This is a genomic window from Neorhizobium sp. PAMB6630 (assembly GCF_058242775.1).
In genome coordinates this window covers 3320429-3545694 of record NZ_CM177836.1, presented here as the reverse complement: position 1 = coordinate 3545694, position 225266 = coordinate 3320429, and the positions used below count along the sequence as shown (strand labels likewise).

The window sequence follows — 225266 nt, the reverse complement described above, 5'->3', positions numbered from 1 at the left end:
ATTTGCCATCAGGTTCAAAGCTTCCAGCCGGAATGAAGGGCCGCGATGCCGCCGGTGTAATTGGTGTAGGTGACGCGCGAAAAACCGGCAGTACGGATCATCTTGGCAAAATCTTCCTGGTTGGGGAACTTGCGGATGGATTCGACCAGATACTGGTAGGGTTCGGCATCGCCGGTGATCATCTTGCCGAAACGCGGAATGGCCTTGAACGACCACTCGTCATAGATCCGGTCGAGAAGCGGCATGTCCACCTCGGAAAATTCCAGTACCAGCAGCCGCCCGCCGCGTTTCAGCACGCGAAAAGCTTCCGACAGCGCCACATCGATGCGCGGCACGTTGCGGATGCCGAAGGCGATCGTATAGGCGTCGAACGTGCCGGCCTCGAAGGGCAGTTCCTCGGCATTGGCTTCCACGAAGGTGAGATTGTCGGAGAGCTTGCGCTTTGCGGCCCGTTCAGCGCCGACGGCCAGCATCGATCCGTTGATATCGAGCACGGTGGCCTGCGCCTGTCGGCCCGAGGCCTCCACGATGCGGAACGCAATGTCGCCGGTGCCGCCGGCTACATCCAGCACGCTGTAGGCCGGATCCTTGCGCGGGTTGAGGGCGGCGATCAGCGCATCCTTCCACACCCGGTGCAGGCCCGCCGACATCACATCGTTCATGATGTCGTAGCGTTTTGCCACCTTGTGGAAGACATCGTTGACGAGGGCCTGCTTTTCGCCTTCGCCTACGTCGCGGAAGCCATAGGACGTTTCCATGCCGCCATTGGCAGAGGTTCGGCTTTCGGCCATGGGAATGCTCCATCCTGTCGATTTTCGCCGACCATAGCGAAGTCGGCGGGGCGATACTATCTCTTGGCGTGCTTGCGACACTGTGGCGCTGGTCTATAGAGCACGCAGCACACTGTTGGAAACAGGAAGTTAGGGAGCCCATGCCTGAATTGCCAGAGGTGGAAACCGTCAGACGCGGCCTTGCCCCCAGCATGGAGGGTGCCGTGATCGGTCGGCTGGAGACGCGCCGCGCCGATCTGCGCTTTCCCTTTCCGGAGGCGTTTGCCGAGCGGGTGGCGGGCCGGCGTATTGCAGGCCTTGGCCGGCGGGCCAAATACCTGCTGATGGATCTCGATGACGGCATGACGATCATCGCGCATCTGGGCATGTCCGGCTCTTTTCGCATCGAGGAGGGACGCCTTGAGGAGATGCCGGGACAGTTTCACCATGCCCGCTCCAAAGACGAGAAACACGACCACGTGCTTTTCCATCTCGAGCGTGATGGCCTCGGCGTCCGCGTCATCTATAACGACCCGCGCCGATTCGGCTTCATGCACCTGTGGCCGCGGGCCGATCTTGATCTTTATCCGGCCTTTGCCGGGCTTGGACCGGAGCCCACCGGCAATACGCTGGAGGCCGCCTCTCTTGCTGCTCGTTTTGAAGGACGCGCAGCCCCGCTGAAGGCGGTTCTGCTCGACCAGACGGTGATTGCAGGGCTTGGCAACATCTATGTCTGCGAGGCACTGTGGCGGGCGGGGCTTTCACCTCAGCGCAAGGCCGAAACGCTGGTCACGAAGGCGGGCAAGCCATCGGCATCGCTGATTTTGCTGACGGATTCCATCCGCGCCGTGATTGCCGATGCGATTGCGGCTGGCGGCTCCTCGTTGCGCGATCATATCCAGACGGATGGTTCGCTCGGTTATTTCCAGCACAGTTTTTCGGTCTATGATCGGGAGGGTGAGGCCTGCCGGCGTGACGGGTGCTGCGGCACCATCTCGCGCATCGTGCAGTCCGGGCGGTCGTCGTTCTTCTGTGCCCTTTGCCAGAAATGAATCGGCGATCAGCAGCTTACGGGCAAAGGTTCATGTCTCCTGCGCAAATTGCGCGTTGACGGGCCTTCATATTCCAGTTATATCGCCGCCCACAGTTGGGAAAGCCATTGACGGCTTCCTCCATTGCTCCCGAATTGCTGGAAGACAGGTCGCAGGACCAGGCGCGGCGACGGCGGAGTTTTTGTTCGAATTCGAAGAGAGGCAGAAATGGCCAATACAACTTCGGCGAAAAAGGCGACCCGCAAGATCGCACGCCGCACTGCAGTCAACAAGGCACGCCGTTCGCGCGTTCGCGGCTTCATCCGCAAGGTCGAAGAAGCAATCGCAACGGGCGATATCGCGATCGCTGCTGAGGCCCTGAAGGCCGCTCAGCCGGAGATCCAGCGCGCAGCCACCAAGGGTGTCATGCATCGCAACACGGCATCGCGCAAAGTGTCGCGTCTGGCCCAGCGCGTTAAGTCCCTGACGGCTTAATTTCGTCCAAAACGACTGTCACAAATCGAGCCCGGTCCCTGACCGGGCTTTTTGTGATTCTTACCCGCAAGAACTTGTTGTCTGGCCCTCCGGCAGGCCAATGACATTGTCGTGACAGAAATTACTATTTATTTTCAATGGCTTGCGGGAGGAGCCTCATTGGCCTCGGCGTTTGTGACGGACCCGTTCATCCGGCTTGCGAGTCAAGCGAAATTTTATTTGGGCCGTTCACGCACCCTTCTCGACTGTGACATTTTTGAATCTCTTTGATTCGATTGAGATTCTTTTGGAATGGCCCATTCCGAGTCAAATCGGGCCTCCAGAGTCAACGCCGCGCCATTAATTTTGCGTAAAATTCATCGTTGATCTCCCCCCCCGATCCTGCCTTAATACACTCCAGCAAGAGGCGCGGAGAACTCTCCAGAAAGCATCTGATGGGGCCGGATCACCGGTTCGTCGTCTTTCGGCTCTTGCGACGGGTTAAGGAGACTTCCCGTTCTTTCACGTAACTTGAGGTTGTGTGCCGGTAATCTGACAAGATTCCGGGCCAGTCTCTTTGTGCCCGTGCATTGGCGTTGCACGGACATGAGGAAGAAGGAGTGCTTCAGGTTCGACCTTGCGAGGGTGTCGAACCTGACGATGGCGCAAGGGGAGCGCCGACCCGGCGATCCGTTTTTGCGGAACGTCGGTCCTGCAGTTCTGCGGGAAAATGAACAAAGGCGGCTGCAGCGGGTTCTGACGAGGAGAACCGGCTTCAACGACGATAATAGAAAAAAATGACCTGACGGTCGGCATGCGCCGACCGACGGATGAAACATGAGAAGGCGGCACAGAATGCAGATGAATACGGTTACAGCCCGGACGCTGGAGAGTGGGAACCAGGTGTCTGAGGCTTTCGATTCAGTTTGCGCCAAGACGGCGGGGGAAAAATCCGAAATGAAGCCAGATGCGCTCTTCGAGCGGTTCAGCGCACGTCTGAAGGCGCAGGTTGGCCCTGAAGTATACGCAAGCTGGTTTGGTCGTCTGAAGCTCCATTCGGTTTCCAAGAGTGTCGTGCGCCTGACGGTGCCGACGACCTTTCTGAAATCGTGGATCAACAACCGTTACCTCGATCTGATCACCACCATCTTCCAGGCGGAAGACAGTGAAATCCTGAAGGTTGAAATCCTGGTGCGCACGGCAAGCCGTGCGGCCCGTCCGGTCACCGAAGAGCAGCGCATGGTGCCTGCAAGCGAGACCGCCCCGGCGCCAGCCCCCCGCCGCATGAGCGCCCCGCGCGAGATCGGCCAGATTGCCGCCTTTCCTGGCCCGCAGCAGTCTTCCCAGGCGACATCCCGTCCGACATCGGCTGCCGGCCCGTTTTTCGGCTCGCCGCTCGATGGCCGTTATACGTTCGATACCTATGTCGAAGGCCCGGCAAACCGGGTGGCGCTTGCTGCCGCAAAGACCATTGCCGAAGCCGGTGCGAGCGCCGTGCGCTTCAACCCGCTGTTCATCCATTCGGGCGTCGGCCTTGGCAAGACGCATCTTCTGCAGGCCATCGCCAATGCGGCCGTCGGTTCGCCGCGCATGCCGCGCGTGGTCTATCTGACGGCGGAATATTTCATGTGGCGCTTTGCCACCGCCATCCGCGACAATGACGCGCTGACGCTGAAAGAAACGCTGCGCAATATCGACCTCTTGATCATCGACGACATGCAGTTCCTGCAGGGCAAGATGATCCAGAACGAATTCTGCCATCTTCTCAACATGTTGCTCGACAGCGCAAAGCAGGTCGTGGTTGCCGCAGACCGCGCGCCGTGGGAGCTGGAATCGCTTGATCCGCGGGTGCGGTCGCGCCTTCAGGGCGGCGTTGCCATCGAGATGGAGATCCCCGATTACGAGATGCGCTTCGAAATGCTGAAGCGTCGCCTGGAAATCGCCCGCAGCGATGATCCGGCGCTCGATATTCCCGATGCCATCCTTGCCCACGTTGCGCGCAATGTGGCCAATAGCGGCCGCGATCTGGAAGGCGCCTTCAACCAGCTGATCTTCCGCCGCTCCTTCGAGCCGGAACTGTCACTCGAGCGTGTCGACGAACTGCTCGCCCATCTCGTGGGGGCAGGTGAAGCCAAGCGCGTGCGCATCGAGGACATCCAGCGCATCGTGGCGCGTCATTACAACGTGTCGCGCCAGGAACTGGTGTCCAATCGGCGCACCCGCGTCATCGTCAAGCCGCGCCAGATCGCCATGTATCTGGCCAAGACGCTGACGCCGCGTTCCTTCCCGGAAATCGGCCGTCGCTTTGGCGGGCGCGATCACACCACGGTTCTGCACGCCGTGCGTAAGATCGAGGACCTGATCACCGGCGATACGAAGCTTTCCCACGAGGTTGAGCTTCTGAAGCGCCTGATCAACGAAAACAACGCCTGATCTGGTAAGGGGTGGACGATGCGTGAAGACCCGGGGGCCACCCGCACCTTTTATGCCGAGCATTCGGCGCGTTATGCCGCCGACACGGGCGACAGTGCGCCGTCGCAGCAGTTGACCGCCTTCATGGCGGCACTGTCTGCCGGCGCTCTGGTGCTGGAGCTTGGCTGCGGCAGCGGCCGCGACAGTGCCATTCTTCTTTCGCAAGGCTTTGCCGTCACCCCGACAGACGGCACGCCCGAAATGGCGGAGGAAGCTGCGCGACGGCTCGGCATCCCGGTCTCCATCCTGCCGTTTTCCGAGATTGCGGCGATCAACGCCTATGATGCGGTCTGGGCCAATGCCTGCCTGCTGCATGTGCCGCGCGCAGATTTGCCGGGCGTGCTCCAGGCCGTTTGCCGGGCAGTGCGGCCGGAAGGCCTCTTTTACGCCAGCTATAAGGCCGGCGAGGCGGAAGGCTTTGATGCGCTGGGCCGTTATTACAATTACCTGGATGAGGACGGATTGCGCAAAGCCTATGGCGAAGGCTGGTCATCGATCACTATCGAGGCCACCGACGGTTCGGGATATGACCGCATACCGACCCGCTGGCTGCATGTGACGGCGCGCCGCGCGCCGTAAGGCAGGGGCGTCCGCATTCCTTTTGCTGCAGATTATTGTCGCCAAGGCGCACCCTCAAAGGGTGAGCCGGTGGAAAACGGGTGGCGCCGTGCCCTGGCTGGCCTATAGATCTTGGCAGGCCGCCATCAACAGGGACAGGAAAACACCATGCAGAGACAGATGAACGGGCTGGAATGGCTGATGCTGGGCGCCCTGTCGCTGCTCTGGGGCGGATCCTTCCTGTTCAACGGCATTCTGGTGAAGGCCTGGCCGCCACTGACGATCGTTACGGCGCGCGTGATGCTGGCCGCCGTCGCGCTCTGGCTGGTGGTGAAACTCTCCGGACTTGCCGTGCCGCGCGGGCGCACCGTGTGGCTTTCCTTTTTCGGCATGGGACTTTTGAACAACGCCATTCCGTTCACGCTGATCGTCTGGGGCCAGACGCAGATCGCAAGCGGTCTTGCCGCGATCCTGAACGCCACGACACCGCTGTTTGGCGTTCTGATTGCCCATTGGCTGACGGCGGATGAAAAGTTGACGGCCAACCGCATCGCCGGTGTGGTGATCGGCATAACCGGGGTCGTCGCCATGATCGGGCCTTCCGTGCTCGGCCATGTCGGCGGCGATCTTGGCGGCGAACTTGCGGTGCTGGCGGCCGCTGTCTCCTATGCTTTTGCGGGTCTCTTTGGCCGTCGCTTCAAGCGCATGGGGCTGGCGCCGATCATGCCGGCGGCAGGGCAGGTGACGACGTCTGCCATCCTGCTCCTGCCCTTGGCGCTCTTTTTCGAAAAGCCCTGGACCCTGCCGTCCGCCGGGATGGAAACATGGGCAGCGCTTTTCGGTCTTGCGCTGCTCTCCACGGCTGTTGCCTATCTGCTGTTCTTCCGCATTCTTGCCACCGCCGGTGCCACCAATTTGATGCTGGTGACCATCCTCATTCCGCCGAGCGCTATTCTCTTGAGCGCGCTGGTGCTTGGCGAGCAGCTGGCGCTGCGCCATCTCGTCGGTCTCGTTCTGATCGGGATCGGCCTTGCGGCCATTGACGGCAGGCTCTGGCGCCGTCTTGTCGGGAAACGGCAGCGGGCTGCCTGATCGGCAGCCAGCCTCCTCCTCGTCAGCTGGCGAGATCGGCGACGACGGAATCGAGGATCAGCATGCCCGAGGGCGTGCAGCGGATGCGCGAATTGCCGAGCCGTTCAAGAAACCCGTGTCCCAGTAAAAACTCTTCCCGTGCGGGATCAAGGTCGCGGCCGGACAGCGCGCGCCAGCGCACGAGATCGATGCCCTCGCGCAGGCGAAGGCCCATCAGCAGAAGCTCGTCCGACTGCGCCTGGTAGTCGAGCATTTCCTCGTCCACCATGCCGTGGCCTTCGGCTTCCACCCGGTCCAGCCAGGCTTCCGGCTTGCGTTCGGTGGCCGTTGCAAGCTTTGAGCCGCTCGTCGTCAGCCGTCCGTGGGCACCGGGACCGATGCCGGCATAATCGCCGTAACGCCAGTAGGTGAGGTTGTGGCGGCTTTCGGCGCCGGGTTTTGCGTGGTTCGACACTTCATAGGCCGGCATGCCGAACCCTTCGGTGATCTGTTGCGTGGCCTCGTAAAGCTCGGCCGACTGGTCGCCATCGGGCACCACCAGCTTGCCGGCCTTGTGCAGCCCGTAAAACGGCGTGCCTTCCTCGATGGTCAGCTGGTAGAGCGACAGGTGATCGACGGCATAAGACACCGCCTCATTCAGCTCGCGCTCCCACTCCTCCACCGTCTGGCCGGGGCGGGCGTAGATGAGGTCGAAACTCATGCGCGGAAAGATTTCGCGTGCCAGGCGGATGGCTTTCAACGCGTCGGCCACATCATGCAAGCGGCCCAGAAATTTGAGGTCGCGGTCGTTCAGGGCCTGTACGCCAAGCGAAACGCGGTTGACGCCGGCTGCCCGATAGCCGCGAAAACGATCCGCCTCGACGCTCGAGGGGTTTGCTTCCATGGTGACTTCGATGCCGGCGGGCACATGCCAGCGCGCGGCGATGCCGTCCAGAATGGTTTCGACCGTCCTCGGGTCCATCAGCGAGGGCGTGCCGCCGCCCATAAAAATGCTCGTCACGGTTTTCGGGCCAGACAGCGCCCGCATCGTGTCCATTTCCTTGAGGAAGGCGGCTGCAAAACGCGGCTGGTCCACCGGCTGGTGGCGGACATGGCTGTTGAAATCGCAATACGGACACTTTGCCGCGCAGAACGGCCAGTGGACGTAAAGACCAAAGCCCGGTTCGCCGGTATCGGGCAGCAGAGGGGCGTCGGTCAGCACGGGTGTGTCAGCCTTCCAGGCAGGTTTCGACAAAGATCTTGAAGGCGCGGGCGCGGTGGGAGAGGGCGTGTTCGTCGCCCGGCTTCCAGCCATGTTTTTCGTCTGCGCTCATTTCACCGAATGTGGTGTCGAACCCCTCCGGTTGAAAGAGGGGATCGTAGCCGAAACCGGCCGTGCCGCGGGGCGGCCAGGCGATCGTGCCTTCCACCTCGCCGCGGAACATTTCCGTGTGGCCATCCGGCCAGGCAAGGCAGAGCACGCTGACGAAACGGGCGGTGCGCTGCTCGGGGGCGACAGCGCCCTTGTCTGCCAGCGCAGTTTCCACCTTCTGCATGGCCATCTGGAAATCGCGGGTGCCATCGGCGGTTTCTGCCCAGTTGGCGGTGTAGACGCCGGGGGCGCCATCCAGTGCATCGATGACGAGACCGCTATCGTCGGAGAGGGCAGGCAGGCCGGAGGCCTTGGCCGAAGCGAGCGCCTTGATCGCAGCGTTTTCCTCGAATGTCGTGCCGGTCTCGTCCGGCTCGGCGAAGTTCAACTCCGCGGCGGATTTTGCCGAAAAGCCGAAGGGGCCGATCAGGTCGGCGATTTCGCGGATCTTGCCGGCATTGTGGCTGGCAACGACGATGGTGCGGGTCTCGAGCTTGCGCATCGCAGATGTCCTATTGAATGTTCCAGAGCGAAGGGCTTGCGCATTCCAGGCTGTTGCCGGCGGGGTCGCGGAAATAGATTGAGCGGGCGCCGCCCGGCCAGTGAAAATCGGATTCGATGGCGATACCTGATGCAATCAGGTTTTCAACCACATGATCGAGCGCCCGTTCCTCGACGCGAAAACAGGCGTGTCCCGCACCGGTCGTGCCATGCGGGGGAACCGGTAGGGCACCTTCCGGCGGCGGCTTTACCGTTTCTGCCCGGTTGAACACCAGGAGAACGCCGGGGCCGCAGCGATAAAACACATGCCTGTTCTCGGCGCGGGTGATCTTTTCAAGCCCCAGCACGCCGCCATAAAAGGCCTCGGCCGCGTCGAGATCATCCACGTAAAGTGCCGTTTCCAGAATGCCCTCGATCATTGCAGCGCCCTCCGGTTCAGCCGATCGCCTGTTTCTGCAGGGCCACCAGTTCGGCAGTGCCGGCGGCGGCGAGATCGAGAAGCTTCAGCAGTTCCTCGCGGGAAAACGGCTTGCCTTCGGCCGTGCCCTGCACTTCGACAATGCCGCCGGCGCCGGTCATGACGAAATTGGCGTCGGTTTCAGCAGCCGAGTCTTCGAGGTAATCGAGATCGATCACCGGCTGTCCGGCAAAGATGCCGCAGGAAATGGCGGCCACATGATCCTTCAGCACGCGATCGAGCTTGATCATCTGGCGCGTTTCCATCCACTTCAGGCAATCATGCAGCGCAATGAAGCCGCCGGTGATGGCAGCGGTGCGGGTGCCGCCATCGGCCTGGATGACGTCGCAATCCACCGTGATCTGCTTTTCGCCGAGCGCCTCCAGATCGATCACCGCGCGAAGCGAACGGCCGATCAGGCGCTGGATTTCCTGCGTGCGGCCGCCCTGCTTGCCGGTTGCGGCTTCGCGCTTCATGCGGTCGCCGGTGGCGCGCGGCAGCATGCCGTATTCGGCTGTGACCCAGCCCTTGCCGGAATTGCGCAGCCATGGTGGCGTCTTTTCTTCAAGGCTTGCGGTGCACAGAACATGCGTATCGCCGAACTTCACCAGGCAGGAGCCTTCCGCGTGTTTCGAAACGTTGCGCTCGAAACTGACTTTGCGCATCTGGTCGGTTTTTCTGCCTGAGGGTCGCATGGGGTTCTCCTGAAGGGTCTGTGCAGGCGTCTTAAGGCGCTGCCCGCGCTTTTGCAAAGAAAAACCCGGTATCGAAAGGGTTGTTTGCGGCAACCTAAGCGGATTCCGTTTTGCCAAAGGCTAGAGAGACATTATATTTGTCATGGAAAAGTCATTGATCGGAAGACATGCGGCAGATGGGCGTTCATACACCAGGTTCAGGGCAAGGCAGCACAGCCTTGCTGGACGACCGCTCGCGCGAGATCTTCCGCCGCATCGTGGAAAGTTATCTCGATACCGGCGAACCGCTTGGCTCGCGCAGCCTGTCGCGGCTGTTGCCGATGTCGCTGTCTCCCGCCTCCGTGCGCAATGTCATGAGCGATCTGGAAGAGCTTGGCCTTATCTATGCGCCGCATGTCAGTGCCGGCCGGCTGCCGACACAGACGGGGCTTCGTTTCTTCGTCGATGCCTTCATGCAGGTGGGCGATCTCTCCATCGAGGAACAGGCCGATATCGAGCGGCAGATCCGCGCCGTCGACCGGGCCCAGCCGATGGAAAGCCTGATGACCGAGGCAACCCGCATGCTCTCTGGCGTGTCGCGCGGGGCCGGTATCGTGATTACCGCCAAAAGCGATTCCGTGCTGAAACATGTCGAGTTCATCCGGCTTGAGCCAACGAAGGCGCTTGCGATCCTGGTTGGCGAGCATAACCAGGTGGAAAACCGCATCATCGAGCTTCCAGCCGGCGTGACCTCCTCGCAGCTGACGGAAGCGGCCAATTTCCTGAACGCGCATCTGGCCGGGCAGACGCTGCCGGAACTGCGCACCCAGCTCAAAAGCCTGAAGGACGAAGTGCTGACGGAGCTGGATGCCCTGTCGCAGGATCTTGTCCAGCGCGGGCTTGCCATCTGGTCGGGAGACAACGAGGAGGGCAAACCCACCCGCCTCATCGTGCGCGGCCGGGCAAACCTGCTCGAAGGCCTTGGTGGTGCCGAAGACCTCGACCGGTTGCGGCTTCTGTTCGATGATCTCGAAAAGAAGGACAGCCTGATCGAAATCCTCGAACTGGCCGAGAGCGGGCCGGGCGTGCGCATCTTCATCGGCTCTGAGAACAAGCTTTTTTCGCTGTCGGGCTCGTCGCTGATCGTCGCCCCCTACCGCGACGAGGAAGACCGTATCGTCGGGGCCGTCGGCGTCATCGGCCCGACGCGGCTGAATTATTCCCGTATTGTCCCCATGGTGGACTATACCGCCCAGCTTCTGGCCCGGTTGACGCGCAAGCCGCTCTGACCGCCTTCACGCCCATGTCGCTCTCCTTGCGCTTAATCGGCCTTGCGTCTTGATTTTTGAGGCGCAAACCTCGATATCGGGCACAAATCCCAACCCTCTACCGGAGAACGTCATGACCGACGAGACGACCAAAAACGGACCTGACGCAACAGCGAACGAGAACACGGCCGAAGCCGTGGCTGCGGCGCTGGACGAGAGCGCGACGGAGAACACCGAAGCGCAGGCGCCCGATCCGATCGAAACCCTGAAGGCTGAGAATGCCGAGCTGCGCGACCGCTTCCTGCGGCTGGCCGCCGAGATGGACAACCTGCGCCGACGCACCGACCGCGAGATCAAGGACGCCAAGTCCTATGCCGTGACGGCCTTTGCCCGCGACATGCTGGCCGTGTCCGACAATCTGCGCCGGGCGCTCGATTCCATTCCTGATGAGACGAAGGAAACCGGCGATGCGGGCCTGAAGGCGCTGATCGAAGGCGTCGACATGACCGAGCGCGCCATGCTCTCGGCGCTGGAGCGCCACGGCGTGAAAAAAATCGAGCCGGAAGGCCAGAAATTCGATCCGAACTTCCATCAGGCGATGTTCGAGATCCCCAACACGACCGTTGCCAACAACACCGTGATGCAGGTGGTGCAGGCCGGTTACGTCATCGGTGAGCGCGTGCTGCGCCCGGCGATGGTGGGCGTCTCCAAGGGCGGCCCGAAGGCGGTGGAAACCGGTGACGCAGCGGCAGCTGCTGGCGAAACCAACTGATCGCCATCATCTCGCACGAACAAGAGGCCCGTTTCCGATAAGGAGGCGGGCCTTTTTTGTGTGGGTGAAGGCTTGGGGTTCGCACGGTGCGGCCAGCGGCCGCAGGCAGGGCGACAAAAATCAGGCGGCGTTCGAGGCCTGTTCTTCGTTGAGGAAGGCGTAGATCGCGGAGGCCGAATCGGTGGCGCGCAATTTGGCGACCAGTTCCTGGTCACGCAACACGCGGGCGATGCGGGACAGCGCCTTCAGGTGATCGGCGCCAGCACCTTCAGGGGCGAGCAACAGGAACACCAGATCGACCGGTTCATCGTCCAGTGCCTCGAAATCGACAGGCGTTTCCAGACGGGCAAACAGGCCCTTTATGGAGCCGATCGTACCGAGCTTGCCGTGCGGAATGGCAATGCCGTGTCCAACGCCGGTAGAGCCCAGCCGCTCGCGCTGCAAGATGACGTCGAAGATTTCCCGCTCCGGCACGCCGGTCAGCTTGGAGGCCCTGAGCGCCAGTTCCTGCAGCAATTGCTTCTTGGAATTCACCTTCAGGGCCGGGAGGATCGCATCTTGTTGCAACAGGTCTGCCAACGCCATTCTTTTCATCCTTCTGCCCCCGAGGGGGATTGGGAGTGCCCGAAGGCACTCCCGTCAGGCTATCCCTTGATACTGGCGGCGTCGATCCAACCAATATTGCCGTCGTTGCGGCGGTAAACAATGTTCAACTGCTTGCCCGGGTTCTGGAAAAACAGCACCGGTTCGTCAGTCATGTCGAGCGCCATGACAGCGCTTGCGACGGTCATGGTCCTCAGAGGCTTGGAGCTTTCCGCCACGATGGTTGGCGCAAAATCCTCAGGCACTTCGTCTGCCTCATCCGGCACGCTGTCCATCACCGTGTAGGAGATTTCCGCGTAACCGTTCTGGCTTTCGCCAGCATGGTGATCGCGCAGCTTGCGCTTGTAGCGGCGGATGCGCTTTTCAATGCGCACGGCCGCTGCGTCGAAGCTTATCTGCGGATCGTTGGCCTCGCCTGCGGCATGCAGCACGACCCCGGTATCGAGGTGCAGCTTGCAGTCCGTTGCAAAACGGGAGCCGGATTTCTCAACGATCACCTGCCCCGAATAGCCTCCGTCAAAATACTTTGTAACCGCCTCCCCGATATGGTCCTCGATCCGTTTTCTGAACGTCTCGCCGATTTCCATATGCTTTCCGGATACACGCACACTCATGGAATTCTTTCCTTCTTGTCGTGACTTGCGTTGCCAGTCTACGTCAAGCGGTCCACTCATCCAAGCGTCTCTCGCATGGCTAAGCCGATTTCAATCTCGATTGCCCTTTATCAAGCGTTACCTTCGGGGCGACCCTGACCTGAATTGCCGGTGCGGCGCGCTTCTAGCGGCGCACGCCCTGAAAGTCAACGCTTTGGCTCGGCGTGTCCGGCAGCGGGAGATGGCCAGCAGGGGCAACGCCGGCGTATGGCGCGCACGCACCTGCCTTATCGGGCGGTCAAATCGTGAAGAGCCGTGATCAGCAGGCGGCAAGCTTTGCGCGGGCACGTTTTTCGCGCCGTCGCTGCACGGAGGAGGGAATGTTCATGGCTTCCCGGTACTTGGCGACCGTGCGCCGGGCAAGCTCCACGCCACCGTTCTTGAGGCTGATGACGATATCATCGTCGGACAAGACGGCATCCGGGCTCTCCTTTTCAATGAGGAGACGGATGCGGTGGCGCACGGCTTCCGCCGAGTGGCTGTCGCCGCCTTCGGCCGAGTTGATCGACACCGTGAAGAAATATTTCAGCTCGAACAGGCCGCGCGGCGTCAGCATGTATTTGTTCGAGGTGACGCGGCTGACGGTCGATTCGTGCATCTTGATGGCGTCGGCGACAGTCTTCAGGTTGAGCGGGCGCAGATGGTCGACGCCGTGGAGCAGGAAAGCATCCTGCTGGCGCACGATCTCGGTTGCCACCTTCATGATCGTCCTGGCGCGCTGATCGAGGCTGCGGGTCAGCCAGTTGGCCGTTTGCATGCATTCGGAGAGGAAATTCTGGTCCTCGCCCTGACGCGTCGCCTTTTTCGAGACCGTCTGGAAATAGGCCAGGTTGACCAGCACCTTCGGCAGCGTGTCCGGGTTCAGCTCCACCAGCCAGGCGCCGTCGGAACCGGCGCGCACGACGATATCGGGCATGATCGCCTCGGAAATCCCCGTCTGGAAACTGGCGCCGGGCCGCGGATTGAGGCCGCGGATTTCGGCCAGCATGTCCATCAGGTCTTCGTCATCGACGCCGCAGATCTTGCGCAGGCTGGCAAAATCGCGTTTGGCAAGCAGGTCGAGATGGGCGATCAGCGCCTGCATGGCCGGGTCGAACCGGTCGTTCTGGCGCAGCTGGATGGCCAGGCATTCGCTGAGCGAGCGGGCAAACACGCCCGGTGGATCAAGGGTCTGGGCAGCGGTCAGCACAGATTCGATGGAACTTTCAGAGGTGCCGAGCCGCACGGCCATGTCGTTGATATCGCCGTGGAAATAGCCGTTTTCGTCGAGCTGGTCGATGAGGTGCTGGACAATCAGCATGTCGGAGGGCTTTGACAGCAGGAACGGGGCCTGCTGCGTCAGGTGGTCCTTCAGCGTCACGACACCGGCGACGAAATCGTCAAGATCGTAGCTTTCGCCGGCATCTGCGCCGGGCATGGATTTCCACTGGCTGATCAGTTCGGGCGCATCGGCGCCACGCGGGGCGACATCGTCCTGAAAGACGTTTTCGAAATTGGCGTCCAGCCGTTCGCTCAGCTGTTCGTGGCGGGCAGATCCGTTGTCGAACCAGTCGGCATCGCTGCCGCCATCGGATGCCTCGCCGTGCCCGTCGCCCACGGATGCGGCGCCGTCGCCATAAGTTTCGGCAGAATCGGCATAATCACTGCCTGTTTCGCTCTCATTTGGCGCAATTTCCAGCAGAGGGTTCTTTTCCACTTCCTGCGCGATGAAGTGATTAAGCTCGATATGGGTCATCTGCAGCAGCTGGATGGACTGCATCAGCTGTGGCGTCATGATGAGCGATTGGCTCTGACGCAGGAAAAGGCTGGCGGATAATGCCATGGCGGACGCTGAACTCCCGTACAAATCCCCCTTTCGCACCCTTTGTCACCGACACGCAGGATCACGCAGAGCACTTGGCCCAAAAATTGCTTTTTTAATAGATTTGGTCAAGCACAGAGGTGACGCGAAAGTAAATTTCTTGTCAGGTTTGTGTCAGAGACTGAATTTGTCGCCCAGATAGAGACGACGGACATCGGCATTGTTGACGATATCTTCGGCGCGACCATGCGTGAGCACTTCACCGGCATGGATGATGTAGGCGCGATCGATCAGTCCCAGCGTCTCGCGCACATTATGGTCCGTTATCAGAACGCCAATACCGCGCGCCGTCAAGTGACGGACGAGATTCTGGATATCGGAAACGGAAATCGGATCGACGCCCGCAAAGGGTTCGTCGAGCAGCATGAAGGCGGGGTCGGTGGCAAGCGCGCGGGCAATTTCCAGGCGGCGGCGTTCGCCCCCCGAAAGGGCGACGGCCGGCGACTTGCGCAGACGCTCGATGTGGAATTCTTCCAGCAGCTCGTCGAGCTTGCGCTCGCGCTTCTGGCGGTCGCGCTCATGCACTTCCAGTACGGCGCGGATGTTTTCCTCGACGGTGAGGCCTCGGAAGATCGAGGCTTCCTGCGGCAGGTAACCGACGCCAAGGCGAGCCCGCCGGTACATCGGCATATGCGTGACGTCATTGCCGTTGATGGCAATCATGCCCTCATCGACACCAACGAGGCCGGTGATCATGTAGAAACAGGTGGTCTTGCCGGCACCGTTCGGACCCAGCAGACCCACGGCCTCGCCGCGGCGTACGATCATCGACACGCCGTTCACCACACGGCGCGTGTCATAGGTCTTCGACAGGCTGTGCGCAATCAACGTGCCTTCGTACCGCGCCTTGTCACGCGGGTCGAAAGCTTCGGTCGCGCCCGCCTTGGGGCGCCTTGAAAACAGGGACATCGTGATGTTCGGTTTCTCTAAGGCTTCGGCTGCTGCTGCGGGCGGGACTTCGGGTCGAGCATGATCTCGACACGGCCGCCGCAGCTGTCGAGCTTGGCTTCACCGGTGTTCATCAGCACGGTCAGCTTGCAGCCCTTGAAAACATTGGGACCATCCGACAGCACGACCTGCTTGCCGGTGAGAACGAAGGTCTGCGAGGCCATGTCGAAGACGCCGCTATCGGCGGTTGCCTGCTGCGTGCCCGACGTGAGCAGAACCTTGTTGTCGATGAAGATCTTGTCGATATCGGTCTGGCCGGAAGACACAGTGCTGCCTTCACCCTTGTACAGCACAACCATCGTGCCGGAATGCATGGTGGTGGCGCCCTGGACCACCTGCACATTGCCGGTGAAATAGGCCTTCTTTTCCTCATCCTTGATCTCGAGCTGGTCGCTCTGGATCTGGATCGGCTGATCCTTGGACAGCTTCATGCCGTCCATCTTTTTCGTCGTCGTCGTCTGCGCCGATGCCGTTGTGGCAAGACAGGCGAGCGCCAGGCCGGTGATGAGCCGGGCGGCGAAGGGGTGTGCGAAGGGGCGGCAAAGGGTCATGGGGCCGGGCTCTGGTTGCCTTGGTTGGTGAGAGCGGCGCCTGCCAGATTGACCTGGACCTGACCCGCGAAGGTGATGGTACGTCCCTTATCCGACATCTTCATCGTCTGTGCAACAATGGAGGCCTTGTCCGTGGTGATCTTCACGGGGTCGGTCGTTTCCATCGTGCTTTGCGGCACATCGAGGAAGGCGGTCTGGAAATCGGCGGTAATGCCGTTGCTGAGGTTCACCTGGAAGGGCTTCGTCATGTTGAGCCGGTCCTTGGACCGATCGAAGATGCCGCCCTGCGCCGTCACACGGGCGATCACGTCTTCATTCATCGGCATGGCTGCCTTGACGTTTTCGAGCGTGATCATGTTCTGGTCGGTCAGATCCTGCAGGGCGCGCGTGGCCGTCAGCGAATAGCTGATGCCCTTTTCGTTGCGCCCGGCAATGGCCGGACTTTCCATGACGATCTTGCCATCTTCAATGGTGGCGCTCTGGATGGTGAGATTTTCGGGCAGGTAGGTGCGCACGACGGAGACGGCGATGAAGATTGCCGAAATGATCGTCGCTGCCACCGGCAGCAGCACGCGCAGTCTGCGCACGCGTCTGGAATGCGCCATCGCCGCCATATAGGCATTGGTGCGCGCGTCCATGAGCGTCGATCCGTGCTGTGTTGTTGTTTTCTGCAGCATTGAAACCTTTAGGGGCCTCCCAGTGCAGAATGTCTGCGCCAGGCGGAGGCGGAACAGGATGGGCTTCCTCCAACTCCAATATGGCTTTTATCCATCAAGAAACAATAAAGGCCGACACAATTTCGTGTAATGCAGGCCTGCCCGGTCGCCATTCTTGCCTGTGTGCGGCGCGAAGGACACGGTTGGCGTGCTCTGCGCAACAAGGATTTATGCGACCGACCTGCCGTGTTATGACGCAAGGCACGTGGTCGGGCTCGACCCGGGCAGCCTTTTTTGAGAACAGCCGGCCCGACAGAGTAAAACAAGCGAGGAATCCATGGACCAACTGGCCATTGCCGATCGGCGGATGCTGCGACGCAAGCTTACCTTCTGGCGCGTGGCAGCAGCGCTGCTCCTCGTTGCCATCGGTTTTTCCGTCTACCGGTACGCCGCAGGCGGCGGCGGGACCATGGCGCCGCACGTGGCCCGCGTTGAAATTTCCGGCATGATCACCGATGACGACGAACTGGTCGAGCGGCTGGAGGCAATCGCCAAGAACAGCCAGGCCAAGGCGCTCGTTGTTTCCATTTCGTCGCCGGGCGGCACGACCTATGGCGGCGAGCGTATTTTCAAGGCGCTGCGCGCGGTGGCGGCCGAAAAGCCTGTTGTGTCCGACATTCGCACCCTTGCCGCCTCCGCCGGTTACATGATCGCCTCTGCCGGCGACAATATCGTCGCTGGCGAAAGCTCGATCACCGGCTCGATCGGCGTCATCTTCCAGTATCCGCAGGTGCAGCCGCTCTTGGAAAAGCTTGGCGTGTCGCTCGACGAGATCAAGTCGGCGCCGCTGAAGGCCGAGCCTTCGCCCTTCCATCCGGCCAGCGACGACGCCAAGGCGATGATCCGCGCCATGGTGATGGACAGTTTTGACTGGTTCGTTGATCTGGTGGCCGACCGGCGCGGCATGACGCGCGACGAGGTGCTGAAACTTGCCGACGGCACCATCTTTACCGGCCGCCAGGCGCTGAAGGTGAAACTGGTCGACCAGCTGGGCGGAACGCCGGAGATCCGCAAGTATCTGGCCTCGCGCGGCGTGGACGACAAACTGCCGATCGTCGAGTGGAAGAAGGCTGAACAATCCTCCTTCCTGTCGCTTGCCTCTGCAGCAGGCATTGCCGGACTGATGGGTCTTGACGTAAGCAGCCTTTCCAATGCCATGCGCGGATGGGGTGCTGGAAACTTGTTCCTTGACGGTCTGGTCTCGGTTTGGCAGGTTGGGCGGCAGTGAAAGTCTAATCCTTTCAGGGGGAAATCGTGATCAAGTCAGAACTGGTGCAGATCGTCGCGGCACGAAATCCGCACCTCTATCACCGCGACGTCGAGAACATCGTGAATGCGGTTCTGGACGAGATCACCGATGCGCTGGCGGGGGGCAATCGGGTCGAATTGCGTGGCTTCGGCGCATTTTCCGTGAAAAACCGCCCATCGCGCTCCGGGCGTAACCCGCGCACCGGTGAAACGGTGTTCGTCGAGGAAAAATGGGTGCCCTTCTTTAAGACCGGCAAGGAGTTGCGCGAGCGGCTGAACCCGGATCTGGCCGACGAGGAAGACGAAGACGCCGATTGATTGCGTCTTTGCAGCGCTCCGGCGTTGAGCCTGCCTTGAAAGCGCCGGTTCGGGCGCTATCCTCGTTACCCTTGAAAGCACCGCAACCGGCGGTGCTTCGCCGTTCAAATTCGCCAGGAGCTATCGATGAACCGGGTCAAGAAAATCGTCAGTCTGGTGGTTTTCGTGCCGCTTGCGATCGTGCTGATCGTGCTGTGCGTGGCCAACCGGCAGGTGGTGACGCTGGCGCTGAACCCGTTTGAACCTCAGGATACCGTGCTTGCGCTGAGCGGCCCGTTCTTCGTTTTCCTGTTTCTGGCGGTGATCTTCGGCATGCTGCTGGGCTCTGTCGCCACCTGGATCGCCCAGGGCAAATACCGTCGCCAGGCCCGCATTGAAGCGCGCGAGGCGCTGAAACGCCACCAGGGCTTGCCCGCGAGCAATGCCACCACACCGGCGAGAAACTCGGCATCTCCGGCGCTGACGCTTCCGCCCGCGAAGGGCTGAAGCGGCAGTCGAGAAGGTTTTTAGAGGTCGCTGACGCGTTCTCCCACTGCTGCATTAAAATTGGCAAAAAACTGCTGCGCCAGCTTTTGCGACGTGGAGCCGATCAGGCGTGAGCCAAGCTGGGCCAGCTTTCCGCCCACCTGCGCCTCCGCCTTGTAGGTGAGGATCGTGTCATCGCCGTCTTCGCGCAGCACCACATCGGCAAATCCCTTGGCAAAGCCTGCAATGCCGCCCTTGCCTTCACCGGAAATGCGATAACTCTCGGGCGCTTTGATATCGGTGAGGGTGACTTCGCCGCTGAAACTGGCCGAGACAGGGCCGATCTTGATCTTGACGGTGGCCGCAAGTTCCGTCGGCGAGGCCTGTTCCAGCGTCTGACAGCCCGGAATACACTGTTTCAAAATTTCCGGATCGTTCAGCGCTGCCCAGACCACCGGGCGCGGCGCGGCAATGCGTTCTTCTCCAACAATGTCCATGGCTCTCCTCCCAAAGCGCCGTGCGTCCCTGTGGGCGCACTTGGGCGCGCTCCAAATTGCCGATCGTGCCGGCCGTGCTCCTCTAACGACCGTTCACCTTCCTGTATCGCAGACCGGAAAGCGCTTTGCCAAGGGGCTGGCCAATGCTATTTGCTGCCGACAGACCAGACATCAGCGGACGAGACGCGTTGAAGAAGAAATTTGAACGGCGCGAGCCGAGATCCCTATCCAAAAATGCCGGCGACCCGCAAAACCGCGTGCGGGCAGAAAGCCGTGCGCCGGCAAAGACATCGGCAAAATCGCCGGCAAAGCCGCAGAGCAATCCCGCACGGCCTGAACCGGCGGCGCTGCCGCCCGTGGAGGTGCGCCCGCTTCTCAAGCGCAGCGGCGATCTGCCGGCCGAACGCGTGCCTGTCATTCTTTCGTCTGAGGCTGCCGGCGATTTCCACCTGATCGACAGCGGTGCCGGACTGAAGCTGGAGCAATACGGGCCTTACCGCATCGTGCGACCGGAAGCGCAGGCGCTGTGGCAGCCGACGCTTGGCCCCCATGTCTGGGAAAACGCCGATGCGATCTTTACCGGCGACACCGACGAGGACGGCATGGGCCGCTGGCGGTTTCCAAGGGAAGCGCTTGGCGAAACCTGGCCGATGGCGCTGCTTGGCGTCGATTTTCTCGGCCGTTTCACCGCCTTTCGCCATGTCGGCGTGTTTCCTGAGCAGCTCGTCCACTGGGCCTTCGTCAAGGAACAGGCCGAAAAGGCCGGCCGGCCGATCAAGGTTTTGAACCTCTTTGGTTATACGGGCGTCGCCTCGCTGGTGGCAGCTTCAGCTGGCGCCGAAGTCACCCATGTGGATGCCTCCAAGAAGGCCATCGGCTGGGCGCGCGAAAACCAGGCTTTGTCGCGGCTCGACAAGGCGCCGATCCGCTGGATCTGCGAGGATGCCATGAAGTTCATCCTGCGCGAGGAACGTCGCGGCAACCGCTATGACATCATTCTCGCCGATCCGCCGAAATTCGGTCGCGGCCCGAACGGCGAAGTGTTTCATCTCTTCGAACAATTGCCGCTGATGCTCGATGTGTGCCGCGAGATCCTGTCGCCGAACGCCATCGGCCTGGTTCTGACGGCCTATTCGATCCGTGCCAGCTTTTATTCGATCCACGAGCTGATGCGCGAGACCATGCGCGGCGCGGGCGGCGCCGTCGAATCCGGTGAGCTTGTGATCCGCGAGGCAGGCCTTGACGGCCACACGCCCGGGCGCACGCTTTCCACCTCTCTCTTCAGCCGCTGGGTGCGCACATGACAAACGACGACCGCCGGCCCGGTACCGGCCGGGTAGGGCAGGTGAAGGAAGTTACCAGCCTTGCCAATCCCATCATCAAGGACATCAAGGCGCTCTCCAACAAGAAGGACCGCGAGGAAACCGGCACCTTCATGGCGGAAGGTTTAAAGCTCGTCATTGACGCGCTGGAACTGGGCTTTGAAATCCGCACGCTGGTTTATGCCAAGGCCGCCAAGGGCAAGCCGCTGGTTGAGCAGGTGGCGGCAAAGACGGTGGCGCGCGGCGGGCTTGTGCTGGAGGTCAGCGAAAAGGTGCTGTCTTCGGTGACGCGGCGCGACAATCCGCAGATGGTCGTCGGCATTTTCGAGCAGCAGTGGAAACGTCTGTCCGATCTGCGGCCGGAACTGGGGCAAACCTTCGTGGCGCTTGACCGGGTGCGCGATCCCGGCAATCTCGGCACGATCATCCGCACGGCGGATGCCGCCGGCGCATCTGGCGTCATCCTCGTTGGCGAATGCACCGATCCGTTTTCGCTGGAGACGGTGCGGGCCACGATGGGCTCGATCTTTGCCATGCCGCTCTACCGGGCTTCTGTCGGTGAGTTCATCGGCTTTGCCAGAAAATCCGGTGCGCAGGTGGTGGCCACGCATCTGGCTGGCGCCGTCGATTACCGCACGATCGATTATAAGCCGAAACCGACCATCCTTCTGATGGGCAATGAACAATCCGGCCTGCCGGATGATCTGGCGAAGGCGGCCGACCGGCTGGCGCGCATTCCCCAGCAAGGGCTTGCCGATTCGCTCAACCTTGCCGTTGCCACCGCCGTCATGCTGTTTGAGGCGCGCCGGCACCTGCTCAGCCTGGAGGCCCGATGACAGAGCCTGTTACAACCCGGACACTTCTGTCGCGGCCCGTGCCGATTGCCATCTTCATTGTCGTTGCCGTCCTCCTCGACCAGTTGATCAAGGTGGCGGTGGAAGCCTTCCTGCCATTGCAGGAGGCTGTTCCGCTTCTGCCGGTGCTGGCGCTTTACCGCACCTATAATCTCGGCGTTGCCTTTTCCATGCTATCGGACATGGAGGGCTGGTTCATTGTGTCGATGCGCCTCGTCATCGTCGTCTTTGTGCTGTGGCTCTGGCACCGCACGCCAAAAGACCGGATGTTTGCGCATCTCGGTTTTGCGCTGATCATTTCGGGAGCAATCGGTAATATTCTTGACCGCCTGTTTTATGGGCATGTTGTAGATTATATTCTCTTTCATACCCAAACATGGTCTTTTGCTGTATTCAATCTGGCAGACAGCTTTATAACAATAGGTGCCGGATGCGTCATTCTTGATGAACTGCTAGGATCTAGACGCAAGCGCGCATAATCTTTACGCTTGAAGTGATAAGCTTTGAGAAGGAACTTGTGCTAATTATGCGTCATGCGCGTATTCACCGATCGTCACTGCTGGCCTCGAATCGCTTTCTTGCGACGACCAGATGGGCAGGAGGGGTCGTGAAGCAGGTCCTGCGGAGTGAACGAACGCGATGAGCCGATTCCTGACAGATGGCGGGATTTATCTTGAACACGGATCGGTAACCGTGCCGGAGGTTCATGCCGCCATTGCGCCGCTTGCCTTTCTTGCCAGTCAGGATCTGTTTTCCAACCCCGCTCTGGTGCGCGCTGAAAACGGGGTGGTCAAGGGATCCAACCTGACGTTCCGTCTGCTGACCGGTTGTGGCGCCCCGGAAGGCCGCCTGCCGGACGAACTGGGGATCGCGCTTGCGCCGGAACCGCTGCTGCAGCCGAAGGATATCGAGGTCCCCACAGTCGAGGGCATGCGCATCTTTTCCTGGCAGGATGTTGTCCTGCAGGATCCGGCCTCGCGCGCCGTTCTCGTTTATGGCATCGGGCGGGATGTGACAGCCGAGCGCGATGTTGCCCATCAGCGCGAAGAAGCGCGCCTGCATGCCGAGGAGGAAAGCGCCTCGAAAACCCGGCAGATGGCAACCGTTGTGCATGAACTGCGCACGCCGCTGACCGGCATTCTCGGCATGAGCCATCTGCTGGAACAGACCAGCCTGACGCTTGAGCAGAAGAACTATATCGGCGGCGTCCACCAGGCGGGCCTTGCGATGGCGCAGCTTGTCGATGATCTTCTCGACTTCGCCACCCTGCAGGCCGGCCGTTTCCGCCTGAACAGCCGTGCGGAAAACCTGCGCCAGCTGCTGGAAAGCGTCGTGGAAATGCTTGCCCCGCGCGCCCATGAAAAATCGATCGAGATCGGCTCGACTGTTGCCTTTGATGTGCCGACGCTGATGGATTTTGATCCGGCACGCCTGCGACAGGTGCTGTTCAACGTCATCGGCAATGCCGTCAAGTTCACCCATGAGGGGGGTGTGCTGACCCGTGTCGGCATGGATGGCGGCCATGTGGTGATTACCGTTGCCGATACGGGACCGGGCATGACGGCGGAAGCGCAGCGGCACATCTTTGCCGAATTCGAACAGGCCGGAGAGGCGATGGACCGCAGCGGCGGCACCGGCCTTGGCCTTTCGATTGCCACCCGCATCCTCAACGAATTCGGCGGATCACTGTCTGTCGACAGCGAAAAGGGCAAGGGCACCACCTTCACCATCCGCTTCCCGGCGGTCTTCGTCAAGGCGGGCAATGAAGGCAATGACCGCATGTTGCTGCTGCGCTCGTCGCGCGTGCTTCTGATTGCGCCGACGGGGCCGGCGGCGGCGGCCACCATCGCCACCATCGAAACACTGGGCGGCCGTTGTCGCCATGCGCGCACGCCCGCCGAAGCGGAGCAGACCATTGGCCAGCTGGCCCGGCAGGGCATGGCCTTTACCGATATGATCGTCGATCATCGCACGGAGGGCTCCGTTGCGTTGCTGACGCAAGCGCACGGCATGCGCCGCATCCTTCTGGTCAGCCCCGAGGAGCGTGCAGCCCAGCCCTGGGACAGTTATGACGCCTGGTTGATCCGGCCGCTGCGCGAACAGTCGCTGGTCGACGTGCTGCGCGGCAGGCTTGGCGGCGGCGAAGGCCGTTCGCCCTCCGACATGCGCACACAGGCGCGTCCACAGGCCCCGATCCTGACGCGCCGGCAGCTTTCCGTGTTGCTTGCCGAGGACGATCCGGTGAGCGCCATGATGGTCGGCTCGATCCTCCAGAAGGCCGGATGTGTCGTTCATCATGTGTCTGATCTTGCCGCACTGCAGGAGGCGGCCCTGGGCGAGAGGCATCCAGACCTCATCATCTCCGATATTCACATGCCCGGTGGTGACCTGGCGCAAGTGCTGCCGCTGCTGGCCAATGGCCACAATGGCGCTCGCCGGATGATCGCCCCGGTTCTTGTGCTCAGCGGCGAAATGGATGCCGTTCTCCAGGACAAGATGCTGGCGCAAGGCGCGCGCCGGGTCCTGCAAAAGCCCATCGATCCGCAGGTCCTTCTGCGCGAGGTGGAACTGGTCATGGCGGCCTCCGCCTGACGGCTGTCATAATATGCGTTTCAGCCTTTCTTTTGCCGGAATTCGGTTTGTCACGTTGTTGTTGCACTTTGATGTTCTATGAAGACAATCATCAGAGACGGACGAAACGTCATGACTATCGAATTGCTTGATCGCGACATCGCGTTTGGTGCCGAGCAGAGCCCGTCGCGCCCGCAGGCCCGCACCGATGTTCTGGGCCGGATCGGCAGCCTGGAAACCCGGCTTGCCCGCAACCCCCGCGAAGTGGATGCAGCCCAGGCGCTGCGCTACCGGGTGTTCGTCGAGGAAATGCATGCCCAGCTGCCGCCCGAGGCCATGCGCCGTGGTCGCGACATCGATAGCTTCGATGATATCTGCGACCATCTTCTGGTGGTCGATACGGCGCTTTATGGCGATCCGGAAGACCAGATCGTCGGCACCTACCGTCTCCTGCGCCAGGACGTGGCGGTCAACCATGGCGGTTTCTATTCGGCCTGCGAATTCGATATCGATCCGCTTCTGGCGCGCCATCCCGACAAGCGCTTCATGGAGCTTGGCCGTTCCTGCGTGCTGCCCAACTATCGCACCAAACGCACGGTGGAACTGCTGTGGCAGGGCAACTGGGCCTATGCGCTGAAGCACAATATTCATGCCATGTTCGGTTGCGCCTCGTTTCCGGGCGTGCGGCCGGAGGAACATGCGCTGGCGCTGTCCTTCCTGCATCAGACGGTCTGCGCCAAGGGCGACTGGGCAGCTTCTGCCAAGTCCGATCTGTTTTGCGAAATGGACCTGATGCCGGCCGAAGCGATCAATCCCAAGCGGGCGCTGATGTCGATGCCGCCGCTGGTCAAGGGTTATCTGCGGCTGGGTGCCATGGTCGGCCACGGCGCCGTCGTCGATCAGGCGTTCAACACCACCGATGTGCTGGTGATCCTGCCGATCGAGGCGATTTCAGGCCGCTATATCAATTATTACGGGGCCGATGCCGGGCGTTTTGCCAGCTGAGCCCTGGCCGCCTGTTCCGATTAAAAGCCGGCGGACTTTTCAGTCCGCCGGCTTTTTATTTGGTGTGACGGGAGTTCAGGAGCCGGCGTTATAGGCGGCAATGGCGGCCATGTTGACGATGTCGCTATCCTTGGCGCCCATCGAGGTGATCTGCACCGACTTGTCGAGGCCGACCAGAAGCGGGCCGATCAGCGTCGAGCCGCCAAGCTCTTCCAGCATGCGCGTGGAAATGGCCGCCGAATGGATAGCGGGCATGACGAGCACGTTGGCGGTGCCGGAGAGACGCGTGAACGGATATTGCTCCATGCGGGTAGCATTGAGCGCAATATCGGCCCCCATTTCGCCGTCATATTCGAAATCGAGACGGCGCTGGTCGAGGATTTTGACGGCCTCGCGCACCCGTTCCGAGCGCTCGCCACGCGGCTGGCCGAATGTGGAATAGGCAAGCAGCGCGACGCGCGGCTCATATCCCATGCGGCGCGCCATGCGGGCGGCTTCCACGGCGATATCGGCGAGATCCTCGGCGGAGGGCATGTCATGCACGGCAGTATCCGTCACGAAGACGGTGCGGCCGCGTGAGACGACGAGCGACACGCCGATGACCTTGTGCCCGGGCTTTGCATCGATGCAGCGGCGGACGTCAGACAGCGCCGTTGCATAATTGCGCGTCGTGCCCGTCACCATCGCATCCGCATCACCGAGCGCCACCATGCAGGCGGCAAAGTGGTTGCGGTCGTTGTGGATGAGGCGCTGCACGTCGCGCAGCAGGTAACCCTCGCGCTGCAGCCTTGCATAGAGATAGTCGATATAGGCTTCCACACGGGTGGAGAGGCGTGCGTTGACGATCTCGATGCCCGGGCGATCCAGTTCGATGCCGGCCCGTTCTGCCGTCGAACGGATCACGTCGTCACGGCCGAGCAGGATGGCGGTGCCAAGCCCTTGTGCAATGAAGGAGACGGCAGCACGCATGACCTGCTCTTCTTCCGCCTCGGCAAAGACCACCCGCTTGGGGCTGCGGCGCACCTGCTGGTAGATGCCTTGCGTGGTCGCGGCAATCGGATCGCGCCTTGCCGAGAGATCGCGGCCGTAGGCGTCGAGATCCTCGATCACCTTGCGCGCCACGCCGCTTTCGATGGCAGCCTTGGCAACGGCCACCGGAATGGCCGAGATGAGGCGCGGATCGAACGGCACCGGGATGATGTATTGCGGCCCGAAACGCGGGCGAACCCCCTGATAGGCGGCGGCCACATCATCCGGCACGTCCTGGCGAGCCAGGTCGGCCAGCGCATTGGCGGCGGCAATCTTCATGGCGTCATTGATCTGGCGGGCACGCACATCGAGCGCGCCGCGGAACATGTAGGGGAAGCAGAGAACGTTGTTCACCTGGTTCGGATAATCCGAGCGCCCGGTCGCCATGATCGCATCGTCGCGGATGCGCGAGACTTCCTCCGGCGTGATTTCCGGATCGGGATTGGCCATGGCAAAGATGATCGGCTTATCCGCCATGGAGCGGATCATCTCTTCGCTGAAGGCGCCCTTCTGCGACAGACCGAGCACCACGTCTGCGCCGTTCATCGCCTCTTCCAGCGTGCGCCGGTCGGTTTTCACCGCATGCGCGCTCTTCCACTGGTTCATGCCCTCGGTGCGACCCTGGTAGATGACGCCCTTGGTGTCGCAGAGGATGATGTTATCAGGCGCAAAGCCCATGGCCTTGATCAGTTCGATGCAGGCGATGGCGGCAGCACCGGCGCCGTTGCAGACGAGCCGCGTGGTCTTCAGGTCGCGGCCGGTCAGTTCCAGCGCGTTGATGAGGCCGGCGGCGGCAATGATGGCCGTGCCATGCTGGTCGTCATGGAACACCGGGATGTCCATCAGCTCGCGCAACCGGCTCTCGATGATGAAACATTCCGGCGCCTTGATATCCTCAAGGTTGATGCCGCCGAAGGAGGGGCCGAGATAGCGCACGCAGTTGACGAATTCGTCGACATTTTCCGTATCGACCTCAAGGTCGATGGAATCGACATCGGCAAAACGCTTGAAGAGGACGGACTTGCCTTCCATGACGGGCTTGGAGGCGAGCGCGCCGAGATTGCCAAGGCCGAGGATGGCGGTGCCGTTGGAGATGACGGCCACCATATTGCCACGCGTGGTATAGTCGTAGGCGCAATCGGGATTGGCGGCGATGGCCTTTACCGGCACGGCAACGCCGGGCGAATAGGCCAGCGACAGGTCGCGCTGGGTTGCCATCGGCTTGGTGGGTGTGATCTCCAGCTTGCCGGGGCGGCCGCTGCTGTGAAAATCGAGCGCTTCCTGCTCCGTTACCGAAGCGCGCTTGCGGTTCGCACCCGAGGCCGGGTGGGTCTCCTTGGCAGACATGTCTCCTCCAGCATGTTGTGGGCATCGCCCAAGTTTCGGGCGTGCTCTGTTGTATTGTCAGGGGCATAACCGATAGAGTCGCAGGTCACGCCACGCAACAGAAAACGGCCGGAAACGCCTTGGAACGCCTTACATCAGACGTCTGGAATACAGCCGAACTCATCACCGCGGAAAGCCGGGCTTCCGCGACGCCGATGATGGAGCAGTTTATCGAGATCAAGGCGAACAACCCGGACTCGCTGCTGTTCTATCGCATGGGCGATTTCTACGAGCTGTTCTTCGAAGATGCCGTGGAAGCCTCGCGCGCACTCGGCATCACGCTCACCCGGCGCGGCCAGCACATGGGCCAGGATATCCAGATGTGCGGCGTGCCGATCCATGCGGCCGACGACTATCTGCAAAAGCTGATTTCGCTCGGGTATCGCGTTGCCGTCTGCGAGCAGGTGGAGGATCCGGCGGAAGCGCGCAAGCGTGGCTCCAAATCTGTCGTCAAGCGCGATGTGGTGCGGTTGGTGACGCCGGGCACGCTGACCGAGGAAAAGCTGCTTTCGCCATCGGAATCCAACTATCTGATGGCGCTGGCCCGCATTCGCGGTGGCACAGACACGCAGATGGCGCTCGCCTGGATCGATATTTCCACCGGCGTTTTTCGCGTCGCGGAGACGACACCGCTGCGACTGCTCGCCGATATCCTGCGCATCGAGCCGCGCGAACTGATCGTGCCGGATACCGTCTTCCATGATCCTGACCTGAAGGTCACCTTCGATATTCTCGGCCGCGTGGCCGTGCCGCAGCCGGGCGTGCTGTTTGATAGCGCCACTGCCGAGGGGCGCATAACCCGCTATTTCGGCGTCGGCACGCTGGATGGGTTCGGTACGTTTTCGCGCAGTGAACTCGCTGCCGCCGCTGCGGCCGTCGCCTATGTGGAAAAAACCCAGATCGCGGAACGCCCGCCGCTCAGCACGCCCGAGCGCGAAAACGGCGCTTCGACGCTGTTCATCGATCCGGCAACGCGCGGCAATCTGGAGCTGACGCGCACGCTGTCGGGCGATCGCGACGGTTCGCTGCTGAAAGCCATCGATCGCACCGTGACCGGTAGCGGCGCGCGGCTGCTGGCCGAGCGGCTGATGTCGCCACTGACCGATCCCGCCATCATCAACGGCCGGCTGGATAGCGTCGCCTTCCTCATCGATGAGCCGTCTTTGTGTTCCGACCTGCGGGCCGCACTCAAGCATGTGCCTGACATGCCGCGCGCGCTGTCGCGGCTGGCTCTTGATCGCGGCGGCCCGCGCGATCTCGGTGGCATCCGCCAGGGGTTGTCGGCTGCCCGCCAGGTGGCCGAGCGCCTTTCCGGCGCGCTGTTGCCGCAGGAACTGTCGGCGGCGCTGACGGACCTGCAGGCGCTGCCGTTTGCGCTCGAACAGCAGCTGGGTGAGACGCTGGCCGACGACCTGCCGCTTTTGAAGCGCGATGGCGGTTTCGTCTGTGATGGAGCAGACGAGGACCTGGACGAGGTGCGGGCGCTGCGCGACCAGTCGCGCCGGGTGATAGCCGGCCTGCAGCTGCAATATGCCGAGGAAACCGGCATCAAGTCGCTGAAGATCAAGCATAACAACGTGCTCGGTTATTTCATCGAGGTGACCGCCGGCAATGCCGGGCCGATGATCGATACGCCGGAGGCAAAAGCCCGCTTCATCCACCGCCAGAGCATGGCGAACGCCATGCGCTTTACCACGACGGAACTTGCCGATCTCGAAAGCCGCATCGCAAATGCCGCAAACCAGGCGCTGACCATCGAGCTTGCTGCCTTCGAGACGATGACGAAGGCGGTGCTGGCCAGTGCCGAGGCAATCAAGGCCGGCGCCCGCGCGCTTGCCGTCATCGATGTCGCCGCAGGGCTTTCGCTGCTCGCCGACGAATGGAATTATTGCCGCCCGCAGGTGGATGGCTCGCGCCAGTTCAACATCGAGGGCGGGCGCCATCCGGTGGTGGAGCAGGCGCTGCGGCGCCAGTCGTCCAGCGCCTTCATCGCCAATGATTGTGATCTCTCGCCGAAAAGCGATGGCGGGTTTGGTGCGCTCTGGCTGCTGACCGGCCCGAACATGGGCGGTAAATCGACCTTCCTGCGCCAGAACGCGCTGATTGCCATTTTGGCGCAGATGGGCTCCTTCGTGCCGGCAGCATCGGCGCAGATCGGCGTCGTCGACCGGTTGTTTTCCCGCGTCGGCGCGTCTGACGATCTGGCGCGTGGGCGATCCACCTTCATGGTGGAAATGGTGGAAACCGCGGCCATCCTCAACCAGGCGACAGATCGCTCGCTTGTTATCCTCGATGAAATCGGGCGGGGCACTGCGACCTTTGACGGCCTGTCGATTGCCTGGGCAGCCGTTGAACACCTGCATGAGGCCAACCGCTGCCGGGGCCTGTTTGCCACGCATTTCCACGAGCTGACGGCGCTGTCGGAAAAGCTCGGGCGGCTCTCCAATGCCACGATGCGGGTGAAGGAATGGGATGGCGACGTCATCTTCCTGCACGAGGTGGGGCCGGGGGCGGCGGACCGCTCCTACGGTATTCAGGTGGCCAAACTTGCCGGCCTGCCGGAGGCGGTCGTTTCGCGCGCCCGCGACGTCTTGAACAAGCTTGAGGATGCCGACCGCAAGAACCCGGCAAGCCAGCTGATCGATGATCTGCCGCTTTTCCAGGTGGCGGTGCGCAAGGAGCAGGAACGGCGCGGACCCTCCAAGGTGGAAGACGCGTTGAAGGCGATCAACCCCGATGATATGACGCCGCGCGAGGCGCTGGATGCGCTTTATGCGCTGAAGCGGCAGCTCGGCGAAAAATAGTCTCCCGGCATCCGCTGGGAGGCAAAAGCCTCAGTTGCGAAACGCCTTGGCAAGATCTGCCGTTCATTGTGCCGTTGCGCTTGGTTTGCCGCCGATTTCATTGTGAAACCGGCCCGGAAAAGCTATAGCGCTTTGCGGGAGCGGCACCGGCAGGGCAAGATGGCAAGACACGAGATTGATTTTTCAGAACTTCTGGATGTGAGTGGCCTGCGTGACGAATGCGAGGCTGTTGCCAACGCCGGTGACGGCAACATGCTGGAAATCCGGGCAGCGCTTCTGCCTCTCCTGCGCCGCGCCAACAGCGAAGCGCGCGATAAGGCAAGGCTGAAACTCTCCGAGGATGGCAGCGGGCTCAATTGCGCCGAGCGTATCTCCTGGGTTCAGGACCAGCTGATTTCCATCGTCCACGCGCTGATTTCGCGGCACGTCTATCCGAAATCGGGTTCGCGCATGGCCGTGACCGCCGTCGGCGGTTATGGGCGTGGCACGCTGGCGCCGGGATCGGATATCGACCTTCTGTTCCTGCTTCCGGTCAAAAATTCGGAAGAAGTGCGCAAGGCCGTGGAGTTCCTGCTCTATGTGCTGTGGGATCTCGGCTTCAAGGTGGGTCATGCCACCCGCACGGTGGAAGAGTGCATTGCGCTTTCCAAACAGGACATGACGATCCGCACGACGATCCTCGAAATGCGGTTGCTCTGCGGAAAAGAGGCGCTTGCCGACGAGTTGCAGGAACGCTTTGCAGCCGAGATCGTCAGCCACAGCGGGCCTGATTTTATCGTCGCAAAGCTTGCCGAACGCGACCAGCGCCACCAGAAGGCCGGCGATACCCGGTATCTGGTCGAGCCGAACGTCAAAGAAGGCAAGGGCGGCCTGCGCGATATCCAGACGCTGTTCTGGATCACCAAATATCATTACCGGGTGCGCGATCCCGCCGAACTGGTGAAGCTCGGCGTTTTGTCGCGCCAGGAGTGGCGGCTGTTCCAGAAGGCCGAGGATTTTCTCTGGGCGGTACGCTGCCAGATGCATTTCCTGACCGGCAAGGCTGAAGAGCGTCTTTCGTTCGATATCCAGCGCGAGATTGCCGAAAGCCTGGGGTATCACAACCGGCCGAACCTCTCGGCCGTCGAACGCTTCATGAAGCACTATTTCCTCGTCACCAAGGATGTCGGTGATCTCACCCGCATTCTCTGCGCAGCGCTTGAGGAAGAACAGGCAAAGCCGGCGCCCGGCATTACCGGCGTTATCTCGCGTTTTCGCAAGCGCACCCGCAAGATCCCCGGCAGTGCAGAATTCGTCGAGGATCAGGGCCGCATTGCGCTCGCCGCTCCCGATGTTTTCAAGCGTGATCCGGTCAGCATTATCAGGCTGTTCCATGTGGCTGACCTACATGGGCTGGAATACCATCCGGATGCGCTGAAAGCGATCACCCGCGGCCTGCATCTCATCAATGACGAGTTGCGTGAAAATACCGAGGCAAACCGGCTGTTTCTCTCCATCCTCACCTCGCGGCTGGAGCCTGCGCTGACGCTCAGGCGCATGAACGAGGCCGGTGTGCTCGGCCGTTTCATTCCGGAATTCGGCAAGATCGTCGCGATGATGCAGTTCAGCATGTACCACCACTATACGGTGGACGAGCACCTGATCCGCGCCGTCGAGGGCCTCTCCAACATCGACAAGGGCCGTTTTGCCGACGAACATCCGCTCGCCAACAAGCTGATGCCGCATATCGAGGAGCGGCAGGCGCTTTATGTCGCCGTTCTGCTGCACGATGTCGCCAAGGGCCGCCAGGAGGATCACTCGATTGCCGGTGCCCGCGTGGCGCGCAAGCTCTGCCCGCGCTTCGGGCTGAAACCGAAGCAGACGGAACTCGTCGCCTGGCTGATCGACCAGCACCTGCTGATGTCGATGGTGGCGCAGACGCGTGACCTGCACGACCGCAAGACGATCACCGACTTTGCCGACAAGGTGCAGTCGCTCGACCGGCTGAAGATGCTGCTGATCCTGACGATCTGCGATATCCGGGCTGTCGGCCCCGGCGTGTGGAACGGCTGGAAAGGCCAGCTTTTGCGCACGCTCTATTACGAGACCGAACTGCTGCTGTCGGGTGGCTTTTCGGAAGTATCGCGCAAGGAGCGGGCCAAAGCGTCCGAGGAGGCGCTGGCCAAGGCACTGTCCGACTGGAGCCAGAAGGACCGCAAGACCTATTCGAAGCTGCATTACCAGCCTTACCTTCTGTCGGTTCCGCTGGAAGATCAGGTGCGCCATGTCGGCTTTATCCGCGAGACGGACAAGGCCGGCCATGCGCTTGCCACCATGGTGCGCACCGACAGTTTTCGCGCCATTACCGAAATCACGGTGCTGGCGCCGGACCATCCGCGCCTGTTGTCGATCATTGCCGGCGCCTGCGCTGCGGCCGGTGCCAATATTGCCGATGCGCAGATCTATACGACCACCGACGGGCGCGCGCTTGATACCATTCTCATCAGCCGCGAGTTCCAGAACGATGAGGACGAGTTGCGCCGCGCCGCCACGATCGGCCGTATGATCGAGGACGTGCTGTCGGGCAAGAAACGCCTGCCGGAGGTGATCGCCACCCGCGCCCGCTCCAAGAAGCGCAACAAGACGTTTACCGTCCACCCCTCCGTCACCATCTCGAACACGCTGTCTAACAAGTTCACCGTCATCGAGGTGGAAGGGCTCGACCGCACCGGTCTCCTGGCAGACATGACGGTTGTCCTGGCGGACCTGTCGCTCGACATTCACTCGGCACGGATTACCACGTTTGGTGAAAAGGTCATCGATACCTTCTATGTGACCGATCTCGTCGGGCAGAAGGTCACCAACGAGAACCGTCAGGGCACCATCGTCACGCGGCTCAAGACTGTTATTTCCGAGCAGGAGGACGAGTTGCGGCGCGGCATGCCATCGGGCATCATCGCGCCGGATCCGGCCGCCGTGTCCAACACCGCACTGGCCAAGTCACGGACACAAGCATGAGCCTCGTCAAGAAGTTTGCAACCGTTGGCGGCGCCACGCTCGGCAGCCGCGTGTTCGGGTTCGCCCGCGAAACGCTGATGGCGGCAGCGCTCGGCACCGGGCCGATGGCCGACGTATTCTACGCCGCCTTCCGGTTCCCGAACCTCTTTCGCCGGCTGTTTGCCGAAGGCGCCTTCAACGCCGCCTTCGTGCCTTTGTTTTCCAAGGAAATCGAGGCGAACGGCATCGATGGCGCCAAGCGCTTTTCCGAGGAAGTTTTTGGCGTTCTCTTTTCCGTTCTCCTGCTGATCACCATCGTCATGGAGCTTTCCATGCCGCTTCTGGTGCGCTTCGTGATCGCGCCCGGCTTTGCCGACGATGCGGACAAGATGTCGATCACCATTCGCCTTGCCGCGGTAATGTTTCCGTATCTGATGTGCATGTCGCTGACGGCGATGATGAGCGGCATGCTGAACTCGCTGCATCACTTTTTTGCCGCGGCCATCGCGCCCGTCTTTTTGAACGTGGTGATGATCGGCGCGCTGTTTTATGCGCTGTGGAGCGGTGCCGATCCGCTGTCGACGGCATGGTATCTGTCCTGGAGCGTGCTGGTTGCCGGGCTCTTGCAGCTGGCCGTGGTCTATATCGGCGTGCGCCATGCCGGCATCAGCATTGGCTTTCGCATGCCGCGCATCACCCCGAATGTGAAGCGTTTGCTGGTGCTGGCCGTGCCGGCGGCGGTGACCGGCGGCGTGACGCAGATCAACCAGATCATCGGTCAGGCGATTGCGTCGAGCAAGGAAGGCGCGATTGCAGCGCTTCAATATGCCGACCGCATCTACCAGCTGCCGCTCGGCGTCGTTGGCGTGGCCGTTGGCGTGGTGCTTTTGCCGGAACTGTCGCGGGCGCTCAAATCCGGCCACATGAAGGAGGCCGGCAATATCCAGAACCGGTCGCTGGAATTTGTGCTGTTCCTGACGCTGCCGGCCGCCGGTGGGCTCTGGATGCTGTCGGATGCGATTATCCGCGTTCTCTATGAGCGCGGCGCGTTTTCCGCCGAAAACACCACGGTGGTTGCCTCCATCCTTGCCATCTACGGGCTCGGCCTGCCGGGCTTCGTGCTGATAAAGGCCTTGCAGCCGGGCTTTTATGCCCGCGAGGACACCAAGACGCCGATGCGCTTCACCATGCTGTCGGTGGTCGTCAATTCAGGCCTTGCCATCACGCTGTTCCCGCTGATTGCCGAACGCGGCATTGCAACGGCAGAAGCCGCCGCTGGCTGGATCAACACGGCGCTGCTGTTCACCATGCTGTTGCGGCGCGGCCATCTCGTCTGGGAGTGGGGGCTTGCACGACGTACCCTGATGCTGCTCGTGGCAACCGGCATCATGTGCGCGGCCCTAAGCTACGCGCTGGACCATGCTGCCCCCTGGCTTGCACCGGGAACCCGGCTGATCGAGAAGGTTCTTGCCCTGTTTTCGCTGATCGGCGTGGCAATGCTTGTCTACTTTGCCGCGGCCTTTGCCGTCGGTGGTGCCGATCTCGGCATGATCCGCCGCAACCTCAAGCGCAAGCCGAAGCAGCCCGGCTGATGAGCGGCTTGCTTCAGCAATAGACCCAGCGGCGCTTCGGCCCCACATCGACATGGATGATGCCGTTGCAATAACGACCGATGCCGCCGATGCCCGGTGCCGTCGCCGCAGCTGCTATGACAGTGCGGTCGGACACACCCGGCACGCGGATATCGGCGGCCAGACAATGGCTGTGCTGAGACTTGCCGGACCGCGGCCGGTGGCCGGAGGTAACCACCGGTTTGTGTCCCGTCTCCACCGCGATATGGGCAAGGATGGCTTCCAGCTTTTCCGGAAAACATTCGGTTTTGACGCTCACCCGCTGCACCGTATAGGCGGCGCTATAGTCGTGCTTGAACAGGTTGGCGCGGCGCTTTTTCACAGTTTCGGTGTCCGCAGCCATGGCGGACGAAATGGTCATGATGCTGGCCAGCGCGACGCAGAACAATGTGCGCATGATGTCTCCGTCAGTTCGATGCCCATGAGGATGAGCTGAATTTCAACTGGCGGAGCATTTCGTTTCATAAAGTGACGTCAGTAAGGACAAAAATGCTCAAATTCTAGATATTGCTGCCTTTGATCCTAATTTCCGTTAACCATTTCGCAGACCATCGCTTTTTTCGGCTCATCGATGCCGCTTTGAAAACGTCAGCGTCTGATGACGCATCATGTGGCAGATCGTAGGTTGTGGATGACGCATTAATGTCGCAAAAATGCCTGCATATTGTCGAATGTGCTGACGCTCCACTTGTTTTGCGATCAAGATTCGCATTTGTACGGTGCCCTGTACCCAGGAAATTGGGGGGAAGGAAAAGAAAAATGGCATTCATGAAATCCAGGTTGGCGACCACAATTCTCGTCGGATCGCTTCTGTTCGGCGCAAGCAATGCGCTGGCCGAGGCGGTTCTTCATCGCGGCAACAGCGGCGAGCCGCAGACGCTCGATTACGCCCATATCTCCATCAATATCGAAAGCTTCGTGGTCAAGGACCTGTTCGAAGGCCTGACGATTTATGATGCCAAGGGCGAGATCGTGCCGGGTGCCGCTGAAAGCTGGACCATGTCCGACGATGGCACTGTCTATACGTTCAAGCTGCGCGACAATGCCAAATGGTCTGACGGCTCTGACGTGACGGCAGAGGATTTCGTGTTCTCCATGCGCCGCGTCGAAGACCCGAAGACGGCAGCCGGTTATGCCAATATTCTCTACCCGATCAAGAATGCGCAGAAGGTCAACAAGGGCGAAGTGCCCGTGGAGCAGCTCGGCGTAAAGGCCGTGGATGCAAAGACCGTTGAAATCACGCTCGAGCGCCCGACGCCGTTCTTCCTGCAGCTTCTGGCGCACCAGACCGCGCTGCCGATCAACAAGGCCAATTTCGAAAAGTTCGGCGATCAGTTCGTCAAGCCGGGCAACATGGTGTCCAACGGCGCCTTCAAGCTTGAGAGCCACGTGCCGAACGATACGCTGACGGTGGTGAAGAACGGCCAGTATTGGGATGCCGCCAACGTCAAGCTGGACAAGGTGATCTTCTACCCGATCGATGACGATGCCGCATCCGTGCGCCGTTTCGAGGCCAAGGAGATGGACCTCGTCTATAATTTCTCCGCCGACCAAATCAAGCGCCTGCGCGAAAGCTATGGCGATCAGGTGCATGTCAGCCCGACGCTTGCCACCTATTATTACACATTCGACACCCGCGAGGCGCCCTATAGCGACGTGCGGGTGCGCAATGCGCTCTCCATGGCCGTGGACCGCGACTTCCTGGCAAACGAGATCTATTCCGGCGCGCAGTTGCCGGCCTATCACCTCGTACCGCCGGGCATGGAAGGTTATGGCGAGGGTGCCGTGCCGGATTGGGCGTCGCTCTCGCAGATCGACCGCGAGGACAAGGCCGTCGAACTGATGAAGGAAGCGGGATACGGTGAGGGCGAAAAGCCGCTCAACATCGAGATCCGCTACAACACCAACGCCAACCACGAGCGCGTTGCAACGGCTGTTGCCGACATGTGGAAGAACACGTTTGGCGCCAATGTCTCGCTGGTCAACCTCGATGTGGCCTCGCACTACGCCTACCTGCAGGAAGGCGGCAAGTTCAACGTGGCGCGCGCCGGCTGGACGGCCGATTATGCCGATCCGGAAAACTTCCTGACCCTGAATGTCGGCTCCAACGTCACCTTCAACTACGCCAAGTACAAGAACGACGAGTTCGATGCGCTGATGCAGCAGTCGAACGAGGAGCGGGATGTGGCAAAGCGCATGGAAATCCTGAAGAAGGCGGAAGCCATCCTCAGCCGTGACCAGCCGATTGCACCGTTCATGAACTCAGCCGACCTGTGGCTGGTATCGTCGCGCATTTCCGGCTGGACCGACAATGCCGTCAACGAGCATCTGTCCAAGTATTTGAGCGTCTCCGAATAACTCTTGAGGGAGAATGACGCGCGGCAACCTGGAAGGGTCGTCGCGCGTCATGCTTTTGACCCATGATCAGCTTTGTCTTTCGCCGGCTGATGAGCGCCATTCCCACGGTGTTTGTCGTCGTGACGATCTCGTTTTTCCTGATGCGCTTTGCGCCCGGCGGTCCGTTTAACCTGGAACGTCCGCTGCCGCCCCAGACCATGGCCAACCTGATGGCGACCTACCATCTGGACCAGCCGATCTGGCGGCAATATCTCACCTATATCGGCAATGCCCTGACCGGCGATTTCGGCCCGAGCTTCATCTACAAGGACAATACCGTTGCCGAGTTGATCGGCAAGGCGTTGCCCTATTCGATGCAGCTGGGTTCCATGGCCATTCTGATCGCGCTGGTCGGCGGCGTGTTGCTCGGCACGATTGCTGCCCTTCGCCAGAACAGCGTGCTCGATTTCGGCCTGATGGCGTTTGCAACCGTTGGCGTGACGGTGCCCAATTTCGTCGTTGGCCCGGTTCTGACGCTGGTGTTTGCCGTCCTTCTCTCCTGGCTGCCGGCCGGTGGATGGGGTGATGGCTCGGCGCAATATCTCATTCTGCCGATGATCGCGCTGGCGCTGCCGCAGTTGGCGGTTTTTGCGCGCCTTACCCGTGGCGCGATGATCGAGGCGCTGCATACCGATCATATCCGCACGGCCCGCGCCTATGGCCTGCCGTCGCGGGTTGTCGTCGTCACCCATGCGCTGCGCGGGGCGATGTTGCCGGTCGTCTCCTATCTGGCGCCATGTGCGGCAGCGCTGCTCACCGGTTCGGCCGTGGTGGAAAGCATTTTCACTATCCCGGGCGTCGGTCGCTATTTCGTGCTGGGGGCGCTGAACCGCGATTATCCGCTGGTGATGGGCACCGTCATCCTCGTCGCGATCTTTGTGATCCTCTTTAATCTCCTGGTCGATATCGCCTATGGCCTGCTCGACCCGAGGGTTCGCCATGACTGACATGACCACTATTTCCGCGACAGCTCCCGAAATGAAAGGGCGAAGCCTTGGCCAACTCGCCTGGATGCGCTTTCGTCGCAACACGGCGGCCATGGTCTCCTGCCTCGTGCTGCTGCTGATCGGCCTTTTTTCCTTTGCCGGCCCGCTCTTCGTGCCGCATGCCTATGACCAGGTGTTTGCCTCCTACGTCACGATCCCGCCGAGCCTTTCGCCCCGGCCGGACCCGAAGACGCTGGAAGATGTCGCCTCGTCGGCGGCAAGGCGCGCCCGCCTGACGCTCGAAAGCTTCGAGATCGAAAAGGGTGTGTTTACCGCCAAAGTCACCTCCTCAAGCCCCATCGATCCGCGCTCGGTGCGATATTTCGACCGGGTGAACGAGTTCAAGTCGACGGAGGTCAAGGAAACCGCCCCCGACCAGCTCTCCATGGTGCTCTCAGGCACGGTGGACCAGAAATATTTCTTCTTCGGCACCGACAGCAACGGCCGTGACCTGATGGTGCGTGTCATGCTCGGTGGGCAGATTTCCATTGCCGTCGGACTTGCCGCCTCGCTCGTCTCACTCGGCATCGGCGTCGTCTACGGCGCAACGTCGGGTTATCTCGGTGGGCGCATCGACAATGTGATGATGCGCTTTGTGGAAATCCTCTATTCGCTGCCCTTCGTGTTTCTCGTCGTGGTGCTGGTGGTGTTCTTCGGCCGCTCGGTCATCTTGATCTTTGCCGTCATTGGTGCGGTGCAATGGCTGGAAATGGCCCGTATCGTGCGCGGCCAGACACTGTCGCTGAAACGCCGCGAATTCGTCGGCGCGGCGCAGGCGCTGGGTCTGTCCGACTGGCAGATCATCCGCCGCCACATTATCCCCAACACCATCGGGCCGGTCATCGTGTTTGTGACCGTGGTGGTGCCGCAGGTGATCCTGACGGAAAGTTTCCTGTCCTTCCTCGGTCTTGGTGTTCAGGCGCCGCTCGCCAGCTGGGGAACGCTGATCTCGGAAGGGGCCAAGAACATGCAGAACGCGCCCTGGCTTCTGATCTTCCCGTCGATCTTCTTCGTCATCACGCTGTTTTCGCTGAATTTCGTCGGCGACGGCCTGCGCGACGCGCTCGATCCGAAGGACCGTTGAGCATGGATACCACTAAGACCAACGACACCGTGCTGACAGTTGCCAACCTGAAGGTAGATTTCACCACGCCTGACGGAGATGTGAATGCGGTGAAGGGCACCGGCTTTTCGGTGAAGAAGGGCGAAACGCTCGCCATCGTCGGCGAATCCGGTTCAGGCAAGAGCCAGACCATGATGGCGATCATGGGCCTTCTCGCCGCCAATGGCCGCGTTTCCGGCTCGGCGCGGTATGGCGAGACGGAACTGGTCGGCGCAAGCCTTTCGACGCTCAATAGCGTGCGCGGCTCCAAGATCACCATGATCTTCCAGGAGCCGATGACCTCGCTCGATCCGCTCTACACGATTGGGAAGCAGATTGCCGAACCGCTCATCCACCATCGCGGCATGGGCAAGCGTGAGGCCCGTGCCCGCGTGCTGGAACTGTTGAAACTCGTCGGCATCCCTGACCCCGAGCGGCGCATCGACAGCTATCCGCATGAAATGTCCGGCGGTCAGCGTCAGCGCGTAATGATCGCGATGGCTTTGGCGAACGAGCCGGACCTGCTGATCGCCGACGAGCCGACGACGGCGCTCGATGTGACCATCCAGGCGCAGATCCTCGAACTTCTCGCCGACCTGCAGAAGCGCTTCGGCATGGCCATCGTGCTGATCACCCATGATCTCGGCGTGGTGAAGCATGTCGCCGACCGCGTCGTGGTGATGCGGCGCGGCGAGATTGTCGAACAGGGCACACGCGAAGAGATTTTTGGCAATGCCCAGCATGACTATACCAAGATGCTGCTTGCCTCCGAGCCCGCCGGCGTGAAGCCCGCGCCGCCAGCAGAGGCTCCCGTCATTCTGGAAGGCCGCAATGTCGTTGTTGATTTCGATATCGGCGGCGGTTTCCTGTTCAAGGGCAGCCAGACGTTTCGCGCCGTGGACAATGTGACGGTGCGGCTGCGGCAGGGGCAGACCATCGGCATCGTCGGCGAATCGGGTTCGGGAAAATCGACGCTCGGCCGCGCGCTCCTGCGGCTGCTCGAATCGGACGGGCGTTATCGTTTCGAGACGACCGATGTCTCGAGCCTTGATCGCAAACAGATGCGGCCCTACCGGCGCCAGCTGCAGCTGGTGTTCCAGGACCCTTACGGCTCGCTGTCGCCGCGCCAGACGGTGGGAGAGATCATCACCGAAGGGCTTTATGTCCACGAGCCGGCGCTGTCCAAGGCCGACCGGGACAAGCGGGCCATCGAGGCGCTGAACGAGGTCGGGCTTGATCCGGCTGCGCGCAACCGTTATCCGCACGAGTTTTCCGGCGGGCAGCGCCAGCGCATCGCCATTGCCCGGTCGATGATCCTCAAGCCCAAGGTGGTCATCCTCGACGAACCGACGTCGGCGCTTGACCGTTCGGTGCAGCGCCAGGTGATTGATCTCCTGCGCGACCTGCAGTCGAAGCACGATCTCTCCTATGTCTTCATCAGCCACGATCTGTCGGTGGTGCGCGCCATGTCCGACCATGTGGTTGTGATGAAGAACGGCCGCATCGTGGAGGAGGGGCCGACGGAAGAGATTTTCGACAGTCCCGCCGAGGATTATACCAAGGCGCTGATTGCCGCCGCCTTCACGCATTAAGCGAAGTCATGATACGCCCGGTTCTGCCGGGCGTAACTGTTTTGAAGGAGAGGACATATGCCGAGTCTGTTTCTCGTGACCCTTGTTGTCGATGACTATGACCGCGCGAAAGATTTTTATTGTGGGGTACTCGGCTTCGAACCCGTGTTCGACACGCCCCTGCCGGAAGAGGGCAAGCGCTGGGTGGTCATCAAGCCGAAGGGCGGCGAGGGTGCCTCGCTGCTTTTGGCCCGCGCCGATGGCGAGGTCGAACAGGCAGCGATTGGAAACCAGACAGCTGGCCGCGTAAGCTTCTTCCTCTCAACGGATGATTTTGCCCGTGACCATTCAGCCTTCATGTCGAAGGGTGTGCGGTTCATCGAAGAGCCGCGGTATGAGCCTTACGGCACGGTTGCGGTGTTTTCCGATCTCTACGGCAATCTTTGGGACCTGATCCAGCACAACACCGATGCAGCCACTTGATCGCAAGGCCCAAGCCGTGCTTCAAGCGCGCCGTTAGCACCATGGCCCTCAGGGGCGCGGGCGGAAAGATCTTCACCCTTTCCGATGACGCGTTTTCCCGAAAGCCTGTGGCCCTCCACCAGCCTGAATGAGGACGATATGAATACTTTCCAGCCGCTTGTTTTCTCCGGCGTCCAGCCGACCGGCAATCTCCATCTCGGCAATTATCTCGGCGCGATCCGCAAGTTCGTCGCGCTGCAGGAAAACAATGATTGCATCTATTGCGTCGTCGATCTGCACGCGATCACCGCCCAGCTTGTGCATGAGGACCTGCGCGGCCAGATCCGCTCGATTGCGGCCGCCTTCATCGCTTCGGGTATCGACCCGAAGAAACATATCGTCTTCAACCAGTCGGCCGTGCCGCAGCATGCGGAACTGGCCTGGATCTTCAATTGCGTTGCCCGCATCGGCTGGATGAACCGTATGACGCAGTTCAAGGACAAGGCCGGCAAGGACCGCGAAAACGCCTCGCTCGGTCTGCTTGCCTATCCGAGCCTGATGGCGGCTGACATTCTGGTCTACCGCGCCACCCATGTGCCTGTTGGTGACGACCAGAAGCAGCATCTGGAACTGGCCCGCGATATCGCGCAAAAATTCAACATCGACTTTCAGGAGAAAATCCGCGCCACCGGCACGGGTGTCGACATGGTGGTGGGCGAAGAGCCGATCCACGGCTATTTCCCGTTGGTCGAGCCGCTGATTGATGGCCCTGCGCCGCGCGTCATGAGCCTGCGCGATGGCACCAAGAAGATGTCGAAGTCCGATCCGTCGGACCTGTCGCGCATCAACCTGATGGACGATGCCGACGAGATCCTGAAGAAGATCCGCAAGGCCAAGACCGATCCGGAAGGCCTGCCGTCTGAGCTGGAAGGCCTGAAAGGTCGTCCGGAAGCGGAAAACCTGGTGGGCATTTATGCGGCGCTGTCGGACAAGACCAAGGAACAGGTGATTTCCGAATTCGGCGGTCAGCAGTTTTCGGTGTTCAAGCCGGCGCTTGCTGATCTTGCCGTGCATGTTCTGTCGCCGATCACCGGCGAAATGCGCCGCCTGATGGACGATACCAGCCATATCGACGCCATCCTGCGCGATGGTGGCGAACGCGCCGGTGCGCGCGCCGAAAAGGTGATGAACGAGGTGTTCGACATCGTCGGCTTCCTGCGCTGATCGCTTTTGGCGCGTGATTGGATGACCCGCCGCCCCTCATGGGACGGCGGGTTTTCATTTTCACCGATTGGTATAAGTTCTCAAACGCGATACATCCGGTCGAGATGAGGGGGAGCGTCCATGGTTTCAAAGCGTCTTTCACGGCTCGAGGGGCATCGCCGCAAATTTCTGGCGGTCATCGACGGCACGCCGGAATGCGAACGCGCCGTGCATTATGCCGGGCGTCGCGCCAAGAATTCCAACGGCGGGCTGATCCTGCTGTTCGTCATTCCCGAGGGTGATTTCCAGCAATGGCTGGGCGTCGAACAGATCATGCGCGCTGAAGCGCGCGAGGAAGCCGAAGCCGTGATGGCAAAGGCTGCCCAGCGCGTGCGCGAAACCATCGGCATCGATCCGGAAGTGGTGATCCGCGAGGGAAGCGCCTCTGACGAGATCAACGCGGTGATCGAAGAAGACCGCGATATTGCCATTCTGGTGCTGGCCGCAGGCTCCTCTTCCAAGGAAGGGCCGGGGCCGCTGGTGACCTCGCTTGCGGCGCGCGGCGCGGCCTTTCCAATCCCGGTCACAGTTCTCCCGGATACGCTGACCAATGACGAGATCGATGCGCTCTGCTGACGGGGTCTTGATTGCAGCGTGCCAAATACGCACTTGAATAAAAACATGAACCCGATTATCTTCTTTTGAAGAGTTCTAAACTGGCGCTGCCACGGCTGCCAAGGAGATCCCCAGATGTTCATCCAGACCGAATCCACGCCGAACCCGGCAACCTTGAAGTTTCTGCCCGGCAAGGTGGTGATGGAAAAGGGCACGGCGGATTTTCGTAATGCCGATGAAGCCGAGGCCTCGCCTCTGGCCGCCCGCCTGTTTACCATCAATGGCGTCACGGCCGTCTATTTCGGCTATGATTTCGTCACGGTGACGAAGGAATCCCAGGAATGGCAGCACCTGAAGCCGGCCATTCTCGGCTCCATCATGGAACATTTCATGTCCGGCCAGCCGGTCATGGGCGGTTCTGCCAGCATGGCGGAAGCAACCGACGAGGAAGGTGAGTTCTTCGAGGACGGCGACGAAACGATTGTTGCCACCATCAAGGAACTTTTGGAAACCCGTGTGCGCCCGGCCGTGGCCCAGGATGGCGGCGATATCACCTTCAAGGGGTTCCGCGATGGCACGGTTTATCTCAACATGAAGGGTGCGTGCTCCGGCTGCCCGTCTTCGACGGCAACGCTGAAGCATGGCGTGCAGAACCTGCTCAAGCATTTCGTGCCGGAAGTGCAGTCGGTCGAGGCGCTCTGATCCTTCATGATGCTACTCGCCATCGATACGGCCGGGGTGGATTGTTCCGCCGCGGTCTATGACGCTTCGCAGGAAAAGATCCTGGCATCCGTGACGGAACGCATCGGCAAGGGCCATGCGGAACGGCTGATGGCGATCATTGATGACGTGCTGGAAACGGCAGACGTTACGCTGTCGGATATCACCCGTATTGCCGTCACCATCGGGCCGGGTTCGTTTACCGGCATTCGCGTCGGCGTGGCCGCCGCCCGTGGTTTTGCGCTTTCCCTGTCGGCCGATGCGGTTGGCGTGACAACGCTTTCCGTGATGGCGCGGGCCTCTCTGGCGCAGGATGCCACCCGTCCGGTCATCGCCGCGATGGATGCCAAGCGCGACGAGATCTATGCGCAGGTTTTTGGAGCTGACGGTGTTGCCCTGACTGAGGCTGCCGCCATTTCGCTTGAGGATCTACGCCATCTCGCGCAAATCCATGGTGCAGCCGTTACCGGCACTGCCGCAGCGCTTCTGGCGGGCGAGGTTGCTGCCGGTGAGCCGGATCGCTTCGACATTGCCATGGTCGCCCGCATCGGTGCGGAAGCTGAAGCCGATGCGGCGCGGCCGAAACCGCTTTACCTTCGCGGACCGGATGCTAAACCGCAGGACGGATTTGCTCTTTCCCGCGCCTGACGATTCTCGATGTTTGACGATTACCTGACCTGGAAGCCCTTTTTCGATATCGTGCCGATGCAGGACAGCGATTGCCGCCCTGCCTCCGAACTGCATGGCCAGCGTTTTTCGCGCCAGTGGAGCGAGGAAGAAATGTTGGCACTGCTGGCTCAGGACGGCGTGTTCGGTTTCTCCGCACTGCAATCCAACGCTTTTTTCAGCCGTCCGCTTGGCGGTTTCGTGCTGTCGCGCGAGGTGGCGGGCGAGGCGGAAATTTTGACGATTGCCGTCGGTGAAAAACTGGGCCGCACCGGCCTTGGTTGGCGCCTGATGCAGGCAGCACTGCGGGAAGCGGAGGTTCGCGGCGCCGAAACCATGTTTCTGGAGGTCGCGGAAAACAATGTCGCAGCCGTCGGGCTTTACCAGCGTCTGGGCTTTTTAGAGGTGGCGCGACGCCCGGCTTACTACACCGGCACGGACGGCACGCGGACCGCAGCGCTTGTCATGCGGCGCGATCTTCGCTAGTCCGGTAAAGATCCAATTCTGCGACGCAAGGCCCTGACGACATGACAGACCTTTCCAAATCCCTGGAGGAGCTGTGCGCCGAGCGTGGCATGCGCATGACCGATCAGCGCCGCGTGATTGCGCGCATCCTGCAGGACAGTGACGACCATCCTGACGTGGAGGAACTCTACCGCCGCGCCACCAAGGTTGATTCGCGCATTTCGATTTCCACGGTCTATCGCACGGTCAAACTGTTCGAGGATGCCGGCATCATCGAGAAGCACGATTTTCGCGATGGCCGCTCGCGTTATGAAACCGTGCCGGAAGAACATCACGACCACATGATCGATGTGAAGACCGGCGAAGTGGTGGAATTCCGCTCCGCCGAGATCGAGGCGCTGCAGGAGCGCATTGCCCGCGAGCACGGCTTCCGTCTCGTCGGCCACCGGCTGGAGCTGTACGGCATCCCGCTCGACAAGGACGATCCGTGATCAACTGGCTACGGATCGGGCTGGTCTTCCTGCTCCTCTCGGTGCTGACGCTTGTGCTTTTGCCGGTGCAGCTTCTGTCCCTGAAATTCGACTGGACGTTGCGCCGCCGCCTGCCGCGCTTCTGGCACCGGGCTGCCTGTTATCTGCTCGGCATCCGCATTCGCCAGCATGGGCGTATTGAAAGCCGCCGACCGCTGATGCTGGCCGCCAACCATGCCTCCTGGAAGGACATTCTCGTGCTCGGCGCGATTGCCGATGTCGTCTTTGTCGCCAAGGCCGAGGTGGCGGATTGGCCAGTGTTCGGCTGGCTCGCCAAGCTGCAGAAATCCGTTTTCGTGGTGCGCGAGCAGAAGCGAAAGGCCGGCGAGCAGGTGAACGAGATTGCCGCTCGCCTTGCCGCATCTGAAATCATCGTGCTGTTTCCCGAAGGCACGACATCGGATGGCAACCGGCTGATGGAGGTTAAATCCTCGCTGTTCGGCGCAGCCTCTGCGGCCGTCTCATCCGCACCCGATGGTGTCGTTTATGTGCAGCCGGTGTCGATTGCCTATACCGGCATTTATGGCATGCCGATGGGCCGCTACCACCGCCCGATTGCCGCATGGCCCGGCGATGTCGAGCTTGTGCCGCATCTGATGGGCGTCTTGAAGGCGGAAGCCATGGAAGTGGACGTGGATTTCGGCGAGGTGGTGGAGTTTCGCGCCGAGACCAGTCGCAAGGTGGCGGGTGCTACCGTGGTGGACCGGTTGCGCGCCATGCTGCGTGACAGGCTTTATCCGCGCAGCCGTTAAGCACGAAGCCCTTCTAATTCAGGCCGTCTTGCAGTAAAGAGGCGGCCATGACCGACCTTACAGCCACCCTTCCAGCCGCCACGCCCTCCGGCGGCGACATCGCCATCCCGCAGGCAAGCCCTGTGGGCAATTCGCGAAAAGTGTTCATCAAGACCTACGGGTGTCAGATGAACGTTTATGATTCCATGCGCATGGGCGATGCGCTGGCAAGCGAAGGTTATGTGACCACCGAGACGGTGGAGGATGCCGATCTCGTTCTTTTGAACACCTGCCACATTCGCGAAAAGGCCGCCGACAAGGTCTATTCGGCGCTTGGCCGGCTGCGCGACATGAAAAAAGAGCGCAACGCCAACGGCCGCGAGATGATGATCGGCGTTGCCGGCTGCGTCGCGCAGGCGGAAGGCGAGGAAATCCTGCGTCGTGCGCCAGCCGTCGATGTGGTGATCGGCCCGCAGACCTATCACCGGCTGCCGCAGGCGCTGAAACGCGCCCGCGCCGGCGAGCGCGTGATTGAGACCGATTATGCCGTCGAAGACAAGTTCGAGCACCTGCCAGCCGCCGAACGCTCCGCCATCCGCTCGCGCGGCGTGACCGCCTTTTTGACGGTGCAGGAAGGTTGCGACAAGTTCTGCACGTTCTGCGTTGTGCCCTATACGCGCGGCTCGGAAGTGTCGCGCCCGCTCTCCCAGATCCTCGACGAGGCAAAACGTCTGGTCGATGCGGGCGTGCGCGAGGTGACACTGCTTGGCCAGAACGTCAATGCCTGGCATGGTGCCGGTCCCTCCGGCGATGCCTGGAGCCTTGGCGATCTTCTCTATCGACTGGCCGAAATTCCGGGGCTTGCGCGGCTTCGTTATACAACGAGCCATCCGCGCGACATGGATGACCGGCTGATCGAGGCGCATCGCAACCTGCGCACGCTGATGCCCTATCTGCATCTGCCGGTGCAGGCGGGTTCCGACCGCATCCTGAAGGCGATGAACCGGCGCCATACGGCGGCCGATTATCTGCGCCTCATCGAGCGTATCCGCACGGCCCGCCCCGATATTGCGCTGTCAGGTGATTTCATCGTCGGCTTTCCCGGCGAAACGGATGCGGATTTCGAGGATACGCTGCGCCTTGTGGAAACCGTCGAATACGCGCAGGCCTTCTCGTTCAAATATTCGACGCGACCGGGAACTCCGGGCGCCGATCTCGGTTCTCAGGTCGATGATGCTGTCAAGGCTGAGCGGCTGGAACGGCTGCAGGCGCTTCTCCTGAAGCAGCAGCATGCGTTCGCTGAAACCTGCGTCGGCAAGACCATCGATCTGCTGCTTGAAAAGCCGGGCCGGATGCCCGACCAGCTGATCGGTCGCTCGCCTTGGCTGCAGTCTGTGAATGTTGATGCAAAAACATCGCAAATCGGTGACATTATCCAGGTACGAATCACAGGCACGGGACCAAACAGCTTGTTTGCCGAGAGGATCGAGCGTTAAATGGTTCAAAGCCAGATATAGGAGCCTTGCTACTTGAACAGACAGGAATTGGTTTCTTCACCCTCGCGCAACACCCGCACCGCCGCGATCGATGCCAATCACTTCGTCTTGACGTTCGAGAACAACAGGCTGGCCAGCGAACTTTTCGGACAATTTGACCAGAACCTGAAGCTCCTCGAGGCGCGTCTGAACATCGACGCGCGGGCGCGCGGCAATTCGGTCAGCATTTCCGGCGAGCTTTCCGCCACCAATCAGGCGCGGCGCGCGCTCGATTTCCTTTATGAACGCCTGCAGAAGGGCGCCTCTGTCGAAACCTCGGACGTGGAAGGTGCAATCCGCATGGCAGTTGCCGCAGACGACCAGTTGATCCTGCCGACGCTCGAGCGCAAGGCCAAGCTGTCGATGGCGCAGATCTCCACCCGCAAGAAGACGGTGGCGGCCCGCACCCCGACGCAGGATGCCTATATGCGAGCGCTGGAACGCTCCGAACTGGTGTTTGGCGTCGGCCCTGCCGGTACTGGCAAGACGTATCTGGCCGTTGCCCATGCCGCCCAGCTGTTGGAACGCGGTGCCGTCGACAAGATCATCCTGTCGCGCCCGGCCGTTGAAGCTGGCGAACGCCTCGGCTTTTTGCCCGGCGACATGAAGGAAAAAGTCGATCCGTATCTGCGCCCGCTTTATGACGCGCTCTATGACATGATCCCCGGCGACAAGGTGGAGCGGGCGATCACCGCCGGCGTCATCGAAATCGCACCGCTCGCCTTCATGCGCGGGCGCACGCTTGCCAATGCCGCCGTCATCCTCGACGAGGCGCAGAACACCACATCCATGCAGATGAAGATGTTTCTGACGCGTCTGGGCGAAAATGCCCGCATGATTGTGACCGGTGACCCGAGCCAGGTGGATCTGCCGCGCGGGGTAAAATCCGGTCTGGTGGAAGCGCTTCAGCTGCTGAGCGCCGTCGAGGGCATTTCCGTCGTGCGCTTCAAGGATACCGACATCGTGCGCCATCCGCTGGTTGGCCGCATCGTTCAGGCCTATGACGCGCAATATGCGGTTCATGAGGAAAGCGAGCACGAGAGCCGCTAAGGCGGCCTTTAATCCCATGCCAGAGCTAGACATACAGATCAGCGTCGAAGACGAACGCTGGCCCGACGAGGACGCGCTGGCCACCATGGCCGAACGGGTGATCCATGCGGCCGCCGATTATCTGGCGGTTCATGAAAAGCAGCCGTTCCAGCCGCATCCGGCAGAACTGTCGCTGGTTTTTACCGATGATGCGGCGATCCGCGAGATCAATGCCGAGTGGCGTGACCAGGACAAGCCCACCAATGTCTTGTCCTTCCCTGCCTTCCCGGTGACGCCGGGCAAGATGCCGGGGCCGATGCTCGGCGATATCGTCATCGCGCGCGAGACTTTGGAGCGCGAGGCGGTTGATCTGGAAAAGTCTTTCGACGATCATCTGACGCATCTGATGGTCCACGGTTTCCTGCATCTTTTCGGCTACGACCACATGGACGTGGACGAGGCGGAAAAAATGGAAGCGCTGGAGACTCGTATTTTGGCCACCCTTGGCCTATCTGATCCCTATGCGGGACAGGATCCGCTGGTATAACACTGGAACCATGAACGAGATTTCGACTCAGGCCGCGCGCGGCGGCACCGAATCCGAGCAGTCCTCCTCCGAAGAGGGTGGCAGTCCGTTACGACGCGAACACCACGGCCGCTCGCACAGCACTTTCTGGGCGCGGGCGATCCGACTGCTCCGGCCTTCGCAAGGGGAGCGCCTTCGCGAGGATCTCGCCGACGCCCTGATGACCGACACCTCCGTCAGCAGCGCCTTTTCGCCGGAAGAGCGGGCGATGCTGCACAATATCCTGCGTTTCCGCGAGGTGCGCGTCGAGGATATCATGGTACCCCGTGCCGATATCGAAGCCGTCGACATGACCATGACGCTCGGTGACCTGATGATCCATTTCGAGGAAACCGGCCGCTCGCGCATGCCCATCTATTGCGACACGCTGGATGATCCGCGCGGCTTTGTCCACATTCGCGACCTTCTGTCCTATCTGGCCAAGCAGGCGCGCAACAAGCGCCGCAGCGCACCGCAAAAGGCGGTGCAGATGGATGCAGCCTCCGGTGCCGTGCTGAAGGAAAAGACCGTGCGCACGCCGCGCCCCGCCTTCGATCTCGGTCGCGTCGACCTGATGAAGACGGTGTCTGAAGCCGGCCTCATCCGCCAGATCCTCTTCGTTCCGCCCTCGATGCTCGCCTCCGACCTGTTGCAGAGCATGCAGGCGGCGCGCACGCAGATGGCGCTCGTCATCGATGAATATGGCGGTACGGACGGTCTCGTCAGCCACGAGGACATCGTGGAAATGGTCATCGGCGATGTCGAGGACGAACATGACGATGACGAGGCCATGTTCTCGCGCACCAGCGAGGACGTGTTCATTGCCGATGCCCGCGTCGAACTGGAAGACATTGCCGAAGCCATCGGCCCGGATTTCGACGTGCGCGACCAGTTGGAAGACGTGGATACGCTGGGCGGCCTGATCTTTTCGGCGCTCGGGCGCATTCCCGTGCGCGGCGAACTGGTGCAGGCCGTGCCGGGCTTCGAGTTCCAGATTCTAGACGCCGATCCGCGCCGCATCAAGCGGGTGCGCATCATGCGCAAGCGCCATGTGGTCACGCGCCGGCGCCAGTTGAAGGGCGACGGTCCCGCACATGAGGCTGCGCCCGCATCCACCGAAGTGCCGATGGAGATGGCCCAGACATCGCAGGCGCCGGACCCGCAGCAGGATGAAGACGGACGGCGTGAGATCTGATTTCCGGCAGCGACTGGGGTGCATCACGCCAAACGGCCTGCGCCGGCGGCCGGAATTTTGCGGATCGGCCGTGCGGTTTTGGCACCAATCCCATGCGGAAGGTTCGCATTGACTATTGACGCTTGCGTCTTCCGGAAATCGATTCCGGTTTGCGGGCCGATGCTGTAGGCGTGTTCATGAGTAAAACGCATTTTACGCGGGATGAAATGTAGCTTCGGGCGCCGGCATGCGGTTTCCCTTGCTGCCCGAGAGATCGGAAAGGATGTCCATGGAGCGTCTCGCCGGCAAGGTCATGCTTCTGTGGGGTTGGCGTCGCGCGGGGCTTGCCGTGGCCGCCGGCGCGATTGCAGCCCTTTCCATGCCCCCCGTTTCGTTTGTCGCCTCGCTGTTTGTATCCTTCACGCTGCTTGTCTGGCTGATGGATGGCACGGCAACTGCTCCGGAGGCCGGGCGTCTCGGCCGGTTTCGCGCCGCGTTTTCCCTCGGCTGGCTGTTCGGATTTGGCTATTTCGTCGCTGGCCTCTGGTGGCTCGGCAACGCGCTGCTGGTCGATGCGGATGAATTTGCCTGGGCGCTGCCGCTCGCCATTTTCGGTCTGCCGGCCGTGCTCGCCGTATTTTACGGGCTTGCAACGCTGATCGCCAGCCTTCTCTGGTCGGACGGGTTCGGGCGGTTGGCAGCGCTTGCGGTCGGCTTTGCGCTGGCCGAATGGTTGCGCAGCTTCCTGTTCACCGGCTTTCCGTGGAACGCGATCGGTTACGGTGTCATGCCGGTGCCGATCATGATGCAGTCGGCACAGGCGATCGGGATCTTTGGCGTGACGCTGCTCGCTGTCTTCGTGGTGGGGGCGCCCGCCCTGTTTGGCACGCGCAAGGGGGCGGCAGGCGGGCTTGGCATTGCCGCGGTGCTGATCGCCGCCCATTTCGGCTACGGCGCCTACCGCATGAACTTCGTTGCCGCGACACCATCGGGCGAGCCGCCCGTTTCGGTGCGCATCGTCCAGCCGGTGATCGATCAGGCGCGCAAGATGGACAATGCCGACCGTCGGGCGGTGTTCGAGGAGCACCTGGCACTCTCGGCACTGCCGCCGAAAGATGGCGCAAGGCGGCCGGATATCATCGTCTGGCCGGAAACCTCCGTGCCGTTCATCCTGACAGAGAACCCCGGTGCGCTCACCCGCATTGCCGAGACGCTGCAAGATGGGCAGGTGCTGATAACAGGGGTGGTGCGGGCTGAAGAAGCCTCGCCTGGCGATACGACGCGCTATTACAATTCCATCTACGCCATCGACAGCCAGGGGCAGATCATCGCTGCCTCAGACAAGGTGCACCTGACGCCATTCGGCGAGTACCTGCCGTTCCAGAGCTTTTGGGACCTGCTCGGCGTGGGCAATATTGTGGAAATGCCGGGGGGCTTTACCGCCGGTGCCAGCCGGTCGTTGATCACGCTGCCGAGTGGCCGGTCCTTTTATCCGCTGATCTGCTATGAGGCGATCTTCCCCGCAGAAATCGGCGCAGACGTCAGCCGTGCATCCGCCCTTTTGAACATCACCAACGATGCCTGGTTCGGCAATACGCCGGGCCCCTACCAGCACTTCCTGCAGGCGAGGTTACGGGCGGTCGAATCAGGACTGCCACTGATTCGCGGAGCAAATACCGGCATTTCCGCAATCATAAATGCGAAAGGCGTCGTCGAAAATGCACTTGACTTCGATCAAAAGGGTGTGATCGACTCCACTTTGAGTAGCGTTATCGTCCCGACCTGGAACAACTATACGCGAGAAACGCACTTCTGGTTGTTGATCGCAGTTATGGCGCTGATTGCGGTAGTTTCGCGCATGGGTTTAAAAAATGGCCTCAATTGACCAGAAACCCCTAAAATTGCATAGTGCTGCGGCCTTTCGTTGAATCGTATGTTTCCGTGTATCGCCTGGGCAGCGATTGTATGAGCGAAAGCATATGTTTGCACGTAATGCGAGTTATGGGGACTGAAGAGCAACCTAGGACATTCACGATGATTGAAAACAAAAAGAAGCCGAACCCGATCGACATCCACGTCGGGAGCCGCATCCGGCTTCGCCGCACCATGTTGGGCATGAGCCAGGAAAAGCTCGGCGAAAGCCTCGGCATCACGTTCCAGCAGATCCAGAAGTACGAGAAGGGCACCAACCGCGTCGGCGCCAGCCGGCTGCAGAACATTTCCAGCATTCTGAATGTTCCGGTATCGTTTTTCTTCGAAGATGCTCCCGGCGACCATGCGACCGGCCCATCCGGCATGGCCGAGGCATCCAGCTCCAATTACGTCGTTGACTTCCTGTCCTCCTCCGAAGGGCTGCAGCTCAACCGCGCTTTCGTGAAGATTTCCGACCCCAAGGTACGCCGCAAGCTGGTTGATCTGGTCAAGGCGCTCGCCGCCGAGGCGGACGTCGAATAACGGTTGAAACCGCATATCCCCCGAAAAGCGGCCGCATTGGCCGCTTTTTTTATGAAAATCACGAGGAAGGCCGCCGGCATAAACCTTTCGTTGTCGTATAAAGATATATTTATGTGGTTCTGTCCTTGTTTTTGAATGGCGAACTGACTACGACATTCAGCGGTTTGTTCTTGAGGGGAATCCCAGCATGCGCGCCAATTATCTGTTCACCAGCGAATCCGTTGCCGAAGGTCATCCCGACAAGGTATGCGATCGCATTTCCGATGAAATCGTCGATCTGGTCTATCGCGAAGCCGCCAAGACCGGTGTCGATCCCTGGACGGTTCGCATCGCCTGCGAAACGCTTGCCACCACCAATCGCGTGGTGATTGCCGGCGAAGTTCGTCTGCCGCCGAGCCTCATGAAGACCGACAAGAACGGCAACGAGGTGATCAACCCCGCCAAGTTCAAGACGGCGGCACGCCGCGCCATCAAGGATATCGGCTATGAGCAGGACGGCTTCCACTGGAAGACCGCCAAGATCGATGTGCTCCTGCACTCGCAGTCTGCCCATATCGCGCAGGGCGTCGATAACGCCGCCGACCAGCAGGGCAATGAAGGCGCCGGCGACCAGGGCATCATGTTCGGTTACGCCTGCAACGAGACGCCGGACCTGATGCCGGCGCCGATCTATTATTCGCACCGCATTCTCCAGCTCTTGTCCACTGCCCGCAAGACGGGCGAGGGCGATGTCGGCAAGCTTGGCCCCGACGCCAAGAGCCAGGTGACGGTGCGTTATGTCGATGGCAAGCCCTACGAGGCCGCCTCCATCGTTCTGTCCACCCAGCATCTCGATGAAAGCTGGGACAGCAAGAAGGTTCGTGAGGTTGTGGAGCCTTACATCCGCGAAGCGCTGGGCGACCTGAAGATTGCCGAGGATTGCGCCTGGTACATCAACCCGACCGGCAAGTTCGTCATTGGCGGCCCGGATGGCGATGCGGGCCTCACCGGCCGCAAGATCATCGTGGATACCTATGGTGGGGCAGCCCCCCATGGCGGCGGTGCGTTTTCCGGCAAGGACACGACCAAGGTCGACCGTTCGGCCGCCTATGCGGCGCGTTATCTCGCCAAGAACGTCGTAGCCGCCGGTTTGGCCGAAAAATGCACGATCCAGATCTCCTATGCCATCGGCATTGCACAGCCGCTGTCGATCTATGTTGACCTGCATGGCACCGGCAAGGTAACCGAAGATCAGGTCGAGGCGGCAATCCGCAAGGTGATGGACCTGTCACCCTCCGGCATCCGCCGTCATCTCGATCTCAACAAGCCAATCTATGCCAAGACCTCTTCCTACGGTCACTTCGGCCGCAAGGCCGGTCGCGACGGGTCCTTCTCCTGGGAGAAGCTCGATCTCGTCAAGCCGCTGAAGGAAGCCTTGAAGAACTAAGGACGTCAGACTGATGGAATCCGAGCGCCGTTCGCGAGCCACCGAGGCCTTTTTCGGGCGGCGCAAGGGAAAACCATTGCGGGAACGCCAGGCCGACATGATGGCCTCGCTCCTGCCGGAACTGAAAGTGGATCTGGCGCAGCCCGCGCCGGATCTCATCTCCGCGCTGTTTCCCCTGCCGGTCAAATCCATCCGTCTTGAAATCGGTTTTGGCGGAGGGGAGCATCTCGTCCATCGCGCCGTGGAAAACCCCGATATCGGGTTTATCGGCGTCGAGCCCTTCGTCAATTCCATGGCAAAGCTTCTGGCGCGCGTCGAAGAACTGGGCCTGAAAAATATCCGGGTCTATGAGGATGATGCAACGGCGCTGCTGGACTGGCTGCCGGAAGCCTCGATCGATCATATCGACCTGCTTTATCCCGATCCATGGCCGAAGAAAAAACACTGGAAGCGGCGCTTCGTATCCGCCGTCAATCTCGCCCGCTTCCACCGCGTGCTGAAGCCCGGCGGCGTGTTCTGCTTTGCCTCCGACATCGACACCTATGTCAACTGGACGCTTGGCCATTGCGCCGCCCATGGCGGGTTTGAATGGACAGCCGAGGAACCTGCGGACTGGCTGACGCCTTATGCCAACTGGCCGAGCACGCGTTATGAGGCAAAGGCCCGCCGAGAAGGCCGATCATCCGCCTATCTGACATTCCACCGTATCTGATCTATTTTTTGTCTTTTCGCACGCTGGTCGCCCTTTGTCAGTGCGCCGCCTGCGTTTGCGCCCGCAATCGGCGCAAAAGAACCGTCAGTGCAGACTGACGGTCTTCAAATCGTCTTCGGCAGCCTTGAAGAAGGTGCTGGAGCGGTTGTCGGTGAGCAGGATCGGCGTGCCATCGGCACCAAACAGGGCCCAGAGATCCAGCGTCGGATCGATCTGCGGCGCCTCGGGAAAACAACGGGAAACGTCTTCGGAGCGGATCTTGCGGATATAGCCGACTTCACCGGAGCCAAGATGGGCAAGCTCGGATTCCGTCAGGCGGGCGGTTGCGTGTTTGAGGAGCATTTGAGCCTCCGTCTCGAAATGTCTGGCATTTCTGCCACGACGCTACTTTGAGACGGAAATGTTAATTTTTCGCACCATGCGTTCCGGCTCGGGACGAATGAGATCGACACTGAGCAGACCATTGGTGAGGCGTGCGCCCGAAACCTGCATGCCATCGGCGAGCACGAACATGCGTTGGAACTGTCGCGCGGCAATGCCGCGATAGAGATAGTCGCGCTCGCCCGTTTCGCTTTGACGCCCGCGAATCAGCAACTGGTTTTCCTCGACGCTGACATCCAGATCGTCTTGCGAAAAGCCTGCGACCGCCAGCGTGATGCGCAGCCGCTCCGGTTCTCCGGCCCCGTCGGGCGCCATGCGCTCGATGTTATAGGGAGGATAACCGTCATTCGCCTTGGCAAGGCGTTCCAGGGTCTTTTCCGTGGTATCGAAGCCCAGCAGAAGCGGGCTGGTGAACGGCGTCATTCGGCTCATTGTCCAGTCCTTGAGATCAAGCGACTTTTTCGCACCCGCAAAGGCATGCGTTTTTCAGAGCCCAATATGGGAAGTGCCGAGGGCAAGCGCAAGCCGCGCCGGCCCTTGTGGGCGGCGCGGCGATGTCTTCTTCAGACCTTGGCATCCACCTCGCCGAAAAGGGGAATAGCCGGCTGCGCGCCGGGTTTCAGGCAGGCGAGCGAACCGGCAACGGCGGCACGCCGAAGAGCCGCCTCGAAACCAAGTCCCTGGTCGAGGCTGGCGGCGAGATAACCGCAGAATGTATCGCCGGCGCCCACCGTATCGACCGGCTCGATGACGAGGCCCTTGGCCCGCAGCACCTCGCCCTTATGCAGGGCTACCACGCCATCGCCGCCCAGTGTCACCACCAGCGTCTGCGCCGTCTTCCCATGCAGCGCGCGCATCTCTGTGAGCCGGCTTTCGTCATCGAGATCGCTTTTCCCGATCAGCAGTTCGAACTCGGTTTCGTTGGCAACGACGATGGTGGCAAGGCGCGCCAGCCGGATGGCGTCAGGCGTCAGTGGCGCGGTGTTGAAGAGGGTGCGGATGGCGCGCTCTTTTGCGTCCATCATGGCTTTTTCCACCGCGTCGGCCGGAATTTCCATCTGCAGCATCAGGATGTCATTTTCGCCCATGCCGGCAACGGCGGCCGTGCCATCCTCAGCTTGGAGCGTGCCATTGGCGCCGGGCACAACGGCAATCATGTTTTCCCCATCGCCGCCGACGAGAATGAGCGCCGTGCCGGTTGGGCCTGCCACGTGTTGCACGGTGGAGAGGTCGGTGCCGGCCTCCTTCAGGAGGGCAAGAGCGGGAGTTGCAAACTCGTCCTGACCCACAGCTGCCACCATCCGCACGGCACTTCCAGCGCGCGCAGCGGCCAGTGCCTGATTGGCGCCCTTGCCGCCCGCCGCGGTTGCAAAGCTGGTGCCGGCAACCGTTTCCCCTGGCGCGGGAAGACGCGCCGTGGTGGCGATGAGGTCCATGTTGACGGAGCCGAAGACGGTGATCATGAAAGGCGGCCTGCTGTTTTGTGTTGCGCAAAAGATGTGCGCCGGACACTGCCCGACGAGATCAATCCTCGTCAACCACCCTCAGCTTCAACAGACCGGTGCGGCTTTCGACGCCGCGCTCTTTTGTTGGTGTTTCTTTGGATGGCAGCGCGCCGGGCGGCGGTTCCAGATCGAGCGAACTGATCCGCACACCGCGCCGCGTCAGCTTGTCGGAAGAGGTGAGGATCTGTTCGACATCCTTCTGGGCGGCGAAAAAATGTCCTTGCAGCTTTCGCGTTCGCTCATCCAGCCGCAGAAGATCTTCCATCAGAAGCGCCACTTCGCCCTGGATGAGATGCGCCTGTTCGCGCATGCGCTGGTCTTTCAGCACCGCCTGGATGACCTGGATGGAGAGCATCAGCAACGATGGCGAGACGATGACGAGGCGGGCGCGCTGCGCCTTCTGCACCACGGCTTCGAAATGCTCGTGGATCTCGGCAAAGATCGATTCGGAGGGCACGAAGAGGAACGCGGTATCCTGCGTTTCGCCGGCGATCAGATATTTTTCCGAGATATCGCGGATATGGGTTTCGAGATCGCGACGAAACTGGGCAGCCGCCTGCTTGCGTGCCTCCGGCAGGGCGGCATCGCGAAAGGCATGCCAGGCTTCCAGCGGAAATTTTGCATCGATGACGAGCGGCGCTGCGCCGTTCGGCATGGCAATGGTGCAATCCGGGCGCATGCCATTGGAAAGCGTCGGCTGGAAGGAGAAAGCGCCGGGCGGCAGGGCATCGGCAACGATCGCCTCCATACGGCCCTGGCCGAAGGCGCCGCGCGTCTGCTTGTTGGACAAGATTGCCTGAAGGCCAACCACGTCCTTGGCCAGCGTCTGGATATTGTTCTGCGCCGCATCGATCACCGCCAGCCGTTCCTGCAGCTTGCGCAGATTGTCATGGGTGGATTTCGTCTGTTCGGCAATCGTCGAGCCCAGCCGGTGCGTCATGCCGTCAAGCCGCTGATTGATGCCGCGGTTCAACTCCGCCTGCCGGCTCGCCAGCGCCTCGGCCATGGCGGAGACGCGCCCCTGCATCTCCATTTGCGCGCGCATCAGATCGGCAAACCGCTCCTCCGCCTGCTCTTCGCCGCGCCGGGACGTGCGGCGCAAAACGAGCACCAGCAGGAGCGAAAGGACAAGACCTGCGACAACGACAAGGCCGCCCGTTCCCTGAAGCGCGAGGAGGATCTGATCAAAAAGCGCGAAATTCTGGTTCTGCATGGCGCGAGACTAGCGGAGAACCACGCTTTCCGGAAGATCAAAACATGAACATCCTGCATTTCCCTGCGGATTCCGGTGGTTTGGCCTGTTTCATCGGCCTAAAAGATGGGTTATGGGGATTTCATGACGATCAAGCCCCTCATCATCCTTCCCGACCCTCTCCTGCGTCAGGTTTCGCAGCCCATCGAGCGTGTGGACGCCGCGGTGCTGAAGCTCGCCGACGACATGCTGGAGACCATGTACGAAGCCCCAGGCATCGGCCTTGCCGGCATCCAGATCGGCGTGGCCCGCCGCATTCTGGTGATCGATCTTTCGCGCGAGGGCGAAGAGAAGACTCCGCTCGTCATCATCAACCCGGAGATCGTCAAATCCTCGGATGATGTGTCGGTCTACGAGGAAGGCTGCCTGTCTATCCCCGATTATTATGCGGAAGTGGAGCGCCCGGCCGCGGTTATCGTCAGCCATGTCGGACGTGACGGCAAGGAACATCTGCTTGAAGCCGACGGTCTGCTCGCCACCTGCCTGCAGCACGAGATCGACCACCTGAACGGCGTGCTGTTCATCGACCATATTTCCCGGCTGAAGCGCGAGATGGTGATCAAGAAGTTCACCAAGGCTGCCAAGGGCAAGGCCGTTTGACGGGCTCTTGAAGCGTTCTCCTTAAAAAGCGTGATTTGAAAAGTGTGGCACGTTCGTCCATGATATCGCTGATATCATGGAGGTGCCGGCATGGGTGATCTGCTGATCCGCAATCTGGACGACACGTTGAAGCAGGAACTGCAGAGGCAGGCCCGGCGCAGCGGACGAAGCCTTTCCGAAGAGGCAGCGCTTCACCTGCGCCGCTCGTTGCGGACGCTTGAGGAGGGATCTCCTTCGTCTGCCGGGCAGCGCATCCGCACGCTGGTGGGAAATGACGCCCACTGGACGCAGGAGGAACTGGCGTTGCTCGACGCTTCGCGTCATGCGCCGGCGCGTGAACCGCCGCGGTTTGACGAATGATCGTTCTCGATACAAACGTCTTTTCGGAGTTGAAGGGCCGCAAGCACAGCGAAATGCTGATCAGCTGGCTGGACGGTTTCCTGATGTCGGAGGTGTTCCTCACCACCATTACCCTTGCCGAAACCCGTTATGGCCTCGGCCTGTTGCCGGATGGAGCCCGAAAGCTGCAGCTGGAGCAAACCTACCGGCTGCTGGAAGAGGAGTTCGAGCCGAGAATGCTGCTTTTTTCAGCCGCCGCCGCACACTGCTACGGCGATATCAGCGCCCGGCGCCATCGAAGCGGTCGGCCGATCGAAACGAAGGACGCCATGATCGCCGCCATCTGCCTCACGCATGGAGCAACCCTTGCCACGCGCAACACAAAAGACTTCGAAGGGCTTGATCTTCGCCTCGTGAACCCGTTTGAAGACGCCTGACGAATAGGACCGGTGACATGGCACTCCGCATCATCTTCATGGGTACGCCCGAATTTTCCGTGGCAACGCTGCAGGCGCTGGCAAAGGCCGGGCACGAGATCGTCGCTGTTTACACGCAGCCGCCGCGGCCGGGCGGCCGGCGCGGGCTCGATCTGCAGAAATCGCCGGTGCATCAGGCGGCCGAAGGGCTGGGGGTGCCGGTGCTGACGCCGCTCAACTTCAAGGATGAGGAGGAGCGCGCTCGCTTCGCGGGTTTTGGTGCGGATGTGGCCGTGGTCGTCGCCTACGGGCTGCTGTTGCCGGTGGCCGTGCTTCAGGGCACGCGGCTTGGCTGCTACAACGGCCACGCATCGCTTCTGCCGCGCTGGCGCGGTGCTGCCCCCATCCAGCGGGCGATCATGGCCGGCGACGAAAAAACCGGCATGATGGTGATGCAGATGGAAAAGGGGCTGGATACCGGCCCCGTCGCCCTGACGCGCGAGGTGGAGATTGGCGAAAACACCACGGCAGGCGAATTGCACGATGCGTTGATGCAGGTGGGCGCCGAGGCGATGGTCGAGGCGATGGCCAAGCTTGAGGCCGGTGACCTGCCGCTGGTGCCGCAGCGGGAGGATGGCGTGCTCTATGCCGCAAAGATTGACAAGGGCGAGACGCGGATCGACTTTTCGAAGAGCGCCGGCGAGGTCCATAACCACATCCGCGGCCTGTCGCCCTTTCCGGGCGCGTGGTTCGAGGTGGACATTCATGGCCGGATGGAGCGGGTGAAGGTGCTGGCAAGCGAGATGGCAGAAGGGGACGGTATTGCCGGCACGCTGCTGGATGACGCGCTGACGGTCGCCTGCGGGGAGGGTGCCGTGAGCCTGACACGGCTGCAGAAGGCGGGCGGCAAGCCGCTTGCAGCCGTCGATTTTCTACGCGGCACGCCCTTGGCCGCCGGTGCAAGGATCAGCTGATGCCCCGCTTCAAGATGACCGTCGAATATGATGGCACGCCCTATGTCGGCTGGCAGCGGCAGGAAAACGGCCATTCGGTGCAGGCGGCGCTGGAAAAGGCGGTGCTATCGCTGACGCGGGAGACGGTCATCGTGCGTGGCGCTGGCCGCACCGATTCCGGCGTGCATGCGCTGGGGCAGGTGGTCCACACGGATCTTACGCGCGATTGGGAACCCCACAAGCTGCGCAATGCGCTGAACGCCCATTTGATGACGGCGGGCGAAAAGGTTTCGGTGATCGACGCCGAGCGCGTGGAAGACGGATTTGATGCGCGGTTTTCGGCGTCGCGCCGGCATTATCTCTACCGAATCATTTGCCGCCCTGCGCCGCTGGCCGTCGAGGCGAAACGGGCCTGGTGGGTGTCGAAGGATCTCGATCACGAGGTGATGCACGAGGCAGCGCAGACGCTGGTCGGCCGTCATGACTTTACCACCTTCCGCTCCGTCCATTGCCAGGCGTTCAGCCCGGTGCGCACGCTCGACCGGCTGGATGTGACACGATCCGGCGATCTCATCGAAATCCGCGCGTCGGCGCAGAGTTTCCTGCACAACCAGATCCGCTCCTTTGCCGGCACGCTGAAAATGGCGGGCCAGGGCAAGATGACGCCAGCCGATGTGCGCGCCGCCCTTGAAGCCCGCATTCGCTCCGCCTGCGGGCCGGTTGCGCCGCCCGACGGGCTTTATTTCATGCAGGTGGATTATCCAGACGGTGCCGGCTCAGCCCGGGTAGACGTCGAGAAACCGCTCGAGAACATCGGAGATGAGGAGTGACGGCACGATCAGCACCATGGTCAGTGTCGCAATCATCAGCCGCTGTTCACCCAGCAGCATGCGAAAGATGCGGCTCAGGGAAATAATGAGCGCCATGATAGCACCGAGCCAGACCAGTGCGATCAGGCCCGTGAGGCCGGGAACGGCGATCAGCAGCAGGCTGAGCAGCCCGTAGAGATAGGAAAACGGCACCGACAGCCAGTTGGTGACGAAAACGATCGCCGGAAAATACCTGCCGATACCGAGCAGAAGCGCCAGCACGCCGGCGAGAACCAGCGGCACCAGCCAGTTGGCCATCTCCAGCATGGCCATGCGCACAAAAAAGATGCCGCCGATGGACTGGCTGGGCGGCAGGCCCTGCTGATAGGCGAGCCGCCACCAGAACCAGGAGAGGCCGATGGCCGGCAGGCACCAGACGATGGCCCAGAACGAGCGCATCATGCCCCGGTCCGTCAGGTCGAGATACTGAAAACCCGCGCGGTTGCCTTTGACCAGAAGCCAGAGACCGAGAAGGTAAAGCTTGATTTCGGAAAAGGGAGGCAAGGGGATCTCGTATCGGTTGAGACGGGGAGGCAAGCGGTGTCAGGATGACAGATGGGTGCGAAGCGGCAGCATGGCCAGAGGCGACAGCAAAAGGATCAGCAGGATCAGCAACCGGATCTGGCTATTGCCGCCAACCACGGTTGCCAGAATGCGCCATTGCAGCGCAAACAGAGCAACACCAGCGCCGATCAGGGCAAAGGTGACAAACGTCAGGCCGCCGAGGCTCCAGCTTTGCAGGTTTAAGAGAAAGAAGGGTGCGGCGACAAGGTGGACGAGCGGTAGATAAACGAGCGCCGACCAGTTCCACGTCACGATCAGCGTGCGCAGCAGAACCCGGTAGCCGAGAAGCGGTGAGGCCAGCACCAGAGCCAAGATCGGCAACACAATGCCGGCTGCTTCGTTGAGCGCAAATTTGAAGAAAAAGGACAAGGTGCCGCTGATTTCTGGCGCCATACCCAGTTCCACCAGCCGGCGGGCAAGGCCATAAAGTGCGATCGCCGGAAGCGTCCAGAGATAGGCGCTGAAGGAGCGCGCAAGTCCGTCATCGGAGATATCGAACAGCGACAGGCCACGCGCATCGCCCCGCACCAGCAGGAGAAGGCCGGCGAGATGGCGTTGTGGCTGGTCAAGCAGCTGCATGCGCGAACCAGCGCTCGATGAAGACGCCGTAGATCTCAGTCAGCGTTTCGAGATCCGCCACCGCCACGCGCTCATCCACCATATGCATGGTCTGGCCGACGAGGCCGAACTCCACGACCGGGCAATAGTCCTTGATGAAGCGGGCATCCGAGGTGCCGCCTGTCGTCGACAGTTTTGGCGTGCTGCCAGTGACGCTTTCGACAGCGCCTGAGAGCGAGGAGACGAGTGCATCATTGCGCGTCAAAAACACGTGGCTCGGGCGCTCGGACCAGGTGATGTCGTAGCGCATCGGCGCGCGGCCGGGCCGAAGGTTTTCGTCTGTGGCGGCCGCATCCAGCCGACGGATCAGTTCCGCCTGCAGGCTTTCGGCGCTCCAGAGATCGTTGAAACGCACGTTGAAGGCAAATTTTGCTTTTGCCGGAATGACGTTGGTGGCCGTATTGCCGGTGTCGATGCCGGTGACCTCGAGGTTCGACGGCGGGAAGTTTTCGGTGCCTTCGTCGAGGTGCGGGCTCATCAGCGCCTGCATCATGGTCGTTGCGGTGCGCAGCGGATTGTCGGCGAGATGCGGATAGGCGACATGGCCCTGCACGCCATGCACGGTGACGAAGCCGGAGACAGAGCCGCGACGGCCGATCTTGATCATGTCGCCGAGCTTGTCGGGATTGGTCGGTTCGCCCACCAGGCAGGCATCCCAGCGCTCGCCTTTTTCAGCGGCCCATTCCAGAAGTTTCACCGTGCCATTGATGGCCGGGCCTTCCTCATCGCCGGTGATGAGGAAGGAGATCGAGCCTTGAGGGGCTCCATGTTTTTCGACATGGCGGGCAACGGCTGCGATGAAGCAGGCAATGCCGCCCTTCATGTCTACGGCCCCACGGCCGAACATTTCGCCGCCTGCGATTTCGGCAGCAAAGGGCGGATGGCTCCAGGCGGCCGCGTCGCCAACAGGCACCACGTCGGTATGGCCGGCAAACATCAGGTGCGGGCCTGATGTTCCAAGGCGCGCGTAAAGGTTCTCGATGTCAGGCGTTCCCGCCTCCGTTGCCGTCACCCGCTCGACGGCAAAACCGAGCGGCGACAGCATGGCGTCCAGTGCTGACAGCGCGCCGCCTTCCGCAGGTGTCACGGAAGGGCAGCGGATGAGGGTCGCCAAGTTTTCGACGGGATCGGTCGCAGACATCGGAAAAGCCTTCAGGGTCAGTCGCGCAGCAGCTCGTTGATGCCGGTCTTGGAGCGGGTCTTTTCATCGACGCGCTTGACGATGACGGCGCAATAAAGGTGCGGCGCGGGAAGGCCGTTGCCCATGGTGGCATTGGCCGATGGCATGGAGCCGGCAACGACGACCGAATAAGGCGGCACTTCGCCATACATGACTTCGCCGGTGGCGCGGTCGACGATCTTGGTCGACTTGCCGATATAGACGCCCATGCCGAGCACGGAGCCCTCGCGGATGATGCAGCCTTCGACGACTTCGGATCGGGCGCCGATGAAACAATTGTCCTCGATGATGGTCGGGCCGGCCTGCAGCGGTTCCAGCACGCCGCCGATGCCGACGCCACCGGAGAGGTGAACGTTCGAACCGATCTGGGCGCAGGAGCCGACGGTCGCCCAGGTGTCGACCATGGTGTTTTCACCGACATAGGCACCGAGGTTGACGAAGGACGGCATCAGCACGACGCCCTTGGAGACATAAGCCGAGCGGCGCACGACCGCATTCGGCACGGCGCGAAAACCGGCGGCGCGGAACTGGTTTTCGCCCCAGCCTTCGAACTTTGAGGGCACCTTGTCCCACCAGGTGGAGGCGCCGGGGCCGCCCTTCACCACTTCCATGTCATTCAGGCGGAAGGAGAGGAGAACCGCCTTCTTCAGCCACTGGTGAACGGTCCACTGGCCGTCTTCACCGCGCGCGGCAACCCGCAGCGTGCCAGCGTCGAGCAGGTTCAGCGCCTCCTCGACAGCATCGCGGATCTCGCCTTTGGTGCCAAGGTTGACGCTGTCGCGGTTGTCGAAGGCCTGTTCAATGGTCGCTGCGAGGGCGGAGAAGTCCTTGGGCTCGGGGCTGGTCATAGAGGGGGTCCTTGGATGTCACACGGATCGTGATGAGGGCAGGCGTGCTGCCGGCTGGCAAATTCCTGCCTTTTGCTCTAAGCGACCGCCACCCGAGCGTCAATGTGGTTTGGTGTGCCGGTGGGTAGGCCGCACAGCGATGCGAGGCAATGCGCCGCATGTGAATGGGGAACCGCACACTTCCTCAATCCATTGCGGATTACAAAAGAGCAGAGACACGACAATTGCGAAGGACACGACAGATGGCCGCAGGAAAGAATGACACGACGAGACGCAAGGGCGGTGTGTTCGATCCGCTGAAGGACAGTTCCGTCGACAAGCTGCGTGCCCGCGCCATCCCAAAAACCCCCCAGTCGGAATCGCCATCCTATCGGCTGGCCTATGTGGACGAGGATTTTCTCTGCCGCGACGAGTTGCGCCCCGTGCGCCTGCAACTGGAACTGCTGAAGCCGGAAATGGCGCTGACCGAAATGGGCATCAAGTCCACCGTCGTGCTGTTTGGCGGCGCACGCATTCCCGCCCCCGGCACCGAGCCCTGGGCTGCCCGCAACGAGGTGCAGCGCAAGAACCTCACCGAGGCTTCCGTCTATTACGAGGAGGCGCGCAAGTTTGCCGGTCTCTGTGCCGCTGAATCGGCACGCCATGACCACCAGGAATATGTCGTTGTGACCGGCGGCGGGCCGGGTGTGATGGAGGCTGGCAATCGCGGCGCTGCGGAAGCCGGCGCGCCCACCATCGGCCTCAACATCCTTCTGCCGCATGAGCAGGCGCCGAACCCCTATGTGACGCCGGCGCTCAGCTTCAACTTCCATTATTTCGCCATCCGCAAGATGCATTTTCTCATGCGGGCGCGGGCAATTGCGGTGTTTCCGGGTGGTTTCGGCACGCTGGACGAGCTGTTTGAGGCGGTCACGCTGATCCAGACGCGGCGCATGGCGCGCATTCCGCTCATCCTGTTCGGGGAAAAGTTCTGGCACAAGATCATCGATTTCCAGGCGCTTGCCGATTTCGGCACCATTGCGCCTGAAGACATGGAGCTTCTGAACTTCGTGGAAACCGCCGACGAGGCGTTTCAGGTGATGGCCGATTTCTACGACATGGAAAAGCCCGCCCCTCAGGCGTGAGGAGCGGGCTTGCCATTTCATTCAGATCGTATGCGCGGTGATCAGAACGGGCGATCCGGCAGGTCATCGATGGTGATCACGCCGTCCTTGTTGCGGTCCATGCGGGTAAACATCTTGTCCATGGCAGCGGTGGCTTCCGCCTTGCTGATCTGGCCGTTTTCATCCGTATCGGCCATGCGCACCAGAGCCATGCCCGGCATCATGCCGCGCGGGCCCATGCCTTCGCGCATGCCGTGATGTTTTCCATGCGGGCCACGGGGACCTTCGCCACGAGGACCTTCGCCACGGGGGCCGTCATCATTGGCGGCCATATCGCCGTGATGTTTCATGGCATCCGGACCGCGGGGGCCACCGGCTTCCGGCGGCGGCGGGCCACCTTCGTCATCGGCCATTTCGTCAGGCTCGGCGCCGGGGCCCTTGGGATTGGCGGCACGCTCGGCGCGGCGCTTTTCACGCCACTCTTCCATGCGCGCCTCGTGGAACTTGCGCATTTCGCCCGGCGTCAGCACGCCATCCTTGTTGGCGTCGGCTGCGGTAAACAGGCCATCACCCCAGGCGGTGACTTCTTCCTTGGTGATCTTGCCGTCCTTGTTGGTGTCGGCATCCTTCAGCAGGCGGATGAACATCATGTCCTGCATCATGGCGCGCTGCGGGCCGGGACGGCCGGGGCCATGTTCGGGGCGACCGCCGGGAGCAGCAAAGCTTGCCGGCGCCAGCGCCCCGACGATGAATGTCGCGCCAAGGGCTGCGAGGGCGAATTTCTTGACCGTCATGGATGTGCTTCCTTTTCCCTGTTGTCGTGACACCAAGGTAGGGACGCGCGGTGGCCTTCACCACTTAAACATCGGTAATCTCTATGAAGCTTTGGTAATGTTACCGCGTCAGCGGTTGAGGATCGCGCCCAGGAAGGACACCAGATCGTCGGTCATGTAATCGACATTCGGGTCCTCGTCGGAGGCCTGTTCCCAGCGCTCGATGATGAAATCGCCGACATTGCGCGGCACCATCAGCACGGTCTTCATGCCAAGCGCACGGGGGGCTTCAAGATTGCGCGGCAGGTCCTCGAACATTGCCGCATGGCGTGTGTCGACACGGTTGAGGCTGGCGAACTTGTCATAGGTGGCGCCGGCGGGCTTTGGCACATATTCGGCCGCCACGATGTCGAATATGTCGTCGAAATGGTCAAGGATGCCAAGCGCGCGGGCGGCCGCTTCCGCATGCGAAACGGTGCCATTGGTGAAGATGAACTTGCGCCCCGGCAGCGCCTTGATCGCTTCGCCCAGTTCCGGATGCGGCAGCAGCGCCGAATAATCGATGGCGTGCGCCCGTTCCAGAAACGCATTCGGATCGATGCCGTGGTGCGTCATCAGACCCTTCAGCGTCGTTCCGTGCTCGTGATAATACTGTTTCTGGAGCCGCCGAGCCTCCTCCGGCTCCATCTGCAGCAGTTCGGCCACGAAGGCCGTCATGTTGCGGTCGATCTGCGCAAACAGATTGACGTGGTGCGGATAAAGCGTGTTGTCGAGATCAAAGACCCAGTCGCGGACATGGGCGAAATCGGCGGGGTCGGGCGTGGCGTTGAGCTGTGGCATGGCGGCTTTATGCACCTGTCAGCGGCGAAAGGAAAGCCGGCAGTGCACGGCGTACCGCCGCAGCCTTTGCCGGCCTTGGCGAGGGTGAAGCTGCGTGCTAGCGCCGTTATCATGGAACTCTGGATCCCCATCACCATTGCCGCCGCCTTCCTGCAGAACCTGCGCTCGGCCTTGCAGAAACACCTGCAGGGTTCGCTCGGCACGCGGGGCGCAAGTTTCGTGCGCTTCGGTTACGGGTTTCCGGTGGCCGTACTCTATGTCGTCGGACTGCATTTCATTGGCGGCTTTCGCCTGCCGCAGCCAACGCTTGGTTTTGCCGTCTGGGCCATCATCGGCGGGCTTGCGCAGATCTATGCGACGATCATGCTGGTCTACCTGTTTTCGCTGCGCAATTTCACCGTTGGCACGGCCTATTCTAAGACCGAGCCAATGCAGGCGGCGCTGTTCGGCCTTGTCATTCTCGGCGAACGCTTGAGCCTTGGCACGGTTGTCGCGATCTTCATCGGCATTGTCGGCGTGATGACGATTTCGGTGGCGCGCTCGCCGCTCACCTTTGCCGGCCTGTTCCGCTCGCTTGCCACCCGCACGGCGCTGATCGGTATTGCCTCCGGCGGGGTCTTCGGGATTTCAGCGGTTGCCTATCGCTCGGCGTCGCTGTCGCTTGATGGCCCGAACGCGGTGATGCAGGCGGGCTTCACGCTGGCCTTCGTCACCGGCTTCCAGACGCTGTTCATGCTCATCTGGATGCTGGCGACCGACCGAAGCGAAATCGGCAAGGTCATCCGCTCGTGGAGAACGTCTGCGCTGGTGGGGCTTGCGGGTGTGGTGGGCTCTGCCGGATGGTTCACGGCGATGACCCTGCAGCAGGTGGCCTATGTGCGCGCCCTTGGCCAGATCGAGCTGGTCTTTACCTTCATGGCCTCGGTGTTTCTCTTCCAAGAGAAGATCAACCGGCTGGAGGTTCTGGGATGCCTGCTGATCGTTGCAGGCATCCTCGGTCTTCTGTTTCTCTGACGTCTGAGGTCAGGGAACGATCAGCGTTCCGGCACCACCTTCGGTGAAGATTTCGAGCAGCACCGAATGCGAGGTCTTGCCGTTCAAAATAACGACGCCCTGCACGCCGGCGCGGATCGCGTCGATGCAGGTCTCGACCTTGGGGATCATGCCGCCGGAAATCGTGCCGTCCTTGATCAGCGCATGCGCCTGGGCAACCGACAGTTCCTTGATCAGGTTTTTGTCCTTGTCGAGCACGCCCGGCACATCCGTCAGGAACAGCAGGCGGTCGGCGCGCAGCGCACCGGCGATAGCACCGGCAAAGGTATCGGCATTGATGTTATAGGTCGCGCCGTCGCGGCCGGGGGCAACGGGCGCGATGACCGGGATCATTTCCGATTTCGCCAGGAGGTCGAGCAGCGTGCGATCGACTTCCACCACTTCGCCGACGAAGCCGAGATCCAGCACGCGCTCGATGTTGGAATCCGGATCGATGACGGTCTTGCGGGCCTTTTCGGCAAACACCATGTTGCCGTCCTTGCCGCAAAGGCCGATTGCCCATTCGCCGGTCTGGTTGATGAGGGCAACGATTTCCTTGTTGATGGAACCGGCCAGCACCATTTCGACGATCTCGACCGTCTTGGCGTCGGTGACGCGCAGGCCCCCTTCGAATTTCGATTCGATGCCCATCTTCGACAGCATCGCGCCAATCTGCGGGCCGCCGCCATGGACGACGATCGGGTTGACGCCCGACTGTTTCAGGAGTGCGATATCCTCGGCAAAGGCCTTGCCAAGCGCCGCGTCGCCCATGGCGTGGCCGCCATATTTCACGACGATGGTCTTGTTCTCGTAACGCTGCATGAAGGGCAGCGCCTGCGCGAGCAACTGCGCCTGCATTTCACTTTCGGAAGGGGACATCGAATTACCTCTGGGAAACTCAGTGCGGCCTTGTAACGCATGTTTTTGACAGAGGAAATAATCCGGCGCCAACAAATCCGCGTACTTGTCACGATGAATTCAAAAAAGACAGGCTTCGGCACGGGGAGACCGACCACGTGAAGAGCAAGGATGAAGAGCTTTCTCACCTGGTGGCGCGCATTGCGCTGCAGGATAGAACCGCTTTCCGGGCGGTTTATCATCAGACCTCGCCAAAACTTTTTGGCGTCTGCCTTCGTATCCTTAGGGATCGCGAAGATGCGCAGGATGCGCTGCAGGAGGTTTATGTGAAAATCTGGCGCAATGCCCCACGATTTGCCGGCTCCAATGTTGGGCCGATGCCCTGGCTGTGTGCCATCGCGCGCAATCACGCCATCGATGTGCTGCGCGCCCGCCGTCCGCCCTCAGACAGCCTTGATGACGAGGAGCGGCAGTTTCCCGATGGGGCCCCGGACCCGGAAACCTCCGCGGTGCTGAAAGGTGAAGGAAGGCGCATTGACAGGTGCATGCAAGAGTTGGATCCTCATCGCGCCGAGGCCGTGAAAAGTGCTTATGTCGAGGGCCTGAGTTACCAGGAATTGGCCAAGCGCCATGAGGTTCCGCTGAACACCATGCGCACCTGGCTCAGGCGAAGCCTATTGTCGTTGAGAGAGTGCATGGAGCGATGAACAATCCCGACCAGAGCGAAGGCGACCGCGCCCGCGATGAGGTTCTTGCCGGAGAATACGTGCTGGGCGTGCTGTCTGCGGAAAACCGCGCACGCGTTGAGGCACGCATTCGCCGCGACCGTGCCTTTGCCGCCATTGTTGCCCGCTGGGAGGAGAACTTGTCGCCGCTCAACGAGGAATACGAGGCAATTGCGCCGCCCGATTTCATCCTGCCGATGGTGGAGCGTCGGGTTCTGTCGGCCCGCCGCAGGCAGGAGCAGGGCGGCATGCTTGCAACACTCTGGGGATCGCTGGCGCTCTGGCGATTTGTGGCGCTCGCCTCGCTTTTCCTGTTTGCCGGCACGATGTTCTTTAACGCACGCCAGCCGGTGGCGGTGACGCCACAGCCGCTTCGTCCGCTTGCCGAGCTTTCCGGTGAGAACAATGCGGTCAGCCTTGCGGCCCGTTATGATGCCGCAAACGGGCGCCTGCGGCTGACGCCGGTCGCCACTGCCGCCGAAGATCAGCATTCACTGGAGCTTTGGGTGATCGATGGTGCTGATCCGGCCGTGTCTCTCGGAATTCTGCCGCAATCGGGGGAGGGGGAACTGTCGATCCCGGAAACGCTTCGGCCGAAGCTGAAGGACGGTGTCACACTTGCCGTCAGCCTTGAGCCTTATGGCGGTTCGCCAAGCGGCGCGCCGACCGGCCCGGTGCTGGCGAAGGGCAGGGCGCAAATGCACTGATGGCCTTGCCCGCCTGGCCGGACGGAAGTCTTGCCGGGCGGTTTTGCGAAATCCGGACGCATGGTCCGCCGCGCAGGTCATCTTTTTCCATCGCGCCTGAAACTCTTTCTTCTTTCCTCTCGTCCTTGGCTTTGTTCCCGATGACTGGGAGCGGCGGCCAAGGGTGAACACCCTGCCGTCTCAAGGTACAGGAAGAGGATCACCCCATGTTGAAGACCGCAATGCGCAGTGTCGCAATCCTAGCCCTTCTGTCCGCCAGTGCCGTCGCCACCCAGGCCGCCAATCCCAAGGTTGGTGGTGCCGCGATGTATGAAAACAAGAATATCGTTGAAAATGCCGTCAATTCGAAGGACCACACGACGCTGGTGGCTGCCGTGAAGGCCGCGGGCCTTGTGGAGACGCTGGAAGGCAAGGGGCCGTTCACGGTGTTTGCGCCGACCAACGAGGCCTTTGCAAAGCTGCCGAAGGGCACGGTCGATACGCTGCTGAAGCCGGAAAACAAGGCGCAGCTCACCAAGATCCTCACCTGCCATGTGGTGGCCGCCGATGCCATGTCGAAGACCATCGAAAAGATGATCAAGGACGATGGCGGCGAACATGACGTGAAGACGGTCGGCGGCTGCGTGCTGAAGGCCAAGGAATCGAAGGGCAAGATCACGCTCACCGACGAGGCCGGCGGTGTCGCCCATGTGACGATTGCCGACGTCAAGCAGTCGAACGGCGTGATCCATGTGGTCGATCACGTACTTCTGCCGAAGATGTAACGAAAAGATTGGCCTTCACCGCAAGGTGAGGGCCCTGGTAAACGGCGCCCGAAGTCCCCGTCTCATTGACGGTCGCGGCGCCGCTGCCGGTCTGGCGGTGTTCCTTGTCGTCCCCTGAAACCCGTCAGACCGGTTTTCCAACCGTCAGCCCGATGGCCTGGCGCAGTTCATCCAGACCCTCGAATTTTTCAGACGACGTGGACAGCACCTCCGGAAATGCTGCCGGGTGCTTGCGGATCTTTTCGCGTGTTTCGGCCAGCAGCTTAATGACACCCGGCGGCTTGATCTTGTCGGTCTTGGTCAGCACGATCTGGTAGGAAACGGCGGCCTTGTCGAGAAGGTCGAGCACTTCATCGTCATTCTTCTTGATGCCGTGGCGGCTGTCGATCAGCACATAAACGCGCTTCAGCGTCGCGCGACCGCGCAGGTAATCGAAGACCAGCTTTGTCCAGGCATCGACGTTTTCCTTCGGCGCCTTGGCATAACCGTAGCCGGGCATGTCGACCAGCGCCATCGGCGGCAGGTCATTGCCGGCGCCGGAATAACCGTCGGGCACGAAATAATTGAGTTCCTGCGTGCGCCCCGGCGTGTTGGACGTGCGCGCCAGCCCCTTTTGGCCGACAAGCGCATTGATCAGCGAGGATTTGCCGACATTGGAGCGGCCGGCAAAGGCCACTTCCAGCGGACCTTCCGGCGGCAGGAATTTCATCGCCGGAACGCCCCGGATGAAAACCCACGGGTGGCCGAAAAGCGGCCTTTCCTCGAATTTCTGATCTGTCGCCATGTCGTTTATCGCCATTTGTCTGTTTTGAGGGTCCGGCTTCGTGCTTTTGGCCGATAATGTCAAGCATTGGCCCATCTGTCAGGGCGTCTGCCCCGAAACGACAAGACCCCGGGAATGCCGGGGTCTTGAAAGGTTTCGGCTATTTTGTTTCGGCCGGTTTTCGCTTGAACAGGTCCCTGATGTTGTCGACGAGTTCGACCTTGGCGCCGTGACGCTTCATGATCAGCGCCTGCTGGGTGATCGAGAGCGTGTTGTTCCAGGCCCAGTAGATGACAAGGCCGGCGGGGAAGGACGACAGCATGAAGGTGAACACCAGCGGCATCCAGGTGAAGATCATCGCCTGGGTCGGGTCCGGCGGCGTCGGGTTCATGCGCATCTGCAGGAACATGGTGATTCCCATGATGATCGGCCAGACGCCGATCATCAGCGCGTGCGGCACGGCGTAGGGCAACAGGCCGAAGAGGTTGAACAGCGATGTCGGGTCCGGAGCCGAAAGGTCCTGGATCCAGCCGAAGAACGGCGCGTGGCGCATCTCGATGGTGACGTAGATGACCTTGTAGAGCGAGAAGAAGATCGGGATCTGCAGAACCACCGGCCAGCAGCCGGCAATCGGGTTAATCTTTTCTTCCTTGTAGAGCTGCATCATCGACTGCTGCAGCGCCATGCGGTCGTCGCCGTGCTTTTCCTTCAGCTCGGCCATCTTCGGCTGGACGCGCTTCATGGCGGCCATCGAGGCATATTGCTTGCTGGCGAGCGGGAAGAACAGCGCCTTCACGACAATCGTGGTGCAAAGAATTGCCACGCCGAAATTGCCAAAATAGCGGAAGAAGAAGTCCATCAGTTTGAACATCGGCTTGGTGATGAAGTAGAACCATCCCCAGTCGATCAGCAGGTCGAAGCGCGGGATCGAGTAGCTCTGCTCGTACCCATCGACCAGCGGCACTTCCTTGGCGCCGGCAAATATCAGGTTCTTCAGTTCCGTCGACTGGCCGGGCTGAATGGTGACCGCATCGGTCTTGTAGTCGGCCTGGTAACGTGGCTGGCCATCGGTAAAGTGCGTGAAGCGTGCTTCATACGGCACTTGCTGCGGCGGCACGATGGTCGAGGCCCAGTATTTGTCGGTGATGCCAAGCCAGCCGCCGGCTGCCTTCGGATTGACCGAGGCTTCCTTTTCGATGCTGCTGTAGCTGTGTTCGGACACGCCATTGCCGGCACCGAGAACGCCGATGAAGCCTTCGTGAATGACGTAGACGGAGGGTGTTGCCGGCTTGTTGTAGCGCGTCACGCGGCCATAGCTTGCAAGGCTGACGGCAGCCCCGGTCTTGTTTTCGATCTTGTCGGTGATCGTCAGCATGTAATGGTCGTCAACGGAAATGGTGCGGTTGAACACCACGCCCTTGTCGTTGGTGAAGGAGAGCGTCACCGGGGTCGCAACCGTCAGCTTGTCGCCGGAGGTCAGCGTCCAGACCGTGTTCGGGCCGGGCACCGTGCCGGAGGCGTCGCCTGCGATATAGCCGATTTCGTTGAAGTAGCCGTCCTTGGTATCGGCCGGCGAGAGCAGCGTGATGGTCGGGCTCTCCGGATCAACCGTCTCGGTGTATTCGCGCAGCTTCAGGTCATCGAAGCGGGCGCCGGTAAGGTTGATCGAGCCTGCAAGAGCGGGCGTATCGATGGCCACGCGCGGCGAACGGGCAAGCGCCTGCTCGCGGGTCGCGCCGACGGGCGCCTGGGTGGAGCCGGGAAGCGTGCCGGTGGCCGTGCCGCCAACGGTGGGGTTTGCCTGCGGATTGGCAGCCTGCTGCTGTTCAACCTGCGCGCGTCGCGCCTCTTCGGCGCGCTGCTGCGCTTGCATCCTCGGGTTCATATAGAGGAACTGCCAGGCAAGAACGATCAGCACCGAGAGCGCGATCGCGATGAAGTAATTGCGGTTCTTTTCCATCATGCTTTCCTGGAACGGGTCTCCTCGGACCGCTTGTGTTTCGGTCTGCTTCCCAGGCGTTCGGAAAGCGCCGCCGTGATATCTGCGAAGGATGCATTCAACATCTCGCGTCGGGCGACAATGACATAGTCATGACCGTCTTTCATTGCAAAGCCGCCGGACAACCGGACCGCTTCGCGCAGCCGGCGTCGCATGCGATTGCGTTCGACGGCATTGCCCTGCTTTTTGGTCACCGTGAAACCGACACGGGGCCCGCCTTCCGGTTCCTTGCGGTCGAGCACTTCCATGAGGAAGAGACGCCCGCGGCGTTTTTCGCCATCCCGGACAGCAAGAAACTGCGGCCGGCTTTTCAGCCGCCCGACAGTTTTCGTCTTCTGGTCTTCAATCGTCATTTCCGGCACAGTCGCCGGGCATGCCGGCCTTAAGCCGACAGGCTCTGACGGCCACGTGCGCGACGGGCGGACAGAACCTTGCGGCCGCCCTTGGTTGCCATGCGGGCGCGAAAGCCGTGACGACGCTTGCGAACAAGCTTGGACGGTTGGTAGGTACGCTTCATTTTTTAATACCGCGGTGTGCGGCCCTTCTTGGGTTTGTCCCTTGAGGGACAAGAGCGTTGATGGATAACGTATCGGCACAGGAACACGCTCACGCGCGCCTGCGAAAGCCGGACGTGGGCGGCTTATAAGAGCAAGCCATCGCAAAAGTCAATTGGCGCCGGGCTTTTCCCGCGCATTGCCTGCGCACCGGGCCTGTCATTTTACGGTCTCGAATTCAAGCATTCATTAATTCGCCTGTGCGAATGTTGGAATACCAGAAGGGCGGGGAGCCTTGCAGATCTGGTGTTGGTACACGAGGGTTTGACATGAAAATCAAAGGCAAGATTAACCTGCTCGTCGGGTTGATGGCGCTGGTCGCCTTGGTCGTGGGCGGCATTTCGCTGTTTGCGATCTCGGAATATGGCCGGCGTATCGATGCCTTCCATTCCGCCGCCGACCGCGCCTATCAGGGCGAGAACCTCAACCGGCTGGTGACGGCCGTGGTGATGGAGGCGCGCGGGATCTATGCTGCCAAGACGGCGGAAGACACGGTCAAATTCGGCGAAGGCCTGACGAAGAGCCTGACCCAGATGGACGCATTGCTCGAAAAATGGCGCCCGATGGTATCGGCCGAGCAGCGGCCAGCCTTTGAAGCGATGGCAAAGAAAGCCGAAGAGTTCAAGGCATTCCGCTCCGAGACGGTGCGGCTTGGCAAGACGGAAGGGCCGGAGGTTGCCAACAAGCAAGGCAATAACGAAGCCAACCGCAACAACCGCAAGGCCTTTCAGCAGGAAATCGACGCCATCGTCGGCCAGGACCGCGCGGAACTGGACAAGGTGAGCGCCGGCATCAACCAGTTTGGCGATACCCTGTTCCTTTTGATCAGCATCGTGACACTGACGGGCGTGGCACTCGGCACCGGGCTTGCCGCTTTCATCAGCCGCCGCGCGCTGATCACCCCCATCCTTGCGTTGACGGATGCGATGAAGCGTATTGCCTCCGGAGATTATGCCACCGCCGTTCCGGGTGTCGGGCAGAAGGACGAGATCGGCGAAATGGCCTCGACCGTCGAAGTGTTCAAGCAGAACGGCGTCGAGGTGCAGCGCATGAACGCCGAGGATGGCGTGTCGCGCGCCCGCTCCGACGATCTGCAGGCGCGCATGGCAGCCGTGGTTGCCGCAGCGGCCGAGGGCGATTTCACGGCCCGCATCAACAAGCAGTTCGGCAATGCCGGACTGGACCGGTTTGCCAACAATGTCGATCAGCTGCTGGCGACCGTCGATGGCGGCCTGACCCAGACTGGCGACATCCTCAAGCGGCTTGCCGCCGGCGATCTCACCGACACCATGCATGGCAGCTTCCACGGCGCATTTGCGGATCTGCAACGCAATGTCAACGAAGCCATCCTCAATCTGCGCAACACGATGGGCGAAATCCGCGGTGCGGCAAGCCTCATCAACGGCAATGCCGGCGAACTACGCACCGCAGCTGACGATCTGTCGAAGCGCACCGAACAGCAGGCCGCAGCGCTTGAGGAAACGTCTGCAGCACTCGACGAGATCACAGCGGTCGTCAAATCCTCCACGGAACGGGCCCAGGAAGCCAGCAGCATGGTGGGCGAAGCCAAGGAAAGTGCTGCGCAATCCGCCATTGTGGTGCGCGATGCGGTGGCCGCCATGGGCCGCATCGAACAGGCCTCGCGCGAGATTTCGCAGATCATCAACGTCATCGACGAGATCGCCTTCCAGACCAACCTTCTGGCGCTGAATGCCGGTGTGGAAGCGGCCCGCGCCGGTGAGGCCGGCAAGGGTTTTGCCGTTGTTGCCCAGGAAGTGCGCGAGCTTGCCCAGCGCTCGGCCAATGCGGCCAAGGACATCAAGGCGCTGATCACCAAGTCTGGCGAGGAAGTGGCCGGTGGCGTCAAGCTTGTCCAGAAGACGGGCGAATCGCTGCATGAGATCGAAAGCCGGGTTCTCGGCATCAACGATCACATCCATTCAATCGCAACGGCGGCCCGCGAGCAGGCAACCGGCCTGCACGAGGTCAACACCGCCGTCAACCAGATGGACCAGGTGACTCAGAGAAACGCTGCCATGGTGGAGGAAACCTCTGCGGCAACCCACAGGCTGTCTCAGCAAGCCGATGGCCTGTTTTCGCTGCTGTCGCATTTCAACATCGGCGACGGCGGGCAGGCACCGCGCCGCGCTTCCGAGGCGGCTCCCGTACGCGCGGCGCCAGCCCGTACAGCAGCCATCCGTGCGGCCGACGAGCGTGCCGCCCCCAAGGCATCGCCTGCGCGCCGGATGATGGGCAATCTTGCCCGCGCCATCGGTGCGGCACCGGCAGCAGCGGCAGCTGCGCCACGCGGGGAAAACTGGGAGGAGTTCTGATGCGACACCGGTTTTCGACACCCGGTGCAACGGCCTGAACCGCCCCCAATGCCCGAGGGCTGGAAAAAGCCCTCGGGCATCTTTATGATAAGGCACATGACGAGCGGCGCGGGAGCGCGTCGCAAAGCCGCTTGAACGAACGGAGATCCGCATGACGAACGAGGCGGAGGGCTCCGCCCCACTGGGATCGCCCCCGGCAGAGGGTGCGGACATACCCCTTCAGCGGATGCCCCGGCGCTTTCGCGGCCTGTCGGGACGTCTTCTCTGGCTGACCGTCATTTTCGTCATGTTCGCCGAAGTGCTGATTTTTGTCCCCTCGATTTCCGTGATGCGCACCACCTGGCTGCGCGACCGGCTGGATACGGCCGCTGCCGCCGGCATTGTCATCGACGGGTTGCAGCCGGCCGAGCTGCCGCGCGAAGTGCAGGACGATACGCTGCTGGCGACCGGCACGAAAGTTCTGGCGCTGCGCAAGGACGGCACTTCGCGGCTGCTCGCGGCCATCGATGTTCCCCCGCAGGTGGATGTGCAGGTGGATCTGGCCCATGAGACGCCATTCCATGCCATGGCCAACGCGCTCGACACGCTGATCTTCGGTGGCGGGCGCGCCATGCGCGTCTACGGTCCGATCAACGATACCGACATGATCATCGAACTTGTCATGAACGACGACACGTTGCGCAAGGCGATGATCGGCTTCTCGCGGCTGATGTTCGTCATCTCGCTGCTGATTTCGCTGGTGACGGCGTTTCTGATCTATCTCGCGATCAACCGCATGATGATCGGCCCGATAAGGCGCCTCACGCATGGCATGCAGGTGTTTTCCGAGCATCCGGAAGATCCCGAGCGGGTGTTCGTGCCCGGGCGCGCCAAGGGAGAATTGCAGGTGGCCGGCCACCATCTGGCGGCCATGCAGCGCCAATTGCAGCGCACGCTGAAGCAGCAGAAGAACCTCGCAGACCTTGGCCTTGCCGTCTCCAAGATCAACCACGACATGCGCAACATCCTGGCCTCGGCACAGCTGATGTCGGACCGGCTGGTGGATGTCGAGGATCCGATGGTGCGCAGCTTTGCGCCAAAGCTGCTGCGCACCATCGACCGGGCGGTGGGTTATACCAATGAAGTGCTGGCCTATGGGCAGGCTTCGGAAGCCGCCCCACGGCGTCGGCTGCTGCGCTTGGCAGGGCTCTGCCAGGACGTGCGCGAGATCCTGGCGCTCGATCCGGAAGCCGGCATCGAGTTCATCGACCAGATCGATGAGACGCTGGAAGTGGATGCCGACAGCGAGCAGCTGTTTCGCGTCATCCACAATCTCTGCCGCAATGCCGTACAGGCGCTGATGCATGCACCGCCCCCCGAGGATGGCCAGCCGCACCGGGTGTCGCTGACCGCCCAGCGCGTCGGCAGCGTCGTCAGCATCACCGTTGATGACAACGGCCCCGGCATGCCGCGCAAGGCGCGCGAAAACCTCTTTGCGGCCTTCCGCGGCTCCGCCCGTTCCGGCGGCACCGGCCTTGGCCTTGCCATTGCCCGCGAACTGGTGCTTGCCCATGGCGGCACGATTGCACTCGTGGAAAAGCCCGGCCCCGGCACGCTTTTCCGCATCGAAATTCCCGACCGCCCAGTGGCTCTTGACGCCTACCGCGTTCGTGCATGAAATTTATCCATGTTTTTCAAATACTTGAAAAGTTGTTTCAACAAAATGACAGCAGCCTCGGCAAAATCGCTTGCAATCCCCCCAAGGACGCTTTAGAGGATCGCCAACGCCGACGGACAGTCGGTGAGGCAAGCACCCGTAGCTCAGCTGGATAGAGCACCAGACTACGAATCTGGGGGTCAGGAGTTCGAATCTCTTCGGGTGCGCCACTCTTTTTCAAGAACAATTTATCGTTCAGCGATCCGGTTCAGTCTTTTAGACTGTACCGGATTTTGCGTTTTGGCGCCGGTACTTTCCAACAGACCTGCTGCCGATGTCCGCATAAAAAAAGGGCAGCGAAGCGCCTGCTTCACTGCCCTTGCGATTGACCGTTCAGTCCGGTTCAGACGATTTTGTATCCCCGGTCGAAATAGACAAGCGCCTGGCCTTCTGTCTGGGAATGGATGGCCTGCACCTCGCAGAACAGCACGTCGTGGGTGCTGCCGTCGGCGATGGTGCGGATGCGGCAGTCGAAGGAGGCGAGCGCGTCTTCGAGGCGAGGGCAGCCGGTGTCGCTGGGGGACCAGGTGGCGGCGGCAAAACGTTCGTCGACGGGCGTCTTTCCGCCGAAGAGGCGGCTGAGTTCGATGTGATCGGCTGACAGCACGTTGACGCAGACGACCTGGTTGGCCGAGACGGCCGGATAGGCTGACGAGCCGCGGTTGAGGCAGACGATCAGCGTCGGCGGATTATCGGAGACGCTGCAGACGGCGGTTGCGGCAAAGCCTGCGCGGCCGCCGGGGCCATCGGTCGTCACGATGGTGACGGCTGCGGCAAGGCGAGCCATGGCGTTGCGGAAGGCGAGACGACGGTCCTCACCTGCAGTCTCTTCGGGGGCGGCAAGGGTCGGCGCTTGAGCAGGGGGCATGCGGATCTCCAGAGGGCGTGTGCGTGGCAGTCTACGATGTTTTTCGGGCAGGGGTTCATCCACCCGGCAACAAATTCTTGTATGGGGGCTAGGTGGTCGAGCCCGCATGGTCTGTCTTCAGGAAATCGACGACTGTGCGGTTGAACGCATCCGGGAAAACGATGTTCATGGCGTGGGCGCCGCTGTCGCTAAGTGACAGGGTGGCGTTCGGCAGGCCTTCGGCCAGCCGCTCCGAACGCGTACAGGGCACCAGAAGGTCGTCGCGCGTCGCCATCACCAGAGTCGGTGCGGTGATTTCGCCAAGCCGCGCATCGACATCGAAGGCGCGCAGTGCCGCGATCCGTCTGGTAACATTCGTTCTGCCCTGGAAATGGGTGACGCCGTGTTTGTCATCTTCGGCAAGACGGGCCGCGTTCGCGCTCATCCACCAGGCGGGATAAAGAAACAGCGGCTGCGCCTTCACAAAAGCTTCCACGCCGGATTTTTCCAACAGTTCCAGGCGGATATCGAAGCAGCGCCCAGAATGCGGGTCTGCCTTGCTCCAGGCATTGATCAGTACGAGTTTTTCGATCAGTTCGGGGCGGCGGAGCGCAATATCGAGGCCGATCAGGCCGCCCAGCGCGTGGCCGATGACGTGGAATTTTGTCAGCTTCAGCGCCTCGACAATCTCCAGCACGTCGTCGGCCATGGCGGAAATGCCGCCCTCCTCGGGCACCTCGCCGCCGGTGCGGCCGCAGCCGCGGTGGTCATAGGTCACGAGGCGAAAATGTTCGCCCAGCGCCCCGATCTGCGGCGCCCAATAGGCGCCGGAGCCGCCAAGCCCGGAGGAGAGCAGGATGGTCGGGGCATCGGGAGCGGTGTTGCCGTGGATGTCGTAATGCATGTCTATTTTGCTCTGGCTTGCCCCTCACCCTGGCCCTCTCCCTGCGGGGAGAGGGGAGAGCCTCGGGTGTGGAGTGGTTGCATTCTGTCCCTCTGTCCGCCTACGGCAGGGCAATCGCCTAGGAGACAAGTCCCCTCCCAAACCCTCCCCACAAGGGGGAGGGCTTAACCCGCCCGCACCGCCTGGTGCAGGAACCGGGCGCTTGCTGCGCGTTATCTCCCCCCTTGTGGGGGGGGGGGCGAAGGACGGGGCGAGACCCGTGGCTCGACCCCGGTCAGCCCGGCAGGGCAGAGAGGGTCTTGTTTCAAATGCGCTGGCCCTCCCGTTTGCGGGGAGACTGTGCCGGCAGGCGGACGAGGGGCGGCTTAACGCCCGCTCACTTCTTGCCGATATGCGCTACCGTTGCGATTTCCACCAGCGCATCCGGCTTTACCAGGCCGCATTGCACGCAGTAGCGGGCCGGTTCGTTGCTTGGAAAATATTCCGCATACACCTTGTTCACCGCCTGGTAATTGGCCCAGTCGGTGACGAAGATGTGGTTCATGGTGACATCCTGCATGGTGCCGCCGGCGGTTTCGATGACGGATTTGATCGTCTCCAGCACATGGCGGGTCTGGGCGGCGGCATCGCCGACATGGACGACGTCATTGTTCTTGTCGAAGGGCAGTGTTCCCGAGACGTAGAGGATGCCATCGGCCAGCGTGCCGGGTGAATAGGGGGCGAGCGGCTTGGATGTGCCTTCGGGAACGACGATGGTTTTCGGCATGCGTGAACTCCTTGAGGTAAAAGGGATTATTCGGCGGCATCGGCAGGGGCGGCCTGACCGATCGCGCCACAGAAATCATTGACGGTCGAGACCCAGCCGAAGAATTTTTCGACATTGTAGACTGTCGCCTGCTGGATGAACTCGGGGCCGAGGTGATGCGTCGCATCCTCCAGCATCACGCCAAAGTATTCGAGGTGGAAGGCGTCGCGCAGCGAGCTTTCCACGCAGACATTGGTGGCGATGCCGACAAAGACGAGATTGCGGATGCCGCGGGCTCTGAGCACGCTGTCCATATTGGTGTTGAAGAAGCCGGAATAACGCGTCTTCGGCACCAGAATGTCGCCCGGCTGCGGCTGAAGCTCATCGACGATGGCATAGTCCCAGGTGCCCTTGGCAAGAAGCTGGCCCTGCAGTTCTGGCCGGGCGCGCATGGTTTTCAACGCATTCGACTTGTGCCAGTTGGGCGAGCCCGGGCCACCGGCCTCGACATAATCCTTGTCCCAGCCGTTCTGGAAATAAACGACGAGCACGCCTGCTTCGCGGGCCGCATCGACCGTCTTCTTGATGTTTGCGATAGTGCCTTTCGCGCCGGCAATGTCGAAACCGGCGAGATCCACGTAACCGCCTTCGGTGGAATAGGCGTTCTGCATGTCAACGACGACAACGGCGGTTTCCGAGGGTTTCAGCGTGATCGGCTCGGGGCGGGCGGGAAGCGTGACGCTTTTCGTCCGCTCCGGGCGCGGCTGGTAACCTGCAACAACGGTGTCGCTCATTCGGCGGCCTCCAGCATTTCGGTCACATGGGCGCGGCTCTTCATCAGCGGCTGGACATATTTGCCAAACTTTTCGATGCCTTCGAGAAAGTCGTCAAACGTCAACATCACGCCGCCGGTGCCGGGCACTTCGCTCATCTCGTCCAGCATGGCGGCCACTTCCGCATAGGAACCGATCAGCGTGCCCATGTTGATGTTGACGGCAGAAACGGGGTTTGCCATGTGGCGCACATTGGTGTCGGAGCCGGACTTGGTGTCGGCCGCACTCTGCAGGCCCAGCCATTTGATGGCTTCCTCATCGGCGCCGGCCTTGTAATGTTCCCACTTGGCAAAGGCTTCTTCCGTGGTTTCCTCAGCCAGAACCATGGTCAGCACGAAGGAACGCACTTCGCGGCCGGTCTTGGCGGTCGCCGCCAGCAGGCGATCATTGGTGGGCGCAAAAGCTTTTGGCGTGTTGACGCCAACACCGAAGCAAAAGCTGTAATCGGCATATTTCGCCGAAAAATCCATGCCGGCATTGGACGAGCCGGCGCAGATCAGCTTCACATCGCCTTCCGGGATCGGCTTCATGCGGCAATCGTCCATCTGGAAATGCTTGCCCTTGAGGTCCGACTGGCCTGATGTCAGAAGGTCCTTCAGAACGGTCGCGTATTCCGACAAATATTCGTAGCGGTCGGAAAAATAGTCGTCGCCGGGCCAGAGGCCCATCTGGCTGTATTCCGGGCGCTGCCAGCCGGTGACGAGGTTGATGCCGAAACGGCCGCCGGAGATGGAATCGATCGTGGTTGCCATACGCGCCACGATCGCCGGCGGCATGATGAGCGTGGCGGCGGTGCCGAACAGCTTGATTTTGGAGGTGACGGCGGCAAGGCCTGCCATCAGCGTGAAGCTTTCGAGATTATAGTCCCAGAATTCCGTCTTGCCGCCAAAACCGCGCAACTTGATCATCGAGAGCGCGAAGTCGAAGCCGTATTCTTCGGCCTTCAGCGTGATCGCCTTGTTCAGCTCGAAGCTCGGCTTGTATTGCGGCGCGTTTTCCGACAGCAGCCAGCCGTTATTGCCGATTGGAATGAAGACACCGATTTCCATGTTCATGCTCCCTCTGTCGCGAGGCACGACCGGCCTCGATATGACAACAGAAAAGCAATCCGCGTGCCAGAATGAATATGTTCTATTTATTCAATGGCTTAGAAAATTTATCTCGGAAAAATTTATCAAATGGTCAAAAATTTACCGTCCGATCAATAAAAATGCGGCGGCGTGCCCGGCCAATAGGCAGGCGCGTGGCTGTTTTTTGATCTTTGTCAGATGCTGGCGCTGAAACGGGCATCGTTTCCGGCAGCAGAAAACAGCGCGTCAGCCGCAGCGCTTTTTCAGCCGGGCGAGATTGACGATCTCGATATGACGATTGGCCGTGATGGTGATGATGCCGTCCGATTTCAGCCGCGAAAACTGCCGCGACACGGTTTCGATGGTGAGCCCGAGGTAATCGGCAATATCGAGGCGCGACATCGGCAGGTCGAAAACGCGGGTCTCTCCCCGTGTATCCGGGTCGAGATGGGTTGCGATCAGAAGCAGAAGGCTTGCCACCTTTTCCGCCGCCGTCTTGCGCCCCAGCGTCACCATCCAGTCACGCGCCTCGTCCAGTTCGCGCAAGGCCTGGTCCATCAGTCGTTTGCGCAAGACCGGATTGCGCTCGACCAGCCTCTCCAGCGTCAACTTCGGAACGCGGCAGATGGTAATGTCGGAGGCGGCCTCCGCCGTCATCGGGCTTTCGCTGGCATAAAGGCGGCCGACGAGATCCGGGGCAAACTGCAGGCCGATGATCTGCTGGCGGCCATCCTCCAGCGTTTTCGACAGTTTGACCACGCCGCTCATCACATTGTCATAGGCGTCGACATCGGTGCTTTCGCCCACCAGTTCCGTGCCGGCGGGCTGTTCGATCTGGCGGGTCTGGCGCGAAAGCTGCAGCAGTTCTTCCGGGGCAAGCGCGCCGCACATGCCCTTGTGGCGCACGTCGCAGCTTTTGCAGAGCACGGGTGTGTCGAGGGTGTGGATGTCGCGGCGGGTTATGTCCATGGCCGCCAAGATATAGCCCTTCCAGCGCACCTGCACCATCCGGCTTGATCTTGATCAAGGCAGCGCTGTTTTTCCTTTTGTATTCCGAGGACAGAAAAGGAAGGGACCATGCAGCCAGATCTTCTTGCCCGATATTCCGCCCCCGTGCCGCGCTACACGAGCTATCCGACCGCCCCGCATTTCCATCCGGGCGTCGGGTCCGAGGCCTATGCCCGCTGGCTTGGCAAAGAGGATGGCGATGCGCCGCTGTCGCTTTACCTGCACGTGCCCTTCTGCGACCGGCTGTGCTGGTATTGCGGCTGTCATACCAAACAGGTGAAGCGGTATGATCCGGTGGGCGCCTATGTGGATGCGCTGGTGGCGGAAATCGCGCTGGTCGCCTCCCACCTGCCGAAACGGCGCAGTGTCGGGACGATCCATTTCGGCGGCGGTTCTCCCACCATCCTGTCGTCCTCGGATCTGACACGGCTTCGCCAGGTGCTGGAGGCACATTTCGACATCGACCCGACGGCAGAAATCAGCGTCGAGATCGATCCGGGCTACGTGGATGCAGTCAAACTTGCTGCATGGCGGGATTTCGGCATGACGCGGGCAAGTGTGGGCGTGCAGGATTTCGATCCGGCCGTGCAGGCAGCGATCAACCGGCCGCAGAGCTTTCACCAGACGGAGCGTGTCGTCAGCCTTCTGAGGGAACTCGGCATTGGCGGCGTTAATCTCGATGTTGTCTACGGCCTGCCGCATCAGACGAAGGAAAGCCTGAAGGAAACGCTAACGCTCTCGCTCTCCATGCAGCCGGACCGCTTTGCCATTTTTGGTTATGCGCATGTGCCATGGATGAAGAAACACCAGACGCTGATCGACGAGGCAGCGCTTGCCGGTGTCGAGGGGCGGCTGGAGATGTTGCAGCTGATCGGCGAGCAGTTGAGTGCCGCCGGTTATCTGGCCATCGGCATCGATCATTTTGCGCGACCGGGCGACAGCTTGGCGCAGGCGCTGGACCGGGGTGAGGTGAAGCGCAATTTCCAAGGGTATACGACCGACCGCGCGCCGAGCCTGATCGGCTTTGGCGCCTCGTCCATCGGGCGGGTCGAAGGCGGTTATGTGCAAAATATCGTGGCGACGGGCGACTATATCCGCACCGTGCGCGAGGGTCGCCTGCCGATTGCCAAGGGCTTTGCGCTCTCCCCGATCGACCGGGCGGTCGGCGATGCCATCCAAGGCTTGATGTGCGCTTACGAGTTTTCCGTCTCTGCTCTCAGGGCGCGTTACGGTGCCGCCGCCGAAAGTGTGCGGGCAGATGCCGAACGCATCCAGGCGGATGACACGGACGGCTTCATCCGTTTCGATGGCGACCGTTTCGAGGTTCTGCCACAAGGGCGGCTTTTCGTGCGCACGATCGCTGCCCGCTTCGACCGCTATTTCGGCGCCGGCAAGGCGCGCCATTCGGTGGCCGTCTGACGATCAGCGTTTGCCCCAGGCAATAAAGGCCGGATTGGCGAAATCTGCCATGTCGGGGCGTCGGCGCTTGCCATAGAGGAGCGGCGTTCCATCGGTGAGAAGTGTGATGCCGCCGGCGGCCCGCAGCACGGCATCGCCGGCAGCCGTATCCCATTCCATGGTGCGGCCAAAACGTGGATAGACGTCGGCAAGCCCTTCGGCGAGCAGGCCGAATTTCAGCGACGAGCCGATGTGGCGACACTCCGACACATTCATCTGCTGAAGACAGGCGGCGGTTTCCGGATCCTGATGCGACCGGCTGGCCATGGCAATCGGCGGCGTGGCGGCCGCACGCGCGCTGATGGCATGGCGTGAGATAACCTGCTGGTCTGCGTCGAGCGTCAGTTTGACAGCGCCATCCGGCCCGCCCAGATACGCTGTGCCGAGCACTGGCGCATGAACAATGCCTGCCACCGGCACGCCGTTGTCGATCAGCGCGATGTTGACGGTGAACTCGCCATTACGGCTGATGAATTCGCGCGTGCCATCCAAGGGATCGATCAGCAGGAAACGGCCGCCTGAAATATCCGGCACGATGCCGGCGGCCACCTGTTCCTCGGCAATGATCGGAAGATCGGGAAGCGCCGGGGCAAGGATCGACAGGATGATCTCTTCGGCGCGGATATCGGCTTCTGTCACCGGGGTCGCATCGGCCTTGGTATCCACCGCACAGCCGCGCGCGTAAATATCCAGAATGACGCGGCCGGCCTCAAGGGCGGCCTTTTCGAAAAGAGCAAGCATTGGGCATGTCCATGGCATGGGTCTTCGTGTGGTGATGCGGTATCGGGCGCGAAAAAGCAAATCCGCCGCCTTGCCGGGCCGGGCCGGCTGGTCCTATGGTCGCGCCGCCGTGCTTCGAAACGAAGGCCGGCAGCAGTCAGGCAGGAAGGACAAGCACCATGCGATGGAAACGGACGATGCAGTTGCTGGATGTCCATGCCGAAGGCGAAATCGGCAAGGTGGCCATCGGCGGCGTGCCGAAAATTCCCGGTGTGACCACGGCTGACAAGCTGGCCTGGCTGAACAGCGATCCGAAGGGGCAGGAGCTGCGCCGCTTCCTGTGTCTCGAGCCACGCGGAAACCCCATCGGCTCCGTCAACCTGCTGGTGCCGCCCAGCGACCCCTCAGCCGATGCGGCCTTCATTATTCTTCAGCCGGATCAGGCCCATGCCAGTTCCGGCTCCAACTCCATCTGCGTGACGACGGCGCTTCTCGAAAGCGGCATGGTGGAGATGCACGAGCCGGAAACCATCGTTGTTCTGGAAACGGCGGCTGGTCTGGTGCGGGCGCGCGCCACTTGCCGCGATGGTCGCTGCGAGCGCGTCGAACTCACCATGGTGCCGTCCTTCGTCCACGCGCTGGATGTGTCGCTTGAGACGAAATGGGGAGCAATCAGCCTCGATCTCGCCTATGGCGGCGTGTTTTATGCGCTGGTGGATGTGGGCCAGATCGGCCTTACCATCGAAAAACACAATGCCGCAGCGCTGGTTGCCGCCGGCATGGAGTTGAAGGCTGCGGTAAATGAGAAATTCCCGGTCGTACACCCGGAAATCCCCGCCGTCTCCGGCGTCGCCTATGTGATGTTCCGCGATATCGACCCTGACGGAGCCGTGCGCACCTGCACCACGATGTGGCCGGGACGCGCCGACCGCTCGCCCTGCGGAACCGGCAATTCGGCCAATCTCGCCACGCTTTACGCGCGCGGCAAGGTGAAGGAGGGAGACGTTTTCACGTCGCGCTCTATCATCGGTTCGGAATTCCGTGTCGGTTTGTCGGGCGTGACTGAAATTGCCGGACGACCGGCAGTCATCCCCACCATCAGCGGGCGCGGATTTACCTTCGGTCAGCAGACGGTGGCGCTTGATCCATTCGATCCATTGGCATCAGGCTTTGCCATGACCGATGTCTGGGGGCCGTCAGCCGGCGATATTCCCGGCTGAGCCTCAGATCGACAGCAGCGACGAGGGGATTTCCACGTCGCCTTCCTGCAGCACCAGCATGTCGAGCCCGTTATTGGGCGCTGCGTCATTGGAGGCAACATTAGGTGCCGGAGCCGGCACGACGCCCGCATCCTGCATTTCCTTCAGCTTCAGCGCACCGAACGTATCGCCGGTGGCGGCAGCCTCTGCATACATTTCCGCGGCAGCCTGCGGATTGGCGGCAATGCCTTCGCCTGCCTGATACATCAGGCCGAGATTGATCATGGCATCGGCATTGCCGCGCTTGGCAGCGATATCGTACCAGGCAATTGCCAGCTGGTTGTCTTCCGGCACGAGATCGCCCTCGTCATACATCGCGCCGATGTTGAACGCTGCGGTGTCATCACCGCCGGCAGCGGCCTTCTCGAACCAGTTGAGGGCTTCTGTGCCGTTCTTGTCGGTGCCGAGACCGTCACGATAGGCAACGCCGAGATTGTAAGAGGCCAGCACATTGCCGGCCGCCGCTGCCTCGCTATACATCATGAACTCGCGCGTGGTGTCGCCGAGGCGGCCGAGCAGCATGCCGAAGTTCACCTTTGCGGCGGAATAGTCCGCATTGACGGCCGTCTCATAGGCAGTCATGGCCTGGTCGGCTTCCTGTGTCTTGTTCAGCGCGCGACCGAGCTGGTAGGCGAAGCGTGGATTATGGGTGGATTCGAAGGCGATCCGGCAGGCAGTCACGGCCTGCGTATCGATTTCTTCGATTCCAACCGGAGCGTAGGCCATGTTGCGGTTCTGGTCGTAGGGGCTTCCGGCCATGCGGTCGCACTGGTCTTGCATGGCTGCGGCAAGAACCACCTGTGCGGGCTCGCGGGCATTCGGAGCGACAGTCAGTGCTCCCAGAACCACGACGGTTCCGGCACACACACTTGCGAAATTCCTGATCTGTGAAGAACGGGCGTTCATTCTTCTCTCCGGTTCAAAACTTTATATTTGATTAATGAACGCAGGACTTGACAGCCGGTTCCGTCGATCTGTGCCGATCACGGCTTGATGATCAGCACTGGCCTTCGTTTCGGCGTCAGCAATGAAAAAAACCAAGGCCCGATCAGTTGTCGGCCTTTGCCAACGGGTGCTATGGCGGGGATAAGACGGATCACACGGAACAGCACGCCATGAACAGCATTCGCATTCGCCGCCCCGATGACTGGCACCTGCACCTGCGCGACGGCGCGGTGATGGCGGCCGTGATTGGAGACACAAGCCGGCATTTCGCCCGGGCGATCATCATGCCGAACCTGGTGCCGCCCGTCGTGACCACCGCGGATGCCAAGGCTTACCGCCAACGCATTCTGGACGTGCTGCCGACTGGTGATCGCTTTCAGCCGCTGATGACGCTTTATCTGACCGAACACACAGACCCTGATGATGTGGAGGAGGGGCTGAAGAGCGGCCTCATCACCGCCGTCAAGCTTTATCCGGCCGGTGCCACCACAAATTCCCACGGCGGCGTTCGCGACCTCGACAAGGCGATGCCGACACTGGAGCGCATGGCCAAGATCGGCATGCCGCTCTGCGTGCATGGCGAGGTGACGACGCCGGAGGTGGATATCTTCGACCGCGAGGCGGTGTTCATCGATGAGAAGCTGGATGTGATCCGCCGCCGCCTGCCGGACCTGCGCATCACCATGGAACATGTGACAACGAAGGATGGCGTGGATTACATTCTCGGCGCCGACCGCAATCTGGCCGGTTCGATCACCACCCATCACCTGATCATCAACCGCAATGCGCTGCTCGTCGGCGGCATTCGCCCGCATTATTATTGCCTGCCGGTTGCCAAGCGCGAACATCATCGCCAGGCACTGCGCAAGGCGGCAACCTCGGGCGATGCCCGCTTTTTCCTCGGCACGGATTCGGCCCCGCATGTCGATCCCTTGAAGGAATGCGCCTGCGGCTGCGCTGGCATCTATACCTCGATCAACACCATGAGCTGCCTTGCCCATGTCTTCGAAGAGGAAAACGCCCTCGACAAGCTGGAGGCCTTCGCTTCGCTGAACGGCCCCGCCTGGTACGGCCTTGCCGCCAACGAGGAGATCATGGTGCTGGAAAAGCAGGATGCACCGGTGGACTATCCGGCAAAGCGCGATACGGAGGCAGGACCGGTGACGGTGTTCGACCCGATGTTCCCGCTGCACTGGCAGGTCGTCTAGCTTTGCGGCCAGGTTTCGGCCGTCCCGCGACACTATCCAGGATCTGGATCCAAGATCTGGCTGCCGCCCCACACTGGGGCTGCAGCTTGTATAAGGACATGTCCCCGAGGCCAGAGACAGCTGGTTGCCCGGTTATATTTTCCGGTCATAAACCGTTTAACACTTTCGACATACATGCTTTAGTATTTTGAGTGCAGTTACCGCCGGAACAATCTCCACCGGCGTCAATTTCTTTTAAGACACCTTCGCCTTAGAAATCCGGCGGGCATGATGCTTGATTACCGAACGTTACTGATTTCGTTGGGCGTATCCACGCTTTGCCTGCTGGTCACCTTGTTTGCCACATGGTTTGGCCGGCGCGGCGATGGTTTTCTGTTGACCTGGGTGGTGGGGCTGGCCTGGCTGGTCGTCGCGATATTCTGCTACAGTTACTATACCGAATACCCGTCAAACTTTGTTCTTGGTATCAGCTTCGGCACCATGCTGGTGGGGTTTGCCATTATCTATGCGGCAGCGTTCCAGTTCCGCACGGACCAATCACCGGTGCGGCGTGCCGTCTTTGCAAGCGTCTTTTCGCTTGTCCTCACCCTGTCGCCGATTGCTATCGGTTATGACGGCATCGGTTTCGTCCTGCTCAATCTCTCCTGTGCGGTCATGCTGTTTGGCACCGCCCTCGAATATCTGCGCGGACGCCAGGAGGCGCCGGGTGCGCTTGTGGGCATGGCGGTCCTCTATGCGTTGACGGGCCTGTCCTTCGTTCTGTGTGCCGTGGTGATTACGGCAAACGGCCAGTGGGTCATGGGGCAGGCGCCGGACAATTTTTCCGAAGCGATCAATACGGGCGTCAGCATTGCCGGCATGACCGGTATCGGTGCCATGTCGCTGATGGTGCATCAGGCGCGCATCACCGCCCGCCACCGTCGCGAGGCAATCACCGATGCGCTGACGGGGCTCTATAACCGCCGCGCGCTGTTTGAATTGCATCAGCGCGACCTGTTTACCGACGAGATGGCGGTGATCGTCTTCGACATCGACCGGTTCAAGGCGGTCAACGACCAGTATGGTCATGCGGTGGGGGACGAGGTGATCCGCTGCCTTGCGGAAGACCTGAAGGATGCCGTGGGCCTCAGCACGGCGGCCAGGCTTGGCGGCGAGGAATTTGCCGCGGTTCTTCGCAGCGCCGCCCCCGGTTATGCCGAATGGCTTGCCGAGCGCATCCGGCGCAATTTTGCCGAGCGCGAATTGAGCGCCGGAGATGCCCGCTTCCGCGTCACCGTCAGTGCCGGCATTGCCTATGGCTTCACCGAAGGGCGGGATTTCGACGGCATCCTGAACGCCGCCGACGCCGCCCTTTACGAAGCCAAGCGCAATGGCCGCAACCGCGTGCACCGGGTCGTCGAGCGTGACCATGAAGGGACCCGGACCACCGCGTGACGCTGGTTTTTCCGGTGCCGTCTTACCGGTGCAAAAGCATCTTTCTGTCGCGCTGCCGCCGGATAAACCGTGTCGCCCGCTGGTCAGTCGGCGCTGTTGCTGCTATTTGCGCGCAACGCAAACCGGTGGAGATGAGCATGGTTCATTTGATGTATCCCGAGCGCGGCGTGATGGCCGAATTGATGGCGAAAATGCTCTGGGAAATCGGCGCGGTGCATTTTCGCCCGCAGGAGCCCTACAAGCTGGCCTCCGGCATGGCGAGCCCAGTTTATATCGATTGCCGCAAGCTTCTGTCTTATCCGCGCATCCGCTCCGCCATCATGGATTTTGCCGCCGCCACCGTGACCCGCGACGCGGGCTTTGAACGGTTCGATTGCATTGCCGGTGGCGAGACGGCAGGTATTCCCTTTGCCGCCCTTCTCGCCGACAGGCTGGCTCTGCCGATGATCTACGTGCGCAAGAAGCCGAAAGGCCATGGCCGCGCCGCCCAGATCGAGGGTCATATGCCGGAAGGCGCCCGCGTGCTCGTGATCGAGGACCTGACGACGGTCGGCGGCAGCATGTTCCAGTTCATCGATGCGGTGCGGGCAGCCGGCGGTGTTGTCGATCATGCCATCGCGCTGTTTTATTATGGATTTTTCCCGCAGGCCGAGGCGCGTTTCGCCAATGGTCGCGTCACGCTGCACCACATCGCCACCTGGCGCGAGGTTCTGGCGGCGGCGCGGGCGCAAAAGCTGTTCGATGCAGAGACGCTGTCGGAAGTCGAAAGCTTCCTTGATGCGCCGCTGGCCTGGTCGGCCCGCAATGGTGGCGTCAGCGAATTGCCCGAGGCCTGAGGCTGGCCTTTTTCGCAAACCTGATTTAATCGATTGAAGACCCGGTCCGCCTTCGAGGAGAATTCAAATGATCTTGTGCTGCGGTGAGGCTCTCATCGACATGTTGCCGCGTGAAACAACGCTTGGCGAAAACGGCTTTGCGCCTTACGCAGGCGGCGCGATTTTCAACACCGCCATCGCTCTGGGCCGGCTCGGCCAGCCGACAGGCTTCTTTACCGGCCTGTCCGACGACATGATGGGCGATATCCTGCGCGAGACGCTGAAGAAGAGCCATGTGGATGCAAACTTCTGCGCCATCTCGTCGCGTCCGACGACAATTGCCTTCGTCAAGCTGGTGAACGGCCAGGCCACCTATGCCTTCTACGATGAGGGCACGGCCGGACGGATGCTGTCGCGCGAGGACCTGCCGGAGCTTGGGGACGAGATCGAGGCCATGCATTTCGGCGCGATCAGCCTCATTCCGGAACCCTGCGGCGAAACCTACGAAACGCTGATGGCGCGGGAATTCAAGACGCGCGTCATCTCGTTTGACCCCAACATCCGCCCCGGCTTCATCAAGGACCGCGAAAAACATCACGGCCGCGTTGCCCGCATGGCCGCCATGTCCGACATCATCAAGTTTTCCGATGAGGATCTTGAGTGGTTCGGCATGGAAGGCGATCACGATACACTGGCCAAATACTGGCTGGGGCAGGGGGCAAAGCTTGTCGTCATCACCCGCGGTGCTGAAGGCGCCATCGGCTATACCGCCGGCTTCAAGGTTGTGGTGCCCGCCGAGCGGGTGACGGTGGTCGATACCGTCGGTGCCGGCGATACGTTTGATGCCGGTATTCTCGCCTCGCTGAAGCGGCAGAACCTGCTGTCGAAGGAAAAGGTCGCAAGCCTTTCCGAACAGGCTGTGAAGGATGCGCTGGCACTGGGCGCCAAGGCCGCGGCCATCACCGTGTCGCGCGCTGGCGCCAACCCGCCCTATGCCCACGAAATCGGGCTCTGAAGTTTTTAAAACCGTTCGAGCCTCGGGCTCGGACGCAAAATGGCTCTGACCTAAAAAGGGGTGGCAACGTCGCGTTGCCACCCCTTTTTCATTTCGGGAGCAGGGCTGGCCCCGCTTAAAAATCTCAGCCGACCAGCGCCTTGACCAGACCGGTGGTCGAGCCGTCCTGTCCCTCGCCCGCGGCCTTGCCCTGGATGACAGGCAGGAGGCCGGTTGCCAGTTCCTTGCCAAGCTCGACGCCCCATTGGTCGAACGAGTTGATCTTGAACAGCACGCCCTCGACGAAGACGCGGTGCTCGTAAAGCGCAATCAGGCGGCCGAGCGCAAACGGCGTCAGCTGGTCATAGACGAAGGTGATCGAGGGCCGGTTGCCGGTAAAGACGCGGTGCGGCGCGATATGATCGATCTTGGCGGAATCCATGCCGGCTTTAACAAGCTGGGCCTTGGCCTCGTCCAGCGTGCGGCCCTTCATCAGGGCGGCCGACTGGGCCAGGCAATTGGCGATCAGCAGCTCGTGCTGGTGGCGAAGGTTTGGTTCGAAGCCGGTCTTGGCGATCATGAACTCGGCCGGGATGACAGTCGTGCCCTGGTGGATCAGCTGGTAGAAAGCGTGCTGGCCGTTGGTGCCGGGCTCGCCCCAGACGACCGGGCCGGAATTGCCCTCGACCGGGGTGCCGTCGATGGTGACGCCCTTGCCGTTCGATTCCATGTCGAGCTGCTGGAGATAGGCCGGGAAACGCGTCAGGCGCTGGTCATAGGGCAGGATGGCGCGCGAGGGGTAATCCAGCACATTGCGATGGTAATAGCCGATGAGGCCGAGAAGGGCCGGCAGGTTTTCGCGCACCGGCGCCTCGCGGAAATGCGTATCCATGGCATGGGCGCCATCGAGGAATTTTCCGAAATTCTCCGGGCCGACGGCGAGCATCAGCGGCAGGCCGATGGCAGACCAGATGGAATAACGTCCACCAACCCAGTCCCAGAAACCAAAGATACGGTCACTCTCGATGCCGAAAGCGGCGACCTTGTCGAGCGCGGTGGAGACGGCGCAGAAGTGGTGTTTTACGGCTTCTTCGCCTAGCTGATCGGCGATGAAGGCGCGGGCGGACGCCGCATTCGTCATCGTCTCGATGGTGGTGAAGGTTTTGGAGGCGACGATGAACAGCGTCGTCTCGGCGTCCAGCAGCTTCAGCGTGTCGGCGATGTGGGCGCCGTCGACGTTCGAGACAAAATGCGCGCGCGGGCCGTCATGGAACGGGGCAAGCGCCAGCGTTGCCATGACCGGACCGAGATCCGAGCCGCCGATGCCGATATTGACCACATCGGTGATGGCCTTGCCGGTGGCACCCTTCGTCGCGCCGGAGCGGATGCCGTCGGCGAACGCGGCCATGGCGGCAAGCACGGCGTTCACATCCGGCATCACGTCCTTGCCGTCCACCAGCACCGGCGTATTGGAGCGGTTGCGCAGCGCGGTGTGCAGCACGGCACGGTTTTCAGTAAAATTGATCGCTTCGCCGGCAAACATGGCCGCGCGCTTTTCCGCCACGCCGCCTTCGGCAAACAGGGTTTCGAGCAGCGCCATTACCTTGTCGTTCACGGCGCATTTCGAATAATCCATCAACAGGTCATCGAAGCGTGCGCTGAACCGGTCGAAACGGGAGGGGTCGGCGGCAAATGCGGCACGCAGATCCGTCGCCTCCGTGGCGGCGGCAGTGGACTTCAGCTGTTCAACGATCGCCTGCATGGCATTCCTCTTGGGTCATCAATGATAGATGACGGAACCTATTCGGTTTCCCGATCAAATCAAGGCTGGCGAGGGGTGGATGTCGGCAGATCGCTGTTATTGACCAACAGCCGTCTGCACCGTGCCGCCGATCGTCTGGCCCAGACGGTCCACCTGTTCCACATAGGTGCGCCGCGTGCGGGCATCAAAAACGGCAATGGGGGCGCTGACGGCAACGCTTGCCGCGCCACCCACCGTCTGCGCGGTGCCGACGGCAAGCGCCCCGATGCTTTCGCCAAGGCCGATGGAGGAATCGGTGACGGTCTGGCCGGCGATCAGCCGGTTGCCGAGAAGTTTGACCACATAGGGACTTTCGGCAAATTTTCCGTGGTTCAACTGGTCGCCGCCCTGGAGGGCTGTGAGGTCCAGCACTGTGATGCCGGCCTTTTCGAGTTGCGAGCGATAGGGTTCCTGGCGCGGGTCGATCTGGCCGAGGCGGTCGACATTGCCGGAAATGCGCCGCGACAGTTGCAAGGCCCGGTCGTCCTGCGACACGAACAGCGTGATGTTGGGCCGTTTCTTGCCCATCTCGTCCAGCTGGCGGCCGAACACGTCGACATCGAGATCAGGAGAGGCCAGTATGACATTCTGGATTTTTGGTGACACCCGCCCGTCGCGGATCGCCATCTGGCGCAGCGCCTCCATGGTCAGCCACGAACCCATGGAATGGGCCATGACAGTGATTTCGCCAACGCCTGGATCCTCGGACACCCGCCGCAGCATGGTTTCCAGTGCATCGCGCGAATAATTGGTGCTTTCCTTGTCGTAATTATAGGCAAAGATGCTGCCACGCGACGGCCAGGTGAAAAGAACGGGCGCCACATCGGCGCCGCTGTCATGCACGATCTGAGCAAAACGGTAGACGGCATCCTCGTAACGGTTGTTGAAGCCGTGGACGAAGACCAGCACACGCCGGCTTTTCGGCATATGGGCCTTCAGCCATTGGCGTGATTGCGGAATCGTCAGCTCGTTGACGGCAAGCGTTGCAAATTCCTTAGCCGGATCGGCCGGCAGGCGCTTTGGCCACTGCACCTGGCCAACCTTGCGCATTTTTTCCGGCGGGATCGACACTTCGATTTCCGTGGCTTGGGGTTCCTTGCCGCGTTCGCCGGAAAACAGGATGCCGGGATTATCGGATGCCTTGCGGGTGGTGGCAACCAGCACATCCACCTTGGATGTGCCGCGCGCCTCAAGCGTGGTGGGGACGAGAACACCCTCGGCGCGGCTGGCACAGCCGGATACCAGCGACAGAAGCGCAAGGAGGACAATCGCCCGCGAGCCCCCCTTAAGGCGGGGCGAAACAGGCGTGCGGACTGTGAGGTTGAGGAGCCTGGTCAAATCCTGTTCCGTCAATCAGAGGCTGACGGGCCGGATAGCCCGCGTTCATGCCTTACTCATAAACGCCGGCTGCTTCGCCGTCCATCCCGCACGCGCTCTTTCGTGACGGTTCTTAAAATGCGTCACTTCGGCCGCAGCTCGCGCCGCAGGATCTTGCCCACAGGCGATTTTGGCAGTTCGGTGCGAAACTCGATGGATCTCGGCCGTTTGTAATTGGTGAGGTTTTCGGCGCAATGCGCCTTGAGCGCCGCTTCCGTGAGTGACGGATCTTTCTTCACCACGAAAAGCTTTACCGCTTCGCCCGAATTGCCATCGGGTATGCCGATGGCGGCGCATTCAAGAACGCCCGGATGCATGGCGGCCACCTCTTCCACCTCGTTGGGGTAGACATTGAAGCCGGAGACAAGGATCATGTCCTTCTTGCGGTCGACGATTTTCACATATCCACGCTGGTCCATGAAGCCCATGTCGCCGGAGCGGAAATAGCCATCCGGCGTCATCGCCTTTGCGGTTTCATCCGGTCGGTTCCAGTAACCGGCCATGACCTGCGGACCGCGAATGCAGATCTCGCCGACTTCGCCATGGGTCAGAGAATGGCCATCCTCGTCGCGGATGCTGACTTCGGTGGAGGAGACGGGCAGGCCGATCGTTCCGGTAAACTCCGTCGTATCGACGCGGTTTGCCGTGGCAACAGGCGCTGTTTCGGAAAGCCCATAACCCTCGGTAATCGGGCAGCCGGTCATCTGGAACCAGCGCTCGGCCACCGGCCGCTGCACGGCCATGCCGCCACCGAACACCAGGGTCAGCGCGGAATGATCGAGCTTCTGGAACTCGGCATTGTTCAAAAGCGCGTTGAACAGCGTGTTGAGCCCGGGAAAGATATGGATCTTGTGTTTTTGGATTTCCTTCACCAGCGCCGGCAGGTCACGCGGATTGGCGATCAGCACATTGTGACTGCCGGTGGCGATCCCCATCAGCGAATTCACCGTCAGCGCGAAGATATGGTAAAGCGGCAGCGCGCAGAGAAACACCAGAACGTCCGGCCGCTGGCGTTTCAGGAAGGCGCTTTCCAGCCAGTATCCCATCTGGTCCTTATTGGAGAGAAGGTTGCGGTGCGTCAGCATCGCGCCCTTGGAAACGCCCGTCGTGCCGCCGGTATATTGCAGGAAAGCCAGGTCATCCAGCGCCACCTCGATGGGGCGCAGCGTGCCTCGGGCACCCGCTGAAAGAACCTGCCGGAAACTTTTTGCCATCGGCATGGACCAGGCAGGCACCAGCTTCTTGACGCGCCGCACGACCAGATTGACGACATGGCCCTTGAGGCCGAGCATATCGCCAAGCGCCGTCACCACCACATGTTTGACATCGGTTTTCGCCACGACCTGCTGCACGGTATGGGCAAAGTTTTCGAGCACAAAAATGGCGCGGGCGCCCGAATCGTTCAGCTGATGCTCCAGCTCGCGCGGGGTATAGAGCGGGTTGACGTTGACCACCAAGAGGCCGGCCCTGAGAATGCCATAGACGACGACCGGGTTCTGCAGCACGTTCGGCATCATCACCGCCACGCGGTCGCCCTTGACGAGGCCAAGGCCCTGCAGCCAGATGCCGATCTTGCGGCTTTCCTCTTCGAGCGTCCGAAACGTCATCGCCTTGCCCATGCTGGAAAAGGCGGTGCGATCCGCATAACGCGTGCAGCTTTCCTCAAACAGCTGGCCCAGCGAGCGATGGGCAAGTGGCGGAAGTTCGGCTGGCACAGTTGGCGGATAGGATGCGAGCCAGATTTTTTTCGGCTCCAACGCGGCGGGGGTGACGGCTGACATGGCGGTGTGTTCCTCCTCGAATGGCAAGTCCCGCGTGGCCTCCACTCCAGCCGCGTGACCGCTTGATGCTTTTTCCGGTCATCCTACACCGGCTTTGACGGAAAGCTAAATAACTTTGACGTAAACGTCAATTGATCCCGTGGAGCCTGATAAAGAGAAACGGGTCTGAGGCCGCAGGGGGCTTCGGCTGTGCATCTGGAGGACATTTGCCAGGACGTATCGATAGCAAACCGCGTGTGGAGCGGAACATTCGATACAGCCCGGCGTTGGTCTTTCAGAGGAAACAACCAAGGAGGCAAACCATGTTGCATCAGGAACCGAGAGCCGGCCAGGATCCTTACGTCAAGGACAGTTATGCGCTGATTGCCAGCGACAAGGTCGAAGGGACAAGCGTTTATGGGGCGGATGGCAAGCGGATCGGCTCGGTCGAGCGCCTGCTTCTTGAAAAGCGCGGCGGCAAGGTTGCTTATGCCGTTTTGAGTTTTGGCGGCTTCCTCGGGATCGGCGACGATTATTTCCCGCTCCCCTGGGAAAAGCTTCGGTATGATGAGCAGCTTGACGGCTATCGCATCGACCTGACCAAGGACCAGATCATAGGCGCACCGCGCTATCAGGATCGCGACGATGATCGCTTCTATCGCGAGAACGACCGCACGATCTACGACTATTACGGTGTTCCGCCCTACTGGATGTAAGGTGCAGATCGTGCCCTGAATGACCGATAACACAACGGCCCCGCTCTGGATTTCAGCGCGGGGCCGTTTTTTTATGGGCTGTCGTCAGAACAAAACAAGGCCCGGGAGCGTGCTCCCGGGCCAGTTCTCGATCGGCACTGCCGGCCTTGATCAGCAATTCTGCACGGGTGCCGTCTGGGCAGACGTACCTTGCGTCTTTGCATTGGGCGTGGACGTGTCCGGGCTGCAGTTCTGGCCGGCCGTGCCGCCAGCACCTGATGCCGTATTGTTGGTATCCGTGCTGCCACCGGTCTGGCCGGATGTGGAACCGGACGTGCCGCCAGAACCGCTGCCTGCGTCAGTCCCGGACGAGGCGCCCGCGCCACCCGTGCTGCCCGAACCCGCGCCGCCAGAACCGGAGCCGCCCGAACCGGAGCCGCCCGAACCGGAGCCGGATTGTGCAAAGGCTGAGCCTGCAAGGCCGACAGACAGGATGGCGACGGTCAAAAGTTTTTTCATCATGATGTTTCCTCCTTCGGCCGACAGTTTTTGCCAGCCTTCAGGATTTCCAACCGCGTGACGCTGCAATTGTTTCCGAAAAAAACGAGCGGCTGCAGCGAGGAGGCAGGCAATAGCCGAGCCTCAACAGATCGAAAACAAGTGTGTCATGCAGGGAGAGAAAAATGGTGCCGCTTGCAGGACTCGAACCTGCGACCCCATCATTACGAATGATGTGCTCTACCACCTGAGCTAAAGCGGCGCCGGCAAAACCCGGTGGGGCTTGCGGTGTGACGGGGCTGATACAGGCATTGCGCAGAGATTTCAAGCGGGGATTTTCACATCCTGTGCATCTCTTTTGCCAAACTGCCTTGGAAGTGCCTTCTCTGGCGCCAAAGGAAGGCGAGAGCGCCGGACTTGCAGTTCTGCCTCTGAGCGTTTACCGAAAGCACAGGCGCTCATCGGTTTGCCGGGCATGGATTAAGCCCACGGCACGACCGGGCGGACTGCAGGACGGACAGCAAAAGTGAAGGCGACGCAGTGAGTGGATTGGAAACGGCAATCAGGAACGCGCTGTCGCGCTCCGAGCGCGGCGACGCCACCATTCGCGCCCGTATTTATCAGACGGCCCGGCAAGCCCTGGAAGCGGGCCTCACGCGCCAGGCGGTGACCGATCCTGATGTCATCGCGGCTGAACGGCAGCGTCTGGAACTGAAAATCCGCGAAATCGAAGGCGAGGAGCGGGCGCGCGCGACTGATCTTTCACAGTCGGCGCCGCATGTGCGCGCGCAGGAGCCGCCGGTTTCGCCCGCGCCCACTCCCCAATCGCCCGCGTCCCCAGCCTCTGCGTCTCGTGCGCCTGTCCAGCCATCGTTCCCGCCGGAGATTTCCGCGGTCTCGCCCGATGCGCCTCCCGCTTCGCGGCCCCGCCGCGTCGATCCTGTCATGGCGCCGCCTGTGGCACCGCAGGATCGGTCGGCAAGCGACACCCCTGCGGATGCGCGGATATCCGAGCCGAGCCTGGACGATGCCATGCGCGCACCGGAGAGCCATGCAGCAGAGCCGGCACCTTCGTCAGAGAGCGGATTTGCCGACCTCGGGGGCATGCGCGCCGAACGCCGTGATGATCGGCTTGCGCCACCGCCCGTGCCCGAGCGTAAAGGCCGGCAGGCCAAGGTGAAGCCGGCGCGCGGCCGGAAGGGCAATATGGATGCCGCATCCGGTCTGTCTAACGGCGATGCCGCGCCCGGTATTCCCGGCGAAAAGCGCAAGCGCCGCCGGCGCGGTTTGATCTCGCGCCTGTTCATCTGGCTGATCATGCTGACCTTTATCGTGATGGGCGGCTGGTGGGCCTGGACGTCCGGCCTGTTTCTGACGGCAGCCCAGCGCGATACGAGCGTTCCCAATCCACCGGCGACCGTGAGCGAGGAAGACTTTTCCGGAACGCCTGCCGGCACCCCCGCCGGCTTCGACCCGCAGCACGGTTTTTCCGCAGATTGGCTGGAAGTGTATGGTCCCGATCGCAAGGCGGCGGTCTCGGCCGGCGCGTCGGCCACCGTGGAAACCGTTGCCATGGCGGATGGTCCGGCTCTGCGTATCACGTCGGCTTCCGCCGATGAGAGCGGCGACGTTGCCATCGAAGTCCCCGTCGATATTCTGCGTGAACTGTCCGGCAAGACCTCGACCATCGCGCTGACCCTGCAATCGGCAGCGGATAGGTCGGTGCAGGTGGCGGTGCGTTGCGGCTTCGCAAGCCTTGGCAATTGCTCGCGCCACCGGGTTGCGGCCTCGCAGGAGCGCGCCGATACGCTGTTTCGCGTCACCTTCGATCGCACACTTGCCCCTACCCAGCCGGGTCGCATCTACATCAACAGCGACATTCTCGGCGGCCGTTCGCCGATCTTCCTGTATTCGGTACGGGTTCTGCCCGGCCAATAAGGCCGGGCCAAACTTCGTGTCGTTTCAGGCTCTCAGTCGAAGGCCTTGCGGCCGAAACCGAGGATCTTGTAATCGACATCGCCGATCGCCTCGTCGTTGCGGCCGTCGTAATCGAGAGTGGTCAGGATTTGCCGGATGATGTTCAGCCGGGCGCGGCGCTTGTCGTTGGCGCGGATGATGATCCAGGGCGCATCCTCAGTGTGGGTCTTGTCCAGCATCAGGTCGCGTTTTTCGCTGTAATCGTCCCATTTCGACAGGGCCGCGATATCCATCGGTGACAGTTTCCAGATCTTGCGTGGATCATGGCGCCGGTCGTGAAAGCGTTTCATCTGCATTTCGCGCCCGATGTTCAGCCAGAACTTAAAGAAGAAAATGCCTTCGTCGACGATCAACTGCTCGAAGGCCGGTGTGACCTTCAGGAAATGCTTGTGTTGTGCGGGTGTGCAAAAGCCCATGACCGGCTCCACGACGGCCCGGTTGTACCAGGAGCGGTCAAACAGCACGAGTTCGCCCTTGGTCGGGAAATGCGTCACGTAGCGCTGGAAATACCATTGCCCCGCTTCCGTCTCGGTCGGTTTGGTCAGCGCCACCACGCGGGCCGAGCGCGGATTAAGGCAGGCATGGATGGCAAAGATGGAGCCGCCCTTGCCGGCGGCATCGCGGCCCTCGAACAGCGCCATCACCCGCTTTCCGGTCTTCTGCAGCCAGATCTGCGCTTTGACCAGCTCGATCTGCAAGGTTTCCAGTTCCTCGTGGTAGCGGTCGTCGTCCAATTTCTTGTCATAGGGGTAATTGTCGGAGCCGAGCGCATTTTCGGAAATCCACTTTGGCAGATGCGGATCATCGATGTCGAAGCGGCGGTTCTTTCCGTCGATTTCAATCTCGGCAATGCGGCTGCCGATTTTGCCCAGGCCATCCTGCTCGTCCATCTGTGTCTCCTCGTCCTTTGCGTCTGTCTTCTATGTAAGGCTTTGCAGCAGAAAATCCGCTTTGCCTGTTGAGAAAACAAAACAGGTTCCAATTTTGTCAAACGCAGGGACGTGGCGATGTATATCTGTCATGCGAGAAGGCTATCACCATCCGTCAGGCTGGTGTTGCACCGGGAATTTGGCGGGGAGAGGCATGCATGACGCATGGGGTAAGGGCAGGGCGTGTCGAACAGTTGCGTCGCGGCTGGCTGGTCGTGACGGCGGCAAGCCTGCTGGCCGCCCTGGCGCTCGGTGCCGAGATCAATCCGGTCTTCGTCGCGGCCGGTTGGCTGTTGATCGTGCTGTCGCTGCTGCTTGGCCCTTCGCTTCCGATCGCCGAGGAACCGTCCATGCCGGCGCCGGCCCCTGCGCCCCTGCGGCGCGATCCCCTGGAAGATGTCGCCGATGCCTATGGCGCGCTCGACATGCCGGTGATCGTGCTGGGTGCCGATGCCAACGTCCTCTTCCAGAACCCGGCCGCGACGAAGGCTTTTGGTGCCATGACGCCCGGTGCCCATCTGTCGGCGCGGCTTCGCACGCCGGGAATCCTGGACATGGTGCGCGAAACGATTGCCACCGGCGAGCCGAACCAGATCGAACATTCCGAACGCCATCCTTCCGAGCGGGTCTATATCCTGCGGGTGGCGCCCATCGAGGATGGGGGGAGCGGTTTCGCCAAGCGCTATTTCGCGCTGTCCTTCCGGGATATTTCCGAGCTTCGCAGCATTGACCGCATGCGCTCCGATTTTGTGGCCAATGCCAGCCACGAGTTGCGCACGCCGCTTGCGTCGCTGCGCGGCTTCATCGAGACGCTGCAGGGGCCCGCGAAATCCGATCTCGCCGCCCATGAGCGGTTTCTCGCCATCATGCTCGATCAGGCAACCCGCATGAGCCGTCTGGTGGACGACCTGCTGTCGCTGTCGCGTCTGGAATCCAAGGCGCATATCGCGCCCAATCAGATGGTGGATCTGGTGCCGCTCGTCGGCAGCGTGCGCGATTCCCTGGTTCCGCTTGCCCACGAACTGGGCGTCGAGATCCGCATGCACCTGCCTGATGGCAAGGTGGAGGTCACCGGTGACCGCGACGAACTGGTGCAGGTCATCGAAAACCTCATCGAGAACGCCTGCAAATATGGCCAGGAGGGCAAGATCGTCGATGTTCACCTGCGCCGCGAGCCACAACAGCCGGTGGAATTCAGCGTCATCGACCGGGGAGCGGGCATTCCTGCCGAGCATGTGCCGCGTCTGACGGAAAGGTTTTACCGCGTCAGCGTGGCCGACAGCCGGTCGAAAAAGGGCACGGGTCTCGGGCTTGCCATCGTCAAACATATCCTCACGCGGCACCGCGCGCGCCTGATCGTTAAATCCGAGCTGGGCAAGGGAACGGACTTTACCGTAAGATTTTGACACAAAGAACGGTTCAGACGCGTTAAGCTGAAAAATAACGACGCGTTTTCAAAGGCTTGACGTGTCACAAATGTTTCACCGAAATGACATAAAAGGTGAGGCTCGGGCGGCTAAGACATGGCTGCTTGATGGCCGGCACGCTTAAAAAGCCGGTTGCAGCCAGAATTCACACAAGCCCATGACGGGAGATCACAATGAACATCCTGAAGCTTTCCGCAGCTGCCCTGGTGGCATCTGTCGCATTTGCAGGCGCCGCTGCCGCACGCGACCAGATCCAGGTTGCCGGCTCGTCCACCGTTCTGCCTTATGCCAAGATCGTTGCTGAAACTTTCGGCGAGACCTTCCCGAACTTCAAGACCCCGGTCGTTGAATCGGGCGGCTCCGGCGCCGGCCTCAAGGAATTCTGCAAGGGCGTCGGCGAAGCCACCATCGACATCGCCAATGCCTCGCGCCCGATCAACAAGTCCGAACTGGAAGCCTGCAAGGCTGCCGGCGTCACCGACGTTCAGGAAGTTCGCATCGGTTATGACGGCATCGTCTTCGCTTCGGCTTCCAGCAATGGCGACATGAAGATCGAGCCGAAGGACCTCTACAAGGCGCTGGCCGCTGAAGTTGTCGTCGACGGCAAGCTCGTTGCCAACCCCTACAAGAACTGGTCGGACGTTAACGCAACGCTGCCGAAGGGCCCGATCGCTGCCTATATCCCCGGCTCCAAGCACGGCACCCGCGAAGTCTTCGAAGAGAAGATCATGACGGAAGGCTGCAAGGAATCCGGCGCTGCTGAAGTCATCAAGGCTGCCATCACCGATGCCAAGCAGGCTGCTGCCAAGTGCGTCGCCATCCGCAAGGACGGTGCTGCTGTTGATATCGACGGCGACTACACCGAAACGCTCGCTCGCATCTCGGCCAACAAGACCGGCCTTGGCGTGTTTGGCCTGGCCTTCTACGAAAACAACATGGACAAGCTGAAGGTTGCAACCGTCAAGGACGTTGTTCCGTCGACGGAAACCATCTCTTCCGGCAAGTATCCGGTCTCGCGTCCGCTGTTCTTCTACGTCAAGAAGGCACACCTGGGCGTTATCCCGGGCCTCAAGGAATACGTCGAGTTCTTCATCTCCGACGCCATGGTCGGCCCTGACTCGCCGCTGGCCGAATACGGCCTGGTTGCTGCTCCGGACGCAGAGCGCGAAGCTGTTCGCAAGGCCTTTGCTGCTGGCAAGACCATGTAATTTCCAAGCTTGCCGGCGGAAGATGCTTCCGCCGGCAAGTGCCTTATGGCGCCGTCCGGCATTGGCCGGATGAAAACCTGACTGTTTGCTAACACCTGTTTTTACCAAAATTTAGTCTGCTTCAATGAATGAAGCCGAACGGCGCATGGCACATGCTGCCGAACAGGCGGTGGCTGGGGGATTTAATGAGTACATCAATGCTCCTTCTGACGACGGCGGTGATAGCCATTCTGGGCTATCTTGCCGGCACGCGGCGTGCGCTTGCACTCTCCGGTGGCCGGTCGTCGAACATGCATTCAAGACCGGGCTATTACGGCTCGTTCGTCGCCGTCTGGGCGGGCCTTCCGGCGCTCCTCGTCCTTGCCGTCTGGCTGATCGTCTCGCCGGCGGTCATCAATAACGTCGTGCGCAACGATTTTCCGGCGGATGCGCTGGCGGAATCGGCTGCGACGCAGAGCCTCAACTTCGGCATGATCGAGGGCATTGCACGCGGTCTCAATGCGCTGTCTGCCGAAGAAACGGCGCAGGCTGAGCGCAATCCGGACGAACTTCGCGCGCTGATGGGAAGCCGCGGCGTGGCCATCGCCGGCGAGCCGCAAGCCTATATGGTCAAGGCCGCAGTCGACCTGAACCGCCTGCGCGCGCTGAATGGCTGGGCAACCGCCTTCATCGTCACGATCATCGCGCTTATCGGCGGCTTCGTGTCCTATCGGATGATCAAGCCGCGTTTCCGGGCGCGCAACCGCGTCGAACATGTCATTCTGGGCAGCCTTATCGTTGCCTCCTCCATTGCCATCCTCACCACTGTCGGCATCGTTGCCTCGATGCTGACGGAAGCGACGCAGTTCTTCCATGCCGTGCCGGCCTGGGAATTCTTCTTCGGAACGGTGTGGGATCCGCGTTTTGCGGCGGCCGGTTCTGGCGGTTCGGAAGGCCAGTTCGGCCTCATCCCGCTCTTGCTCGGTACGCTTTATATCGGCTTCGTCGCCATGCTGTTTGCCGTGCCGGTCGGCCTGTTCTCGGCCATCTACATGGCCGAATATGCCTCGCCGCGGCTGCGCGCCATCGTCAAGCCGCTTCTCGAAGTGCTCGCCGGCATTCCCACCATCGTCTACGGCTTTTTCGCGCTGACGACGGTTGGACCTTTCCTGCGCGATATCTCCGCGCAGATCGCAGGCCTGACGACTGGAAACTATACCAGCTTTATCCAGGCGCAGAGCGTGCTGACCGCCGGCTTCGTCATGGGCATCATGCTGATCCCCTATGTGTCCTCGCTGTCGGATGACATCATCACCGCTGTGCCGCGTGCCATGCGTGATGGTTCGCTCGGTCTTGGTGCCACACGGTCCGAAACGGTCAAGCGCGTCATCCTGCCGGCCGCTCTTCCGGGCATCGTCGGCGCCCTCCTGATGACTGCTTCGCGCGCCATCGGCGAGACAATGATCGTAGTGCTTGCCGCCGGTGTTGCCGCCCGCATGCAGCTTAATCCCTTTGAGCCGATGACAACGGTAACGGTGAAGATCGTCAACCAGTTGACGGGCGATCTGGAGTTCACCTCGCCGCAGACGCTTGTTGCCTTTGCGCTTGGTATCACGCTGTTTGCCATCACGCTTTGCCTGAACATCTACGCGCTCTATATCGTGCGCAAATACCGGGAGCAGTACGAATGAGCCAGGTTGTCACGCCTTCGGCCACTCCGGCCGCCGCACGCCCCCGCGTGCGCCGCGACATCGGCATCAAGCGTCGTTACGCCGCCGAACGTCGTTTCCGCGCCTATGGCATCGCCGCCATTCTCTTCGGCCTCATCTTCCTGTTCATGCTGCTGACCTCGGTCGTCTCCAAGGGCTATACGGCGTTCCAGCAGACGATGATCACGGTGCCAATCGAGTTTTCCGAGCAGGTGATCGATCCCAACAATGAGCGGGCAACCAATCCGCAGAAACTCCTCACGGCGAACTATCCGGTGCTGGCCCGCAATGCGCTCGCCAAAGTGCTCGGCGTTGCCGAAAACGACCGCACCAAGATGCGCGAAGTGGGCCAGATGCTGTCAGACAGCGTGCGTGCCCAGCTGCGTGACCTCGTGGTTGCCAATCCCTCGATCATCGGGACGACGCAGAGCGTGCGTCTTCTGGCAGCCGGCGATCTCGACTCCGCCTTCAAGGGGCAGATCGATCTCGACGTGACCGAGAGCAACCGCAAGATCTCCGACCAGCAGGTTGGCTGGATGAAGCAGATGGCCGAGGCCGGCACGCTTGCCAAGCATTTCAACACGGGCATCTTTGTGAACGGCGCCTCCAGCCGTCCGGAAGCAGCCGGTGTCGGTGTGGCGCTGATCGGTTCGTTCTACATGATGCTGATCGTACTGGTTCTGGCTCTGCCTATCGGCGTTGCCGCGTCCATCTATCTTGAAGAGTTCGCCCCGAAGAACCGCTTCACGGACCTCATCGAGGTCAACATCAACAACCTGGCAGCCGTTCCCTCGATTGTTTACGGCCTTCTCGGTCTTGCGGTGTTCATCAACTTCATGGGCCTGCCGCGTTCGGCCTCGCTGATCGGCGGCCTGGTGCTGACCCTGATGACGCTGCCGACGATCATCATCGCCACGCGTGCGGCGCTGAAGGCTGTGCCCCCGTCCATTCGGGCAGCAGCGCTCGGGCTTGGCGCCTCCAAGATGCAGACGATCTTCCATCACGTTCTGCCGCTTGCGATGCCGGGCATCCTGACGGGCACCATCATCGGTCTGGCCCACGCGCTCGGTGAAACCGCGCCGCTTCTCCTGATCGGTATGGTCGCCTTTGTCGCCAACTACCCGACCACGCCGCTCGATCCGTCGACGGCCTTGCCGGTGCAGATCTACATGTGGGCTAACGAGGCGGAACGCGCCTTCGTGGAGCGCACCTCGGGAGCAATCATCATCCTGCTCCTGTTCCTGATCGCAATGAATGTTGGCGCAATCCTCTTGCGTCGTCGCTTCGAACGGCGTTGGTAGAAGGACCCGGACCATGAACATGATGTCGGAAGCAGCAGTTGAAAAGGCTCTGGATCAGAAAATGAATGACGTTTCCTACAAGATGGTGGGCAAGGACGTTTCTGTCTATTACGGCGAGAAGCGGGCCCTCTTCGACGTAAACCTCAATGTCCGCGAGAACACGGTGACGGCGCTGATCGGCCCTTCGGGCTGCGGCAAGTCCACCTTCCTGCGTTGCCTCAACCGCATGAACGATACGATCGAAAGCTGCCGTGTCACCGGGCGTATCACGCTCGATGCCGACGATATCTACGATCCGTCGATCGACGTGGTGGAACTGCGCGCCCGCGTCGGCATGGTGTTCCAGAAGCCGAACCCGTTCCCGAAGTCGATCTACGAAAACATCGCCTACGGTCCGCGCATTCACGGCCTTGCCCGCAACAAGGCGGACATGGACCAGATCGTCGAGGCAAGCCTGCAGCGTGCGGGCCTCTGGAACGAAGCAAAGGACCGCCTGCAGGAATCTGGCACCGGCCTTTCCGGTGGCCAGCAGCAGCGCCTCTGCATTGCCCGCGCCATTGCCGTTTCGCCTGAGGTCATCCTGATGGACGAGCCCTGCTCGGCGCTCGATCCGATTGCGACGGCCAAGGTGGAAGAGCTGATCCACGAACTTCGCAGCAATTACACCATCGTCATCGTCACCCACTCGATGCAGCAGGCGGCCCGCGTGTCGCAGCGCACCGCCATGTTCCATCTCGGCCAGCTGGTCGAGGAGAACGACACGGACAAGATGTTCACCAACCCGGATGATCAGCGTACGCAGGATTACATCATGGGCCGCTTCGGCTGATTGCCGTTACACCCATGCCCTTGCGCTGACACCCCTATCCGAGGACGCCAAATATGCCTTCGCACATCCTTTCGGCCTATGACGAAGACCTGAAATATCTGAACCGCCGGATTTCCGAAATGGGCGGCCTTGCCGAGCAGATGTGCGGCGATGCCGTGCGGGCGCTGGTCAATTCCGATGGCGCGCTTGCCCAGAAGGTCATCTCCGACGATGTGATCCTGGATCACGCTGAACGCGAGATCCAGGAAAAGGCGATCATCACCATCGCCAAGCGCCAGCCGATGGCGGCTGACCTGCGCGAAATCATCGGAACGCTGCGTATCGCTGCCGATCTGGAGCGCGTCGGCGACCTTGGCAAGAACACTGCCAAGCGCGTCATCGCAGTGCAGGGCACCGGCGTGCCGCGCAAGCTTGCTCGCGGCCTGGAACACCTGTCGGAGCTTGCGCTGGTTCAGCTGAAGGAAGTGCTGGACGTGTTTTCCAGCCGTTCCGTGCAGAAGGCCGAAGCCATTCGCCAGCGCGACGAGGAAATCGACGCGATGTACACCTCGCTGTTTCGCGAGCTGTTGACCTACATGATGGAAGATCCGCGCAACATCACGTCGTGCACGCATCTTCTGTTCTGCGCCAAGAACATCGAGCGCATCGGCGACCACGCCACCAACATCGCCGAAACCATCTATTACATCGCAACAGGTGCCCAGCCTGAAGGCGAGCGCCCCAAGGACGATACGTCCAACACGCTTGGTGCTGTGGCCGAGTAAGGCCATACTGACGGAGTGCCTGAACCATGCTGCCCAAAATTGCGGTTGTGGAGGACGAGGAAGCTCTCAGCGTCCTCCTGCGCTATAATCTCGAGGCCGAAGGCTACGAGGTCGAGACGATCCTGCGCGGAGACGAGGCGGAGATCCGCCTCCAGGAACGGTTGCCGGATCTGTTGATCCTCGACTGGATGCTGCCGGGCGTATCGGGCATCGAGCTTTGCCGGCGCTTACGCATGCGTCCGGAAACCGAACGGCTGCCGATCATCATGCTGACGGCACGCGGTGAGGAAAGCGAACGGGTGCGGGGCCTTGCCACCGGTGCCGACGATTACGTCGTCAAGCCGTTCTCGACGCCGGAACTGATGGCGCGGGTGAAGGCCATGCTGCGACGTGCTCGGCCCGAGGTTCTCTCCAGCGTGCTGCGCTGCGGTGATATAGAGCTGGACCGCGAGACGCACCGCGTTCACCGTAAAAGCCGCGAAGTGCGGCTTGGGCCGACGGAATTCCGCCTCCTGGAATTTCTGATGGCCTCGCCGGGCCGCGTCTATTCACGCTCGCAGCTGCTCGATGGCGTCTGGGGCCATGATATCTACGTGGATGAACGCACCGTCGACGTGCATGTCGGGCGCCTGCGCAAGGCACTCAACTTCTCCAACATGCAGGATGTGATCCGCACCGTGCGCGGCGCCGGATATTCGATGGAAGCCTGAAGCGCGTTCGTCACGTCTGATGAAACACGGTTTTGACGCCCGGCGGCTCTTGGCTCCGGGCGTTCTTTTGTCGGCTTTTTCAGGGTGTCTCCAGGCACAAAAAAACGGGCGCGAGGCCCGTTTTCAGAGTGCTGAGCGGCAAACGCTCGAAAAGATATCAGGCGCGGGCAGCAGCCGAGATGTTGGCAGCCTTACGACGCTCGTTGACCGGCTGGTAGGCGAGGCGAGCGTGATATTTGCAGTAGGGCGAGGTATCGGCAGAATCCGAACCGCAGAAGTGGAAGTCGTCCTTCAGGGGATCGCCCATCGGCCACTTGCAGGTGCGTTCCGTCAGGTCCGTCAGCGAAAGCTTACGCGACATCGGTACCACGACATTGCTCGGGGCGCGGAATTCCGTCGGCTGTACGGCCTCGACTTCCGGCGCTACCACGGCAACACCAACCGCATGGGGTGTGGTACGGGCAGGATTGGTTGTGGTGCGGGCCGCAAAGTTCGGGGCGCGCGGAGCAGAGGTGGTGCGCTTGGGCGCGGTGCGCGCCGTTGCCTGCGTGCCGCCGGCCTTGACGCGGCCTGGCAGGTTGAGACGGTGTACCTTGCCGATCACGGCGTTGCGGCTGACGCCGCCCAGCTGTGTTGCGATCTGGCTTGCGCTCAGGCCTTCGGCCCAAAGCCGCTTTAGTCTCTCGACGCGCTCGTCCGTCCAGTTCATGCCATCTCTCCGCCGTAGGGGCTGTGCGGACAGAATCGCTCACCTGCCGGCGGGAAGATTTCCTGCCGGACATACCATATATATGTGCTTGGTGACTAGTTCCGCCGCATGCAGTCTAGTAATTGATCTTTAACCTATCGACCCCGGGACTCGCTGACAAGAGTCGGCGGAATCGCGGCGAATCGATTTCAGGGTTTTCCCCAACTTGCTTTTAAGGCGAGTCTTTTTTGTCACAGCGCAAAAGCTTCGCGCAAGCCAGCCTCACGCAGCGGAAATCCCCTGAAATTCAAGCGATTTGTTGACAGTTGATCCTGAAATGCCGATAGTGCGCCAGCCGCCGCTTAAGGCGGCATTTTTAGTTTCTGGTTTGAATTCCGGCGGCCGTGCCGCCACAAGGGATTATCGTTGCCCAAGGAGTGATGTCGCCATGGCTGAAGCCGCACTTTTCGACACCTTTGCACGGGCTCCGCTGCGTTTCGTGCGCGGCGAGGGCGTCTGGCTCGTGACGGAAACGGGCGAGCGATATCTCGATTTCGGCGCAGGCGTTGCCGTGACCTCCTGCGGCCATTCCAATCCGCATCTGGTCGCGGCGCTGAAGGACCAGGCCGACAAGGTCTGGCACCTGTCCAACCTCTATGAAATTCCCGAGCAGGAACGGCTTGCCCGCCGCCTGACCGAGGCGACCTTTGCCGACAAGGTGTTCTTCACCAATTCCGGTGCGGAAGCGCTGGAATGCGCCATCAAGACGGCGCGTCGTTACCATTATTCCAAGGGCCACCCGGAAAAATTCCACATCATCACCTTCGAAGGCGCCTTCCATGGCCGCACGATCGCGACGATTGCTGCCGGCGGCCAGGAAAAATACATGGAAGGTTTTGGGCCCAAGGCGCCCGGTTTCGACCAGGTGCCGTTTGACGACATGGACGCGCTGAAGGCGGCCATCACCGAAAACACCGCAGCGCTGCTGATCGAGCCAATCCAGGGCGAGGGCGGCATCCGTGTGGTGTCGAAGGAATTCCTGCGTGAACTGCGCCAGATCTGCGACGACAACGGCATCCTTTTGATGTTTGACGAGGTGCAGTCCGGCGTTGGTCGTACCGGCAAATTTTTTGCCTATGAGGCAACCGGCATTACCCCCGATATCATGGCCGTGGCCAAGGGCATCGGCGGCGGTTTTCCCTTCGGCGCCTGCCTTGCCACTGCCGAGGCCGCCTCAGGCATGAAGCCCGGCGTTCACGGCACGACCTATGGCGGCAATCCGCTCGCCATGGCTGTCGGCAATGCCGTGCTCGACGTGGTGCTGGCCGATGGTTTCCTCGACAATGTGCGCGATGTGGCGCTGGTTTTCCGCCAGGGCCTTGCCTCGCTCAAGGACCGTTTCCCCGACGTGATCGAGGAAATCCGCGGCGAAGGCCTGATGCTGGGCGTCAAGGCGCGCGTGCCCGCTGGCGAACTGGCGCTGGCCATGCGCGAGGAACATCTGTTGGGCGTTCCCGCCGGCGATAACGTCATTCGTCTGCTGCCGCCGCTGGTGGTCACGGCGGAAGAGGCCCGTGAGGGCATTGCGCGCATCGAGCGTGCGGCCGAAAAGCTCAGCCGCGAACAGTTGAAGAAAACGGCCTGACGGGCTCTTTCGTAACGCAAGGGCCGCCGGACGGCGCCCCGATGGATTGGACCATGGCATCACCTAAGCATTTTCTCGATCTCTCGGCCGTTTCGTCCGGGGAGCTGCGCACCATTCTCGATGACGCCCGCACCCGCAAGCAGGCCACCAAGGCCGGCACGGCGGACAAGCCGCTGGCCGGCAAGATGCTGGCGATGATTTTTGAAAAACCCTCCACCCGCACGCGTGTCTCGTTTGATGTCGGCATGCGCCAGCTGGGCGGCGAAACGCTGTTTTTGTCGGGCACGGAAATGCAGCTCGGGCGTGCCGAAACCATTGGCGATACCGCCAAGGTTTTGTCGCGTTATGTCGATGCCATCATGATCCGCACCACTGACCACACGCGCCTGCTGGAGCTTGCAGAGCATGCGACGGTGCCCGTCATCAACGGTCTCACCGACGAAACGCATCCCTGTCAGATCATGGCCGACCTTCTGACCTTCGAGGAACATCGCGGGCCGGTGGCGGGCAAGACCTTCGCCTGGACAGGCGATGGCAACAACGTGCTGCATTCCTTCGTGGAAGGCGCTGCCCGTTTCGGCTATCAGATGAACATGGCTGTGCCGCTGGGTTCTGAACCCTCCGACAAATATCTCAACTGGGCGCGCAACAATGGCGGCGACGTCAAGCTGTTTCATGATGCAGAGCGCGCCGTCGATGGCGCCGACATGGTGGTGACCGATACCTGGATCTCGATGAACCAGGAACACAAGGCGCGCGGCCACAATGTCTTCCAGCCATACCAGGTCAACAGCCAGCTGATGCAGCGCGCCAATGCCGATGCACTGTTCATGCACTGCCTGCCGGCCCATCGCGGCGAAGAGGTGACTGACGAGGTGATCGACGGTCCGCAGTCCGTCGTGTTCGACGAGGCGGAAAACCGCCTGCATGCGCAGAAGTCGATCCTGGCCTGGTGTTTTGGCGCCGTCTGACGCTTTTGGGCGAGCGGCTTGATTTGACGGTCGGGCCACCCCATCTGTCGGCTTTCCAATCGCGCCCGCACCCCTGCCGGTTCGGGCGTTTCAAGATACATCGTCGGCCTCTTTGCCCGGTCAGCGGTTCCGCTCGGCCGCCTTATGTGCGAAATGGGTGCTCCGGCGCGAAGGAGTAAGTCATGGCAGAAGCTGTAGTGGACGTGAGCGAACTTAATCTGGCGGGCGATGACCGCGTTATCCCGTTCCAGGTCGAGGGACTGGATGTGCGCGGCCGCGCCGTACAGCTCGGGCCGCTTCTGAACACCATTCTCGGCCGTCACGATTATCCGGCACCGGTTGCCCGGCTGCTGGCGGAAGCCATCGTCCTCACGGCGCTGATCGGCACATCGTTGAAATTCGACGGCCGTTTTACCGTGCAGACGAAGGGGGATGGTCCCGTCGATCTGCTGGTTGCCGATTTTTCGAGCCCTGAAAGCCTGCGCGCCTATGCCCGTTTTGACGAGGAAGCGCTGGAGGCTGCGGTGAAGGCTGGGCGCATTTCGCCGCCAGAACTGCTGGGAGAGGGATTTCTCGCGTTCACCATCGACCAGGGCCAGGGCATGCATCCCTATCAGGGCATCGTGCCGCTGGACGGTTCGTCGCTCGAGGAGATCGCCGGGGTCTATTTCCGCCAGTCGGAACAGATCCCGACCAAGGTGCGCCTCGGCGTGGCCGAACTGATCGACCGTGATGAGGCGGGCAAACCCCGCCACAACTGGCGGGCCGGCGGCGTTCTGGCGCAGTTTCTGCCGCAGGCGCCCGAGCGCATGCGCCAGCAGGACCTGCACGGCGGCGATGGCGACGAGCGCGACATCGACCACCTTGCCTCCGACGATGCCTGGGCCGAAGCCAGCATGCTGGTGCAGACCGTGGACACCGACGAGTTGACCGATCCGCTGGTCGGTATCGAGCGGCTGCTGTTCCGTCTCTTCCACGAACGCGGCGTGCGCATCTTCGAACCGCAGGCGGTTCTCGATCGCTGCAGCTGTTCGCGCGACAAGATCAAGGGCGTGCTCTCCGGCTTTACCGCCGAGGAAATCACCGCAAGCGTCGAAGAGGGCGAGGTTTCCGTCACCTGCGAGTTCTGCTCGACCACCTATCGCTACGATCCATCAGAACTCACGCCGGCCTGATCGGACGGTGATGTGCCGTTCCCGTTCACGATGATGCCGTGAACGGGAGTGATCAAGGCGGCCTTGTTCAGGGGCTTGCGCATTCAAAGCTTTCCGCCTGGTTGAGGTCGCCGCTGCCATTGTATTTCGCGGCTTGCGGATAAGGGCATAGAGGCCGCTCCCGGACGATTTTCGACCCGTCCATCTGGCTTGCCAGGATCTGTTTCGGCGGCGTGCCGCGCTCCACCCAGTTCATCAGCGGTGTCAGCGCGTCGAAGGTATCCGTTCCGTAGCCCATCCGGCAATGGTTCATGCCAGGGACCATGAAAAGCCGATAGAAGTCTTCGGTCTTCTCCTCGCCCATCGTCTTGCGCACGGCCTCATAATAATTCACCCCCATCATCGGGTTGAGGGCAGGGTCTGCCCATCCGAAATAGGTGATCATGCGTCCACCACGCGTCGCAAAGGCCGAAAGGTCCGGATCGGTGGCATCAAGGATCTGTCGAATGGCCTTGATCTGCGGATACTTCGCGTCGAAGTCGAAGGTCTTCCAGTCGATGTCCTTGCCGGACGCTGGCAGCATTGCCATGTTCCTGAGGAAGGTTTCGCCATAGGCCAATTGCCGGCTGGGGCCGTCTTGCGACACGATCCACAGGTTCCAGCCGCTTTCCCCTTTTGGGTCCAGTCCCTCGACACCCCAGGGAACGCCTGGAAACACCGTCTTGCCGCCGATCTGAACGCCATCGGCAATGGTTTGCAATGCCTGTGCCTGCGCTTCGGTGAAGCACTGGTCGCCACCTTCTCCTGCCGCGCAGATCGGCAGGTCTTTGCGCGGGTCGAACTTGCATTGACGGGGATCGGTGATCAGCCCGTCGGATGCGCCATCCAGCCCGTCGCACTGGTTCATCACCGCTTTGGCTAGAACCGGCAGCTGTGCCGGGGAAATGGGTGCTTTTTGAAGGGCGCGGGCGTTCCAGACGCCCCACACCTGCGTGTCGGTGAAGTTCAGAACCGGTGCGCCCGCGATAATGCCGTCGAAATCGGCCGGATAACGCTGCGCTGCGATCAATCCCTGGCGTCCTCCGGTCGAGCAACCATCCCAATAGGAATAGGCGGCCGTCTTGTCATAAAAGCGGCTTGCCATCTCCTTGGCTGCGGCCACAGTCACATGGACGGCCCGTGAGGCGTAATCGATCAGCAGATCCATATTGCCATCGGCAAAATCGCCGAGTTGGTAGGTGCGGGCATCATGGCCGGTATTCTGCTGGACTGTCATGAAGCCACGCGCCAAAGCCGCGTTGCGGGTGGCCACGCGCGAGGGGGCGGCCAGATCTTCGCCGGCATATCCGCCATTGCCGAACATGTAGAGCCGCTTGTTCCAATTGTCCGGAAGCGTCACCTCAAAGGCGATATGGGGCCGGATGAAGCCGGTCACATGGCAATGCCCGGGCACGTCACCGCTTTCTGCGACGTGCCGCGCAATCAGCTGGGTAATCTCGCCGAAACTTGCCCGGCTCAGCGCTTCGCATCCCATTTGAGGGGAAACCGCAGCAGGTGCCCAAGGGGTGCCGGGTGGTTGGTCTCTGAAGCTGCTGGCGTTCTGGGCATTTGCGCCACCGCCGGTGGCTAAAATCATCGCGGCGCTGCAAAGCAGCGGTATCATCTGTCGCATCAGTTCTCCTCCCAAAGACCACTGGACCGAAGAAATCTGTGCCTGTCTCATCAAAACGACAAATAGCGGTTTGGTCGCCACCTATAACCAAACGAGGCCGCATGGCCTCAGTTCAACACCCGCATCAGCCCCGGGCTATCCAGCGAAAACGCGGGTATGTCGACGTTGAAAATCTCGCCCTCGTCGGTTTCCATCTGGTAGTGGCCGAACATCACGCCGGAGGGCGTGTCGAGCGGGCAGCCGGAGGAATATTCGTAAGTGTCGCCCGGCTTCAGGCGCGGCTGTTCGCCGACCACGCCAGGGCCCTCGACCTCGTCCACCAGCCCGTTCTGGTCGGTGATGTTCCAGTAGCGATGGATGAGGCGCACGGTGAGGGTGGAATGGTTGGAGATGACGATGCGATAACCCCAGACATAGCGGCTGTCATCCGGATCGGATTGCTCCTCCAGATAATAAGGTTCCACCTCGACTTCGATATCCTTCGTCCGGGCCCGGTACATGCGCGATACCTTTACTCTATACAATGAGGGATATCGTACAGGATGGGCGCAAGGTCAAGAAATGCACCCATCCTTACAGTCACGAACTGGCGATTAACCCTGTTCCACTGCGCCTGACCGAAACGTCCCGGTGATTTTTACGCCGATACGGTGGCAAGAGCCCGCGTCAGATCGTCCACCAGGTCATCGGTGTCTTCAATGCCGCAGGAGAGGCGCAAGGTTCCGCCGGAAATGCCCAGTTCGGCGCGGGCCTCGTCCGTCAGGTTCTTGTGCGTCGTGGTCGCCGGATGGGTGATCAGGCTTTTTGCATCGCCGAGATTGTTGGAAATCTTGATGATCTCCAGCGCATCCTGCAGGGCAAAGGCTGCATCCTTGCCGCCCTTCAGCTCGATGCAGATCAGCGTCGAGCCGCCGGTCATCTGCTTGGCGATGATATCGGCCTGCGGATGGTCCTTGCGGCCGGGATAGATGACCTTGGCCACCTTCTGCTCGCCGGCGAGGAAATCGGCGATACGGGCCGCACTTTCCGTCTGCTGGCGCACGCGAAGCGGCAGGGTTTCAAGCCCCTTCAGCAGGGTCCAGGCATTGAACGGCGACATGGCCGGGCCCGTATGGCGGAAATAATCGTGCAGGTTTTCGTCGATCCACTGCTTGTCGGAGAGGATGACGCCACCGAGGCACCGGCCCTGGCCGTCGATATGCTTGGTCGCGGAATAAACGACGACATGCGCGCCGAGTTCCAGCGGCTTCTGGAAGAGGGGGGTCGCAAATACGTTGTCGACAACGACCTTGGCACCGATCTGGTTGGCAAGTTTTGCCACGCCGGCGATATCGACCACTTCCAGCGTCGGGTTCGTCGGGCTTTCGAGGAACATCACCTTGGTATTGGGGCGGATCGCCGCTTCCCAGTTGGCGAGATCCCGCCCGTCGATCAGCGTGCATTCGACGCCGTATTTCGGGGCAAGCGTTTCCACCACATAACGGCAGGAGCCGAACAGGGCGCGGGCGGCAACGATATGGTCGCCGGCCTTCACCTGGCAGAGGATGGCGGCGGCGACCGCTGCCATGCCGGATGCGGTGGCGCGCGCATCTTCAGCGCCTTCCAGCGCAATCATGCGCTTTTCGAACATGTCATTGGTGGGGCTGCCGTAACGGGCGTAGATGAAGCCGTCCGTCTCGCCCTTGAAGCGGGCTTCGGCGGCGGCGGAATTTTCATAGACGAACCCTTGCGTCAGATAGATCGCTTCGGAGGTTTCGCCATACTGCGAGCGCAGCGTGCCTTCGTGAACCAGTTGGGTTGCGGGGCGCCAGGTCTTGCTCATGCGTGTCACCATCTCGTAACAAAAAAACCGGTCGCATATGCAGACCGGTTTCGCACCCGGTCTTTTTAGCCACTTGTTTAACGTGGCTGCAAGCCGACCGGCCAAATCACCACGGGATAAACCTGCCTTACGCCCGTCTGGCGCTTGCGTCAATTCCCCGGTTTTGCTTTTGTCCTGCGATTGAAGGATAGGGTTTATGACACGCACATCAGGCATTCTGGCGGATAGCGCCATCGGCGCCCTTTTCGAGGCGGGCCGGCTGAAAAGCCAGGCGCCGCTGGATGCTGACCAGATCCAGCCGGCAAGTCTCGACCTGCGTCTCGGCGCAAAGGCGCTGCGCGTGCGCGCAAGCTTCATGCCCGGCCCCAACCACACGGTGGCCGACAAGCTGCAGCGCCTGACGCTGCACGAGATCGATCTCGAAAACGGAGCCGTGCTGGAAACCGGCTGCGTCTACATCGTGCCGCTGATGGAAAGCCTTGATCTCCCAGCTGACCTCTCGGCCTCCTCCAATCCGAAAAGCTCGACCGGCCGGCTTGATATCTTTACCCGCGTGATGGTCGATCGCGCCCAGGAATTCGACAAAATTCCCGCCGGCTACACAGGCCCGCTCTACCTCGAAATCTCGCCGCGCACCTTCCCCGTCATCGTGCGGCGCGGCTCGCGCCTGTCGCAGATCCGGTTCCGCACCGGCCATGCGCTTCTGACTGAACCGGAAGTTCTGACATTGCACGAGGCGGAAACGCTGGTGGCGAGTGAAACCCCGAACGTTTCGGGCGGCGGCATCGCGCTCTCCATCGACCTCAAGGGTACCGGTCCGGACGGGCTCATTGGTTATCGCGGCAAGCACCACACCTCCGTCATCGATGTGGACCAGAAGGGCGCCCATGATGTGCTCGATTTCTGGGAGCCGCTTTACAGCCGCGGCCGCGACGACCTGATCCTCGATCCCGATGAATTCTACATCCTCGTCTCGCGCGAGGCCGTCCACGTGCCGCCGCTTTATGCCGCCGAAATGACGCCCTACGACCCGCTGGTGGGTGAATTTCGCGTGCATTACGCCGGCTTTTTCGATCCGGGTTTTGGCCATGCACCGGCCGGCGGCTCCGGCAGCCGGGCGGTTCTGGAAGTGCGCAGCCACGAGGTGCCCTTCATCCTCGAACACGGCCAGATCGTCGGCCGCCTCGTCTACGAACACATGCTGGCCCGCCCGCACGGCCTCTACGGCTCCGGCCTCGGCTCCAACTATCAGGCGCAAGGCCTGAAGCTGTCCAAACACTTTCGCGGCTGACAGCCGACACGCCAGCCCCGATTTCCACTTGAACGGCAAAGCCGCTTGATGTTAGAGCTTTGGCGCTCAAGCGGGTGTAGCTCAATGGTAGAGCAGCAGCTTCCCAAGCTGAATACGAGGGTTCGATTCCCTTCACCCGCTCCAGCCTTTCCTCCCGATCCAGTTGCGTTTCCGCCGCTCAAGTCTGCGGCAAAAAGCGTTTTCGTCTCAGGTAGAAAATCTTGTCGGCGATCTTGGCCGCGATGCCTGTCGGGCGTGGAGCCTCCTGCCGCAAAAGGGCAGGGTCCAGCAGATGCGCCTTGAAATCCTCCATCACGGCTGCCGGCGTGTGGCGTTGCAGGAAGTGCGCAGGCTCTGCCCGCAGCGACCGGTCGAAGGTCAGCAGGATGCGGGCAAGATCGAAGCGGTTTTTATAGACAAGGGTGTCCGTGCCTGCGTGCTCGATATGGGCGCGCTCGCGGCTGCGGCCGTAGGTAATGATCTTGCGCCCTGCGGCGTGGAATTCGGCGCAAGCCAGACCAAAGGTTTCGCCGCGTTTGCGCGCATGCAGCATGGCGTCCGCCGTCTGGATGAACCGCGCCTTGGTATCCGCATCCGTCGTGCCGGGCAGAAAGTGCACGCGCGGGTCCGACAGGAACGGCTCGATGTTCATGAAGATGAAAAACGTATTCTTCGATTTGGCGAGAACATGCGGGATGACCTTGGCTTTGACGAAATCGATGTCAAAGCTCTGCCGTCCCCCGTAACAGCCAAACACGGTAGCTTCTGAGGGTATGCCCAGCATCGCGCGCAGATCACCGGCTGTCCGTGCCGGGTGAACGATATGGGGAACGGCGGCGCCCTTTTGCCGCCGGCACAACCGCGCAAGCCACGGCGACACATAGGCATAGGCATGGCCGTGGATTTCTGATGGTTTTGTCGGGAAAACGGCATGCACCATGGTTGGAATGTCTGGAAAATCGACTGCGTCGCGGGCGCCGCTCTTGATCGTGTAGAACGCATCCACCCGGTGCGACCGAAGCCGTTCATGCAGGTCTGAAACGGAGGAATAGGCGATGACCTCGAAGCGGGCCTCGAATTTCCGGATGGCTTCGGCAACATTGGCCTTGGCGTCCCGGTCGTAGAAGATCAGGCTCCTGTTGCCGAGAATGGTCTCGTTTCCCTCGGCGTAGTCGAAGAGCGCAACCGATGTGCCCCGCTCGCAAAGCTCTCCGCCATTGAAACCGATCAGCACGCAAACCTCCGTATATCCTGCAGCACAACCACCAGAATCGGCAGCAACCATTGCCTGCCGCGCCACAGCGGCCATACCATTTCCGTTCTGCGGGCAGCAAGCGTCTTGCAAGACCGTTACGAGGCCCTTGTCATCTGGCGTAGAAAGGCATTATCACCGCGCGCGAGCGATATCCCGGATGGAGGGTCGCAACGGGAATGGTCATGAAGACAGTCAAAATCTGGTACACCGACTTCTGGCCTGAGTTCAATCCGCAGAGCCTGTTCCTGATGGATGTGATCTCGCCTGACATCCGTGTCGTTCTCGATGAGAAAAATCCGGATATTCTGTTTTATTCCTGCTTCGGAACCGTTCATCGCACCTATGATTGCTTGCGGGTGTTCTTTACCGGCGAGAATGTGCGTCCGGACTTCAATATTTGCGATTATGCCATCGGTTTCGATCATCTGGTGCTTGAAGACCGGCATCTGCGTTATCCGCTCTATTTCTGCGATCCGGAGCGCGCCGAGGCGGCGCACCAGCGGGCGCCGGTGGATGCGAGCCTGCTCAGCGACCGCGGCTTCTGCACCTTCATCTATTCCAATGGCCGGGCCGATCCGGTGCGAGACGGATTTTTTCATCGCCTGTCAGCGCAGCGTCCGGTCACCTCGCTCGGGCGACACCTGCGCAATGATGATCGCTTCGATCACGTGAAGGGGCTCGATCCGGTCAGCGCCAAGGTGTCGGTGATGAGCGGGTTCAATTTTTCCATCGCCTTTGAAAATTCGAGCACCCCCGGTTACACCACCGAAAAACTGTTTCACGCCTTTGCCGCCCGCTGCATTCCCATCTACTGGGGCAATCCGAAGGTGGCTCTCGATTTCAATCCGCGCGCCTTCATCAACCGGCATGATTTCGAAGACGATGACAGCTGCATCGCCCATGTCATGGCGCTGGCGGAAGATCCGGATCGGATGGTCGCCATGCTGAACGAACCGGTGTTTGCCGATGGCAATGATCCGGCACGTCGCCGCGAAGAACTTGCCGCCTTCCTCAATTTCATTCTCGGGCAGGACATGGAGGCAGCGCGACGCCGGACGCGGTATGGTTATGCCGCGATCTTCGTGCGCCGCAACGAACCGCGCCAGCGCTCGTGGCTGAGCAAGCTTAATGCCAAGCGCAAGGCGTGGCGCCACCGTTGAGTTTTCAGCCGGCTCACCGCTTTCGGGTTGGCCGATGGGGCGTCTTTTTCCAGAAGAAGGGGTTGGTGCGCAACTCGTTCAGCGCCCGCCAGGCGGCATAGGAGGTCATCATCCAGTGCAGCGGAACAGCGAGCCAGCGATGGCCGACCTTCAGCTTTTCAAGGCCGATCATGGAGCCCACGCCAAGGCCGAGGAAGGTGATGTAGCTGCCGAGCACGTTTGATGTGTCGAGCAGCATCAGGACAAGATCGGTGCCGGGGATGTCTGACAGAGGCGTGTGGATCAGCGTCAGCCCGGCATTCACCATGAACAGCAGGATCAGCGGGTGCAGGAGGGCAGACAGCAGCATGCCGCCGATCATCAGGTGAAAGACGACCGTGGCTTTGAGCCCCATCTGCCGGCCCGTCAGGATCGGGTTGCGGGTCAGCACCAGCCAGGTCTGTAGCCAGCCCTTGAACCAGCGGATGCGCTGGCCGGTCCAGATCGGCAGTGAAACCGGCGCATCCTCCAAGGTCTGGCAGCGCAGCGTTTCGGACCGGTAGCCGAGCCGGTAGAGCCGCAGACCGAGATCGGCATCCTCCGTCACGTTGAACGGGTCCCAGCCGCCGACCTTGCGCAGCACGGCGGTGCGGAAATGATTGGACGTGCCGCCGAGCGGCAGCGGCATGCGGTAACGGGACAACATGGGCAGGAGGCCGCGAAAAAGCGCTGCATATTCCACCGCAAACAACGTGCTGACATAACTTTCATCGACATTGGCAATGATCAGCGGCGCCTGCAGGCAGGCAAGCTCCGGCCCGCTGGCGCGGAAGCGTTCATAGGCCTCGATGAGCTGATGCGGATGGGGCCTGTCTTCCGCGTCGAAGATGGCCAGAAACTCGCCTCTGGCTGCCGGAAGCGCATAGGCGAGAGCCTTCGGTTTCGTGCGCGGATGATAGGGGGGAACGGTGACCACCTCGAAATAAACCGGCAGGTGGAGGGCGGCAAGCGCTGCCAGGGTGTCTGTGTCGTCTTCCTCGCAGACCAGTTTGATATCAAGACGCGACCGCGGCCATTCCAGCCGCTCCAGGCTGGAAACCAGCTGACCCACCATGCCGGCCTCGCGGTAGATTGCCACCATCACCGTATAGTCCGGCGGCGGGCCTGTGGGAACGGCTGCGGGTTTTGGCGGTCGTTTGCGGTATTTCTGTTGAAACAGGGCAACGAAGCGCAGCGAAAGCGAAGCAAGATAGGCCAGCGACACGGTGGCATGCACGAGTGGCAGCAGGTGTTGTGGCTGCATGATGCAGGCGCAGACGGTGGCTGTAACGGACGTGCCGACAACCAGTCCCTGGCGGCCCGTCGCCACGATCCGCGCTGAATGATCCGGTTGCAGTTCGAAAAGCTCGCTGGCTGCCTTGCGCACCCGCCGGGCCGAGCCTGCCGCCCAGACGGCACGGCGCAGCGCGCTCGGCGTGGTGACCACCAGAGTGCTGGCAAGTTCCGGCAGGCGTGTCAGAAGGCTTGCAAACTCCGACAGTTTTTCCGCTCGTGGCACCATGGCGATCTGCGGCATGCGATTAGGATAGGTCAGTCGTACCTGGTAGGGAAAGACCAGCTGCGTATCCATGCTCGCCATGTCGACAAGGTGGGCCGGATCGATGGTGTCGAGAAAAGCCAGGTGGAAGTAGTCCGCAATCGTGCGGTAATAGGTGTTTTCCTCCACCGTGCCATCGTACAGCATCTCATTTTCGACGGTCGTGCCGTTGTGCTTGGCCCTCTCGGCCAGCCGCGCAATGGTCGATGTCGCAAAACCGAGCGCCGACAGAATGTCCACCTCGGTTTTCGCCCGAAAGATTGCCGGCCATTGTCCATGTGTGAGGACAACATTCCGTAGATCCGCCATCGTGGGCGGATATTCCCCCATGTCCGTCAAGCTGATACACCGTTGACTGAGTTCTTCGCCGACTTTTCCCCACTTGGATCATAGACACACACGCCATGGTTTCACCTCTCAAAACTCAGGGGTCTCTCGGAAAGAAGAGCCTGTTTCTCCGGATTTTGATGTTATTGTCGGTATTTGTCCCCGTTTGGGCATCGGCGCAGACGTCGGACATGCCGGTGCTGTTTGATGCGAACGAGCGGCTGGCGAAACCGGATCTCTCAACCCTGCCGCGTCTGCGGGTGCTGATGACGGTGGACTTCCCGCCCTTCAGTTTTGTCGACCAGACGGGAAAGCTCTCCGGGTTTCATGTCGATCTCATCCGGGAAATTTGTGCGGAACTCGCCATTGAGGCGAAATGCCAGATCCAGGCCATGCCGTTTGACGATCTGGAGGCGGCGCTGCTGGCGGGAGACGGGGAGGCGGTGGCAGCCGGCATCGCCGTGACGCCGTCCTTGCGGGAAAAATTTGCCTTCTCACGTCCCTACATCACCATACCTGCGCGTTTTGCGAAAAACCGGTCGGTGGCGCTCATCGGAGAGGATGCCGCAGCGCTGGGTGACCATTCGGTCGGCGTGGTCGAGGGCACGGTCCATCAGAAAATGTTGAAGGCCTTTTTCCCGAAAATCCGCGCCGTTTCCTTCGACAGCCAGGAGGCCATGCTGGAGGCGCTGAAGACGGCAAAACTCGATGCGGTGTTTTCCGATGCGCTGCGGCTTCCCTTCTGGGTGGGAAGTCCGGCCTCGCAAAACTGCTGCACGCTGTTTGGCGGCGCCTATCTCTCGGAACGCTTTCTCGGCGAAGGGCTGATGCTGATGGCGCGCCCCAACACGCCGCAGGTGGTGGCCGCTTTCGATTATGCGCTGGCTGAGCTTTCCCGCAAGGGACGGCTGCAGGAGATTTACCTGCGCTATTTCCCCAACGGGTTTTATTGACCTGATGCGGACCGGCGTCCGTTATTGGCTTGCCCAGATGATGCGGGCAATCCACTCCACCTCGGCCATGTCGAAGACGCGGTTGGGATGGGCAGGGTTCAGCGAACTGATTTCAATGGTGCGCGCGCTCTGGCGCAGCAGCACCTTGGCCATCACTTCACCCTCGCGGGTTTTCAGCACGATGCGGTCGCCGCGGCGGATCTGCGCGCCGGGCTCGACGATCAGCCGGTCGCCATCGCGGTAAAGCGGCAGCATGGAATCGCCCTGAACCTCCAGCGCGTAAACGCCGGCCTTGTGTGTCGGGTCGGTTGGAAAATCCACCACGTCCCAGCCCTGGCCGGCTGGAAAACCGCCATCGTCGAAAAAGCCGCCGGCGCCGGCCTGGGCAAAACCGAGAAGCGGAATGGCGCCGCGCTGGGGTGGAAAGGCGCCTTCCGGCAGGCTTCCATGCTCCATCTCCGCCGGCAGATAGCTTAAAAACTGGTCGATCGAAGCTCCAGTTGCCTCAAGCACCTTGGCAATCGATTCCGTCGAGGGCCAGCGCAGCCGCCCATCGGGGCCAAGGCGCTTGGATTTGTTAAACGAGGTCGGATCAAGGCCGGCGCGGCGGGCAAGTCCGGATGCGGTCATCCGGTGACGCTCGGCCAGCGTATCGATCGCCTTCCAGATCGTATCGTGCGACAACATCACCGTTCTTGCTCCGCGCCTTCAACAGGCGCCTCCTGCGGCAAGCGTCGCAAGGTCAAACCTGCCGGCGCAGTCACCGGACCTGATCCGCTCGCGCAATGAAACGACGCCTGCATCCAAAACAACAGTCGAAGCCGCGTGAAACTCACGCCGCCTGTCTGCGTATCTCTAATGAATGCCTGTGCCCGAGTAAAGAAGAAAAGGAATAAAATCCTCACGGCGCCCTGGTCGCGCCGCCACCGTCCGCTTGAAGGAAGGAAGCGGAAGCCTCTTAGGCCACCATGGCCATGTTGACCTTGCCAAGCTTGATCACCGCCTGCGTGCGGCTGTCGACATTAAGCTTCAGCAGAATGGCGGACACATGGGCCTTGATCGTGGCTTCGGACACGCCAAGCTCATAGGCGATCTGCTTGTTCAACAGCCCCTCGGCCAGCATGGACAGAACGCGGTTCTGCTGCGGTGTCAGCGTTCTCAGCCGTTCCACCAGTTCGACTAGGGCAGGGTCCTGGTCGCAGCGTCCAGCCATCTCGTCCGGGGCCCAGATGCCGCCGTCCAGCACGGTGCGGATGGCGGTGCGGATGTCGTCGAGACCGGAGGATTTCGAGATGAAGCCGGAGGCGCCAAGCTCCAGCGCGCGCCGGATGGTTGCGGTGTCGTCGCTGGCCGAGACGATGATGATCGGCAGGCTGCACATGTCGCTGCGCAGTGACATCAGGCCGGAAAAGCCGCTGACACCGGGCATGGAAAGATCGAGAAGCAGAAGGTCGGCGTCCGGATGGGCCTGTGTTGCCTCCCGCGCCGCCTCGAACGTGCCGGCCTCAATGATCGACGGGGCACCGGTGATCGAGGAGCCGTCGGCGATGTCGTGCAACGCCTGGCGCAAAGCGCCGCGAAACAGTGGATGATCGTCTGCAATGATGATTTTAAGCTGTTGCATGTCCACGCCCCCTCCCAAGAGCATAGTCTGCATCCGTCCCGTCTCATTCTTAAACTGCATGCCATGGTGAAACAAGCCTAAGTTTCAGCGGGTACATTTACGCGCTGCTGCCACGGCGCCCGGACCATCGTGAGCCGGGATGGCGCCGGCATCAGCCGCGGTCTGGCTGGGGTACGCCGTCGTGGCGGAATTCTTCGACCAGGCCCATGAAACGTCGCATGAAGCGCTCCATGATCGAGAGCGAATGTTCGATTTCCGCCTCGCTTGCAGCGGGGCCGGACGAGGCGAGGCGATCCAATCTTGCTTCCAGGGCGGTTACCCGTTTGGCGAGCATGTCGAGTTCCTGATCATAGGCGGCCCGTTCGTCGGCGGCCATGCGGCAGGTCAATTCAGACGCCGTCTCGCGGCAGAATGTGATGGCCCCCGTTCGCTGGTCAAGCCGGATGAAGCCGGTCTCGGTCTTTTCCAGCCGGTAGCGCGCCGTATCCGCCGGCGATGCCTGGGCGTCCTGTGCGAGTGCCGGACCCGCGCCAAGCGTGATGAGGGTTGCCAAGGTAAATAATCCTATCCGCATGTCATGCTCCCATTTCCCTGGCCCGCGTTCCGGCCTTTTTTCCGGCCCGTCTCGGGCGTGATCTCGTCGCCCTCTCTTTGCTGGCATGGACAATGGTCGCGGTTTGCGGCAAAGCCTGCCTCGTCTCCACTGGCAGAGAGGCCGAGGATGAGCGGTATCATATATAAGATCGTGCCGGATGTTTTATGGCAGGCGGCACGGGAAACGGGCGTTTTTAAGGGGGCAGCCGTCGATCTCGCCGATGGCTTCATTCATTTCTCCACCGCATCCCAGCTTCAGGAGACCGCAGCCCGCCATTTTGCCGGCCAGTCGGACCTGCTGCTGGTGGCGGTGGATGGCGCGCGTCTCGGCGCAGACCTCGTTTATGAAACCTCGCGCGGCGGCGCGCTGTTTCCGCATCTTTACGCCCATCTGCCGCTCTCGGCCGTGCTTTTTGAGACGCCGCTGCCGCTTCTTGCCGATGGTACACACCAGTTTCCGGAGATTGTCTGATGTCGCTTTTTAACCTTGCCCGCAACGCGCTGTTCACACTCGATCCGGAAACCGCGCATGGCGTTTCCATTGCCGCGCTGAAGTCCGGTCTTGTGCCATCGTGCCGGATCGTGCCGGACGAGCGCCTGAAGGTGACGGTTGCCGGGCTGCAATTTCAAAATCCGGTGGGGCTTGCAGCCGGTTACGACAAAAATGCCGAAGTGCCGGAGGCGATCCTGCGGCTCGGTTTTGGCTTCACCGAGGTCGGCACGCTGACGCCAAAGGCGCAGGAGGGTAATCCGCGCCCACGCATCTTTCGCCTTGTCGAGGATGAAGGCGTCATCAACCGGCTGGGTTTCAACAATGAAGGCCATGCGGCCGCCCATGCACGGCTATCGGCCCTGAAGACACGCGGCATCGTCGGCGTCAATATCGGCGCCAACAAGGATAGCGTCGATCGCATCGCCGATTATGTCGCCGGCATTCACCGCTTTGCCGCGCTCGCCTCCTATTTCACCGTCAACATCTCCTCGCCGAACACGCCGGGCCTGCGCGACCTGCAGGCGCGCGACAGTCTTTCGGCGCTCCTGTCGGCAGTGCTTCTGGCGCGCGACGAGGAGGCAGTGCGCACCGGGCGCCGGGTTCCCGTTTTCCTGAAGATCGCGCCGGATCTCACCGAAGAGGGCATGGACGATATCGCCGCCGAGGTTCTCTCCCATGCGCTCGATGGGCTGATCGTGTCCAATACCACGCTTGCCCGTGATGGATTGAAGGATGCCCGCCAGGCCGGCGAGGCGGGAGGGCTTTCCGGAAAACCGTTGTTTGCCCGCTCCACGGCGGTGCTCGCCCGCATGCGCAAACGCATCGGCCCCGACCTGCCGATCATCGGCGTTGGCGGCGTGTCCTCGGCAGAGACGGCGCTCGAAAAGATCCGCGCCGGGGCGGATCTGGTGCAGGTCTATTCCTGCATGGTCTATCGCGGTCCCGGTCTTGCCGCCGAGATCGTGCGCGGACTGTCTGCGCAGATGCAACGCATAGGCGCAAGCTCGATTTCCGAGGAGAAGTCACGCCATCTGGAAAAGTGGAACGCTTACCCCTTGTAAAGTGGCACGCTAGGGTTATTGTTGCATCTCTCGTGTATCTTCGGTTGCGCCTGGCGCTTCCGCTGTTTGTCGCAAGGTGCCTGATGATCTTGAAGAATAGCCGGCCGATCACCGTGATCGTTGACCTTCTTCTGGCCGTGCTGCTGGTCCGGTTGCTGATGTGGATCGATCCCGTGGCCGAGGCAACGCGTTTCTAAACCACGTGACATCAGAATCGGCACGCCTCCGCCACCTCCCCCGAGATGACGCGGTAAGGTTGCGTTTACGTCTTCCTGTCCTTGCGAAAATCCTGGAACCAAGCCGCGTCAGGCCGATAGCACCATGGCCCAATAGGTGCGCGATGTCGCGGGCGCGCGGGCAACGGCCACGCCGACCGCGCGGTAATTGCCGAGCATGTTGACAAGATGTTTGGGGGAATCGATCCAGGCCTGCACCGCATCGGTGACGTTGGACTGGCCGCTGGCGATGTTTTCGGCCGCCGGAAGCGGCACGCCGTTGCGTTTCATGCGATCGCCGAAATCGTCACCAAAGCCGATCAGGTGCTTCATCTCGCCGGCCTTTGCCATGCGCACCGCCTGTTCGGCCGCAGCCTGCCCCGTCGGCCCGCTGGCGGAGAGGGAGGACAGGCCGTGTTTCTGGCGCAGCGCATTGACGAGCGGCAGCGCCGCACGCGTCTCGTCGGTGGCGCCGGCAATCGAGATGGTGGGGCGGGTCAGCGTACAGCCGGCAAGCGTCAGAAGCGCGCCGCCTGAGACAAGCAGAAACCCACGTCGGGCCAGAAGATCGATAGAACGGGTCATTAGCGCCTGTAGCTTAAAAGACGAAGAATGATGAAGGCGGGGATGACGATGGTGGCGCCAAGGATCAGGTAATCACCGACGGCGCCCAGCGCACTGAAACCGCGATGCCAGAGATCGACAACGAAATCGCGGATGCCGTAAAAGACATCCCACGGGCGCACGTCGAACACGGCCATGACAAAGCCGACGATCAGCGACACGACGATCAGTTTGACGATGGTGCGGCCCGGACTGTCTCCGAGAACCCTGCTCATCTGGTCGGCCATGCCGTTTTTTCCTCTGTGGTTGCGTGGTGAGAGAGATAGGTCCGCAGCCCGGCTGCCGCAAGCAGCCGGGTCTCGTCCTGCGATAGAACTTGTATTTTTTTGTGGCTTCGGCCAGAAGCGCGCATCCTCTTGCGCATCGAAGCCAATGACCCCCATCCAATTCTCGTCCGGCGACGTGATCGCCGATCGCCGCGCTGATTATGCCCGCATGTTGCTGGACTCTGGCGATGCCGGTGCTGCCGCCGACCTGATGGCGCAGGCGCTGGAGCTTGCCCCCGTCTGGGCCGCCGGCTGGTTTCAGCTGGGGGAATTCTTCGAAAAGGCGGGTTTGACGTCCGAGGCGGTTAATGCCTATCGCCGCGCCGCCGACCTCGACGAACCCGGCATTTTCGGCGCGCCGTTGAAACTTGCGTTGCTGGGGGCCGTCCCCACGCCGGAAAGCCCGCCATCGGCCTATGTCGAAGGCCTGTTTGACGATTATGCCGACCGGTTCGAAGCATCGCTCATCGAAAAACTGAACTACAGCGTGCCGCAAAAGCTCTTCCGCCTCGTTGGCCCGCATGCGCCCTTTGCGCTGACCGTCGATCTTGGCTGCGGCACCGGTCTTTTCGGGCTGGAAGTGGCATCGGCAAGCGGCCGTCTGGAAGGGTTTGACCTGTCGGCGAACATGCTCTCGAAAGCCGGGGAGAAGGGCATCTACCGGCATCTTGGTCAGGCGGATCTGTCTGAGCCAGCAGAAGGTTCCGGCCTGTTCTCCCCCGACCTGCCGAAGCACCGCGCCGATCTGGTCTCGGCCGCCGATGTCATGATGTATCTCGGCAGCCTCGACACGCCGTTTTCGCTTGCCCGTGACCTCCTGAAGCCGAACGGGCTGTTTGCCTTTTCCGTCGAAGATGCTGAAACCATCGAAGATGGCGGCGATGCCGAACCGGGCTTTTGCCTGCAGCCATCGCTGCGCTACGCCCATCATGAGGCCTATGTGCGGGACAGTCTTGCCGAGACGGGGTTCGAGGTTCTCGACCTGATGAAGACCGACATTCGCATGGATGCCGGAAAAACCGTGTTCGGCATTCTGTTTCTTGCCCGGCTTTGCGCCTGAGCCAACGCTTTCTTTCCTTTTGACAGGGACCCTCCGCACCATCTTGAAGGGGCGGGTTTTGCGGTGCACAATTGCCCTCATCAAAAAGGGGAAAAGCAGTCTTGTCGGAAAAGAAGGCAACGGTTCTTTCGCAGAAGAAAACGCTGGGCTTTTACAGCGCAGATCCCTCCCAGCATACGCTGCTGGAGGATAGCCAGGGTCTGTTGACCGGCGCGCTGGTCTCCGGCCTCGGCTTTTACCTGCTGAACCGCGTCGGGCTCCTGACCGGCGGCACGGCGGGTGTGGCCTTCCTCATCCATTATGCCTTCCACATCTCCTTCGGCCTGCTGTTTTTCATCGTCAATCTGCCGTTCTATTATCTCTCCTTCCGCCGCCTCGGCCTTGCCTTTTCGGCAAAAACCTTTCTGGCCATCGGCCTTGTCTCGGTGATTACGGAAGTGGAAGGCCGCTTCCTCGTCATCGATTACCTTCACCCGTTCTGGGGCGCGCTGATGGGTGGGCTTCTGCTCGGCTACGGGCTTCTGGCGCTCTACCGGCACCGGGCAAGCCTTGGCGGCGTCGGTATTCTCGCCATCTATATCCAGGAGCGTTTCGGCATTCAGGCCGGCCTCATCCAGCTCGCCTTCGATACGGGCGTCATGGCGGCAGCCTTTCTGGTGCTGGAGCCGCAGGTGGTGATGTGGTCCATTCTCGGTGCCGTCATCCTCAACCTGTTTCTGGCGGTCAACCATCGCTCCGATCGTTATATCGTGGTGCGCTGATGGCAAAGACAGGCAGCGAAAAGACCCCGATCGGCCTCTGGGCCTCCAGCCCCGATCGCCATTCGCTCATCGAGGATATCCAGGGCATTGCCGCCGGTTCGATGCTGGCAGCGCTCGGCGTCACGCTGCTCTCCTCCGCGCATCTGCTCATCGGCGGCACGGCAGGCCTTGGTTTTCTCCTGCGTTATTCCAGCGGGCTGAGTTTCGGGGTGGTGTTTTTCCTCATCAACCTGCCATTCTACTGGATCGCCTACCGGCGTCTTGGCCTTGCCTTCACGCTCAAAACCTTTTCCGCCGTGGCTTTGACCTCGGTGCTGACAGAAGTGTTGCCCGGCCTGATCCACATCGAGGACATCCATCCGCTCGTGGCCGCCCTCTTTGGCGGGCTTTTGATCGGCACCGGCATGCTCGCGCTCTTTCGCCACCGCGCAAGCCTTGGCGGCTTCGGCATCCTCGCGCTCTACCTGCAGGACCGCTTCGGCTGGCGCGCCGGCTTCGTGCAACTGGGGCTCGATGGCGTCGTGCTGGCGCTCTCCTTTTTCGTCGCCACGCCGATGGTCATCCTTTTGTCCATCCTTGCGGCGCTGACATTGAATCTCACTCTTGCCATCAACCACCGCACGGACCGCTATATCGTGCGGTGACAGCCTGTTCCGGAATTCTCTCGGGCGCGGCGAAAATGGTGATTTCGAGAACCGGAGCGGAGCGTACTTAGAAGTACGTGAGCACCGGACAAGCAGACATCGCCTTTTGCAGCCCGCCATAGGGAATTGCGGGATAGGCTGGGACACCTCTTCTCTTTCGCCCGCGACCCATTACCTTAGGCCTCGTGGATAACAGCCCTGCCGAACCCTTGAGCCAGACCGTCGATCTTCTGCCGCGCCCGTTCACGGACTGGTTCGCGCAAAAGGGCTGGAGCCCGCGCGCCCATCAGATGGAGCTTCTCGCGCGCGCAAGCTCCGGCGAGAACATGCTGCTGATTGCGCCGACCGGGGCGGGCAAGACGCTTGCCGGCTTCCTGCCCTCGCTCACCGATCTCACCCGGCGCGGAAAACTGCCGCCGGGTGAGGCCTTCACCGGCGTCCACACGCTCTACATCTCGCCCTTGAAGGCGCTCGCCGTCGATATCGAGCGCAACCTGATGAAACCGGTCGAGGAGATGCGGCTGCCGGTGTCGGTGGAAAACCGCACCGGCGATACGCCACAATCCAAGCGCCAGCGCCAAAAATTGAACCCGCCGGATATTCTCCTGACGACGCCCGAGCAGGTGGCGCTGCTGATCGCCAACAAGGATGCCGGACGTTTCTTCAAGGATTTGAAATATGTCGTGCTGGACGAGTTGCATTCGCTCGTCACCTCCAAGCGCGGTCATCTTCTGTCGCTTGGCCTTGCGCGCCTGCGTCGTCTCGCACCCGGCCTCACCACCATCGGCCTGTCGGCAACCGTTGCCGATCCCATGGACCTGCAGCGCTGGCTGGTGCCGCAGAACAGCGGGTCAGACGATGCGCCAGCGCCGCCGGCCGGCCTCGTGCATGTCACGGGCGGTGCAGCACCCGATATCAAGATCCTCTCAAGCGACAAGCGCATCCCCTGGTCCGGCCATGTCGCGACCTATGCCATCCCCGAGGTCTACGAGGAAATCCGCCGCCACAAGACGACGTTGATTTTCGTCAACACGCGCTTTCAGGCCGAGCTGATCTTTCAGGAACTCTGGACGATCAACGAGGACAACCTTCCGATCGCCCTCCATCACGGTTCGCTCGATGCCGGGCAGCGGCGCAAGGTGGAGGCCGCCATGAGCGCCAACCGCCTGCGCGCCGTCGTCGCCACCTCGACGCTCGACATGGGCCTCGACTGGGGCGATGTCGATCTGGTCGTGCATGTCGGCGCCCCCAAGGGCGCCTCGCGGCTTGCCCAGCGCATCGGCCGCTCCAATCACCGCATGGACGAGCCGTCGAAGGCGATCCTTGTGCCCGCCAACCGTTTCGAGGTGATGGAGTGCCAGGCAGCACTCGATGCCAATTATCTCGGCGCGCAGGATACGCCCCCGGTCGGCGAAGGGGCGCTCGATGTGCTCGCCCAGCACGTGCTCGGCATGGCCTGCGCCGAACCTTTTGATCCGCTGGAGCTATTTGGCGAGATCACCAGCGCCTCGCCCTATGCCGACCTCTCCTGGGAGATGTTCGAGCGCATCGTCGATTTCGTCGCGACCGGCGGTTATGCGCTGCGCGCTTATGAGCGCTACGCGAAAATCCGCAGGACGAAGGAGGGCCGCTTTCGCGTCTCCAATCCGCAGATCGCCCAGCAATACCGCATGAACCTCGGCACCATCGTGGAGGCTGCCGAGCTGAATGTCCGTCTCGTCAAGCACAATGCCAAGGGCACCATTGGCCGCGGCGGCATGTCGCTTGGCAAGGTGGAGGAATATTTCCTCGAGCAGCTGGTGCAGGGCGATACGTTCCTGTTTTCCGGCAAGGTGCTGCGGTTTGAGGGGATCCGTGAAAACGAATGCCTCGTCTCCAACGCCTTTTCGCTCGATCCAAAGATCCCCGCTTACGCCGGCGGCCGGTTTCCGCTCTCCACCTATCTCGCAGACCAGGTGCGGGCCATGCTCGCCGATCCCGCCCGCTGGCATGTGCTGCCGGATCAGGTGCGCGACTGGCTGGCCTTGCAGCGTGAAAAATCCATGCTGCCGGCGCGCGACGAACTGCTGGTGGAAACCTTTCCCCGCGGCCAGCGCTTCTTTTTGATCGCCTACTGTTTCGAAGGCCGGCTGGCCCACCAGACGCTCGGCATGCTGTTGACGCGCCGGCTGGAACGCGCCGGCGCCCGCCCGCTCGGCTTCGTCGCCACCGATTATTCGCTCGCCATCTGGGGCCTCAACGACATCGGCGAGATGATCGCGCGGGGGCGTTTGAGCCTTGCCGACCTGTTTGACGAGGACATGCTGGGCGACGATCTGGAGGCCTGGCTGGATGAAAGTTTTCTGCTGAAGCGCACGTTTCGCAACTGCGCGGTGATTTCCGGCCTCATCGAACGGCGCCATCCCGGCAAGGAAAAGACCGGCCGGCAGGTCACGGTCTCCACCGATCTCATCTATGACGTGCTGCGCAGCCACGAGCCGGATCATGTGCTTCTGGAGGCCACACGGCGGGATGCGGCATCAGGGCTTTTGGATATTGGCCGGCTTGGCGTTATGCTTTTGCGAATCAAGGGCCATGTCGTGCATCGCCCGCTCGATCGGGTCTCGCCGCTTGCGGTTCCAGTCATGCTGGAAATCGGCCGCGAGCCGGTCGCCGGCGAAGCGCAGGATGCGGTGCTGGCAGAGGCTGCGGAAGACCTGATTGCCGAGGCCATGGGCTAGGAACGACGACGGGGAAGGCGGGAACGGGCTCGCCACAGAAAATGACGATGATGAACCAGAGACTGGCGGTTGCCGCCGCAGACATCACCACCCTTGCAGCCGGTGCCGAGATCCTCGTCAATGGCGTCGTCGCCGTCTGCGATCCCCTTGGCGGGCTTTACCTGCCGGATCATGGCGTGCTCGTCGTCTCCGATCTGCATCTGGAAAAAGGCGCCGCCTTTGCCCGGCGCGGCATGATGTTGCCGCCTTATGATACGCTGGCGACGCTCAACATCCTGTCGGCCGTCATTGCCCGTTACGATCCGAAAACCGTGATTTCGCTCGGCGACAATTTTCATGACCGGCGCGGCTCTCAGTTGATGCCGCAGGCATTTCGCGACACGATTAATGCTCTCGCGCGCGGGCGCGACTGGATCTGGATCAACGGCAACCATGATCCGGATGGCACATTCGACCTGCCGGGCCAGTGTGCCGACGAACTCGTCTATGGTGGTCTCGTCTTCCGCCACGAACCGAGCCTTGTGGCCGGCAAGGGCGAGATCGCCGGCCACCTGCATCCCTCCGCAACGGTCGGTCGGCGCGGCAAATATGTGCGCCGGCCCTGTTTTGCCACGGATGGCACCCGTCTCGTCATGCCCGCCTTCGGGGTGCTGACAGGCGGGCTCGACCTCAAGCACAAGGCCATGCACGGCCTGTTCGACCGTGCCGCCCTCATTGCCCATCTTCTCGGCCGGGACCGGATTTATTCGGTCCGCTTTGACAGCCTGATCGGCTGAACCCTACTGGTAGACCTGAGTTGCAACCGCGCTCATGTCGAGCGTGGCACGCGCGATCTTCAAAAAACTATCCAGCGGGCAGGCGCCGTCCACCATCTCGCTCTCGCAGCCGGGAAGCGTGACCGCGGCCTGAAGCGGCGGCGTTTTTGCGTCAAGCGTCGAAGCATCGCGGATCTGGTCGAGCGTTGGCGCTACGAAACCAAGGCGCACATAGGCTTTGCCCGTCGCATCGTGCAGCCGCTCGAAGGTCAGCGCACCCGTTGGCGGTGTTTCATCGTCCACGTAAGGGGGGATGTGCCAGTGCAGGCCAAGCAGGGTCGCCACTTCCGCCTGTTGCGTGTCGCTTCCCATGAACAGCAGGAATTTTGCGTCCGGCGGGCCCTCGGTGCCGGTTGCTTCTTTCGTGCCGGCTGCCGTTGCGAGCAGGATCTGGTTTAAAAAATTGGAGGCATCGCGGCGCGCCAGATAAGGCACTCGGTTGCCCACGTCGTATTTCCACTGGCGAAGTTCTGACAGGTGGATGATGTCTTCGGCGGTCGAAGCCTTACCGAAGGCCACCTGATCTGCCGGAAAGCCGTTGGCATATTGCAGCAGGAACACCTGAACTAGCGTGCCGGCTTCGGCGAGAGGTCCCTTGACGGAGACGCTGGCGGGCTTGTCGCCCTTGGCCTCCTTCATGTCGATCGTCCAGGGGCGTTCCGCCATCGAGCAGGCACTCGTTTCGCAGCCGAGAATGCCATCAAGCTCCTTCATCAGCGGTGCGGCCTTGGCCTTCATTGCATCGAAACTGCCGCCGGCCGCGTCCAGAATGGCGGTCTTTGCCTGTTCGGGATTGATCGCGCCGAGCGCTGCATCGGAAGCCGCATAAAGCACGTCCACGTCACCGGTCTTGTTGAAACCGACGGCAAGGCCGCAGCCGGGGAACATGGTGGAGAGGATCACATTGCCCGTATCGATGGTGCGCTGGACCGAGCCGTTTGCCCAGCCGAAGACCTCGCCCGGTGCCGGGCAGCCGCTCTGCGCCACAAGCCCCTTGTCGCGCAACATGGACATTTCCCAGCCCGCCAGCTTTTCGGCAGCCTTTGCGCCATGCGCCGTCAGCATGCCATCCGCCACGTCCCAGACCGGCCAGGCTTTCGCGGAATAGTGCAACAATTCCTTGCTGCTGGTTTGCGGGCGCACGCCGTGGCGCATGATGGCGATATACTTGTCCGGCGTCAGCGCCGCCCCTTGCGCGCCGGCGGCGGCAACGGGCAGGGCGAGGGGGAGGACAAGCGGAAAGCTAAGGGCAAGGCGAAGAGCAGATTTCCAGACCATGGAGGCTCCGGGAAAAAGATTGGCGGCGGGCCGCGTCGCGCAGGGGAGGCGCCATCCGGCGTCCTCCCGGCGTTCGCTGTAATAAGGTTACATGAACGTGCCGCGACAAATTTGTGGCCGAAATACGCCCGTCCGCTCCCTTCCTCTATGGCCATCTCTTTATGGTAACACATGCGACGAACGCGCCGGTTGCGAAGCGGCTTTCGTGCGGACTCAGCGTGGCAGCTGGGCAAAACCCTTGGCAAGGATCGGCCCTGTCGGTCGCCCGGTCGGGGAGCCGCCTGCAGGTTCCAGCGTGATCTCATACAGCTGCGCATCCTGCGGGCGCGGCAGGGATGGCGGCGCAAGGCGTGTGGAGCGCGCCTGATCGATCAGGCCGAGCGAGACCGGCCCCATCTCGCGCGAGGGCAGCGTCCAGACCTGCATCGTGCGGTCGGCGGGAACCTTGAGATCCTCGAGCAGGCGCACCACGGCGCGGTCGGACCCGAAATCCTCGACCACCGCCTGAACGGCGCCGGCCTCATTAACGAGTACAGCCACCACCAGAGGCTCCACGGTGCGGGTGAGGGTGAAGGCAAGGCCCGCCGCCATGAGGAGGCTGGCGGCCAGCCCGCCAAAGGCTGCACGGCGCCAGCGGCCCGCGGCGCGGGTGGCGGCATTGTCGTTTGCCGCAGGAGGGGATGCTTGCGGGGTAGCGTCAGGATCAGTCCAGCTTTGCCTTTCGCCGGCCATCTCGGGGCCTGCTGGCGTCTCCTGCAGGCGGCTTTCGATCCGCTGCCAGAGCGTGCTGCTGACGGGCAACGGCGTGGCCGTCATGTCGAGCGGCAGAAAACGGTCGCGGGCTGCGGCCACGGCGCGTGCGAGGTCACCGTTGCGGACCATCTCGGCCTCCACGGCCAGTTCATCGGACCGTTCCAGCAGCCCCAGCACGTAATCGTCGGCGATGGCGTGGACATCTTCAAAGGTCATGCCATGCACTCCCGAAGGGCGGCAAGACCGCGGCGGATCCAGCTTTTCGCGGTGCCGAGCGGCAGGCGCAGACGCCCGGCAATCTCGCCATGGCTGTAGCCGCCGACATAGGCCATCAGAATGCCCCGGCGGCGGGTCTCCTCCAGCGTGTCGAGGCAGGCGCGCAGCCGGCTGTCGCGGTCAAGCGTTGCAAAGGCGGAAAGCACATGGTCCATCTGGTCGGCCTCGCGCATCGCATCCAGCCGCTCGGCATCCACCAGATCCTCGCGGCTGCCGTCGCGGAGCAGGTTGAGCGCGCGGTTGCGCACGATGGCGTGGATCCAGCCGCGCGCAGAACCGCGGTCGGGGCTATACTGGTGAGCCTTGGTCCAGATGTTGATGAAGGCCTCCTGCACCACCTCTTCGGCGAGGTCCCGTCGCCGGACGATCCGCTCGGCAATGGCAGTCAGGCGCCCGGCCTCGCGGTCGAAAATCCGCTTCAGCGCAAGCGTATCACCGCGCGCACAGGCAAAAAGCTCCCGGTCCAGCCCGTCCGTTGCCATTTCCGCTGCCGCCAAGGACAGGTCCTCCCTCTTTCGCTGTCTCCTCCCAATACGCATGAAAGCCCTCCCGGGATGCAGGCGCCAACAAAAAAGCGAAAAATATTTTTGGCCGCTGCATCCAGAAGCCGAGGCCCGTGTGTCTAGGGGGTGGAGAGTGCGTTCAGGAAAACCCCGCCGGGGCGCGCTCTACCGTCCATTTAACAACGGGAGACCGATGATGAAACTGACCAAGACCCTGCTTGTCGCATCCACCGTGCTTGCCGCTTCTGCCGGCGTCCCATTTGCAGCTCCAGCCGTCGGGCTCGTCGGTGACAAGACGCTGGTGATGTTTGATACGCAGACGCCCAAGGTGACCGAAACGCTCGAAATCGAGGGCGTCCAGCGCCTTGTCGGCATCGATCTGCGCCCCTCCAACGGCACGCTCGTTGGTGTCACCCCGGAAGGCGTCATCGTCACCATCGATCTTGAAACCGGCCGCACGACGGAACTTGCGCGCATGGACAAGCCGGTTGCCATCGGTGAAACGCCTGTCATCGTCGATTTCAACCCGGCTGCCGACCGCCTGCGCTTCATGACCGGCACGACCAACCACCGTGTCCATCCCGATACCGGTGCCGTCACCGTCGATGGCAGCCTCGCCTTCGAGGAGGGCGACATGCACAAGGGCGAGACGCCCGCCATCGTTGCCGCCGCCTATACCAATTCGCATGGCAAGCCGGAAAAGACGGCCATGTACAATATCGATGCCACTATCGGCGGGCTGATCCAGCAGACCAAGCCGAACGATGGCACGCTGAAGGCCGTCGGCAAGCTTGGCCTTGCCGCCACACCGTCCACCTATGCCTTCGACATCCAGACCACGGCTGACGGGACCAATACCGCATGGCTTGTGGCGGATAATGTCGTACACACCGTCGATCTTAAAACCGGCAAGGCGACCAAGTCCGGCGAAATCACCGGCGCAAACCGCTCCGTGCGCGACATCGCCGTGCTGCCGGCGATGTAAGCTGGCGTCTTTATCTCGACAACAAAACGCCGGGTGCCAGACACCCGGCGTTTCCGCACTCAATCCTTGCGGAACATGATGCTGGCGCCCCAGCCGGTGATGAGCGCCACAAAGACGCTGAACAGGCCATAGACCAGCGGCTGCTGGTGTGCCGCATCGGTAATGGTCTGCTCGAGACCGGTCTTCACCACCCGCAGGGGCAGGTCGCGCTGCTGGATCAACTCGCCGCTCTTGAACAGATAGGCATGCACCACATGCACGCCATCGGGCACGTTGGCCGGCAGGCGCAGTGTGGCGCGAAACAGGCTGGGGCTGACGAAACGCACGCCGCTCGTATCGCGCTGGTAAAGGCCGTTTGAGAGCTTCAGGCGACGGTAGGCCTCGCGAAACTCGGTAATCTCGGTGCCATTGCCCACAAAGCCGGTGGGCGAGAGTGTCAGGTGATCGATGCCGACGCCGAGGCGGTTGAGCGAGGGCGCGTTCTGGATATCCTCAAGCTGGCGCGTGCTGGCGATGGAATAGGATTCCGGCACCTGCTCGAAGGTCATGGAATCGGTGTTCATCCAGATGCCGAACACCCGCTGCTTGCGCCGCACGGTTGCATAATCCACCGGGCCTTCCAGCGTCACCACCACATCATATTGGCCGATAGCGAGAAACAGTTCGTCGGCATTGTTGAGCGCCCCGAACACGGTGAGATCTGCGCCGCGAAAATCCGAGGTGATGGCGATTTCGCTTGTGGAGGTGCCGATTTCCAGCCCCTCGCGCACGGCTGATGGCCCCTGGCCAAGCGGCACCTGGGCCTTTGCCGTCTCGGCAAGCAGAAGGAAGGGAAGCAGCAGCAGGAGCGCGCGGATCATCGGTTGCCAAAGCCTCCGACGGCGATGGAATAGATATCGGCCGGCGTCACCACGAGATCGATCGCCAGCCGCAGGCCAACGGCCAGCACCAGCAGGCCGAGAAGCGCGCGCAGCTGTTCGCCGCGCAGCTTCTGGCCGACACGCACGCCGTACTGCGCGCCGATGACGCCCGCCACCATCAGGATCGTAGCGAGCACGATATCGACGGAATAGTTCGTCGCGGCCTGCACGATGGTGGTGTAGGCGGTGACGAAAATGATCTGGAACAGCGATGTGCCCACAACGACATTTGTCGGGATGCGCAGGAGATAGATCATCGCCGGCACCATGATGAAACCGCCGCCGACGCCCATGACGGAGGTGAGGATGCCGATGCCGAAGCCCAGCGCCACAACGGGAATGGCCGAGAGATAAAGCTTCGATTTCTTGAAGCGCATCTTGAGCGGCAGCCGATGGACCCAGTTGTGATGGCCCGGACGTTTGAGCGGCAGCGCCTCATTGCGGGCGGCCCGGCGCATGGCGCGCAGGCTTTCCGCCAGCATCAGGCTGCCGATCGTGCCGAGGAACACGACGTAGAGCAGGGAGATGATGAGGTCGAGCTGGCCGAGCCGTCGCAGCCAGGAAAAGATCCACACACCGACGGTGGCACCCGCCAGACCCCCGATCAGCAGTACGCTGCCCAGTTTCACATCCAGCGTGCCGCGGCGGAAATGGCTGATGGCACCGGAGACGGAGGAGGCGACGACCTGGTTTGCACCGGTTGCCACGGCAACGACGGGCGGGATGTTGTAGAAGATCAGAAGCGGCGTGATCAGAAACCCGCCGCCGACGCCGAACATGCCGGACAGAAAACCGACGGCTGCGCCCATGCCGAGAATGATGAAGATGTTCACCGACAGCTCTGCGATGGGCAGATACACAGTCACGGGCGTTCCTTAAGCAGAAATGGCTCCGCCGTCGCGGGCGGCTTCGCGAGGGACCACCCGTGCGGCGCATGAAATCGACGGTCTAACCGGACGCTGTCACGCACCGGTGCTAGGCTTCCGTCATGCGCTGCCGCGTTTTTCGAGTCAATTGAAAAGCCGCGGAAAACAAGGATTTCAGCCCGCTGTGGCGGATCTGTTCCGGCTAGATCTCAGGCCCCCTGCACCTTGTTCTTTTCCAGAAGCTTGCGCACCAGCGCTTCGGAAATATTGCCGTCTTCGGCAAGCCCGTTGCTGCGCTGGAAGGCGCGAATGGCCGTCACTGTCTTTTTGCCCATCAAACCATCCGGCTGGCCGGCGTCATAACCGTTGCGGTTGAGGATCGCCTGAATGTTGCGGATCGCCTTGCCCATGTCGATGCTGGCGGACGTGTCGGTCTTGGTTGACCAGTCGGCGGGAATGTTGGTGCCGTTTGCCTTGCCGTCCAGCGTCTGCTGTTTCCAATTGGCAAGCCGTGCCTTGGCGCTTTCCAGCTGCGCCGGCTTCAGCGCATTGGCCACTTCATCGCGCTTTGCGGCGGCATCGCGGTCGCCGCCATTGGCGGCAATGGCAAACCACTTGTAGGATTCTTCCAGGTTCTGCTCCGTGCCGTTGCCGCGGGCAAACAGGATCGCAAGGTTGAACTGGCTGTCGGTAATGCCAAGATCTGCTGCCCGGCCGAACCATTCGACGGCCGCCCGGTAATCGGCGTTCCCCGCGGCACCGGAGGCGTAGAGCACGGCCAGATTGTGCATGGCGCCGGCATTGCCGGCATTCGCCGCCTGTTCGTAGAGGCTGACGGCGCGGGTAAGGTCCTTGGTGACCGCGGTTCCCTTCTCGTAAAGGCTGCCAAGGCGATATTGCGCCGGCGCAGAACCGCGCTCGGCGGCAAGGCCATACCAGCGGGCAGCCTCTGCCGGATCGGCTGTCACGCCTTGTCCCTCGGTAAAGCGCGCGCCGATTTCAAACAGCGCCTGCGGATTGCCCTCTGCTGCGGCATCGGCCAGCGGCTGCGGGCCAAGGCCTGCGGGAATAACGATCCCAGCAGCGCCGGTGCTGTCCATCGGGGCTGCGGCTTCTTCGGGCAGGGACTGCCTCACCACGTCCGCCTGCGGTGCCGGCTGCACTGCGGCAACCTCGGCCGGTGTCGTGGCATTCGCGGATGCTTCGGCCGGCGCCTGGAGGCCAGCACCTTGCATTGCGGGTGCCGCCGGTGCCGTGGCCGCAGCCTGTGGGGCAACGGGTGTCGCGGCGGTATGAGTTTGGGAGATAGCCGGGGCAGCCGGCATCTTAGGGGCAGAGGTTGCGACATTCTGCGCGGATGCCGGGCGGGTCGCCTCGCCGGTGGTGATGGATGCGGCGGGCGCCTTTTCGCTGCGTGTCAGCGTATTGAACAGCGGCATGGCCATCAGCGCCAGAAGCACGGCGCCAACCGCCATCAGGATGGGGCGGCGGTGGCGCGCAAAGGTGGCGCGAACGCCGGAAGGCGCGATGGTCCCTTTTACGTTCCCCTTCGAACCGGTGTCTGCCGGGGCCTGACCCATTTCCAGCGCCGCAGCCTTTGCGGCCCGGCGGGCAGCGGCGATATAATCCATCCGCTCGCCATCGGTGCCATCAGGCGTGCTTTCGCTTTGTCTGGCTTCAGCCGCCAGGGCAGCGTCGGCAGCCGCTTGCGTGGCGCGCACGCGCTCAAGGATCTTGCGCACATCAGGGGTTCCGGAGCCGGGCTCCAGAAGGGCGTTGTCGCCGCTATCGTCGGCCTCGTAGGATGCAACTGCTGTGCCGGGATCGAGCGAAGGGGTGGGGTCTACCCGCGTGCGTTTGTTCTTCTGGGCCGATGCGCGCCCGGATCTACGAAAGCGCCTGGAAAGGCCGGACAAAAGGCCGCCACGGGCAGTGTCTTGCCCGTTTGCGGCGTCGCTCTCGTCGGCATCCGGTTCCATCACGGCAGGGCTGCCGGCCGTTTGCGCCATCAACTGCTCGTTGGCACGCGCCAGCATGCCGCGCGGCTCGCCCGTTTCGGGTGTCGTTGGGGCAGGACCTGTTTTTTGTTGCGCCATCGGCGGGCGCACGGCGGTCTGGGTTTCTGCGCGGGGGGGCGCAAGCGGTGCTCCGCCAAACAGCGCCGTCTGGCGCTCGCCCATCCGGCCTTCCATACGGTCCAGCCGCTCGGCAATCTCGTTCAGCGTGCGGTGCAGGCCCGTAAATGTCTGCTGCGTGCGCTCTTCCGAGCCGCGCGCGAGTTCTTCAAGATGGCGCAGGTCTTCGGCCAGCGCCAGAAGCGTTGCCGTATCGGGTGTCGCATCGCTGCCGGTGCCGCGTCCGTTGCGGGAATAGGCCTCGATCACGGTTTCGGCAGCCTGTCGGGCGGCCTCCAGCACATATTCGTCGCTGGTCGCCATATAACCTTCGATGGCCGCCATGCGCTGGTCAAAATCGTCGGGAAGGCTTGTCTCCCGCCGCGGTTCGCTCATCAGGCTTGAAAGATGGGCGATCTGTTTTTCAAGGCCGAGAAGCGAAAGGCTATCGCCCTGCGGCGCGGCACTTGCCTCTTCCAGGCGGGCTGCGATCTCGTCCAGCCGGATTTCCAGGCGTCCGAGCCCGGCATCGGAGGCAGCCGGCGCGGTGGCGAGGTTGTCGATCCGATGGGTCAGATCCTCCAACCGGCGGCCAAGGCCGTCGCTTGTGTGTTCGCTCGCCAGTGCCTCGATCCGTGCGGTGAGATCGGCCAGCGAGCCGGCAATGTTCTGCTGCGGCCCGCGGGCAAAAAATTCCGCCAGTTCCTCCAGCCGCTCTTCCAGCCGGTAGGCATCCTGCACATGGGCAAGGCTTTCGATCTTGTCGTGAAGGCCGATCAGCCTCTCCTCCAGACGCCGCAGCGCCTCGTGTTCGGCCGCTTCGTTGCGCGGGCGGGTGTTGTTGGCGGCAACGGCGCGGCTCAACTCGTCCAGCCGGTCGTCGATATGGGAAAACTGGCCGGACACATGTTCGCTCTCCAGCGGGCGCTGGGCAAGGTCTTCCACCACGGCGGCGAGCATCAGCACCTTGTCTTCGAGCGTGCGGATCGCCGGGCTGTCGGCCATGGTGCCAAGCTCGGCCTTCACGCCATCGATGCGGTAGGCGAGCGCGATCAGCTCCTTCTGGATGCCGCTCGCGTCAAATTCCTCCAGCCGTTCTTCCACGGCGCTCCAGCGGTTTTCCATGCTGTGCAGGCTGTCCTGGCGGGCAAGGCCATCGATCAGCGCGCGAAGGTCATCCAGTTCGCCGCGCAGGTCGGAGGCGGCAGATGGCGTGCGGCTGGACAGCATGTCGATGCCATCGGCCAGCCGCGCCAGTTCGTCTCGCAGGTCCGCGCCGAGATCGCGGCCATCGGCAAAACCGCGCATGGACTGCACGTCATCGCGCAGCGCCTGCATTTCGCGGGCAATGTTTTCGGAAATATCCTGGCGCAGTTCGCGCCGCAAATCATGCAGCGCCTGGGCAATGGTGCCGGTATTGTTGCTTTCGGCGGCCGGGCGCGGGCTCGGGCGGGTGTCCAAGGCGCGGGCAAGGGCCGAAGCAGGCGCTGTGCGGCGCGGTTCGACGGGTCTCACCTCGTCACGGCCTTCGCTTTCCCGGACCGGCTGGGCGGGCATACGGGGCGCAAAATCGGCGCCGGCGGTGCGCCGTTCGCGCGCGGCATCCAGCATACGCTGGCGCTCGCGTATTTCGGCCAGCGCATCGGAGTGCGGGCGGGCAGGCGGTTCGCTCACAGGCATCCGCGGGGTCGGCTCAGATGGCAGAGGTGCCGCCTTTTGCATCTCGCGCGGGGTCGACGCCTTCAGCAGGCCTTCGATGCGGGCTTCCAGTCCCTCGATGGTACGGTTCAGCGCATCGAGAGAAGAGCGTTCTCCGCGGGCGTTGGTGTTAAGGCGTGATCCGTTCATCTTCTACTCGTTTTGCTGCGCACGTCGCGTTGCATCGGATGGATCCGTCCAGCCACTGGTCAAGGCATGCCTGACGGCGCCTCTTTCAGCCGGTTGCACCACGGACCTAAATCCCATGGCTGAACTTTTCCGCGTCTGGCACCGTCCCTGCCCAATGACCGAAGCACTGCTGCCACGGCGTTCCCCATCATTTCGCGAAACGTAGTTAATACCGTGTTAAGAGGGAGCAAAGTTTTAACGAAGTTTGCGCGGCGTGCCGGAAACGCCGCAATTTGCGGCGTCAATGACGGCAATTTCATCGACGCAGAGCGACAATTTATTCCATTGACGTTTACGCGCACGTCAATATTTTATACGGTCATGAATGCCGGTTGATCCGGCCGCCGATTTGGAGGAGTTCGCGTTATGCCCGTCTACAAGGCCCCGGTCACCGATACGCTGTTTATCCTGAAGGACGTGCTCGGCATCGAGCGTTACAACAACCTGCCGGGCTTCGCCGATGCAACGCCTGACATGATCGAGGCAATCACCTCCGAAGCCGGGCGCCTGTCCGAAGAGGTGCTGTTTCCGCTCAATTACTCCGGCGATCAGGAAGGCTGCGTGCGCGCCGACGATGGTTCGGTGACCACGCCCAAAGGTTTCAAACAGGCTTACGATGCCTATTGCGAAGGCGGCTGGATCGGCCTTGCCGTGCCGGAGGAGTTTGGCGGGCAGGGCCTTCCCTACACGCTGCACGCCGCCGTCGGCGAATACACGTCCGCCGCCAACATGTCGCTGATGATGTATCCGGGCCTGACGCAGGGCGCGATTGCCGCGATCCTCGTCCACGGCAGCGACGAACAGAAGAAAACCTACCTGCCCAAGATGATCGAGGGCACGTGGTCGGGCACCATGAACCTCACCGAACCCCATTGCGGCACGGATCTTGGCCTCTTGCGCACGAAGGCGGTGCCGCAGGGCGATGGCTCCTATAAGCTCTCCGGCCAGAAGATCTTCATCTCCGCCGGCGAACACGACATGACGGATAATATCGTCCATCTGGTTCTCGCCCGCATCGAGGGTGCACCTGTCGGCACCAAGGGCATTTCGCTGTTCATCGTGCCGAAGTTTCTGGTCAACGATGATGGATCGGTCGGGGCGCGCAACGGCGTTGCCTGCGGTGCCATCGAGCACAAGATGGGCATTCACGGCAATGCCACCTGCGTGATGAACTATGACGATGCCACCGGCTACCTGATCGGCGCGGAGAACAAGGGCCTGAACGCCATGTTCGTCATGATGAACGAGGCGCGCCTCGGCGTCGGCCTGCAGGGTCTCGCCATCTCCGAAATCGCCTACCAGAACGCCGTCGCCTACGCCAGGGATCGCCTGCAGGGTCGCTCTCTCTCCGGCCCCAAGGCGCCGGAAAAGTCCGCCGATCCGATCATCGTGCATCCCGATATCCGCCGCACGCTGATGACCATCAAAGCCTTCAACGAGGCCGGCCGTGCCTTCATGCTGTGGACGGCGCTGAAATCCGACATCGCCCACCGCTCCTCCGAGGCCACAGAGCGCCAGGCCGCCGACGATCTTCTCGGGCTTGCCACCCCGATCCTCAAGGGCGTGATGACCGACAAGGGGTTTGACCACGCGGTCATGGCCCAGCAGGTCTATGGCGGCCATGGCTATATCGAAGAATGGGGCATGAGCCAGTATGTCCGCGATGCCCGTATCGCCATGATCTATGAGGGCGCGAACGGCATCCAGGCGCTCGATCTCGTTGGCCGCAAGCTGGCGCTGAACGGTGGCCGCGCCGTCATGGCCGCCTTCAAGGAAATCGGCGATTTCTGCGAGGAAAACCGCGAAAACGAGGCGATGGCGCCCTATACCAAGGCGCTGAAGAAGGGCCTCAACGACCTGCAGGCTTCCACCATGTGGTTCATGCAGAATGCCATGGCAAAGCCCGACAATGCCGGTGCCGGCTCCACCGATTACATGCACCTCTTCGGCCTCGTCATGCTCGGTTACATGTGGGCGAAGATGGCGAAATCCGCGCAGGACCTCCTTGCCGCCGGCGACGAGCGGGATGATTTCCTGAAGACGAAGCTTGTCACGGCGCGCTTCTACATGGACAAGATCATGCCGGAAACGGCGCTTCGCAAGGTCCGCATCGAGGCAGGCAGCGACACGCTGATGGAACTGGCCGCCGAGGCGTTTTGATGGTCCCTTCTCCCCTCGGGGAGAAGGTGGCCGAAGGCCGAATGAGGGGGGGCGGCGGGCGATGGCGCCAATGGCCCCCTCATCGCCTCGCATGCGCTCGGCACTTCTCCCCGCTGGGGAGAAGGGAGAGATAGAGAATTTCAGGCGCCCCGCGCGCCCAAGGGAGAGACACAATGACCGAAGTCTATATCTACGACCACGTGCGCACGCCGCGCGGCCGTGGCAAGAAGGATGGATCCCTGCACGAGGTGCCCTCCGTCCGTCTCGCTGCGAAAACGCTGGAAGCCATCCGCGACCGCAACGGGCTCGACACGGCAACCGTCGATGACATCATCATGGGCTGCGTCGATCCGGTCATGGATGCCGGCGCCGTCATCCCCAAGGCTGCCGCCTTCGAGGCCGGTTATTCGGTGAAGGCGCCGGGCATGCAGATTTCTCGTTTCTGCGCGTCGGGTCTCGATGCTGTGAATTTTGCCGCCGGCAAGGTCATGGCCGGTTCGGATGATATCGTCATCGCCGGCGGTGTGGAAAGCATGTCGCGTGTCGGCATGGGCATGTCCGGCGGCTCCTGGTACATGGATCCGTCCGTGAACTTCCCCGGCTATTTCATGCCGCAGGGCGTTTCCGCCGATCTCATCGCCACGAAGTATGGTTTTACCCGCGATGACGTCGATGCCTATGCGGTGGAAAGCCAGAAGCGCGCAGCGCATGCCTGGTCGAACGGTTATTTCTCCAAATCGGTCATTCCGGTCAAAGACCAGAACGGCCTCACCATCCTGGACCGCGACGAGCATATGCGGCCCGAAACGAACATGCAGTCGCTGGCAGCGCTCAACCCATCCTTCCAGATGCCGGGCGAAATGGGCGGCTTCGAAGCCGTCGGCCTGCAGGCGCATCCGGAAGTCGAGCGCATCACCTATGTCCACCACGCCGGCAATTCCTCCGGTATCGTCGATGGTGCCGCCGCCGTTCTCGTCGGTTCGAAAGCCGGTGGTCAGTCCATGGGCCTGAAGCCGCGCGCCCGCATCCGCTCTTTCACCAATATCGGCTCTGATCCGGCGCTGATGCTGACCGGCCCGGTCGATGTGACGGAAAAGCTTCTGAAGCGCACCGGCATGTCGATTTCCGATATCGACCTCTTCGAGCTGAACGAAGCGTTTGCTGCCGTCGTGCTGCGTTATATGCAGGCTTTCGACATTTCCCACGACAAGATGAACGTCAATGGCGGAGCGATCGCCATGGGCCATCCGCTCGGCGCCACCGGCGCGATGATTTTGGGTACCGTGCTCGACGAACTGGAGCGCCGCGATCTCAATACCGCGCTCGTCACCCTTTGCATCGGCGCGGGCATGGGCACGGCCACCGTGATCGAAAGGGTTTGACCATGAGCTTCAACACAGGCTCGGTCGAAGCCGAATTTGACCACGTCAGCGACCACTGGTCGCCACGCGTGATTGCCGACCTTAACGGCCAGAGCGTGAAAGTGGCCAAGGTCAAGGACCATCTCACCTGGCATTCTCACCGCGACGAGGACGAGCTGTTCCTGATCTGGAAGGGCGCGCTCACCATCGAATATCGCGATCGGCCGCATGTCCATCTGAAAGCCGGCGATTTCCATGTCGTGCCGAAGGGCGTCGAGCACAATCCGGTTGCGGCCGAGGAATGCTGGATCATGTTGTTTGAGCCGTCCGAGACGAAACACACCGGCGATGTCGTGGTCGAAAAGACCAAAACGCTGGATGCACAGCGCAGCCATCTGTCGGCTTGAGCGGGGAGGAGAAACCCATGACCTACAAGAATTTCACCGTCGAGACTGACGCAGACGGCATCGCCCTCGTCACCTGGGACATGCCGGACAAGTCGATGAACGTCTTCACCGTCGAGGTGATGCAGGAAATCGACGCTATCGTCGATGCGACCGTCAAGGACGAGGCCGTCAAGGGCGTCGTCTTCACCTCGGGCAAGTCCGCCTTTTCCGGCGGCGCCGATCTCACCATGATCCGCGGCATGTTCACGCTTCTGCAGGAAGAGCAGGCGAAGAACCCCGAAACCGCGATGCAAAAGCTGTTCGAGGAAGCCGGGCGCATGACCTGGCTGTGGCGCAAGATCGAAACCAACGGCAAGCCGTGGGTGGCCGCCATCAATGGCGTGTGCATGGGCGGCGCGCTGGAACTGTCGCTGTCGTGCCATGGCCGCGTTGTCTCGAACGCCAAGTCCGTCAAGCTCGCGCTGCCGGAAGTCAAGGTCGGCATCTTTCCGGGCGCCGGCGGCACGCAGCGTGTGTCGCGCCTTGCCAACACGCAGGATGCCCTGCAGATGATGACGACCGGCCAGACTTTGACGCCCCAGCGCGCAAAGGCGATGAACCTCGTCCATCAGGTGGTCGAGCCCGATCAGCTCGTGCCGGCCGCCAAGCAGATGATCAAGGACGGCCTGAAGCCCGTCGCCCCCTGGGATGAAAAGGGCTTTAAAGTCCCCGGCGGCGGTATCTGGACGCCGGCTGCCGCCCAGCTCTGGCCAGCCGCTCCCGCGATCCTGCGCCGCGAAACATCAGGCAATTATCCAGGCGCGCTTGCCATCCTCAAATGCGTCTATGAAGGGCTGCAACTGCCTTTCGATACGGCGCTTAAGGTCGAGCAGCGGTATTTCACGCAAATCCTGCGCACCACCGAAGCGTTTTCTATGATCCGCTCGCTGTTCATTTCCATGCAGGAACTGGGCAAGGGCGCTCGCCGCCCCGCCGGCATCGAGAAAAAGAAGCTTTCGAAAATCGGCGTCGTCGGCGCTGGCTTCATGGGCGCTTCCATCGCCTATGTCACGGCAGCTGCCGGCATCGCCGTCTCGCTGATCGACCGCGACGAAGAAGCCGCCGCCAAGGGCAAGGCCCATTCGGAAAAGCTGGTCGCAGACCAGATCGGCAAGGGGCGCATGACCAAGGAGGACGGCGAAAAGCTGCTCTCCCTCATCACCCCCACCGCCGATTATTCGACCCTGTCGGATGTTTCGCTCGTCGTGGAAGCCGTCTTCGAAGACCGTCAGGTCAAGAAGGATGTCATCGAAAAGGTCGAGGCCGTTCTGCCGGAGGGCGCGATCTTTGCCTCCAACACCTCGACGCTTCCGATCACCGGCCTTGCGAAGAATTCAAAACGTCCAAAACAGTTCATCGGCGTGCATTTCTTCTCGCCGGTCGAAAAGATGATGCTGACGGAAGTCATCCTGGGCGAGGAAACCGGGGATGAGGCTCTGGCCGTGGCGCTGGATTACGTCGCCCAGATCAAGAAGACCCCCATCGTTGTCAACGATACCCGCGGTTTCTACGTCAACCGCTGCGTTTTCCGCTACATCAACGAAGCCTATGACATGCTGATCGAAGGCGTGCCGGCCACCATGATCGAAAATGCCGCCAAGATGGCGGGCATGCCGGTCGGGCCGCTGTCGCTCAACGATGAAGTGGCCGTCGATCTCTCCCAGAAGATCATGAAGGCCTCGATTGCCGATCTCGGTGAAGCCTCGGTCAAGCCCGAGCATATGGCGCTGGTCGATAAGCTCGTGAACGATCTCGATCGTCGCGGCCGCAAGAACACACGTGGTTTCTACGACTATCCGGCAAAGCCTGCGAAAAAGTCTCTGTGGCCGGGCCTCAAGGATCTCTATCCGCAGAAGCCGGCAGCGGAGGTCGATGTAAACGTGCTGAAGCAGCGCCTTCTCGTCACCATCGCGCTGGAAGCGGCCCGCACCATGGAAGAAGGCATCGTGACGGACCCGCGTGAGGCCGACGTCGGCTCCATCCTCGGTTTCGGTTTTGCACCCTATACCGGCGGCACGCTGTCTTACATTGACGGCATGGGCGTGAAGACGTTCGTTACGCTCTGCGAAACGCTGGCTAGCCAGTACGGCGAGCATTTCAAGCCGACGCCGCTGCTTCTCGATATGGCTGCCAAGGGAGACACGTTCTACACGCGGTTCGATCCCTATGGCGCAGCGCAGAAGGCGGCGTGATCCGCATCGGACTTTATTGGATTAGTGGACAGGCTCCGAAAGGGGCCTGTTTGCCGTTTCAGGCTACGTTTCCTTGGCCGCCCCAAATTGTCCTTCCGGTTACCAAGCCTGTTCACGGCTGGCTGAGCAATTTCGTGTAGTACGGCGGGTAACCGGTGCGCTTCAGACTGTGCCGACACGCCGGCCTTTCTTTCCACTCAGCCTCTCTTCTCACAAGGATCCCGTTCCGTGAAGAAAATCATTGTCGCTGCCGCTTTCGCAGCCATGCTGTTTCCATCTGCGTCCTTCGCTGCCATGAAAACCCTGGTATTTCCAAGCGATGCTCCTATTGCCAGCATCTCGATCCCCAAAAGCTGGGGTCCGGAAGAAACCGAAAGCGGCATCCAGGCCACATCGGATGACAGCGCGATCTATCTGGCCATCGATATCGCCGATGAAAAGACCAGCGACAAGGTGATCGATGATGCCCTGGCCTTCCTGAAGGAGGCCGGTGTCACCATAGATGGGTCGACGCAGAAACAGTCGGAGGAAATGATCAACGGCATGAGCATGTCCAATTTCGACTGGACCGGCACTGACACGGATGGGCCGGTGAATGTTGGCCTTTCGGTTCTGTCGCCCAAGCCCGGCAAGCTGCTGCTGATCACTTATTGGGGCTCCAAAGGCGAGCAGGAGAAGCACGGTGACGAATTGTTGGCGATCATTTCCTCGCTGAAGCCGGCTCCCTGAACACCTTGTTCTGCGGATAGTTCCGGTGCGCCTTAAACAGAGGCTTGGTGCCCGCCGGCGCACACATTTGCGGTGCGCCGGCGGACGGTTCATGCCCCCAGCAGCAGCCGCGCGGCGATGGGGACGATGAGCGAGGTTGCCAGCGCGTTCAGCGCCATGGCGATACCGGCAAACAGGCCGGCCGTCGGATCGACATCATAGGCGCGCGCGGTGCCGATGCCGTGGGAGGTGAGGCCGACGGCAAAGCCGCGCGCGGCATAATCGCGGATGCCCATGCGGTTCATCAGCGGCGTGACGATGAGGGCGCCGATAATGCCGGTGAGGATCACCAGCACGGCCGTCAGCGAAGGATTGCCGCCGAGCGACGAGGAGATCGCCATGGCAACGCCGGCGGTTGCCGATTTTGGCAGGAAGGAAATCATCATCTCGCGCGGCAGGCCAACCAGCGTTCCAAGCACCACGACAGAAAGCACGGCGGCAACGGACCCCACGGCAAGCGCCACCCCGATCGGTGGCAGAACGCGCTTCACCTCATCCCATTGCAGGTAAAGCGGAACGGCAATGGCAACCGTTGCGGGTCCGAGCAGGAAATGTACGAACTGCGCGCCGGCAAAGAATTTTTCGTAAGGGATGTGAAACACCGTCATCACCGCCGACAGGAAGATGACCGAGGTGAGAACCGGGTTCACCAGCGGATTGCGCTTCAGGCGAACCGACAGTTCGGAGGCTGCAATCCAGGTGCAGACGGTCAGTGTCAGCCAGATCAGCGGCGAGGTGGAAAGGTAGACCCAGAGATCGACGGGACTGCGCATCAGGACCCCCATTTGCCATCGAAGAACCGGCGGGCGGCGATGAAGGTCCAGACGGTGACGGCAAGGGTGAAGGCGGCCGAGGCGATCAGAACCACCGCAATTGGGCCAAGCTGCGATTGCAGGACACCCCAGAGCGATACGATGCCGACACCGGCCGGAACGAACAGCAGGCCGAGATTGGACAGAAGTGCACCGGCTGCCCCTTCCACCTGGGGAAAAGGCGCACGTCCCGTGCGCCGGCCGAGCTGGAGGGCGAGAAACAGCAGAACCAGCCCGACAACAGGTCCGGGAACCGGCAGTTTGGTCAGGAAAACAAGGCTTTCGCCAAGGAGCTGGAAAAGAAGAAGAGCCGCGATGCCGCGTAACATGATGGTCTCCGACCGTGTGTGAATGGCGCGAGACTAGCCCGGTTGCGGGAATACGTCACGCATCCCCCGGTGGGAGGGCAGCGATCCTGCCACACTTATGAGAAGAGGCGGAAATGCATCGTGAAGGCTCACGTTTTCCTGTTGCGGTTTTGGTGGCGCCTGCGATAGTGGTATCTGTCGCATTTCTACATAAGAAACAGTCGCATACGGCGTGGGGCACACAGTCGGAATTGCCAAAGCGCAAGGCCGCAAGGGGGATGGATGTTCATGGGAAGCAAGGGCGAGGCACCCTCGCGGGCGGCCTTGGCTTTCAGCCGGCTTGCTGCGCGGGATAATCGCGTCGTGAGCTTGCTGTCGCGCCTGCCTGCCTTCCGCTCCACCACACAGCAATCGACTGTGCGGGAGAAGGTTTATGCCTACCTGATCTCGCTGGTTATCGCAGTCATTGCCGTTGCCTTACGTTTCCTCGTGGATGATTACCTGCCGCCCGGTTTTCCTTACCTGACGTTTTTCCCGGCCGTGATCCTCACCGGTTTCTGCTTTGGCATCTATCCGGCCCTCATGAACACGATGATCTGCGGGCTCGTCGCCTGGTACTGGTTCATTCCGCCGGTGGCCTCCTTTGCCCTGACGGTTCCGGCGATTACGGCACTGGCGTTTTATTTCTTCGTCATTGCCATCGATCTTGGCCTCCTGCAATTGCTGCTGGCCGCCTACGGTTCGCAGGTGCGGGTGCGTGATGATCTCGCCTATAACCTGCAGCTGCAGCAGCTTGTCTCGGAAGAGGTGGATCACCGGCTCAAAAACCTGCTGGCCACCACCAGTGGCCTGATCGCCCTGTCGCAGCGCCATGCCACGACCCCGCAGCAACTGGGCAGCCAGCTGCGCCAGCGGGTGCAGGCCATGGGCCATTCCATCACGCTTCTGCGCGGCTCCCTGCATGGCGGCAGTGCCGATATCCGCGAGGCGATCCTTGCCGCGCTGGAACCGCTCGGCCTGTCGGAAGGTGAGAGGCTGGCATTCGAGGGGCCAAGACTCAACCTCAACGGCGCCACCATCATCTCGCTCAGCCTCATCATCCACGAGCTTGGCACCAATGCGTTGAAATACGGCGCGTTGTCGCAGGATGTCGGGCAGATCGTCGTGTCCTGGCACCGCCGTTCGGCAGAGGGGCAGGATCCTGCTCAGGCTGGCGACCTGATCGATCTCGTCTGGCGCGAACAAAACGGTCCGCCGGTTGCCCTGCCGACAAGCCAGGGATTTGGCACTGACCTCGTGCGCCGCATGTCGGCAAGCCTCGGCGGCGAATGCCGTCTGTCCTATGAGCCGACAGGGCTCGTCGTGCATTTCGAGATGCGCGCGCAGAACGTTCAGGCCTGATCGTCATAGGCGCCGCCAAACGCGCTCCGGTTATCCACTGCCCGCAAACGTAAAACGGCGGCACCGTTGCCGGGTGCCGCCGCTTGATCATGTGTCTGGCCTCTTTGCTCAGGCGGTCTTTGGCGCCGTTTTGGAGGCGAGGACCGGTTTTGGGGAAATCCCGACCTTCGATGCATTCGCCTTGGCCGTCTGGGGAGAAACACTGCCGACGTCCAGCGTCAGCCACTTGTCGCGTTCGCGCCACAGGGCCGGGATGGCGAGAAGGCCGATGCAGCTGAAGGCGATCATCGTTTTCGTCACTTCCGAAAGCTCCGGCGTGCGGCCATCGAAATAATAAACCGCGTAGACGATGCCGACATGCCAGACATAGACATAAAGCGAATGGCGACCGAGCAGCTGGAGGAATTTCAGCGACAGAACCCAGATGATGCCATTGGCGATGCGCTGCACCCATTGCGCCTTGTGTTTCGGGCCGGCGATCACCATCCAGGTCAGAAGCGTTGCGGCAGCAACGAAGTTGATGAGGTAGACCGGGCCAAAATCGGCGCGGATTTCCATCGTGGCGAACTTGCCCGCCAGTTCAGCCGGCATCATGCCATGAGCGGTCATGATGCGCAGCGGCAGGAAGAAACCGCAGATGAGCACGCAGATCGTCGGAATGAACGTATTCTCAGGCGAAAAGATCTTACCCCAGTTGATGCGGTTGAGCGACGTCAGCGCCCCCAGCACCAGGCCGGAATAAAACACGATCTGCCAACCGAGCAGGTTGAACGAAGCGCGAATACCCTGATCGTCGGGGCGCATGAAGAAGCTGTTGATCGGATCAGTAACGATCTTCTGCAGGCCAAGCTGTCCCGCCATCCAGAGGATCAGCGAGCCTGCCATGACATGCGCCCACTTGCCGTCGATGACGAGCTTCACGAGGATCGGCGCAAACAGCATGTAGATGATGTATTGCGGCAGGATATCCATGAAGGTCGGCTGGAAGACGAAACTCGCAATGGCCGCCAGACGCCACGGATCATCAAACGTCGTATACCCCAGCCAGTTGTACCAGATGTAATAGGCGCCCGGCAGCACCATCTGGGCTGCCAGCACGCAGATCACGATGCCCATGGCATAACGATACAGCTCGAAAGCGCGCGAATAGATCGCCTGGCGACCCGCGGCATAGCCGTTTTTCGCCATCTTGCGCACATAGACCATGCCAATCAGCAGGCCCGACAGGAAAACGAAACCTTGCGCATCTTCCACAAAGGCGAGCTGGTTGTGATTGATGTTCACCAGCCAGTAGCCGCCTGCAAAGATCAGGTGGTTGATCAACATGAAAACGAGGAAATATCCCCGCATACCGTCAATGAGGTCATAACGTTTCATCGGTCGCGTCTCCGTCTCGTAGCGTCCGAAGGCTCGCGCCGGTCGGTCCGTGATGCCTCTACGGGCAGGAAGTTTGGCCATTTAACGCGGCTTAAGCGGGGCGGTTCCCGCAGCGCAACACTTCTTGTAACGAAGCGATTGTCACAAATACGGCATTAACCAGAAATGAATGGTAAGGCGAGGGGCAAGCCTGCGGCGGATACCTATTCGGCAGCGGCCCGGCGAATGGCAGCCGCCTGGGTGACATAGGCGCGCAGTGCTGCCGGCTTCACCGGTTTGTGCTGCAGGCTGAGCCCGTATTTTTCCGCCTCCGCCCGCACATCCTGGCTGCGGTCGGCAGTCAGCAGCAGGCCGGGCACAGCGCCGCCGATAAGCGTTCGAAGCTTCAGGATTGCCTCGATCCCGGTGCCGTCATCCAGATGATAATCGGCAATCACCACGTCCGGGCTTGCCCCTGGGTTCTCCAGCAGGTGGTCGATGGCATCAAGCGAACCGGCGCTCGTGACTGTGCATCCCCAACCGGACAGCAGCAGCGCCATACCCTCGAGGATTTTGGGTTCGTTGTCGATGCACAGCACCTTCAGGCCCGACAGCGGCTGCGGCAGCGGCTGGGCGCCGCCATTCACGCCAAGGCTTCGCGGGCGGGCGAGATCACGGGGAACCTTGACTCTAAAAATCGTGCCGCGCCCCGGCGTCGAGGCAAGCTCGACCGGATGGGAGAGGACGCGCGAAATGCGGTCAACGATCGAGAGACCAAGACCGAGGCCAGCTGCCGTGCGCGCGCCCTCGTCCAGCCGGGCAAACTCCTTGAACACCGTCTTGAACTTGGAGGAGGGGATGCCGATGCCGGAATCCACCACTTCGATCACCACGTCGCGCCCGCGTCGGCGCGCACCCACCAGCACCTTGCCGCTGATCGTATATTTGATGGCGTTGGAGACAAGGTTCTGCACCAGCCGGCGCAGCAGGTTGGGGTCGGTGCGAACGTTGAGGGATGTCCGCATGACGCGGAACTTGAGCTTTTTTTCGCGGGCAATCGGCGCAAAGTCAGTCTCTATGCGCCGCAGCAGGTCATCCAGCGAGACGGAGGTGACGCGCGGTTTCATCGCGCCCGTATCGAGCCTCGAAATATCCAGGACGGCGCCGAGAATGCTTTCCACCGATTCAAGCGCCGAATCGATGTTGCGCACCATGGCACTGTTTTCCGACTGACCAAGCCGCTCGACCAGCGAAGAGGAATAAAGGCGCGCCGCATTCAGCGGCTGCAAAATGTCGTGGCCTGCAGCGGCAAAAAACCGCGTCTTGCCAAGGTTTGCCTCCTCGGCGGAGGCGCGCGCTTCCGCCAGTTCCCGGTTGACGCGTGTCAGTTCGGCGGTGCGTTCCTCCACCCGCTGTTCCAGCGTTTCGTTGGCCTGCCGCAGTGCTTGTGCTGCCGCCACGCGGTCGGTCATGTCGGTAAAGGTGGCGACGATGCCATCATCCGGCATGGCGTTGGAGCGCACTTCAATGATGCGTTCGCCGCCACGTAGCACCAGCGAGAACGGCGTATCCAGCGCCTTGATGCGCCCCATCACCGTTGCCCCGTGCTCGGCCGAGATGTCGGCGCGGTCGGTGAGGATGCCGACGATGTCGCTCAGCGGATAACCGACCTGCCCCACCTGTTCGGGAAGATCGAGCAGCGTGCGGAAGCGGCGGTTCCAAATCGCCAGCCGGTCGGAACTGTCGAACACCGCCACGCCCTGGTCCATCTGGGAGAGCGCCGTCTGCAGCATGTCCTGATTATATTGCAGCGCCTCGCTCGCCTGATCGAGCAGCCAGGCGGTATCGGAGCTGGTATCCTCTGCCTTCTGCAGGATGAGCGACAGTACGAGGCGGGCAGAGGAGGAGCCGATGGCGCTGCCCAGCAGCTGCTCGGAAAAATGGATGAAGGCCATATCTGCGGCCTCCTTGTCGGCAATGCGACGGCCGGCGGTGCGCTCGTAATGGGCAAAGGAACGTAACATGCGTTCCTCGCCGAGATAGCGGGCGATGGCGGCCTTCAGATCGCCGACGCTGACGCGGGTTTTCCAGCCGCGCGTGGCAAATTGCGAGCGCAAGTGACGCTTGACGAAAATGCCCGCCTGGATGCGCTCCATCGGGCGCGGATTGCGAGACAGCGAGCCAATCACGAAGGCGACGCTGTTTAGGATGAGGCTGAGCAGGACGGCGTTGACCAGCGGATCGGCATCCGGTCCTGAAAACAGGGTCGTGCCGGGCACGATGAAATCCAGCACGGTTGCTGCCAGCGCCGAATTATCCGGCCCGCCAAGGCTTGGCACAAACAGAAGATAGGCCCAGGCGAGGAAGCCCAGGCACATGCCGACGATGGCGCCGCGTGCATTGGCCCGCCGCCAGAAGAGACCACCGAACAGCGCTGGCGCCATCTGCGCAATGGCGGCGAAGGCCAGAAGTCCGATCGAGGCGAGGCCGGTGCCGGAATCGGCGGTCCGATAATAACCGTAACCCAGCATCAGCACCCCGAAAATGGCGGTGCGGCGGATGCGCAGCAGGTGTTTTGCAAAATCCGCCCGGTGGCCGCCCGAGGTCATCAGCTTGCGGCGCAGGAAGATCGGCATGACAATGTCATTGGAGATCATGATCGACAGCGCCACCGAGGCGACGATGACCATGGCGGTGGCTGCCGAAAAACCGCCGATGAAGGTGATCAGCGTGACAAACGCCATTTCCTTGGAAAGTGGCAGTTGCAGCACGTAAAGATCGGCATTGCCGGCGCCGCCAAACTCGATCAGCCCGCCGACGGCGACCGGCAGCACGAAGATATTGATGGCGACGAGATAAAGCGGCAGAAGCCAGCTGGCCATTTTCAGCTCGGCGGCCGTGCGGTTTTCCACCACCGTCACATGGAACTGGCGCGGCAGCATCAGGATGGCGAAGCCGGAAAGGCCGATCAGCATCAGCCAGCGCGGCAGCGGCGTCTGGTAGGTCAGCGCCGCATTGACCAGCGCGTTGTCGGCCGCCTTCGCCCAGAGATCGGCGGGGCCGTCGAAAATCAGGAAGATCACCGAAAGCCCGATGGTGCAGAAGGCCACCAGCTTGACCACCGATTCCATGGCGACCGCCAGGATCAGCCCATCCTGATGTTCGGTCGCATCGGTGTGGCGCGTGCCGAACATGACGGCAAAACATGCCATCAGCAGGGTGACGATCAGCGCCAGATCGAGGAAATAGAGATTACCGCTGCCGATGCCGTACTGGCCGGGATCAACGATGGTGGCAACCGAATCCGACACCGCCTTCAGCTGCAGTGCGATATAGGGAATGGCGCCGACCAGCGAGATGATCGCGACGATGAGGGCAACGGTGGAATTCTTGCCGTAGCGGGCAGCAATGAAATCGGCAACCGAGGTGAGCTTTTCGGCTTTCGCCAGCTCCACGATGCGCCGGATGAGTGGCATTCCGAGCGTAAATGCAAGGATGGGGCCGATATAGATGCCGGTGAATTCCAGCCCGCGCTCCGAGGCAAGGCCGACGCCACCGAAATAGGTCCAGGAGGTGCAATAGACGGCAAGGCTGAGGGCATAAACGACAGGTCGGCCGCGTTTCGGCACGCCAAGCCGCCGGCTCCTGCGGTCTCCGTAACTTGCCACGGCAAACAGCAGCAGAATGTAGGCGCAGGCCGACAGCAATATCACCCAGCCAGGCAGCATGAACCCTCCGCACCCCTCCATGTGTGCCGGCAGGTTTTACCGGCGCCTGCAATCTACGCCAAAGCATGCGGCTTGGAAATGAAGCTGGCTGTTGGCAAAAAGTACAATAAGGGTCAGAGGCGGGCTATCGCGATGGCAGGCGCACCTTTGCATCTTTCCAGCCGGCGGATGCGCGATATATTGCCTTAATCTTTGCAAGCATCACTGAGAGGACAGCCATGTCGATGATTTCCGAATTCCGTTCCTTCATAGCCAAGGGCAATGTCATCGATCTCGCGGTCGGCATCATTATCGGCGGCGCCTTTACCGGCATCGTCACCTCACTGGTGAACGACGTGGTGATGCCCATTGTCAGCGTCGTCGTCGGCGGCATCGATTTTTCCAACTATTTCATTCCGCTCAATTCGGCGATCACCGCCGATACGCTGGCTGCGGCAAAGCAGCAGGGCGCCGTCTTTGCCTATGGCAACTTCCTCACCGTGCTGCTCAATTTCCTCATCCTCGCCTGGATCATCTTTATGATGGTGAAGGCGGTGAACCGCATCCGCATCCATGACGAGAAAAAGCCGCCGGAAGCAGCGCCTGCACCGCCGCCGGCAGATGTGCAGCTGCTGACGGAAATCCGCGATCTCCTGAAGGCGCCGCGGTAAGCACGCGTCATCCATCACCAAATTCGATCAGGCTCTCACCGAAACTCATGGGATTTCGGTAAGAGCCTGCGCTATGAGGGAAGAAGATGGAGACGTTTTGCATGAAACAGATGGAAACCTTGAGCGCGCGCGCTCTTGCCGCCCCCCAAAGCGGCATTGTCGAACTGGTAAACTATGCCCGTGGTCGCAAGGGCCTCATTCCGCTCTGGGCCGGCGAGGGCGATCTTCCGAGCCCGGCTTTCATCAATCAGGCGACGAAAGACGCGCTGGATGCCGGGGAAACCTTCTACACCTGGCAGCGCGGCCTTCCGGAATTGCGCCAAGCGCTATCGCGCTATTATGAGCGGCATTTCTCCATCTCGCTGCCGATGGAGCATTTTTTTGCCACAAGCTCCGGCATGCATGCGATCAACCTCTGTGTGCAGGCGCTGACGGCGCCGGGCGACGAGATCATCTACCTCACCCCCAGCTGGCCCAATATCGTGGCGGCCGTCGGTATTGCCGGCGCAAAACCGGTCAGCGTTCCCGTGGATTTCGTCGGCGGCGGCTGGTCGCTGGATATCGCAAAGCTTGAGGCGGCGATTACCCCGCGCACACGCGCGCTGTTCATCAACACGCCGTCGAACCCCACCGGCTGGACCGCGACCGAAGAAGACCTTAAGGCAATCCTTACGCTGGCGCGCCGCCATGGTCTTTGGATCATCGCCGACGAGATCTACGCGCTCTATTATTATAATGGCGCACGTGCGCCTTCCTTCATGGACGTGCAGACGCCTGACGACCTCATCATCTACGCCAATTCGTTCTCCAAGAACTGGTCGATGACCGGCTGGCGCGTCGGCTGGATCGTCGCACCACCGGCGATTGGCCAGGTGCTGGAAAACCTCATCCAGTATTCCAGTTCGGGGCTGACCCCCTTCATGCAGCGCGGCGCGATTGCAGCGCTCGATCAGGGCGACGATTTCCTGCGCTCCAATATCGAGCGCGCGCGCACCTCGCGTGATATCCTCTGCGACACGCTGATTGCCACCAACCGGGTGCAGACACGGAAGCCGGATGGCGCGCTCTATGCGTTCCTGAAGGTCGATGGCATCGACGATCCGCGCGCTGCCGCCTTCGACATCGTCGACAAGACGCTGGTTGGCCTTGCGCCCGGAACAGCCTTCGGTCCGGGGGGCGGCGCCTTCCTGCGTGCCTGTTTCCTGCGGGATCCGAAACAGGTCGAAGAGGCCGCCGGCCGGCTGGCGGATTACATCCTGAAGCTTTGAGGTGACGGCTTTCCGCCGATTGCTAAAACTTTAGAAGTTTCGAAAACACGCTGTTTTCCCTATTGAAAACAATGATTTCCCGGGCGTATGTTCGGTAAGTTTTACTGAACCCAGTCATGGTTCGATGCGCGCTGTTGTGTAAGCAGGAGCATCGAACCATGACAGTTCTCGTGACAGGCGGCGCAGGTTATATCGGCAGCCATATGGTGCTGGCCCTTTTGGATGCCGGGGAGGAAGTGGTCGTTCTCGACCGTCTCTCCACCGGCTTTCGCTGGGCGGTGCCGGATAAAGCGCGGTTTTATCTCGGCGATGTCGGTGATCGTGGCATGCTGGAGCGGATCTTTTCCGAAAACCGCATCGATGCGATCCTGCATTTTGCCGGCTCCATTGTCGTGCCGCAATCGGTCAAGCATCCGCTGGAATATTATGACAACAACACGTCAAAGACCGGCCAGCTTGCCGCTGCCGCCATTGCCGCCGGCATAGAGCATTTTGTGTTCTCCTCGACGGCAGCCGTTTACGGCGACCAGCCAGATGATGCGCCGGTCAAGGAAAGTGCCCCGACGCAGCCGAAAAATCCCTATGGCCAGTCCAAGCTGATGGCGGAGATGATGCTGCGCGATGCCGCCGCCGCCCACCCGTTCCGCTACGTGGCGCTGCGCTACTTCAACGTGGCGGGCGCCGATCCGCTGGGGCGCACCGGCCTTTCCACCGAGGGCGCCACGCACCTCATCAAGATCGCCTGCGAGGCAGCGCTTGGCCGGCGTGCCTCCGTCGATGTCTACGGAACGGATTACCCGACGCCGGATGGAACCGGTATTCGCGACTATATCCATGTGAGCGATCTCGTGGCCGCGCACCTGAAGGCGCTTGCGTATCTGCGCGCTGGCGGCACGTCGCTGACGGCCAATTGCGGTTATGGCCGGGGTTATTCTGTGCTGGAGGTGCTGTCTGCGGTGAAGAGGGCGGAGGATTGCGATTTTGCGGTCAACTGCGGCCCGCGGCGTCCCGGCGATGCGGGCGCTGTTATTGCCGATTCCACGCTTGCCCGTGAAATCCTTGGCTGGACACCCGTCCATGATGATCTCGACCACATCATTGGGACAGCACTTGCCTGGGAACGTGGGCTCGACGCGCCCGGAAAAGCTGGCGTGCAGGTTATCCGCCGGCGTCTTGCGGCAAGTTTCTGAGGCTGGCTTTCGCCAACGACAAAGGCGCCGGAGAAATTCGGCGCCTTTGGTATGATCGACGGTGAGGAGGATCGGGGGGATGCCGGCCTGAAAGGCCTTACGCCACCATGCCCCAGTCTTCAGCGTCATCAGTGGCAAACATGCGTTCCAGGTTAAGGAAGCAGATCATGCCGCTGTCATGGGCGATAATGCCATCGGAAAAGGCGGCGCTGGAACCGGCGGCCATCGGCACCGGCTGCAGGCGGCTTGCCGGCACGGTCATGATGTCGGACACGCGATCGACCAGCATACCCACGGTCATGCCCTTGATGTCGGTGACAACAATGGCGCTGCGTTCATTCACTTCGGTGTTCTGCATGCCGAGCTTGACGGCGAGATCGACGATCGGGATCACGGTGCCGCGCAGGTTCATCACGCCGATGACTTCGTAAGGTGCGTGCGGCAGCGGCGTGACCGGAGCCCAGCCACGGATTTCCCGGATCGAGGTCGTGCGCACGCAAAATTCCTGCGCATGCAACCGGAAGGCAATGATCTCGAGAAGTTCGTCACTGGTCGTCTGTTGCACGTTCATTGAGATAGGTCTCCCAGCTGTGGTTGCGGAGCGTCGATCGATTGCCTGACAGAATAAGGGCTAGACCATGCGCCGAACTGGAGATGTGCGAACATATGCCGCGTGTCTCGTTCCAGGCTCTTCGGGATCAAATCTCTAAAGGCCGCGCTATCATGTCGCCGCCATTCTGATGCCATGCCATCGATGCCACTCGATTCCTTGAGGATAATTCTTGTTTACTAATTAAATCTTAGGACCGCAGACAATTTCTGGGCACACGCCGAGGTGGCGTTACGCCGTCCCCGGTCGAAAAAAGCTCGCACAGCTGTGCAATGACAACGAACTGTCATGGAACGATCATCCAGCTGTCATCTGCAATTCTTAGTGTCGCCCGTGACTTTGACGCCGGCCCAGCGGGGGCCGTGCCGCCCATTTCGGAGACAGACCCATGAAAAGACGCGATTTCCTGGCGGCCGGCTCGGCCGTTGCCGCTCTGCCTGCGCTCAATTCCATCGCTTTTGCCGCAGACACGACGATCAATGTGTTCAGCGGTTCCGACAACAATATCATCGATTTCTGGAACAACACCGTGCGTCCGGCCTTCGAGAAGGCCAATCCGGGCCTCAAGCTGAAGGTGATCGATGCCGGCGACGACAATGGCCTTCGCGCCATCGCCGACCGCGCGCTTGCAGCCCTGAAGTCGAAGTCGGACCCGCAGGCGGATGTGTTTGAAAGCTTTGACGCACGCCTGCCCGTCGGCGGCATCGATGCCGGTCTCTGGGTGACCTTCTCGGCGGAAAACGTGCCGAATTTCGGCAAGATCAATCCGCGCGCCCTGGATATCCCGCAGCGTCTGCCCTACCGCGGCTCGCAGGTTCTTCTCGCCTACGACAAGACCAAGCTCGACCCGAAGGATGCGCCGAAAACCTTCGAACAGCTGGTTGCCTGGATCAAGAAGAACCCCGGCCAGTTCATCTACAACCGTCCCGACAAGGGTGGTTCCGGCGGCAATTTCGTGCGCCGCGCCATTCATGAAGTGAACGGCCGCGATCCGTCCAAATTCACCCTTGCCAACTTTTCCGCTGATTACGCCGAAAAATCGCTGACGCCGGCCTGGGCGCTGCTCAAGGATCTGGCGCCGTCGCTCTATGAAAAGGGCGCCTATACGTCTGGTAACACGCAGTCCATCCAGCTTCTGTCGCAGGGTGTCGTCACCCTGGTGCCGGTTTGGTCCGACCAGGTTCTCCAGGCAATTTCGCAGGGCGTGCTGCCGGAAACCACCGGTCTCGTGCAGCTGACAGATCTGGCGCTCTGCGGCGACTTTTCGCGCATGACCATCTTTACCAACGGCGCCAACAAGGATGCCGGCCTGAAGCTTGCAAACTTCCTGCTGTCCGGCGAAATGCAGTCCGCCATCATCACGGAAATCGGCGGTTTCCCGGGCGTCACCTGGGACAATATCTCCGCCGACCTTCGCGAAAAATACAAGGACGTCGTGCCCAATTCCATCCCGACCTTCCCGGGCGGTGACTGGAACACGGCGGTCAATGATGGCTGGTACCGCAATGTCGCAACGGGCCTCGTCCGCGGCTGATCATGGCGGATACGGCACAGATCTCCGCCCATGGCGGAACGCCGCCGGCACGGGGGAGGGGGCTTTTCGGCCTTCTCCTCGTTGCCATTCCTGTCCTGCTCGTCGGCTGGCTGATCATCTACCCGATCCTTGCCGCTATCGTCTCTACGCTGCTTGTCGATACGCCTGAGGGGTCAATTGTCAGCACCGCGTCCTACCGGTTCTTCTTTTCCGATGGCTACAGCCTTGCCAACCTGTCGCTGACGCTCTGGACAACGGCTGTCTGCGCCGTGCTGCTTCTGGTGTGCGGCCTGCCGGTAGCGCTTTACCTGCGCTTTTCCACCAGCCGTTTTGCAGCCTATGTGCAGGGGCTGGCGATCTTTCCGATGTTCGTGCCCTCGATCATCCTCTCTTATGCGCTGATCCGCACCATCGGGCCGAACGGCACGGTCGACCTGCTTTTGAACGCCGCCGGCCTGCCAAAGCTGCCGAGCCCCTACCTCACCCCCTGGGGTCCGGTGATCGGACTTGTGTGGGATAATCTTCCGCTGACGGTGCTGATGCTGACGGCCGGTCTCGGCGCCATCTCGACCAGCGCCGTGGAGGCCGCCCGCGATGTCGGTGCCGGGCCGATCCGCGTTTTTGTCCACATCATCCTGCCGCGCATGGGCAATTCCATGCTGGTCACCATCTCGTTTGCCGTGCTTGGCATCTTTTCCTCGTTCACGCTGCCTTATGTGCTCGGCCCCGCTTCGCCGGAAATGATGGGTCCGTTCATGATGCGCACCTTCAACGATCTCGCCGATCCGCTGAATGCCAAGACGCAAGCCGTCGTCTCCTTCGGCATCTGCCTGTTCTTCGGCCTGTTTTATGTCTGGTCTATTGCCCGCAACCAGGGGAGCCGCAGCCGATGACCAGTCGTTCCGCTCGCTTTGCCATCCGGTCCAGCCGTTTCGACTGGACCGGGCTGTTTTTTGCCATTGTCCTCACCCTCGTCATTGCGGTGCCGCTGCTGGTCGTTGTCACCTGGGCCTTTACCGAGGTCTGGCGTTACCCCTCTGTCATTCCCCAGCAGTTCGGTCTGCGATACTGGCAGCAGACCCTGGTGCGCGCCGATGTCTGGGATGCGCTTTGGATCAGCATCCGGCTGTCGGCGACGGTCACGCTGCTCTCGGCGATCATCTGCCTGCCGGCGGCCTATGCCTTTGCGCGGATGAAATTTCCCGGTCGCGACATCTTTTTCCTGTCGTTTCTGGCCTCGCATGCCTTTCCGAAATTCGGCCTTCTGGTGGCGATTGCCGCGATCTTCCTGAAGCTCGATCTCATCGCCACCTTCTGGGGCGTCGTGCTGATCCAGCTTGTCGGCACGCTGATGTTGATGATCTGGATCCCCGTGGCGGCCTTCCAGGCGGTGGATCGGCGCATGGAAGAGGCGGCGCGTGATGTGGGAGCAAGTCCGCTTCGCGTGTTCTGGTCGATCACGCTTCCGCAGGCGGGCCCGACCATCTTTGCCGCCGTGCTTTTGACCTTCGTCGCCACGTTTTACGAAACCGAGGGCGCCTGGCTGATCGGCGCGCCGCAGATCCGCACCATGCCGGTGCTGATGATCAGCTACATCAACAACCAGATCGTCGTGCAGTATGGCGCGGTGTTGTCGGTCATCCTCTGGGTGCCCTCCTTCATCGCCCTGATGTTTGCCCGCCGGGTGGTCAGCAATGGCGGTTTCGCCAAGGGTTTTGGCGCCTGAGGGCGCCTTCGAGACGGAAAGTGAAACGACAATGGCCAAACTGACCATCGAACACCTGCGCAAGAGCTTTGGCGCAACCGCCGCCGTCGATGATTTTTCGCTGCATGTGGAAGACGGCGAACTCGTCTGCCTGCTCGGGCCGTCGGGCTCTGGAAAATCCACCATCCTGCGCATGATCGGCGGCTTCGAACATCCGACCTCAGGCACGCTTTACATTGACGGACAGGACGTGACGCGGCTGCCGCCGGAGCGGCGCCCGACCGGCATGATGTTCCAGAGCCACGCGCTGTGGAGCCACATGAATGTGTTCAACAATATCGCCTTCGGGCTGAAGCTACGCCGCCTGCCGCGGGCAGAAATCCGCCGCAAGGTAGAGGAGGCGCTGGAACTGGTCGGTCTTGCCGGTTATGGCCCGCGCCAGACGTTCCAGCTCTCCGGCGGCCAGCAGCAGCGCGTGGCGCTTGCCCGTTCGCTGGTGCTGGAGCCAAAAATCCTGCTGCTCGACGAGCCTTTTGCAAGCCTTGACCAGCACCTGCGTGAACGCTTGCGCGAAGAAGTGCGCGAGATCCAGCAGCGGCTTGGCATCACCACGCTCTTCGTCACTCACGGGCAGGACGAGGCGCTGGCCATGGCAGACCGCATCGTGGTGCTGCGCAACGGCCAGTGCGAGCAGGTGGATGCGCCTGATGTCGTCTACCGCCAGCCGCAGACGGAATTCGTGGCAGGCTTCATCGGCTCCATGAACTTTTTGCGCGCCAATGTGGAAGGCGGCCGGTTCCGCCACGGCGATCTCTCCATCGCGCTCAATGTGGCCGATGGTCCGGCAGTGCTTGCCATCCGCCCGGAAGATCTCGGCCTTGCGGAGGCAGAGGGCGAGGCGGGTGCCACCGTTCTGCGCTCCACCGATTTCGGCAGCCACATCATGGTGGATCTGGAAAGCGAAGGCGGGGCTCGTGTGAAGGCAATGACCAGCCCGGCTCTGCGCTTTGAAAAAGGTGCTCGTGCCAGACTGTCGCCAACCATCTACGGCGTCTACCGCGACAACCGCCTGATCGCGTCTGGCCGTTTGGCCGCCGCGCCGGTTGCGTGCCGGGCAGACCGTGCGGTGGAAACGGCCTGATCGTACCGTGATAGGGAGCGGCCGGCCGCTTCCCGCTTTCTCGTCAGTCATGACTTTTGAGATATGACAGCGCCCGCGCATCCTCTTCCAGAGATGCGCGGGCGCTGAACGTTTTGCAGGATCGGCGCAATTTACCCGGCAAAGCCTTCCATCAGCCACGCATGCAGCGCGCCGTTGGAGGCCAGGATATCGCCATGGGCGCCGATGGGAGCTCCGGTAAAGCCGGTCACACGCCCGCCGGCCTCCTCGATCAGAAGCTTGGACGCGCCGTAATCGTGCAGCGAGAGGCCGTCCTCGAAAAAGCCGTCCAGCCGGCCGCAGGCGACATAGGCCAGCGACAGCGAGGCAGAGCCCAGACGGCGCACGCCCGAAGTCTCTGCCATCAGGCGCCTCAGCGCCGCGTGATAGGTCTCCTCATCCGTGCTCTTCACCTGGCCGGGGATCGGCAAGCCGGCGCCAATCAGCGCATCCTCGGGCACGGCCACAGGCCGGCACGACAGCCGTTCGCCGTTGAGATAAGCGCCCATTCCGCGTTCGGCACAGAACAACTCGTTCTGCATCGTGTCCAGCACCACACCACAGGTGAGGATGCCGTCCTCGACGATGGCAATCGTCATGCCGAAATGCGGGATGCCCCAGGCGTAATTGGTTGTGCCATCGATGGGGTCAATATAGATGCGCGGCGCACCTTCGCCGGCCTCATGATTGCCCACCGCCTCTTCGCCGGTAATGGCGTGATCAGGAAAGTGTTCACGCATGCGCTTGACGATGAGTTCCTCGACGGCCACGTCGATCTCGGTCTGGTAATCGCGCGCAGCTTTCGCCACCATTTCATCGGCATAACGCCGTTTTAGGGAGCGGCGGGCAAGATCACCCGCTTCAAGGGCAGCGGCTGCCATCAGCATCAGGCGTTCGGAAGCATTGTCGGGAAGGCGAGGGGAAATGTCGGGGGAAAACATGGCATGTCTTTGCATGATCGAGCGCCGAAACGGCGGCCGGAGGGACTGAGGATAACACCAGACACTCGCCGATTTGTGCGACAGATGTGTGAACATCGTGCCTGCGGCTTACGGAAAATCGTTCAAAACGAAACACTTAGGGTGTGAAGAAGAAGTGGTGCCCGGAGGCGGATTTGAACCACCGACACGCGGATTTTCAATCCGCTGCTCTACCAACTGAGCTATCCGGGCATCTCGGCTTTTTCTCAAAGCCTGCCGGCTTCTCTCGAAACCGCCGGGGCATTTCCCCGGGAGCGAGCGGGGTTATAACATCTTGTTCGGGCATGGCAAGCGCGGTTTCGAACTTTTTTGACGGCTGTGTGAAAAACTTTGCGAAGTCTTTGTAAAGGCTCGCAAAAAGCCGGCGGCCAAGGGGCGGCCCAGGGGCTGAAAAGAGGCTGGCCAGAGGTTTTCCGGTCAGTCGTCGAAAGGCTCGGCCTTGGTTTCGTCCTCGCTGACAGGGATGGCGTAAGAGCCGTTCAGCCAGCGCGAAAGGTCAAGCGTGCGGCAGCGATCCGAGCAGAACGGGTAGTGCTCGCGGTGGCTTTGCTTGCCGCACTCCGGGCACGGCCGTGCCTTGCGCAAGGGCGCAACCTTGGCGCCCTGGGGGATGGGTTCGGATGTCATGTCTGTTTTCTAGCCTTCTGCCCAATGCGTTGCGACGTCGAAACCTTCGCCGTTCAGCAGCAGGGTCGTCTCGTAGAGCGGTAGCCCGACGACATTGGTGTAGGAGCCGACAAGCTTCTGGACAAAACTTGCCGCGATGCCCTGGATGGCGTAGGCGCCGGCCTTGCCACGCCACTGGTCCGAAGCGAGATAGGCCTCGATCTCGCGCATCGAAAGCCGCTTGAAGCGCACTTTCGTTTCCACCACCTTCTGGCGGAACTGGCCGCCGGGGGTGACGAGGCAGATGCCCGTATAGACATGGTGCCCCCGGCCCGAGAGCAGGTTGAGCGCAGACGATGCCTCGTCCATATATTCGGTCTTCGGCAGGATGCGCCGCCCGACGGCAACAACCGTATCGGCAGAGAGAATATAGCTGTGGTTCCAGGCCACATCGCCGCGGATCGCCAAAAGCGAGGCCTCCGCCTTTTCCGTGGACAGGCGGCGGGCGAGCGACCGGGGATGTTCGGATTTCTTCGGCGTCTCGTCGATATCCATCGGCATCAGGCGCGCCGGCTTGATCCCCACCTGGTTGAGAAGATCAAGGCGTCGCGGCGAGCCGGAGGCCAGGATGAGCTTTTGGTCCAGAACCATGGGGTTTCCTGCGAAGGCGCGCCGTGCGGGCGAAACGCTTATTTGAAGCGGTAGGTGATACGGCCCTTGGTCAGGTCGTACGGGGTCATTTCCACAAGCACCTTGTCGCCGGCGAGAACGCGGATACGGTTCTTGCGCATGCGCCCTGCGGTGTGGGCAATGATTTCGTGTTCGTTTTCGAGCTTCACGCGGAATGTTGCATTGGGCAGCAGTTCCGTTACGATGCCCGGGAATTCGAGGACTTCTTCTTTAGCCATCTAGAGCTTGTCTTCCTGTTTTTGGGATGCATGTGGCCGGAAAATGGCCGCAGCTTGAAAATTGCGCGGAAACTACACGTTCCCCGCCCGTTTGTGAACCTAGCATCTGCGCTTATCTCCGGCGCGGTGTCGTGAGCCGTTGTTGCGCGCCCGCGTGAGGTTTCGCCATTGCTTGGGCGCCGCTTTAGCACTTCGGCTGCGGGATGGAAACAGCAGGCCTTCTGGCTGTTCGGACGTGTCAGGCCGCCGGTTTTACACCGCCTGCTTTACAAGGTTTGTAGCCCCTGCACGTTGGGGCGCACGAAGCGCTCCTCGATGCGGCGCGACAGGTCGTCGCGCACACCGCGATAGGCGTCCAGCACCTGGTCGCGCGTTCCGGTTTCCACAGTCGGGTCGAATGTCGGCCAGTAGACCACTTCCACCGATTGTGCGCGTGTCTGTTCCAGCGCCCGGTGATGGGCTTCGGGAGAGAGCGTCACGATCACATCGAAAAAATCGTCTTCCAGTTCCTCCAGCCGGCGTGGCTGGTGGCGCGGCAGAGAAAGGCCTACTTCGCGCAGGACCACATCAACGAAAGGATCCGGCTCGCCGGCCCTGACACCGGCCGATTGCACATAGATATCGGGTGGCAGCAGCCGTTTTGCAATCACCTCGGCCATAGGCGAGCGGATGGCGTTCATGCCGCACATGAAGAGAACGGCGCCCGGCTTTGCAATCCTTGTGTCAAAGGCCGGGGGCTCAGCCATGTCATCCCCGCCAGTAGAGCACGCAGACAAGGGTGAACAGCCGGCGGGCGGTGTCGAAATCGAGGTCAATCTTGCCCATCAGGCGGTCCCGCAGGGTGTCCGATCCATCATTGTGCAGGCCGCGCCGGCCCATGTCGATGGCTTCGATCTGCGAGGGGGTGGAGGTGCGGATCGCCTCGTAATAGCTTTCGCAGATCATGAAGTAATCCTTGATGATCCGGCGAAAGGGGGTGAGCGACAGGATGTGGGTCGCCACCGCCTCATCGCTTTTCGTGGTGATGGTGAAGACGAGCTTCTGTTCCACCAGCGAAATGTTGAGACGGTAGGGGCCGCCCGCGTGACCGACCGGCTCGAAGCGGTTCTCCTCAATCAGGTCGAAGATCGCAACCGCCCGCTCATGCTCGACATCCGGCGTCGACCGGCCGATGCTGTCGTCCAGCACCACGTCGAACAGCCGGAAATCGGGCTCGGCCATGGCTCATCCCTCTCGATTAAGCCGGATGGCGACCGATCGGGCATGGGCATCGAGGCCTTCGGAATGGGCAAGGGTGATGGCAGCCGGCCCGAGTGCCCGCAACTGATCAGGCCCGAGCCTCAGGATCGAGGTGCGCTTGACAAAATCCAGCACCGAAAGGCCCGAGGAAAAACGGGCAGACCGCGCCGTCGGCAGCACGTGGTTGGAGCCGCCGACATAATCGCCGATCACTTCTGGCGTATGGCGGCCGATGAAGATGGCGCCGGCATTGCGGATGCCGGGCAGAAGCGCATCCGGATCGGCGACGGCCAGTTCCAGATGTTCGGCGGCAATGCGGTTGGCCAGCGGCAGCGCGTCGCCCAAGGTCTTGACCAGAATGATGGCGCCAAAATCCCGCCAGCTGGCAGCGGCCGTCTCTGCGCGCGACAGGGTTTTCAGCTGGCGCTCGACGGCCGTTTCGACGGCCTTGGCCAGCGAGGGATCGGTGGTGATGAGGATGGATTGGGCGCCGGCATCATGCTCGGCCTGGGCCAGGAGGTCGGCGGCCAGCCAATCCGGATCGTTTTCGCCATCGGCAATCACAAGCACTTCGGACGGCCCAGCAATCATGTCGATGCCGACGGTGCCGAAGACATGGCGCTTGGCCGCGGCCACATAGGCATTGCCGGGGCCGACGATCTTGTAGACCGGGGCGATGCTTTCCGTGCCATAGGCCAGCGCTGCCACCGCCTGCGCGCCGCCGATGCGGTAGATTTCCGAAACGCCGGCAATTTTTGCGGCCACCAGTACCGCCGGGTTGATCTCGCCGCCGGAGGCCGGGCAGACCATCACCACGCGCTCGACACCGGCAACGCGGGCCGGCACGGCATTCATCAGCACCGAACTGGGATAGCTTGCCGTGCCGCCCGGCACGTAAAGGCCAACCGCCTCGATGGCCGTCCAGCGCGAGCCAAGGCCGACGCCCTGGGCATCTTCATAGATGTCGTCCTTCGGCATCTGGCGGGCATGGTGGCGTTCGATGCGTTCGGCAGCCAGCTGAAGCGCGGCGATCACCTCGGGATCCACCTTGGCATGCGCCGCCTCGATTTCGGCGTCCGTCACCCGCAGGCCAACCTCTGCAAGGTCCACCCGGTCAAAACGCCTGGAATAATCGATCAGCGCTGCGTCGCCATGCGCCCGCACATCCTCGATGATCGCACGCACAACGGCATTCACATCTTCCGAGACTTCGCGCTTCGTCGTCAGGAAGGCGGAAAACCGCGCTTCGAAATCGGCAGATGCCTGCTCAAGCCAGATTGCCACGTCCACTTAACCCCTCACACTGCAGACAGGCAGCGGAAAAGCCCGCAGCCCGTCCTTCACTCTTACCTTGCCGCCCGCGTCTCGTCCCCGCATCCGCTTTGGCATCTGTTCCGAAAGACTGCGTCCGCGTCAATCGTGCTTCGGCAGGTTTTCGGTTCCCCAGGCGCCGCCGGTATCGGCAAGCTGCGCTTCGATGCATTCCACATCAAGGCTGATGGCAGCGCCACCGGCCAGCGTCAGCTCGATCGTGCCGTCCGGCCCGTCGCCCTTCTGGTCGAAACGCAGGGCCAGAAGCGAATAGACCTGATCTTCATGATGCCGGTCAACGCCGAGCGCGCGCACGGCCAGGACCCGCTTGAACGTGACGGCGGCGCGGCGACGCTCATAACCCTTTGCGCCGCGGGCCGCCGCTTCCCAGACGAACCGGTTCACCACCAGCGAAAAATGTCCGCGCTTCTGGCTCCACTCGATGTCGCTTGCCTTGAAAACGCTGTCCTGCATATGGGCGGACACGATCTTCAGGTCCTCGTCATCCAGCGCCAGCAGCTTCAGCTCGGTCATCTTTGCCATCCCATCTCCCCGGCCGCGCAGCACGCGCTGCGGCCTTGTCTGTCAGGTTCTGGAGATAGGATGGCAGGGGCCGATAAGCAACAGGCAGAGGCGACAGTTACTCGCTGACGCGCTCTACGATGGCGCCGCAGCGGGTGAGCTTTTCTTCCAGCCGCTCGAAACCGCGATCCAGATGGTAGACGCGGTTGACCACGGTCTCGCCTTCGGCGGCAAGGCCGGCAATCACCAGCGACACCGAGGCGCGCAGATCCGTTGCCATGACAGGCGCACCCTTAAGGCGCGAAACACCCTCCACGCGGGCCATCTGGCCTGACAGCGAGATGCGCGCCCCAAGGCGGGCGAGTTCCTGCACATGCATGAAGCGGTTTTCGAAAATGGTTTCCGTGATGTGGGAGACACCGGAGGAACGCGTCATCAGCGCCATGAACTGCGCCTGCAGGTCTGTCGGAAAACCCGGGAAAGGTTCGGTCACCACGTCGACCGGCAGGATGCGGTCGCCATTGCGCACGATGCGCAGGCCAGTGTCTGTCACCGTGATTTCGGCGCCGGTCTGGCGCAGCGTATCAAGCGCCGTTTCCAGAAGCGAGGCGTCGGTGCCTTCCAGCGTCACGTCGCCGCCGGTCATGGCAACGGCCATGGCATAGGTGCCCGTCTCGATCCGGTCCGGCAGAACCCGGTGGCGGGCGCCGGAGAGGGAGGTGACACCCTCGATGGTGATTGTTTTTGTGCCGGCGCCGGAAATTCTGGCGCCCATGGCGTTAAGGCAATTGGCGAGATCCACCACTTCCGGTTCGCGCGCGGCGTTTTCGATCACCGTCGTGCCATTGGCAAGCGTTGCCGCCATCAGCATCACATGGGTTGCGCCGACGGACACTTTTGAAAAGCGGTAACGCGCGCCGACAAGGCCGCCCTTCGGGGCAGTGGCGTTGACATAACCCCCATCGATCTCGATTTCCGCACCAAGGGCTGAGAGTGCTTCGAGAAACAGGTCGACCGGGCGCGTGCCGATGGCGCAGCCGCCGGGCAGCGACACACGAGCGCGGCCTTCGCGCGCCAGAAGCGGGCCGATGACCCAGAAGCTGGCGCGCATCTTCGATACCAACTCATAAGGGGCGGTGGTTTCGGCAATGGTTCGGCAGGTGAAATGGATCGTGCGCGAGTAATCGTTTTCCTGGCGCTCGCGGCGGCCGTTGACGGCAATGTCGACGCCATGATTGCCCAGAATCCGCATCAGGTTTTCGACGTCTGCGAGATGCGGCACGTTTTCCAGGGTCAGCGTATCACTTGTCAGAAGCGACGCGATCATCAGGGGCAGGGCGGCATTTTTGGCGCCAGAGATGGGGATGATGCCACGCAGCGCATTGCCGCCGGTGATTCTGATGCGATCCATATGACTGACAACGGGCGTTTCAGCCCGCCCTTCCTGAGTGTGGCGCGAAAGCCTGATAGTGGCGCGAAAGATTGCGTCCTTAGACGAAATCCGCGCGGTCTTCAATGAAACGATTGCACACGCCAGGCGTGCGATTGGCCGCCGGTCAATCCTCGGTCTTATGCGCGTCTGCCGCCGGAAGGCCTTCCGTCACGTCCTCTTCGCCGGCCCGGCGCGCCCGCGCCTGCTGCTTGCGCCGCGCGAGGTTCTCACGCAGCTTCAACGCCGCGCGCGCCTTGCGCCGCTCCGCCTCGCTCGGCTGGCGTGCCGGCAGATCCTGTCTTTCCGATTCGTCTGATGCGGTCATGGCCTCTCCATAACCGAAACCTTGAAAAACCCAAAGAGCCACAGGCAATCCAATGCTTTTGTCGCCGAAGTGGAATTTGCGGCTTGCACTCCCCGCAAAGCTATGGCAATAGCCCGCTCACCGCACCGATGACACGACTGACGGTGCAGATGCTGCTATAGCTCAGGGGTAGAGCACTCCCTTGGTAAGGGAGAGGCCGAGAGTTCAAATCTCTCTAGCAGCACCATTCCATCCCATTGAAATCGTTGAAGCCCTTGCATTCCAAGGGATCGATATGTCGATGGTTTGTTCACGGACGTGGTTTGATGAAGTGACAGCGAGCATTCGGGGCACGCCTCGACCACACTGCCGGTGGCGGATTCAAAGTTTGCAGCCCGCCAAGCTCTCGCTATGAGACAGCCCGTGCCACGAGGCTATTGATTTCCAGTTTTCTCGAAATGCCGGCCCGGTTCGTTGATGGTTTGGAGAACTGCGGGGCGTTTGATGGCTCGTTTCGTATCTGCATTGCCTCTTACAGCAGAAGCGCTACAATCGCTGCGTTGAAGGACGGATAGCTTTGGGAGGAGCGATACGTGAGACGCATGTGGCCAGACGAATATGCATTTCTGTTGGATGAGGCAGAAGAGGTTCACCTTCAGATTCCGCCGATGGTTGACGAGAATGGGTCAACCGGAAAGGCGATATCCAGGAAGGCTTTGAAAGCGCGCATCAGCCAGCAGGATTTCGAGAAAATCTGGCCTCTTGCCGAGGCTCGCTATCGGCTTGATGGACGGTTTTCGGGCAAAGCCATTACGCTGGTTACCAACAACCCCCACTATCAGAATTGGCATCCCTCAGACGGTGGCAGCGTCGAGAGCACATCCGATAGCGGTCGACCCTATACGACGCGTTATGTGATCGTGCATTTTCTCCTGGACGATGTCCGTGAGACTGTAGAGGTTTAAGCCGACACTGTCGGTTCTTGCCATGCGCTGGATCAGCGATGCCGTCGAGCGTCCAGTGCCAGGACAATCCCTGGTAGCCCTGCGGGGGCATCCTGCGCGTGGCCTTCAACATCGTTTGGAGCGTGCGATGGCGGCAGCCGGAAGGTCCCGGGACGCTGTCACGCTGATGTGCGCTGGCATGGAGGAACCCGAACCGCGAGTTTCGACCACAAAGTTGATGGGAGAGGTGGTCGCGACAGCCGAGGCACCGGTTCGGCCCCTTCGGAAATAGCCGTTCGTCGCCATTTCGTCTCTGCATGTCGTTGTCGCGGCAGTCGAACAGTGATGTTGATGATCTGCTGATGGGGCCAAGATGCATTGTCTGTTCGGCATGATCTTTCCGAGGAGGGAAAGATTTTGAACACGGCAGAACTGCCGAGTTCAAAGAGCCGCCAGGCGAGAAGTTGCAGCTTCTCATCAAAACCCAGAGGAGGAATGGGAATGAGCAGGAACAGAGGTGTAGTGTATTTGCGGCCGGGCAAGGTCGAGGTGAGAGATATCGACGACCCCAAGCTTGAGGCACCCAACGGTCGTCGGATTGAGCATGGCGTGATCCTGAAGGTCATTTCCACCAATATCTGCGGGTCCGACCAGCATATGGTGCGTGGTCGCACGACAGCCTTGCCGGGTCTTGTTCTGGGCCATGAAATTACCGGTGAGGTCATCGAAAAAGGCATCGACGTCGAAATGCTGGACATTGGCGACATCGTCTCCGTGCCCTTCAACGTCGCGTGTGGCCGCTGCCGCTGCTGCAAGTCGCAGGATACCGGCGTCTGCCTGACCGTCAATCCGTCACGCGCGGGCGGGGCCTATGGGTATGTTGACATGGGCGGCTGGATCGGCGGCCAAGCCCGTTACGTCACTGTTCCCTACGCCGATTTCAACCTGCTGAAGTTTCCGGATCGCGACAGGGCGCTCTCGAAGATCCGCGATCTGACAATGTTGTCCGACATCCTGCCGACGGGTTTTCACGGGGCGGTGAAGGCGGGGGTCGGTGTCGGATCGACGGTCTATGTCGCAGGCGCCGGTCCGGTCGGTCTCGCAGCCGCCGCGTCAGCCCGCATTCTTGGTGCGGCAGTCGTGATGATCGGTGATTTCAACAAGGATCGCCTTGCCCATGCCGCCAGGGTCGGCTTTGAGCCGATCGATCTGTCGAAAAGCGACCGGCTGGGCGACATGATCGCTGAGGTCATCGGGACCGATGAGGTCGATAGCGCCATTGATGCGGTCGGTTTCGAAGCGCGCGGACATTCGGGTGGCGAGCAGCCGGCCATTGTTCTGAACCAGATGATGGAGATCACCCGTGCGGCGGGCTCGATCGGCATTCCGGGCCTCTATGTTACGGAAGATCCCGGTGCGGTCGATGACGCCGCCAAAATTGGCAGTCTGTCTCTTCGACTGGGTCTCGGCTGGGCGAAGGCCCAGTCCTTCCACACCGGCCAGACGCCCGTGCTGAAATACAATCGTCAGCTCATGCAAGCCATCCTTCACGACCGGCTGCCGATCGCCGACATCGTCAACGCAAAGATCATCTCGCTTGATGATGCCGCTGAGGGCTATGAAAGCTTTGACCAGGGGGCAGCGGTCAAATACGTGCTGGACCCCCATGGAGACCTGACGAAGGCCGCCTGATCTGCTCTCACAGCGTTCGGCCCGCGCTGTCCTTGCTCCGCCCCACCCACGAGGCCGGACAAGGGCAGCCGGTTCGGCTGCGCTATCATCCTAACGATTGGGCGTTTCTGACCTTCAAAAAGGGCGGTTTTCTGGTCACTGCGGGGGCGTTCCCTCAGGATGAGGCGAGCGCGTATGCCGTTAGCCTCGTCGAGACCCTGAAAATGGTGGCGGCCTGGAAGGTGCGGACGGCAAGCCGGCTTCAGTCCCGGCGGGCGGGCGAGGGCTTTTATGACCGTCACTGCCCAGGAAGCTGAAGCCCGCCCGGCGATACGCTTTTCGCGCCAAGCTTCTGCCAAGCTGCGATTCTCGAGGGAGGAAACAATGAGCCGCAACATCATTCTGGTCGATCCACTGCCCAGAACACTCGATCTGATCATGGAACCGGCGGTGAGGGCGCGGCTCGAGGCGCTGGGGGAGGTGATCGTGTCGGAAGATCGTCCCATGCCCGCAGAAGAGGTCGAGCGGTATCTTCCCGAGACGGTGCTCATTTTCGGCCAGACGGACATGCCGAGGGTGCGTCTGGACAGGGCGCCGAGACTAAAAGCCATCATCAACGTCGAATCGAATTTCCTGCCCAACATCGACTATCAGGCCTGCGTCGAGCGCGGGATATGGGTGATCACGCCGGCCTCGGCCTTCGCTTCCCCGGTGGCGGAGGCGTCTCTGGCCATGGCGCTGGACCTTGCCCGTGGGATCACTGCGGCGGATCGCGACTTTCGCCAGGGCGTCGAGCGGTATGGCCTCGAAGGCAATGCAAACACCTTCCGTTTTGCCGGGGCCCCCGTCGGGATCATCGGCTTCGGTGACCTCGGCCGTGAGTTTCGCGAACTCATTCGCCCGTTCAAGAACAAGGTCCGCGTGTTCGATCCCTGGCTTCCCGATGAGATTGTCGAACGCCTGGATTGCCAGCCCTCGACGCTGGAGGACCTCTTGCGCGAAAGCCAGGTGGTCTTCGTCTTTGCAAGTGTCACCAGCGAGAACCAGGGGTTCATCGGGAGACGCGAATTTGCCATGATGAAGCCGGGGGCGGCCTTCCTGCTGATGAGCCGCGCCGCCGTCGTCGACTTCCCGGCGATGATCGAAGCTGCCGGTTCCGGCCACATCAAGGTGGCAACGGATGTGTTTCCGGACGAACCTGTCGCTGCCGATGATCCCGTCCGTAAAGCCTCCGGCATTCTGCTCTCGGCGCACAGGACAGGTGGCACGCGGGATGCCTTCTATGCCTTGGGCTCGATGGCCGTCGCTGATGCCGAACTCATCATGAAGGGCCTGCCGCCACGCCTCTGCCGGCGCGCTGATCCTGCAACGGCCAGCATGTTGAGGTCGAAGCCCGTGACCGTGTCTTGATGACGTAGCCGCGTCTCTTCCCGATCGCGATCATGGTAACCAGGCTTCATGCGGGTCACGAGGGCGCAGAAGGTCGCGAGCGCAGGGCGCTACGCCTTGCGGGTCACAGTGCGAGGCCGCACATCAGAGACGATGACGCGGGGTTGCGGCCTGCGGGTGTCATATGGGTGTCCAGACGGAAAAGGCCGTGCTCGAATGGACGGGGCAAAAGCTGATGCCCGCCCTGTTGCAGAAATCGTTTCCGCTTTGTGCTTTCAAGTGGGTCGCTCTTGCCACCCGCGTTCGTTCCTGGAAGCTGTCGGTCTGCTTTCGAGCTGTCAGGTCCGGAACGCGGCCGAATAGGTGGCTTCGACAATAATAGAACACGCCAATCTTGAGCCTCGGACAGTGCCAATAACCTCGCAAGCATCCGCGGGACGAGCGTTTCCAGTGACCGTGTTTCGGTATCGGCGCGCCGGTCTCCAACTGCCTCGAGATTTCGCCGCATTGGAGGAACAGCAGAGACCTTCATCACACTTTAAAATGAATGGTCACGGAAAATGAGTTCCCATTCTGTGCCAGTGCGGTCATGTCTCTTTGAAAGCTCGTATGGGCCATTGCTCGACGACACACGAATCAAAGAGCTGTCAGCATGGAAAATCCGGTTGCACTGAATCGTCTCTCCGAAAACACAGTGTTCCGTAAAGGCGATGTGTTCGTACTCTTCGGCGAATTGTTCGGCCGCGGATACGCCACCGGCTTGCTCGAGGAAGCCAGGCGGGCAGGAATGGAGATTGTGGGGATCACTGTCGGGCGGCGCGACGAGAAAAACGCGCTGCGGCCGCTCAACGCCGAGGAACTCTCCTCGGCGGAGGCCCAGCTGGGCGGCAGGATCATCAACATACCTCTTATGGCGGGTTTCGATCTCGATGCGCCCGAAGGCGGCCCAACTCCGACCGACCTCCTGGCAAAGATGACGCTTGAGAGCTGGGAACACGACAAGCTCGACTGGGACTATATCGAGCAATGCCGCGACATCGCCACGGTGCGTTTTACGCAGTCGCTTTCAGAAGTCATGACCGTTCTTGACGGAATGATCGCCGCTGGCCGCAATGTCTTCTTCGCCCATACAATGGCCGGGGGCATCCCGAAGGCGAAGGTATTCCTGGTCGTCGCCAATCGAATCTACAAGGGGACCGGAACCCGCCACATGTCGTCGCAGACCCTGATCGACAGTGACTTGGGCAAACTCATCCTGCAGAATTTTGACGACGTCTCCGCAAATACCTTTCGCCATCTCATCGATTTCAGCGCGGCGATCCGCGAGCGCGTGGAAGCTTCGGGCGGTCAGGTGCGATATACGGCCTATGGTTACCACGGATCGGCGGTCCTCATTGACGGTCGCTATCGTTGGCAGACCTACACCAACTACACCCAGGGTTATGCGAAAATGCGGCTCGAAGGCATTGCTGAGGACGCCTGGGCGACAGGGATCAAGGCAACTGTATATAACTGCCCCGAAATCCGGACCAATTCGTCCGATGTGTTCACGGGTATCGAGCTGCCCCTGATACCGCTGCTGCTTGCGTTGAAGAAAGAAAATGGTGGCCCATGGGCAGACGAGCAGTGGCAGGCCTGCCAGCAGCTTCTGTCAGATGGCTTCACCATGGAGGATGTGTTCCAGAAGATCACAGACATGCAGGCCAGCGAGGTCATGCGTCCGTTCTATGACTTTTCGGCATGGCCCATGGCAAACAGCCAGGCACAGGCCGATTTGACCATCGGCACGTCCAACGAGATCACCCAGATGCATCGCAATAGCAAGGTGATGATCAGCGACCTCCTGAGCGGTCTCGTTGTGAAGGCAACGGGGCAGCTGATTTTTGGAGAATCTTCAGAACCCTCCGGTCCCGTCCTGTGGCTCAACCACGATATCGTGGCGCGGCGACTGAATGCTTCCCACCCGCACTCGAAGTCTCCCGCGCCGCCGATCGCGCAAGGAATGGAATCCTCGCTCCCAGAGATGGCGTGAGGGCTTCCCCGCTTCGCTTGGACGCTGGCATCGTAACGTTAAAGGGCCTGCATGAGAGGAAGCGGCGCGCGCCAGCTTTGGCCGCAGCCCTTTAACGTTACGATGCCAGCGGGACACGATCCTGATTGGGCGAGGGTCTTAAGAACGCACCCTTAAAATGGAAAAACTCTTTTAAGTTCGATGATCTTGGAGCTTTCTGCTTTTGCAGAATTCAAAGGCGTATATTTCACCCGTCCTGACACGGGGTGAAAGTCAAGCTTACAGCCAGAACACCCGCCAAAGCGTGCTTCAGAGACTGGAATTCCCCTCTCAGCAAGGAAAGCCATCGCAAAGTTAGAGTTTCGCTCACCGACGTTGTAATAGGAATTACACGGACTGGCACCGCCAAAAACCTTGGCTTCCAATCGACGAGCATGCGCACCTCTCTCAAGCAAAGCATCAATCAGCGCCTTCATGAGATGAAGCCCATAGCGCGCCCGATCACCGCCCACCGGCGCGCCACTTTGCGTATTGGGTTCCGGCAGAACAAAATGGTTCATCCCGCCAATGCCCAGTTTAGGATCGCGAATGCAGGCCGCAACACAAGAGCCGAGCACGGTGGTGATCACCGCATTGGGGTCGTCTAGCACCAGATATTCGCCTTGGGAGATCGAAACACGCCTGAGAACACCGAGGTAATTCGCGTGACTATTCATATCGACATTCAGTCCAGAATTTTCACGCAATTTGAAAGTACCGATCACAACAGGAATATATTACGTTCAACTGTAATACGGAGAGGCAAATCTAATCCATTATAAAAGTTGTAGAAAAACATTATTCAAAAATCTGGTTACCACCGTGTTCCGCACAATGGGACAGGTTGGTATTGTCCTGTCTGGATGGAGCCCGTTTGGCGATGTAATTTTGGTCGGTGTTTTAGCTTTGCGGTCGGGTGAGGTCATGTCTCCGGCCTGAAGCCAGCTGCCGATGTTTCCTGCAAATCGATGTCGTCTTTACCGTCGCAGCCAGGCATCCATGCCGTTGGCTGCCGTGCGGCCGGTCGCAAAGCAGGCGGTGAGCAGGTAGCCGCCTGTGGGGGCTTCCCAGTCGAGCATTTCTCCGGCGGCAAAGATGCCGGGGAGCGCTGACAGCATGAAGGTGTCGGTGAGCGCCTTAAAGGTGATGCCGCCGGCGGAAGAGATGGCTTCTTCAATCGGGCGGGGGCGCCGGAGGGGGATGGGCAGGGCTTTTATGGTGCGGGCGCAGGTCTGCGGATCGCCGAGATCTTTTGTGCTGGCGCATTCGCGTAGCAGGGCGGCTTTTACGCCGTCAAGGCCGGCTGCCTTGCGAAGGCGGTTGGAGAGGCTTGTGCCGGCCGGCAGGCGGGCAAGGGCTGCGGTCAGCTTTTCAAGGCTGCGACCGGGTGTGAGGTCCAGCGTCAGGCGGGCAGCGCCTGTCTGGTCCAAACGGTCGCGCAGCGCGCTGGCATGGGCGTAGACGAGGCTGCCCTCGACGCCCGTCCGGCTCACCACGAATTCGCCCTGCAACGTGCCGGCATCCGAGGTGATGGTGACGGATTTGACCGGCTCTCCGGCAAAGCGGCTGGAAAAGATCTCGCTCCAGGCCACGTCGAAACCGCAGTTGGCGGGGCGGAAGTCGGCGATCTCGACGCCTTTTTCGCGCAGCATCCCGACCCAGCCGGCATCCGAACCGAGACGCGGCCAGCTTGCGCCACCAAGCGCCAGAAGCATGACGTCGGCGGTGATGACACGTTCTCCGTCCGGCGTCGAAAAGACCGGGTCTCTGCCTTCAAAGCGCAGGAAGCGGTGGCGTGGGTTGAGTTTTACTCCCGATTCGGCAAGCCGCTTCAGCCAGGCGCGCAAGAGGGGCGAGGCCTTCATGACGGTTGGAAAAACGCGGCCGGAGGAGCCGACGAAGGTTTCGGTGCCAAGTCCCGCCGCCCAGGCCCTGACGTCGTCGGGCGTGAAGGCTTCAAGGGAGCGCGCCAGACGCGCATTGGCCGCCCCGAAGCGGGTGGCAAAGCTTGAAAATTCTTCCGAATGGGTGATGTTGAGGCCGGATTTGCCGGCCAGCAGAAACTTGCGCCCAAAACTTGGCATCGCGTCGTAGACGGTGACGCAATGGCCGCGGGCGGCGAGAACTTCCGCCGCCATCAGCCCCGCCGGGCCGCCGCCGATGATCGCGACGCTTTTCTGTGTCATGCCGTATCCATCCCGGCCTGCCTGTCGGCATCATGATGCCGAGCCTGCTTGCTGCCCTGTGGCGCAAGAACGGATGCCACGCCCTTTAAGGAAAAGAGCGTGGGTCTCTGGATAAAGCGGCTCAGGCGAGCCACTGCTGCACGTAGGGAAGCACTTCGACAAGGCCGTGATAGACCATGTTGAAGGTGACGTAGACGATGACGGCCAGGCCCAGATAGGCGATCCAGCGGAAACGGTGCAGCAGGCGGGCGACGAGGTTTGCGGCAAGGCCCATCAGCGCAATCGAGATGACGAGGCCGATGATCAGCACCGTCGTGTGGTCCTGTGCGGCGCCGGCCACGGCCAGCACGTTGTCGAGCGACATCGAGACGTCGGCGATGACGATCTGTATTGCGGCCTGCAGGAAGGTCTTGTCCACCTTCGTCATTTCCGCGTCGGCATCGCTCATGGCGTTCTGCGCTTCGTGATCGGCGGCGCGCAGTTCGGTCCACATTTTCCAGCAGACCCAGCCGAGCAGAAGGCCGCCGATCAATTGCAGGCCGACAATGCCGAGCAGATAGGCGGTGATCGTGGCAAAGCCGATGCGCAGCACGGTGGCGGCGATGATGCCGACGAGAATGGCCTTCTGGCGCTGGTGTACGGGAAGGCCAGCCGCTGCAAGCCCGATGACGATGGCATTGTCACCGGCCAGCACCAGATCGATTGCAATGACCTGAAAAAGTGCGGCAAGGCCCGCAGCAGTCAGTATTTCCATAATGAACCTATCCTTTTTGCCTGATGGCGCTGTCCAGCGCTCGCGCCAGGGCCATATTCTGCCGGCTCCCGAACGGTCACGTCCACGTGATTGGCTACAGGATATTTTGAACGGGATGGCAAGCGGAAATTGTCGCGCCACGCCATCTCCCGCGCTTTTCAGCCCGGCAGAGCGCTGTTGGCCAATGATTGCCTACCCCGGCAAGGCCGCCATGGGCATGGGTTTCAAGGAAGCGAGACGCGGCTTATTTACCGAGCCTCTTTTTCAGGGCATCCAGAATGTACTTGGCCAGCTTCTCGTAGTCCTCATCAAAATGATGCCCGCCGTCGATGCCGAGCGTTTCGACGCCGCGCGAGGCGAGGCTCTTGCAGGCATCGTCCTCGTCCTCGGTGCCGTAGATGCACTGGACAATCTTCGGGTCGATGGTTTCGAGTTGTTTGGTCGGATCGCCACCGGCCCCTGTGCCCTGTCCGCCCAGCCAGCCGGAGACGGAAATTTCGAAATTTGCCGCGTGTGATAGCGCCAGCAGGCTCATCTGGGTCACCTTGGCGCGGTCGTTTTCCGGCAGTTTGTTGAAGGTGGCGGGTAAAATATCGGCGCCGAAGGAATAACCGATCAGCAGCACATGGCTGACATTCCATTGCTTGCGATAGGCACGGATGATGCGGCTGAGATCGGCGCCCGTCTGTTCCGGCGTCTTTTCCGCCCAGAAATAACGCAGCGCATCGACGCCGACCACGGGAATGCCATCCTCCTGCAGCACGGCCCCGACATCGCTGTCGATATCGCGCCAGCCGCCATCGCCCGAATAGATGATCGCCATCGTGTCGAGTTTCGGCTTGGCGTCGAGAATGGTCAGCGGCAGGCCGAGCGGCTCGTCGTCGGTACTGGCCGCATCGATGCTGTCGGACAGGGCCTGCATCAGCGCGTCGGCAGCCGCATCGTCTGTGCCTTCAAGGTCGATGTCGTCATGGGCGTCCTGCAATTCCTTGGCATGGGCGCGACCGGCAGCGTCTGCCGCCTTGGAGAGATAGATGCTGACGGGGGAGGGCAGCGCGCCATCGGTCAGGCCATAAATGGTGCGGTCGCCTTCGGTGCGTTTGTCGGCGGGCGTGCAGAGCACTTTCGGTAGCGCAATGCCGGCCTCGGGGTCCACGGCAATCGCCTGGCCGATGGTGGCGGGTGGGCTTTGGGCCACCATGCCCAGAACGACAGCACCGCCGGCACCGATGCCGGCAATGATCGGCGAACGGTAGCCGCCCTTTCCAAACGAGCGCTGCACCTGCTGGGCAAGCGATTCCACGTCGGAAATCATGTAGATGCAGTCGTCTTCATCCTTGCCAAGCGACGCAAGATAGGATGGCAGGTCGATGCCGACCACCAGCGCGCCCTTGGCGGCAAGGGCCTTTGCCTGCGTTTCCTCCGAGGCGTTCCAGCCATCGGCATCGGAAAGCAGGAAGATATTGGCCTTCACATCGCCCTCAGGCTTGATGATGTGCGGCGATGGGATCATGCCCGTATCGAAGCTTGGCGTGCCGGTGGCGGTACCTTGTGCCTGGGCGCCGGCTGGCAGGCTTGCTGCAAGCATGGCCGCAAGCGACAGGGGGAAAAGAAGCTGTCTCATTTGCCAACCACCCCGCGCATGCCGCCGCTGATCAGAAGCGTCACATCCATCAAGGCCAGCACGACACCCGTTCCGCCGGCCACCGCCATGTAACGGGATTGCCATTGCGGGTGGAACTTGGATTTGAAGGCGCGCAGGCCTTTGAAATTGTAAAACCGTTCGCCGTGTTCGTACAAGGTGCCTCCGATGCGATCCCAGACCGGCGCCATTTCCCGCTTCGACATGCCCGAAAGCGGCGCCATGCCAAGATTGAAGCTGGTATATCCGGCATTTTTCAGGTGCTCCATCAGGCTGACGAACAGGAAGTCCATCGCGCCTCTTGGGGCATCCGGGGAAAAGCGCATGATATCGACGCTGCCTTCCCTGCGGTTTGCGGTGACGAACACCGTCGCAAAGGCCACGATATGTCCGTCCTTGCGCAGCACGGCCACGGGCAGAGAGGCGACATAGTTTTCCTCGAAGGCGCCGAGCGAAAAGCCTTTTTCGCGGGTTTCATGGTGGGCAAGCCAGCCATCCGACACCGCCTTCAGCTCTGCCATGGCGGCGGGCACCTCATGCGTCTCCAGCACGGAAAATTCCATGCCGTCGCGCCGGCCCTTGTTCAGCGCCTGGCGAAGGCCAGCAAGCTTGCCGCCCTTGAGGTCGAAATTTTCCAGATCGACCAGCGCCATCTCGCCAAGCTTGAAGGCGCGAAGCCCGGCATCGGCGCAGAATGACAGGAGATCGGGCGAAACCTGATAGAGGACCGCGCGCCCACCGGCACCACGGGCCCGTTCGACGAAACGCCAGATCATCTCGGCGCGTTCCTCCGGGTCGCCCACGGGGTCGGCCAGCGAAATCCACGAGCGGCCCTGGATGCCGTACATCAGGAAACTGCGGCCGCTATCGGAAAACATCACCCGCTTGTCGCCCATGCGCACCAGATTGGCATCGGCATTGTCCTGGCCCTCCAGAATGCCAACGGCCTTTTCCAGCTCCTCCGGTGTCAGCGGATCGGGGTGGTGGAAGGCCGGGCGCAGCAGGCTGAAGGCGGCAATGGCAAAGGAGAGAATGCTGACGCCGAGAAGGGCGCGCAGGCCGCGCGGCGCCTCGCCGGAAAATTCGAACTGCCACCAGAGTTGGCGGCTGTATTCCACATCGCGGTAGACGAAGAGAAGAATGGTGGTCGCGCCGGCAAGGATCACCAGCATCGCCATGACCCACGGAAGGCTCAGCACCTGGCCAAACAGCGAGGCCGGGCGGCGGAAGCGGCCGGCGTTGAGAAGAAGGGCCACGACGAAAATGCCGAGGAAGGTTGCTTCGCCAAGGGCGAGCGCCCGCATGAAGGCAAAGGCAAAGGCAAGGCTTGCCGAAACGAGCGCCACCCACCAGGCACCGTCCAGCCGCTGGGCAAGGCCGCGCGAGGAAATCACGAGCGCCAGGCCGAGAAGGCTTGAGAGAAAATGCGCGCTTTCGACGACCGACAGCGGCAGAAAGCTTGAGACGATATCAAGATCGCCTTCCGGCGTGGGTGTCACGCTGGAAAAGATCAGCATGGCGCCAAGCATCAGGGCAAAGGCCGACAGAAGCGGTGGCGAGATGCGCACGGCCACGTTGCCGATATCGCCGGCCAGCGGATGTTTGGCCAGCGCCCGCGCTTCCGACACCACGATGCTGATGATGGCGATGGTGAGCGGCAGCACGTGGTAGACCATGCGGTAAAGCACGATACTGCCAAGAAGCTGATCGAGGCTGACCGTGCCGCCGAGCGCGCCGAGGATGACGGCTTCGAACACGCCAAGGCCTGCCGGCACGTGGCTGAGGACGCCAAGACCGACGGCTGTCGCATAAACCGCAAAGAAGGATGGCCAGCCGATATGCGTTTCCGGCAGGAGCACGTAAAGCGCCGACGCCGAGACGGCCAGATCGAAGGCAGTGATGAGGAACTGACGCGAGGAGGTCAGCGTGTCGGGCAGGCGCAGGCGAATGCGCATCACTTCGATCTTGCGGCCGTTGCGCCCGGCAAACAGGAGAGCTGCCAGCACAACGAGCACCACCACGGCGCCGGTTCGCAGATAAAGCGGATCGATACCGGTGATGTCGGCAAGCCGGGGCGCGGTGACAAGTGCTGCAATGGCGCTGACGGCAAGAAGGCCAAGCCCGAAGGCGAACGTGACGAAAGCGATGACGCGGGCCACGTCTTCCGGCGACAGGCCAAGGCGCGTATAGGCGCGAAAGCGGATGGCGCCGCCGCTCAGCGCCCCAAAACCTGCGGTGTTGCCGATGGCATAGGCGCTGAAGGCGGTGACCGCGACCGGCAGCACCGGCAGCTTGCGCCCGATATAGTCGAGCGCATTGAGATCGTAGTAGATCAACGCAGCAAAACTCAGCGCCGTAAAGACCATGGCAAGTCCGATCGCCTGCCAGCTGGTATCCTGAAGGGCTGCCACGACTTCGTCGTAGCGCACTTCATTGGTCAGCCGGTAGACGGCGACAGCCATCATGAAACAGACCGCCAGCATCGCTGCGGAGGTGAGGTAGAGGCGGAAACGGGCGATCAGCATGATGATCGGGTGACGGGGCTTGTCCGTCTGAATGGTCTGGGAATGTGGACTTGTCATCGGGCACCTGATGCGGTGGCTAGGCTTCTAGCCGTTGTGCATGACGGTTATTCGTCAATGCGACGGCGCGCTAGTCCTCTCGCTCCGACTTGGACAAAAATAGGGCCTTTGCCACCTTCCTGTGCAGGGAAGATGTGGCAAATCTCTGTCTGGCGGTAGTTTCCTTGCTTTTTTCCTTTCGGAACGCGGCGGCGAAAACAGAATGATAAGCCTGTCGACAGGAAGATGCGGACCCCCGGAATGTCGAAATGTCCGATGCAGCATCGGTTTGCCACGCGTTGGCCGTTCGTGCCCTTCCGGTGAGCTGCGATCCTTCCACCGGCAATGCTCCGATCTGGCACGGAGAGGGCGTCTTCGGCGTTTTGGAGCCAAGCCTGGACGAGCGGGCTGTCGTTGACCTGTCGGCTGTCAGAGAACGCGCAGGGCTGTCGCTGACCGGTGAGGGTCGCTTGTCGCCGTTATCAGCATGCTCAAGAAAATCAGGCCTGCAATCAACGCGGCCCCCAAGTGTAGAACAATCATTGCTCGCCTCATAAGACTTCATGTTCAAGGTGGCACTGATTGTCTACCGCTAGACTTGCCCGTGGCTTGCGGCTTGACATCTGTTGACGAATAAAACACGTAGATGAGGAATTCCTCACGCTTGTTGGCCGACATTAACTTTCGCGCAAGGAATTAACCATACAAATGGTCCTACACGGCGCAATGGGATGACTTCGGTAGATCCCTTCCAGGCATGATGCCGCCACGCCGTACCGGTTTTAACCCGGTATCTCTCCACAAAATTTCAGGAAGCCGCATGGCTTTGACCTGTCCGCTCCCGCAGCCGTTGCGCGTCCTTGCGCCGGTTTGCGCCGTTGCGGTCATCGTCAACCGGGCGGGTTCAGACGGCCTCTGGCACGGCGAACGGGTGTTTACCCGGATACGCTGTCCACGCGACCGGAAATGGCATGCGCGACCGACAAGGGGAAACCCCTGCGGCCGTGATCGAGGGGTTTAACGCCGGTCCCACTCAGGGGGCTGGTCGCATATGGGGACGGGCCTTGGCTCACGAAACGCCATCGGATCAAGCACGAAAAGCACAGGCCGGCGGCCTGCGCGAGCGGCTTTCATTCGCCGGCCTCGATGCAGATGCCTGTGACCTGCTGCGCCGGTTTCGTCCGACGCTGGAAACCTGCCTGAAGGACGGATTGCGCGACTTCTTCCACCGCCTGCAATCCTCGCCGGAGGCCATGCGCCATTTTGAAAACGACCAGCAGTTGGGCCGCTTGCACGACCTGCAATCCTCGCACTGGAGTGTGCTGACGGATGCACGGTTCGACGCGCTCTACGCTGAACGGGTGAAGGTCCTGTCCGATGCGGAGGGCCGTATGGGCCTTGATCCGCGCTGGCATATTGCCGGTCACGCGGTGATGCTGGAAAATCTCGTCGGCTGTCTCATTGGAGAGCTGACCTCGAAATCGCTGCTGCCGGCCGGCCGCAAGCGCGAACGCGATGCTTCCGATGCCATCAAGGCTGTGATCCGCCTTGTCATGGTCGATGTCGAGATCGCTGTGTCGCTGCGGATCAACGAACTGCGCCTCAAGCATCAGCGGGCGCTTGTTGCGCAGCGCGAAAAGGATCAGGCGGAAGCCAACAATCTGTTCGGACCCTTTGCCACACACCTTGCAGACCGTGATCTGACGGTGCGGGTGGCAGCCGAGCGGCCGGACGTCTACGGCGAACTGTCGGCGCTGCTCGACCAGGCCATGGAGGCCATCTCGGCCTCTTTCGCAAACATTTCGGAAAAGCTTCGGACGGCTGAAGCGCTTGCCGCATCGGTTGCCGAGCAAGGCCAGCAGGCAGCCTCGGCCGCCCGCCAGACCTGTGAGGATCTGGGCACGGCTGCACGCGACGTGGCAGGTCTTGCCGAACAGGTGCGGTTGAGCGCCGGCGAGACGGCCGCAGCCGAAAAGGCCGTGGCGGAAACGCGCCGTTCGGCAGAAGAAAGCGGCGCGGTCGTTGGCCGGGCGATCTCCGCCATGTCCGATATCGAGCAGTCCGCCGAAAAGATTGGCCAGATCATCGGTGTCATCGACGAGATCGCCTTTCAGACCAATCTTCTGGCGCTGAATGCCGGCATCGAGGCGGCGCGCGCCGGGGATTCGGGGCGCGGATTTGCGGTCGTTGCCCAGGAAGTGCGCGCACTTGCCCAGCGTTCGGCGGACGCGGCGCGCGAAATCAAGCAGCTGGTGACCGGCACGAAATCGCAGGTCGATGCGGGCGTGAAGATGGTGTCCCGCACGCAGGATGCCATCGGCGGCATCGTGCATCAGGTCACCAATATCAATGCGGCAATCGCCGGCATTGCCAAGGCAACCGGCGAACAGGCCGATGGCCTTCAGCGGGTGGCCGGAGAAATTTTGGCGCTCGATGGGCGGGTGGCCGCGGGTGCTGAGTTTGCAGCCCGGACCGGCGAGGGCGCCGACGCCCTGCAGACCGTCATTCTGGAGCTTGGCCGCACGGTGCGGGAATTCCGCATCGAGCGCGAGGTGAGAACCGGCCAGAGGGTCTGGTCGGAAAGACCGCAGGACGCGGGCAATGAAACCGACGGCAAAGAGGAAGGCAGGGGCGACGACATGATGCACTCTTCCGCCCTTTTTCTGCCGGCGCAGATGGCCGGCTTTGGCCGGTAACGACCAACCGGCTCCGGCCGGACCTTGACTACCAAGCGATGGCAGAAGCCACGCGCGTGTGACTGGCAACGATGAGGAACAAAGGAATGGCAGGCAAGAAGGCAGTGAAGGGCAGTCTGAAGCTGGTTTCAGTGCTGGACCTCAACGAGGCATCGGTTCTGCATGGCCAACTGACCAACATGCGCGGCAGCGACGTTCAGATTGATGCATCGGGCGTCGAGCGGATGGGCGTGCAGTGCGTGCAGGTTCTGATGGCTGCCGCAGCCGCGTGGGAGGAAGACAAGAAGACGTTCGTCTTCGAAAAAGTTTCCGATGCGTTCCGCAAGACCATGCAGCTCATCGGCATCAATATAGAAAATCTGCTCGCGAAGGAGATCAGGCAGTGAAGAAGAAAGTACTTACAGTGGATGATTCAAGGACGATCCGGAACATGCTTCTGGTGACCTTGAACAATGCCGGCTTCGAAACGATCCAGGCAGAAGACGGTGTTGAAGGCCTCGAAGTTCTCGAGGATTGCAACCCCGATGTCATCGTCACCGATATCAACATGCCGCGTCTCGATGGCTTCGGCTTTATCGAAGGCGTGCGCCGCAACGAACGTTACCGCGCCGTTCCGATCCTCGTGCTGACCACCGAAAGCGACGCGGAAAAGAAGAACCGCGCCCGCCAGGCCGGGGCGACCGGCTGGATCGTCAAGCCTTTCGATCCGGTCAAGCTGATTGATGCGATCGAGCGTGTAACCGCCTGAACCAACCGGGAATTTCTCCGATGGATATGAACGAAATCAAAGAGATCTTCTTCCAGGAGTGCGAAGAGCAACTCGCTGAACTGGAATCTGGTCTTCTCAAGCTGAATGATGGCGACCGTGACCCGGAAACGGTAAATGCCGTTTTCCGTGCGGTCCACTCGATCAAGGGGGGCGCAGGCGCATTCGGACTTGATGACCTGGTTTCGTTCGCCCACGTTTTCGAGACAACGCTCGATTGCGTGCGCTCCAACAAACTGGAACCCAACCAGGATGTCCTGAAGGTGATGCTGAAGTCGGCCGACGTGCTCGCCGACCTCGTGACGGCATCGCGTGACGGTGGCAGTGTCGACGAGGGCAGAAGCCGTGGCCTCGTCAAGGAACTGGAGGCGCTCGCCCGTGGCGAGATGCCGTCCGGTGGCAGCTCTGCCGAACCGGCAAAACCGGCCGCCAAACCGGCCGCGGCCAAGGCCGCACCGGCGCCGGCTGCCGCCCCCACGGATGACAGCGGCTTCCAGCCCATCCCGTTTACCTTCGACGGGTTCGGCGGCGAAGAAGAAACGCTGATGGAGCCCACCACGTTCGAGGTGCAGTTCAAGCCGCGTCGCGAGCTTTATGCCAAGGGCAATGAAGCAGCCCTGCTGCTGCGTGACCTGTCGCGCGTCGGTGAAATGAGCATCAACTGCGATACGTCCACCCTGCCGGAATTTGAAAAACTCGATCCGGAAGAGGCTTATTTCTCCTGGACCATTTCCGTGAAGACGGACAAGAACGAGCAGGATGTCCGCTCGGTGTTCGAATTCGCCGAATGGGATTGCGATCTCGACGTCAAGGTGGCCCAGGTTTCTGCGGAAGAGCTGCCGATGGTGCCGGTGCCCTTCGATCTGTCGGCGCTGGACGATGATGCCGGCGACGATGATCAGGACAATGGCGACGATCATGCCGCAGCCGATGCCGTCCACGCCGCTGAAACTGCCAGCAACGTCACGAAGCTTGCAGCGGCTGCTGCCCGCGTCGAAAAGAAGGAAAGCCAGTCGGCCGCCGCCGCTGCTGCCGCGGCCAATGCGGCAAACGCTGCCAACAGCGCCGGCCAGACCATCCGCGTCGATCTGGACCGCGTCGACCGCCTGATCAACCTCGTTGGCGAGCTGGTCATCAACCAGGCCATGCTGTCGCAGAGCGTCATCGAAAACGATACGACCGGCACGTCGGCCATCAACATGGGCCTGGAAGAGCTGCAACAGCTCACCCGCGAGATCCAGGACTCGGTCATGGCCATCCGCGCGCAGCCGGTGAAGCCGGTCTTCCAGCGCATGTCGCGTATCGTTCGCGAAGTGGCCGACATGGTCGGCAAGTCGATCCGTCTCGTTACCGAAGGTGAAAACACCGAAGTGGACAAGACGGTCATCGACAAGCTGGCCGAGCCGCTGACCCACATGATCCGTAATGCCGTCGACCACGGCATCGAAAGCCCCGAAAAGCGCGAGGCGTCCGGCAAGAACCCGGAAGGCACCGTCAAGCTCACCGCAAAACATCGCTCGGGCCGCATCGTCATCGAGCTGGCCGACGACGGCGCCGGCATCAACCGCGAACGTGTGCGCCAGAAGGCCATCGACAACGACCTGATCGCTGCCGATTCCAACCTGACGGACGAGGAAATCGACAACCTCATCTTCATGCCGGGCTTCTCCACCGCCGACAAGATTTCCGACATTTCCGGCCGTGGCGTCGGCATGGATGTGGTCAAGCGGTCAATCCAGGCACTCGGCGGTCGTATTTCGATCTCCTCGCGACCGGGCCATGGCTCAACCTTCACCATGAGCCTGCCGCTGACGCTTGCCGTTCTCGACGGCATGGTGGTGACGGTTGCCGGCCAGACGCTTGTCGTGCCGTTGACCGCCATCGTTGAGACGCTGCAGCCGGAAGCTTCGGCCATCCATTCCTTCGGTGCCAACCAGCGGCTGATCTCGATCCGCAATTCCTTCTGCCCGCTTGTCGATGTCGGCCGTATCCTCAATTTCCGCGGCACGCAGGCCAATCCGGTCGAAGGTGTGGCACTTCTGGTGGAATCGGAAGGTGGTGGCCAGCGCGCGCTGATGGTGGATGCCATCCAGGGTCAGCGCCAGGTCGTCATCAAGTCGCTCGAAGCCAATTACACCCATGTTCCCGGCATTGCCGCCGCCACCATTCTGGGCGACGGGCGTGTCGCGCTCATCCTGGATGTGGACGCGGTGGTGGCCGCCTCGCGCGGTCAGTCGCTGCGCCAGGACAGCGGCATGAAGTCCGACATGTCTCTGGCGGCAACGGGTTAACTGGCGGGTTCTGAAGCATGACTTACGCCGTGAAAAATCTTGCGCAAGGAAGCCGGGAGCTGATCGCTTTCCGCATCGGCGATCAGGAATTTTGCGTCAACATCATGTCGGTGCGGGAAATTCGCGGCTGGACCAAAGCCACGGCGCTTCCCCACTCACCCTCCTACGTCATGGGGGTGATCAATCTTCGCGGCGCCGTTCTGCCCATCATCGACCTTTCCGCACGCCTTGGCATGCGCAAAGCAGAACCGACCCAGCGCCATGTCTTTATCGTGGCGCAGGTCAAAAAACGGGTTGTCGGGCTGCTGGTTGAAGCCGTGTCCGACATCCTGACCGTGACTGACGAGAACATCCAGCCCGTGCCGGAAGTCTCATCCGAGCTTGAGAAACAGTATGCCAGAGGCATCCTGTCCATCGACAAGCGGATGATCTGCCTGATCGATCTGGATGCGCTCTTCCCAGAAACCGAAAGCGAAGTCGCATGAAGGCCCTTGGCATTCTCGATAGCAAGCAATCGCCGGACGAGGTTCTGGCCAGCGGGGAATATCCGCTGACCCGCCGCGACCTCACCGAAATTGCCGCTATGATCTACAGCGACGCCGGCATCTATCTCAACGATACGAAGGCTTCGCTGGTGTATTCGCGGCTGTCCAAGCATATCCGCAACCTGGGCCTTCGCGGCTTTCGCGAGTATTGCGCGCTGGTCTCGTCGCCGGAAGGGGCCGCCCCCCGTCGCGAGATGCTGTCGCATCTGACGACGAACTTCACCCGCTTCTTCCGGGAAAACCACCATTTCGAACACCTGCGCGACGAGGTTCTGCCGGGGCTGATCGCGCGCGCCAAGAGCGGCGGACGGGTGCGCATCTGGTCTGCGGCCTCCTCGGATGGCCAGGAGCCCTATTCGATCGCGCTCACCGTCATGTCGCTTCTGCCCAACGCCGTGGACTACGACTTCCGGATCCTCGCAACCGACATCGACCCGAAGATCCTGGCGCTTGCCCGTGCCGGTGCCTATGACGAAAACGCGCTGGAAACCGTGTCGCCGGCGATGCGCAAGCAGTATTTCAAAGAGGTGCAGATCGACGGGCGCCGCAAGTTCCAGATCGATGACAAGGTCAAGAAGCTCGTGACCTATAACGAGCTGAACCTCATGGCGCAGTGGCCGTTCAAGGGCAATTTCGACGTGATCTTCTGCCGAAACGTCGTCATCTATTTCGACGAGCCGACCCAGACAAAAATCTGGTCGCGTTTTTCCTCGCTGCTCCCGGTCGGCGGCCATCTCTATATCGGCCATTCCGAGCGGGTGACGGGCGATGCCAAGAACCTGTTCGACAATATCGGGATCACCACCTACCGCTACACAGGCAAGACCGCCGGGAGGAGCACATGAGCATGCCGGCGCGCGTTCTTGTTGTCGATGATTCGCCGACCATGCGGGGGTTGATCACGGCTGTCCTCAACTCCGATCCCGAGGTCAATGTCATCGGCCAGGCCGGCGATGCACATGAGGCGCGGGCTGCCATCAAGCAGCTCAACCCCGACGTGGTGACGCTCGACATCGAGATGCCCAATATGAACGGGCTGGAGTTTCTGGAAAAGATCATGCGGCTGCGGCCGATGCCCGTCATCATGGTCTCGACCATGACCCACCAGGGGGCCAATGCAACGCTTGCCGCGCTCGAAATCGGCGCCTTCGATTGCGTCAGCAAACCGGTGCCGGGCGATGCGCGCCCGTTTGGCGATCTGGCGGAAAAGGTCAAGGCTGCGGCCCGCTCCAAGCGTGGGCGCTCCGTACAGTCGACGCAGCCGATGCTGGCACCTTCGCTGGATTACCGCGTCGGCCGCAAGATCGTCGCTATCGGTTCGTCCACGGGCGGTGTCGAGGCGCTGATCGCGGTGTTGCAAAAATTCCCGAAGAATTGCCCACCGACGGTCATTACGCAACATATGCCGCCGGCGTTTACCAAAAGTTTTGCAGAACGGCTTAATCGTATCTGTGCTCCCGTGGTGCATGAGGCAACCGATGGCGCAAGGCTCGAGATCGGCAAGATCTATCTCGCGCCGGGCGGGGAGCGCCACCTGCAGGTGTCCAACGCTTCCGCGCCCTGCTGCCGGCTCGTCGAACGTGATCCCGTCAATGGCCACCGTCCCTCGGTGGATGTCCTGTTCGATTCGGTGGCAGACCTTGCCGGACGTAACGCCGTGGGCGTGATCCTGACCGGCATGGGCCGGGACGGGGCCTCCGGACTGCTGAAGATGCGTGGCGCGGGCGCCCGCACGATCGGCCAGAACGAGAGGACATGCGTCGTCTACGGCATGCCACGGGTCGCACAGGAAATAGGAGCGGTCGAGCAGCAGATGCCGCTCGGCGCGATCGGTGACGAAATCTTGAAATTAACCGCTGCCCGAAAAGAAGGTACCGAATAAATGTCTCTCGCTGAAAAAATCAAAGTTCTGATCGTGGATGATCAGGTGACGAGCCGGTTGCTGCTCAGCGACGCCCTGACACAACTCGGCTTCAAGCAGATCACATCCGCAGGCGATGGCGAGCAGGGCATGAAGATCATGGCCGAGCAGCCACATCACCTGGTGATCTCGGATTTCAACATGCCGAAGATGGACGGGCTTGGCCTGCTCCAGGCCGTGCGCACCAACCCGGCGACCAAGAAGGCGGCCTTCATCATTCTGACCGCGCAGGGCGACCGGGCGCTGGTGCAGAAGGCCGCCCAGCTCGGCGCCAACAATGTGCTGGCCAAGCCGTTTACGATCGAAAAGATGAAAGCTGCCATCGAGGCGGTGTTCGGAGCGCTTAAATGAGTGAAATGGCCGCAGCCAAACGGATGAACATCATCCAGGGCGAATACAAGGTAACGGATGAACCCAATGCCGTCATTACGACGATCCTGGGCTCCTGCGTGGCTGCGTGCCTACGGGATCCGGTGGCAGGCGTTGGTGGAATGAACCACTTCCTGCTGCCCGGCAATGGTCCGGGTGGCATGTCGGGCGGGGACATGTCCCGCTACGGCGTGCATCTGATGGAGCTTTTGATCAACGGCATCCTCAAACGCGGCGGGCGGCGCGAGCGACTGGAAGCCAAGATCTTCGGCGGCGCAAAGACCATTGCCACCTTTTCCAATGTCGGCGAACAGAACGCGGCCTTTGCGCTGCAGTTCCTGCGCGACGAAGGCATTACCGTGGTCGGCTCTTCCACCGGGGGAGAGTTCGGCCGCAAGCTGGAATACTGGCCGGCCAGCGGCCGTGCGCGTGCCTATCCTTTGACCGGTGCCGAAACACAAAAGACGGTGGCGATGGAGCAACAGCGTCCTGCCAAGCCCGCCAAGCCCGTCGAAAGTTCGATCGAGTTCTTTTAACCGAGGAAGCAATGACCGATATCAATTCGCAGCCATCTGCTTCGCTTGACGAGAAACTGCCGGAGGTCCTGATGCGGATCGTTTCGGAGCTTTACGACGTGGCCTACCTCATCGAGCGCGTCGAGCCGCAGCTTCTCGAAGTGGGTGGCGCAGCCATCCTGCATTCACCCGACAGCATGAAGGTGCTGCAGGGCATAGACCTTGCCGTCCAGAAGGCGCGCGGGCTTGCCGAGTTCATCGATACCATTACCAGCACCATTCCCGATGAGTGGGAAGTGGATGTTTCAACGGCGCTCAGCCTCGTCAAGCTGGCCGACATGCACAAGGCGTTGACCAAAGGCATGCGCCACGGCCATTCGCAGCCGCTCACCAAGGCTGCCGGAGACTTCGACTTCTTCTGACGGCGCAAGCTGTTGGAATAACACCGTCACCCCGCAACCGCGAAACGCTCGCACAAGCTTCGCGCGTTAGGTTGCAGTTGGGCAAAGGGCTCTTTTTTCCTTTTTGACGGTGCGGGAACAGAATGAATCTGTTAGCTCAATTTCCACAAATCCTTAAAAATCTCGGTTCGCTCGGGCAGACCAAGCTATTGACCATGGCCGGTGTCGGCATGGTGTCGATGGCGATCGTCATTGCCGCGGCGCTTTACGTCAACAAGCCTTCCTATGAGGCCTTGTATGTCGGACTGGAAACGGCTGACCTCAACCAGGTCAGCACGGCGCTGGCCGAGGCCGGCATCGATTTCCAGGCAGGCGCCGACGGAAAGAGCATCCAGGTTGCCGCCGGCATGACCAGCAAGGCGCGGTTGATGTTGGCCGAGCGCGGCCTGCCCAACAGCACCAATGCCGGCTACGAGCTGTTCGACAATGTCGGCTCTCTCGGTCTCACCTCCTTCATGCAGGAAGTGACGCGCGTGCGGGCACTGGAAGGCGAAATCGGCCGGTCCATCCAGCAGATCAGCGGCATTGCCGCCGCCCGCGTCCATATCGTCATGCCTGACGTTGGAAGTTTCCGCCGCGTCGGGCAAAAGCCGACGGCATCGGTGATGATCCGCGCGTCCAGCGAAACCGGCCGCAAGGCCGCCGCTTCCATCCGTCATCTCGTGGCCGCTGCCGTCCCGGCGCTCGAAGTCGATGACGTCACCATTCTCGATTCCACCGGCCAGTTGCTTGCCTCCGGCGACGAATATGGAAACAACGCGCTCAACCGTTCGATGAATGTTGTCCAGAGCGTGCAGCAGGAAATCGAAAGCAATATCGACAAGGCGCTCGCTCCTTTCCTTGGCATGGACAATTTTCGCTCCAGCGCGACAGCCGCCCTCAACACCGACAGCCAGCAGATCCAGGAAACCGTGTTTGATCCGGAATCGCGCGTCGAACGCTCGGTCAAGGTGACGAAAGAGGCGCAGAAGTCGCAGCAGCGCCAGTCTGACAGCGCCGCAACCGTGGAGCAGAACGTGCCCCAGGCGGCCCCGCAGGGCGGTGGCAATGCAGGCCCGGAATCGTCGGATGAGACCGACAAGAAGGAAGAGCAGACCAATTACGAGATCAATTCCAAGACCACCGCCACCACCCGCAACAGCTATGTCGTGGAAAAACTGTCGATCGCCGTGGTCGTCAACAAAGGCCGCATTGCCAAGATGGTCGGCGAACCGGCAGACCAGCAGAAGATCGATGCCTATCTGGCCGAGATGCAGAAGATTGTCACGACGGCGGCTGGCGTCAATGTCGAGCGCGGTGACGTGGTCACCGTGACGGCGATGGACTTCCTCGAAACGCAGCTGCTCGACGAGGCCGTCACCGGTCCCGGCATTTCGGAAATGCTGATGCGCAATATGGGCGGCATCATCAACTCGCTCGCCTTCGTCGCCGTCGCCTTCGTGGTCGTCTGGCTCGGTGTCCGCCCTGTGGTGCGCAGTGTGACCGGTACTGTGGTTGCCGGTGAAGCAGCGCCCGAGGCGGCAGGTCTTGAGCTGCCTGATTTCTCGCCGGGCGGCGCAAGCCCCTCCCTTATGGACGGCTTCGGCTCCGACTTCGGATTCGACAGCGCAGACGATGTGTTCGGCGGCGGCGACGATCCGAACGGCGGCTTCAACCGCCGCGTCAAGGAAGGCCCGGAAAAGCGGCTTGCCCGCATGGTGGAGATCAGCGAGGAGCGCGCTGCCAAGATCCTGCGCAAATGGGCGGTCGACCGCGCTGCGTAAGTTCCGAATGCGATCACGATACCGTGATAACGAAGGCCGGCTTTGCCGGCCTTTTGCTTATGGTGTGTTTATACCGTAGGTTGACCGACAGCTTTGCGCGTGTTGGGCAAAAGCTTTTTAGGAAAACGACAAGAGGTTATGGCAATTCCGTGGCAGCTTCCTAAAATGACCATGATTCGCTGCAGCGCATTGAAGACAATCGGATCGCGGGATTGTAACCTGTTTTCCGGACGTGGCGTGATCCAAGGGCAATGACAGGCGTTTGAAGTGTTTTCCCTGAAAGGGAGATGAAACGAAATGGAGTTGCGAAACGCAGATCCAACGCTGGAGGGGAGGCATTTTCTGGAGCCCGCTGCCCCCAAGGCGTTGTTGCGAGAGCAAGTTCTGCGTCGCCTGTCCCTGGCTGGAGCGTCGGGCAATATTCAGTCGGCCATGCGCATCCTCTCCGACTATGTCGGCTCCTCACATTATCTTTTGGCCCGCTACGACCTGATCCAGGACCAGGGGCTGGATTTCATCGTTGCTTCCAACTGGCCTTTCGATCTGGTGCGCCGGCTCGGCGCGGATCTGGCCAAGGGTTATTCGCGCTCGACGGAGATCGAAAAATGTCTGGCGCTGCTGACGCCGCAGTTTTCGCTGCTGCCCGATGATCTCAGCCTGCCGGAAGAAGTGAGCCGCCAGTATTGCTCGCTCACCTTCTGTGCCGGGCGCACGCGGTTTTCGGTCATGCTGCTGTTCATCGAAGGCATCATCCTGTCGCAGGACCGGTTGCGGGAAGTCGGGCTGTTGGCCGGGTATGCGATGAGCCTTGGCGAGACCCGCGATATCAGGGTGGAGCGCGATTTCGAGTTGACCGACCGCGAACTGGAATGCCTGTTCTGGATTGCCGAGGGTAAAACCAGCGACGAGATCGCGGTCATTCTGGGCATTTCGCGCAACACGATCAACAATTACATCACCAGCGTCATGCGCAAGACGGCAACCAAGACCCGGTCGGAGGCCATCGCCTATGCTGTGCGCAACAATCTTGTATAGGAAAGGCTGAATGGGGTACTCGCGGACAACGGGGGGAGAGCCGGAAGCGGGAATGCAATACCTTCGTGTTCAGCGAGCCAGCAGCCGTTCGGATATTTTTCCCAAACTCGTCGCCATGCAGAAAAGCATGCGGGCCTCAAGTTTTGCCGTGTTCCGTGTCAGCGGCACAGGCCTGCCCAACAAGCGCAAGCTGATCTGCGAACTGGACAATTGGGGGGCAGCGGCGACCGAAAACACCGCCGCCCTGATTGCCGCCTATGGCGACATCCTCATTCACCACATCGATGTTTCGCTGCTGCCGATGAGCTGGCCGGGGCCTGACGGAGGGCCGGGCTCCGCCGATTCTGCCGTGGACCAGGCACCGCTGATCCGCCGGCTGGAAGACTGCGGCATGCTCTTTGCCGGCATTGCCTTTCCCGTGCGCCTGGGCGCCGTCGGCAATGGCTATGCAATCTTCTGCGGCACGTCGATCGACCTGTCGAGCGATGCCGTCATCGACCAGCATGTGCGCAGCTGCCAGATCATGATGGATCTTCTCGCGCTTGACGAGCGCAAGTCCGTGCCATCCGAAACGCTGAGTGAACGCGAGATTTCCTGCCTGCAATTGGCCGGCGATGGCCAGATCAGCGAAGAAATTGCCGAAAAGCTCGGTCTCTCGGTCCACACGGTCAACGCCTATCTCGGATCGGCCACCATCAAGCTCGATTCGGTGAACCGCATCCAGGCGATCGCAAAAGCGATCCGCCTGGGTTATATTCACTGATCAGAAGATGTCGGGCAGGCCATCGGCCCTTCTTCAGCCGGCCATTTCCAGAGGCGGCTTGGCAAAGCGGGCCTCGTGCAGGCTGCGCGACAGGAAGGCGGTGTTTTCCAGCGGGTCCTGCGAGGGGTCCTGGAAGGTGATGTGGTCGATCTCGATGCCGGCCGTCTGGTCGCTCAGCATCAGGCGCGCATAAACCGAGACGCCGCGCGGCTTGATTTCAAGATCCAGCATGATCTGCGGCGGCCCATCCCATTCCAGCCGATATTCGCCGCCCGAGCCGAAGTTCACGGTGCCCGGGTGGAAATAAAGCTCAGCCGCCGATGAGACCAGGTCGGCTATGCTGCCGTAACGCTCCAGCCGCAGCAGCGAAATGAGGTCGCCCGCATCCAGCAGCCGTAATTCGGTCGCCACCGGGTTGATCGCCTGCGCAAGGATTTTTTCTCTTTCCAACGAGTAGTCGCATTTTTTCATTGTGTCTCGTGCATCCGTTTCTAGGGCGACCGGGTGGCGTAGACCCGGTGGATCAGTTCTGCCACTGCCTTGTAGAAGGCGGCGGGGATGATACTATCCACCGAGACTTGCGCAAACATGGAGCGCGCCAGAGGCGGATCCTCGAAAACAGGAATGCCGGCTTCCTCGGCAATCTCTCGAATCTTCAGCGCGACGAGATCCGTGCCCTTGGCAATGACGATCGGCGCGTCGCTTTCCTCGCGCACATAACGCAGCGCTACCGCGTAATGGGTGGGGTTTGCGATGACGAGCGTGGCGCGGGGCACGTTGCTCATCATGCGGTTGCGGGCGCGGCTGCGCATCAGCGAGCGCTGGCGGGCCTTGACGATCGGGTCACCCTGCGCCTGCTTGTTCTCGTCCTTCACCTCCTGCTTGGTCATCTTCAGCTGGCTGAACCAGTGATGTTTGGTCCAGAAGAAGTCGATGACGGCAAGCGTCGCAGTCGCCAGAAGGATGATCACCATCATCTTCTTGGTGGACGCGTAGAGCATGCTCGGGATGACCGTCGGGTCTGAAAACATCGCGTCGATGGAGTGCAGGAAGTCGCTGCGCATGGCCAGGTACATGCAGATGCCGACCACGGCGACCTTGAACAGCGATTTGCCGAATTCCACGAGGCCGGGCACGCTGAAGATGCGGGCAAACCCCTTGGAAAGCGAAACGCGCGACGCCTGCGGGCGCACCCGCTCCAGAACGAAGGACGGCATGTTCTGCATGACCGAGGAGCACAGGCCAAAGAGGCAGAACATCAGCATGGCCGGTGACAGGAAAGCAGCCGAGGCCCAGCCGAGATGCACCGACAGGGACACGACATCCGTCGCGTTTTCAAGACGCCACTGGTCGGGCTTGTCGAGGAGGTCCTTCAGCGTTTCGCCAAGCTCTGCCGTGGCGCCGGGCAGGTAAAACAAGAGGTAACAGTAAAACGCCAAAGACGACGCAAAAAGCGTCGCCTCTTTCGAATGGGCCACATTGCCTTTGTCTGCGGCGTCCCGCAGTTTTTTGCCTGTGGGGTCTTCTGTTTTGCTGTCTTTATCTTCGTCCGACAAGGCTTCATCCTTGCGTTGGACGGCAAGAGCCGTCGTCGGTTCCAAAGGGCGGGGCCATCATGGCTCCGGTCGCACGGCACTGTTGCCGTGCGTATCTGCTGTGCCTGGCGATCAGGCGGCTTCGGTTGCCTTTTCGCCCTCGGGCGTCGGCTCCTTCAGCTGGATCTGGCCGGCATTGGCCAGACGGATGGCTTCCTGGGCCACGGCGCGCCGCGCAATGGCCACTTCGCGCGGGTTGAGCGCGACGTTGGTGGCGCCAAGATCCGACTCGATCATGCGGCGCTGACGCGGGCTGATCGCCGACAGGACGCTTTCCTTGATCTCGCCCGGTGCGCCACGCAGCGCCATGGTGAGGATATCGGCAGCGATGTCGTTGAGCAGCAGCACGCGGCTGCGCTGCGGCATGGCCAGAAGGTCTTCGAACAGGAAGATCTTCGGACGAACCTTGTTGACCGATTCCTTGCTGATTGTCTCCAGCGAACTGAGCAACGTATCGACCTGGGGCTTTTCCAGCTCGTTCATCAGCTCGGCTACCTTGTTGGAGCCGTTGGAATTGCGCTCGGCCTCGATCATCTGGATGAGTTCCATCACGCGGTTCTCGATGATCTGGGCAGCCTTGGGGCTGACGTCCTTCATGTTGACCGTGCGGTTCATGATGTCGGCGCGGCGGCTGTCCGGCAGCTGGATGAGCAGCTTGGCACCGAAGGACGAGGGCAGCATGGACAGGATATAGGCAATCGTCTGCGGATGTTCGCGCTGGAGGAATTTTCCGACGAATTCCGGATCTGCATCCTGCAGGCGGTCCCAGATGGAGGTCTCGAATGCCTGGAAGGCGGTGCGGCGGCCAAGCAGCCCATCAACTTCTTCCGGCGTCAACCCCTCTTCGAGAATGCCTTCGATGGCGCGCGCATTGTCCATCAGGCCGGCACCTTCGGTGAACAGATCCTCGAACTCGTTGACGAGCTGCAACAGTTCGTCCGGCGGGATTTCACGCAGGCTTTGCGCCGAGGCGATGATCGTCTGCAGCTCGCTTTGGGTAAAATATTTCAACAGCTTCCCAGCCACCCCCTTGCCCATCGCAAGAAGGACGGCAGCGGCTTTTTCAGCTTGGGATAACGGTTTCGTGGAGACTGCGCCTCCGAAATCGTCAAAGTCCATCATGGTCTTCCCTCACTGTCCCGTTAAGGATCAGGCTTTCTTTGTGCTCAGGACTTCCGTCAGCTTCACGCCGAAGCGCGTATCGTCATTTTCGAGGACAGTGATCTCACCCTTGGCGATCCGCCGTCCGTTTACCGTAATCTCGACCGGCTCGCCGATCCGCTTGTCGAGCGCTATGATGGCGCCCTCTTCAAGACCCATAAGCCCTGAAACTTGCATGCGGCTTGTGCCGAGCACGATTTCGACCGTGATCGGGATATCCATGATCAGGTCGAGGTTTGAATTGAGCCCGCTGCCGGGCTCGGATATCGCAGCACCGGAGCCGAAATCGCTGCCGCCGAAGCTTGCGCCCGAAAGATCAGCACCGCCGAAATCGCCGCCGCCGAAGTCCGAACCGAGATCCGCGCCGCCGAAATCGGAACCACCGAAGTCTGCGGCCGGCGCTGCCGTGTCTGCGCCGAACTCGGCACCGAATTCCGCGCCGAAATCGCTGGCCGGTGCATCGCCGTCTGCTTTCAGCACGCCGCGCAGGTCATCAATCGCCTGGTCCAGCTCGGCTTCATTGCCGGCAGCGGGAAAAATATCGTCATCGGGTGCTGGGGTTTTCTTCGTAGCCATGAAAACACTATTCCTGTTGAAACTTGCGTGAAGCTGCCCATTCTTCGCATTGCGGTATGAGCAGTGCTCTTGTTTAACCCATGAGGTGGCGCAGCAGCTCCTGCTCGGTGCTGATATTGTCCTTCACGCGCACCGTGTAGCGCTCGCCGGACCGCCCGAATTCGCAATTGTACATGTCCTTGCCATTGGCGCTGACCTGAGCCTGAACGTCGGTCTTGTCCTCGAAGGCGATGACATCGCCGACCATCAGCTTGGAGATGGTTTTCAGCGTCAGGCTCTGCAGCCGGATGCGGGCTTCGAGCGTCACCGGGGACCGGCGCACCTGCTCGGTGATCTTGTCATGCCATTCCTTGCGGTTCTTGGAGATCTGGCCTTTCGGCTTTGGCACTTCCACCTTCGTCTTCAAAAGAGCGCGCTGGGGAATGACGAGAGCGATTTCCGAGGTGACCTTGCCGATATCGACCGCAAGGCGGATGGTCGCGCCATATTCCACCGGCATGTCCGGATCGGCAGGCGGCCGGTCACCGGCATTGTGCGGGCGTTCCAGCATGGCCTCGAAGCCGCCGGGCGCATTGACGCCGGAGCGCAGCACATTGGCCGTTCGCTCGAACACCATGGTGCCGAGATCCATTTCGATATCCGACAGCGGGCGCTCCGGCGGCTGTTCAACCATCGAGGGATCAGCGCCCAGCATGCGTTCCATCAGGCCGATAATGAAGCTGTTGCCGCAGGCGAGCACGAAATTCGGGCACCAGTTGCGCAAGGATCCGTCCGTCAGGCAGACGGTATCGCCAAGCTCGGCAATGAGGTCCGGCATCAGGCCGGACTGGAAACCGACATAGGAGACCTCGATCGAAATACCCGTCTCGCTGTGGAAGACGTCGGGCAGGAAAACCGAATAGAGCTGCCCGAAATCGCCGCAGATCTTTTCAACTGTCTGGCGGTCGCCAAGGCCATTGGTCAGCTTGGCCAGAAGCGCGTGATCGAGGCGATCAGGGGATTTTTGCGTGTCGTCGCTCATGGTCTTTATGCCGCCTTGCTTTCGCCGCCGCCACCGGGGTTCATCATTTCCTGCTCGACGGCGTCGATGGAGGGACGCTCGTAGCCGGAAATGGTCTTGCGGCCATATTCCAGCGCCACCTGCGGCACGGAGCCGTTCATGTAGGCGATCAGCGTCTGCTTCACGACGATGTAGAGGCGGTGCTGCTTGTTGCGCACGATCTTGATCTGCGAGCAGAGCGGGCTGACGAGGCAGTAGGAGAGGAAGATGCCGAGCATGGTGCCGACGAGGGCGGCGCCGATGAGGCCGCCGAGAACTTCCGGGCTTTCGTTGATCTTGCCCATGGCCTTGATAACGCCGAGAACGGCGGCCACGATGCCGATGGCCGGGAAGGAATCGCCCATGATCACCATGGCATCGTAGGACTTCATCTTGTCGTGCAGGATGGTGTCGAGTTCCTCGTCCATCAGCGCCTCGATCTCGTGGCTGCGGGCATTGCCGATGATGATCAGGCGCACGTAGTCACAGATGAAGGCGGTGAGTTCCTTATTCTTCAGCACGGTCGGGGCCGACTGGAAGATCGAGGATTCGTCCGGATTGTCGATATGCGCTTCGATCTCGTTGCGCGACTTTGTGCGAAGGTCACGCATCAGGGAATAGAGGACACCCAGAACGTCGAGATAGTTGCGTTCCTTGGGAACGGCATGCTTGAAAGCCTCACCCAGCGCCTTGCCGGCATCCTTCACCGTTTTCATCGGGTTGGCCATGATGAAGCCACCGAGACCGGCGCCACCGATAATCACCAGCTCGAACGGCTGAACAAGGACGTCCAGATGGCCGCCCATGGCCATGTAGCCGCCGAGGACGCAGCCGAGTGTGATAACGAATCCGATAATAATGGTCATGGCGAGCCTGTACCGTGGTTGTATCAGGTTTCGGGATACGGTGCGTGGCTTGCGTGAGGCTGGGTAAACGGCGCCTGAAACCTGTGCCGGCGCGAAACAGCCTCGCGCAAGTCTGCCTTCCTAGTGTCGGCTGCATCAGGGGGTAACGCCCTCTCCACCCGTGCGGAGAGGTGCCCATCATGGGCGTTGCCCCCGTTCCCTATAGTTGAGACACGGAGGCAGATGATATGCAGTCCGGATTATATGTCGGTATTTCGTCGCAGATCGCGCTGGAGCGCCGGCTGAATACCATTGCCGACAACATGGCCAACATGAATACGGTCGGCTTTCGCGCGACCGAAGTCAAGTTCGACGAGGTCTTGAGCAAGACCCGAAACGAGCTGAACGCCAAGGTCGCCTTCGTCACCCAGGGCAATGACTATCTGTCGACACGCAGCGGTGCGCTCGAAAAGACGGGAAATGCGCTGGATTTCGCCATCAAGGGCGATGCCTGGTTTGCCATCGATACCCCCGCCGGCCAGGTTTTGACGCGTGACGGACGGTTTACCATGAAGGAAACCGGCGAGCTTGTGTCCAACATGGGTTATGCGGTGCTCGATGCCGGCGGCGCGCCGATCCAGCTCAACCGGGCAGGCGGACCGCCGGAAGTCGGCGCCGATGGCCGCATCAGCCAGGACGGCAATCCGGTCGCAACACTTGGCGTGTTCAGCGCCGATATTTCCAAGGGTTACCTGCGTTACGAAAACGCCGGCGTCATCCCGGTCGAACAGCCGCAGCCGGTCGTCGATGCCTTCGATGTCGGCGTGACCCAGGGTTATCTCGAACAATCCAACGTCAATGCCATCGGCCAGATGACCGAGCTGATCCAGGTTAACCGGGCCTTCGAAGGCATTTCGGCGCTGATGCGCGACACGGAACAGCAGTTCGGCGAAGCGATCAAGACGCTGGGCGGCACACGCTGACCTCTAGGACATAACGCATGGAAACGAGAATGGCCGAAACCGGTGCCGGCGCAAAACTGTCCCATATGGCCGAGCTGGTGCGCCGCTTTGCCGATCCTTCGGTGGCCGTGGCACCGGGCGGGCGCGTGCGCACCATCGCAGCTGGCCATTATACGGTGGCCGGCCTTTCCCGGCATGTGCGGCTTGGCGAATTCGTCGCCCATCGCAGTGCCACCGGCATTCATCTCGGCGAAGTCGTTCGCGTCGAGCCTGACATCATATTTGTTTGCCCCATCGAGCCCGGCGAACCGATCGGCATCGGCGATGTCGTCATCCGCAAGGGCGCCTTTCGCGTCGCGCCTGATGAGAGCTGGTGTGGCCGCACGATCAGCGCGCTTGGCGAACCCATCGACGGCAAGGGGCCTCTGAAGAACGGCCCGGTCAAGCGCTCGATCTCCAACACCGCCCCACCTTCCATGACGCGCAAACGCGTCGAGACCGGGTTTCGCACCGGCGTTCGCGCCATCGATATCTTCTCGCCACTCTGCCTTGGCCAGCGCCTCGGCATCTTTGCCGGCTCCGGCGTCGGTAAATCGACGCTTCTGTCGATGATGGCGCGTGCCGATGCTTTTGACCGTGTCGTCATCGCGCTTGTGGGTGAACGTGGCCGTGAAGTGCGTGAATTCATCGAGGATACGCTCGGCGACAACATGGCGAAATCCATTGCCGTCGTTGCCACCAGCGATGAAAGCCCGATGCTGCGCAAGATGGCGCCGCTTGTCGGCATCACCATTGCCGAACATTTTCGCGACAAGGGCGAGAACGTGCTGTTCATCGCAGACAGCGTGACGCGTTTTGCCCATGCCATCCGCGAGGTGGCGGTTGCCTCCGGCGAGCCGCCGATTGCCCGCGGTTACCCGGCCTCCGTCTTTACCGAGCTGCCGCGCCTGCTGGAGCGATCCGGCCCCGGGGCGGAAGGTGCGGGCACGATCACCGCGATCATCTCCATTCTCGTCGATGGCGACAACCACAACGACCCGATCGCCGATTCGGCGCGCGGCATTCTCGACGGTCATATCGTTCTGGAACGCAGCCTGGCGGAAGAGGGGCGTTATCCGCCGATCAATCCTTTGTCCTCCATCTCGCGTCTCGCCCGCAAGGCCTGGAACGGCGACCAGGAAAAGCTGGTGTCGCGGCTGAAGGCGCTCATCCACCGTTTCGAGGAAACCCGCGACCTTCGCCTGATCGGCGGTTACCGAACCGGCAGCGATCCGGATCTCGACATGGCGATCAAGCAGGTGCCGATCATCTACGACGTCCTGAAGCAATCGCCGGGTGACCAGCCGGTGACCGATGCCTATGCGGATCTCGCCGCCGCGCTTCGCGCCGGCGCGGCTCCGGCGCAGACACCGACAAGACAAAGAGGATAACCGCCGATGAGCATCAACGCACGCGAAGACGCGCCCGTCGCGCCGGCTCGCCGCCGCCTTGCCGGCTTCAGGCTTTCGAGTGACCGGATGCTGGCGGGAGCCGGCATCCTGATTGCCATCGTATCTGCATCCTTCCCCTGGTACGTGTTCTTCAACGAAGACAAGTTTGGCATCAGGGTCACGCCGATGGAGATGACGCGCGACCTGCCGGAAGGTCCGCCGCGCCCTGTCTTCAGCGTTTCGCCGCTCGCCCTCGTCGACAACGACGACAAGACGACGCCGCCCGACAAGATGCTGGAACCGCTGGATACGCTGACGACGGCAACGGTTGCCAAGCCCGACCGTGGCCGCCAGACCGACAGCGCCGTGGCGCCGGAACAGCCTTTCCCCGGCGGCAACAGTTTCCGGTTGATGCATGTGGCCAACGGGCGCGCGCTCATCCAGGACAATTCCGGCATGTATATGGTGCGGGTCGGTTCGATCCTGCCCGATAACAGCCGGCTCGCCATCATCGAGAAGCGCGACGGCAAATGGGTCATCATCACCTCGACCGGCGAGATCTACGATGATGCCGCATCGTCCGGCCCGTAAGTCTGACGCAAGATTAAAGGCATAGGCTTCCCCTACAAGATGGAGAGAAGCCCATGCAACCCATTCAACTGTTCGACCTGGCATCGCGTCAAGCGGAATGGCTGTCCATTCGCCAGGAGGTTGTTGCCGGCAACATCGCCAATGCCAACACGCCACAATACAAGGCCAAGGACGTCACGCCGTTCTCCGCCGTCCTCAACTCCACGGGCATGAGCATGGCCCGCACGCAGCCGGGCCACCTGTCCGGCACCGGCGTCAGCAGCCGCATCAACGTGGATGTGGAAGAGGAAAAGCTCAACAACGAAATCGGTATTCAGGAATCGGGCAACACCGTTGGTCTTGCCGGAGAACTGACCAAGACGGGCGAGATCAAGCGTCAGTATGAGCTGAGCACGAACCTCGTCAAATCCTTCCATCGCATGATGCTGATGACAGTCAAGAGGTAGACCCATCATGGACCCGCTTTCAGCCGCTTCGAAAATCGCCGGCTCCGGCCTCGAAGCGCAGGCCACCCGCCTGCGCATCGTGTCGGAAAACATCGCCAACGCCCGCTCGACCGGCGACACGCCCGGTGCCGATCCCTATCGCCGCAAGACGATCACGTTCGGCGCGGAGCTGGACAAGGCGTCCGGTGCGCAGGTGGTCAACGTCAAGAAGCTTGGCACGGACCAGTCGGATTTCGTCGAGGAATACGATCCGGGCAATCCGGCCGCCGACGACAAGGGCATGGTCAAGATGCCGAACGTCAACATGCTGATCGAGATGGCCGACCTTCGCGAGGCCAATCGCACCTATGACGCCAATCTCCAGACCATCAAGCAGACGCGCGAACTGGTCGCCGCCACCATCGACCTCCTGAAGGCTTCGCAATGATCGACAATATCCAGAATGTCAGCTCGCTTTCCCTGACCCGTGGCCTTGGCACATCGGCAACCGAAAGCTCCAGCTCCTCCTCGTCGATAGCCGGTTCGGCCGCCCAGGCGGAAAATTCCGCCATGAGCTTTGCAAACGTGCTCGGCAACATGGCAACCGACGCCAGCAACAGCCTCAAGTCGGCCGAAGCCATGTCCTTCGAAGGCATCAAGGGCACGGCAAACACCCGCGAAGTGGTGGATGCCGTCATGCAGGCGGAGCAGTCGCTCCAGACGGCGATCGCCTTCCGCGACAAGATCGTCAACGCCTATCTCGAAATCACAAAGATGCAGATGTAACGGTTAGGACGAAGACATGAGAGCGCTTTCTGTCGCTGCAACGGGCATGGATGCCCAGCAGACCAATCTTGAAGTCATTGCGAACAATATCGCAAATATCAACACCACCGGCTACAAGCGCGCCCGCGCCGAGTTTGCCGACCTGTTGTACCAGACGGAGCGCGCCGCAGGTGTGCCGAACCGGGCAAACCAGGCGATCGTGCCTGAGGGCGCCAATATCGGCCTTGGCGTGCAGACGTCGGCCGTGCGCAACATCCACACGCAGGGTCAGCTGACGCAGACCGAGAACGATCTTGATCTCGCCGTTGTCGGCCGGGGCTGGTTCCAGATCCAGTCGCCGGATGGCAATACGCTCTATAGCCGCGCCGGTGCCTTCAACACCAATGCCGATGGCCAGCTGGTGACGATCGACGGTTATGCCGTCGTGCCCAACATCACCTTTCCGGCCAATGTCAGCGAAACCGTGATCAGCCGCACCGGCCAGGTCAGCGTGCGTGTCGGCAGCGACAGTGATTTCACTGAGATCGGGCAGCTGACGATTGCCAACTTCGTCAACGAGGCCGGCCTGAAGCCGCTCGGCGACAACTTGTTCCAGCAGACGGCAGCCTCTGGCGAAGCCATTGTGGCCGCCCCTGAAGATCCTGGCTTCGGTTACCTGAAGCAGGGATATCTGGAAGCCTCCAACGTCGATGCCGTCAAGGAAATCACCGACCTTATCTCGGCACAGCGTGCCTATGAGATGAACTCCAAGGTGATCACCACCGCCGACGAAATGGCCTCCATCGTCTCGAAGAACCTGAAGTAACCGGAAACAAAGAGGGTGGCAGACATGATGTTCCGCCGGACACGCAGCATGAAGCGCCTTGCCCTGGTGGCGGCCCTGCACCTTTCTGCAGGAGCGTTTGCCAGCCTTGCCCATGCAGACATGGGCGTCGCCATCGTGCCCACGCAGATCATTTATCCGGGCCAGGAAATCTCGCCGTCCGCGCTGAAGGAGGTCGAAGTGACCAATCCCAATATCGCCGGCGGGTATGCAACGGCCATCGACGAGGTGAGCGGCATGATCAGCACGCGCACGCTGCTGCCCGGCCGCACCATTCAGGTGGCAACGCTGCGCGCGCCCTTTGCGGTGAAGCGCGGCGCCTCCGTGCGCCTCACCTTTGCGGTCGGCAATATGATGATTTCCGCCTCCGGAACCCCGCTCGAAAACGCCTCGGTCGGCGATGTGATCCGCGTGCGCAATCTCGATTCCGGCGTAACCGTTTCCGGTACCGTGATGGGTGACGGCTCCGTGCAGGTGATGGCGAAATGATGAAACGTCTTCTCGTGGCCGCCGGCCTTTCCGTCCTCTCCATCCTGACCTTTGCGGATCCGGCGCTGTCGGATGCCGCGCGCATCAAGGATATCGCCTCGCTGCAGGCCGGCCGTGACAACCAGCTGATCGGCTACGGCCTGATTGTGGGCTTGCAAGGCTCCGGCGACAGCCTGCGCTCCTCGCCGTTCACCGAGCAGTCGATGCGCGCCATGCTGCAAAACCTCGGCATTTCCACGCAAGGCGGCCAGTCGAGCGCCAAGAATACGGCCGCCGTCATGGTGACGTCCACCCTGCCGCCCTTTGCAAGCCCCGGCAGCCGGCTCGACGTCACCGTCAGTTCGCTCGGCGATGCGACATCGCTGCGCGGCGGCACGCTGATCATGACCTCGCTCACCGGCGCTGACGGCCAGATCTATGCGGTCGCGCAAGGCTCTGTCATCGTCTCAGGTTTTTCCGCGCAAGGGCAGGCGGCCTCCGTCACCGAAGGCATCACCACAGCCGGCCGTGTGCCGAACGGCGCGATCATTGAGCGCGAGCTGCCGTCGAAATTCAAGGATTCGGTCAATCTCGTGCTGCAGCTGCGCAACCCGGATTTTTCGACTGCGGTGCGTATTGCCGATCTCGTCAACAATTTTGCCGCCCAGCGGTATGGCGGCCCGATTGCTGAGCCGCGCGATTCGCAGGAAGTCATCGTGCAGAAGCCGAAGACGGCGGATCTGACGCGCCTGATGGCCGAGATCGAGAACCTTGTGGTGGATACCGATACGCCCGCCAAGGTGGTCGTCAACGAACGCACCGGCACCATCGTTATCGGCGCGGATGTGAAGGTGTCGCGCGTGGCGGTCAGCTATGGAACGCTCACCGTCCAGGTCAACGAGACACCGCAGATCGTACAGCCGGAGCCGTTTTCCAATGGCGTGACAGCGGTGCAGCCGCAGACCGATATCAGCGTGTCGAAGAGCGGCAGCAATGTTGCGATCCTCAACGGGCCGGATCTGCGCAGCCTTGTGGCCGGTCTCAACAGCATCGGCGTGAAGCCTGATGGCATCATCGCCATTCTCCAGGGCATCAAGTCGGCCGGCGCGCTTCAGGCGGAGCTGGTGATCCAATGACGAAGGGCAAGTTCATGATGACCGCAGCCGTTTCGAGCGCTTCTGCCTCCAAAGGCCGGTTCGCACCAAAACTCCTGGCCGCCGCCGCCCTGTTGCTGCTCGTGCCGCAGGTGAATGCGCAGCAGGCAACGGCCCCCCTGAACGGCCCGCAGTTTCCGACGACAACAGGGCAGGACATCGAAAAGTTCTGCACCAACATTGCCGACAGCGCCCGCGACCAGCGTTATCTCCTCCAGAAACAGGAGCTGGAAAAGCTGCAATCGGGCGTCGATGAACGCATTGTCGTGCTCGAAACCCGCAAGGCGGAATACGAGGACTGGCTGAAACGCCGCAATGATTTCCTGGCCCGCGCCCAGGTCGGTCTGGTCGACATCTACAAGACGATGAAGGCCGACGCCGCTGCTCCCAGGCTCGAGGCGATGGAGCCGGGCATTGCTGCCGCCATCATCATGAAACTGCCGGCGCGCCAGTCGGGCCTGATCCTCAGCGAAATGGATGCGAAAAAAGCCGGCATGATTTCCTCGATCCTCTCCAGCGCGTCAGACCCCAATACTTCGAAGGACCGTTCATGACCAAGCGCGCACCCGCTCTGCTGGCCGTTCTCCTGCTCACCGGCTGCCAGAGCCAGACGATCAAGGAAATCGGCAATGCCCCGGCCATGAGCCCGATCGGCAGCGGGCTGAACTATGCCCAGACGCCGCAGATGTCGCTTTATCCCAAGCAGCCGCACCAGACGGCAAGCGGTTATTCGCTGTGGAGCGACAGCCAGGCGGCGCTGTTTAAGGACGCGCGCGCGCTCAACGTCGGCGACATCCTGACCGTTGACATCCAGATCAACGACAAGGCCAATTTCGACAACGAGACCGACCGCAGCCGCACCAACGGCACAAGCCTCACGTGGAGCGTGGCCGCCAATATCCTCGGGCTCACGCCCTCCACCGATGGCGACATGAGCAGCGATTCCGACACCTCATCGAAGGGCAAGGGCTCGACCAAGCGCTCGGAAAATCTGAAGCTTCTTGTGGCGGCGGTGGTGACGGGCGTGCTGGAAAACGGCAATCTGCTGCTGTCCGGCTCGCAGGAGGTGCGCGTCAACCACGAGATCCGCATCCTCAACGTCGCCGGTATCGTGCGCCCGCAGGATGTCGATTCCAAGAACGTCATTTCCTATGACAAGATTGCCGAGGCCCGCATTTCCTATGGCGGCCGTGGCCGCCTGATGGAAGTGCAGCAGCCACCGGTCGGCCAGCAGGTCGTCGACCTGTTCTCGCCCTTCTGAGCAGACGGCAAACCGTAAAGGACCACGTAATGGAAGAGGCAGCGGACGGCGCTCCGGAAAAAAAGAAGGGGTCGATGGTGATAACGATCGTGGCCATCGCCATCGTGACGTTGGTCGGCGCCGGCGCCGGCTGGGTCCTGGGTGGCATGATCGCGCCAAAGGCGCCCGTCGAAGCGGCAACGGCTGCCTCGGCGCCTGCCGCCGCGCACGGCGAGAAAAAGGAAGAAGGACTTCCCCATATCGCAACGGCGGCTGCCGGCGTCGTACAGCTGGAGCCCATCACCACCAATCTTGCCTACCCCTCCGACAGCTGGATCAGGCTCGAAGTGGCGCTTGCCTTCAACGGCCCGCCGGAACTGGCGATGGCGGAAGACATTCACCAGGATATCCTGGGTTACATGCGCACTGTCTCCCTTCAGCAGATCGAAGGGCCGCGCGGCTTTCAATATCTTAAGGACGACATTCAGGAACGTGTTGACCTGCGTTCGCAAGGCAAAGTATCGAAGGTGATGTTTAGGACCTTCGTGATCGAATGATTCGACTGATCTCGCTGCTGATCGCCCTTGTGGCGATACCGGGTCTTGCGCTGGCCCAGCAATCTCCGACGGATCTCCTGAACCTGCCAATCGACGGGTCGGCTGCCGCGTGGATCATCCGCACCTTCGGGCTTTTGACGGTGCTGTCCATCGCGCCGGGCATCCTCGTGATGGTGACGAGCTTTCCGCGCTTCATCATTGCCTTTTCGATCCTGCGCACCGGCATGGGGCTCGCAACCGCCCCTTCCAACCTCGTCCTCATCTCCATGTCGCTGTTCATGACCTTCTACGTCATGTCGCCCACATTCGACCGGGCCTGGAGTGACGGCGTGCAGCCGCTTTTGCAGAACCAGATCAACGAGGCGGAAGCCGTGCAGCGGATCGCCGAACCCTTTCGCACCTTCATGAGCGCCAATACGCGCGACAAGGACCTGTCGCTGTTTGTCGACATCGCGCGCGAGCGCGGCCAGTCGGTCGGCACGGCGGAGCTTATCGATTACCGCGTGCTGATCCCGGCCTTCATGCTGTCTGAAATCCGTCGCGGTTTTGAAATCGGCTTCCTGATCGTGCTGCCCTTCCTGGTCATCGACATGGTCGTTGCCGCCATCACCATGGCCATGGGCATGATGATGCTGCCGCCGACCTCCATCTCGCTTCCCTTCAAGATCCTGTTCTTCGTGCTGATCGACGGCTGGAACCTTCTGGTCGGAAGCCTGGTGCGCTCGTTCAACTGACGCCAAACATTCCCGTTCAACAGACGGCATGAAAAACCCGGCGGTTGCTGCAACCGCCGGGTTTTTCATGTGTGTCAGGCTGGACAATGTTCAGCGGACGCCGGGGATCTGCTCGTAGCGAAAGCCGTAACCGCGGAAGGTTGCGTTCTGTTCGCCAATCGCCGAGCCGATGTCGTAGGTGGCGCCGATCGGACGTGTATGGGCAACCCCGATATCATCGAGAATGGCCATGCGCTCTTCAGGGCGGCCGAGGAAGCTTGGCCAGAGATGATCGAGGCCGTAGCCGGAGACCGAATCCTTGAAGCTGCCGATGCAGATCTCAAGCGCCCGGCGCGAAAACAGCGGGCACATGATTTCGACGAAACGCTCGTGGCGCACGCCGCCTTCGGCACGCTTGATGGTGATCGGATGGTTCGGATGGCTGCCCGGTGCATCGGTGAGCGCCGGCTGGCACAGGTCCAGGCCATGCTTGCGCGACAGGTGGAACATCCGGTTGATCTCTTCGCCCGTCACCATCAGGTCGTCATCCGGCAGCCAGATGCGATCATAGGCCCAAAGCGGGCTACCCGCGTAGAACAGATCGGCCAGCAGCATGAACTTGCGCTTCTGCGGCAGGTGAGCGAGATATTCCGCCGGCGCCGGCAGGAAGGGGCGTTCCGTGCCGTAATAGCCGACGCAGAGATCCCAGCTGCGCTTGGCATCGGGAAGATTGTCCAGCCAGTTGCCGTGCAGCGTCTCGGAATTGGCCGGCACGACGACAAGGTTCGGGCGCAGCGGGCGCTCGAGCTGAACGAGGAAGTTTGCCTTGCGCTCGACGCCTGCCGGTGTCGGGCGGACCGGATGCGCCGGGTGTTGCGTCCGCGTCAGCATGAAGACGCCGCCGGTTGCGCCAATTGTGCCGCGACCGGCAAGGCCGACGATCTTTCCGTCCTGCATTTGCGCAGCATTGAAGATCACCGTCAGCTCGCCCCGGTTGTTGACGAGGCAGAGGCGATCCTGGAACACGTGCCAGTAATCCACCGACGGTTCGAAGAAGTTGCCGATGCGGCCCTCCGGCGCCAGAACCAGGAAGGGCGACAGGGCGCCGGCATCGAGGCTGGAAAGCTGCCAGAAGCTGCCCTCCAGATCGGCTTTGGTGAGCGCCGGTGCATCGCCCCAGTCCGCGCTTGTGGACGCTGTGTTTTCCGAAATCAGCATGTTCATGGATGATCCTGTGAGGTAATTGGCTCCAACGGAGGCAAGGCGGTGATGGTCATGCGCGGCTAACCTGGAACTGCTGTCCATTCAGGTTGTCGATGGTGAGCGTCTGCTTGTCCTTGGACAGCGAAACGAGATCCGTCGCACCGCTTTCGATCCAGCGCACGGAGGCGGTCTCACGGTCCTGTGAGGGCACCCAGGTTGCCGCCGGAACGCCCGACAGTTTTACGCTCATGTCCTTGTCGAAGGAGACGGTCTTGCCGCTGGCGGTGGCCCAGTTGCCGCTGATCGGGCCAAGCTGCACGGCTTGGCCGACGGCCGGCGCAAAATTGGTGATGGCGCACAGCAGCTGGTCGGGGCGCTGGCGGCGCGGGCTGATCATTGTCAGCTGGTAGGCCGGATCGATGGTCCGGAACAGCGCCAGCCACTGGCCGGGGTTGAAGACGGAGCAATGGCTATGGCCATCGTCATAACAGGCGATGACGTGGTAGCTCAGCTTTGCCGAATTGTGCAGCTTGCGGATCAGGGCCGGCAGCGCTGCGGGTTCGAAATGTTCGAGAACATCGGCTGAGCAGCAGACGTCTGCCGACGGGATGGCATCGGTCAGCGCATTGGCCTGCTGGAAAGTGGTGTTTTTCGGAAGCGTGGTCAAAAGCGGCGAGCGCGCCCAGTCGAGGCCCGTCAGCGTCTCGACATAGGGAGCCACAGCATGCAGGAAGCGCCCGTTGCCGCAGCCGACTTCCACCAGGCTTTTCGGCCGCATGGCCACGATGAACGGCAGGTGCTCCACCATCCAGTTGTTGGTCTGGTAGGCAACGTCCTGCGTGTGAAGGCGCTGGTAATCGTTCGCCGTGATGTTGCGCACGGCCGCCGAGCGGTCGAGGCCGGTGGCATAACCGGTGCGCAGGATGTGCTGGTCGATGAGGGATTCGAGACCCGGCACCTTGCGCAGGTCCGAGAGCAGGTCGGCGTAACGCACGAATGAGCCGCGAGCGACTTCCGACAACACGGTCTGCAGGACAAATGCCTTCTGTCCGTTGTCGTGCAGGGCGCCGCTGATCTTGCGCGCGGCGGCATCGTCAAGGCTTGCGGCAGCGGCCTCGGGAGCTGTCGACGCCACCCGGCTTGCCGCCTCGTGGCGACGCCGTTCGTTGTCCGCCAGCTGTCCCGTCAGGTTGGCGATCTGGGCGCGCAGAAAATCGATTGCCGCATCGCAGCGCTCGATTTCGCCGGTCTGGGCGGCTGGCGAATCGTTGTTGAGGTCTTGCACCTTGAGGGAGGCGCCGTCCGGGTGATGCATGTCAGTCTCCTTGAAGTGTCCGCGCTGCGGGTCTGGCGCTTGGCGCTCTCGATCTCTTGTTCACGTTCGCCTTCGGGAAAGCCGGTCCTGCGCCTTTCCCGGACAGGCGCTAGGCTTGGGCGACGGCGAACTGGCCGCCGATATTGTTGCGGCAGACCAGACGGCCATTGCCAGCGTAACGGACGAAATCGACCCAGAAACCTTCGTCCCACAGCAGGAAATAGGCCGGTTCCGAAAGCGCCAGTCGCCGCCATGTGCCGGCCTTGCGGTTGTCGCGGGTCACGATGCCGTCTGGCTCGAGTTTCACCACGCCGCCGCTTGGCCAGCGCCAGTGCCTGCTGGTGATGTCGTCACCGACAATGCTCGGCTGGTTGCCGGCGATGATGTCCAGCACGAAACGCGTCGTGCCATAGACGCGTTCAAGCTCCGGCCGGATGTCGCCGGTGAGCGTGCGGTTGAAATCATTCGGCTTGATCTTGTGGGCGGGATAACCCCACCAGACATTGTGCAGTTCGCGCAGCTGGTTGGGCACCATGTTGCGCAGTGTATCGCGGTGGTCCGGTTCGGCAGCGCCGAGCAGGCAGCGCCAGAACTGCGGGTCCATGAAGGTGTCGAATGTCACCTGCGCATAACCTTGCGCGCTCTCCGGCGTGTCGGAAAACACCAGCGGGCAGACCGGAGGCAGAAGAGACGTGGTGGCGCGACCGAAGAAGGCCGCTTCCTGCATCAAGCCAGAGGAGATGCCCAGGAACTCCAGCGACTGGTCGCAGCACAAAAGGTCGTAGCTGTTGGCCGTGGTGACCTCGAGCGCCGGGTAGATGCCGCGCAGCAGGTCTGTTTCGCTGCGGATATGCTCCGGCGAGGCGCTCGGGTGGCGCAGGTATAGGACGTGAGCGCCCTGCAGCTTCTGGTGAAGCGTACTGAGCGCATCGCGGAAGTGGAAAAACCGGCCGTCGACGATGATGCTGGCATCCGACGCGGTCTGCCCGATGATGACCACCTGCCTGCCGGGGCGGCGAGGGATATTGGCCTGCGGCACATAGCGATCGCGGTGGCGGAACGCCGCCGAAAGTTTGGTGGCTTCGGCAACGATCTCGTGGCGCGGCAGGCTGATGCGCGACAGCTTCGCCCTGATGTCTGAAGAGTTGCTGGTGATCGCCAGCACCACGTCCGGCAGGAAGCGGATCGGCGACAGGCGGATATCGATATAGGTGACACCACGCTCTTTCAGGAAGTCGAGGAGGCCGGGCGAGGCCTCGTAGCAGATATGCAGCGCACGGGGATCGACATAGGTCGAAAGCGTGCGGCGACTGTCCGGACTTAAGGTCGCGTATTCATTCAGCCAGGCGGTTTCCGGTCCCTTGGGAAGGGCGGAACCCTCCTGCCGCAGCGTTCCGTTCTGCCACATCTGCCGCCGCACACTCATCGGCATCGGCTGGCCGAGTACGGCCTGAAGCGGTGCGCCCAGAAGTTCGTAGAAAAACTCCTTAGCGGGCCAGAAGGCATGGCGAAACACGTCATCGATAAACGTGATGGACGTCCATTGCACGGGCGCCACTGTTCCAGCGGCATCCGACTGATCGCAGAAGGGGATCCTCATCCGATGCGACCCTCCCGGTAAGGCGTGATGCTTGGCCCAAACAGAGGGTGATCCCAGCCGGTCGGGCGGGGCGCCTCCGGCCTCGGTGCCGGCTGAACCGCGACCTCGGCCTCGACCTTGTCGAGTTTCATCGGTGCCGATTGCGCAAGCTCGAATTCGGCGCCGAAGAAATGCAGCCACATGCGTTCCAGCACGTAGCCGTAGCAGGGATGCGCCATGGAGGCCTGATAGAGCTGCTTTGCCGCCGCCTGCGGCAATTGCTTGATCACGTGGTTGCGTGCGGCAAACAGCGCGCCATAGGAAAAGATCCCGAGCGAGCTGGCCTCGGCCTTTGCCGCAATCTCCGGCAACTGCGCCATTGTCAGGAAATGCGCCGCGATGTTGGTGCCTTCCGGCAATTGACCATGGGCATGGCGATAGGTGCGCCCGGTGTTCAGCGCGCCAATGTCAAAAAACTCGATCGGCGCCCACGTGTAGAGCGAGAACCGCTCCGGGCGGATGCGCAGACGGCCGGCCAACTGCTCTTCGTACAGTTTCAGGATGCCGGATGGCGGAACCTCATGGTCGCACTTCCACTGCCAGGACAGCGGCTGCAGGTCATCCCACTGGCGCCAGACGCTCAGGAGCCGCATGAAATCCGGACTATGAGTGAAGGGGTCGGCCTGCGAATAGACGGTGAAGTCGTCGTTGTCCTCGGTCTCCGTCATCATGTGAAAGAGATAGGTTTCCGACTCTCGCCCGGCATTCGGCCGCTGCACCACCTTGCGGGCGCGCTTGAGCACGGCCGGCGAGGTGATCGCATCGCCCTTGTTGTAGATGTAGATCTCGAAGTCTTCGGGAACGTCGACGATCCAGTCGATCGGTTCCAGATACCGTGCAAGAACGAGCTTGTTCACACTACTCTCCAAGTCAGCGCAGGCATCTGGCCAACCGTGACCTTGAGCCCAGGCGCGAAAAACACCGCCATGCCACCGTCGCTGCACAATATGCTTCGGGTGACGATAAGCTTGGAACCTATGCGCGATAGCTTGTGCAGGGCTGACGCGCTGAAGGTGCAGCAAGATCAAACGCGGGCGTTGCTACAGCCTCGCGAAAGCAAGAGGCGGTATTGCGACAGTCCAAGCGGTCCTCACGCGCGAAGGACCCATGATCTCGCCAGGGAGAGCCCGATGTTTTCCACCATACCCATGTTGTCGATCTGTGTTCCCACCTACAACCGCCGGCCGATGCTGGAACGCAATGTGAAGTTTCATCTGGAGGCGTTTCGCCGGATGGGCATTGCCTTCGAGATGGTCATCGTCGACGATCGCTCCACCGACGGCACGAACGAGTATCTGGAACAGCTTGCCGGCATCCCGGAAATCTCCCATCATCGGCGTGTGAAGAATTCCGGCTTCCTCAGCAATTATGCCTTCGCCATGCAGCGGGCGCGGGGAAAATACGCGCTGTTCCTTGGCGATGATGACCTGCTGATCCCGGAAAAGGTGGCCGAATATCTCGCCATGCTGGAGGCTGATCCGGCGCTCGGCATGATCCAGGCGCCGTGGATGCTGGTCAACGAAAAGACCGGTGGCACGGATATGCAGCCCTTTTATCACATTCCCGGCCCGACACGGTTTCGCAAGGACGAGCATCAGCAGATGCTGGACTTCCTGCTGACGCACCATGTCTTCCCGGAATTCCTCATCATCCGGCGCGAAATTCTCGACCAGACGATCTCCAGCCTTGCGCCGTTCATCTTCTGGGCCTTCCTTTATACCACGCGTGCGCTTGGCAAGGCCGATGTGCTGTTCCTGCCGGCACCCTTTGCCCGCGTCACCGGCGTTGCTGCCGATGGCGACGTGCAGCAGGGCAAGAAGGAATGCATGTTCCAGTGGGATACCTATCTCGGTGGCCTCGAATATCTCGCTTCGCACGCAAAAATCTCGACGCGGCTCACCAATGCCGAGCGGCTGCATTTCCACGAGCGTTTCGTGCAGTTCATGCTGGTGCGCAAATCGGTGGCGTTGCGCCTGCACATGGCCTTCCGCAACTGGCCGGAAGCCTACATCATGTATCACCGCATGTCGGCCTATCATCCGTCTCCGGCGACCCAGGAGGCCTATGGCCAGATCTGCACGCTGGCGGCCATCGTTACGGCCCTGACGGAAGCGTCGGGATATAGCGGCGGGCCTGTCGTGGTCGATCCGATCATCACCAACGAGGCGCTGCAGATGATCCCCGATGCGCTGAAGCCGCATGTGGTGCGCCAGCCGCCGGTCGGCCACCAGGGCCCGCGCTCCTGGCTGGTCATGCAGCCGGATTTTGCCGCCCAGGCGCCGGTGGGCGACGGCGTGTTCGAGCTGCGCCACTACATGGCCCAGTTCGCCTGATGGCTTGAAAGGCTGCGGGACGAAAGTCCCGCATACCCGTCGATTCGAAAAAGGGCATCGCCAGCCGGCGGTGCCCTTTTTTGTGCGTCGGGCGGGGCCAGATCTCTCTCCAGCGCCTCGAACGCAAAAAGCTCCCCGGCATAGACCGGAGAGCTTTTTGATGAGGGGAGGGCGGTGGCAGGACCGCCCGGTCGAAAGGTCAGTTCCCCTCGATCAGGAAAGGTTGCGTGCGCGCGGCAAGTGCCGGGATGTCGATATGATCGGGCGCCAGTTTCTGGCGGGCGCGTTCCGCCATCATCTCGTAGCCTGTCTCCAGGTGACGGCAGAAACGCTCGGCATCGAAGAGCGGCTTCACCAGCCGGTTCTCTTCAAGGCGCGCGCGAAGTGCCTTCACCTTCTCGGGGTTTTCATAAAGCGCCACGGCCTGTTTCAGGTAGTCGGCCTCATCCTCGGCAATCAGGTCCGGCACGCCGATGGCGTTCAGCAGGCTTTCCGAAACGCGCGAGGCAAAATGCTGGCCCTTCATCGTCAGAACCGGAAGGCCCGCCCAAAGCTGTTCGGAAGTCGTGGTATGGCCGTTATAGGGATAGGTGTCGAGACCGACATCGGCGAGCGACAGGCGTGCCAGATGCTCCTCATAGGAGACGACCTTGGTGAACACGATACGTTTCGTCTCGATGCCCGCTGTGGTCAGCTTGCGCAGGATGTTGTCGCGGCTGTCGTTCGACTTGCACATGATCCACAGCACGCTTTTCGGCGTCGCCTTCAGGAGTTTGATCCAGAGGTTGATATTGGCAAGCGAGATCTTGCGCGTGGCGTTGAACGAGCCGAAGACGAAGGCGTCTTGCGGCAGCTTGGCATCGGCGCGGGTAAAAAGGTCGCGGCGCGGGCGCTCATAGGGATCGTTCGGCTGGTAGGTCTCCGGCATCCGGCAGAACTTTTCCCAGTAATGCGGCTTGGAGCTATCCGGCAGAACATGATGGTCGCCGATGATGTAATCGAGATCGGTGTTGACGGTGGTGCCGGGAAAACCGAGCCAGGCGACCTGTACGGGAGCCGCCTTGAAATTGAGGATGCCCGGCCGGCCGCCACGGGTGTGCCCCTTCATCTCGACGAGGATATCGATGTTGTGCGACCGGATGACCTCGGCCGTTGCCGGGTAGCTGAGGTCACGCACGTTGACGATACGGCCCCAGTTTTCGCGCCCGGTCTCGTGTTCCAGGTGCTTGGGATCTGTATAGCAGAACAGCGTCAACTCGAAGCGCTCCGGATCATGCGCTTCGAGCACGGCGCGGAACAGCTTCATCGTCGCGTGCTGGCTCCAGAAGTCCGACGACAGGTAACCGATGCGGATCTTCTGCCCCCATGTGTGCGGCATGGTGAGCCGCTCCTGCGGGTTGCTGGCCGGAAAGGCATCCGCCTTGTAGCTGACGAGCTTGTTCATCGCCTCGTCGGTCAGCCAGTGCAGGTTATAGAATGGCGTTTCCACGCCAAGCAGCCGGCGATCGTTGCTGGCGATACGCTCCAGGCGCGGCTGCAGGCGCTCCATTTCGGCATAGTTGTTGATTTCGCGCTGCGCCACCAAATGCGCCATGATCAGGATCAAGCTGTTGGGCATGCGCGACAACAAGTTGGCAACGGATTCGCGGTCGCGGTCGTTTTCCGGCGTGCCGGTCAAAAGCAGGAAGGCGAGGCTGTTGTGCTGGGAATTCTCGCTCATCGACAGGGCCGGCAAAAACACCCGCACCATGTCCTTTTCACCGCGTTTCATGAACAGCGAGGTGATGATGAAGGCGAGATCCGGATCCTTTTGGGCGCGCTGCAGAAGCGGGCGGCCAAGGCTCAGCGCAAGGTCGTCCTGGCCCAGATCGAAATAGATCTTCATCGCCTCGGCATAATAGTCCTCGGCGCGCGATCCCCCAAGTTCGGCGGCCAGCACATAGGTGCGGGCGGCATCCTCGCGAAACCCCAGCGCCACCAGCGTGCGGGCCAGAAGCGTATAGGTCTTGGCATCCTTGGAGTGGTCCAGCAGCTTGTTCAGCGAGGTCAGCGCCTCGGTGAAATGGCCGCGGTGAAAGCTCTTGGAAGCATCGGAAAACAGGGTCTGCGGGCTCAACATCCAGGCTCCGGATTGGGTTGCCGATCATTGATCGCGGACGAGAAGAATCCACGCTCGGTTTACCATTCCTAAAGAGCCAAGCTTGCCCGAAACCGGTGGCCCCGCACGGTTGACGAATCAATGACCGGATAGCTGCAATTGTCCATAGCCACTTAAGACATCTGCAATGATTGTCTGCGACTGTCATTCTCACATGACGGGTTTGGTTTTCCTGAAGATCCGGAACCGAGTGGGCATGAAGCCAGACGTCATCACCGGTATTTATAGCCCGGTATGTCCCCCAGTAGTACTCCGTCAAACAAGGGACTAGATTCACCATGACCAGCATTCTCACGAACAACGGTGCAACCGCTGCACTGGCGACCATGCGCTCCATCAACAACGACATGGAGACCACGCAGAACCGCATTTCGTCGGGCTACAAGGTCGAAACCGCTGCTGACAACGCCGCTTACTGGTCGATTGCGACCACGATGCGTTCCGACAACAAGGCTCTCGGCACCGTTCAGGATGCTCTCGGCCTTGGCGCTGCCACCACCGATGTCGCCTACACTGCACTTGAAGCCTCGATCAACGTGGTCGACGAAATCAAGTCGAAGATCACCGCCGCTTCCGAACCGGGCGTTGACAAGGAAAAGATCCAGAAGGAAATCAAGCAGCTGCAGGACCAGCTGGTTTCGATCTCCAAGTCGGCCTCGTTCTCCGGCGAAAACTGGGTTTACCACACGGCATCCGCCGGCACCGGCACGCAGGCTATCGTTGGTTCGTTCAACCGCGACGACGCCGGCAATGTCAGCCTGACGACGCTGGAATACGACACCAGCAACTCCTCGCTGGTCGAAGTCGACTCGTCCGGTTCCTACGTCACTTCAGTCGGCAAGGGCCTCCTGTCCTCGAACATCGAGTACACGAACGCCACCGGTTCGACTGCAACGACGAGCTTCTCCGTTCTGACGCTCGACGTCAGCAG

Annotated in this window: 214 protein-coding genes, 5 tRNA genes and 1 riboswitch (1 of these 220 cut by a window edge); of the genes, 127 read left to right on the top strand and 92 right to left on the bottom strand. The window is 61.3% G+C overall.

Annotated elements, in window-relative coordinates; translation table 11 throughout:
• Positions 1–14 precede the first annotated feature (14 nt).
• Entirely contained in the window at positions 15–791 is a 777-nt protein-coding gene (gene ubiE / locus AC4CWF_RS16895; RefSeq protein WP_491282786.1) for a bifunctional demethylmenaquinone methyltransferase/2-methoxy-6-polyprenyl-1,4-benzoquinol methylase UbiE, read from the bottom strand.
• 140 nt (positions 792–931) lie between these two features.
• On the opposite strand from ubiE, the gene mutM reads away from it, so the two are divergent.
• The 5 genes from mutM to AC4CWF_RS16870 all read left to right on the top strand — a co-directional run bounded on the left by mutM (position 932) and on the right by AC4CWF_RS16870 (position 6397).
• On the top strand, positions 932–1822 hold the full coding sequence (gene mutM, locus AC4CWF_RS16890) for a bifunctional DNA-formamidopyrimidine glycosylase/DNA-(apurinic or apyrimidinic site) lyase (protein ID WP_491282785.1): 891 nt from the start codon (positions 932–934) through the stop codon (positions 1820–1822).
• Positions 1823–2029: 207 nt separating this feature from the next.
• The gene (gene rpsT / locus AC4CWF_RS16885; RefSeq protein WP_491282784.1) at positions 2030–2296 is read left to right on the top strand and encodes a 30S ribosomal protein S20; all 267 of its coding nucleotides are present in this window, start codon (positions 2030–2032) and stop codon (positions 2294–2296) included.
• Positions 2297–3130: 834 nt separating this feature from the next.
• A complete protein-coding gene (dnaA, locus tag AC4CWF_RS16880) occupies positions 3131–4708 on the top strand; it encodes a chromosomal replication initiator protein DnaA (protein WP_491282783.1) in 1578 nt (525 codons plus the stop codon).
• Positions 4709–4726: 18 nt separating this feature from the next.
• The gene (locus AC4CWF_RS16875) at positions 4727–5326 is read left to right on the top strand and encodes a class I SAM-dependent methyltransferase (protein ID WP_491282782.1); all 600 of its coding nucleotides are present in this window, start codon (positions 4727–4729) and stop codon (positions 5324–5326) included.
• A gap of 147 nt (positions 5327–5473) precedes the next feature.
• Entirely contained in the window at positions 5474–6397 is a 924-nt protein-coding gene (locus AC4CWF_RS16870) for a DMT family transporter (RefSeq protein ID WP_491282781.1), read from the top strand.
• A 22-nt stretch (positions 6398–6419) separates the two neighbouring features.
• On the opposite strand, the gene hemW is transcribed toward AC4CWF_RS16870, so the two are convergent.
• Genes hemW through rph form a run of 4 tightly spaced genes read right to left on the bottom strand, consistent with a single transcriptional unit; the run spans position 6420 to position 9401 of the window.
• Positions 6420–7598 (bottom strand): radical SAM family heme chaperone HemW, encoded by a 1179-nt coding sequence (hemW, locus tag AC4CWF_RS16865; protein WP_491282780.1) that lies wholly within the window; start codon positions 7596–7598, stop codon positions 6420–6422.
• A gap of 7 nt (positions 7599–7605) precedes the next feature.
• Entirely contained in the window at positions 7606–8250 is a 645-nt protein-coding gene (gene rdgB, locus AC4CWF_RS16860) for an RdgB/HAM1 family non-canonical purine NTP pyrophosphatase (protein ID WP_491282779.1), read from the bottom strand.
• Between the two features lie 10 nt (positions 8251–8260).
• Positions 8261–8668: a VOC family protein gene (locus AC4CWF_RS16855; protein WP_491282778.1), complete on the bottom strand. Its 408-nt coding sequence runs from the start codon at positions 8666–8668 to the stop codon at positions 8261–8263.
• Positions 8669–8684: 16 nt separating this feature from the next.
• Positions 8685–9401, bottom strand: coding sequence for a ribonuclease PH (gene rph, locus AC4CWF_RS16850; protein WP_491282777.1), 717 nt, complete (start codon positions 9399–9401; stop codon positions 8685–8687).
• Between the two features lie 176 nt (positions 9402–9577).
• Between rph and hrcA the strand changes: the two genes are divergently transcribed.
• Together hrcA and grpE are read left to right on the top strand one after the other, a co-directional pair.
• A complete protein-coding gene (gene hrcA / locus AC4CWF_RS16845; protein WP_491282776.1) occupies positions 9578–10669 on the top strand; it encodes a heat-inducible transcriptional repressor HrcA in 1092 nt (363 codons plus the stop codon).
• A gap of 112 nt (positions 10670–10781) precedes the next feature.
• On the top strand, positions 10782–11420 hold the full coding sequence (grpE, locus tag AC4CWF_RS16840; protein WP_491282775.1) for a nucleotide exchange factor GrpE: 639 nt from the start codon (positions 10782–10784) through the stop codon (positions 11418–11420).
• A 120-nt stretch (positions 11421–11540) separates the two neighbouring features.
• Here the strand turns inward: grpE and ptsN are convergent, their stop codons facing one another.
• From ptsN to lptC, 6 genes are all read right to left on the bottom strand, one after another.
• A complete protein-coding gene (gene ptsN / locus AC4CWF_RS16835; protein WP_491282774.1) occupies positions 11541–12005 on the bottom strand; it encodes a PTS IIA-like nitrogen regulatory protein PtsN in 465 nt (154 codons plus the stop codon).
• 59 nt (positions 12006–12064) lie between these two features.
• Positions 12065–12637 (bottom strand): ribosome hibernation-promoting factor, HPF/YfiA family, encoded by a 573-nt coding sequence (hpf, locus tag AC4CWF_RS16830; RefSeq protein ID WP_491282773.1) that lies wholly within the window; start codon positions 12635–12637, stop codon positions 12065–12067.
• A gap of 298 nt (positions 12638–12935) precedes the next feature.
• Positions 12936–14498, bottom strand: a complete 1563-nt coding sequence (rpoN, locus tag AC4CWF_RS16825) for an RNA polymerase factor sigma-54 (protein ID WP_491282772.1) — start codon at positions 14496–14498, stop codon at positions 12936–12938.
• Between the two features lie 153 nt (positions 14499–14651).
• On the bottom strand, positions 14652–15446 hold the full coding sequence (lptB, locus tag AC4CWF_RS16820) for an LPS export ABC transporter ATP-binding protein (protein ID WP_491282771.1): 795 nt from the start codon (positions 15444–15446) through the stop codon (positions 14652–14654).
• Positions 15447–15463: 17 nt separating this feature from the next.
• Positions 15464–16036 carry an LptA/OstA family protein gene (locus tag AC4CWF_RS16815; RefSeq protein WP_491282770.1) on the bottom strand — a complete coding sequence of 191 codons (573 nt, stop codon included), beginning with the start codon at positions 16034–16036 and terminating at the stop codon, positions 15464–15466.
• The gene (lptC, locus tag AC4CWF_RS16810; RefSeq protein WP_491282769.1) at positions 16033–16713 is read right to left on the bottom strand and encodes an LPS export ABC transporter periplasmic protein LptC; all 681 of its coding nucleotides are present in this window, start codon (positions 16711–16713) and stop codon (positions 16033–16035) included. The genes AC4CWF_RS16815 and lptC overlap by 4 nt, the downstream gene beginning before the upstream one ends.
• 316 nt (positions 16714–17029) lie before the next feature.
• Here lptC and sppA point away from each other — a divergent pair, with 316 nt between their 5' ends.
• The 3 genes from sppA to AC4CWF_RS16795 all read left to right on the top strand — a co-directional run bounded on the left by sppA (position 17030) and on the right by AC4CWF_RS16795 (position 18804).
• Positions 17030–17980, top strand: coding sequence for a signal peptide peptidase SppA (gene sppA, locus AC4CWF_RS16805; RefSeq protein ID WP_491282768.1), 951 nt, complete (start codon positions 17030–17032; stop codon positions 17978–17980).
• 26 nt (positions 17981–18006) lie between these two features.
• On the top strand, positions 18007–18318 hold the full coding sequence (locus AC4CWF_RS16800; RefSeq protein ID WP_491282767.1) for an integration host factor subunit beta: 312 nt from the start codon (positions 18007–18009) through the stop codon (positions 18316–18318).
• Positions 18319–18444: 126 nt separating this feature from the next.
• Positions 18445–18804 carry a DUF1049 domain-containing protein gene (locus AC4CWF_RS16795; protein WP_491282766.1) on the top strand — a complete coding sequence of 120 codons (360 nt, stop codon included), beginning with the start codon at positions 18445–18447 and terminating at the stop codon, positions 18802–18804.
• A 20-nt stretch (positions 18805–18824) separates the two neighbouring features.
• Here the strand turns inward: AC4CWF_RS16795 and AC4CWF_RS16790 are convergent, their stop codons facing one another.
• Entirely contained in the window at positions 18825–19280 is a 456-nt protein-coding gene (locus AC4CWF_RS16790; RefSeq protein WP_491282765.1) for an SRPBCC family protein, read from the bottom strand.
• A gap of 143 nt (positions 19281–19423) precedes the next feature.
• Here AC4CWF_RS16790 and AC4CWF_RS16785 point away from each other — a divergent pair, with 143 nt between their 5' ends.
• From AC4CWF_RS16785 to olsB, 5 genes are all read left to right on the top strand, one after another.
• A complete protein-coding gene (locus tag AC4CWF_RS16785; protein WP_491282764.1) occupies positions 19424–20584 on the top strand; it encodes a class I SAM-dependent methyltransferase in 1161 nt (386 codons plus the stop codon).
• Positions 20581–21438 carry a TrmH family RNA methyltransferase gene (locus tag AC4CWF_RS16780; RefSeq protein ID WP_491282763.1) on the top strand — a complete coding sequence of 286 codons (858 nt, stop codon included), beginning with the start codon at positions 20581–20583 and terminating at the stop codon, positions 21436–21438. Before AC4CWF_RS16785 ends, AC4CWF_RS16780 begins: the two co-directional genes overlap by 4 nt.
• Positions 21435–21935, top strand: coding sequence for a signal peptidase II (lspA, locus tag AC4CWF_RS16775; RefSeq protein WP_491282762.1), 501 nt, complete (start codon positions 21435–21437; stop codon positions 21933–21935). The genes AC4CWF_RS16780 and lspA overlap by 4 nt, the downstream gene beginning before the upstream one ends.
• Before the next feature lie 160 nt (positions 21936–22095).
• Entirely contained in the window at positions 22096–24048 is a 1953-nt protein-coding gene (locus tag AC4CWF_RS16770; RefSeq protein WP_491282761.1) for a hybrid sensor histidine kinase/response regulator, read from the top strand.
• Between the two features lie 111 nt (positions 24049–24159).
• On the top strand, positions 24160–25032 hold the full coding sequence (gene olsB, locus AC4CWF_RS16765) for a l-ornithine N(alpha)-acyltransferase (protein ID WP_491282760.1): 873 nt from the start codon (positions 24160–24162) through the stop codon (positions 25030–25032).
• Between the two features lie 75 nt (positions 25033–25107).
• On the opposite strand, the gene AC4CWF_RS16760 is transcribed toward olsB, so the two are convergent.
• The gene (locus AC4CWF_RS16760; RefSeq protein WP_491282759.1) at positions 25108–27408 is read right to left on the bottom strand and encodes an NADP-dependent malic enzyme; all 2301 of its coding nucleotides are present in this window, start codon (positions 27406–27408) and stop codon (positions 25108–25110) included.
• A 194-nt stretch (positions 27409–27602) separates the two neighbouring features.
• Between AC4CWF_RS16760 and mutS the strand changes: the two genes are divergently transcribed.
• The 3 genes from mutS (at position 27603) to murJ (ending at position 34819) form a co-directional block, all read left to right on the top strand.
• The gene (gene mutS, locus AC4CWF_RS16755; protein ID WP_491285460.1) at positions 27603–30251 is read left to right on the top strand and encodes a DNA mismatch repair protein MutS; all 2649 of its coding nucleotides are present in this window, start codon (positions 27603–27605) and stop codon (positions 30249–30251) included.
• A gap of 159 nt (positions 30252–30410) precedes the next feature.
• Positions 30411–33248: a [protein-PII] uridylyltransferase gene (locus AC4CWF_RS16750; RefSeq protein WP_491282758.1), complete on the top strand. Its 2838-nt coding sequence runs from the start codon at positions 30411–30413 to the stop codon at positions 33246–33248.
• Positions 33245–34819: a murein biosynthesis integral membrane protein MurJ gene (gene murJ, locus AC4CWF_RS16745; protein WP_491282757.1), complete on the top strand. Its 1575-nt coding sequence runs from the start codon at positions 33245–33247 to the stop codon at positions 34817–34819. The genes AC4CWF_RS16750 and murJ overlap by 4 nt, the downstream gene beginning before the upstream one ends.
• A 13-nt stretch (positions 34820–34832) precedes the next feature.
• On the opposite strand, the gene AC4CWF_RS16740 is transcribed toward murJ, so the two are convergent.
• The gene (locus AC4CWF_RS16740; RefSeq protein ID WP_491282756.1) at positions 34833–35255 is read right to left on the bottom strand and encodes a YcbK family protein; all 423 of its coding nucleotides are present in this window, start codon (positions 35253–35255) and stop codon (positions 34833–34835) included.
• A 362-nt stretch (positions 35256–35617) separates the two neighbouring features.
• Here AC4CWF_RS16740 and AC4CWF_RS16735 point away from each other — a divergent pair, with 362 nt between their 5' ends.
• The 20 genes from AC4CWF_RS16735 to trmB all read left to right on the top strand — a co-directional run bounded on the left by AC4CWF_RS16735 (position 35618) and on the right by trmB (position 55201).
• Complete coding sequence (locus AC4CWF_RS16735; protein ID WP_491282755.1) at positions 35618–37216, top strand: peptide ABC transporter substrate-binding protein; 1599 nt, start codon at positions 35618–35620, stop codon at positions 37214–37216.
• A 62-nt stretch (positions 37217–37278) separates the two neighbouring features.
• The gene (gene oppB / locus AC4CWF_RS16730) at positions 37279–38202 is read left to right on the top strand and encodes an oligopeptide ABC transporter permease OppB (RefSeq protein WP_491282754.1); all 924 of its coding nucleotides are present in this window, start codon (positions 37279–37281) and stop codon (positions 38200–38202) included.
• Positions 38195–39325 carry an ABC transporter permease gene (locus tag AC4CWF_RS16725; RefSeq protein WP_491282753.1) on the top strand — a complete coding sequence of 377 codons (1131 nt, stop codon included), beginning with the start codon at positions 38195–38197 and terminating at the stop codon, positions 39323–39325. Before oppB ends, AC4CWF_RS16725 begins: the two co-directional genes overlap by 8 nt.
• A gap of 2 nt (positions 39326–39327) precedes the next feature.
• Entirely contained in the window at positions 39328–40935 is a 1608-nt protein-coding gene (locus tag AC4CWF_RS16720) for an ABC transporter ATP-binding protein (protein WP_491282752.1), read from the top strand.
• A gap of 57 nt (positions 40936–40992) precedes the next feature.
• Positions 40993–41397 (top strand): VOC family protein, encoded by a 405-nt coding sequence (locus AC4CWF_RS16715; protein WP_491282751.1) that lies wholly within the window; start codon positions 40993–40995, stop codon positions 41395–41397.
• Between the two features lie 138 nt (positions 41398–41535).
• Complete coding sequence (gene trpS, locus AC4CWF_RS16710) at positions 41536–42600, top strand: tryptophan--tRNA ligase (RefSeq protein ID WP_491282750.1); 1065 nt, start codon at positions 41536–41538, stop codon at positions 42598–42600.
• Positions 42601–42720: 120 nt separating this feature from the next.
• Positions 42721–43215 carry a universal stress protein gene (locus AC4CWF_RS16705; RefSeq protein WP_491282749.1) on the top strand — a complete coding sequence of 165 codons (495 nt, stop codon included), beginning with the start codon at positions 42721–42723 and terminating at the stop codon, positions 43213–43215.
• A gap of 114 nt (positions 43216–43329) precedes the next feature.
• Positions 43330–43896 (top strand): NifU family protein, encoded by a 567-nt coding sequence (locus AC4CWF_RS16700; protein ID WP_491282748.1) that lies wholly within the window; start codon positions 43330–43332, stop codon positions 43894–43896.
• A gap of 6 nt (positions 43897–43902) precedes the next feature.
• On the top strand, positions 43903–44562 hold the full coding sequence (tsaB, locus tag AC4CWF_RS16695) for a tRNA (adenosine(37)-N6)-threonylcarbamoyltransferase complex dimerization subunit type 1 TsaB (RefSeq protein WP_491282747.1): 660 nt from the start codon (positions 43903–43905) through the stop codon (positions 44560–44562).
• 9 nt (positions 44563–44571) lie between these two features.
• Complete coding sequence (locus tag AC4CWF_RS16690) at positions 44572–45066, top strand: GNAT family N-acetyltransferase (RefSeq protein ID WP_491282746.1); 495 nt, start codon at positions 44572–44574, stop codon at positions 45064–45066.
• Between the two features lie 41 nt (positions 45067–45107).
• A complete protein-coding gene (locus AC4CWF_RS16685; protein WP_210103724.1) occupies positions 45108–45536 on the top strand; it encodes a Fur family transcriptional regulator in 429 nt (142 codons plus the stop codon).
• Positions 45533–46327 (top strand): lyso-ornithine lipid O-acyltransferase, encoded by a 795-nt coding sequence (olsA, locus tag AC4CWF_RS16680; RefSeq protein ID WP_491282745.1) that lies wholly within the window; start codon positions 45533–45535, stop codon positions 46325–46327. The genes AC4CWF_RS16685 and olsA overlap by 4 nt, the downstream gene beginning before the upstream one ends.
• A gap of 47 nt (positions 46328–46374) precedes the next feature.
• Positions 46375–47802, top strand: a complete 1428-nt coding sequence (gene miaB, locus AC4CWF_RS16675) for a tRNA (N6-isopentenyl adenosine(37)-C2)-methylthiotransferase MiaB (protein WP_491282744.1) — start codon at positions 46375–46377, stop codon at positions 47800–47802.
• Positions 47803–47835: 33 nt separating this feature from the next.
• Positions 47836–48891 carry a PhoH family protein gene (locus tag AC4CWF_RS16670; RefSeq protein ID WP_491282743.1) on the top strand — a complete coding sequence of 352 codons (1056 nt, stop codon included), beginning with the start codon at positions 47836–47838 and terminating at the stop codon, positions 48889–48891.
• Positions 48892–48907: 16 nt separating this feature from the next.
• Complete coding sequence (ybeY, locus tag AC4CWF_RS16665) at positions 48908–49417, top strand: rRNA maturation RNase YbeY (protein WP_491282742.1); 510 nt, start codon at positions 48908–48910, stop codon at positions 49415–49417.
• Positions 49418–49427: 10 nt separating this feature from the next.
• Positions 49428–50630 carry a hemolysin family protein gene (locus tag AC4CWF_RS16660; protein WP_491282741.1) on the top strand — a complete coding sequence of 401 codons (1203 nt, stop codon included), beginning with the start codon at positions 49428–49430 and terminating at the stop codon, positions 50628–50630.
• A gap of 268 nt (positions 50631–50898) precedes the next feature.
• Complete coding sequence (gene lnt, locus AC4CWF_RS16655; RefSeq protein ID WP_491282740.1) at positions 50899–52494, top strand: apolipoprotein N-acyltransferase; 1596 nt, start codon at positions 50899–50901, stop codon at positions 52492–52494.
• 149 nt (positions 52495–52643) lie between these two features.
• On the top strand, positions 52644–53063 hold the full coding sequence (locus AC4CWF_RS16650) for a helix-turn-helix domain-containing protein (protein WP_210103717.1): 420 nt from the start codon (positions 52644–52646) through the stop codon (positions 53061–53063).
• Positions 53064–53250: 187 nt separating this feature from the next.
• Positions 53251–54489, top strand: coding sequence for a methionine adenosyltransferase (gene metK / locus AC4CWF_RS16645; RefSeq protein ID WP_491282739.1), 1239 nt, complete (start codon positions 53251–53253; stop codon positions 54487–54489).
• A gap of 13 nt (positions 54490–54502) precedes the next feature.
• Positions 54503–55201 (top strand): tRNA (guanosine(46)-N7)-methyltransferase TrmB, encoded by a 699-nt coding sequence (gene trmB, locus AC4CWF_RS16640; protein WP_491282738.1) that lies wholly within the window; start codon positions 54503–54505, stop codon positions 55199–55201.
• 84 nt (positions 55202–55285) lie between these two features.
• On the opposite strand, the gene AC4CWF_RS16635 is transcribed toward trmB, so the two are convergent.
• The 4 genes from AC4CWF_RS16635 to AC4CWF_RS16620 all read right to left on the bottom strand — a co-directional run bounded on the left by AC4CWF_RS16635 (position 55286) and on the right by AC4CWF_RS16620 (position 58300).
• Complete coding sequence (locus tag AC4CWF_RS16635; RefSeq protein WP_491282737.1) at positions 55286–55543, bottom strand: BQ00720 family protein; 258 nt, start codon at positions 55541–55543, stop codon at positions 55286–55288.
• Between the two features lie 42 nt (positions 55544–55585).
• Complete coding sequence (locus AC4CWF_RS16630) at positions 55586–56014, bottom strand: Hsp20 family protein (RefSeq protein ID WP_491282736.1); 429 nt, start codon at positions 56012–56014, stop codon at positions 55586–55588.
• Between the two features lie 131 nt (positions 56015–56145).
• Positions 56146–57045 carry a ribokinase gene (locus AC4CWF_RS16625; RefSeq protein ID WP_491282735.1) on the bottom strand — a complete coding sequence of 300 codons (900 nt, stop codon included), beginning with the start codon at positions 57043–57045 and terminating at the stop codon, positions 56146–56148.
• A gap of 61 nt (positions 57046–57106) precedes the next feature.
• Positions 57107–58300 carry a DNA recombination protein RmuC gene (locus tag AC4CWF_RS16620; RefSeq protein WP_491282734.1) on the bottom strand — a complete coding sequence of 398 codons (1194 nt, stop codon included), beginning with the start codon at positions 58298–58300 and terminating at the stop codon, positions 57107–57109.
• Positions 58301–58423: 123 nt separating this feature from the next.
• Here AC4CWF_RS16620 and def point away from each other — a divergent pair, with 123 nt between their 5' ends.
• From def to truA, 5 genes are all read left to right on the top strand, one after another.
• Complete coding sequence (gene def / locus AC4CWF_RS16615) at positions 58424–58939, top strand: peptide deformylase (RefSeq protein WP_491282733.1); 516 nt, start codon at positions 58424–58426, stop codon at positions 58937–58939.
• A 90-nt stretch (positions 58940–59029) separates the two neighbouring features.
• Positions 59030–59299, top strand: a complete 270-nt coding sequence (locus tag AC4CWF_RS16610) for a FitA-like ribbon-helix-helix domain-containing protein (RefSeq protein WP_491282732.1) — start codon at positions 59030–59032, stop codon at positions 59297–59299.
• Positions 59296–59715 (top strand): type II toxin-antitoxin system VapC family toxin, encoded by a 420-nt coding sequence (locus tag AC4CWF_RS16605; protein WP_491282731.1) that lies wholly within the window; start codon positions 59296–59298, stop codon positions 59713–59715. Before AC4CWF_RS16610 ends, AC4CWF_RS16605 begins: the two co-directional genes overlap by 4 nt.
• Positions 59716–59732: 17 nt before the next feature.
• The gene (gene fmt / locus AC4CWF_RS16600) at positions 59733–60668 is read left to right on the top strand and encodes a methionyl-tRNA formyltransferase (RefSeq protein ID WP_491282730.1); all 936 of its coding nucleotides are present in this window, start codon (positions 59733–59735) and stop codon (positions 60666–60668) included.
• The gene (gene truA / locus AC4CWF_RS16595) at positions 60668–61477 is read left to right on the top strand and encodes a tRNA pseudouridine(38-40) synthase TruA (RefSeq protein WP_491282729.1); all 810 of its coding nucleotides are present in this window, start codon (positions 60668–60670) and stop codon (positions 61475–61477) included. The genes fmt and truA overlap by 1 nt, the downstream gene beginning before the upstream one ends.
• Here truA and AC4CWF_RS16590 read toward each other — a convergent pair.
• From AC4CWF_RS16590 to dapD, 4 genes are read right to left on the bottom strand one after another with little or no spacing between them, the layout of a single operon-like run.
• Positions 61424–62020: a hypothetical protein gene (locus AC4CWF_RS16590; protein WP_491282728.1), complete on the bottom strand. Its 597-nt coding sequence runs from the start codon at positions 62018–62020 to the stop codon at positions 61424–61426. The two genes, truA and AC4CWF_RS16590, sit on opposite strands and share 54 nt — an antisense overlap.
• Positions 62021–62059: 39 nt before the next feature.
• A complete protein-coding gene (locus tag AC4CWF_RS16585) occupies positions 62060–62659 on the bottom strand; it encodes a hypothetical protein (RefSeq protein ID WP_491282727.1) in 600 nt (199 codons plus the stop codon).
• The gene (gene dapE, locus AC4CWF_RS16580) at positions 62646–63839 is read right to left on the bottom strand and encodes a succinyl-diaminopimelate desuccinylase (protein ID WP_491282726.1); all 1194 of its coding nucleotides are present in this window, start codon (positions 63837–63839) and stop codon (positions 62646–62648) included. Before dapE ends, AC4CWF_RS16585 begins: the two co-directional genes overlap by 14 nt.
• A 17-nt stretch (positions 63840–63856) precedes the next feature.
• A complete protein-coding gene (gene dapD / locus AC4CWF_RS16575) occupies positions 63857–64726 on the bottom strand; it encodes a 2,3,4,5-tetrahydropyridine-2,6-dicarboxylate N-succinyltransferase (RefSeq protein ID WP_491282725.1) in 870 nt (289 codons plus the stop codon).
• A gap of 242 nt (positions 64727–64968) precedes the next feature.
• Here dapD and AC4CWF_RS16570 point away from each other — a divergent pair, with 242 nt between their 5' ends.
• A complete protein-coding gene (locus tag AC4CWF_RS16570; RefSeq protein WP_491282724.1) occupies positions 64969–65850 on the top strand; it encodes an LOG family protein in 882 nt (293 codons plus the stop codon).
• Between the two features lie 41 nt (positions 65851–65891).
• Here the strand turns inward: AC4CWF_RS16570 and AC4CWF_RS16565 are convergent, their stop codons facing one another.
• Together AC4CWF_RS16565 and AC4CWF_RS16560 are read right to left on the bottom strand one after the other, a co-directional pair.
• Positions 65892–66623 carry an EF-hand domain-containing protein gene (locus AC4CWF_RS16565; protein WP_491282723.1) on the bottom strand — a complete coding sequence of 244 codons (732 nt, stop codon included), beginning with the start codon at positions 66621–66623 and terminating at the stop codon, positions 65892–65894.
• A gap of 108 nt (positions 66624–66731) precedes the next feature.
• The gene (locus AC4CWF_RS16560; RefSeq protein ID WP_491282722.1) at positions 66732–67442 is read right to left on the bottom strand and encodes a pyrimidine 5'-nucleotidase; all 711 of its coding nucleotides are present in this window, start codon (positions 67440–67442) and stop codon (positions 66732–66734) included.
• 111 nt (positions 67443–67553) lie between these two features.
• On the opposite strand from AC4CWF_RS16560, the gene AC4CWF_RS16555 reads away from it, so the two are divergent.
• Positions 67554–68456, top strand: coding sequence for an EamA family transporter (locus AC4CWF_RS16555; RefSeq protein ID WP_491282721.1), 903 nt, complete (start codon positions 67554–67556; stop codon positions 68454–68456).
• A gap of 9 nt (positions 68457–68465) precedes the next feature.
• Here the strand turns inward: AC4CWF_RS16555 and argB are convergent, their stop codons facing one another.
• Positions 68466–69353 carry an acetylglutamate kinase gene (argB, locus tag AC4CWF_RS16550; RefSeq protein ID WP_491282720.1) on the bottom strand — a complete coding sequence of 296 codons (888 nt, stop codon included), beginning with the start codon at positions 69351–69353 and terminating at the stop codon, positions 68466–68468.
• Positions 69354–69490: 137 nt separating this feature from the next.
• On the opposite strand from argB, the gene AC4CWF_RS16545 reads away from it, so the two are divergent.
• The 3 genes from AC4CWF_RS16545 to AC4CWF_RS16535 all read left to right on the top strand — a co-directional run bounded on the left by AC4CWF_RS16545 (position 69491) and on the right by AC4CWF_RS16535 (position 71528).
• Positions 69491–70039, top strand: coding sequence for a sigma-70 family RNA polymerase sigma factor (locus AC4CWF_RS16545; protein ID WP_491282719.1), 549 nt, complete (start codon positions 69491–69493; stop codon positions 70037–70039).
• Positions 70036–70764, top strand: coding sequence for an anti-sigma factor (locus AC4CWF_RS16540; protein ID WP_491282718.1), 729 nt, complete (start codon positions 70036–70038; stop codon positions 70762–70764). The genes AC4CWF_RS16545 and AC4CWF_RS16540 overlap by 4 nt, the downstream gene beginning before the upstream one ends.
• A gap of 206 nt (positions 70765–70970) precedes the next feature.
• On the top strand, positions 70971–71528 hold the full coding sequence (locus AC4CWF_RS16535; RefSeq protein WP_491282717.1) for a fasciclin domain-containing protein: 558 nt from the start codon (positions 70971–70973) through the stop codon (positions 71526–71528).
• 124 nt (positions 71529–71652) lie between these two features.
• Here AC4CWF_RS16535 and yihA read toward each other — a convergent pair whose 3' ends face one another.
• From yihA to rpmH, 4 genes are all read right to left on the bottom strand, one after another.
• Entirely contained in the window at positions 71653–72312 is a 660-nt protein-coding gene (yihA, locus tag AC4CWF_RS16530; protein ID WP_491282716.1) for a ribosome biogenesis GTP-binding protein YihA/YsxC, read from the bottom strand.
• A gap of 139 nt (positions 72313–72451) precedes the next feature.
• Positions 72452–74251, bottom strand: coding sequence for a membrane protein insertase YidC (gene yidC / locus AC4CWF_RS16525; protein WP_491285456.1), 1800 nt, complete (start codon positions 74249–74251; stop codon positions 72452–72454).
• On the bottom strand, positions 74251–74643 hold the full coding sequence (gene rnpA / locus AC4CWF_RS16520; protein ID WP_491282715.1) for a ribonuclease P protein component: 393 nt from the start codon (positions 74641–74643) through the stop codon (positions 74251–74253). The genes yidC and rnpA overlap by 1 nt, the downstream gene beginning before the upstream one ends.
• Before the next feature lie 29 nt (positions 74644–74672).
• Positions 74673–74807, bottom strand: coding sequence for a 50S ribosomal protein L34 (gene rpmH / locus AC4CWF_RS16515; protein WP_137129837.1), 135 nt, complete (start codon positions 74805–74807; stop codon positions 74673–74675).
• Between the two features lie 306 nt (positions 74808–75113).
• On the opposite strand from rpmH, the gene AC4CWF_RS16510 reads away from it, so the two are divergent.
• The 3 genes from AC4CWF_RS16510 (at position 75114) to AC4CWF_RS16500 (ending at position 79043) form a co-directional block, all read left to right on the top strand.
• Positions 75114–77177, top strand: coding sequence for a methyl-accepting chemotaxis protein (locus tag AC4CWF_RS16510; protein WP_491282714.1), 2064 nt, complete (start codon positions 75114–75116; stop codon positions 77175–77177).
• Positions 77178–77328: 151 nt separating this feature from the next.
• Complete coding sequence (locus tag AC4CWF_RS16505; RefSeq protein WP_491282713.1) at positions 77329–78834, top strand: ATP-binding protein; 1506 nt, start codon at positions 77329–77331, stop codon at positions 78832–78834.
• 132 nt (positions 78835–78966) lie between these two features.
• Positions 78967–79043, top strand: a tRNA-Arg gene (locus AC4CWF_RS16500).
• A 173-nt stretch (positions 79044–79216) separates the two neighbouring features.
• Here the strand turns inward: AC4CWF_RS16500 and AC4CWF_RS16495 are convergent.
• From AC4CWF_RS16495 to AC4CWF_RS16470, 6 genes are all read right to left on the bottom strand, one after another.
• A complete protein-coding gene (locus AC4CWF_RS16495) occupies positions 79217–79741 on the bottom strand; it encodes a flavin reductase (protein ID WP_491282712.1) in 525 nt (174 codons plus the stop codon).
• 88 nt (positions 79742–79829) lie between these two features.
• Entirely contained in the window at positions 79830–80624 is a 795-nt protein-coding gene (gene rutD, locus AC4CWF_RS16490) for a pyrimidine utilization protein D (protein WP_491282711.1), read from the bottom strand.
• 376 nt (positions 80625–81000) lie between these two features.
• Positions 81001–81390, bottom strand: coding sequence for a pyrimidine utilization protein C (rutC, locus tag AC4CWF_RS16485; RefSeq protein WP_006728548.1), 390 nt, complete (start codon positions 81388–81390; stop codon positions 81001–81003).
• Positions 81391–81416: 26 nt separating this feature from the next.
• The gene (rutB, locus tag AC4CWF_RS16480; protein ID WP_491282710.1) at positions 81417–82163 is read right to left on the bottom strand and encodes a pyrimidine utilization protein B; all 747 of its coding nucleotides are present in this window, start codon (positions 82161–82163) and stop codon (positions 81417–81419) included.
• On the bottom strand, positions 82160–83251 hold the full coding sequence (gene rutA, locus AC4CWF_RS16475; RefSeq protein WP_491285454.1) for a pyrimidine utilization protein A: 1092 nt from the start codon (positions 83249–83251) through the stop codon (positions 82160–82162). Before rutA ends, rutB begins: the two co-directional genes overlap by 4 nt.
• A 267-nt stretch (positions 83252–83518) precedes the next feature.
• Positions 83519–84280, bottom strand: coding sequence for a Crp/Fnr family transcriptional regulator (locus AC4CWF_RS16470; protein WP_491282709.1), 762 nt, complete (start codon positions 84278–84280; stop codon positions 83519–83521).
• Between the two features lie 69 nt (positions 84281–84349).
• Here AC4CWF_RS16470 and hemN point away from each other — a divergent pair, with 69 nt between their 5' ends.
• On the top strand, positions 84350–85699 hold the full coding sequence (gene hemN, locus AC4CWF_RS16465; RefSeq protein ID WP_491282708.1) for an oxygen-independent coproporphyrinogen III oxidase: 1350 nt from the start codon (positions 84350–84352) through the stop codon (positions 85697–85699).
• A 3-nt stretch (positions 85700–85702) separates the two neighbouring features.
• On the opposite strand, the gene cysQ is transcribed toward hemN, so the two are convergent.
• On the bottom strand, positions 85703–86479 hold the full coding sequence (cysQ, locus tag AC4CWF_RS16460) for a 3'(2'),5'-bisphosphate nucleotidase CysQ (protein ID WP_491282707.1): 777 nt from the start codon (positions 86477–86479) through the stop codon (positions 85703–85705).
• A gap of 158 nt (positions 86480–86637) precedes the next feature.
• Here cysQ and AC4CWF_RS16455 point away from each other — a divergent pair, with 158 nt between their 5' ends.
• Positions 86638–87678: a proline racemase family protein gene (locus AC4CWF_RS16455; protein ID WP_491282706.1), complete on the top strand. Its 1041-nt coding sequence runs from the start codon at positions 86638–86640 to the stop codon at positions 87676–87678.
• Positions 87679–87681: 3 nt separating this feature from the next.
• Here the strand turns inward: AC4CWF_RS16455 and AC4CWF_RS16450 are convergent, their stop codons facing one another.
• On the bottom strand, positions 87682–88623 hold the full coding sequence (locus AC4CWF_RS16450; protein ID WP_491282705.1) for a tetratricopeptide repeat protein: 942 nt from the start codon (positions 88621–88623) through the stop codon (positions 87682–87684).
• Positions 88624–88832: 209 nt separating this feature from the next.
• Here AC4CWF_RS16450 and pyrC point away from each other — a divergent pair, with 209 nt between their 5' ends.
• The 4 genes from pyrC (at position 88833) to AC4CWF_RS16430 (ending at position 93134) form a co-directional block, all read left to right on the top strand.
• Entirely contained in the window at positions 88833–89870 is a 1038-nt protein-coding gene (pyrC, locus tag AC4CWF_RS16445; protein WP_491282704.1) for a dihydroorotase, read from the top strand.
• Between the two features lie 267 nt (positions 89871–90137).
• Entirely contained in the window at positions 90138–91304 is a 1167-nt protein-coding gene (locus AC4CWF_RS16440; protein WP_491282703.1) for a GGDEF domain-containing protein, read from the top strand.
• 137 nt (positions 91305–91441) lie between these two features.
• Positions 91442–92140 carry an orotate phosphoribosyltransferase gene (locus tag AC4CWF_RS16435; RefSeq protein WP_491282702.1) on the top strand — a complete coding sequence of 233 codons (699 nt, stop codon included), beginning with the start codon at positions 91442–91444 and terminating at the stop codon, positions 92138–92140.
• 67 nt (positions 92141–92207) lie between these two features.
• Positions 92208–93134, top strand: coding sequence for a carbohydrate kinase family protein (locus tag AC4CWF_RS16430; protein WP_491282701.1), 927 nt, complete (start codon positions 92208–92210; stop codon positions 93132–93134).
• 124 nt (positions 93135–93258) lie between these two features.
• Here AC4CWF_RS16430 and pgi read toward each other — a convergent pair whose 3' ends face one another.
• The 3 genes from pgi to AC4CWF_RS16415 all read right to left on the bottom strand — a co-directional run bounded on the left by pgi (position 93259) and on the right by AC4CWF_RS16415 (position 98072).
• Complete coding sequence (pgi, locus tag AC4CWF_RS16425) at positions 93259–94875, bottom strand: glucose-6-phosphate isomerase (RefSeq protein ID WP_491282700.1); 1617 nt, start codon at positions 94873–94875, stop codon at positions 93259–93261.
• A 96-nt stretch (positions 94876–94971) separates the two neighbouring features.
• Entirely contained in the window at positions 94972–96183 is a 1212-nt protein-coding gene (locus AC4CWF_RS16420; RefSeq protein WP_491285450.1) for an alpha/beta hydrolase, read from the bottom strand.
• A 191-nt stretch (positions 96184–96374) separates the two neighbouring features.
• The gene (locus AC4CWF_RS16415; protein ID WP_491282699.1) at positions 96375–98072 is read right to left on the bottom strand and encodes a long-chain fatty acid--CoA ligase; all 1698 of its coding nucleotides are present in this window, start codon (positions 98070–98072) and stop codon (positions 96375–96377) included.
• Between the two features lie 302 nt (positions 98073–98374).
• Between AC4CWF_RS16415 and AC4CWF_RS16410 the strand changes: the two genes are divergently transcribed.
• Positions 98375–98767, top strand: a complete 393-nt coding sequence (locus AC4CWF_RS16410) for a PRC-barrel domain-containing protein (protein ID WP_491282698.1) — start codon at positions 98375–98377, stop codon at positions 98765–98767.
• A 150-nt stretch (positions 98768–98917) separates the two neighbouring features.
• On the opposite strand, the gene AC4CWF_RS16405 is transcribed toward AC4CWF_RS16410, so the two are convergent.
• Positions 98918–99268 carry a hypothetical protein gene (locus AC4CWF_RS16405; protein ID WP_491282697.1) on the bottom strand — a complete coding sequence of 117 codons (351 nt, stop codon included), beginning with the start codon at positions 99266–99268 and terminating at the stop codon, positions 98918–98920.
• A gap of 162 nt (positions 99269–99430) precedes the next feature.
• Positions 99431–99506: transfer RNA gene (locus AC4CWF_RS16400), tRNA-Thr, on the bottom strand.
• Positions 99507–99784: 278 nt separating this feature from the next.
• Between AC4CWF_RS16400 and AC4CWF_RS16395 the strand changes: the two genes are divergently transcribed.
• The gene (locus tag AC4CWF_RS16395; RefSeq protein WP_491282695.1) at positions 99785–101182 is read left to right on the top strand and encodes a hypothetical protein; all 1398 of its coding nucleotides are present in this window, start codon (positions 99785–99787) and stop codon (positions 101180–101182) included.
• A gap of 32 nt (positions 101183–101214) precedes the next feature.
• Here the strand turns inward: AC4CWF_RS16395 and ppk2 are convergent, their stop codons facing one another.
• A complete protein-coding gene (ppk2, locus tag AC4CWF_RS16390) occupies positions 101215–102111 on the bottom strand; it encodes a polyphosphate kinase 2 (protein WP_491282694.1) in 897 nt (298 codons plus the stop codon).
• Between the two features lie 197 nt (positions 102112–102308).
• Here ppk2 and phoR point away from each other — a divergent pair, with 197 nt between their 5' ends.
• The 7 genes from phoR to phoB all read left to right on the top strand — a co-directional run bounded on the left by phoR (position 102309) and on the right by phoB (position 110077).
• The gene (phoR, locus tag AC4CWF_RS16385) at positions 102309–103556 is read left to right on the top strand and encodes a phosphate regulon sensor histidine kinase PhoR (RefSeq protein WP_491282693.1); all 1248 of its coding nucleotides are present in this window, start codon (positions 102309–102311) and stop codon (positions 103554–103556) included.
• A gap of 194 nt (positions 103557–103750) precedes the next feature.
• Positions 103751–104785 carry a substrate-binding domain-containing protein gene (locus AC4CWF_RS16380; protein ID WP_491282692.1) on the top strand — a complete coding sequence of 345 codons (1035 nt, stop codon included), beginning with the start codon at positions 103751–103753 and terminating at the stop codon, positions 104783–104785.
• A 185-nt stretch (positions 104786–104970) separates the two neighbouring features.
• On the top strand, positions 104971–106455 hold the full coding sequence (pstC, locus tag AC4CWF_RS16375) for a phosphate ABC transporter permease subunit PstC (protein WP_491282691.1): 1485 nt from the start codon (positions 104971–104973) through the stop codon (positions 106453–106455).
• Entirely contained in the window at positions 106452–107774 is a 1323-nt protein-coding gene (pstA, locus tag AC4CWF_RS16370; protein ID WP_491282690.1) for a phosphate ABC transporter permease PstA, read from the top strand. Before pstC ends, pstA begins: the two co-directional genes overlap by 4 nt.
• Positions 107775–107787: 13 nt before the next feature.
• A complete protein-coding gene (gene pstB, locus AC4CWF_RS16365; RefSeq protein WP_491282689.1) occupies positions 107788–108603 on the top strand; it encodes a phosphate ABC transporter ATP-binding protein PstB in 816 nt (271 codons plus the stop codon).
• A 53-nt stretch (positions 108604–108656) separates the two neighbouring features.
• On the top strand, positions 108657–109367 hold the full coding sequence (phoU, locus tag AC4CWF_RS16360; RefSeq protein WP_491282688.1) for a phosphate signaling complex protein PhoU: 711 nt from the start codon (positions 108657–108659) through the stop codon (positions 109365–109367).
• Between the two features lie 26 nt (positions 109368–109393).
• The gene (gene phoB / locus AC4CWF_RS16355) at positions 109394–110077 is read left to right on the top strand and encodes a phosphate regulon transcriptional regulator PhoB (protein ID WP_491282687.1); all 684 of its coding nucleotides are present in this window, start codon (positions 109394–109396) and stop codon (positions 110075–110077) included.
• A 157-nt stretch (positions 110078–110234) separates the two neighbouring features.
• Here phoB and AC4CWF_RS16350 read toward each other — a convergent pair whose 3' ends face one another.
• Entirely contained in the window at positions 110235–110786 is a 552-nt protein-coding gene (locus AC4CWF_RS16350; protein ID WP_491282686.1) for a GcrA family cell cycle regulator, read from the bottom strand.
• Between the two features lie 427 nt (positions 110787–111213).
• Here AC4CWF_RS16350 and AC4CWF_RS16345 point away from each other — a divergent pair, with 427 nt between their 5' ends.
• The 3 genes from AC4CWF_RS16345 (at position 111214) to AC4CWF_RS16335 (ending at position 114556) form a co-directional block, all read left to right on the top strand.
• Entirely contained in the window at positions 111214–112410 is a 1197-nt protein-coding gene (locus tag AC4CWF_RS16345; RefSeq protein ID WP_491282685.1) for an aspartate aminotransferase family protein, read from the top strand.
• 53 nt (positions 112411–112463) lie between these two features.
• On the top strand, positions 112464–113381 hold the full coding sequence (gene argF, locus AC4CWF_RS16340) for an ornithine carbamoyltransferase (protein WP_491282684.1): 918 nt from the start codon (positions 112464–112466) through the stop codon (positions 113379–113381).
• Positions 113382–113563: 182 nt separating this feature from the next.
• Positions 113564–114556, top strand: coding sequence for an Hsp33 family molecular chaperone (locus tag AC4CWF_RS16335; protein ID WP_491282683.1), 993 nt, complete (start codon positions 113564–113566; stop codon positions 114554–114556).
• A gap of 67 nt (positions 114557–114623) precedes the next feature.
• Here AC4CWF_RS16335 and AC4CWF_RS16330 read toward each other — a convergent pair whose 3' ends face one another.
• From AC4CWF_RS16330 to AC4CWF_RS16320, 3 genes are all read right to left on the bottom strand, one after another.
• A complete protein-coding gene (locus AC4CWF_RS16330) occupies positions 114624–116207 on the bottom strand; it encodes a tannase/feruloyl esterase family alpha/beta hydrolase (protein ID WP_491282681.1) in 1584 nt (527 codons plus the stop codon).
• 107 nt (positions 116208–116314) lie between these two features.
• Positions 116315–116707: a Co2+/Mg2+ efflux protein ApaG gene (gene apaG, locus AC4CWF_RS16325; RefSeq protein WP_491282680.1), complete on the bottom strand. Its 393-nt coding sequence runs from the start codon at positions 116705–116707 to the stop codon at positions 116315–116317.
• A 137-nt stretch (positions 116708–116844) separates the two neighbouring features.
• Positions 116845–118029, bottom strand: coding sequence for an O-succinylhomoserine sulfhydrylase (locus AC4CWF_RS16320; RefSeq protein ID WP_491282679.1), 1185 nt, complete (start codon positions 118027–118029; stop codon positions 116845–116847).
• 44 nt (positions 118030–118073) lie between these two features.
• A riboswitch (SAM riboswitch) is annotated at positions 118074–118152 on the bottom strand.
• A 73-nt stretch (positions 118153–118225) separates the two neighbouring features.
• Here AC4CWF_RS16320 and AC4CWF_RS16315 point away from each other — a divergent pair.
• Both AC4CWF_RS16315 and AC4CWF_RS16310 read left to right on the top strand, forming a co-directional pair.
• A complete protein-coding gene (locus AC4CWF_RS16315; protein WP_491282678.1) occupies positions 118226–119320 on the top strand; it encodes a 2'-deoxycytidine 5'-triphosphate deaminase in 1095 nt (364 codons plus the stop codon).
• Positions 119321–119390: 70 nt separating this feature from the next.
• Positions 119391–119464 (top strand) — tRNA-Gly (locus AC4CWF_RS16310).
• A 34-nt stretch (positions 119465–119498) separates the two neighbouring features.
• On the opposite strand, the gene AC4CWF_RS16305 is transcribed toward AC4CWF_RS16310, so the two are convergent.
• On the bottom strand, positions 119499–120554 hold the full coding sequence (locus AC4CWF_RS16305; protein ID WP_491282677.1) for a glycosyltransferase family protein: 1056 nt from the start codon (positions 120552–120554) through the stop codon (positions 119499–119501).
• A 203-nt stretch (positions 120555–120757) separates the two neighbouring features.
• Between AC4CWF_RS16305 and AC4CWF_RS16300 the strand changes: the two genes are divergently transcribed.
• Positions 120758–121735, top strand: coding sequence for a glycosyltransferase family 10 domain-containing protein (locus tag AC4CWF_RS16300; protein WP_491282676.1), 978 nt, complete (start codon positions 120758–120760; stop codon positions 121733–121735).
• Between the two features lie 13 nt (positions 121736–121748).
• On the opposite strand, the gene AC4CWF_RS16295 is transcribed toward AC4CWF_RS16300, so the two are convergent.
• Entirely contained in the window at positions 121749–123620 is a 1872-nt protein-coding gene (locus tag AC4CWF_RS16295) for a glycosyltransferase family 2 protein (protein WP_491282675.1), read from the bottom strand.
• A 95-nt stretch (positions 123621–123715) separates the two neighbouring features.
• Here AC4CWF_RS16295 and AC4CWF_RS16290 point away from each other — a divergent pair, with 95 nt between their 5' ends.
• Positions 123716–124591, top strand: a complete 876-nt coding sequence (locus AC4CWF_RS16290; RefSeq protein ID WP_491282674.1) for a transporter substrate-binding domain-containing protein — start codon at positions 123716–123718, stop codon at positions 124589–124591.
• A gap of 21 nt (positions 124592–124612) precedes the next feature.
• Here the strand turns inward: AC4CWF_RS16290 and AC4CWF_RS16285 are convergent, their stop codons facing one another.
• From AC4CWF_RS16285 to AC4CWF_RS16275, 3 genes are all read right to left on the bottom strand, one after another.
• Positions 124613–125278: a S24 family peptidase gene (locus AC4CWF_RS16285; RefSeq protein WP_491285448.1), complete on the bottom strand. Its 666-nt coding sequence runs from the start codon at positions 125276–125278 to the stop codon at positions 124613–124615.
• Between the two features lie 271 nt (positions 125279–125549).
• Complete coding sequence (locus AC4CWF_RS16280; protein WP_491282673.1) at positions 125550–126215, bottom strand: response regulator; 666 nt, start codon at positions 126213–126215, stop codon at positions 125550–125552.
• Positions 126216–126366: 151 nt separating this feature from the next.
• Positions 126367–126768, bottom strand: a complete 402-nt coding sequence (locus AC4CWF_RS16275) for a hypothetical protein (protein ID WP_491282672.1) — start codon at positions 126766–126768, stop codon at positions 126367–126369.
• A 168-nt stretch (positions 126769–126936) separates the two neighbouring features.
• On the opposite strand from AC4CWF_RS16275, the gene AC4CWF_RS16270 reads away from it, so the two are divergent.
• Together AC4CWF_RS16270 and AC4CWF_RS16265 are read left to right on the top strand one after the other, a co-directional pair.
• A complete protein-coding gene (locus tag AC4CWF_RS16270; RefSeq protein WP_491282671.1) occupies positions 126937–127281 on the top strand; it encodes a DUF952 domain-containing protein in 345 nt (114 codons plus the stop codon).
• The gene (locus tag AC4CWF_RS16265; RefSeq protein WP_491282670.1) at positions 127281–128363 is read left to right on the top strand and encodes a quinone-dependent dihydroorotate dehydrogenase; all 1083 of its coding nucleotides are present in this window, start codon (positions 127281–127283) and stop codon (positions 128361–128363) included. Before AC4CWF_RS16270 ends, AC4CWF_RS16265 begins: the two co-directional genes overlap by 1 nt.
• 305 nt (positions 128364–128668) lie before the next feature.
• Here AC4CWF_RS16265 and AC4CWF_RS16260 read toward each other — a convergent pair whose 3' ends face one another.
• Both AC4CWF_RS16260 and AC4CWF_RS16255 read right to left on the bottom strand, forming a co-directional pair.
• Positions 128669–129163, bottom strand: coding sequence for a CAP domain-containing protein (locus AC4CWF_RS16260; RefSeq protein ID WP_491282669.1), 495 nt, complete (start codon positions 129161–129163; stop codon positions 128669–128671).
• The gene (locus tag AC4CWF_RS16255; protein ID WP_491282668.1) at positions 129163–129429 is read right to left on the bottom strand and encodes a DUF6460 domain-containing protein; all 267 of its coding nucleotides are present in this window, start codon (positions 129427–129429) and stop codon (positions 129163–129165) included. The genes AC4CWF_RS16260 and AC4CWF_RS16255 overlap by 1 nt, the downstream gene beginning before the upstream one ends.
• 145 nt (positions 129430–129574) lie before the next feature.
• On the opposite strand from AC4CWF_RS16255, the gene AC4CWF_RS16250 reads away from it, so the two are divergent.
• The 5 genes from AC4CWF_RS16250 to pdeM all read left to right on the top strand — a co-directional run bounded on the left by AC4CWF_RS16250 (position 129575) and on the right by pdeM (position 135429).
• Entirely contained in the window at positions 129575–130528 is a 954-nt protein-coding gene (locus AC4CWF_RS16250; RefSeq protein WP_491282667.1) for a class I SAM-dependent DNA methyltransferase, read from the top strand.
• 143 nt (positions 130529–130671) lie between these two features.
• Positions 130672–131289: a YitT family protein gene (locus tag AC4CWF_RS16245; protein ID WP_491285444.1), complete on the top strand. Its 618-nt coding sequence runs from the start codon at positions 130672–130674 to the stop codon at positions 131287–131289.
• Positions 131289–131933 (top strand): YitT family protein, encoded by a 645-nt coding sequence (locus AC4CWF_RS16240; RefSeq protein WP_491282666.1) that lies wholly within the window; start codon positions 131289–131291, stop codon positions 131931–131933. The genes AC4CWF_RS16245 and AC4CWF_RS16240 overlap by 1 nt, the downstream gene beginning before the upstream one ends.
• Before the next feature lie 209 nt (positions 131934–132142).
• Positions 132143–134653, top strand: a complete 2511-nt coding sequence (locus AC4CWF_RS16235; RefSeq protein WP_491282665.1) for a ligase-associated DNA damage response DEXH box helicase — start codon at positions 132143–132145, stop codon at positions 134651–134653.
• 41 nt (positions 134654–134694) lie between these two features.
• On the top strand, positions 134695–135429 hold the full coding sequence (gene pdeM, locus AC4CWF_RS16230) for a ligase-associated DNA damage response endonuclease PdeM (protein ID WP_491282664.1): 735 nt from the start codon (positions 134695–134697) through the stop codon (positions 135427–135429).
• A 3-nt stretch (positions 135430–135432) separates the two neighbouring features.
• Here the strand turns inward: pdeM and AC4CWF_RS16225 are convergent, their stop codons facing one another.
• The 3 genes from AC4CWF_RS16225 to AC4CWF_RS16215 all read right to left on the bottom strand — a co-directional run bounded on the left by AC4CWF_RS16225 (position 135433) and on the right by AC4CWF_RS16215 (position 138257).
• Complete coding sequence (locus AC4CWF_RS16225; RefSeq protein ID WP_491282663.1) at positions 135433–136746, bottom strand: histidine-type phosphatase; 1314 nt, start codon at positions 136744–136746, stop codon at positions 135433–135435.
• A gap of 213 nt (positions 136747–136959) precedes the next feature.
• Entirely contained in the window at positions 136960–137715 is a 756-nt protein-coding gene (locus tag AC4CWF_RS16220) for an anti-sigma factor (protein WP_491282662.1), read from the bottom strand.
• Positions 137712–138257, bottom strand: a complete 546-nt coding sequence (locus AC4CWF_RS16215; RefSeq protein ID WP_491285442.1) for a sigma-70 family RNA polymerase sigma factor — start codon at positions 138255–138257, stop codon at positions 137712–137714. The genes AC4CWF_RS16220 and AC4CWF_RS16215 overlap by 4 nt, the downstream gene beginning before the upstream one ends.
• Positions 138258–138474: 217 nt before the next feature.
• Here AC4CWF_RS16215 and AC4CWF_RS16210 point away from each other — a divergent pair, with 217 nt between their 5' ends.
• Entirely contained in the window at positions 138475–139263 is a 789-nt protein-coding gene (locus AC4CWF_RS16210) for a DUF4394 domain-containing protein (RefSeq protein ID WP_491285440.1), read from the top strand.
• A gap of 59 nt (positions 139264–139322) precedes the next feature.
• Here the strand turns inward: AC4CWF_RS16210 and AC4CWF_RS16205 are convergent, their stop codons facing one another.
• The 3 genes from AC4CWF_RS16205 to AC4CWF_RS16195 form a co-directional block, all read right to left on the bottom strand.
• The gene (locus AC4CWF_RS16205) at positions 139323–140123 is read right to left on the bottom strand and encodes a TIGR02186 family protein (protein WP_491282661.1); all 801 of its coding nucleotides are present in this window, start codon (positions 140121–140123) and stop codon (positions 139323–139325) included.
• Complete coding sequence (locus AC4CWF_RS16200; RefSeq protein WP_491282660.1) at positions 140120–141049, bottom strand: sulfite exporter TauE/SafE family protein; 930 nt, start codon at positions 141047–141049, stop codon at positions 140120–140122. Before AC4CWF_RS16200 ends, AC4CWF_RS16205 begins: the two co-directional genes overlap by 4 nt.
• A gap of 209 nt (positions 141050–141258) precedes the next feature.
• Complete coding sequence (locus AC4CWF_RS16195; RefSeq protein WP_491282659.1) at positions 141259–145011, bottom strand: peptidoglycan-binding protein; 3753 nt, start codon at positions 145009–145011, stop codon at positions 141259–141261.
• Positions 145012–145416: 405 nt separating this feature from the next.
• Between AC4CWF_RS16195 and AC4CWF_RS16190 the strand changes: the two genes are divergently transcribed.
• From AC4CWF_RS16190 to AC4CWF_RS16170, 5 genes are all read left to right on the top strand, one after another.
• Complete coding sequence (locus AC4CWF_RS16190; protein ID WP_491282658.1) at positions 145417–147210, top strand: acyl-CoA dehydrogenase C-terminal domain-containing protein; 1794 nt, start codon at positions 145417–145419, stop codon at positions 147208–147210.
• Positions 147211–147383: 173 nt separating this feature from the next.
• The gene (locus AC4CWF_RS16185; RefSeq protein WP_491282657.1) at positions 147384–148592 is read left to right on the top strand and encodes an acetyl-CoA C-acetyltransferase; all 1209 of its coding nucleotides are present in this window, start codon (positions 147384–147386) and stop codon (positions 148590–148592) included.
• A gap of 2 nt (positions 148593–148594) precedes the next feature.
• Positions 148595–148978, top strand: coding sequence for a cupin domain-containing protein (locus AC4CWF_RS16180; RefSeq protein ID WP_491282656.1), 384 nt, complete (start codon positions 148595–148597; stop codon positions 148976–148978).
• 17 nt (positions 148979–148995) lie between these two features.
• Positions 148996–151209 carry a 3-hydroxyacyl-CoA dehydrogenase NAD-binding domain-containing protein gene (locus tag AC4CWF_RS16175; protein ID WP_491282655.1) on the top strand — a complete coding sequence of 738 codons (2214 nt, stop codon included), beginning with the start codon at positions 148996–148998 and terminating at the stop codon, positions 151207–151209.
• A 228-nt stretch (positions 151210–151437) separates the two neighbouring features.
• Positions 151438–151938: a histidine kinase gene (locus tag AC4CWF_RS16170; RefSeq protein WP_491282654.1), complete on the top strand. Its 501-nt coding sequence runs from the start codon at positions 151438–151440 to the stop codon at positions 151936–151938.
• Between the two features lie 89 nt (positions 151939–152027).
• On the opposite strand, the gene AC4CWF_RS16165 is transcribed toward AC4CWF_RS16170, so the two are convergent.
• Both AC4CWF_RS16165 and AC4CWF_RS16160 read right to left on the bottom strand, forming a co-directional pair.
• Complete coding sequence (locus AC4CWF_RS16165) at positions 152028–152750, bottom strand: LrgB family protein (RefSeq protein ID WP_491282653.1); 723 nt, start codon at positions 152748–152750, stop codon at positions 152028–152030.
• Positions 152750–153118 carry a CidA/LrgA family protein gene (locus tag AC4CWF_RS16160; RefSeq protein WP_491282652.1) on the bottom strand — a complete coding sequence of 123 codons (369 nt, stop codon included), beginning with the start codon at positions 153116–153118 and terminating at the stop codon, positions 152750–152752. Before AC4CWF_RS16160 ends, AC4CWF_RS16165 begins: the two co-directional genes overlap by 1 nt.
• 261 nt (positions 153119–153379) lie before the next feature.
• On the opposite strand from AC4CWF_RS16160, the gene AC4CWF_RS16155 reads away from it, so the two are divergent.
• On the top strand, positions 153380–154498 hold the full coding sequence (locus tag AC4CWF_RS16155) for an HWE histidine kinase domain-containing protein (RefSeq protein ID WP_491282651.1): 1119 nt from the start codon (positions 153380–153382) through the stop codon (positions 154496–154498).
• Positions 154499–154606: 108 nt separating this feature from the next.
• Here the strand turns inward: AC4CWF_RS16155 and AC4CWF_RS16150 are convergent, their stop codons facing one another.
• Together AC4CWF_RS16150 and AC4CWF_RS16145 are read right to left on the bottom strand one after the other, a co-directional pair.
• Positions 154607–155875, bottom strand: a complete 1269-nt coding sequence (locus AC4CWF_RS16150; protein WP_491282650.1) for an OpgC family protein — start codon at positions 155873–155875, stop codon at positions 154607–154609.
• Between the two features lie 203 nt (positions 155876–156078).
• The gene (locus tag AC4CWF_RS16145) at positions 156079–159582 is read right to left on the bottom strand and encodes a PAS domain-containing hybrid sensor histidine kinase/response regulator (RefSeq protein ID WP_491282649.1); all 3504 of its coding nucleotides are present in this window, start codon (positions 159580–159582) and stop codon (positions 156079–156081) included.
• Between the two features lie 224 nt (positions 159583–159806).
• Between AC4CWF_RS16145 and mscL the strand changes: the two genes are divergently transcribed.
• From mscL to galE, 3 genes are all read left to right on the top strand, one after another.
• Complete coding sequence (mscL, locus tag AC4CWF_RS16140; RefSeq protein WP_491285438.1) at positions 159807–160232, top strand: large conductance mechanosensitive channel protein MscL; 426 nt, start codon at positions 159807–159809, stop codon at positions 160230–160232.
• A gap of 101 nt (positions 160233–160333) precedes the next feature.
• The gene (locus AC4CWF_RS16135) at positions 160334–161500 is read left to right on the top strand and encodes a pyridoxal phosphate-dependent aminotransferase (protein ID WP_491282648.1); all 1167 of its coding nucleotides are present in this window, start codon (positions 160334–160336) and stop codon (positions 161498–161500) included.
• A 158-nt stretch (positions 161501–161658) separates the two neighbouring features.
• Complete coding sequence (gene galE / locus AC4CWF_RS16130) at positions 161659–162690, top strand: UDP-glucose 4-epimerase GalE (RefSeq protein WP_491282647.1); 1032 nt, start codon at positions 161659–161661, stop codon at positions 162688–162690.
• Between the two features lie 97 nt (positions 162691–162787).
• Here the strand turns inward: galE and AC4CWF_RS16125 are convergent, their stop codons facing one another.
• Positions 162788–163261: a chemotaxis protein CheW gene (locus tag AC4CWF_RS16125; RefSeq protein ID WP_491282646.1), complete on the bottom strand. Its 474-nt coding sequence runs from the start codon at positions 163259–163261 to the stop codon at positions 162788–162790.
• A gap of 427 nt (positions 163262–163688) precedes the next feature.
• Between AC4CWF_RS16125 and AC4CWF_RS16120 the strand changes: the two genes are divergently transcribed.
• The 4 genes from AC4CWF_RS16120 to AC4CWF_RS16105 are packed head-to-tail and all read left to right on the top strand — an operon-like array spanning position 163689 to position 167680.
• Positions 163689–164834, top strand: coding sequence for an extracellular solute-binding protein (locus AC4CWF_RS16120; protein WP_491282645.1), 1146 nt, complete (start codon positions 163689–163691; stop codon positions 164832–164834).
• Positions 164834–165727: an ABC transporter permease gene (locus AC4CWF_RS16115; RefSeq protein WP_491285436.1), complete on the top strand. Its 894-nt coding sequence runs from the start codon at positions 164834–164836 to the stop codon at positions 165725–165727. The genes AC4CWF_RS16120 and AC4CWF_RS16115 overlap by 1 nt, the downstream gene beginning before the upstream one ends.
• A complete protein-coding gene (locus AC4CWF_RS16110) occupies positions 165724–166560 on the top strand; it encodes an ABC transporter permease (RefSeq protein WP_491282644.1) in 837 nt (278 codons plus the stop codon). The genes AC4CWF_RS16115 and AC4CWF_RS16110 overlap by 4 nt, the downstream gene beginning before the upstream one ends.
• Before the next feature lie 31 nt (positions 166561–166591).
• Positions 166592–167680, top strand: a complete 1089-nt coding sequence (locus AC4CWF_RS16105) for an ABC transporter ATP-binding protein (protein ID WP_491282643.1) — start codon at positions 166592–166594, stop codon at positions 167678–167680.
• 131 nt (positions 167681–167811) lie between these two features.
• Here the strand turns inward: AC4CWF_RS16105 and AC4CWF_RS16100 are convergent, their stop codons facing one another.
• The 11 genes from AC4CWF_RS16100 to AC4CWF_RS16050 all read right to left on the bottom strand — a co-directional run bounded on the left by AC4CWF_RS16100 (position 167812) and on the right by AC4CWF_RS16050 (position 175021).
• The gene (locus AC4CWF_RS16100) at positions 167812–168639 is read right to left on the bottom strand and encodes an inositol monophosphatase family protein (RefSeq protein ID WP_491282642.1); all 828 of its coding nucleotides are present in this window, start codon (positions 168637–168639) and stop codon (positions 167812–167814) included.
• Positions 168640–168794: 155 nt separating this feature from the next.
• Positions 168795–168870, bottom strand: a tRNA-Phe gene (locus tag AC4CWF_RS16095).
• 225 nt (positions 168871–169095) lie between these two features.
• Positions 169096–169305 (bottom strand): DNA gyrase inhibitor YacG, encoded by a 210-nt coding sequence (gene yacG, locus AC4CWF_RS16090; RefSeq protein WP_491282641.1) that lies wholly within the window; start codon positions 169303–169305, stop codon positions 169096–169098.
• 9 nt (positions 169306–169314) lie between these two features.
• Positions 169315–169935: a Maf-like protein gene (locus AC4CWF_RS16085; protein WP_491282640.1), complete on the bottom strand. Its 621-nt coding sequence runs from the start codon at positions 169933–169935 to the stop codon at positions 169315–169317.
• A 38-nt stretch (positions 169936–169973) separates the two neighbouring features.
• The gene (gene infA, locus AC4CWF_RS16080; RefSeq protein ID WP_007759621.1) at positions 169974–170192 is read right to left on the bottom strand and encodes a translation initiation factor IF-1; all 219 of its coding nucleotides are present in this window, start codon (positions 170190–170192) and stop codon (positions 169974–169976) included.
• 266 nt (positions 170193–170458) lie between these two features.
• Positions 170459–170938, bottom strand: a complete 480-nt coding sequence (locus AC4CWF_RS16075; RefSeq protein WP_491282639.1) for an arsenate-mycothiol transferase ArsC — start codon at positions 170936–170938, stop codon at positions 170459–170461.
• 1 nt (position 170939) lies between these two features.
• Complete coding sequence (locus AC4CWF_RS16070; RefSeq protein ID WP_491282638.1) at positions 170940–171413, bottom strand: UPF0262 family protein; 474 nt, start codon at positions 171411–171413, stop codon at positions 170940–170942.
• A 3-nt stretch (positions 171414–171416) separates the two neighbouring features.
• The gene (hisD, locus tag AC4CWF_RS16065) at positions 171417–172715 is read right to left on the bottom strand and encodes a histidinol dehydrogenase (protein WP_491282637.1); all 1299 of its coding nucleotides are present in this window, start codon (positions 172713–172715) and stop codon (positions 171417–171419) included.
• 129 nt (positions 172716–172844) lie between these two features.
• The gene (locus tag AC4CWF_RS16060) at positions 172845–173276 is read right to left on the bottom strand and encodes a DUF2948 family protein (protein ID WP_491285434.1); all 432 of its coding nucleotides are present in this window, start codon (positions 173274–173276) and stop codon (positions 172845–172847) included.
• 106 nt (positions 173277–173382) lie between these two features.
• A complete protein-coding gene (gene murA / locus AC4CWF_RS16055; protein WP_491282636.1) occupies positions 173383–174675 on the bottom strand; it encodes a UDP-N-acetylglucosamine 1-carboxyvinyltransferase in 1293 nt (430 codons plus the stop codon).
• A 145-nt stretch (positions 174676–174820) separates the two neighbouring features.
• Positions 174821–175021, bottom strand: coding sequence for a hypothetical protein (locus AC4CWF_RS16050; RefSeq protein WP_491282635.1), 201 nt, complete (start codon positions 175019–175021; stop codon positions 174821–174823).
• Positions 175022–175172: 151 nt separating this feature from the next.
• Between AC4CWF_RS16050 and AC4CWF_RS16045 the strand changes: the two genes are divergently transcribed.
• From AC4CWF_RS16045 to AC4CWF_RS16025, 5 genes are all read left to right on the top strand, one after another.
• Positions 175173–175247: transfer RNA gene (locus tag AC4CWF_RS16045), tRNA-Thr, on the top strand.
• A 355-nt stretch (positions 175248–175602) separates the two neighbouring features.
• Entirely contained in the window at positions 175603–175965 is a 363-nt protein-coding gene (locus AC4CWF_RS16040) for a hypothetical protein (RefSeq protein ID WP_491285431.1), read from the top strand.
• Between the two features lie 480 nt (positions 175966–176445).
• Complete coding sequence (gene fdhA, locus AC4CWF_RS16035) at positions 176446–177636, top strand: formaldehyde dehydrogenase, glutathione-independent (RefSeq protein WP_491282633.1); 1191 nt, start codon at positions 176446–176448, stop codon at positions 177634–177636.
• Positions 177637–177999: 363 nt separating this feature from the next.
• Positions 178000–179025: a hydroxyacid dehydrogenase gene (locus AC4CWF_RS16030; RefSeq protein ID WP_491282632.1), complete on the top strand. Its 1026-nt coding sequence runs from the start codon at positions 178000–178002 to the stop codon at positions 179023–179025.
• 631 nt (positions 179026–179656) lie between these two features.
• Positions 179657–181036: an enoyl ACP reductase FabMG family protein gene (locus AC4CWF_RS16025; protein ID WP_491282631.1), complete on the top strand. Its 1380-nt coding sequence runs from the start codon at positions 179657–179659 to the stop codon at positions 181034–181036.
• Positions 181037–181188: 152 nt separating this feature from the next.
• Here the strand turns inward: AC4CWF_RS16025 and AC4CWF_RS16020 are convergent, their stop codons facing one another.
• The 5 genes from AC4CWF_RS16020 to mprF form a co-directional block, all read right to left on the bottom strand.
• The gene (locus tag AC4CWF_RS16020; protein ID WP_491282630.1) at positions 181189–181731 is read right to left on the bottom strand and encodes a chemotaxis protein CheD; all 543 of its coding nucleotides are present in this window, start codon (positions 181729–181731) and stop codon (positions 181189–181191) included.
• Positions 181732–182031: 300 nt separating this feature from the next.
• Positions 182032–183240 carry a TIGR03862 family flavoprotein gene (locus AC4CWF_RS16015; RefSeq protein WP_491282629.1) on the bottom strand — a complete coding sequence of 403 codons (1209 nt, stop codon included), beginning with the start codon at positions 183238–183240 and terminating at the stop codon, positions 182032–182034.
• A gap of 121 nt (positions 183241–183361) precedes the next feature.
• Positions 183362–183994, bottom strand: coding sequence for a TerC family protein (locus AC4CWF_RS16010; protein ID WP_491282628.1), 633 nt, complete (start codon positions 183992–183994; stop codon positions 183362–183364).
• A 244-nt stretch (positions 183995–184238) separates the two neighbouring features.
• Positions 184239–185618: a virulence factor family protein gene (locus AC4CWF_RS16005; protein WP_491282627.1), complete on the bottom strand. Its 1380-nt coding sequence runs from the start codon at positions 185616–185618 to the stop codon at positions 184239–184241.
• Positions 185615–188218 (bottom strand): bifunctional lysylphosphatidylglycerol flippase/synthetase MprF, encoded by a 2604-nt coding sequence (gene mprF, locus AC4CWF_RS16000; protein ID WP_491282626.1) that lies wholly within the window; start codon positions 188216–188218, stop codon positions 185615–185617. Before mprF ends, AC4CWF_RS16005 begins: the two co-directional genes overlap by 4 nt.
• A 1043-nt stretch (positions 188219–189261) precedes the next feature.
• On the opposite strand from mprF, the gene AC4CWF_RS15995 reads away from it, so the two are divergent.
• The 13 genes from AC4CWF_RS15995 (at position 189262) to visR (ending at position 201322) form a co-directional block, all read left to right on the top strand.
• Positions 189262–190893: a globin-coupled sensor protein gene (locus AC4CWF_RS15995; RefSeq protein WP_491282625.1), complete on the top strand. Its 1632-nt coding sequence runs from the start codon at positions 189262–189264 to the stop codon at positions 190891–190893.
• Between the two features lie 86 nt (positions 190894–190979).
• Positions 190980–191279 (top strand): STAS domain-containing protein, encoded by a 300-nt coding sequence (locus AC4CWF_RS15990; RefSeq protein ID WP_491282624.1) that lies wholly within the window; start codon positions 190980–190982, stop codon positions 191277–191279.
• A complete protein-coding gene (gene cheY1, locus AC4CWF_RS15985) occupies positions 191276–191641 on the top strand; it encodes a chemotaxis response regulator CheY1 (RefSeq protein ID WP_210103599.1) in 366 nt (121 codons plus the stop codon). Before AC4CWF_RS15990 ends, cheY1 begins: the two co-directional genes overlap by 4 nt.
• A 20-nt stretch (positions 191642–191661) precedes the next feature.
• A complete protein-coding gene (locus AC4CWF_RS15980; protein WP_491282623.1) occupies positions 191662–193950 on the top strand; it encodes a chemotaxis protein CheA in 2289 nt (762 codons plus the stop codon).
• A gap of 17 nt (positions 193951–193967) precedes the next feature.
• The gene (locus AC4CWF_RS15975; RefSeq protein WP_491282622.1) at positions 193968–194435 is read left to right on the top strand and encodes a chemotaxis protein CheW; all 468 of its coding nucleotides are present in this window, start codon (positions 193968–193970) and stop codon (positions 194433–194435) included.
• The gene (gene cheR / locus AC4CWF_RS15970) at positions 194432–195340 is read left to right on the top strand and encodes a protein-glutamate O-methyltransferase CheR (RefSeq protein WP_491282621.1); all 909 of its coding nucleotides are present in this window, start codon (positions 194432–194434) and stop codon (positions 195338–195340) included. The genes AC4CWF_RS15975 and cheR overlap by 4 nt, the downstream gene beginning before the upstream one ends.
• Complete coding sequence (cheB, locus tag AC4CWF_RS15965) at positions 195337–196377, top strand: protein-glutamate O-methylesterase CheB (protein WP_491282620.1); 1041 nt, start codon at positions 195337–195339, stop codon at positions 196375–196377. Before cheR ends, cheB begins: the two co-directional genes overlap by 4 nt.
• Positions 196378–196767, top strand: coding sequence for a response regulator (locus tag AC4CWF_RS15960; protein ID WP_491282619.1), 390 nt, complete (start codon positions 196378–196380; stop codon positions 196765–196767).
• Positions 196764–197321, top strand: coding sequence for a chemoreceptor glutamine deamidase CheD (gene cheD / locus AC4CWF_RS15955; RefSeq protein WP_491282618.1), 558 nt, complete (start codon positions 196764–196766; stop codon positions 197319–197321). Before AC4CWF_RS15960 ends, cheD begins: the two co-directional genes overlap by 4 nt.
• Positions 197322–197332: 11 nt before the next feature.
• Positions 197333–197722 (top strand): chemotaxis protein CheT, encoded by a 390-nt coding sequence (gene cheT / locus AC4CWF_RS15950; protein WP_491282617.1) that lies wholly within the window; start codon positions 197333–197335, stop codon positions 197720–197722.
• A 122-nt stretch (positions 197723–197844) separates the two neighbouring features.
• A complete protein-coding gene (gene fliF, locus AC4CWF_RS15945; RefSeq protein ID WP_491282616.1) occupies positions 197845–199524 on the top strand; it encodes a flagellar basal-body MS-ring/collar protein FliF in 1680 nt (559 codons plus the stop codon).
• A 297-nt stretch (positions 199525–199821) separates the two neighbouring features.
• Positions 199822–200559 (top strand): transcriptional regulator VisN, encoded by a 738-nt coding sequence (visN, locus tag AC4CWF_RS15940; protein WP_491282615.1) that lies wholly within the window; start codon positions 199822–199824, stop codon positions 200557–200559.
• A gap of 10 nt (positions 200560–200569) precedes the next feature.
• Complete coding sequence (visR, locus tag AC4CWF_RS15935; protein ID WP_491282614.1) at positions 200570–201322, top strand: transcriptional regulator VisR; 753 nt, start codon at positions 200570–200572, stop codon at positions 201320–201322.
• Positions 201323–201355: 33 nt separating this feature from the next.
• Here the strand turns inward: visR and AC4CWF_RS15930 are convergent, their stop codons facing one another.
• The 6 genes from AC4CWF_RS15930 to motA all read right to left on the bottom strand — a co-directional run bounded on the left by AC4CWF_RS15930 (position 201356) and on the right by motA (position 206559).
• A complete protein-coding gene (locus AC4CWF_RS15930) occupies positions 201356–201793 on the bottom strand; it encodes a BspJ family T4SS effector nucleomodulin (protein WP_491282613.1) in 438 nt (145 codons plus the stop codon).
• Between the two features lie 20 nt (positions 201794–201813).
• Positions 201814–202878, bottom strand: coding sequence for a flagellar biosynthesis protein FlhB (flhB, locus tag AC4CWF_RS15925; protein ID WP_491282612.1), 1065 nt, complete (start codon positions 202876–202878; stop codon positions 201814–201816).
• A gap of 111 nt (positions 202879–202989) precedes the next feature.
• The gene (gene fliG, locus AC4CWF_RS15920) at positions 202990–204039 is read right to left on the bottom strand and encodes a flagellar motor switch protein FliG (RefSeq protein WP_491282611.1); all 1050 of its coding nucleotides are present in this window, start codon (positions 204037–204039) and stop codon (positions 202990–202992) included.
• Positions 204040–204066: 27 nt separating this feature from the next.
• Positions 204067–204654, bottom strand: a complete 588-nt coding sequence (gene fliN / locus AC4CWF_RS15915) for a flagellar motor switch protein FliN (protein WP_491282610.1) — start codon at positions 204652–204654, stop codon at positions 204067–204069.
• A gap of 73 nt (positions 204655–204727) precedes the next feature.
• Positions 204728–205675 carry a FliM/FliN family flagellar motor switch protein gene (locus AC4CWF_RS15910; protein WP_491282609.1) on the bottom strand — a complete coding sequence of 316 codons (948 nt, stop codon included), beginning with the start codon at positions 205673–205675 and terminating at the stop codon, positions 204728–204730.
• 5 nt (positions 205676–205680) lie between these two features.
• The gene (gene motA / locus AC4CWF_RS15905) at positions 205681–206559 is read right to left on the bottom strand and encodes a flagellar motor stator protein MotA (protein WP_491282608.1); all 879 of its coding nucleotides are present in this window, start codon (positions 206557–206559) and stop codon (positions 205681–205683) included.
• 227 nt (positions 206560–206786) lie between these two features.
• Here motA and flgF point away from each other — a divergent pair, with 227 nt between their 5' ends.
• The 13 genes from flgF to fliP are packed head-to-tail and all read left to right on the top strand — an operon-like array spanning position 206787 to position 215708.
• Positions 206787–207521, top strand: coding sequence for a flagellar basal-body rod protein FlgF (gene flgF, locus AC4CWF_RS15900; protein ID WP_491282607.1), 735 nt, complete (start codon positions 206787–206789; stop codon positions 207519–207521).
• A gap of 29 nt (positions 207522–207550) precedes the next feature.
• Entirely contained in the window at positions 207551–208930 is a 1380-nt protein-coding gene (fliI, locus tag AC4CWF_RS15895) for a flagellar protein export ATPase FliI (RefSeq protein WP_491285429.1), read from the top strand.
• A 6-nt stretch (positions 208931–208936) separates the two neighbouring features.
• Positions 208937–209521, top strand: a complete 585-nt coding sequence (locus AC4CWF_RS15890; protein ID WP_491282606.1) for a flagellar protein — start codon at positions 208937–208939, stop codon at positions 209519–209521.
• Positions 209522–209574: 53 nt separating this feature from the next.
• Positions 209575–209967 (top strand): flagellar basal body rod protein FlgB, encoded by a 393-nt coding sequence (flgB, locus tag AC4CWF_RS15885; RefSeq protein ID WP_491282605.1) that lies wholly within the window; start codon positions 209575–209577, stop codon positions 209965–209967.
• A gap of 7 nt (positions 209968–209974) precedes the next feature.
• On the top strand, positions 209975–210394 hold the full coding sequence (gene flgC, locus AC4CWF_RS15880) for a flagellar basal body rod protein FlgC (RefSeq protein WP_491282604.1): 420 nt from the start codon (positions 209975–209977) through the stop codon (positions 210392–210394).
• Positions 210391–210732, top strand: a complete 342-nt coding sequence (gene fliE, locus AC4CWF_RS15875) for a flagellar hook-basal body complex protein FliE (protein WP_491282603.1) — start codon at positions 210391–210393, stop codon at positions 210730–210732. Before flgC ends, fliE begins: the two co-directional genes overlap by 4 nt.
• Positions 210733–210748: 16 nt before the next feature.
• Positions 210749–211537 (top strand): flagellar basal-body rod protein FlgG, encoded by a 789-nt coding sequence (flgG, locus tag AC4CWF_RS15870; protein ID WP_491282602.1) that lies wholly within the window; start codon positions 210749–210751, stop codon positions 211535–211537.
• 24 nt (positions 211538–211561) lie between these two features.
• Positions 211562–212044: a flagellar basal body P-ring formation chaperone FlgA gene (flgA, locus tag AC4CWF_RS15865; protein ID WP_491282601.1), complete on the top strand. Its 483-nt coding sequence runs from the start codon at positions 211562–211564 to the stop codon at positions 212042–212044.
• Complete coding sequence (locus AC4CWF_RS15860; protein ID WP_491285428.1) at positions 212044–213159, top strand: flagellar basal body P-ring protein FlgI; 1116 nt, start codon at positions 212044–212046, stop codon at positions 213157–213159. Before flgA ends, AC4CWF_RS15860 begins: the two co-directional genes overlap by 1 nt.
• A gap of 17 nt (positions 213160–213176) precedes the next feature.
• Positions 213177–213731: a MotE family protein gene (locus tag AC4CWF_RS15855; protein WP_491285427.1), complete on the top strand. Its 555-nt coding sequence runs from the start codon at positions 213177–213179 to the stop codon at positions 213729–213731.
• A complete protein-coding gene (gene flgH, locus AC4CWF_RS15850) occupies positions 213728–214438 on the top strand; it encodes a flagellar basal body L-ring protein FlgH (protein ID WP_491282600.1) in 711 nt (236 codons plus the stop codon). Before AC4CWF_RS15855 ends, flgH begins: the two co-directional genes overlap by 4 nt.
• Positions 214439–214467: 29 nt before the next feature.
• Positions 214468–214974, top strand: coding sequence for a flagellar basal body-associated FliL family protein (locus tag AC4CWF_RS15845; protein ID WP_491282599.1), 507 nt, complete (start codon positions 214468–214470; stop codon positions 214972–214974).
• Positions 214971–215708: a flagellar type III secretion system pore protein FliP gene (gene fliP, locus AC4CWF_RS15840; protein ID WP_491282598.1), complete on the top strand. Its 738-nt coding sequence runs from the start codon at positions 214971–214973 to the stop codon at positions 215706–215708. Before AC4CWF_RS15845 ends, fliP begins: the two co-directional genes overlap by 4 nt.
• 90 nt (positions 215709–215798) lie before the next feature.
• Here fliP and AC4CWF_RS15835 read toward each other — a convergent pair whose 3' ends face one another.
• From AC4CWF_RS15835 to AC4CWF_RS15820, 4 genes are all read right to left on the bottom strand, one after another.
• Positions 215799–216911 carry a DUF707 domain-containing protein gene (locus tag AC4CWF_RS15835; RefSeq protein ID WP_491282597.1) on the bottom strand — a complete coding sequence of 371 codons (1113 nt, stop codon included), beginning with the start codon at positions 216909–216911 and terminating at the stop codon, positions 215799–215801.
• A gap of 49 nt (positions 216912–216960) precedes the next feature.
• Positions 216961–218205, bottom strand: a complete 1245-nt coding sequence (locus AC4CWF_RS15830; RefSeq protein WP_491282596.1) for a class I SAM-dependent methyltransferase — start codon at positions 218203–218205, stop codon at positions 216961–216963.
• 109 nt (positions 218206–218314) lie between these two features.
• Positions 218315–219805, bottom strand: coding sequence for a hypothetical protein (locus AC4CWF_RS15825; protein WP_491282595.1), 1491 nt, complete (start codon positions 219803–219805; stop codon positions 218315–218317).
• Positions 219802–220701: a hypothetical protein gene (locus tag AC4CWF_RS15820; protein WP_491282594.1), complete on the bottom strand. Its 900-nt coding sequence runs from the start codon at positions 220699–220701 to the stop codon at positions 219802–219804. The genes AC4CWF_RS15825 and AC4CWF_RS15820 overlap by 4 nt, the downstream gene beginning before the upstream one ends.
• A gap of 273 nt (positions 220702–220974) precedes the next feature.
• On the opposite strand from AC4CWF_RS15820, the gene AC4CWF_RS15815 reads away from it, so the two are divergent.
• Positions 220975–222177 (top strand): glycosyltransferase family 2 protein, encoded by a 1203-nt coding sequence (locus tag AC4CWF_RS15815; RefSeq protein WP_491282593.1) that lies wholly within the window; start codon positions 220975–220977, stop codon positions 222175–222177.
• A 199-nt stretch (positions 222178–222376) separates the two neighbouring features.
• Here the strand turns inward: AC4CWF_RS15815 and AC4CWF_RS15810 are convergent, their stop codons facing one another.
• Entirely contained in the window at positions 222377–224296 is a 1920-nt protein-coding gene (locus AC4CWF_RS15810; RefSeq protein ID WP_491282592.1) for an O-linked N-acetylglucosamine transferase, SPINDLY family protein, read from the bottom strand.
• Between the two features lie 317 nt (positions 224297–224613).
• Between AC4CWF_RS15810 and AC4CWF_RS15805 the strand changes: the two genes are divergently transcribed.
• Positions 224614–225266, top strand: the 5' portion of a protein-coding gene (locus AC4CWF_RS15805; protein ID WP_491282591.1) for a flagellin N-terminal helical domain-containing protein. 283 nt of this gene lie beyond the right edge of the window; 653 of the gene's 936 nt are visible here — the first part of the coding sequence; the start codon lies at positions 224614–224616; its stop codon lies beyond the right edge, outside the window.

Excerpts from the sequence above, each read along its gene's own strand:
- ubiE (WP_491282786.1), bottom strand. The coding sequence starts at position 791 with ATGGCCGAAAGCCGAACCTCTGCCAATGGCGGCATGGAAACGTCCTAT.
- mutM (WP_491282785.1), top strand. The coding sequence starts at position 932 with ATGCCTGAATTGCCAGAGGTGGAAACCGTCAGACGCGGCCTTGCCCCC.
- rpsT (WP_491282784.1), top strand. The coding sequence starts at position 2,030 with ATGGCCAATACAACTTCGGCGAAAAAGGCGACCCGCAAGATCGCACGC.
- dnaA (WP_491282783.1), top strand. The coding sequence starts at position 3,131 with ATGCAGATGAATACGGTTACAGCCCGGACGCTGGAGAGTGGGAACCAG.
- AC4CWF_RS16875 (WP_491282782.1), top strand. The coding sequence starts at position 4,727 with ATGCGTGAAGACCCGGGGGCCACCCGCACCTTTTATGCCGAGCATTCG.
- AC4CWF_RS16870 (WP_491282781.1), top strand. The coding sequence starts at position 5,474 with ATGCAGAGACAGATGAACGGGCTGGAATGGCTGATGCTGGGCGCCCTG.
- rdgB (WP_491282779.1), bottom strand. The coding sequence starts at position 8,250 with ATGCGCAAGCTCGAGACCCGCACCATCGTCGTTGCCAGCCACAATGCC.
- AC4CWF_RS16855 (WP_491282778.1), bottom strand. The coding sequence starts at position 8,668 with ATGATCGAGGGCATTCTGGAAACGGCACTTTACGTGGATGATCTCGAC.
- rph (WP_491282777.1), bottom strand. The coding sequence starts at position 9,401 with ATGCGACCCTCAGGCAGAAAAACCGACCAGATGCGCAAAGTCAGTTTC.
- hrcA (WP_491282776.1), top strand. The coding sequence starts at position 9,578 with ATGGGCGTTCATACACCAGGTTCAGGGCAAGGCAGCACAGCCTTGCTG.
- grpE (WP_491282775.1), top strand. The coding sequence starts at position 10,782 with ATGACCGACGAGACGACCAAAAACGGACCTGACGCAACAGCGAACGAG.
- ptsN (WP_491282774.1), bottom strand. The coding sequence starts at position 12,005 with ATGGCGTTGGCAGACCTGTTGCAACAAGATGCGATCCTCCCGGCCCTG.
- hpf (WP_491282773.1), bottom strand. The coding sequence starts at position 12,637 with ATGAGTGTGCGTGTATCCGGAAAGCATATGGAAATCGGCGAGACGTTC.
- rpoN (WP_491282772.1), bottom strand. The coding sequence starts at position 14,498 with ATGGCATTATCCGCCAGCCTTTTCCTGCGTCAGAGCCAATCGCTCATC.
- lptB (WP_491282771.1), bottom strand. The coding sequence starts at position 15,446 with ATGTCCCTGTTTTCAAGGCGCCCCAAGGCGGGCGCGACCGAAGCTTTC.
- AC4CWF_RS16815 (WP_491282770.1), bottom strand. The coding sequence starts at position 16,036 with ATGACCCTTTGCCGCCCCTTCGCACACCCCTTCGCCGCCCGGCTCATC.
- lptC (WP_491282769.1), bottom strand. The coding sequence starts at position 16,713 with ATGCTGCAGAAAACAACAACACAGCACGGATCGACGCTCATGGACGCG.
- sppA (WP_491282768.1), top strand. The coding sequence starts at position 17,030 with ATGGACCAACTGGCCATTGCCGATCGGCGGATGCTGCGACGCAAGCTT.
- AC4CWF_RS16795 (WP_491282766.1), top strand. The coding sequence starts at position 18,445 with ATGAACCGGGTCAAGAAAATCGTCAGTCTGGTGGTTTTCGTGCCGCTT.
- AC4CWF_RS16790 (WP_491282765.1), bottom strand. The coding sequence starts at position 19,280 with ATGGACATTGTTGGAGAAGAACGCATTGCCGCGCCGCGCCCGGTGGTC.
- AC4CWF_RS16785 (WP_491282764.1), top strand. The coding sequence starts at position 19,424 with ATGCTATTTGCTGCCGACAGACCAGACATCAGCGGACGAGACGCGTTG.
- AC4CWF_RS16780 (WP_491282763.1), top strand. The coding sequence starts at position 20,581 with ATGACAAACGACGACCGCCGGCCCGGTACCGGCCGGGTAGGGCAGGTG.
- lspA (WP_491282762.1), top strand. The coding sequence starts at position 21,435 with ATGACAGAGCCTGTTACAACCCGGACACTTCTGTCGCGGCCCGTGCCG.
- AC4CWF_RS16770 (WP_491282761.1), top strand. The coding sequence starts at position 22,096 with ATGAGCCGATTCCTGACAGATGGCGGGATTTATCTTGAACACGGATCG.
- olsB (WP_491282760.1), top strand. The coding sequence starts at position 24,160 with ATGACTATCGAATTGCTTGATCGCGACATCGCGTTTGGTGCCGAGCAG.
- AC4CWF_RS16760 (WP_491282759.1), bottom strand. The coding sequence starts at position 27,408 with ATGTCTGCCAAGGAGACCCACCCGGCCTCGGGTGCGAACCGCAAGCGC.
- mutS (WP_491285460.1), top strand. The coding sequence starts at position 27,603 with ATGATGGAGCAGTTTATCGAGATCAAGGCGAACAACCCGGACTCGCTG.
- AC4CWF_RS16750 (WP_491282758.1), top strand. The coding sequence starts at position 30,411 with ATGGCAAGACACGAGATTGATTTTTCAGAACTTCTGGATGTGAGTGGC.
- murJ (WP_491282757.1), top strand. The coding sequence starts at position 33,245 with ATGAGCCTCGTCAAGAAGTTTGCAACCGTTGGCGGCGCCACGCTCGGC.
- AC4CWF_RS16740 (WP_491282756.1), bottom strand. The coding sequence starts at position 35,255 with ATGCGCACATTGTTCTGCGTCGCGCTGGCCAGCATCATGACCATTTCG.
- AC4CWF_RS16735 (WP_491282755.1), top strand. The coding sequence starts at position 35,618 with ATGGCATTCATGAAATCCAGGTTGGCGACCACAATTCTCGTCGGATCG.
- oppB (WP_491282754.1), top strand. The coding sequence starts at position 37,279 with ATGATCAGCTTTGTCTTTCGCCGGCTGATGAGCGCCATTCCCACGGTG.
- AC4CWF_RS16725 (WP_491282753.1), top strand. The coding sequence starts at position 38,195 with ATGACTGACATGACCACTATTTCCGCGACAGCTCCCGAAATGAAAGGG.
- AC4CWF_RS16720 (WP_491282752.1), top strand. The coding sequence starts at position 39,328 with ATGGATACCACTAAGACCAACGACACCGTGCTGACAGTTGCCAACCTG.
- AC4CWF_RS16715 (WP_491282751.1), top strand. The coding sequence starts at position 40,993 with ATGCCGAGTCTGTTTCTCGTGACCCTTGTTGTCGATGACTATGACCGC.
- trpS (WP_491282750.1), top strand. The coding sequence starts at position 41,536 with ATGAATACTTTCCAGCCGCTTGTTTTCTCCGGCGTCCAGCCGACCGGC.
- AC4CWF_RS16705 (WP_491282749.1), top strand. The coding sequence starts at position 42,721 with ATGGTTTCAAAGCGTCTTTCACGGCTCGAGGGGCATCGCCGCAAATTT.
- AC4CWF_RS16700 (WP_491282748.1), top strand. The coding sequence starts at position 43,330 with ATGTTCATCCAGACCGAATCCACGCCGAACCCGGCAACCTTGAAGTTT.
- tsaB (WP_491282747.1), top strand. The coding sequence starts at position 43,903 with ATGATGCTACTCGCCATCGATACGGCCGGGGTGGATTGTTCCGCCGCG.
- AC4CWF_RS16690 (WP_491282746.1), top strand. The coding sequence starts at position 44,572 with ATGTTTGACGATTACCTGACCTGGAAGCCCTTTTTCGATATCGTGCCG.
- AC4CWF_RS16685 (WP_210103724.1), top strand. The coding sequence starts at position 45,108 with ATGACAGACCTTTCCAAATCCCTGGAGGAGCTGTGCGCCGAGCGTGGC.
- miaB (WP_491282744.1), top strand. The coding sequence starts at position 46,375 with ATGACCGACCTTACAGCCACCCTTCCAGCCGCCACGCCCTCCGGCGGC.
- ybeY (WP_491282742.1), top strand. The coding sequence starts at position 48,908 with ATGCCAGAGCTAGACATACAGATCAGCGTCGAAGACGAACGCTGGCCC.
- AC4CWF_RS16660 (WP_491282741.1), top strand. The coding sequence starts at position 49,428 with ATGAACGAGATTTCGACTCAGGCCGCGCGCGGCGGCACCGAATCCGAG.
- lnt (WP_491282740.1), top strand. The coding sequence starts at position 50,899 with ATGGAGCGTCTCGCCGGCAAGGTCATGCTTCTGTGGGGTTGGCGTCGC.
- AC4CWF_RS16650 (WP_210103717.1), top strand. The coding sequence starts at position 52,644 with ATGATTGAAAACAAAAAGAAGCCGAACCCGATCGACATCCACGTCGGG.
- metK (WP_491282739.1), top strand. The coding sequence starts at position 53,251 with ATGCGCGCCAATTATCTGTTCACCAGCGAATCCGTTGCCGAAGGTCAT.
- trmB (WP_491282738.1), top strand. The coding sequence starts at position 54,503 with ATGGAATCCGAGCGCCGTTCGCGAGCCACCGAGGCCTTTTTCGGGCGG.
- AC4CWF_RS16635 (WP_491282737.1), bottom strand. The coding sequence starts at position 55,543 with ATGCTCCTCAAACACGCAACCGCCCGCCTGACGGAATCCGAGCTTGCC.
- AC4CWF_RS16630 (WP_491282736.1), bottom strand. The coding sequence starts at position 56,014 with ATGAGCCGAATGACGCCGTTCACCAGCCCGCTTCTGCTGGGCTTCGAT.
- AC4CWF_RS16625 (WP_491282735.1), bottom strand. The coding sequence starts at position 57,045 with ATGATCACCGTCTTCGGCTCCGTCAACATGGACCTCATCGCCACCACG.
- AC4CWF_RS16620 (WP_491282734.1), bottom strand. The coding sequence starts at position 58,300 with ATGCAGAACCAGAATTTCGCGCTTTTTGATCAGATCCTCCTCGCGCTT.
- def (WP_491282733.1), top strand. The coding sequence starts at position 58,424 with ATGACGATCAAGCCCCTCATCATCCTTCCCGACCCTCTCCTGCGTCAG.
- AC4CWF_RS16610 (WP_491282732.1), top strand. The coding sequence starts at position 59,030 with ATGGGTGATCTGCTGATCCGCAATCTGGACGACACGTTGAAGCAGGAA.
- AC4CWF_RS16605 (WP_491282731.1), top strand. The coding sequence starts at position 59,296 with ATGATCGTTCTCGATACAAACGTCTTTTCGGAGTTGAAGGGCCGCAAG.
- fmt (WP_491282730.1), top strand. The coding sequence starts at position 59,733 with ATGGCACTCCGCATCATCTTCATGGGTACGCCCGAATTTTCCGTGGCA.
- truA (WP_491282729.1), top strand. The coding sequence starts at position 60,668 with ATGCCCCGCTTCAAGATGACCGTCGAATATGATGGCACGCCCTATGTC.
- AC4CWF_RS16585 (WP_491282727.1), bottom strand. The coding sequence starts at position 62,659 with ATGCAGCTGCTTGACCAGCCACAACGCCATCTCGCCGGCCTTCTCCTG.
- dapE (WP_491282726.1), bottom strand. The coding sequence starts at position 63,839 with ATGTCTGCGACCGATCCCGTCGAAAACTTGGCGACCCTCATCCGCTGC.
- dapD (WP_491282725.1), bottom strand. The coding sequence starts at position 64,726 with ATGACCAGCCCCGAGCCCAAGGACTTCTCCGCCCTCGCAGCGACCATT.
- AC4CWF_RS16570 (WP_491282724.1), top strand. The coding sequence starts at position 64,969 with ATGGCCGCAGGAAAGAATGACACGACGAGACGCAAGGGCGGTGTGTTC.
- AC4CWF_RS16565 (WP_491282723.1), bottom strand. The coding sequence starts at position 66,623 with ATGACGGTCAAGAAATTCGCCCTCGCAGCCCTTGGCGCGACATTCATC.
- AC4CWF_RS16560 (WP_491282722.1), bottom strand. The coding sequence starts at position 67,442 with ATGCCACAGCTCAACGCCACGCCCGACCCCGCCGATTTCGCCCATGTC.
- AC4CWF_RS16555 (WP_491282721.1), top strand. The coding sequence starts at position 67,554 with ATGGAACTCTGGATCCCCATCACCATTGCCGCCGCCTTCCTGCAGAAC.
- argB (WP_491282720.1), bottom strand. The coding sequence starts at position 69,353 with ATGTCCCCTTCCGAAAGTGAAATGCAGGCGCAGTTGCTCGCGCAGGCG.
- AC4CWF_RS16540 (WP_491282718.1), top strand. The coding sequence starts at position 70,036 with ATGAACAATCCCGACCAGAGCGAAGGCGACCGCGCCCGCGATGAGGTT.
- AC4CWF_RS16535 (WP_491282717.1), top strand. The coding sequence starts at position 70,971 with ATGTTGAAGACCGCAATGCGCAGTGTCGCAATCCTAGCCCTTCTGTCC.
- yihA (WP_491282716.1), bottom strand. The coding sequence starts at position 72,312 with ATGGCGACAGATCAGAAATTCGAGGAAAGGCCGCTTTTCGGCCACCCG.
- yidC (WP_491285456.1), bottom strand. The coding sequence starts at position 74,251 with ATGGAAAAGAACCGCAATTACTTCATCGCGATCGCGCTCTCGGTGCTG.
- rnpA (WP_491282715.1), bottom strand. The coding sequence starts at position 74,643 with ATGACGATTGAAGACCAGAAGACGAAAACTGTCGGGCGGCTGAAAAGC.
- rpmH (WP_137129837.1), bottom strand. The coding sequence starts at position 74,807 with ATGAAGCGTACCTACCAACCGTCCAAGCTTGTTCGCAAGCGTCGTCAC.
- AC4CWF_RS16510 (WP_491282714.1), top strand. The coding sequence starts at position 75,114 with ATGAAAATCAAAGGCAAGATTAACCTGCTCGTCGGGTTGATGGCGCTG.
- AC4CWF_RS16505 (WP_491282713.1), top strand. The coding sequence starts at position 77,329 with ATGACGAACGAGGCGGAGGGCTCCGCCCCACTGGGATCGCCCCCGGCA.
- AC4CWF_RS16495 (WP_491282712.1), bottom strand. The coding sequence starts at position 79,741 with ATGCCCCCTGCTCAAGCGCCGACCCTTGCCGCCCCCGAAGAGACTGCA.
- rutD (WP_491282711.1), bottom strand. The coding sequence starts at position 80,624 with ATGCATTACGACATCCACGGCAACACCGCTCCCGATGCCCCGACCATC.
- rutC (WP_006728548.1), bottom strand. The coding sequence starts at position 81,390 with ATGCCGAAAACCATCGTCGTTCCCGAAGGCACATCCAAGCCGCTCGCC.
- rutB (WP_491282710.1), bottom strand. The coding sequence starts at position 82,163 with ATGAGCGACACCGTTGTTGCAGGTTACCAGCCGCGCCCGGAGCGGACG.
- rutA (WP_491285454.1), bottom strand. The coding sequence starts at position 83,251 with ATGGAAATCGGTGTCTTCATTCCAATCGGCAATAACGGCTGGCTGCTG.
- AC4CWF_RS16470 (WP_491282709.1), bottom strand. The coding sequence starts at position 84,280 with ATGGTGCAGGTGCGCTGGAAGGGCTATATCTTGGCGGCCATGGACATA.
- hemN (WP_491282708.1), top strand. The coding sequence starts at position 84,350 with ATGCAGCCAGATCTTCTTGCCCGATATTCCGCCCCCGTGCCGCGCTAC.
- cysQ (WP_491282707.1), bottom strand. The coding sequence starts at position 86,479 with ATGCTTGCTCTTTTCGAAAAGGCCGCCCTTGAGGCCGGCCGCGTCATT.
- AC4CWF_RS16455 (WP_491282706.1), top strand. The coding sequence starts at position 86,638 with ATGCGATGGAAACGGACGATGCAGTTGCTGGATGTCCATGCCGAAGGC.
- AC4CWF_RS16450 (WP_491282705.1), bottom strand. The coding sequence starts at position 88,623 with ATGAACGCCCGTTCTTCACAGATCAGGAATTTCGCAAGTGTGTGTGCC.
- pyrC (WP_491282704.1), top strand. The coding sequence starts at position 88,833 with ATGAACAGCATTCGCATTCGCCGCCCCGATGACTGGCACCTGCACCTG.
- AC4CWF_RS16440 (WP_491282703.1), top strand. The coding sequence starts at position 90,138 with ATGATGCTTGATTACCGAACGTTACTGATTTCGTTGGGCGTATCCACG.
- AC4CWF_RS16435 (WP_491282702.1), top strand. The coding sequence starts at position 91,442 with ATGGTTCATTTGATGTATCCCGAGCGCGGCGTGATGGCCGAATTGATG.
- AC4CWF_RS16430 (WP_491282701.1), top strand. The coding sequence starts at position 92,208 with ATGATCTTGTGCTGCGGTGAGGCTCTCATCGACATGTTGCCGCGTGAA.
- pgi (WP_491282700.1), bottom strand. The coding sequence starts at position 94,875 with ATGCAGGCGATCGTTGAACAGCTGAAGTCCACTGCCGCCGCCACGGAG.
- AC4CWF_RS16415 (WP_491282699.1), bottom strand. The coding sequence starts at position 98,072 with ATGTCAGCCGTCACCCCCGCCGCGTTGGAGCCGAAAAAAATCTGGCTC.
- AC4CWF_RS16410 (WP_491282698.1), top strand. The coding sequence starts at position 98,375 with ATGTTGCATCAGGAACCGAGAGCCGGCCAGGATCCTTACGTCAAGGAC.
- AC4CWF_RS16405 (WP_491282697.1), bottom strand. The coding sequence starts at position 99,268 with ATGATGAAAAAACTTTTGACCGTCGCCATCCTGTCTGTCGGCCTTGCA.
- ppk2 (WP_491282694.1), bottom strand. The coding sequence starts at position 102,111 with ATGGACGAGCAGGATGGCCTGGGCAAAATCGGCAGCCGCATTGCCGAG.
- phoR (WP_491282693.1), top strand. The coding sequence starts at position 102,309 with ATGACGCATGGGGTAAGGGCAGGGCGTGTCGAACAGTTGCGTCGCGGC.
- AC4CWF_RS16380 (WP_491282692.1), top strand. The coding sequence starts at position 103,751 with ATGAACATCCTGAAGCTTTCCGCAGCTGCCCTGGTGGCATCTGTCGCA.
- pstC (WP_491282691.1), top strand. The coding sequence starts at position 104,971 with ATGAGTACATCAATGCTCCTTCTGACGACGGCGGTGATAGCCATTCTG.
- pstA (WP_491282690.1), top strand. The coding sequence starts at position 106,452 with ATGAGCCAGGTTGTCACGCCTTCGGCCACTCCGGCCGCCGCACGCCCC.
- pstB (WP_491282689.1), top strand. The coding sequence starts at position 107,788 with ATGAACATGATGTCGGAAGCAGCAGTTGAAAAGGCTCTGGATCAGAAA.
- phoU (WP_491282688.1), top strand. The coding sequence starts at position 108,657 with ATGCCTTCGCACATCCTTTCGGCCTATGACGAAGACCTGAAATATCTG.
- phoB (WP_491282687.1), top strand. The coding sequence starts at position 109,394 with ATGCTGCCCAAAATTGCGGTTGTGGAGGACGAGGAAGCTCTCAGCGTC.
- AC4CWF_RS16350 (WP_491282686.1), bottom strand. The coding sequence starts at position 110,786 with ATGAACTGGACGGACGAGCGCGTCGAGAGACTAAAGCGGCTTTGGGCC.
- AC4CWF_RS16345 (WP_491282685.1), top strand. The coding sequence starts at position 111,214 with ATGGCTGAAGCCGCACTTTTCGACACCTTTGCACGGGCTCCGCTGCGT.
- argF (WP_491282684.1), top strand. The coding sequence starts at position 112,464 with ATGGCATCACCTAAGCATTTTCTCGATCTCTCGGCCGTTTCGTCCGGG.
- AC4CWF_RS16335 (WP_491282683.1), top strand. The coding sequence starts at position 113,564 with ATGGCAGAAGCTGTAGTGGACGTGAGCGAACTTAATCTGGCGGGCGAT.
- AC4CWF_RS16330 (WP_491282681.1), bottom strand. The coding sequence starts at position 116,207 with ATGCGACAGATGATACCGCTGCTTTGCAGCGCCGCGATGATTTTAGCC.
- apaG (WP_491282680.1), bottom strand. The coding sequence starts at position 116,707 with ATGTACCGGGCCCGGACGAAGGATATCGAAGTCGAGGTGGAACCTTAT.
- AC4CWF_RS16320 (WP_491282679.1), bottom strand. The coding sequence starts at position 118,029 with ATGAGCAAGACCTGGCGCCCCGCAACCCAACTGGTTCACGAAGGCACG.
- AC4CWF_RS16315 (WP_491282678.1), top strand. The coding sequence starts at position 118,226 with ATGACACGCACATCAGGCATTCTGGCGGATAGCGCCATCGGCGCCCTT.
- AC4CWF_RS16300 (WP_491282676.1), top strand. The coding sequence starts at position 120,758 with ATGAAGACAGTCAAAATCTGGTACACCGACTTCTGGCCTGAGTTCAAT.
- AC4CWF_RS16295 (WP_491282675.1), bottom strand. The coding sequence starts at position 123,620 with ATGGCGGATCTACGGAATGTTGTCCTCACACATGGACAATGGCCGGCA.
- AC4CWF_RS16290 (WP_491282674.1), top strand. The coding sequence starts at position 123,716 with ATGGTTTCACCTCTCAAAACTCAGGGGTCTCTCGGAAAGAAGAGCCTG.
- AC4CWF_RS16285 (WP_491285448.1), bottom strand. The coding sequence starts at position 125,278 with ATGTTGTCGCACGATACGATCTGGAAGGCGATCGATACGCTGGCCGAG.
- AC4CWF_RS16280 (WP_491282673.1), bottom strand. The coding sequence starts at position 126,215 with ATGCAACAGCTTAAAATCATCATTGCAGACGATCATCCACTGTTTCGC.
- AC4CWF_RS16270 (WP_491282671.1), top strand. The coding sequence starts at position 126,937 with ATGAGCGGTATCATATATAAGATCGTGCCGGATGTTTTATGGCAGGCG.
- AC4CWF_RS16265 (WP_491282670.1), top strand. The coding sequence starts at position 127,281 with ATGTCGCTTTTTAACCTTGCCCGCAACGCGCTGTTCACACTCGATCCG.
- AC4CWF_RS16260 (WP_491282669.1), bottom strand. The coding sequence starts at position 129,163 with ATGACCCGTTCTATCGATCTTCTGGCCCGACGTGGGTTTCTGCTTGTC.
- AC4CWF_RS16255 (WP_491282668.1), bottom strand. The coding sequence starts at position 129,429 with ATGGCCGACCAGATGAGCAGGGTTCTCGGAGACAGTCCGGGCCGCACC.
- AC4CWF_RS16250 (WP_491282667.1), top strand. The coding sequence starts at position 129,575 with ATGACCCCCATCCAATTCTCGTCCGGCGACGTGATCGCCGATCGCCGC.
- AC4CWF_RS16240 (WP_491282666.1), top strand. The coding sequence starts at position 131,289 with ATGGCAAAGACAGGCAGCGAAAAGACCCCGATCGGCCTCTGGGCCTCC.
- pdeM (WP_491282664.1), top strand. The coding sequence starts at position 134,695 with ATGACGATGATGAACCAGAGACTGGCGGTTGCCGCCGCAGACATCACC.
- AC4CWF_RS16225 (WP_491282663.1), bottom strand. The coding sequence starts at position 136,746 with ATGGTCTGGAAATCTGCTCTTCGCCTTGCCCTTAGCTTTCCGCTTGTC.
- AC4CWF_RS16220 (WP_491282662.1), bottom strand. The coding sequence starts at position 137,715 with ATGACCTTTGAAGATGTCCACGCCATCGCCGACGATTACGTGCTGGGG.
- AC4CWF_RS16215 (WP_491285442.1), bottom strand. The coding sequence starts at position 138,257 with ATGGCAACGGACGGGCTGGACCGGGAGCTTTTTGCCTGTGCGCGCGGT.
- AC4CWF_RS16210 (WP_491285440.1), top strand. The coding sequence starts at position 138,475 with ATGAAACTGACCAAGACCCTGCTTGTCGCATCCACCGTGCTTGCCGCT.
- AC4CWF_RS16205 (WP_491282661.1), bottom strand. The coding sequence starts at position 140,123 with ATGATCCGCGCGCTCCTGCTGCTGCTTCCCTTCCTTCTGCTTGCCGAG.
- AC4CWF_RS16195 (WP_491282659.1), bottom strand. The coding sequence starts at position 145,011 with ATGAACGGATCACGCCTTAACACCAACGCCCGCGGAGAACGCTCTTCT.
- AC4CWF_RS16190 (WP_491282658.1), top strand. The coding sequence starts at position 145,417 with ATGCCCGTCTACAAGGCCCCGGTCACCGATACGCTGTTTATCCTGAAG.
- AC4CWF_RS16185 (WP_491282657.1), top strand. The coding sequence starts at position 147,384 with ATGACCGAAGTCTATATCTACGACCACGTGCGCACGCCGCGCGGCCGT.
- AC4CWF_RS16180 (WP_491282656.1), top strand. The coding sequence starts at position 148,595 with ATGAGCTTCAACACAGGCTCGGTCGAAGCCGAATTTGACCACGTCAGC.
- AC4CWF_RS16175 (WP_491282655.1), top strand. The coding sequence starts at position 148,996 with ATGACCTACAAGAATTTCACCGTCGAGACTGACGCAGACGGCATCGCC.
- AC4CWF_RS16165 (WP_491282653.1), bottom strand. The coding sequence starts at position 152,750 with ATGCGCAGTCCCGTCGATCTCTGGGTCTACCTTTCCACCTCGCCGCTG.
- AC4CWF_RS16160 (WP_491282652.1), bottom strand. The coding sequence starts at position 153,118 with ATGTTACGCGGCATCGCGGCTCTTCTTCTTTTCCAGCTCCTTGGCGAA.
- AC4CWF_RS16155 (WP_491282651.1), top strand. The coding sequence starts at position 153,380 with ATGTTCATGGGAAGCAAGGGCGAGGCACCCTCGCGGGCGGCCTTGGCT.
- AC4CWF_RS16150 (WP_491282650.1), bottom strand. The coding sequence starts at position 155,875 with ATGAAACGTTATGACCTCATTGACGGTATGCGGGGATATTTCCTCGTT.
- AC4CWF_RS16145 (WP_491282649.1), bottom strand. The coding sequence starts at position 159,582 with ATGCTGCCTGGCTGGGTGATATTGCTGTCGGCCTGCGCCTACATTCTG.
- mscL (WP_491285438.1), top strand. The coding sequence starts at position 159,807 with ATGATTTCCGAATTCCGTTCCTTCATAGCCAAGGGCAATGTCATCGAT.
- AC4CWF_RS16135 (WP_491282648.1), top strand. The coding sequence starts at position 160,334 with ATGAAACAGATGGAAACCTTGAGCGCGCGCGCTCTTGCCGCCCCCCAA.
- galE (WP_491282647.1), top strand. The coding sequence starts at position 161,659 with ATGACAGTTCTCGTGACAGGCGGCGCAGGTTATATCGGCAGCCATATG.
- AC4CWF_RS16125 (WP_491282646.1), bottom strand. The coding sequence starts at position 163,261 with ATGAACGTGCAACAGACGACCAGTGACGAACTTCTCGAGATCATTGCC.
- AC4CWF_RS16120 (WP_491282645.1), top strand. The coding sequence starts at position 163,689 with ATGAAAAGACGCGATTTCCTGGCGGCCGGCTCGGCCGTTGCCGCTCTG.
- AC4CWF_RS16110 (WP_491282644.1), top strand. The coding sequence starts at position 165,724 with ATGACCAGTCGTTCCGCTCGCTTTGCCATCCGGTCCAGCCGTTTCGAC.
- AC4CWF_RS16105 (WP_491282643.1), top strand. The coding sequence starts at position 166,592 with ATGGCCAAACTGACCATCGAACACCTGCGCAAGAGCTTTGGCGCAACC.
- AC4CWF_RS16100 (WP_491282642.1), bottom strand. The coding sequence starts at position 168,639 with ATGTTTTCCCCCGACATTTCCCCTCGCCTTCCCGACAATGCTTCCGAA.
- yacG (WP_491282641.1), bottom strand. The coding sequence starts at position 169,305 with ATGACATCCGAACCCATCCCCCAGGGCGCCAAGGTTGCGCCCTTGCGC.
- AC4CWF_RS16085 (WP_491282640.1), bottom strand. The coding sequence starts at position 169,935 with ATGGTTCTGGACCAAAAGCTCATCCTGGCCTCCGGCTCGCCGCGACGC.
- infA (WP_007759621.1), bottom strand. The coding sequence starts at position 170,192 with ATGGCTAAAGAAGAAGTCCTCGAATTCCCGGGCATCGTAACGGAACTG.
- AC4CWF_RS16075 (WP_491282639.1), bottom strand. The coding sequence starts at position 170,938 with ATGGCTGAGCCCCCGGCCTTTGACACAAGGATTGCAAAGCCGGGCGCC.
- AC4CWF_RS16070 (WP_491282638.1), bottom strand. The coding sequence starts at position 171,413 with ATGGCCGAGCCCGATTTCCGGCTGTTCGACGTGGTGCTGGACGACAGC.
- AC4CWF_RS16060 (WP_491285434.1), bottom strand. The coding sequence starts at position 173,276 with ATGACCGAGCTGAAGCTGCTGGCGCTGGATGACGAGGACCTGAAGATC.
- murA (WP_491282636.1), bottom strand. The coding sequence starts at position 174,675 with ATGGATCGCATCAGAATCACCGGCGGCAATGCGCTGCGTGGCATCATC.
- AC4CWF_RS16050 (WP_491282635.1), bottom strand. The coding sequence starts at position 175,021 with ATGACCGCATCAGACGAATCGGAAAGACAGGATCTGCCGGCACGCCAG.
- AC4CWF_RS16040 (WP_491285431.1), top strand. The coding sequence starts at position 175,603 with ATGTGGCCAGACGAATATGCATTTCTGTTGGATGAGGCAGAAGAGGTT.
- fdhA (WP_491282633.1), top strand. The coding sequence starts at position 176,446 with ATGAGCAGGAACAGAGGTGTAGTGTATTTGCGGCCGGGCAAGGTCGAG.
- AC4CWF_RS16030 (WP_491282632.1), top strand. The coding sequence starts at position 178,000 with ATGAGCCGCAACATCATTCTGGTCGATCCACTGCCCAGAACACTCGAT.
- AC4CWF_RS16025 (WP_491282631.1), top strand. The coding sequence starts at position 179,657 with ATGGAAAATCCGGTTGCACTGAATCGTCTCTCCGAAAACACAGTGTTC.
- AC4CWF_RS16020 (WP_491282630.1), bottom strand. The coding sequence starts at position 181,731 with ATGAATAGTCACGCGAATTACCTCGGTGTTCTCAGGCGTGTTTCGATC.
- AC4CWF_RS16015 (WP_491282629.1), bottom strand. The coding sequence starts at position 183,240 with ATGACACAGAAAAGCGTCGCGATCATCGGCGGCGGCCCGGCGGGGCTG.
- AC4CWF_RS16010 (WP_491282628.1), bottom strand. The coding sequence starts at position 183,994 with ATGGAAATACTGACTGCTGCGGGCCTTGCCGCACTTTTTCAGGTCATT.
- AC4CWF_RS16005 (WP_491282627.1), bottom strand. The coding sequence starts at position 185,618 with ATGAGACAGCTTCTTTTCCCCCTGTCGCTTGCGGCCATGCTTGCAGCA.
- mprF (WP_491282626.1), bottom strand. The coding sequence starts at position 188,218 with ATGACAAGTCCACATTCCCAGACCATTCAGACGGACAAGCCCCGTCAC.
- AC4CWF_RS15990 (WP_491282624.1), top strand. The coding sequence starts at position 190,980 with ATGGCAGGCAAGAAGGCAGTGAAGGGCAGTCTGAAGCTGGTTTCAGTG.
- AC4CWF_RS15980 (WP_491282623.1), top strand. The coding sequence starts at position 191,662 with ATGGATATGAACGAAATCAAAGAGATCTTCTTCCAGGAGTGCGAAGAG.
- AC4CWF_RS15975 (WP_491282622.1), top strand. The coding sequence starts at position 193,968 with ATGACTTACGCCGTGAAAAATCTTGCGCAAGGAAGCCGGGAGCTGATC.
- cheR (WP_491282621.1), top strand. The coding sequence starts at position 194,432 with ATGAAGGCCCTTGGCATTCTCGATAGCAAGCAATCGCCGGACGAGGTT.
- cheB (WP_491282620.1), top strand. The coding sequence starts at position 195,337 with ATGAGCATGCCGGCGCGCGTTCTTGTTGTCGATGATTCGCCGACCATG.
- AC4CWF_RS15960 (WP_491282619.1), top strand. The coding sequence starts at position 196,378 with ATGTCTCTCGCTGAAAAAATCAAAGTTCTGATCGTGGATGATCAGGTG.
- cheD (WP_491282618.1), top strand. The coding sequence starts at position 196,764 with ATGAGTGAAATGGCCGCAGCCAAACGGATGAACATCATCCAGGGCGAA.
- cheT (WP_491282617.1), top strand. The coding sequence starts at position 197,333 with ATGACCGATATCAATTCGCAGCCATCTGCTTCGCTTGACGAGAAACTG.
- fliF (WP_491282616.1), top strand. The coding sequence starts at position 197,845 with ATGAATCTGTTAGCTCAATTTCCACAAATCCTTAAAAATCTCGGTTCG.
- visN (WP_491282615.1), top strand. The coding sequence starts at position 199,822 with ATGGAGTTGCGAAACGCAGATCCAACGCTGGAGGGGAGGCATTTTCTG.
- visR (WP_491282614.1), top strand. The coding sequence starts at position 200,570 with ATGGGGTACTCGCGGACAACGGGGGGAGAGCCGGAAGCGGGAATGCAA.
- AC4CWF_RS15930 (WP_491282613.1), bottom strand. The coding sequence starts at position 201,793 with ATGAAAAAATGCGACTACTCGTTGGAAAGAGAAAAAATCCTTGCGCAG.
- fliG (WP_491282611.1), bottom strand. The coding sequence starts at position 204,039 with ATGATGGACTTTGACGATTTCGGAGGCGCAGTCTCCACGAAACCGTTA.
- fliN (WP_491282610.1), bottom strand. The coding sequence starts at position 204,654 with ATGGCTACGAAGAAAACCCCAGCACCCGATGACGATATTTTTCCCGCT.
- AC4CWF_RS15910 (WP_491282609.1), bottom strand. The coding sequence starts at position 205,675 with ATGAGCGACGACACGCAAAAATCCCCTGATCGCCTCGATCACGCGCTT.
- motA (WP_491282608.1), bottom strand. The coding sequence starts at position 206,559 with ATGACCATTATTATCGGATTCGTTATCACACTCGGCTGCGTCCTCGGC.
- flgF (WP_491282607.1), top strand. The coding sequence starts at position 206,787 with ATGCAGTCCGGATTATATGTCGGTATTTCGTCGCAGATCGCGCTGGAG.
- fliI (WP_491285429.1), top strand. The coding sequence starts at position 207,551 with ATGGCCGAAACCGGTGCCGGCGCAAAACTGTCCCATATGGCCGAGCTG.
- AC4CWF_RS15890 (WP_491282606.1), top strand. The coding sequence starts at position 208,937 with ATGAGCATCAACGCACGCGAAGACGCGCCCGTCGCGCCGGCTCGCCGC.
- flgB (WP_491282605.1), top strand. The coding sequence starts at position 209,575 with ATGCAACCCATTCAACTGTTCGACCTGGCATCGCGTCAAGCGGAATGG.
- flgC (WP_491282604.1), top strand. The coding sequence starts at position 209,975 with ATGGACCCGCTTTCAGCCGCTTCGAAAATCGCCGGCTCCGGCCTCGAA.
- fliE (WP_491282603.1), top strand. The coding sequence starts at position 210,391 with ATGATCGACAATATCCAGAATGTCAGCTCGCTTTCCCTGACCCGTGGC.
- flgG (WP_491282602.1), top strand. The coding sequence starts at position 210,749 with ATGAGAGCGCTTTCTGTCGCTGCAACGGGCATGGATGCCCAGCAGACC.
- flgA (WP_491282601.1), top strand. The coding sequence starts at position 211,562 with ATGATGTTCCGCCGGACACGCAGCATGAAGCGCCTTGCCCTGGTGGCG.
- AC4CWF_RS15860 (WP_491285428.1), top strand. The coding sequence starts at position 212,044 with ATGAAACGTCTTCTCGTGGCCGCCGGCCTTTCCGTCCTCTCCATCCTG.
- AC4CWF_RS15855 (WP_491285427.1), top strand. The coding sequence starts at position 213,177 with ATGACCGCAGCCGTTTCGAGCGCTTCTGCCTCCAAAGGCCGGTTCGCA.
- flgH (WP_491282600.1), top strand. The coding sequence starts at position 213,728 with ATGACCAAGCGCGCACCCGCTCTGCTGGCCGTTCTCCTGCTCACCGGC.
- AC4CWF_RS15845 (WP_491282599.1), top strand. The coding sequence starts at position 214,468 with ATGGAAGAGGCAGCGGACGGCGCTCCGGAAAAAAAGAAGGGGTCGATG.
- fliP (WP_491282598.1), top strand. The coding sequence starts at position 214,971 with ATGATTCGACTGATCTCGCTGCTGATCGCCCTTGTGGCGATACCGGGT.
- AC4CWF_RS15835 (WP_491282597.1), bottom strand. The coding sequence starts at position 216,911 with ATGAACATGCTGATTTCGGAAAACACAGCGTCCACAAGCGCGGACTGG.
- AC4CWF_RS15830 (WP_491282596.1), bottom strand. The coding sequence starts at position 218,205 with ATGCATCACCCGGACGGCGCCTCCCTCAAGGTGCAAGACCTCAACAAC.
- AC4CWF_RS15825 (WP_491282595.1), bottom strand. The coding sequence starts at position 219,805 with ATGAGGATCCCCTTCTGCGATCAGTCGGATGCCGCTGGAACAGTGGCG.
- AC4CWF_RS15815 (WP_491282593.1), top strand. The coding sequence starts at position 220,975 with ATGTTTTCCACCATACCCATGTTGTCGATCTGTGTTCCCACCTACAAC.
- AC4CWF_RS15810 (WP_491282592.1), bottom strand. The coding sequence starts at position 224,296 with ATGTTGAGCCCGCAGACCCTGTTTTCCGATGCTTCCAAGAGCTTTCAC.